General features: G+C 68.7%; 229 protein-coding genes, 1 tRNA gene and 1 riboswitch (1 of these 231 only partly in view). Of the genes, 100 read left to right on the top strand and 130 right to left on the bottom strand.

Going from position 1 to position 223,090, the window contains the following annotated elements:
* Nucleotides 1-13 precede the first annotated feature (13 nt).
* Nucleotides 14-1,462, bottom strand: a complete 1,449-nt coding sequence (locus EV644_RS12155) for a GAF domain-containing protein (RefSeq protein ID WP_132197016.1) — start codon at nucleotides 1,460-1,462, stop codon at nucleotides 14-16.
* A gap of 116 nt (nucleotides 1,463-1,578) precedes the next feature.
* On the opposite strand from EV644_RS12155, the gene adh reads away from it, so the two are divergent.
* The 3 genes from adh to EV644_RS12140 all read left to right on the top strand — a co-directional run bounded on the left by adh (nucleotide 1,579) and on the right by EV644_RS12140 (nucleotide 4,393).
* Nucleotides 1,579-3,102 (top strand): aldehyde dehydrogenase, encoded by a 1,524-nt coding sequence (gene adh, locus EV644_RS12150; RefSeq protein WP_132197014.1) that lies wholly within the window; start codon nucleotides 1,579-1,581, stop codon nucleotides 3,100-3,102.
* A gap of 4 nt (nucleotides 3,103-3,106) precedes the next feature.
* Nucleotides 3,107-3,484 (top strand): DUF779 domain-containing protein, encoded by a 378-nt coding sequence (locus EV644_RS12145; protein ID WP_132197012.1) that lies wholly within the window; start codon nucleotides 3,107-3,109, stop codon nucleotides 3,482-3,484.
* A 159-nt stretch (nucleotides 3,485-3,643) separates the two neighbouring features.
* Nucleotides 3,644-4,393, top strand: a complete 750-nt coding sequence (locus EV644_RS12140) for an NYN domain-containing protein (RefSeq protein WP_199239758.1) — start codon at nucleotides 3,644-3,646, stop codon at nucleotides 4,391-4,393.
* Here the strand turns inward: EV644_RS12140 and EV644_RS12135 are convergent.
* Nucleotides 4,379-4,945 carry a hypothetical protein gene (locus EV644_RS12135; protein ID WP_132197010.1) on the bottom strand — a complete coding sequence of 189 codons (567 nt, stop codon included), beginning with the start codon at nucleotides 4,943-4,945 and terminating at the stop codon, nucleotides 4,379-4,381. The genes EV644_RS12140 and EV644_RS12135 overlap by 15 nt on opposite strands.
* Nucleotides 4,946-5,262: 317 nt before the next feature.
* Nucleotides 5,263-5,676 carry an RbsD/FucU family protein gene (locus tag EV644_RS12130; protein WP_132197058.1) on the bottom strand — a complete coding sequence of 138 codons (414 nt, stop codon included), beginning with the start codon at nucleotides 5,674-5,676 and terminating at the stop codon, nucleotides 5,263-5,265.
* Between the two features lie 354 nt (nucleotides 5,677-6,030).
* Between EV644_RS12130 and EV644_RS12125 the strand changes: the two genes are divergently transcribed.
* The 3 genes from EV644_RS12125 (at nucleotide 6,031) to EV644_RS12115 (ending at nucleotide 12,100) form a co-directional block, all read left to right on the top strand.
* A complete protein-coding gene (locus EV644_RS12125) occupies nucleotides 6,031-8,880 on the top strand; it encodes a M36 family metallopeptidase (RefSeq protein WP_241999411.1) in 2,850 nt (949 codons plus the stop codon).
* A gap of 176 nt (nucleotides 8,881-9,056) precedes the next feature.
* On the top strand, nucleotides 9,057-11,204 hold the full coding sequence (locus EV644_RS12120) for a (Fe-S)-binding protein (protein ID WP_132197006.1): 2,148 nt from the start codon (nucleotides 9,057-9,059) through the stop codon (nucleotides 11,202-11,204).
* A 116-nt stretch (nucleotides 11,205-11,320) separates the two neighbouring features.
* Nucleotides 11,321-12,100, top strand: coding sequence for an SCO4651 family lipoprotein (locus EV644_RS12115; RefSeq protein ID WP_132197004.1), 780 nt, complete (start codon nucleotides 11,321-11,323; stop codon nucleotides 12,098-12,100).
* 83 nt (nucleotides 12,101-12,183) lie between these two features.
* Here the strand turns inward: EV644_RS12115 and EV644_RS12110 are convergent, their stop codons facing one another.
* Nucleotides 12,184-12,978, bottom strand: coding sequence for an SDR family NAD(P)-dependent oxidoreductase (locus EV644_RS12110; RefSeq protein WP_241999410.1), 795 nt, complete (start codon nucleotides 12,976-12,978; stop codon nucleotides 12,184-12,186).
* A 110-nt stretch (nucleotides 12,979-13,088) separates the two neighbouring features.
* Between EV644_RS12110 and EV644_RS45285 the strand changes: the two genes are divergently transcribed.
* The 4 genes from EV644_RS45285 (at nucleotide 13,089) to EV644_RS12090 (ending at nucleotide 16,580) form a co-directional block, all read left to right on the top strand.
* Nucleotides 13,089-13,838, top strand: coding sequence for a hypothetical protein (locus EV644_RS45285; protein ID WP_199239757.1), 750 nt, complete (start codon nucleotides 13,089-13,091; stop codon nucleotides 13,836-13,838).
* On the top strand, nucleotides 13,835-14,662 hold the full coding sequence (locus EV644_RS12100; protein ID WP_132196998.1) for a DUF4097 family beta strand repeat-containing protein: 828 nt from the start codon (nucleotides 13,835-13,837) through the stop codon (nucleotides 14,660-14,662). The genes EV644_RS45285 and EV644_RS12100 overlap by 4 nt, the downstream gene beginning before the upstream one ends.
* Before the next feature lie 71 nt (nucleotides 14,663-14,733).
* The gene (locus tag EV644_RS12095; RefSeq protein ID WP_132196996.1) at nucleotides 14,734-14,952 is read left to right on the top strand and encodes a hypothetical protein; all 219 of its coding nucleotides are present in this window, start codon (nucleotides 14,734-14,736) and stop codon (nucleotides 14,950-14,952) included.
* A 122-nt stretch (nucleotides 14,953-15,074) separates the two neighbouring features.
* The gene (locus EV644_RS12090; RefSeq protein ID WP_132196994.1) at nucleotides 15,075-16,580 is read left to right on the top strand and encodes a hypothetical protein; all 1,506 of its coding nucleotides are present in this window, start codon (nucleotides 15,075-15,077) and stop codon (nucleotides 16,578-16,580) included.
* 63 nt (nucleotides 16,581-16,643) lie between these two features.
* On the opposite strand, the gene dcd is transcribed toward EV644_RS12090, so the two are convergent.
* Together dcd and EV644_RS12080 are read right to left on the bottom strand one after the other, a co-directional pair.
* Entirely contained in the window at nucleotides 16,644-17,219 is a 576-nt protein-coding gene (gene dcd, locus EV644_RS12085; protein ID WP_132196992.1) for a dCTP deaminase, read from the bottom strand.
* 127 nt (nucleotides 17,220-17,346) lie between these two features.
* The gene (locus tag EV644_RS12080) at nucleotides 17,347-17,790 is read right to left on the bottom strand and encodes a MarR family winged helix-turn-helix transcriptional regulator (protein ID WP_241999409.1); all 444 of its coding nucleotides are present in this window, start codon (nucleotides 17,788-17,790) and stop codon (nucleotides 17,347-17,349) included.
* Nucleotides 17,791-18,021: 231 nt separating this feature from the next.
* Between EV644_RS12080 and EV644_RS12075 the strand changes: the two genes are divergently transcribed.
* A tRNA-Gly gene (locus tag EV644_RS12075) sits at nucleotides 18,022-18,095 on the top strand.
* Nucleotides 18,096-18,195: 100 nt separating this feature from the next.
* Here the strand turns inward: EV644_RS12075 and EV644_RS12070 are convergent.
* From EV644_RS12070 to EV644_RS44475, 13 genes are all read right to left on the bottom strand, one after another.
* A complete protein-coding gene (locus EV644_RS12070; RefSeq protein ID WP_132197856.1) occupies nucleotides 18,196-19,422 on the bottom strand; it encodes a tyrosine-type recombinase/integrase in 1,227 nt (408 codons plus the stop codon).
* The gene (locus EV644_RS47730; RefSeq protein ID WP_132197854.1) at nucleotides 19,422-19,661 is read right to left on the bottom strand and encodes an excisionase family DNA-binding protein; all 240 of its coding nucleotides are present in this window, start codon (nucleotides 19,659-19,661) and stop codon (nucleotides 19,422-19,424) included. Before EV644_RS47730 ends, EV644_RS12070 begins: the two co-directional genes overlap by 1 nt.
* An 88-nt stretch (nucleotides 19,662-19,749) precedes the next feature.
* Nucleotides 19,750-20,820, bottom strand: a complete 1,071-nt coding sequence (locus EV644_RS12060; RefSeq protein ID WP_132333360.1) for an AAA family ATPase — start codon at nucleotides 20,818-20,820, stop codon at nucleotides 19,750-19,752.
* A gap of 44 nt (nucleotides 20,821-20,864) precedes the next feature.
* Entirely contained in the window at nucleotides 20,865-21,743 is an 879-nt protein-coding gene (locus EV644_RS12055; RefSeq protein WP_132197698.1) for a bifunctional DNA primase/polymerase, read from the bottom strand.
* Nucleotides 21,744-21,841: 98 nt separating this feature from the next.
* Entirely contained in the window at nucleotides 21,842-22,021 is a 180-nt protein-coding gene (locus tag EV644_RS12050) for a hypothetical protein (RefSeq protein WP_132197696.1), read from the bottom strand.
* Nucleotides 22,022-22,186: 165 nt separating this feature from the next.
* Complete coding sequence (locus EV644_RS12045) at nucleotides 22,187-22,489, bottom strand: hypothetical protein (protein WP_241999455.1); 303 nt, start codon at nucleotides 22,487-22,489, stop codon at nucleotides 22,187-22,189.
* On the bottom strand, nucleotides 22,486-22,746 hold the full coding sequence (locus tag EV644_RS12040; RefSeq protein WP_199239756.1) for a hypothetical protein: 261 nt from the start codon (nucleotides 22,744-22,746) through the stop codon (nucleotides 22,486-22,488). The genes EV644_RS12045 and EV644_RS12040 overlap by 4 nt, the downstream gene beginning before the upstream one ends.
* Before the next feature lie 118 nt (nucleotides 22,747-22,864).
* Entirely contained in the window at nucleotides 22,865-25,132 is a 2,268-nt protein-coding gene (locus EV644_RS12035; protein WP_241999454.1) for an FtsK/SpoIIIE domain-containing protein, read from the bottom strand.
* 83 nt (nucleotides 25,133-25,215) lie between these two features.
* Nucleotides 25,216-26,031, bottom strand: coding sequence for a DUF2637 domain-containing protein (locus tag EV644_RS12030; RefSeq protein WP_132197694.1), 816 nt, complete (start codon nucleotides 26,029-26,031; stop codon nucleotides 25,216-25,218).
* A complete protein-coding gene (locus EV644_RS12025; protein ID WP_132197692.1) occupies nucleotides 26,031-26,393 on the bottom strand; it encodes a hypothetical protein in 363 nt (120 codons plus the stop codon). The genes EV644_RS12030 and EV644_RS12025 overlap by 1 nt, the downstream gene beginning before the upstream one ends.
* Nucleotides 26,393-26,572 carry a hypothetical protein gene (locus EV644_RS12020; protein WP_132197690.1) on the bottom strand — a complete coding sequence of 60 codons (180 nt, stop codon included), beginning with the start codon at nucleotides 26,570-26,572 and terminating at the stop codon, nucleotides 26,393-26,395. Before EV644_RS12020 ends, EV644_RS12025 begins: the two co-directional genes overlap by 1 nt.
* Entirely contained in the window at nucleotides 26,572-26,802 is a 231-nt protein-coding gene (locus EV644_RS12015) for a hypothetical protein (RefSeq protein WP_132197688.1), read from the bottom strand. Before EV644_RS12015 ends, EV644_RS12020 begins: the two co-directional genes overlap by 1 nt.
* Nucleotides 26,790-26,993, bottom strand: coding sequence for a hypothetical protein (locus EV644_RS44475; RefSeq protein ID WP_132197686.1), 204 nt, complete (start codon nucleotides 26,991-26,993; stop codon nucleotides 26,790-26,792). Before EV644_RS44475 ends, EV644_RS12015 begins: the two co-directional genes overlap by 13 nt.
* Before the next feature lie 88 nt (nucleotides 26,994-27,081).
* Between EV644_RS44475 and EV644_RS12010 the strand changes: the two genes are divergently transcribed.
* Together EV644_RS12010 and EV644_RS12005 are read left to right on the top strand one after the other, a co-directional pair.
* Nucleotides 27,082-27,993 carry a GntR family transcriptional regulator gene (locus tag EV644_RS12010; protein ID WP_158292789.1) on the top strand — a complete coding sequence of 304 codons (912 nt, stop codon included), beginning with the start codon at nucleotides 27,082-27,084 and terminating at the stop codon, nucleotides 27,991-27,993.
* A complete protein-coding gene (locus EV644_RS12005) occupies nucleotides 27,990-28,574 on the top strand; it encodes a GNAT family N-acetyltransferase (RefSeq protein WP_132197682.1) in 585 nt (194 codons plus the stop codon). Before EV644_RS12010 ends, EV644_RS12005 begins: the two co-directional genes overlap by 4 nt.
* A gap of 554 nt (nucleotides 28,575-29,128) precedes the next feature.
* On the opposite strand, the gene EV644_RS12000 is transcribed toward EV644_RS12005, so the two are convergent.
* The 5 genes from EV644_RS12000 to EV644_RS11980 form a co-directional block, all read right to left on the bottom strand.
* Nucleotides 29,129-29,587, bottom strand: coding sequence for an HIT family protein (locus tag EV644_RS12000; RefSeq protein WP_132197680.1), 459 nt, complete (start codon nucleotides 29,585-29,587; stop codon nucleotides 29,129-29,131).
* Nucleotides 29,568-30,053 (bottom strand): TIR domain-containing protein, encoded by a 486-nt coding sequence (locus EV644_RS11995; protein WP_132197678.1) that lies wholly within the window; start codon nucleotides 30,051-30,053, stop codon nucleotides 29,568-29,570. The genes EV644_RS12000 and EV644_RS11995 overlap by 20 nt, the downstream gene beginning before the upstream one ends.
* Before the next feature lie 125 nt (nucleotides 30,054-30,178).
* The gene (locus EV644_RS11990) at nucleotides 30,179-30,979 is read right to left on the bottom strand and encodes a DUF1883 domain-containing protein (RefSeq protein ID WP_132197676.1); all 801 of its coding nucleotides are present in this window, start codon (nucleotides 30,977-30,979) and stop codon (nucleotides 30,179-30,181) included.
* A 495-nt stretch (nucleotides 30,980-31,474) separates the two neighbouring features.
* Entirely contained in the window at nucleotides 31,475-32,188 is a 714-nt protein-coding gene (locus EV644_RS11985) for a hypothetical protein (protein WP_132197870.1), read from the bottom strand.
* Between the two features lie 378 nt (nucleotides 32,189-32,566).
* Entirely contained in the window at nucleotides 32,567-32,959 is a 393-nt protein-coding gene (locus EV644_RS11980) for a tyrosine-type recombinase/integrase (RefSeq protein WP_132191605.1), read from the bottom strand.
* A gap of 258 nt (nucleotides 32,960-33,217) precedes the next feature.
* Between EV644_RS11980 and EV644_RS11975 the strand changes: the two genes are divergently transcribed.
* Nucleotides 33,218-33,661 carry a pyridoxamine 5'-phosphate oxidase family protein gene (locus tag EV644_RS11975; protein ID WP_132191606.1) on the top strand — a complete coding sequence of 148 codons (444 nt, stop codon included), beginning with the start codon at nucleotides 33,218-33,220 and terminating at the stop codon, nucleotides 33,659-33,661.
* A gap of 289 nt (nucleotides 33,662-33,950) precedes the next feature.
* On the opposite strand, the gene EV644_RS11970 is transcribed toward EV644_RS11975, so the two are convergent.
* On the bottom strand, nucleotides 33,951-34,904 hold the full coding sequence (locus EV644_RS11970) for a DUF3455 domain-containing protein (protein ID WP_132191607.1): 954 nt from the start codon (nucleotides 34,902-34,904) through the stop codon (nucleotides 33,951-33,953).
* A 750-nt stretch (nucleotides 34,905-35,654) separates the two neighbouring features.
* Here EV644_RS11970 and EV644_RS11965 point away from each other — a divergent pair.
* Nucleotides 35,655-36,113, top strand: a complete 459-nt coding sequence (locus tag EV644_RS11965; protein ID WP_132191608.1) for a YcxB family protein — start codon at nucleotides 35,655-35,657, stop codon at nucleotides 36,111-36,113.
* Between the two features lie 129 nt (nucleotides 36,114-36,242).
* On the opposite strand, the gene EV644_RS11960 is transcribed toward EV644_RS11965, so the two are convergent.
* The 6 genes from EV644_RS11960 to EV644_RS11935 all read right to left on the bottom strand — a co-directional run bounded on the left by EV644_RS11960 (nucleotide 36,243) and on the right by EV644_RS11935 (nucleotide 42,759).
* A complete protein-coding gene (locus EV644_RS11960) occupies nucleotides 36,243-38,780 on the bottom strand; it encodes a polysaccharide lyase family 8 super-sandwich domain-containing protein (RefSeq protein ID WP_132191609.1) in 2,538 nt (845 codons plus the stop codon).
* Between the two features lie 96 nt (nucleotides 38,781-38,876).
* Entirely contained in the window at nucleotides 38,877-40,103 is a 1,227-nt protein-coding gene (locus EV644_RS11955) for an epoxide hydrolase family protein (protein WP_132191610.1), read from the bottom strand.
* Nucleotides 40,104-40,186: 83 nt separating this feature from the next.
* Complete coding sequence (locus tag EV644_RS11950) at nucleotides 40,187-40,711, bottom strand: NUDIX domain-containing protein (RefSeq protein ID WP_132191611.1); 525 nt, start codon at nucleotides 40,709-40,711, stop codon at nucleotides 40,187-40,189.
* 39 nt (nucleotides 40,712-40,750) lie between these two features.
* Nucleotides 40,751-41,170, bottom strand: a complete 420-nt coding sequence (locus EV644_RS11945) for a G5 domain-containing protein (RefSeq protein ID WP_158292788.1) — start codon at nucleotides 41,168-41,170, stop codon at nucleotides 40,751-40,753.
* Between the two features lie 297 nt (nucleotides 41,171-41,467).
* On the bottom strand, nucleotides 41,468-42,307 hold the full coding sequence (locus EV644_RS11940; protein ID WP_132191612.1) for a DUF8094 domain-containing protein: 840 nt from the start codon (nucleotides 42,305-42,307) through the stop codon (nucleotides 41,468-41,470).
* Nucleotides 42,308-42,462: 155 nt separating this feature from the next.
* Nucleotides 42,463-42,759 carry a hypothetical protein gene (locus tag EV644_RS11935; protein ID WP_132191613.1) on the bottom strand — a complete coding sequence of 99 codons (297 nt, stop codon included), beginning with the start codon at nucleotides 42,757-42,759 and terminating at the stop codon, nucleotides 42,463-42,465.
* Between the two features lie 862 nt (nucleotides 42,760-43,621).
* Here EV644_RS11935 and EV644_RS47135 point away from each other — a divergent pair.
* Entirely contained in the window at nucleotides 43,622-43,753 is a 132-nt protein-coding gene (locus tag EV644_RS47135; protein WP_255513803.1) for a hypothetical protein, read from the top strand.
* Nucleotides 43,754-43,881: 128 nt separating this feature from the next.
* On the opposite strand, the gene EV644_RS11930 is transcribed toward EV644_RS47135, so the two are convergent.
* Nucleotides 43,882-44,931: a DNA polymerase III subunit beta family protein gene (locus EV644_RS11930; RefSeq protein WP_132191614.1), complete on the bottom strand. Its 1,050-nt coding sequence runs from the start codon at nucleotides 44,929-44,931 to the stop codon at nucleotides 43,882-43,884.
* A gap of 116 nt (nucleotides 44,932-45,047) precedes the next feature.
* On the opposite strand from EV644_RS11930, the gene EV644_RS11925 reads away from it, so the two are divergent.
* Nucleotides 45,048-45,521 carry an AAA family ATPase gene (locus tag EV644_RS11925; protein WP_241998838.1) on the top strand — a complete coding sequence of 158 codons (474 nt, stop codon included), beginning with the start codon at nucleotides 45,048-45,050 and terminating at the stop codon, nucleotides 45,519-45,521.
* A 77-nt stretch (nucleotides 45,522-45,598) separates the two neighbouring features.
* Here EV644_RS11925 and EV644_RS11920 read toward each other — a convergent pair whose 3' ends face one another.
* The 3 genes from EV644_RS11920 to EV644_RS11910 form a co-directional block, all read right to left on the bottom strand.
* Nucleotides 45,599-46,762 (bottom strand): anhydro-N-acetylmuramic acid kinase, encoded by a 1,164-nt coding sequence (locus EV644_RS11920; RefSeq protein ID WP_132191615.1) that lies wholly within the window; start codon nucleotides 46,760-46,762, stop codon nucleotides 45,599-45,601.
* A 72-nt stretch (nucleotides 46,763-46,834) separates the two neighbouring features.
* Nucleotides 46,835-46,981, bottom strand: a complete 147-nt coding sequence (locus EV644_RS45280; protein ID WP_199239755.1) for a hypothetical protein — start codon at nucleotides 46,979-46,981, stop codon at nucleotides 46,835-46,837.
* A gap of 48 nt (nucleotides 46,982-47,029) precedes the next feature.
* Nucleotides 47,030-47,557 (bottom strand): histidine phosphatase family protein, encoded by a 528-nt coding sequence (locus EV644_RS11910; RefSeq protein ID WP_132191616.1) that lies wholly within the window; start codon nucleotides 47,555-47,557, stop codon nucleotides 47,030-47,032.
* A 114-nt stretch (nucleotides 47,558-47,671) separates the two neighbouring features.
* Between EV644_RS11910 and EV644_RS11905 the strand changes: the two genes are divergently transcribed.
* From EV644_RS11905 to EV644_RS11880, 6 genes are all read left to right on the top strand, one after another.
* Nucleotides 47,672-49,531, top strand: coding sequence for an acyl-CoA dehydrogenase (locus tag EV644_RS11905; RefSeq protein ID WP_132191617.1), 1,860 nt, complete (start codon nucleotides 47,672-47,674; stop codon nucleotides 49,529-49,531).
* Nucleotides 49,532-49,735: 204 nt separating this feature from the next.
* Nucleotides 49,736-51,070 carry a hypothetical protein gene (locus EV644_RS11900; RefSeq protein ID WP_132191618.1) on the top strand — a complete coding sequence of 445 codons (1,335 nt, stop codon included), beginning with the start codon at nucleotides 49,736-49,738 and terminating at the stop codon, nucleotides 51,068-51,070.
* The gene (locus EV644_RS11895) at nucleotides 51,070-51,732 is read left to right on the top strand and encodes a hypothetical protein (RefSeq protein ID WP_132191619.1); all 663 of its coding nucleotides are present in this window, start codon (nucleotides 51,070-51,072) and stop codon (nucleotides 51,730-51,732) included. The genes EV644_RS11900 and EV644_RS11895 overlap by 1 nt, the downstream gene beginning before the upstream one ends.
* Nucleotides 51,729-53,003 carry a hypothetical protein gene (locus tag EV644_RS11890; protein ID WP_132191620.1) on the top strand — a complete coding sequence of 425 codons (1,275 nt, stop codon included), beginning with the start codon at nucleotides 51,729-51,731 and terminating at the stop codon, nucleotides 53,001-53,003. The genes EV644_RS11895 and EV644_RS11890 overlap by 4 nt, the downstream gene beginning before the upstream one ends.
* Nucleotides 53,004-53,119: 116 nt before the next feature.
* Nucleotides 53,120-53,890, top strand: a complete 771-nt coding sequence (locus EV644_RS11885; protein WP_132191621.1) for a DUF4097 family beta strand repeat-containing protein — start codon at nucleotides 53,120-53,122, stop codon at nucleotides 53,888-53,890.
* Nucleotides 53,891-54,064: 174 nt separating this feature from the next.
* On the top strand, nucleotides 54,065-54,313 hold the full coding sequence (locus EV644_RS11880; protein WP_132191622.1) for a DUF6458 family protein: 249 nt from the start codon (nucleotides 54,065-54,067) through the stop codon (nucleotides 54,311-54,313).
* On the opposite strand, the gene EV644_RS11875 is transcribed toward EV644_RS11880, so the two are convergent.
* The 9 genes from EV644_RS11875 to paaN form a co-directional block, all read right to left on the bottom strand.
* On the bottom strand, nucleotides 54,303-56,087 hold the full coding sequence (locus EV644_RS11875) for an NHL domain-containing thioredoxin family protein (RefSeq protein WP_132191802.1): 1,785 nt from the start codon (nucleotides 56,085-56,087) through the stop codon (nucleotides 54,303-54,305). The genes EV644_RS11880 and EV644_RS11875 overlap by 11 nt on opposite strands.
* Before the next feature lie 60 nt (nucleotides 56,088-56,147).
* The gene (locus tag EV644_RS11870; RefSeq protein ID WP_241998842.1) at nucleotides 56,148-57,791 is read right to left on the bottom strand and encodes a hypothetical protein; all 1,644 of its coding nucleotides are present in this window, start codon (nucleotides 57,789-57,791) and stop codon (nucleotides 56,148-56,150) included.
* Between the two features lie 163 nt (nucleotides 57,792-57,954).
* Nucleotides 57,955-58,854: a carbohydrate ABC transporter permease gene (locus EV644_RS11865; protein WP_132191623.1), complete on the bottom strand. Its 900-nt coding sequence runs from the start codon at nucleotides 58,852-58,854 to the stop codon at nucleotides 57,955-57,957.
* Nucleotides 58,851-59,753 carry a carbohydrate ABC transporter permease gene (locus tag EV644_RS11860; RefSeq protein WP_132191624.1) on the bottom strand — a complete coding sequence of 301 codons (903 nt, stop codon included), beginning with the start codon at nucleotides 59,751-59,753 and terminating at the stop codon, nucleotides 58,851-58,853. The genes EV644_RS11865 and EV644_RS11860 overlap by 4 nt, the downstream gene beginning before the upstream one ends.
* A gap of 43 nt (nucleotides 59,754-59,796) precedes the next feature.
* Entirely contained in the window at nucleotides 59,797-61,032 is a 1,236-nt protein-coding gene (locus tag EV644_RS11855) for an ABC transporter substrate-binding protein (RefSeq protein ID WP_241998844.1), read from the bottom strand.
* 250 nt (nucleotides 61,033-61,282) lie between these two features.
* Nucleotides 61,283-62,314: a zinc-dependent alcohol dehydrogenase family protein gene (locus tag EV644_RS11850; protein ID WP_132191626.1), complete on the bottom strand. Its 1,032-nt coding sequence runs from the start codon at nucleotides 62,312-62,314 to the stop codon at nucleotides 61,283-61,285.
* Nucleotides 62,315-62,389: 75 nt separating this feature from the next.
* A complete protein-coding gene (locus EV644_RS11845; protein WP_132191627.1) occupies nucleotides 62,390-62,908 on the bottom strand; it encodes a flavin reductase family protein in 519 nt (172 codons plus the stop codon).
* A 75-nt stretch (nucleotides 62,909-62,983) separates the two neighbouring features.
* Nucleotides 62,984-64,354: a serine hydrolase gene (locus tag EV644_RS11840; RefSeq protein WP_241998846.1), complete on the bottom strand. Its 1,371-nt coding sequence runs from the start codon at nucleotides 64,352-64,354 to the stop codon at nucleotides 62,984-62,986.
* Nucleotides 64,355-64,463: 109 nt separating this feature from the next.
* On the bottom strand, nucleotides 64,464-66,149 hold the full coding sequence (gene paaN / locus EV644_RS11835; RefSeq protein ID WP_132191629.1) for a phenylacetic acid degradation protein PaaN: 1,686 nt from the start codon (nucleotides 66,147-66,149) through the stop codon (nucleotides 64,464-64,466).
* 125 nt (nucleotides 66,150-66,274) lie between these two features.
* Here paaN and paaI point away from each other — a divergent pair, with 125 nt between their 5' ends.
* From paaI to paaK, 3 genes are read left to right on the top strand one after another with little or no spacing between them, the layout of a single operon-like run.
* A complete protein-coding gene (gene paaI / locus EV644_RS11830; RefSeq protein ID WP_132191630.1) occupies nucleotides 66,275-66,700 on the top strand; it encodes a hydroxyphenylacetyl-CoA thioesterase PaaI in 426 nt (141 codons plus the stop codon).
* On the top strand, nucleotides 66,697-67,902 hold the full coding sequence (gene pcaF, locus EV644_RS11825) for a 3-oxoadipyl-CoA thiolase (protein ID WP_132191631.1): 1,206 nt from the start codon (nucleotides 66,697-66,699) through the stop codon (nucleotides 67,900-67,902). Before paaI ends, pcaF begins: the two co-directional genes overlap by 4 nt.
* 20 nt (nucleotides 67,903-67,922) lie before the next feature.
* Entirely contained in the window at nucleotides 67,923-69,242 is a 1,320-nt protein-coding gene (gene paaK, locus EV644_RS11820) for a phenylacetate--CoA ligase PaaK (RefSeq protein WP_132191632.1), read from the top strand.
* A 7-nt stretch (nucleotides 69,243-69,249) separates the two neighbouring features.
* Here paaK and EV644_RS11815 read toward each other — a convergent pair whose 3' ends face one another.
* Nucleotides 69,250-69,870 carry a TetR/AcrR family transcriptional regulator gene (locus EV644_RS11815; RefSeq protein ID WP_132191633.1) on the bottom strand — a complete coding sequence of 207 codons (621 nt, stop codon included), beginning with the start codon at nucleotides 69,868-69,870 and terminating at the stop codon, nucleotides 69,250-69,252.
* A gap of 186 nt (nucleotides 69,871-70,056) precedes the next feature.
* On the opposite strand from EV644_RS11815, the gene EV644_RS11810 reads away from it, so the two are divergent.
* The 7 genes from EV644_RS11810 to EV644_RS45270 all read left to right on the top strand — a co-directional run bounded on the left by EV644_RS11810 (nucleotide 70,057) and on the right by EV644_RS45270 (nucleotide 75,284).
* Entirely contained in the window at nucleotides 70,057-70,860 is an 804-nt protein-coding gene (locus EV644_RS11810; protein WP_132191634.1) for an SDR family NAD(P)-dependent oxidoreductase, read from the top strand.
* A gap of 1 nt (nucleotide 70,861) precedes the next feature.
* A complete protein-coding gene (locus EV644_RS11805; RefSeq protein WP_132191635.1) occupies nucleotides 70,862-71,977 on the top strand; it encodes a DUF5938 domain-containing protein in 1,116 nt (371 codons plus the stop codon).
* A 66-nt stretch (nucleotides 71,978-72,043) separates the two neighbouring features.
* Nucleotides 72,044-73,576 (top strand): AMP-binding protein, encoded by a 1,533-nt coding sequence (locus tag EV644_RS11800; RefSeq protein ID WP_132191636.1) that lies wholly within the window; start codon nucleotides 72,044-72,046, stop codon nucleotides 73,574-73,576.
* A 136-nt stretch (nucleotides 73,577-73,712) separates the two neighbouring features.
* A complete protein-coding gene (locus tag EV644_RS11795) occupies nucleotides 73,713-74,255 on the top strand; it encodes a DinB family protein (RefSeq protein WP_132191637.1) in 543 nt (180 codons plus the stop codon).
* Nucleotides 74,252-74,764 (top strand): DinB family protein, encoded by a 513-nt coding sequence (locus tag EV644_RS11790; RefSeq protein WP_132191638.1) that lies wholly within the window; start codon nucleotides 74,252-74,254, stop codon nucleotides 74,762-74,764. The genes EV644_RS11795 and EV644_RS11790 overlap by 4 nt, the downstream gene beginning before the upstream one ends.
* Nucleotides 74,765-74,947: 183 nt before the next feature.
* Nucleotides 74,948-75,085: a PIN domain-containing protein gene (locus tag EV644_RS45275; protein ID WP_199239754.1), complete on the top strand. Its 138-nt coding sequence runs from the start codon at nucleotides 74,948-74,950 to the stop codon at nucleotides 75,083-75,085.
* Nucleotides 75,086-75,119: 34 nt separating this feature from the next.
* On the top strand, nucleotides 75,120-75,284 hold the full coding sequence (locus tag EV644_RS45270) for a hypothetical protein (protein ID WP_199239753.1): 165 nt from the start codon (nucleotides 75,120-75,122) through the stop codon (nucleotides 75,282-75,284).
* 96 nt (nucleotides 75,285-75,380) lie between these two features.
* Here the strand turns inward: EV644_RS45270 and EV644_RS11780 are convergent, their stop codons facing one another.
* Complete coding sequence (locus EV644_RS11780) at nucleotides 75,381-76,727, bottom strand: serine hydrolase domain-containing protein (protein WP_132191639.1); 1,347 nt, start codon at nucleotides 76,725-76,727, stop codon at nucleotides 75,381-75,383.
* An 83-nt stretch (nucleotides 76,728-76,810) separates the two neighbouring features.
* On the opposite strand from EV644_RS11780, the gene EV644_RS11775 reads away from it, so the two are divergent.
* The gene (locus EV644_RS11775) at nucleotides 76,811-80,152 is read left to right on the top strand and encodes an ATP-binding protein (RefSeq protein ID WP_132191640.1); all 3,342 of its coding nucleotides are present in this window, start codon (nucleotides 76,811-76,813) and stop codon (nucleotides 80,150-80,152) included.
* On the opposite strand, the gene EV644_RS11770 is transcribed toward EV644_RS11775, so the two are convergent.
* The 5 genes from EV644_RS11770 to EV644_RS11750 all read right to left on the bottom strand — a co-directional run bounded on the left by EV644_RS11770 (nucleotide 80,149) and on the right by EV644_RS11750 (nucleotide 85,009).
* Nucleotides 80,149-80,775, bottom strand: a complete 627-nt coding sequence (locus EV644_RS11770; protein ID WP_132191641.1) for a TetR/AcrR family transcriptional regulator — start codon at nucleotides 80,773-80,775, stop codon at nucleotides 80,149-80,151. The genes EV644_RS11775 and EV644_RS11770 overlap by 4 nt on opposite strands.
* A 219-nt stretch (nucleotides 80,776-80,994) precedes the next feature.
* Nucleotides 80,995-81,813, bottom strand: a complete 819-nt coding sequence (locus EV644_RS11765; protein WP_132191642.1) for an ABC transporter permease — start codon at nucleotides 81,811-81,813, stop codon at nucleotides 80,995-80,997.
* On the bottom strand, nucleotides 81,810-82,796 hold the full coding sequence (locus EV644_RS11760; protein ID WP_132191643.1) for an ATP-binding cassette domain-containing protein: 987 nt from the start codon (nucleotides 82,794-82,796) through the stop codon (nucleotides 81,810-81,812). Before EV644_RS11760 ends, EV644_RS11765 begins: the two co-directional genes overlap by 4 nt.
* Before the next feature lie 102 nt (nucleotides 82,797-82,898).
* Nucleotides 82,899-84,236 (bottom strand): MFS transporter, encoded by a 1,338-nt coding sequence (locus tag EV644_RS11755; protein ID WP_132191644.1) that lies wholly within the window; start codon nucleotides 84,234-84,236, stop codon nucleotides 82,899-82,901.
* Nucleotides 84,233-85,009 (bottom strand): GntR family transcriptional regulator, encoded by a 777-nt coding sequence (locus tag EV644_RS11750; RefSeq protein WP_241998848.1) that lies wholly within the window; start codon nucleotides 85,007-85,009, stop codon nucleotides 84,233-84,235. Before EV644_RS11750 ends, EV644_RS11755 begins: the two co-directional genes overlap by 4 nt.
* Before the next feature lie 191 nt (nucleotides 85,010-85,200).
* Between EV644_RS11750 and EV644_RS11745 the strand changes: the two genes are divergently transcribed.
* Nucleotides 85,201-86,097 (top strand): SDR family oxidoreductase, encoded by an 897-nt coding sequence (locus tag EV644_RS11745; RefSeq protein ID WP_132191645.1) that lies wholly within the window; start codon nucleotides 85,201-85,203, stop codon nucleotides 86,095-86,097.
* A gap of 94 nt (nucleotides 86,098-86,191) precedes the next feature.
* Here the strand turns inward: EV644_RS11745 and EV644_RS11740 are convergent, their stop codons facing one another.
* The 5 genes from EV644_RS11740 to EV644_RS11720 form a co-directional block, all read right to left on the bottom strand.
* Entirely contained in the window at nucleotides 86,192-87,025 is an 834-nt protein-coding gene (locus EV644_RS11740) for an EamA family transporter (protein ID WP_199239752.1), read from the bottom strand.
* Nucleotides 87,026-87,149: 124 nt separating this feature from the next.
* A complete protein-coding gene (locus tag EV644_RS11735; protein WP_132191646.1) occupies nucleotides 87,150-88,670 on the bottom strand; it encodes a dihydrolipoamide acetyltransferase family protein in 1,521 nt (506 codons plus the stop codon).
* Nucleotides 88,670-89,647 (bottom strand): alpha-ketoacid dehydrogenase subunit beta, encoded by a 978-nt coding sequence (locus EV644_RS11730; protein ID WP_132191647.1) that lies wholly within the window; start codon nucleotides 89,645-89,647, stop codon nucleotides 88,670-88,672. Before EV644_RS11730 ends, EV644_RS11735 begins: the two co-directional genes overlap by 1 nt.
* Nucleotide 89,648: 1 nt before the next feature.
* A complete protein-coding gene (gene pdhA / locus EV644_RS11725) occupies nucleotides 89,649-90,812 on the bottom strand; it encodes a pyruvate dehydrogenase (acetyl-transferring) E1 component subunit alpha (RefSeq protein WP_132191648.1) in 1,164 nt (387 codons plus the stop codon).
* 357 nt (nucleotides 90,813-91,169) lie between these two features.
* On the bottom strand, nucleotides 91,170-92,498 hold the full coding sequence (locus tag EV644_RS11720; RefSeq protein WP_132191649.1) for a phytase: 1,329 nt from the start codon (nucleotides 92,496-92,498) through the stop codon (nucleotides 91,170-91,172).
* A 217-nt stretch (nucleotides 92,499-92,715) separates the two neighbouring features.
* Between EV644_RS11720 and EV644_RS11715 the strand changes: the two genes are divergently transcribed.
* Nucleotides 92,716-93,657 carry an EamA family transporter gene (locus tag EV644_RS11715; RefSeq protein WP_132191650.1) on the top strand — a complete coding sequence of 314 codons (942 nt, stop codon included), beginning with the start codon at nucleotides 92,716-92,718 and terminating at the stop codon, nucleotides 93,655-93,657.
* A 508-nt stretch (nucleotides 93,658-94,165) separates the two neighbouring features.
* Nucleotides 94,166-94,756 carry a hypothetical protein gene (locus EV644_RS11710; protein ID WP_132191651.1) on the top strand — a complete coding sequence of 197 codons (591 nt, stop codon included), beginning with the start codon at nucleotides 94,166-94,168 and terminating at the stop codon, nucleotides 94,754-94,756.
* Nucleotides 94,757-94,912: 156 nt separating this feature from the next.
* On the opposite strand, the gene EV644_RS11705 is transcribed toward EV644_RS11710, so the two are convergent.
* The 3 genes from EV644_RS11705 to EV644_RS11695 form a co-directional block, all read right to left on the bottom strand.
* Nucleotides 94,913-95,647 carry an SDR family NAD(P)-dependent oxidoreductase gene (locus tag EV644_RS11705; protein ID WP_158292787.1) on the bottom strand — a complete coding sequence of 245 codons (735 nt, stop codon included), beginning with the start codon at nucleotides 95,645-95,647 and terminating at the stop codon, nucleotides 94,913-94,915.
* A gap of 125 nt (nucleotides 95,648-95,772) precedes the next feature.
* A complete protein-coding gene (hisC, locus tag EV644_RS11700) occupies nucleotides 95,773-96,867 on the bottom strand; it encodes a histidinol-phosphate transaminase (protein ID WP_132191653.1) in 1,095 nt (364 codons plus the stop codon).
* 162 nt (nucleotides 96,868-97,029) lie between these two features.
* Complete coding sequence (locus EV644_RS11695) at nucleotides 97,030-97,698, bottom strand: GntR family transcriptional regulator (protein ID WP_132191654.1); 669 nt, start codon at nucleotides 97,696-97,698, stop codon at nucleotides 97,030-97,032.
* Nucleotides 97,699-97,913: 215 nt separating this feature from the next.
* On the opposite strand from EV644_RS11695, the gene EV644_RS11690 reads away from it, so the two are divergent.
* The 3 genes from EV644_RS11690 (at nucleotide 97,914) to EV644_RS11680 (ending at nucleotide 101,103) form a co-directional block, all read left to right on the top strand.
* Nucleotides 97,914-99,485 (top strand): phage tail tip lysozyme, encoded by a 1,572-nt coding sequence (locus EV644_RS11690; protein WP_241998850.1) that lies wholly within the window; start codon nucleotides 97,914-97,916, stop codon nucleotides 99,483-99,485.
* A gap of 11 nt (nucleotides 99,486-99,496) precedes the next feature.
* A complete protein-coding gene (locus EV644_RS11685; RefSeq protein ID WP_132191656.1) occupies nucleotides 99,497-100,111 on the top strand; it encodes a PEGA domain-containing protein in 615 nt (204 codons plus the stop codon).
* 119 nt (nucleotides 100,112-100,230) lie between these two features.
* A complete protein-coding gene (locus EV644_RS11680; RefSeq protein WP_132191657.1) occupies nucleotides 100,231-101,103 on the top strand; it encodes a dimethylarginine dimethylaminohydrolase family protein in 873 nt (290 codons plus the stop codon).
* A 53-nt stretch (nucleotides 101,104-101,156) separates the two neighbouring features.
* Here the strand turns inward: EV644_RS11680 and EV644_RS44470 are convergent, their stop codons facing one another.
* Nucleotides 101,157-101,330 carry a hypothetical protein gene (locus EV644_RS44470; RefSeq protein ID WP_158292786.1) on the bottom strand — a complete coding sequence of 58 codons (174 nt, stop codon included), beginning with the start codon at nucleotides 101,328-101,330 and terminating at the stop codon, nucleotides 101,157-101,159.
* A gap of 30 nt (nucleotides 101,331-101,360) precedes the next feature.
* Between EV644_RS44470 and EV644_RS11675 the strand changes: the two genes are divergently transcribed.
* Together EV644_RS11675 and EV644_RS11670 are read left to right on the top strand one after the other, a co-directional pair.
* The gene (locus EV644_RS11675; protein ID WP_132191658.1) at nucleotides 101,361-101,747 is read left to right on the top strand and encodes a phage holin family protein; all 387 of its coding nucleotides are present in this window, start codon (nucleotides 101,361-101,363) and stop codon (nucleotides 101,745-101,747) included.
* Between the two features lie 19 nt (nucleotides 101,748-101,766).
* A complete protein-coding gene (locus EV644_RS11670) occupies nucleotides 101,767-102,207 on the top strand; it encodes a low molecular weight protein-tyrosine-phosphatase (protein WP_132191659.1) in 441 nt (146 codons plus the stop codon).
* Nucleotides 102,208-102,264: 57 nt separating this feature from the next.
* On the opposite strand, the gene EV644_RS11665 is transcribed toward EV644_RS11670, so the two are convergent.
* Nucleotides 102,265-103,476 carry a pyrophosphate--fructose-6-phosphate 1-phosphotransferase gene (locus EV644_RS11665; RefSeq protein WP_132191660.1) on the bottom strand — a complete coding sequence of 404 codons (1,212 nt, stop codon included), beginning with the start codon at nucleotides 103,474-103,476 and terminating at the stop codon, nucleotides 102,265-102,267.
* 78 nt (nucleotides 103,477-103,554) lie between these two features.
* Nucleotides 103,555-104,055 carry an Lrp/AsnC family transcriptional regulator gene (locus EV644_RS11660; protein ID WP_132191661.1) on the bottom strand — a complete coding sequence of 167 codons (501 nt, stop codon included), beginning with the start codon at nucleotides 104,053-104,055 and terminating at the stop codon, nucleotides 103,555-103,557.
* Nucleotides 104,056-104,130: 75 nt separating this feature from the next.
* Between EV644_RS11660 and EV644_RS11655 the strand changes: the two genes are divergently transcribed.
* Together EV644_RS11655 and EV644_RS11650 are read left to right on the top strand one after the other, a co-directional pair.
* Nucleotides 104,131-105,102, top strand: coding sequence for a DMT family transporter (locus EV644_RS11655; RefSeq protein WP_241998852.1), 972 nt, complete (start codon nucleotides 104,131-104,133; stop codon nucleotides 105,100-105,102).
* On the top strand, nucleotides 105,099-106,070 hold the full coding sequence (locus EV644_RS11650) for an LLM class F420-dependent oxidoreductase (protein ID WP_132191662.1): 972 nt from the start codon (nucleotides 105,099-105,101) through the stop codon (nucleotides 106,068-106,070). The genes EV644_RS11655 and EV644_RS11650 overlap by 4 nt, the downstream gene beginning before the upstream one ends.
* A gap of 9 nt (nucleotides 106,071-106,079) precedes the next feature.
* Here EV644_RS11650 and EV644_RS11645 read toward each other — a convergent pair whose 3' ends face one another.
* A complete protein-coding gene (locus tag EV644_RS11645) occupies nucleotides 106,080-107,078 on the bottom strand; it encodes an acetamidase/formamidase family protein (RefSeq protein ID WP_132191663.1) in 999 nt (332 codons plus the stop codon).
* Between the two features lie 138 nt (nucleotides 107,079-107,216).
* Between EV644_RS11645 and EV644_RS11640 the strand changes: the two genes are divergently transcribed.
* Nucleotides 107,217-107,909 (top strand): response regulator transcription factor, encoded by a 693-nt coding sequence (locus tag EV644_RS11640; RefSeq protein WP_132191664.1) that lies wholly within the window; start codon nucleotides 107,217-107,219, stop codon nucleotides 107,907-107,909.
* Nucleotides 107,906-109,621, top strand: coding sequence for a sensor histidine kinase (locus tag EV644_RS11635; protein ID WP_241998854.1), 1,716 nt, complete (start codon nucleotides 107,906-107,908; stop codon nucleotides 109,619-109,621). Before EV644_RS11640 ends, EV644_RS11635 begins: the two co-directional genes overlap by 4 nt.
* Nucleotides 109,622-109,687: 66 nt before the next feature.
* Here EV644_RS11635 and EV644_RS11630 read toward each other — a convergent pair whose 3' ends face one another.
* Nucleotides 109,688-110,041 carry a MerR family transcriptional regulator gene (locus EV644_RS11630; protein ID WP_132191665.1) on the bottom strand — a complete coding sequence of 118 codons (354 nt, stop codon included), beginning with the start codon at nucleotides 110,039-110,041 and terminating at the stop codon, nucleotides 109,688-109,690.
* 530 nt (nucleotides 110,042-110,571) lie between these two features.
* Here EV644_RS11630 and EV644_RS11625 point away from each other — a divergent pair.
* Complete coding sequence (locus EV644_RS11625; RefSeq protein ID WP_132191666.1) at nucleotides 110,572-112,020, top strand: S1C family serine protease; 1,449 nt, start codon at nucleotides 110,572-110,574, stop codon at nucleotides 112,018-112,020.
* A 215-nt stretch (nucleotides 112,021-112,235) separates the two neighbouring features.
* Here the strand turns inward: EV644_RS11625 and EV644_RS11620 are convergent, their stop codons facing one another.
* Nucleotides 112,236-112,985, bottom strand: a complete 750-nt coding sequence (locus EV644_RS11620; protein WP_132191667.1) for a hypothetical protein — start codon at nucleotides 112,983-112,985, stop codon at nucleotides 112,236-112,238.
* Nucleotides 112,986-113,100: 115 nt separating this feature from the next.
* Between EV644_RS11620 and EV644_RS11615 the strand changes: the two genes are divergently transcribed.
* Entirely contained in the window at nucleotides 113,101-114,915 is a 1,815-nt protein-coding gene (locus EV644_RS11615) for an AfsR/SARP family transcriptional regulator (RefSeq protein WP_132191668.1), read from the top strand.
* Between the two features lie 70 nt (nucleotides 114,916-114,985).
* Here EV644_RS11615 and EV644_RS11610 read toward each other — a convergent pair whose 3' ends face one another.
* On the bottom strand, nucleotides 114,986-116,947 hold the full coding sequence (locus EV644_RS11610; protein ID WP_199239751.1) for a caspase, EACC1-associated type: 1,962 nt from the start codon (nucleotides 116,945-116,947) through the stop codon (nucleotides 114,986-114,988).
* A 126-nt stretch (nucleotides 116,948-117,073) separates the two neighbouring features.
* On the opposite strand from EV644_RS11610, the gene EV644_RS11605 reads away from it, so the two are divergent.
* Together EV644_RS11605 and EV644_RS11600 are read left to right on the top strand one after the other, a co-directional pair.
* Nucleotides 117,074-117,589, top strand: coding sequence for a DinB family protein (locus EV644_RS11605; protein WP_132191669.1), 516 nt, complete (start codon nucleotides 117,074-117,076; stop codon nucleotides 117,587-117,589).
* 244 nt (nucleotides 117,590-117,833) lie between these two features.
* Entirely contained in the window at nucleotides 117,834-118,541 is a 708-nt protein-coding gene (locus EV644_RS11600) for a pirin family protein (protein WP_132191670.1), read from the top strand.
* On the opposite strand, the gene EV644_RS11595 is transcribed toward EV644_RS11600, so the two are convergent.
* Nucleotides 118,538-118,867: an L-rhamnose mutarotase gene (locus EV644_RS11595; protein ID WP_132191671.1), complete on the bottom strand. Its 330-nt coding sequence runs from the start codon at nucleotides 118,865-118,867 to the stop codon at nucleotides 118,538-118,540. The genes EV644_RS11600 and EV644_RS11595 overlap by 4 nt on opposite strands.
* 318 nt (nucleotides 118,868-119,185) lie before the next feature.
* Between EV644_RS11595 and EV644_RS11590 the strand changes: the two genes are divergently transcribed.
* A complete protein-coding gene (locus tag EV644_RS11590; protein ID WP_132191672.1) occupies nucleotides 119,186-121,093 on the top strand; it encodes a penicillin-binding transpeptidase domain-containing protein in 1,908 nt (635 codons plus the stop codon).
* A gap of 85 nt (nucleotides 121,094-121,178) precedes the next feature.
* On the opposite strand, the gene EV644_RS11585 is transcribed toward EV644_RS11590, so the two are convergent.
* The gene (locus EV644_RS11585) at nucleotides 121,179-122,618 is read right to left on the bottom strand and encodes an alkaline phosphatase PhoX (RefSeq protein WP_132191673.1); all 1,440 of its coding nucleotides are present in this window, start codon (nucleotides 122,616-122,618) and stop codon (nucleotides 121,179-121,181) included.
* A gap of 243 nt (nucleotides 122,619-122,861) precedes the next feature.
* Nucleotides 122,862-124,580 (bottom strand): AAA family ATPase, encoded by a 1,719-nt coding sequence (locus tag EV644_RS11580; RefSeq protein WP_132191674.1) that lies wholly within the window; start codon nucleotides 124,578-124,580, stop codon nucleotides 122,862-122,864.
* Nucleotides 124,581-124,657: 77 nt separating this feature from the next.
* Here EV644_RS11580 and EV644_RS11575 point away from each other — a divergent pair, with 77 nt between their 5' ends.
* Both EV644_RS11575 and EV644_RS11570 read left to right on the top strand, forming a co-directional pair.
* Nucleotides 124,658-125,068 carry a nuclear transport factor 2 family protein gene (locus EV644_RS11575; protein WP_132191675.1) on the top strand — a complete coding sequence of 137 codons (411 nt, stop codon included), beginning with the start codon at nucleotides 124,658-124,660 and terminating at the stop codon, nucleotides 125,066-125,068.
* 52 nt (nucleotides 125,069-125,120) lie between these two features.
* Nucleotides 125,121-125,465, top strand: coding sequence for a TFIIB-type zinc ribbon-containing protein (locus EV644_RS11570; protein ID WP_132191676.1), 345 nt, complete (start codon nucleotides 125,121-125,123; stop codon nucleotides 125,463-125,465).
* 14 nt (nucleotides 125,466-125,479) lie between these two features.
* Here the strand turns inward: EV644_RS11570 and EV644_RS11565 are convergent, their stop codons facing one another.
* Nucleotides 125,480-125,893, bottom strand: a complete 414-nt coding sequence (locus tag EV644_RS11565; protein WP_132191677.1) for a PaaI family thioesterase — start codon at nucleotides 125,891-125,893, stop codon at nucleotides 125,480-125,482.
* A 40-nt stretch (nucleotides 125,894-125,933) separates the two neighbouring features.
* Nucleotides 125,934-126,245: a WhiB family transcriptional regulator gene (locus EV644_RS11560; RefSeq protein WP_132191678.1), complete on the bottom strand. Its 312-nt coding sequence runs from the start codon at nucleotides 126,243-126,245 to the stop codon at nucleotides 125,934-125,936.
* Between the two features lie 343 nt (nucleotides 126,246-126,588).
* Between EV644_RS11560 and EV644_RS11555 the strand changes: the two genes are divergently transcribed.
* Nucleotides 126,589-127,065 carry a GNAT family N-acetyltransferase gene (locus EV644_RS11555; RefSeq protein WP_132191679.1) on the top strand — a complete coding sequence of 159 codons (477 nt, stop codon included), beginning with the start codon at nucleotides 126,589-126,591 and terminating at the stop codon, nucleotides 127,063-127,065.
* A gap of 77 nt (nucleotides 127,066-127,142) precedes the next feature.
* On the opposite strand, the gene EV644_RS11550 is transcribed toward EV644_RS11555, so the two are convergent.
* Complete coding sequence (locus tag EV644_RS11550; protein WP_132191680.1) at nucleotides 127,143-128,015, bottom strand: NAD-dependent epimerase/dehydratase family protein; 873 nt, start codon at nucleotides 128,013-128,015, stop codon at nucleotides 127,143-127,145.
* Nucleotides 128,016-128,101: 86 nt separating this feature from the next.
* On the opposite strand from EV644_RS11550, the gene EV644_RS11545 reads away from it, so the two are divergent.
* Together EV644_RS11545 and EV644_RS11540 are read left to right on the top strand one after the other, a co-directional pair.
* On the top strand, nucleotides 128,102-129,145 hold the full coding sequence (locus EV644_RS11545; RefSeq protein ID WP_132191681.1) for a DNA polymerase IV: 1,044 nt from the start codon (nucleotides 128,102-128,104) through the stop codon (nucleotides 129,143-129,145).
* 67 nt (nucleotides 129,146-129,212) lie between these two features.
* Nucleotides 129,213-129,986, top strand: a complete 774-nt coding sequence (locus EV644_RS11540) for a hypothetical protein (protein WP_132191682.1) — start codon at nucleotides 129,213-129,215, stop codon at nucleotides 129,984-129,986.
* On the opposite strand, the gene EV644_RS11535 is transcribed toward EV644_RS11540, so the two are convergent.
* Genes EV644_RS11535 through EV644_RS45265 form a run of 3 tightly spaced genes read right to left on the bottom strand, consistent with a single transcriptional unit; the run spans nucleotide 129,987 to nucleotide 132,353 of the window.
* Nucleotides 129,987-130,832, bottom strand: coding sequence for an amidohydrolase family protein (locus EV644_RS11535; RefSeq protein ID WP_132191683.1), 846 nt, complete (start codon nucleotides 130,830-130,832; stop codon nucleotides 129,987-129,989). It abuts the gene before it with no gap.
* Between the two features lie 34 nt (nucleotides 130,833-130,866).
* Nucleotides 130,867-131,970, bottom strand: a complete 1,104-nt coding sequence (locus EV644_RS11530; protein WP_132191684.1) for a mandelate racemase/muconate lactonizing enzyme family protein — start codon at nucleotides 131,968-131,970, stop codon at nucleotides 130,867-130,869.
* 59 nt (nucleotides 131,971-132,029) lie between these two features.
* Nucleotides 132,030-132,353, bottom strand: a complete 324-nt coding sequence (locus tag EV644_RS45265; protein ID WP_199239750.1) for a hypothetical protein — start codon at nucleotides 132,351-132,353, stop codon at nucleotides 132,030-132,032.
* A 144-nt stretch (nucleotides 132,354-132,497) separates the two neighbouring features.
* Between EV644_RS45265 and EV644_RS11520 the strand changes: the two genes are divergently transcribed.
* From EV644_RS11520 to EV644_RS11510, 3 genes are read left to right on the top strand one after another with little or no spacing between them, the layout of a single operon-like run.
* Nucleotides 132,498-133,205 (top strand): GntR family transcriptional regulator, encoded by a 708-nt coding sequence (locus tag EV644_RS11520; RefSeq protein ID WP_132191685.1) that lies wholly within the window; start codon nucleotides 132,498-132,500, stop codon nucleotides 133,203-133,205.
* Nucleotides 133,206-133,213: 8 nt separating this feature from the next.
* A complete protein-coding gene (locus EV644_RS11515; RefSeq protein WP_132191686.1) occupies nucleotides 133,214-134,065 on the top strand; it encodes a fumarylacetoacetate hydrolase family protein in 852 nt (283 codons plus the stop codon).
* 43 nt (nucleotides 134,066-134,108) lie between these two features.
* On the top strand, nucleotides 134,109-134,510 hold the full coding sequence (locus EV644_RS11510) for a VOC family protein (RefSeq protein WP_132191687.1): 402 nt from the start codon (nucleotides 134,109-134,111) through the stop codon (nucleotides 134,508-134,510).
* An 831-nt stretch (nucleotides 134,511-135,341) separates the two neighbouring features.
* Here EV644_RS11510 and EV644_RS11505 read toward each other — a convergent pair.
* From EV644_RS11505 to EV644_RS11480, 6 genes are all read right to left on the bottom strand, one after another.
* On the bottom strand, nucleotides 135,342-137,000 hold the full coding sequence (locus EV644_RS11505; protein WP_241998857.1) for an HNH endonuclease signature motif containing protein: 1,659 nt from the start codon (nucleotides 136,998-137,000) through the stop codon (nucleotides 135,342-135,344).
* A gap of 264 nt (nucleotides 137,001-137,264) precedes the next feature.
* Entirely contained in the window at nucleotides 137,265-137,654 is a 390-nt protein-coding gene (locus tag EV644_RS11500; protein WP_241998858.1) for a hypothetical protein, read from the bottom strand.
* A complete protein-coding gene (locus tag EV644_RS11495; protein WP_132191688.1) occupies nucleotides 137,651-138,934 on the bottom strand; it encodes an alpha/beta hydrolase in 1,284 nt (427 codons plus the stop codon). The genes EV644_RS11500 and EV644_RS11495 overlap by 4 nt, the downstream gene beginning before the upstream one ends.
* A 174-nt stretch (nucleotides 138,935-139,108) precedes the next feature.
* Nucleotides 139,109-139,675 (bottom strand): histidine phosphatase family protein, encoded by a 567-nt coding sequence (locus EV644_RS11490; protein WP_132191689.1) that lies wholly within the window; start codon nucleotides 139,673-139,675, stop codon nucleotides 139,109-139,111.
* Nucleotides 139,672-140,439, bottom strand: coding sequence for a CbtA family protein (locus EV644_RS11485; protein ID WP_132191690.1), 768 nt, complete (start codon nucleotides 140,437-140,439; stop codon nucleotides 139,672-139,674). Before EV644_RS11485 ends, EV644_RS11490 begins: the two co-directional genes overlap by 4 nt.
* Before the next feature lie 36 nt (nucleotides 140,440-140,475).
* Entirely contained in the window at nucleotides 140,476-140,679 is a 204-nt protein-coding gene (locus tag EV644_RS11480; RefSeq protein WP_132191691.1) for a CbtB domain-containing protein, read from the bottom strand.
* Between the two features lie 53 nt (nucleotides 140,680-140,732).
* A riboswitch (cobalamin riboswitch) is annotated at nucleotides 140,733-140,797 on the bottom strand.
* Between the two features lie 146 nt (nucleotides 140,798-140,943).
* Here EV644_RS11480 and EV644_RS11475 point away from each other — a divergent pair.
* Nucleotides 140,944-141,582, top strand: coding sequence for a LysE family translocator (locus EV644_RS11475; RefSeq protein WP_132191692.1), 639 nt, complete (start codon nucleotides 140,944-140,946; stop codon nucleotides 141,580-141,582).
* A gap of 4 nt (nucleotides 141,583-141,586) precedes the next feature.
* Here EV644_RS11475 and EV644_RS11470 read toward each other — a convergent pair whose 3' ends face one another.
* The 5 genes from EV644_RS11470 to EV644_RS11450 all read right to left on the bottom strand — a co-directional run bounded on the left by EV644_RS11470 (nucleotide 141,587) and on the right by EV644_RS11450 (nucleotide 146,987).
* Nucleotides 141,587-142,981, bottom strand: coding sequence for an MFS transporter (locus EV644_RS11470; RefSeq protein ID WP_132191693.1), 1,395 nt, complete (start codon nucleotides 142,979-142,981; stop codon nucleotides 141,587-141,589).
* 75 nt (nucleotides 142,982-143,056) lie between these two features.
* Nucleotides 143,057-143,425 carry a DUF1304 domain-containing protein gene (locus tag EV644_RS11465; RefSeq protein ID WP_132191694.1) on the bottom strand — a complete coding sequence of 123 codons (369 nt, stop codon included), beginning with the start codon at nucleotides 143,423-143,425 and terminating at the stop codon, nucleotides 143,057-143,059.
* A 287-nt stretch (nucleotides 143,426-143,712) separates the two neighbouring features.
* On the bottom strand, nucleotides 143,713-145,578 hold the full coding sequence (locus EV644_RS11460; RefSeq protein WP_241998859.1) for a DEAD/DEAH box helicase: 1,866 nt from the start codon (nucleotides 145,576-145,578) through the stop codon (nucleotides 143,713-143,715).
* Nucleotides 145,579-145,752: 174 nt separating this feature from the next.
* Nucleotides 145,753-146,553 carry an alpha/beta fold hydrolase gene (locus EV644_RS11455; RefSeq protein WP_132191695.1) on the bottom strand — a complete coding sequence of 267 codons (801 nt, stop codon included), beginning with the start codon at nucleotides 146,551-146,553 and terminating at the stop codon, nucleotides 145,753-145,755.
* The gene (locus tag EV644_RS11450; protein WP_199239749.1) at nucleotides 146,550-146,987 is read right to left on the bottom strand and encodes a hypothetical protein; all 438 of its coding nucleotides are present in this window, start codon (nucleotides 146,985-146,987) and stop codon (nucleotides 146,550-146,552) included. The genes EV644_RS11455 and EV644_RS11450 overlap by 4 nt, the downstream gene beginning before the upstream one ends.
* Before the next feature lie 90 nt (nucleotides 146,988-147,077).
* Here EV644_RS11450 and EV644_RS11445 point away from each other — a divergent pair, with 90 nt between their 5' ends.
* From EV644_RS11445 to EV644_RS11435, 3 genes are all read left to right on the top strand, one after another.
* Entirely contained in the window at nucleotides 147,078-147,593 is a 516-nt protein-coding gene (locus tag EV644_RS11445; protein ID WP_132191696.1) for a DinB family protein, read from the top strand.
* 80 nt (nucleotides 147,594-147,673) lie between these two features.
* On the top strand, nucleotides 147,674-148,042 hold the full coding sequence (locus tag EV644_RS11440) for a YybH family protein (protein WP_241998861.1): 369 nt from the start codon (nucleotides 147,674-147,676) through the stop codon (nucleotides 148,040-148,042).
* A 153-nt stretch (nucleotides 148,043-148,195) separates the two neighbouring features.
* The gene (locus tag EV644_RS11435) at nucleotides 148,196-149,632 is read left to right on the top strand and encodes an ankyrin repeat domain-containing protein (protein ID WP_132191697.1); all 1,437 of its coding nucleotides are present in this window, start codon (nucleotides 148,196-148,198) and stop codon (nucleotides 149,630-149,632) included.
* Nucleotides 149,633-149,683: 51 nt separating this feature from the next.
* On the opposite strand, the gene EV644_RS11430 is transcribed toward EV644_RS11435, so the two are convergent.
* Nucleotides 149,684-150,904, bottom strand: coding sequence for a calcium:cation antiporter (locus tag EV644_RS11430; RefSeq protein WP_132191698.1), 1,221 nt, complete (start codon nucleotides 150,902-150,904; stop codon nucleotides 149,684-149,686).
* A gap of 94 nt (nucleotides 150,905-150,998) precedes the next feature.
* On the opposite strand from EV644_RS11430, the gene EV644_RS11425 reads away from it, so the two are divergent.
* Together EV644_RS11425 and EV644_RS11420 are read left to right on the top strand one after the other, a co-directional pair.
* Nucleotides 150,999-151,520: a GNAT family N-acetyltransferase gene (locus tag EV644_RS11425; protein ID WP_241998863.1), complete on the top strand. Its 522-nt coding sequence runs from the start codon at nucleotides 150,999-151,001 to the stop codon at nucleotides 151,518-151,520.
* Between the two features lie 35 nt (nucleotides 151,521-151,555).
* Nucleotides 151,556-152,449 (top strand): SCO6745 family protein, encoded by an 894-nt coding sequence (locus EV644_RS11420; protein WP_132191699.1) that lies wholly within the window; start codon nucleotides 151,556-151,558, stop codon nucleotides 152,447-152,449.
* Here the strand turns inward: EV644_RS11420 and EV644_RS11415 are convergent.
* Together EV644_RS11415 and EV644_RS11410 are read right to left on the bottom strand one after the other, a co-directional pair.
* Entirely contained in the window at nucleotides 152,421-152,615 is a 195-nt protein-coding gene (locus EV644_RS11415) for a hypothetical protein (RefSeq protein ID WP_132191700.1), read from the bottom strand. The two genes, EV644_RS11420 and EV644_RS11415, sit on opposite strands and share 29 nt — an antisense overlap.
* A 55-nt stretch (nucleotides 152,616-152,670) precedes the next feature.
* Nucleotides 152,671-153,558, bottom strand: coding sequence for a LysR family transcriptional regulator ArgP (locus EV644_RS11410; RefSeq protein WP_132191701.1), 888 nt, complete (start codon nucleotides 153,556-153,558; stop codon nucleotides 152,671-152,673).
* A 91-nt stretch (nucleotides 153,559-153,649) separates the two neighbouring features.
* Here EV644_RS11410 and EV644_RS11405 point away from each other — a divergent pair, with 91 nt between their 5' ends.
* Together EV644_RS11405 and EV644_RS11400 are read left to right on the top strand one after the other, a co-directional pair.
* Complete coding sequence (locus EV644_RS11405) at nucleotides 153,650-154,246, top strand: LysE/ArgO family amino acid transporter (protein ID WP_132191702.1); 597 nt, start codon at nucleotides 153,650-153,652, stop codon at nucleotides 154,244-154,246.
* 108 nt (nucleotides 154,247-154,354) lie between these two features.
* Nucleotides 154,355-155,161 carry an MBL fold metallo-hydrolase gene (locus EV644_RS11400; RefSeq protein WP_132191703.1) on the top strand — a complete coding sequence of 269 codons (807 nt, stop codon included), beginning with the start codon at nucleotides 154,355-154,357 and terminating at the stop codon, nucleotides 155,159-155,161.
* A gap of 25 nt (nucleotides 155,162-155,186) precedes the next feature.
* On the opposite strand, the gene EV644_RS11395 is transcribed toward EV644_RS11400, so the two are convergent.
* A complete protein-coding gene (locus EV644_RS11395; protein WP_132191704.1) occupies nucleotides 155,187-156,104 on the bottom strand; it encodes an SDR family oxidoreductase in 918 nt (305 codons plus the stop codon).
* 74 nt (nucleotides 156,105-156,178) lie between these two features.
* Here EV644_RS11395 and EV644_RS11390 point away from each other — a divergent pair, with 74 nt between their 5' ends.
* Nucleotides 156,179-156,871, top strand: coding sequence for a TetR/AcrR family transcriptional regulator (locus EV644_RS11390; RefSeq protein WP_132191705.1), 693 nt, complete (start codon nucleotides 156,179-156,181; stop codon nucleotides 156,869-156,871).
* Between the two features lie 28 nt (nucleotides 156,872-156,899).
* On the opposite strand, the gene EV644_RS11385 is transcribed toward EV644_RS11390, so the two are convergent.
* The 3 genes from EV644_RS11385 to EV644_RS11375 all read right to left on the bottom strand — a co-directional run bounded on the left by EV644_RS11385 (nucleotide 156,900) and on the right by EV644_RS11375 (nucleotide 159,834).
* Nucleotides 156,900-157,832: a DMT family transporter gene (locus EV644_RS11385; RefSeq protein ID WP_241998881.1), complete on the bottom strand. Its 933-nt coding sequence runs from the start codon at nucleotides 157,830-157,832 to the stop codon at nucleotides 156,900-156,902.
* A gap of 46 nt (nucleotides 157,833-157,878) precedes the next feature.
* On the bottom strand, nucleotides 157,879-159,162 hold the full coding sequence (locus tag EV644_RS11380; RefSeq protein ID WP_241998864.1) for an MFS transporter: 1,284 nt from the start codon (nucleotides 159,160-159,162) through the stop codon (nucleotides 157,879-157,881).
* A gap of 105 nt (nucleotides 159,163-159,267) precedes the next feature.
* On the bottom strand, nucleotides 159,268-159,834 hold the full coding sequence (locus EV644_RS11375; RefSeq protein WP_199239769.1) for a DUF4865 family protein: 567 nt from the start codon (nucleotides 159,832-159,834) through the stop codon (nucleotides 159,268-159,270).
* A gap of 124 nt (nucleotides 159,835-159,958) precedes the next feature.
* Here EV644_RS11375 and EV644_RS11370 point away from each other — a divergent pair, with 124 nt between their 5' ends.
* Nucleotides 159,959-160,843 carry a hypothetical protein gene (locus EV644_RS11370; protein ID WP_199239748.1) on the top strand — a complete coding sequence of 295 codons (885 nt, stop codon included), beginning with the start codon at nucleotides 159,959-159,961 and terminating at the stop codon, nucleotides 160,841-160,843.
* On the opposite strand, the gene EV644_RS11365 is transcribed toward EV644_RS11370, so the two are convergent.
* Both EV644_RS11365 and EV644_RS11360 read right to left on the bottom strand, forming a co-directional pair.
* Entirely contained in the window at nucleotides 160,827-161,825 is a 999-nt protein-coding gene (locus EV644_RS11365) for a pyridoxal-phosphate dependent enzyme (protein WP_132191707.1), read from the bottom strand. The two genes, EV644_RS11370 and EV644_RS11365, sit on opposite strands and share 17 nt — an antisense overlap.
* Before the next feature lie 22 nt (nucleotides 161,826-161,847).
* A complete protein-coding gene (locus tag EV644_RS11360) occupies nucleotides 161,848-162,204 on the bottom strand; it encodes a helix-turn-helix domain-containing protein (RefSeq protein WP_132191708.1) in 357 nt (118 codons plus the stop codon).
* A gap of 123 nt (nucleotides 162,205-162,327) precedes the next feature.
* Between EV644_RS11360 and EV644_RS11355 the strand changes: the two genes are divergently transcribed.
* The gene (locus EV644_RS11355; protein ID WP_132191709.1) at nucleotides 162,328-162,909 is read left to right on the top strand and encodes a ClpP family protease; all 582 of its coding nucleotides are present in this window, start codon (nucleotides 162,328-162,330) and stop codon (nucleotides 162,907-162,909) included.
* Nucleotides 162,910-162,919: 10 nt separating this feature from the next.
* Here the strand turns inward: EV644_RS11355 and EV644_RS11350 are convergent, their stop codons facing one another.
* Nucleotides 162,920-164,080, bottom strand: coding sequence for a trans-sulfuration enzyme family protein (locus tag EV644_RS11350; protein ID WP_132191710.1), 1,161 nt, complete (start codon nucleotides 164,078-164,080; stop codon nucleotides 162,920-162,922).
* 127 nt (nucleotides 164,081-164,207) lie between these two features.
* On the opposite strand from EV644_RS11350, the gene EV644_RS11345 reads away from it, so the two are divergent.
* A complete protein-coding gene (locus EV644_RS11345; RefSeq protein ID WP_132191711.1) occupies nucleotides 164,208-164,708 on the top strand; it encodes an Lrp/AsnC family transcriptional regulator in 501 nt (166 codons plus the stop codon).
* Between the two features lie 68 nt (nucleotides 164,709-164,776).
* Here EV644_RS11345 and EV644_RS11340 read toward each other — a convergent pair whose 3' ends face one another.
* The 3 genes from EV644_RS11340 to EV644_RS11330 form a co-directional block, all read right to left on the bottom strand.
* Nucleotides 164,777-165,796 (bottom strand): LLM class flavin-dependent oxidoreductase, encoded by a 1,020-nt coding sequence (locus EV644_RS11340; RefSeq protein WP_241998866.1) that lies wholly within the window; start codon nucleotides 165,794-165,796, stop codon nucleotides 164,777-164,779.
* Between the two features lie 71 nt (nucleotides 165,797-165,867).
* Nucleotides 165,868-166,401: an NADPH-dependent FMN reductase gene (locus tag EV644_RS11335; RefSeq protein ID WP_132191712.1), complete on the bottom strand. Its 534-nt coding sequence runs from the start codon at nucleotides 166,399-166,401 to the stop codon at nucleotides 165,868-165,870.
* Between the two features lie 94 nt (nucleotides 166,402-166,495).
* Nucleotides 166,496-167,797, bottom strand: coding sequence for a M4 family metallopeptidase (locus EV644_RS11330; protein WP_132191713.1), 1,302 nt, complete (start codon nucleotides 167,795-167,797; stop codon nucleotides 166,496-166,498).
* A gap of 138 nt (nucleotides 167,798-167,935) precedes the next feature.
* Between EV644_RS11330 and EV644_RS11325 the strand changes: the two genes are divergently transcribed.
* On the top strand, nucleotides 167,936-170,182 hold the full coding sequence (locus EV644_RS11325) for a HelD family protein (protein ID WP_199239747.1): 2,247 nt from the start codon (nucleotides 167,936-167,938) through the stop codon (nucleotides 170,180-170,182).
* Nucleotides 170,183-170,388: 206 nt separating this feature from the next.
* Here EV644_RS11325 and EV644_RS11320 read toward each other — a convergent pair whose 3' ends face one another.
* Both EV644_RS11320 and EV644_RS11315 read right to left on the bottom strand, forming a co-directional pair.
* A complete protein-coding gene (locus tag EV644_RS11320) occupies nucleotides 170,389-170,967 on the bottom strand; it encodes a hypothetical protein (RefSeq protein ID WP_132191715.1) in 579 nt (192 codons plus the stop codon).
* Entirely contained in the window at nucleotides 170,964-172,736 is a 1,773-nt protein-coding gene (locus EV644_RS11315; protein ID WP_132191716.1) for a PHP domain-containing protein, read from the bottom strand. The genes EV644_RS11320 and EV644_RS11315 overlap by 4 nt, the downstream gene beginning before the upstream one ends.
* Before the next feature lie 177 nt (nucleotides 172,737-172,913).
* On the opposite strand from EV644_RS11315, the gene EV644_RS11310 reads away from it, so the two are divergent.
* Nucleotides 172,914-173,642 carry a M23 family metallopeptidase gene (locus EV644_RS11310; RefSeq protein WP_132191717.1) on the top strand — a complete coding sequence of 243 codons (729 nt, stop codon included), beginning with the start codon at nucleotides 172,914-172,916 and terminating at the stop codon, nucleotides 173,640-173,642.
* Nucleotides 173,643-173,645: 3 nt separating this feature from the next.
* Here the strand turns inward: EV644_RS11310 and EV644_RS11305 are convergent, their stop codons facing one another.
* The 6 genes from EV644_RS11305 to EV644_RS47130 all read right to left on the bottom strand — a co-directional run bounded on the left by EV644_RS11305 (nucleotide 173,646) and on the right by EV644_RS47130 (nucleotide 177,975).
* Nucleotides 173,646-174,791: an epoxide hydrolase family protein gene (locus EV644_RS11305; RefSeq protein ID WP_132191718.1), complete on the bottom strand. Its 1,146-nt coding sequence runs from the start codon at nucleotides 174,789-174,791 to the stop codon at nucleotides 173,646-173,648.
* Between the two features lie 9 nt (nucleotides 174,792-174,800).
* A complete protein-coding gene (locus EV644_RS11300) occupies nucleotides 174,801-175,391 on the bottom strand; it encodes a hypothetical protein (RefSeq protein WP_132191719.1) in 591 nt (196 codons plus the stop codon).
* Nucleotides 175,392-175,456: 65 nt separating this feature from the next.
* On the bottom strand, nucleotides 175,457-176,107 hold the full coding sequence (locus EV644_RS11295) for a response regulator (RefSeq protein ID WP_132191720.1): 651 nt from the start codon (nucleotides 176,105-176,107) through the stop codon (nucleotides 175,457-175,459).
* Nucleotides 176,104-177,258 carry a sensor histidine kinase gene (locus EV644_RS11290; protein WP_132191721.1) on the bottom strand — a complete coding sequence of 385 codons (1,155 nt, stop codon included), beginning with the start codon at nucleotides 177,256-177,258 and terminating at the stop codon, nucleotides 176,104-176,106. Before EV644_RS11290 ends, EV644_RS11295 begins: the two co-directional genes overlap by 4 nt.
* Before the next feature lie 198 nt (nucleotides 177,259-177,456).
* A complete protein-coding gene (locus EV644_RS11285; RefSeq protein WP_132191722.1) occupies nucleotides 177,457-177,822 on the bottom strand; it encodes a VOC family protein in 366 nt (121 codons plus the stop codon).
* A gap of 30 nt (nucleotides 177,823-177,852) precedes the next feature.
* On the bottom strand, nucleotides 177,853-177,975 hold the full coding sequence (locus tag EV644_RS47130) for a hypothetical protein (RefSeq protein WP_255511352.1): 123 nt from the start codon (nucleotides 177,973-177,975) through the stop codon (nucleotides 177,853-177,855).
* 184 nt (nucleotides 177,976-178,159) lie between these two features.
* Here EV644_RS47130 and EV644_RS11280 point away from each other — a divergent pair, with 184 nt between their 5' ends.
* Together EV644_RS11280 and EV644_RS11275 are read left to right on the top strand one after the other, a co-directional pair.
* Nucleotides 178,160-178,714, top strand: coding sequence for a winged helix DNA-binding protein (locus tag EV644_RS11280; RefSeq protein ID WP_132191723.1), 555 nt, complete (start codon nucleotides 178,160-178,162; stop codon nucleotides 178,712-178,714).
* Between the two features lie 149 nt (nucleotides 178,715-178,863).
* A complete protein-coding gene (locus EV644_RS11275; RefSeq protein WP_132191724.1) occupies nucleotides 178,864-179,229 on the top strand; it encodes a VOC family protein in 366 nt (121 codons plus the stop codon).
* 4 nt (nucleotides 179,230-179,233) lie between these two features.
* On the opposite strand, the gene EV644_RS11270 is transcribed toward EV644_RS11275, so the two are convergent.
* Together EV644_RS11270 and EV644_RS11265 are read right to left on the bottom strand one after the other, a co-directional pair.
* Nucleotides 179,234-180,064 carry a DUF3152 domain-containing protein gene (locus EV644_RS11270; RefSeq protein WP_241998868.1) on the bottom strand — a complete coding sequence of 277 codons (831 nt, stop codon included), beginning with the start codon at nucleotides 180,062-180,064 and terminating at the stop codon, nucleotides 179,234-179,236.
* Between the two features lie 175 nt (nucleotides 180,065-180,239).
* Nucleotides 180,240-180,725: a GNAT family N-acetyltransferase gene (locus EV644_RS11265; RefSeq protein ID WP_132191725.1), complete on the bottom strand. Its 486-nt coding sequence runs from the start codon at nucleotides 180,723-180,725 to the stop codon at nucleotides 180,240-180,242.
* A gap of 161 nt (nucleotides 180,726-180,886) precedes the next feature.
* Between EV644_RS11265 and EV644_RS11260 the strand changes: the two genes are divergently transcribed.
* Nucleotides 180,887-181,816, top strand: a complete 930-nt coding sequence (locus EV644_RS11260; RefSeq protein WP_241998869.1) for an aldo/keto reductase — start codon at nucleotides 180,887-180,889, stop codon at nucleotides 181,814-181,816.
* Between the two features lie 27 nt (nucleotides 181,817-181,843).
* On the opposite strand, the gene EV644_RS11255 is transcribed toward EV644_RS11260, so the two are convergent.
* Nucleotides 181,844-182,398, bottom strand: coding sequence for a TetR/AcrR family transcriptional regulator (locus EV644_RS11255; RefSeq protein WP_132191726.1), 555 nt, complete (start codon nucleotides 182,396-182,398; stop codon nucleotides 181,844-181,846).
* Between the two features lie 111 nt (nucleotides 182,399-182,509).
* The gene (locus EV644_RS46225; RefSeq protein WP_241998870.1) at nucleotides 182,510-182,677 is read right to left on the bottom strand and encodes a hypothetical protein; all 168 of its coding nucleotides are present in this window, start codon (nucleotides 182,675-182,677) and stop codon (nucleotides 182,510-182,512) included.
* Here EV644_RS46225 and EV644_RS47725 point away from each other — a divergent pair.
* From EV644_RS47725 to EV644_RS11240, 3 genes are read left to right on the top strand one after another with little or no spacing between them, the layout of a single operon-like run.
* Complete coding sequence (locus EV644_RS47725; RefSeq protein ID WP_369410493.1) at nucleotides 182,604-182,759, top strand: hypothetical protein; 156 nt, start codon at nucleotides 182,604-182,606, stop codon at nucleotides 182,757-182,759. The genes EV644_RS46225 and EV644_RS47725 overlap by 74 nt on opposite strands.
* A gap of 4 nt (nucleotides 182,760-182,763) precedes the next feature.
* Nucleotides 182,764-183,222 (top strand): helix-turn-helix domain-containing protein, encoded by a 459-nt coding sequence (locus EV644_RS11245; RefSeq protein WP_132191728.1) that lies wholly within the window; start codon nucleotides 182,764-182,766, stop codon nucleotides 183,220-183,222.
* A 1-nt stretch (nucleotide 183,223) separates the two neighbouring features.
* Nucleotides 183,224-183,775, top strand: a complete 552-nt coding sequence (locus tag EV644_RS11240) for a PIN domain-containing protein (RefSeq protein WP_132191729.1) — start codon at nucleotides 183,224-183,226, stop codon at nucleotides 183,773-183,775.
* 185 nt (nucleotides 183,776-183,960) lie between these two features.
* Here the strand turns inward: EV644_RS11240 and EV644_RS11235 are convergent, their stop codons facing one another.
* Nucleotides 183,961-184,728 (bottom strand): SDR family NAD(P)-dependent oxidoreductase, encoded by a 768-nt coding sequence (locus EV644_RS11235; RefSeq protein WP_132191730.1) that lies wholly within the window; start codon nucleotides 184,726-184,728, stop codon nucleotides 183,961-183,963.
* Nucleotides 184,729-184,961: 233 nt separating this feature from the next.
* Between EV644_RS11235 and EV644_RS11225 the strand changes: the two genes are divergently transcribed.
* Together EV644_RS11225 and EV644_RS11220 are read left to right on the top strand one after the other, a co-directional pair.
* Nucleotides 184,962-185,891, top strand: coding sequence for a UbiA prenyltransferase family protein (locus EV644_RS11225; protein WP_241998872.1), 930 nt, complete (start codon nucleotides 184,962-184,964; stop codon nucleotides 185,889-185,891).
* A 37-nt stretch (nucleotides 185,892-185,928) separates the two neighbouring features.
* Nucleotides 185,929-186,615, top strand: coding sequence for a 2OG-Fe(II) oxygenase (locus tag EV644_RS11220; RefSeq protein WP_132191731.1), 687 nt, complete (start codon nucleotides 185,929-185,931; stop codon nucleotides 186,613-186,615).
* Here EV644_RS11220 and EV644_RS11215 read toward each other — a convergent pair.
* On the bottom strand, nucleotides 186,568-187,056 hold the full coding sequence (locus EV644_RS11215; RefSeq protein WP_132191732.1) for a MarR family winged helix-turn-helix transcriptional regulator: 489 nt from the start codon (nucleotides 187,054-187,056) through the stop codon (nucleotides 186,568-186,570). The two genes, EV644_RS11220 and EV644_RS11215, sit on opposite strands and share 48 nt — an antisense overlap.
* A gap of 48 nt (nucleotides 187,057-187,104) precedes the next feature.
* Here EV644_RS11215 and pip point away from each other — a divergent pair, with 48 nt between their 5' ends.
* Both pip and EV644_RS11205 read left to right on the top strand, forming a co-directional pair.
* The gene (pip, locus tag EV644_RS11210; RefSeq protein WP_132191733.1) at nucleotides 187,105-188,055 is read left to right on the top strand and encodes a prolyl aminopeptidase; all 951 of its coding nucleotides are present in this window, start codon (nucleotides 187,105-187,107) and stop codon (nucleotides 188,053-188,055) included.
* Nucleotides 188,056-188,141: 86 nt separating this feature from the next.
* Nucleotides 188,142-188,957 carry a phytanoyl-CoA dioxygenase family protein gene (locus EV644_RS11205; RefSeq protein ID WP_132191734.1) on the top strand — a complete coding sequence of 272 codons (816 nt, stop codon included), beginning with the start codon at nucleotides 188,142-188,144 and terminating at the stop codon, nucleotides 188,955-188,957.
* 81 nt (nucleotides 188,958-189,038) lie between these two features.
* On the opposite strand, the gene EV644_RS11200 is transcribed toward EV644_RS11205, so the two are convergent.
* Both EV644_RS11200 and EV644_RS11195 read right to left on the bottom strand, forming a co-directional pair.
* A complete protein-coding gene (locus EV644_RS11200) occupies nucleotides 189,039-189,536 on the bottom strand; it encodes a VOC family protein (protein WP_132191735.1) in 498 nt (165 codons plus the stop codon).
* A 52-nt stretch (nucleotides 189,537-189,588) separates the two neighbouring features.
* Complete coding sequence (locus tag EV644_RS11195) at nucleotides 189,589-190,236, bottom strand: TetR/AcrR family transcriptional regulator (RefSeq protein ID WP_199239746.1); 648 nt, start codon at nucleotides 190,234-190,236, stop codon at nucleotides 189,589-189,591.
* 104 nt (nucleotides 190,237-190,340) lie between these two features.
* Between EV644_RS11195 and EV644_RS11190 the strand changes: the two genes are divergently transcribed.
* Nucleotides 190,341-191,270: an NADP-dependent oxidoreductase gene (locus tag EV644_RS11190; protein ID WP_132191737.1), complete on the top strand. Its 930-nt coding sequence runs from the start codon at nucleotides 190,341-190,343 to the stop codon at nucleotides 191,268-191,270.
* Nucleotides 191,271-191,303: 33 nt separating this feature from the next.
* Here the strand turns inward: EV644_RS11190 and EV644_RS11185 are convergent, their stop codons facing one another.
* Complete coding sequence (locus tag EV644_RS11185) at nucleotides 191,304-192,272, bottom strand: helix-turn-helix transcriptional regulator (RefSeq protein ID WP_132191738.1); 969 nt, start codon at nucleotides 192,270-192,272, stop codon at nucleotides 191,304-191,306.
* Nucleotides 192,273-192,360: 88 nt separating this feature from the next.
* Here EV644_RS11185 and EV644_RS11180 point away from each other — a divergent pair, with 88 nt between their 5' ends.
* Nucleotides 192,361-193,335 carry an ATP-binding cassette domain-containing protein gene (locus tag EV644_RS11180; protein ID WP_132191739.1) on the top strand — a complete coding sequence of 325 codons (975 nt, stop codon included), beginning with the start codon at nucleotides 192,361-192,363 and terminating at the stop codon, nucleotides 193,333-193,335.
* Nucleotides 193,332-194,144, top strand: coding sequence for an ABC transporter permease (locus EV644_RS11175; protein WP_132191740.1), 813 nt, complete (start codon nucleotides 193,332-193,334; stop codon nucleotides 194,142-194,144). The genes EV644_RS11180 and EV644_RS11175 overlap by 4 nt, the downstream gene beginning before the upstream one ends.
* A gap of 309 nt (nucleotides 194,145-194,453) precedes the next feature.
* On the opposite strand, the gene EV644_RS11170 is transcribed toward EV644_RS11175, so the two are convergent.
* The 3 genes from EV644_RS11170 to EV644_RS11160 form a co-directional block, all read right to left on the bottom strand.
* Nucleotides 194,454-194,885, bottom strand: coding sequence for an SRPBCC family protein (locus EV644_RS11170; RefSeq protein WP_199239745.1), 432 nt, complete (start codon nucleotides 194,883-194,885; stop codon nucleotides 194,454-194,456).
* Nucleotides 194,886-195,010: 125 nt separating this feature from the next.
* Nucleotides 195,011-195,550 (bottom strand): anthrone oxygenase family protein, encoded by a 540-nt coding sequence (locus EV644_RS11165; RefSeq protein ID WP_132191741.1) that lies wholly within the window; start codon nucleotides 195,548-195,550, stop codon nucleotides 195,011-195,013.
* Complete coding sequence (locus tag EV644_RS11160; protein WP_132191742.1) at nucleotides 195,547-196,392, bottom strand: NAD(P)H-binding protein; 846 nt, start codon at nucleotides 196,390-196,392, stop codon at nucleotides 195,547-195,549. Before EV644_RS11160 ends, EV644_RS11165 begins: the two co-directional genes overlap by 4 nt.
* Before the next feature lie 92 nt (nucleotides 196,393-196,484).
* Here EV644_RS11160 and EV644_RS11155 point away from each other — a divergent pair, with 92 nt between their 5' ends.
* Nucleotides 196,485-197,420 carry an AraC family transcriptional regulator gene (locus tag EV644_RS11155; RefSeq protein ID WP_132191743.1) on the top strand — a complete coding sequence of 312 codons (936 nt, stop codon included), beginning with the start codon at nucleotides 196,485-196,487 and terminating at the stop codon, nucleotides 197,418-197,420.
* A gap of 19 nt (nucleotides 197,421-197,439) precedes the next feature.
* Here EV644_RS11155 and EV644_RS11150 read toward each other — a convergent pair whose 3' ends face one another.
* Together EV644_RS11150 and EV644_RS11145 are read right to left on the bottom strand one after the other, a co-directional pair.
* Complete coding sequence (locus EV644_RS11150) at nucleotides 197,440-198,147, bottom strand: dienelactone hydrolase family protein (protein WP_199239744.1); 708 nt, start codon at nucleotides 198,145-198,147, stop codon at nucleotides 197,440-197,442.
* Nucleotides 198,148-198,180: 33 nt separating this feature from the next.
* A complete protein-coding gene (locus EV644_RS11145; protein WP_132191745.1) occupies nucleotides 198,181-199,416 on the bottom strand; it encodes an MFS transporter in 1,236 nt (411 codons plus the stop codon).
* Between the two features lie 81 nt (nucleotides 199,417-199,497).
* Here EV644_RS11145 and EV644_RS11140 point away from each other — a divergent pair, with 81 nt between their 5' ends.
* The 6 genes from EV644_RS11140 to EV644_RS11115 all read left to right on the top strand — a co-directional run bounded on the left by EV644_RS11140 (nucleotide 199,498) and on the right by EV644_RS11115 (nucleotide 204,482).
* Entirely contained in the window at nucleotides 199,498-200,400 is a 903-nt protein-coding gene (locus EV644_RS11140; RefSeq protein WP_132191746.1) for a LysR family transcriptional regulator, read from the top strand.
* 148 nt (nucleotides 200,401-200,548) lie between these two features.
* Nucleotides 200,549-201,625, top strand: coding sequence for an ABC transporter ATP-binding protein (locus tag EV644_RS11135; protein ID WP_132191747.1), 1,077 nt, complete (start codon nucleotides 200,549-200,551; stop codon nucleotides 201,623-201,625).
* A gap of 117 nt (nucleotides 201,626-201,742) precedes the next feature.
* A complete protein-coding gene (locus tag EV644_RS11130) occupies nucleotides 201,743-202,162 on the top strand; it encodes a protein-tyrosine phosphatase family protein (RefSeq protein ID WP_132191823.1) in 420 nt (139 codons plus the stop codon).
* A 145-nt stretch (nucleotides 202,163-202,307) separates the two neighbouring features.
* Nucleotides 202,308-202,931, top strand: a complete 624-nt coding sequence (locus EV644_RS11125; RefSeq protein WP_199239743.1) for a TetR/AcrR family transcriptional regulator — start codon at nucleotides 202,308-202,310, stop codon at nucleotides 202,929-202,931.
* 123 nt (nucleotides 202,932-203,054) lie between these two features.
* On the top strand, nucleotides 203,055-204,044 hold the full coding sequence (locus EV644_RS11120; RefSeq protein WP_132191748.1) for an alpha/beta hydrolase: 990 nt from the start codon (nucleotides 203,055-203,057) through the stop codon (nucleotides 204,042-204,044).
* Between the two features lie 42 nt (nucleotides 204,045-204,086).
* On the top strand, nucleotides 204,087-204,482 hold the full coding sequence (locus EV644_RS11115; RefSeq protein ID WP_132191749.1) for a RidA family protein: 396 nt from the start codon (nucleotides 204,087-204,089) through the stop codon (nucleotides 204,480-204,482).
* Here the strand turns inward: EV644_RS11115 and EV644_RS11110 are convergent.
* Nucleotides 204,466-205,782, bottom strand: coding sequence for an FAD-binding oxidoreductase (locus EV644_RS11110; RefSeq protein WP_132191750.1), 1,317 nt, complete (start codon nucleotides 205,780-205,782; stop codon nucleotides 204,466-204,468). The two genes, EV644_RS11115 and EV644_RS11110, sit on opposite strands and share 17 nt — an antisense overlap.
* 63 nt (nucleotides 205,783-205,845) lie before the next feature.
* Here EV644_RS11110 and EV644_RS11105 point away from each other — a divergent pair, with 63 nt between their 5' ends.
* The 3 genes from EV644_RS11105 to EV644_RS11095 are packed head-to-tail and all read left to right on the top strand — an operon-like array spanning nucleotide 205,846 to nucleotide 208,495.
* Entirely contained in the window at nucleotides 205,846-206,841 is a 996-nt protein-coding gene (locus EV644_RS11105) for a helix-turn-helix transcriptional regulator (RefSeq protein ID WP_199239742.1), read from the top strand.
* A gap of 44 nt (nucleotides 206,842-206,885) precedes the next feature.
* Nucleotides 206,886-207,725, top strand: a complete 840-nt coding sequence (locus tag EV644_RS11100; protein WP_158292785.1) for an NAD-dependent epimerase/dehydratase family protein — start codon at nucleotides 206,886-206,888, stop codon at nucleotides 207,723-207,725.
* A gap of 50 nt (nucleotides 207,726-207,775) precedes the next feature.
* On the top strand, nucleotides 207,776-208,495 hold the full coding sequence (locus EV644_RS11095; RefSeq protein WP_132191752.1) for a hypothetical protein: 720 nt from the start codon (nucleotides 207,776-207,778) through the stop codon (nucleotides 208,493-208,495).
* An 81-nt stretch (nucleotides 208,496-208,576) separates the two neighbouring features.
* Here EV644_RS11095 and EV644_RS11090 read toward each other — a convergent pair whose 3' ends face one another.
* Nucleotides 208,577-208,984 (bottom strand): hypothetical protein, encoded by a 408-nt coding sequence (locus tag EV644_RS11090; RefSeq protein WP_132191753.1) that lies wholly within the window; start codon nucleotides 208,982-208,984, stop codon nucleotides 208,577-208,579.
* A 49-nt stretch (nucleotides 208,985-209,033) separates the two neighbouring features.
* On the bottom strand, nucleotides 209,034-209,570 hold the full coding sequence (locus EV644_RS11085; protein WP_132191754.1) for a DoxX family protein: 537 nt from the start codon (nucleotides 209,568-209,570) through the stop codon (nucleotides 209,034-209,036).
* An 85-nt stretch (nucleotides 209,571-209,655) separates the two neighbouring features.
* Here EV644_RS11085 and EV644_RS11080 point away from each other — a divergent pair, with 85 nt between their 5' ends.
* Entirely contained in the window at nucleotides 209,656-210,297 is a 642-nt protein-coding gene (locus EV644_RS11080) for a MerR family transcriptional regulator (RefSeq protein WP_132191755.1), read from the top strand.
* Between the two features lie 11 nt (nucleotides 210,298-210,308).
* On the opposite strand, the gene EV644_RS11075 is transcribed toward EV644_RS11080, so the two are convergent.
* Nucleotides 210,309-214,154, bottom strand: coding sequence for a replicative DNA helicase (locus EV644_RS11075; RefSeq protein ID WP_132191826.1), 3,846 nt, complete (start codon nucleotides 214,152-214,154; stop codon nucleotides 210,309-210,311).
* Between the two features lie 588 nt (nucleotides 214,155-214,742).
* Here EV644_RS11075 and EV644_RS11070 point away from each other — a divergent pair.
* On the top strand, nucleotides 214,743-216,110 hold the full coding sequence (locus EV644_RS11070; RefSeq protein WP_370451475.1) for an MATE family efflux transporter: 1,368 nt from the start codon (nucleotides 214,743-214,745) through the stop codon (nucleotides 216,108-216,110).
* A 115-nt stretch (nucleotides 216,111-216,225) separates the two neighbouring features.
* The gene (locus tag EV644_RS11065) at nucleotides 216,226-216,951 is read left to right on the top strand and encodes a hypothetical protein (protein ID WP_132191756.1); all 726 of its coding nucleotides are present in this window, start codon (nucleotides 216,226-216,228) and stop codon (nucleotides 216,949-216,951) included.
* Between the two features lie 59 nt (nucleotides 216,952-217,010).
* On the opposite strand, the gene EV644_RS11060 is transcribed toward EV644_RS11065, so the two are convergent.
* Nucleotides 217,011-217,403, bottom strand: coding sequence for a YrdB family protein (locus tag EV644_RS11060; protein ID WP_132191757.1), 393 nt, complete (start codon nucleotides 217,401-217,403; stop codon nucleotides 217,011-217,013).
* 127 nt (nucleotides 217,404-217,530) lie between these two features.
* On the opposite strand from EV644_RS11060, the gene EV644_RS11055 reads away from it, so the two are divergent.
* On the top strand, nucleotides 217,531-218,220 hold the full coding sequence (locus EV644_RS11055; protein ID WP_132191758.1) for a TetR/AcrR family transcriptional regulator: 690 nt from the start codon (nucleotides 217,531-217,533) through the stop codon (nucleotides 218,218-218,220).
* 54 nt (nucleotides 218,221-218,274) lie between these two features.
* Here the strand turns inward: EV644_RS11055 and EV644_RS11050 are convergent, their stop codons facing one another.
* The 4 genes from EV644_RS11050 to EV644_RS11035 form a co-directional block, all read right to left on the bottom strand.
* Nucleotides 218,275-218,649, bottom strand: a complete 375-nt coding sequence (locus EV644_RS11050; protein ID WP_132191759.1) for a DUF4913 domain-containing protein — start codon at nucleotides 218,647-218,649, stop codon at nucleotides 218,275-218,277.
* On the bottom strand, nucleotides 218,639-220,498 hold the full coding sequence (locus EV644_RS11045) for a type IV secretory system conjugative DNA transfer family protein (protein WP_132191760.1): 1,860 nt from the start codon (nucleotides 220,496-220,498) through the stop codon (nucleotides 218,639-218,641). The genes EV644_RS11050 and EV644_RS11045 overlap by 11 nt, the downstream gene beginning before the upstream one ends.
* A gap of 163 nt (nucleotides 220,499-220,661) precedes the next feature.
* Entirely contained in the window at nucleotides 220,662-222,272 is a 1,611-nt protein-coding gene (locus EV644_RS11040) for a putative type IV secretion/conjugal transfer ATPase (protein WP_132191761.1), read from the bottom strand.
* 16 nt (nucleotides 222,273-222,288) lie between these two features.
* Nucleotides 222,289-223,090: the 3' portion of an SCO6880 family protein gene (locus EV644_RS11035; protein WP_132191762.1), read on the bottom strand. Its footprint extends 719 nt past the window's final position; only the last 802 of its 1,521 coding nucleotides appear in the window; its start codon lies off the right edge, out of view — the gene reads right to left on this strand; the stop codon is at nucleotides 222,289-222,291.

Genomic DNA, 223,090 nt, shown 5'->3' with positions numbered 1-223,090 from the left:
CGGGCGGGCGGGATCAGCGGGCGAGGCGGTCCAGCCGGGCGGTGACCGCCGGGCGCCGGTGATCGGTGCTGGGCAACGCCCGCTCCAGCGCCTCGAAGACCTCCAGGTCCTCGGCGCCGGTGGTCGTCTGCGCGAACCGCCAGACCAGGTCGGTATCCCCGGAATCCAGTACTGCGCTGCGCAACGTCGCGTCGAGCTCGTCCCGCTCCGCTCGCAACGCCGGCGCGTCGGACCGCCCGAGCAGCGGTCCGGCGTACAGATCGAGCGCCTTGGGGAGTTCTCCGCGGCGGACGGCGGCCTGTACGTCGGTGACGTCGCCCGACACGTCCGCGATGATCCGGTACGGCTTGGTGTCCAGGATGCCGACGCCGAGCAGGTTCCGCAGCCGGTGCATCTCCGCACGGACCGTGGTCGGGTTCCCCTCGTCGCCGTACAACTGGAGCATCAACTGCTCAGCCGTGAGACCCGACGGGTGGAGCAGGAGCAGGGCGAGCACTTCCGCGCGGCGCAGCGTCAGGGCGATCTCCCGGCCGCCGACGACCGCGATCGGCTGACCCGAGCCCAGCAGTTTGAGCCGCAGCGAGCGGCGGTGCCCGCGTACCGCGCCCGGGATGCGCAGCAGGTAGCCCTCGTCGAGTTGTTCGACCACAGCCTCGCGACCGTCGCCGAGCTCGATCCGCTCGGCGCCGCCGGAGATGTCGAGGCGGTCGGGCAGCCAGGCGAGCGGCTGAACGGCGAGGACCCGGCCGGTCGGAGTCAGCAGCGCGCCGGGGGCATCGCCGAGGGCGGTCAGGTGCCGCATGTTGCGGGCGCGGAGCTGCTCGTCGGCGGCGGCCATCCGGACCCGGAGCTGTCCCTCGGCCAGCTGAGCGGCCGCGGTCACCAGCGCCATCATCGCGGGGTGGACTGTGCGCAACGGCCCCGAGACGTCGACAGCGCCGATCAGCTTGCCGGTGTCCGGGTCGTGCACGGGGGCGGCGGCACAGGTCCACGCGTGGATCCGGCGTACCAGGTGCTCGGCCGAGTGGATCTGCACGGGCTGGTCGGCGGCGAGCGCAGTACCCATGCCGTTGGTTCCGATCGCGTCCTCCGCCCAGACGGCGCCTTCGGACAGGGCGATCCGGTCGGCCTGGCGGCGGACGTCGGCGGCACCCTCGCGCCACAGGATCAGACCCTGGGCGTCGGTGACGATCATGATGTGGGACGCCTCGTCCGCGATCGTGGTCAGCGTTTCCCGCAGTACCGGCAGGACCGCGCGCAGCGGATGGTTCTCCCGCAGGGTCTCCAGCAGGTCGGCCGAGACGACCACCGGCGGCGCGTCCAGCTCGGGGTCGACCGAAGCCGCGAGCGACCGTTGCCAGGACTCCGCGACAAGAGGGCGTGGCATGGCAGATGCCGGGCCTTCGCCGAGCACCTCGTCGTACAGCTCACTGAGCCGGCGCGCTTCCTGCGCTGCGTCCACGTCTCAGCCTCACCCGGAACCGCCCCGCGTTCAAGAGCGGAGAGTGATGCAACGTCGATGCAACGTAGCGGGATCTACGGTGCGGCCAACCGCCAAACCCCTTCGTTGGAGGATCAATGACGATCTATGCAGCTCCCGGGCAGGACGGCAGCCCGGTCGAGTTCAAGTCGCGCTACGACCACTACATCGGCGGCGAGTGGGTGCCGCCGGCCAGGGGCGGCTATTTCGAGAACCCGACTCCCGTGACCGGTGAGAACTTCACCGAGATCGCGCGGGGCACCGCCGACGACGTCGAGCTCGCGCTCGACGCCGCCCACGGGGCGGCGCCGGGCTGGGGCCGGACGCCGGCGGCGGAGCGCGCGAACATCCTGAACAAGATCGCCGACCGGATCGAGGACAACCTCGAACTGCTCGCGGTCGCCGAGACCTGGGACAACGGCAAGGCCGTCCGGGAGACGCTGGCCGCCGACATGCCGCTGGCGATCGACCACTTCCGGTACTTCGCCGGCGCGCTGCGGGCCCAGGAGGGCTCGATCTCGCAGGTCGACGACGACATGGTCGCGTACCACTTCCATGAACCGCTCGGCGTGGTCGCGCAGATCATCCCGTGGAACTTCCCGATCCTGATGGCGACCTGGAAACTCGCGCCCGCACTGGCGGCGGGGAACGCCGTGGTGCTGAAGCCGGCCGAGCAGACGCCCGCTTCGATCCACGTGCTGATGGAGCTGGTCGGCGACCTGCTCCCGCCGGGCGTGCTGAACATCGTCAACGGGTTCGGCGTCGAGGCCGGCAAACCGCTTGCCTCTAGCAACAGGGTCGCCAAGGTCGCGTTCACCGGTGAGACCACGACCGGCCGGCTCATCATGCAGTACGCGTCGGAGAACATCATCCCGGTGACGCTGGAGCTCGGCGGCAAGAGCCCGAACATCTTCTTCGACGACGTCGCGACCAGCAAGGACGACTTCTACAACAAGGCGCTCGAGGGCTTCACGATGTTCGCGCTGAACCAGGGCGAGGTGTGCACCTGTCCGTCCCGCGCGCTGATCCAGGCCGGCATCTACGACTCGTTCCTGACCGACGCGAAGGCCCGGACCGAGGCGGTCAAGCAGGGCAACCCGCTCGACACCGAGACGATGATGGGCGCGCAGGCCAGCAACGACCAGTACGAGAAGATCCTGTCCTACATCGACATCGGCAAGGCCGAGGGCGCCAAGGTGATCACCGGCGGCGAGAAGGCCGACCTCGGCGGCGACCTGAGCGGCGGATACTACGTCCAGCCGACCATCTTCGAGGGCGAGAACAAGATGCGGATCTTCCAGGAGGAGATCTTCGGCCCGGTCGTCTCGGTGACGAAGTTCGACGACTACGCGGACGCGATGAAGATCGCCAACGACACCCTGTACGGGCTCGGCGCGGGCGTCTGGTCGCGGGACATCAACACGGCGTACCGGGCGGGTCGCGAGATCCAGGCCGGCCGGGTCTGGACGAACTGCTACCACGCGTACCCGGCGCACGCGGCCTTCGGTGGGTACAAGAACTCGGGCATCGGGCGCGAGAACCACAAGATGATGCTCGACCACTACCAGCAGACCAAGAACCTGCTGGTCAGCTACAGCCCGACCCCGGACGGCTTCTTCTAAGCCCATGGTGGACAGGGTTTCGTATACGGAGGAGGCGGCGGAGTTGCTCCGCCGCCTCACCGAGCTGCACGGCCCGCTGATGTTCCACCAGTCCGGCGGGTGCTGCGACGGCAGCTCCCCGATGTGCTACCCCGACGGCGAGTTCAGGACCGGCGCGGCGGACATCCACCTGGGCGACCTGGCCGTCGACGGGCTGGACAAGCCGGTCGCGTTCTGGATGTCGAAGAACCAGTTCGAGTACTGGAAGCACACCCACCTGACCGTCGACGTCGTCAAGGGCCGCGGCAGCGGCTTCTCCGTGGAGGCCCCCGAAGGCGTCCGCTTCCTGATCCGCTCCCGCCTCTTCAGCGACCAGGAGACCGCCGACCTGGGTCTCCTCTAGTGCTCACGCGGACGCGACCCGACCGGCCCCCAACGGTCACGACCGTCCTGCGTGCCCAGCGAGTACCGACCGTCCGGTGGCGTTGCCGGACGGCCGGCACTCTTCACTTGCGCAGGTACTCGGTCAGGACAAACAAAAACGGCCTCCCGAGGGAGGCCGTTGGACCACAGCCGTCAGGCCATGGCGTGGTACCCACACACTAGCTATCCACAGGCCATCCGCACAAGCCAACGAGAACAGGCTGTGGACATCTATTGTCATGCGATGCCCCCGAATAGCAGGCCGAATCCACCTGAGCGACTGATCGTCTACGTGGACGGTTTCAACCTGTACCACGGGCTGAAGGACCGATCTGGACGACGATTGCTGTGGCTGGATCTGGTCAACCTCTCGCGATCGCTCAGACCGCGGAGTTCGCTGGTTCAGGTCAAGTACTTCACCGCGCCGATCCTCGACGATCCACCGGCGGCCTCTCGTCAGGCGCGCTACCAGCGAGCCCTGGTCGCCCGAAACCCCGGACTGGTCGAGATCACCCAGGGGCGATATCAGAAGAAGGCCCGGTCATGTCGCGCGTGCGGTGCCTCCTGGATCCAGTATGAGGAGAAGGAGACTGACGTCAGTATCGCGACGACGATGGTCGCCGATGCAGCCAGGGGCGTGGCCGACTCGGCCTTGATCATCAGCGCCGACAGCGACCTGAGCCCCGCGGTCCGAACTTCTCGGCTGCTGAACAGCACGATGTTCATGGCCGCCGCCTTTCCTCCCAAGCGCTATTCAGCAGAGTTGAGGAACCTGATGCCTGCATCGTTCAGCATCGGCTTGTCCAAGCTGACCGGTGCTCAACTGCCGCGCACCGTGGTGGATCCGATCAGCGGCCGCTCCTTCTCCCGGCCGTCAAAGTGGACCTGAGGCCAGGTACTCCGTCAGGTCGTCGACCGTACGGACGCCGTGGTCGAGGACGGCGTCGTAGATGTCGGTGCCACCGAGTTTGTGTGGGTAGTCGGGGTGGGTGTTCTTGAGGCGGAGGATGGCGAGTTTCTGGGCGGGGGTTGCTGTGCGGAGGCGCTCTGCCTCGGCGACGTGGGGGCGGTCGACAGCGTGGAGCCAGATGGTCAGGTCCACCTTCCAAAGGTCGCCTGAGCCTTCGTAGCGCAGTACGGCATAGAACCGTTCGTCGGTGAGGCGGGGTGTGGGGCGGCGGTCGGCGCGTTCGTCGGTGAAGTCCGCGGCCAGGAGGCCGGGACGGGTGGCGATCCGGGCAATGCCTTCCAGTACTTCGGAAGCGGTGGCCTCGGGAGCAGTGAAGGTGATGTCCAGGTCGCGGTAGCTCATCAGGCCGGAGAGGGCGCTCCCGACCAGTTGGGGTGGGCCGAAGGTCGGGAACGCCGCTTCCAGGTCGAGCAGGCGAAGTACGTCGAGCGCTTCCGCCTGCAGTGCCTCGGCACGGGCCACCAGATCCATGCCGAGGACGTTAGGTTCAGGGGGCGGGTATCGCCAGTGGTTTGCTTGGTATGACTACCTGGGCGTCTAGCGGGAACGCGGAGCCGTCGAGGTGGACTGCATAGACGTCTAGGTGGCCGGCGTGGCATTCGAGGGTCAGGTGGAGTCGCGGAAGGTGGCTATGCCCCTCGTTCGGGTTGAACGGGTTGCGCCGCGTCCCGTCGTACCGGTCCCACATCCCTTGCAATACGGCCATTCCCTCATCGATGAGGCCCTCATACAGAAGGTACGCCGCGACCTGGTACTCCGAGTCAAGGGCGTTCGGTCAAACCGACGGCCTACTGCACGACGCCGAGGGTCAGCAGGATGTTGGCGTAGAGCCGCTGTTCTCCGGTGGCGACGGCGACGGCCAACTCAGGACCGCGGGCAACGGCATAGAAGTCCCCTCGGCCCAACGGCTGCAGCGAAATGTCCGGCAGCAGCGAGCGGAACCGCTCGTAGATGCCGGGCTCTTCCCCCGTGTCGGTCGCCATCACCCGGGCCGCCTCGACCGGCACCACACCGAGCAGCGTTTCGAGCACGTCGTCGACCGGGATCTGGCCCGGCCGCAGGTTCAGCCAGACGGTCTCGGCCGTCGCCGACACCGCGGTCGCATACGGATAGTTGCCATCGGCCAACAGCACGACGGACCCGTGCCCGGCCCGCGCGAGTGCCCCGAGCAACGGCGGATGGATCAACGGATAGCGCAGCACCAGGGACCTCCACGGCATCGGCGGGAAATCGAAATCAGGGACGACTCAGGGTAGGCCCAGACCGACTCCCCGCGGGGGAGACAACGCTCCCGTGGACAGCGGCCTGCGCCGACGCTGCTCGCAGCCGGGTCGTTGCTCAGTGCGACCATTATCGTGTCGCTCGCAGTGGTAGGCCGTGCACAGAGGACAACCCTTGCTTCCGCCAGATTCCGCAGATAACCCTTCCCCGGGCTGGCCCGGGGACTTAGGGTCGGCCCGGGACGGACCGTGGAGGGCGGTCCGCTAAGACAAACTTCATGGAGCGTTGCAGTGAAAGTATCAGGCAAAGGGCGGGGGCTCCTGGCAGTCGCTGCGGTGTCCGCCACCACCCTGCTCGCCGTAGCGGCCGGTGGCGGTGCCACCGCCGCCACGACCGCCAACCCGGACTCCAAGGGCCCGGGCGAGGCGACCAATCCGATCTCGTCGAAGGAGCGGAAGGGCAACTACGACGCCCGGACGCCGAATGCCCGATCGACCTACGCGCGCGCCGCGAAGGTGGTCGGCAGGGAGACCGCGGCCTCGAAGAAGTTCCGCGACTCCCTCGGTACCCAGGGCGTCGTGTCCGTGGACGCCAACACCGGTACGCCGGACCAGGTGACCAAACTGGACGGCTTCCTCACCGGGAAGAGCACCAAGAAGGCGACCGACCTCGCGCTTGCCTACGTCAAGGCGCACCCCGAGGTCTTCAAGCTCTCGGAGTCCGACCTCGGCACCCTCAAGCTGCGCAAGGACTACGTCGACGACCTCGGCACGCACCACATCTCCTGGGTCCAGGAGGTCGACGGCATCGAGGTGTTCGGCAACGGCCTGAAGGCGAACGTGACCAAGGCCGGTCAGCTCATCTCCCTGCAGGGCGCCCCGATCGCCGGGCTGGTCTCGCAGGCACAGGCCCGCTCGGCCGCCCCGGCCGTCAGCGCCGACGCGGCCCGTACTGCGGCCGCCGAGGACATCTCGGGCAAGCTGGTCTCCGCCAAGGCCACGAAGTCCGGTGTGACCACCAAGTGGAGCAACGGCGACCTCGCCAAGCAGGTGTACTTCTATACCGCGAACGGCCTGCGCAAGGGCTGGATGACGTATGTCAACGCCGGCGGCTCGAAGATCTACACCCACGTCATCGACGCCCAGACCGGCGGCCTGCTGTACCGCAAGGACCTGGTCAGCGAGGGCAACGGCGACGCCCTGGTGCAGGACAACTACCCGGGTGCCCCCAAGGGCGGCACGCAGCGCACCGAGAACCTGATCTACAACAAGTGGCTGCCGAAGACCGCGAAGACGCTGCTCGAGGGCACCTCGGTGGCCGCGTTCGCGGACGTCAACGACGACAACCAGCCGAGCGGCAACGAGACGGTCAAGGTGCCCGGCACCAAGACCACCTCGGAGTACAAGCTGGTCCCCTTCCAGGCCGGTGGGCTCTGCTCGACGTCGTTCGTCTGCACCTGGGACCCGGCCAAGCCGGACTCCTGGAAGACGAACATGAACCAGGACGTCACCAACGCGTTCTACCTGGCCAGCAACTTCCACGACTGGCTGGCCAAGCCTCCGATCAGCTTCACCCCGGCGGCCGGCTCGTTCGACGCCGCGGGTGGCGACCCGGTGCTGCTGAACGCGCTCGACGGCGCGGCAACCGGCGCCGGCGGCGGCCCGGACGGCAACCACATCAACAACGCGAACATGTCCACCCCGCCGGACGGCATCCCGCCGACCATGCAGATGTACCTGTTCGGTGGCGAGGGCACCGTGTCGAGCAGCTCCGGCAACTCGGCCGACATCCTGTACCACGAGTACACCCACGGCCTGTCGAACCGCCTCGTCGTCGACGCGACCGGCAACTCGACGCTGAACAGCATCCAGGCCGGCTCGATGGGTGAGGCGTGGAGCGACTTCTACGCGCTCGACTACCTCGTCTCGCACAACCTGGAGAAGGACACCACTGCTCCCGGTGAGGTCCTCGAGGGCAAGTACGTGACGGGTGGCACGACGATCCGCACCCAGGCGATCGACTGCCGCGTGAAGGCGGTGAGCCCGAACTGCATCGGCCTCGACGGCTCGCAGGGCGGCTACACCTACGGCGACTTCCCGACCATCGGCGGTACGCCGGAGGTGCACTCCTCCGGTGAGGTCTGGGCGCAGACCCTGTGGGACCTGCGTGAGCGCTTCGGCCGTAGCTACGCGATGAGCATCATCACCCGTGCGATGGAGCTGTCCACCGCCGACCCGACGATGCTCGACATGCGCAACGCGATCGTGCAGGCAGACCTGGTCGCCAGCGGCGGCAAGAACGCCGGCATCATCTGGCAGGTCTTCGCCAACCGCGGGATGGGCTGGTTCGCGGGCGTGCTCGACGGTGGCGACTCGCACCCGGTCGAGGACTTCCACATCCCGCCGAAGGGCGCCACCACGACGATCACCGGCACGGTGACCGACAAGGACACCGGTGCTCCGGTGGCCGGCGCGCTCGTCTTCATCGGCGGCCACGCCTCCGGCTACGCGGGTGACTACTCCGCCGTGACCGCGGCCGACGGCAAGTACACGATCACGGGAGTCCTGCCCGGCACCTACGGCAAGTTCGTCGTCTCCGGCGTCGGCTACGAGGTGCTCGGTGCACCGCTGGCGGTCAAGGCCGGCGGCACCACCGCGAACTTCGCCCCGCGGCGCAACTGGGCGGCAGCGTCCGGTGGCGGCTCGGTGGTGGACTTCACCGGTCCGGACTTCACCCCGCAGTGTGGGCCGGACTACGCGATCGACTCCAGCCAGGGCACCGGCTGGGGCAGCACGACAGGTGACAACAACGGCACCCCGACCAACGTGATGATCCCGAAGAACATCGACATCGCGTTGCCGGCCGCCGTGAACATCACCAAGTTCTCGGTCGACCCGTCGAACACCTGTGGCGACCCGGGCAGCGCCTCGACCGGTAAGTACCGGATCGAGACCTCGGTCGACGGCACCACCTGGGCGACCGCCCAGGAGGGTGAGTTCACCGCCGCCAACCGCGGCAAGTACACCGAGCTCACCCCGTCGGGTAACACCGCCGGCGTGAAGTTCGTCCGGTTCGTGATGCTGAGCCCGCAGGTTCCGGACTTCGCGAACAACTGCCCGCTCGGCGCGTTCGGTGGCTGCCAGTTCACCGACATGACCGAGATCCAGGTCTACGGCACCAAGTAACACCCAGCACCACCCGCGAGGGCCGGCCGAGCATCCGCTCGACCGGCCCTCCGGCTTTCAGCTCCTGCGGAACCGGTCCTCAGCCGATCCGCGCGCGGACGTGAGACGCAACACGCGGGCGTGATGAGGCCGACACCGACATGACTCACCGGTAACCAACCAATAACATCGCTGGTATGCAGATCCTCGCCATCGTCGTCTCGCTCGCGATCGCCGCCGTCGGCGTCGCGCTGTTCGGCAAGACGATCGGGCACATGGTGTCCGTCATCAAGCTCGGCCAGCCGGTCAGCCGGACCGACAAGCCGGGGCAGCGCACCGCCACGCTGGCCAAGGAGACGCTCGGTCACACCAGGATGCTGCAGTGGAGCCACATCGGCGTGCTGCACTGGTTCGTCGCGTTCGGCTTCATCGGGCTGTTCCTCACCCTGGTGACGGCGTTCGGGCAGCTGTTCGACGCGCACTTCGCGTTGCCTGTGATCGGGCACTGGTTCGTCTTCGAGTGGGTCACCGAGTTCCTCACCTGGACCGGGCTGATCTCCATCATCGGGCTGATCGCGATCCGGCTGCGGAACCTGCCCAAGGGCGAGAAGGCCCGGTACAGCAGGTTCTTCGGCTCCCGCGCCTGGCAGGCGTATTACGTCGAGTACACGATCCTCGGCGTGCTGGTCTGCATCCTGCTGCTGCGCGGGCTGGAGTACGAGCTCGGCGCCGGCTCCAAGTTCCACTTCCCCACCACGTTCTTCATCGGCACCTCGCTGTTCGGCGGGTTGAGCGAGCAGGCACTGGAGAACGCGGTCTACCTGGTCGCGATGATCAAGATCCTGATCTCGTTCGCCTGGATGATCACCATCTCGCTGAACGCCACCATGGGCGTCGCGTGGCACCGGTTCACCGCCTGGCCGAACATCTGGTTCAAGCGCCGGGCCGACGGCGGCACCGCCCTCGGCGCACTGCAGCCGATCATGATCAAGGGCGCGCCGATCGACTTCGAGAACATCGAGGAGCTCGACGAGGACGCGGCGCTCGGGGTCGGAAAGATCGAGGACTTCACCTGGAAGGGCCTGCTCGACTTCACCACCTGCACCGAGTGCGGCCGCTGCCAGTCGCAGTGCCCGGCCTGGAACACCGACAAGACGTTGTCACCGAAGCTGATCGTGATGAACCTGCGCGAGCACGCGTACGCCAAGGCGCCGTACCTGCTGGCCTCCTCGGACGACGAGCGCCAGTCGCTGCCGGACCTGGTGAAGGCCGAGCAGGAGCGCCCGCTGGTCGGATCCCCTGACGTCGCCGTGATCGACGAGGAAGCACTCTGGGCCTGTACTTCGTGCGGCGCCTGCGTGCAGCAGTGTCCGGTCGACATCGAGCACGTCGACGCCATCATGGACATGCGCCGCTACCAGGTGCTGATCGAGTCCTCGTTCCCGTCCGAGCTGAACGGGCTCTTCAAGGGCCTGGAGAACAAGGGCAACCCGTGGAACATGAACCCGTCCGGCCGGATGGACTGGGCGAAGGGCCTGCCGTTCGAGGTCAAGCAGGTCGGCACCGATGTCGAGACACTGGCCGAGGTGGAGTACCTGTTCTGGGTCGGGTGCGCGGGTGCCTTCGAGGACCGCGCCAAGAAGACCACCCAGGCCGTGGCGGAGCTGCTGAACATCGCGGGCGTCTCGTTCGCCGTACTGGGTGATGGCGAGACCTGCACGGGTGATCCGGCGCGGCGGGCCGGCAACGAGTTCGTCTTCCAGCAGCTGGCGATGCAGAACGCCGAGGTGTTCAAGGAGACCGGCGCGAAGAAGGTCGTCTCCACCTGCGCTCACTGCTTCAACACGCTGAAGAACGAGTACTCCCAGCTGGGTGTGGAGCTCGACGTCATCCACCACACGCAGCTGCTGAACCGCCTCGTCCGCGAGGGCAAGCTGACCCCGGTCGCCCCGACGGACAGCGCGCTCAACGGCCAGAAGATCACCTACCACGACCCGTGCTACCTCGGCCGCCACAACCAGGTGTACGACGCTCCGCGCGAGCTGCTCGACATCATCCCGGGCGCGGAGTTCGCCGAGATGCCGCGGAACCAGACGAAGTCGTTCTGCTGCGGTGCGGGCGGCGCGCGGATGTGGATGGAGGAGAAGGTCGGCACCCGGATCAACCTGAACCGGACCACCGAGGCGGTCGAGACCGGCGCGGACAAGATCGCCACCGGCTGCCCGTTCTGCCGGGTGATGCTGTCCGACGGCCTGACCGCCAAGCAGGCGGAGGGATCGGCCCGCGAGGAGGTCGAGGTCGCCGACGTCGCGCAGCTTCTGCTCGCCTCGGTGAAGCGCGGGTAAAGCTCAGGCCAAGTCCCGGCGCGAAGTGGTAATTAACTTCCCAGGCAGGGACTCCAGCCCGTAGGATCCAACGCCTTGATCCACTGGGAGGAAACAGAGTGAGGTTTAGTTCTCGGGTGGCGACCACGGTCGTCACCCTTCCGTTGATGCTCGGACTCGCCGCCTGCGGTTCGGACAAGACGGCCACCGTCAACGCAGGCACCACGCCGACGCCGGTCAGCACGCCGAGCCAGGCACCGAAGCGGGTGGCTCCGGCAGTCGCGCACCTGAACACCGCGAGCTTCCTGCCGGCGATGAAGAAGTCGATGGTCGGCAAGGACTCGGTCCGGACGACGATGAAGATGGTCGCCGGCGGTCAGACCATGACGGTGACCGGTCAGCAGACCATGAACCCGGTCGCGATGCAGCTGGAGATGAACGGCGCTGCCTTCGGGGGCAAGGCCAAGATGATCGTCGTCAAGAACATGCTGTACATGTCGACTCCGGACCTGCCGGCCGGCAAGTACCTGAAGATCGACCCGAAGGACTCCAGCGACCCGATGGCGGCCAGCCTGGGCGGGATGCTGCAGGAGATGGACCCGAGCAAGACCTTCGAGTCGTTCGACAGCGGGCTGAAGGCCGCCAAGTTCGTCAAGACCGAGACGCTCGACGGCCGCAAGGTCGATCGGTACGCCGTGACGGTCGACATGGCCGCCGCACTGAAGGCCAAGGGCCAGAAGATGGTCGCCGGGATGCCGAAGACCCTGGTCTACACGGTCTGGATGGGCTCCGCCGACCACTTGATGTACAAGATCTTCTTCAAGATGGCCGGCATCAGCATGACCATGAACGCCTCCGACTGGGGCAAGCCGATCACCATCAAGGCGCCCCCGGCCAGCAAGATCGTCAGCCGCTGAGCCGATAGCCTCGGACCGGCGCCCGTCGGTTTCACGTCCGGACAGGCCGGGAGGAATCCCGCGCCTGTCCGGACGTCGTGGTTTCAGCGCAGGTACGAGGCGCCGTTGAAGTCGAGCACGGCGCCGCTGGACCAGCCGGCCGGCGGGGACGCGAGCCAGAGGACGGCAGCGGCGACCTCCTCGGGCGTCGCCACCCGGTTGAAGGGGCTCTGAGCGCGGACCGCATCACCAGCCGGGCCGTCAAGACTCTGCGCGGCCATGTCGGTGGCGATGAAACCGGGCGCGATTGACGTCACGGTGATGTCATGTGGCGCCAGCGATACCGCCATGGACTGCCCGAAAGCGTGCAGCCCCGCCTTGGAGGCGCCGTACGCCGGTACGTCGGGCTCACCGCGGTAGGCTCCGCGCGACCCGACGTTGACGATCGCACCTCGTCTGATGCCGTCGGCCGGCTCCACCTCGAGCATCTGCCGGGCCACGCACCAGGTCAGGTGCGCCGCGCCCTCCAGGTTCACCGAAAGGGTCCGGCGCCACGCTGCCACCCAGGCGTCGTACGACGTATCGGCCAGCGGGTGGCCGATCCTCCGAGACCCGGCCACCGGGTCGTCCACGAACAGCGCGGCGTTGTTCACCAGGACGTCGATCCGCCCGAGCAAGGCGGCCGATTCCTCAACCAGGGCTGGGATTCCGGCCGGATCACCGAGATCGCCGGAGACCACCGCGTGCCCGTCACCTGGTAGTTCTGCCAGTACATCGTGCGCCTTGTCCACCGCACCCCGGCAGTGCAGCACGACCCGATCCCCGGCTGCCGCGAAGGCTTTCGCCACCTCGGCTCCGACACCTCGCGACGCACCCGTGACGAGTACTCCTCTGGACACCTGGTTCCCCTCTCCTCGACGTGGTCCCATTCTGCCCTGACACCACCCTGGCGGCTCGATGACATCAGAAGGGGTTGACAGTGACGTCACCATGACGTCAGTATTGCGTCATGGAACTTGATCACTACCTCGAGTCGGTCCGCCGTAGCGTGGAGAACGCCACCGCGTTGGCCGACGACCAAACTCGCTCCGTGGCCCAGCGCCTCGGCGCCACGCTGGATGACGCGGGCCGCCTGGCCCTCATCTCAGCCCTGTCCGACGCCGCCGGGGAGATCAGCCGCGAGCTGTCCCCCGGATCGGTCGAGCTCCGGATGGCCGGCGGCCGTCCCGAGTTCGTGGTCACGCCGGCCCCGAGCCAGCTGACCGGAGCCGATGACGACGATCTGGACGACGACAACGACCAGCCGGCCGCGCAGGACGTCGCGCCGGATGCCGACGAGCCGACCGCGCGGATCACGCTGCGGCTGCCTATGTCGGTGAAGAACAAGGTGGACGAGGCCGCCAACGCCGAGGGCATCTCCTCGAACGCGTGGCTGATGCGCACCGTGATGACCGCCCTGACCGGCGGTCGCGGACCCCGGCCGCCCCGGCCACCGCGCGCTCCGCGGGGTGGCTTCTTCGGCCCGGAAGGACCGCTCGGCCCGGAAGGTCCGCTCGGACCCGACGGCGTCTTCGGCAAGGACGGCGTCTTCGGACCCGAGGGACCCTTCGGCCCGGACGGCGTCTTCGGCGAGGGCTCCCGCCGCGGCGAGCGCGGTGAGCGCCGTGACCGCGGCGACCGTCGGGGCGAGCGCGGCGACCGTGGCAACGGACGTGGCCGCGGCGGCCGCGGCCAGCGGGTGACGGGGTGGGCGCAGTGAGCGACCTCATCGGCACCGAACTGACCGACGACATCCAGCGGGTCCGGATCGAGATCGGCGCCGGCCTGGTGGAGATCGTGCCCGCCGACGGCGAGCAGACCACCGCGACCCTCGAGGTGATCAACGGCTCCGCCGAGGACGTCACCTTCAAGGTGACCAACGGTGAACTGGTGGTCGAGCTGACCAAGCAGTTCGCCCGCCGCGGCCCCGAGGTCCGGGTCCACATCGCGACCCCGGCCACCCTGGACGCGCGGATCAAGACCGGCTCGGGCGACATCTCGTCCCGGATGCCGCTGGGCGAGGCCCGGCTGTCGTCCGGCTCGGGTGACATCCGGGTCGAGCAGATCGCGGGCAGCCTGGCAGCGAGCGCCGGCAGCGGCGACATCCGGGTCGGGAGCTCGGTGGGCACGGTCCGGGCCAGCACCGGCTCCGGCTCGATCGACATCGGCGAGGCGAACGACTCGGTCGGCGTGACCACCGGATCCGGTGACGTCCGGATCGGCGACGCGGCCGGCCCGACCACCGTCAAGGTCGGCTCGGGTGACATCACCATCGAGCGGATCCGGGACCACTCGGTCGTCACCTCGGGCTCGGGCGACGTCCGGGTCGAGCTGACCGAGGGCCCGAGCGTCCGGGCGGAGACCGCCCGCGGCGACGTCCAGATCGGCGTACCGGACGGACTGCCGACCTACCTCGACCTGAAGACGGTGACCGGGCAGATCCGGTGCGACCTCGAGCCCGGCGAGAAGCCGGCCGACGGCGAGCCCTCGCTGATGCTGCGGGCCCGCACCGTCTCCGGCGACATCACCGTCGTCCGGGTCTGAACCACCAGCGCATCAGCGGTACCAGCACCACCACATTCGTCAACGGGGACCAACGTGAGGGGAGCAGGACGATGATCACCGAACACCAAGAGGTCGCGCGCTACCAGGTAGAAGAGAAGCTCCGTGCCGCCGAGCTGCGGGCACTGCGCAAGGAGGACCGCGCGACCCGTCGCGCGGCCTCCGCTCCGAGTGGTCCGCGGCACGAGCTCGCGACGGTACTGCGTCGCCTGGCCGACCGGCTCGAGCCCCAGCCGCGGCACCGGCGTACCGGTCTCTCGGTCGTCCGGTGAACACCGTGACCACGCAGGCACTTTGCAGCTTGTTGCAACGTCTGGGGCTTGTGCCGGTGAGGGCCCGCTGACGCTGCTAGTGTCCTCGCCGTCACTCTTGGTCGATCTGGGGAGAGAAAACGATGTTGCGTCCGTTGATCACCGTCACCGCGGCGGTCGTTCTACTGGCCGGCTGCAGCGGCGGTGATGACAAGGTGTCCGACTCGGGTCCGGACGACGGGGGCCGGTCGGCCTCCCCGACGCCGACCGCACCGGAGCTCGCCTCCTTCGACCCGCCCAAGGCCTTCGCCGCGCTGTCGGCGATCGCGGAGCCGAGGACCGAGGACAGCTCCGTCGACACCGCCAGGGCCGGCATGGTCGGCCAGACCTCTCTCTACGCGAACCGCACCGCCATCACCGGCCGCACCTTGGCTGGTTCGAGCTGGCAGGTGCTCGCGAAGGAGGTCCAGACCACCAGGACAACAGACTTCACCGGGCCGATGGCCGTCCAGCTGGACGGCAAGGAGGTCATCGCGACCGCCTACATCCAGGACGTGCAGGGCAGCGGCACCCAGAAGTCCCACGGTCAGATCAACTTCCAGTGGATCGATCCGGCCGAGGGCAAGGTGATCACCTCGATCGCCTTCGACCTCACCCCGGCGCTGGGTCCCGGCAACGGCGGCGGCAGGATCCTCAGCCAGGCCTACGACGCCGCGACCGGACAGGTCGTCATCGCACTCACGGTCTCGTCCCCGGACGGCACTGCGAAGATCGAGGACCTCAGCGTCTACGCCGACCCGAAGGCCAGGAAGGCCACCGCGATCCCGTCGCTCAAGGCCGCCGGAGTGCTCAACGGCGTCGTCATCGCGGCCAAGGGCCAGCAGGGCGAAGGCAAGCGGAGCCTCTCGATCGCCACCGTGGACGGCGCCACCGGCACGGTCAAGAAGGCCACCCCCGTGCCGGGGAAGAACTACCTGTCGGCGCTCGGGACCGGCGGCCGACGCGCCTACCTGCACGGCACCGGATTCGTCGAGGGCGGCCTGGGGCACTTCGTGTCGTCCATCTACTCCGTCGACATCGCCTCCGGCGCGATCGTCGAGACGAAGCGGGCTGAAACCCCCAGCCGCTCCGAGGGCTACACCTGCTTCTCCGACCACGCGACCGCCTTGGTCTGCAACGGCAACGCCAGCCAGGGCAAGGACGAGATCCTGGCGTTCGACGAGACGACCGGCAAGCAGAGCTGGGGCTACACCTCCGAGTCGGCCAACCGCGTGGTCCCCGACGTCACCACGGTCTACAACGGCGCGGTCTACGGCCTGGCCGGCGACCAGCCCGTCGTGATGGACGCCAAGACCGGCCAGGACGTGCCGGTCCCGACGCCAACTCCCAGTGCGACCCCCTCGGATGGCACCACGCCGTCTGAGGGCGGCGACTCCGAGGTCAGCCCGTCGGACGGCAACTCGCCGAGCGACGGACCCACGCTCGGTGGCAAGAACATGGGCGGCTGGGGTGACACGTCGCTGATCTGGGGCAAGCCGCAGTCGCCGCAGATGGTCTCGAAGTACGGCAGCACCTACCTGCTGGACCCGGGCGGCAAGGCGCCGATGGGCACCGAGAAGATCTTCGTGGTGCAGAAGGCGATCGGCTGATCGACAGGCATGACGAGAGGCCCCGGGCGGATCCGCCCGGGGCCTCTCGCCTGTCCGGCTGGTTCAGATGTCGCTGCGGTGGAAGTTCAGGTACGACCGCGACGGCGTCGGGCCGCGCTGCCCCTGGTACCGCGAGCCGTACTTCGCGGAGCCGTACGGGTGCTGCGCGGGCGAGGACAACCGGAAGAAGCAGAGCTGGCCGATCTTCATCCCCGGCCAGAGCTTGATCGGCAGCGTCGCCACGTTCGACAGCTCCAGCGTCACGTGCCCGGAGAAGCCCGGGTCGATGAAGCCGGCGGTGGAGTGGGTCAGCAGGCCGAGCCGGCCGAGCGAGGACTTGCCCTCCAGCCGCGCCGCCACGTCGTCGGGCAGCGTCACCAGCTCGTAGGTGGAGCCGAGCACGAACTCACCGGGATGGAGGATGAAGGGCTCCTCGCCCTCCGGTTCGACCATCCGGGTCAGGTCGGGCTGTTCCTGGGCCGGATCGATGTGCGGGTAGCGATGGTTCTCGAACACCCGGAAGAATCGATCCAGCCGCACGTCAACGCTCGACGGCTGCACCATCGCAGCATCGAACGGGTCCAGCTGGACCCGCTTCGCGTCGAGCTCGGCCAAGATGTCACGGTCGGAGAGCAGCACGAACGCAACTTACCGCAGCGTGCTGCCGCTCCGCCCGCCGTGGGCCGGGCCCGTCACCGCTGATGTCCTGCTCCGGAGCCCTCAGCTCTCCGGAACGCCGTAGCGGCTACGGGCCGTCGGCAACGGCTCAGCCGGCCAGCTTGTTGAACTTCGACACCTGGGTGGCGAACGTCTTCACCTGGGCCGGCGACCAGTCCTTGAGCAGGTCCTCGATCACCTTGTGCCGCTTCTTCCGGGCCGCGGCGAGCTTGCGCTTGCCGTTGGCGGTCAGCGTCAGCAGGGTGGCCCGGGCGTCCGACTTGTCCGCGGTCCGCTTCAGCAGACCTTCTTCCTCCAGGCGAGCGCAGGCCCGGCTGACCGGACCCTTGTCCACCTCGAGTGCCGCGACCAGGTCGGCCATCCGCACCGGTGCGAGTTCCTCGACGTGGTTCAGCAGTGCGTACTGCGCGGGCTCCAGGTCCGGGTGGGCCTCGTCGGACAGCGTCCGCTGCAGACCACGCAGCCGGCGCGCCAGGGTGACGAGTTCCTTCTCCAGATTGTCCAGCGCGTCATTAGTGTCAGTTGCCACCATTCACCCCTTCTTTTCAGTTGCCCCGCAACCATCTTGTCCGGTGCCGGCAAGGACCGCTTCCTCACGTTGCGTCCAAATGTTGCCCCCGGCAACGCGTTCTAATCTGCCAGAAGATGAGCAGCATGCCCAGTCCTCGGCGTGCCTTTGTCGAAAGTTGCCCGCTCACCCCCCGTGCAAACCGCACCGATGACCGGGTATGATCCTCTTCGTTCGCTGCTCCGGCCGGCGCTCGCGGGTGTAGTTCAATGGCAGAACATCAGCTTCCCAAGCTGACAGTGCGAGTTCGATTCTCGTCACCCGCTCCACGTCTGAACATGCCTCTGACCTGCGAAAAGGGCGCCACCTCTGATCCAGAGGTGGCGCCCTTCGCTCATTCAATCTTCGAATCGTGCGATCTCCGTGCGATCAGCCAGCCCCGACCAGCGCTCCTGCAGCGCCGTCGTCCGGGTCCTCCTCGGTCGGCTCCACCGATGGCCGAGCGGCCCGCAGGCGTGCGTCCAGCCCCTCGGCGATCGCTTTGTCGGCCTGGGCGGTCGCGTGCTGGTAGATGATTGCCGCGTTCATGCTGTCGTGCCCCATCCGTGCCATCAGATCCTTGGTGCTGTTGGCCGACGACGCGGCGAGGGTATTGCCGGTATGGCGGAGGTCGTGGAAGTGCATGCCCTCAGCCCCGATTGTTGTGACCGCCTTCTGCCAGTCAACGAGCGGATTGAAGTTGCCACGTCGGATCGCGGCTCCCTTCGGCCCTGTGAAGACGAGCGCATCACGACTCAGCCCGGTGTACCTCTTCATGTGTTCTTCCAACTCCGGGAGGATCGCTGAGGGGATCGAGACCGTTCGGAGACCGGCGCGTGACTTCGGCGGTCCAAGCACCATTCCTTGTCCTCTCACCTCGGTGAATGCCTGCCGGACTCGGACGGTGCCGCGTTGAAAGTCAACGTCTCGACGCTCTAGCGCGGTGACCTCGCCGTACCGCAGGCTCGCGAACGTCGCGACGATGATGAGCATTCGTTGCCGGGCTGGCATCAGGTCGGCCAGGGCGTAGACCTGTTCCAGACTCAGCACCGGCCGCTCGTCAGGCCTCTCTGTTCCAGCCCCCGAGATGCGGCAAGGGTTACGCTTGATGAGCTCGTCATCGACAGCGGTCATCAGGACTGCCCGCATGAGCCGGTAGGCCTTGGCGACCATCGTTGGTGAAACCGGCAAGTGTGCTCTGTCAGAGCACTGGCTGGAACAAGACGGGCGGTGCCTTCCGTCCAGCAGATCCCGCCGCCATTGCCTGATCATCGCCGGGGTGATCTTGACGAGATCGACAATGCCGAACCCCTTCGCTAGATAGCGGCCGTACAGCCACCGGTAGAGATCAGCAGTGCGTGGGCGAAGGTCTCGCTGATTGATCCAGCGCTCGGCGTATGGACCGAACGGCTCTCTGCCGATGTCCGGGTCGGTCCATTCGCCCCGAACGATCTCCGCCTCCTTTACGGTCAACCAATCCCCCGCCTCGGCCCTAGTCAGGTACGTCGTCGGGGCTGTCTGCCGGACGCCTGTGGGGTCGATGTAGCTCGCCTGAAACCTTCCTGAGGGCAGCTTCCGAATCGAGCCGAAACGTCTCATCCCCTTCTTGGCTGCCACTACGCCACCGACTGCATACGACGGGTCACGGTGATGGGCTGAACCGTCTGGGACTGGATGTACTCAGCTATGGCTGATTCTGGAATCCTTACCAGCCGTCCGACCCGGACAAACCGAATTCGGCGCTGAGCGATGAGACGCCGAGGGAAGCGCTCGCCTCCCGTGTCCCAGGTGCCAAGGCGCTGGGCGGCTTCCGCCACGGTGAGCAATCTGTCGGCTGCGGCTGTCGTCGAGTTCATCTCTACTCTCCCTTGATGTGCGAGTGAGTGGCTTCCTGGGACACCTGGGACAGGTCCTCCGTGTGCCTGTCCCAGGTGTTTGCGCTGGTCAAGTAGGGGTCTGGGACGGTGGGACACCTGGGACAGCAGGCCATAGTCCGGGTGTCTCGGTCCGTTCTGGCGGGTAGTAGCGGCCAGCTGGTGTGCGCCGGAGTTGGTCGTCGGCCGCCATACGGGTGCAGGTCTTGCGGACGCTCTCCCGGTCCTCGCCAAGAGCGTCGGAGATCTCTTTCGGGCTAGCGCCCGGGACCTTGCGCAGGTAGGCGAGGACTGCGGCGCGGGTGCCGCTGACGATGTGGTCTAGGGCGGGTCCGGCGAGTAGTTCCCAGGTGCCGTTGTCGGGGTGGAAACGCATTGCGCGTTCGGCTTCGTCTACGTCGCGGCCGGTGATGTGGAGTACGCCGTCGGCTTCGCCGCGCGGCCTCTTCAGGGCCATGATCGTGTCGGCCGCGCCCGCGACTCCGTTCGTTCCGGACAGTTCCGCGGTGAAGTCGTCGGCGGCCATCTTCCGCAGGTGATGCACGAGAATCACCGCGATGCCGTACTGGTCGGCGATGCTCTTTGCCCGGCCCATCGCGGCGTAGTCCGCGTCATACGGGTTCACGCCGGGCGCGCTGTTGCCGCGCATCTTGGCGAACACGTCGATGACGACCAGGCGGGCATCGTGCCGGGTGTCGAGCCAGCCCCGGATCGCATCTGCGCCACCTGCGGGCAAGGTCGGGAACTCGGTCAACAGGGTCAGACCGGCAGGTGCCGGCGCATCGCCAAGGATCTTGCCCATGCGGTTCTGCAGGCGTCGCGGGGTGTCTTCCAGCGCGAGATACAGCACCTGTCCGGGATCGACGTCGACCTCTCCGAGGACGGGTGTCCCAGCCGCAATGCCGAGCGCCAGATTCAGTGCTAGCCACGACTTCCCGGCCTTCGGTGCACCGGCCAGCAGCGACAGCCCTTCAGGGATCAGGCCGGGTACTGCCCAGCGCGGCGGCGCGAACGTCTCAGCCATCAGCCGGTCGGCCGTCCAAGCCTTGGCGAACGGGTCGACCTTGGCCGGGCGCGTGGTGGTCTGCTCCGGTTCTACCTCGAGGGGCGGCGGCCAGTCCGGGTAGATGACGTCAGCCATTTGCAAGGGCTGCCCGTCGTGATCGGGGTACTCGGCCAGGGGCATCAGGCGGCCACCGTCCTCGGTCGCTTGGCCCCGGCCCGCAGACCTGACGTGATGGTCTTGTCGGCTTCCCACGCGGTGTAGGCACCGGCCGCGACCTGGGACACGGCGGCGCCGGTGAGGATGGCGCGGACGTCGAGCTCGGAGAGCGAGCCTCCGGCAACCAACTGGCCGAGCGCGACCGCGGCTTTGTAGAGGTCGAGGTTGCGCTCACCCTCAGCCGCCATCCTGACGCGGTCGGTTTCGGCACGGATCGCGGCGTGCAGGTAGCTCGATCGCCGCATGGCGTCCAGCTGGATCGGCGCCGTGATCGGAGCGGGCGCGGGAGCGGGCTTGAGAACCTCTGCGAGCCATCCCGGTAGCGGCGCCGGGGTGATGTCGTGGGCGGTCCGGTAGCTGCGTCCAGCGGCAGTTGATCCGGCGCCGACGACGTAACCGCCGCAGGCGCGGGTGTCTATCAGCCAGCCGAGCCGAGCCTGTGTATTGCGCAGTTCGGCCCCGGTCGGGGCGGTGAAGTATAGGTGCTCGCCGCCTCGGCCGGTGACGACTGTGTGGGTGTTCCAGGGATAGGCCTGTCCGGCAGCTTCGGTGCGGTCGGCGAGCACGTCCGCGCCACAGGTGATCCCCGGCCGTCGCCATTCCTCGGGCGGGGATTGTCCGGGCTTGGGCTGGTCCAGGTCGACCACAACCAGGCGGGAGGGTCCGCAGGCAATGCCGACCCCGTAGGGTCCGGCCGTCCAGCACCGCTCGATCCGGGCGGGGTCGATGGTGGCCCGGTTCTCCCAGTCCTCGACTGCGGGACGCTTGCCATCGGGGATGAGCGGGAATACGTGCCAGCCGCGTTCGGCGGCCGTCCTGGCGGCGGTCAGCAGGTCGTTCACGTCGGTTCTCCTCGCGAGTGTCGGGGTTGGGTTGGCATGAGTGCGCGCGCCCGGCTCGAACGGGACTGGCTACCGGCTAGCGGTGCGCTGTCGGGCCGTTAGAAGAGGCGCAACTGGTTCAGTCGGTGCTCGGCGGTGTCGAGCCGTTCGGCGGCCTTGCGGTAGGCAGCGGTCTGGTTGGCGCTGTCGAAGCGGCGGAAGTCTTTGAGCGCTGCGCGGTATTCGGCGAGGGCGGCTTTGCGTCGCAGTCGACGGCTGGCTTTCGGGTTGTCCGGCATGGGGATGGCTCCGTTCGCGGGAGATGGCTGGCTAGGCGGCGGTCTGCCAGGTCGGTGCTGTCATGCAGTCGACGCACCGGCCGTCCGAGGTTGGGATGCAGTAGTCGGCGACGGTCTTGCATTGGTGGCAGCGGCGCCGGGCGATCATGGCTTTGTCGAGTGCGTTCAACTGGGCTGGCGACGGGACGCGGGATGGCTTGGCGAGGTCGAGGCGGAGAGCCATGCCCAGCGCTGCCCGTGGCGCCAGACCAGCAACGCGTAGGGTTCTTGCCTGCCCGGACTCAGCCGCAGCGCTCGCAACTGGCGGCGGGTGGCGAGCCCGGATGGTGCCCAGCGGAACCGGAACACCGGTAGGCCGTGGTGGTCCCAGCCGAGGGCTTCGCGGCCGTCCCACAAGGTGATCCAGCGCGACGCGGCCGGGTGCAGGACTGCCCGCGGCTGGTCAGCCAGCGGCGCGGCCGGGCTCATCGTCCGGTCCGTTCGTGGCCACGCAGCCGCATGTAGACGCGGCGCCCGATCCGAACCCGGGCTCCGGTTCCCGCGCAGCGCTTGCAGTCGCGCCAGTGCGCCCGGCCGGGCGAGTGGTGGCGCCCGAGCCCGTCACACTTGCGGCACTTGCCGAACGGGTACGCGGCGCAGGCGAGGAAGTAGCCGACTAGCAGCATTCCGGCGATGACGACCAGGCCGAACGTCGAGCTAGCGCTAGCAGCTATGAGGGGGGTCATGGGTGGCCTCCTGAGGCATGGCGGGGTCTGGCGTTCTGGCGGGCGCTAGAACGCTTGTTCGCAGGTCAGAGCGGGTTTTTGCCGCTAGCGGGGGTGCTAGGTCTAGCGGCCCTTGGTGCTAGCCGTTGTCGTCTTCTGGGCTAGTGCCGGCCGAATCGTTTGGGCTGGTCGATGACGCCGGGCGGGGTGCATCGACAGGCCTCGGCTGGTGCTTGGCGATGGCGCGGTCAAGGTCTCCTCGGGTGATGCCGCGCCGGTTGGCGCCGACTCCTGTCTCTTCGTCCTTGCCCCACACCTGCACGGTCTTGACTCCGTACGGCGCGAGCGCGGCGGCCAGCTGGGCAGGCTCCCAGCCCTTGTATTGATCCGGCCGCAGACCAGCGAGCCGGGTCACGATGATTTCGGACCAGACCTTGTCCTCACCGGCCACCAGCACCGCGGCTACATCGGCGAGCACCGACGCGGCGCGGGTCTCATCGGCGACTTGTTCGCCGATCGCGTGCCCTGTAAGGGTTCCTGCCGCTTCCCGCAGCGCGCGGGCGCGAGTCACGATAGCTTCGGACGCCGGGCCGTCGACGTAGTAGGTCCGCACAACCTGCGGATCGTCAGACGCGCCGGACAGGTAGCCGATGCCCTTGTCCTTCGGCGTAAGCGTCGTGGCGCGCACGCCGTTGCGGTAGGCCGATGTGCCGAGCACCATGTCGTTTTCAAGCTGCCCGGTGACCCGCAGACAGAACCGGATCCCCACGTTCGCGCTGACGCCGGTCGGGAGCGACTTGGCATCCGGGCGCTGGGTGGCCAGCAGCAAGATCACGCCGAGAGCCCTTCCCAGCTTGATGATCGCGGTCGCGAGCTCGGCCGCCTCCGGACCGTGGTCGGGGTGGGTGAACAGGTTCTGGCACTCATCGATAGCCATCACGATCGGCCGCAGACCCTTGTTCCGTTTCGCGAGTTCGGCCGTGACCTTGTTCTCCGGGCAGACATCACGCGGCAGCCGCTTGATGATGTCCGCGCGCTTCCTGACCTCGTCCCGCAGCGCCCGCAACCCCAACAGCGCAGCCTCGGCCGACTCGTCATCGGCGCCGGACGAGTACCGCTCGCAGACCGGTTCCAGCGGACCGAGGTCACCGGTTCCCTTGAGCTCGTACAGCCACAGCTTGACCAGCGGGTCGAGCGCGGCGGCCAGCAGCGGACCGCGCAGCGCGAACGTCTTGCCGGCGCCCGGCATGGCGCCGATGAGGACGTTGTCGTACATGAGCGTGACGGTCGCGGGACGGCCACGCTGGTCCGTGCCGAACGGGATCGGCTTGAACAGGTCAGCCGTGCCCTTCTTCGCCAGCGGCCACGGCGCGGGCTTGGCCTGGGACATGTCCCGGTCCCCGACCCACAACACCAGCCGTCCCGCATGCTGATCGTGCGCCGGTTCCGGCCATACGCACCCGAGCGGGCGGCGGAGTCCCGATGCCACCCGGTCGCGGCGCTCGATGATGTCGACAGCGGTCACGCCGTACGGGAGATCCACGTCGGCCCGGAAACCGGGACCGTCGCGCGTGATCGGCGCCGGGAACGAGATCCCGTTCCCACCCTTCGCGATCGCCTTGTTGATCTCGGCAATGCCCAGCGCGGACAAGGCACGGATGACCATGTCGTCGGTCAGCTTCGGGACCTTGTGGGTGACCACCGCGCGTCCCGTCAGCGGCCGGTCGGCGGGTGCGCCGATCTTGCCCAGCAGCGCGACCAGTCCCGCGACTGTCAGTCCCGGCAGCCACGCCGGTCCCGCGAACATCAGCGCCAGTCCTGTCCCAGCGGCAGCCAGAGTCCCGGTCGCGAATAGCGCCAGCCGCGTGCGCTGCCGCTCCGAACGCAACCGCGCCAGGCGCATGTACTCGGTCGCGTCGGTCACCCGTACCGCCTCGTGCCGCAGCGGTGCTGCCTCGGCATCGGTCAGCCACCGCGCCGTCGCCGCGATCACTCGGCCCGCACCACGCGGAGAGCGGGCCAGCAGGACCCCGCCGTACAGCGGAAGCCGGACGGCGTGGAACGCGGCGTGATGCCCCGCATACGACGCAGCCCACAGGGCGGCGGTCCTCGCCTCGGTCTTGTCCCGCAGCCACACCGGGACCACCGCGCGACGCTGAACGTCGCGCTGCCATGGCGACACATAGTCGGCCAACTCGCCCGGCAGATTCACCGGGACAACCGGCGCGTCATCGTCCACGAGCTCGGCGTCGACAACCTCCCCCTCGGTCCCGGTCGACGGGACCTGAACCACCCTCGGCCCACTCCCGGCCACGGTCTCGCTACCGGTCCCGGTCGGGTCGGTGTCGTCGTCCCGGGACCGGAACAACAGCACCTCTCCCCCGTCCCGTTCCTCGGTCCCGCTCACGGTCTCGCTCGTCGTCCCGGTTACCTCGCTCCGGGCCGTGACGTCGTCATCTCGGTCCCGGCGCCTGTTCAGCCATCCAGCCATTACGCGGCCCTCCCGGTCGCCTCATCCATCACGGTCACGTCGTTGTCGGTCTCGCCGGTTACCTCGGCCGGGCGAGCGGCGGCCTGCCACTCCCGCATCCAGCGGCGCCCGAGACTTCCGTCCACTCCCACCGCCCGGGCAACCTCCGCGCCGGACGGCTCCCGCCCCTCGGCCCGCTCCCGCTCCCACCACTGCCGCGCCTCCGGCTCCCGGCTCGGCCGCGACTTCGCCCCGGACCGCGGCTTGCTCGCTGCCCGCTTCCTCGGCCTCGGCTCGGTCGGAGTCGAGCTCGCCGAGCTCGGCTCGTCCCGCTCCGCCGGACCGCCGAGCTCGGCCGGAGATTCAACGGCTGGGACAGTGACCTCGGTGTCGGCCGGGGCTTGCAGGCGGCGCAGCAGCCGCATCAGCAGTTCGTAGGAGCCGACCAGGGCCAGCGGCGGCCACCCGGCAATCGCGATCTCGGCCGCCCGGGCTACCCAGTCGTGCGCCACGTTCGCGGTCACCGAGACCAGCGACCCGACCACAACCAGAGTCCAGGCCAGCCAGTCAGCCTTGCGCCCGGATCGGGAATCGGCCAGCAAGACGGCAGAGGCAGCGATCAGCAGACCGTCGACCGACAGCGGGAACAGCAACGCCCGCCAGGACGGTTCGCCGTTGGCCGATGCCCAGTCGTGCATGTGCCCGTAAGAGATCGCGGCCGCGATGCCGGCCACACCGGTCACCACCATGACGGTGGCTGCCAGCAACGTTCGGCGTTCCCACACGCTCGGCCCCGTGACCGTCGTGTGCGCCGCGGCTTCGGCGTCGGTGGTCATCAGTTCTCCTTCTCGTCCAGGCGGCCGTTATGCCCCTGTCCGCTGATCGCGGCCTGGGCCTCGGCGAACCGCTCACCCGCGGCGTAGACGTGGCGGGCGGCCTCGATCAGCGCCTCGTTCGCCATCGCGTAACTGATCTCCGGTTCGCGGTTCGCGTCGTAAACGTCGTACAGCGCCAGCGAGCGCAGCAGACCCGCCCCGATCTGGCGGGACAACTGGTCCAGGCGGTAGCCGACCTCGGACAAGCGGCCCAGCAGGTCATAGGCGAGCGGTGCCGGGACGTCCGGGCGGGTGATGTGGTTCAGCGCGCGGATCGCCTCGGAGGCAGCGTCGGCATGCTCGACTGCGGTAGCGGCGTCCATTACGCCTCACTCCGAAGGCGCGCGATCGGCGGGTGAGCCGCCAGCGCGTCGGCCAGCTCGGCGATCGCGTCGGCAACCTCCGGCTTGTCCGCCTCCCAGAACTTGTGCGCCTGGGCGTAGAGCGAGTCCAGCACGTCATCCCACAAGAACCCGTCAAGGTTCGGCAGCAACTCAGGCATTACGCAGCCCTCCGAAAGTCAGTGAGGTGAATCGGGTCATTGGTGTGCCAAGTGCGCATGTGCTCGTCGGCGTCGGCGCTCGCCAGCGGCTGGGACCACGTCCGGCCCGAGAACGGCGCCGGGTCCGGGTCACACAGGCGGCAGCGCCACTTCCAGGCGCCGTCCGCGTCCTGCCAGACACGGCAGAACCGGTCGAGGCGCCAGGTGGCCAGCGCGGTCATGCCGACCACGCCTGAAGCTTCGGGAACAACTCGTTACCCCAGGTGGTGATCTGTTGCACTGCCTCCACGCCGAGCGGCGTCGCAGCCAGGAAGAGGCCGAAGACGACCGAGAACACGACGATGCCTAGGTTCCAGCCGCCCCACTTCACGCCTAGGAACACGAAACCGGCCATCACGATCACGAACGGAACTGTCTGCATCAGTAGTCACTCCCCAGGTAGTGCTTGGTCTGATCCATGCCAGTTTGGTCGGTACCAAGCTGTCTTGGATGGAACCAAACCACAGAAAGTGATCGAGCGCAAGCACTTGGTGCCAACCAAATTTGCTTGGTACCGTCCAACGGGGAGAGAGACAGGAGAGCTACCGGTGAACAGTCCGACGCGATGGGAGAACCTCTACGAGGATCTCCGCAGCCGCCTCGATCGACAGGAACTGAAGGCGGGTGACCGGCTCCCGTCAGAGCGGGAACTCATGGAGCAGACCGGCCTATCTCGCAACACCGTTCGTTCGGCGGTGAGCCGCCTCGAGCACGAGGGATTGATCGAAGATCTCGGCGGCAGCCGCGGGCGCGTAGTCAGTCAGCGCATGCGGATCGCTTTCGACATGTCCAAGTTCGAGCTCGGCGCCTACACCGACGACCCGGCCAACGGCAAAGACCAGTGGCTTACCGGAGTCGAGGCGGCGGGGTGGACCGGTCGGCAGATCGTGGTCGACGTGACCGAGCTACCGGCGCCAGCGCAGGTCGCGGACTTCCTTCAACTCGACGCGCCCGGCACGCCAGCTGTACGCCGTCGACGCCTCCGGCTAGTAAGCCGACCCGAGGAGAACATTCCCGAACGGGTCGCGATGATCGCGGACACGTGGACCCCACCGGACATCGCCTACAAACTCATCGACGGCAGAGCGCCCCTGATGAGCCCGGAAGACACCACCCTCCCAGGCGGCATCTACTACGCCCTGGGCTTCCGGCAGGTTCGGTTCATCGACAACATCGAGGTCCGGATGCCAACGGCCGAAGAGGCCGAACTGATGTCCCTGTCCCCTGGCACCGCAGTCGGCCAGCACGCGCGAATCGGCATAGATGAGACCGGGCGGCGCGTACGCGTCCTAATCCACATCTGGGCCGGTGACCGCCAGGTCATCACCTACGACCTTCCCGTCCCCGAACGGCGCCTGCCAACCAACGGAGATGCTCGGTGACGACCTACCACGTGCGCGCGGCCGGTGAGGAAGACGTAGACGCAGTGGTCGGGCTTCGACGGCATGCGGAGGACTGGCTCAGGTCAGCAGGCATCGAGCAATGGACAAGGAGCGAGTACGGCGCACGAGTCGTCAAGGGCTGGATCGGCGCCGGTAGCACCTTCGTAGTCGAGACCGAGGACAACGAGATCATCGGCAGCCTGTCCCTCGACGCAGGCGACCCCACCTTCTGGACCGAGGAAGAGATGCGGGCACCTGCCCTCTACCTCTACAAATTCATCATCCGATCCGACCACCGAGGCACCGGCTTAGGCGACGTCCTGCTGGACTGGTCCTGCTACCGGACCGAGATGGCAGGCGGACTCTGGCTCCGCCTCGACTGCTGGCGCGACAACTTCGGTCTCCACAAGTACTACCTGGACCGTGGTTTCCAGTACCTCACAACCCGCACCGACCCCGTACGCATGTCCGGCGCCCTCTTCGAAAGGCCGGCCGAACTCCGCCTGGCCAAGAAACCCGCCGCCTACCTCATCGACCACACTCTCGGCGGCATCGAGTTCCCAAACATTCCATCTCTCTGACCTCAGCGGTGTATCCGATGAGTCACTTGCGGTCACTTATCAAAACCGTTCAAGTGGTCGTGGGTTCTCGACCGCTTCGACCAAGCTACGGAGTCCTAAAGTGAGTGCGACCGTCCCTATCCAGCCTGCGAGCCTCAGCGAGGACCAGCGAAAGCACCTGGACTTCATCCACAACACAATTGCACGGATGTCGGGAGCCTCAGCGGCGGCAAAGGGATGGTCGCTTACGGTCGCAACGGCAACACTCGGCTATGCGCTGACAAAGAATGCACCCTCCATTGCTCTACTCGGCCTTATTTCCATCCTCCTATTCGCTTCCCTCGATGCCAGATACCTACGCGAAGAGAGGAAGTTCCGCGCGCTCTATGAGGATGCTTGCACCGGGAGCGTCGCCATCTATTTCATGAGAACCAGCTCATACGTTGACAGAGCCGATCCGAAACATAAACACTACTGCACCTGGCCGCACATTCTACGATCATGGTCGATACTCGGATTTTATCTGCCACTGCTACTCGTTGGTGTCGCCGTACTAATTAGGGCGAGCTCTACCGCTAGGTAGCTGCGCGAAATTCTTGCCTCAGCAACTCCCAGGCATCGTCTTTCTGTTCCTCTGTGTACGGGCTACTTGGTGGCCAAATTCGGCCTATCGAATCGCCGCTCCATCGAGGGACAACGTGAACATGCAAATGCATTACTGTTTGCGTCGCAGCCTCACCGTTCGATTGGATGACGTTGAGCCCATCTGGGCGCATCACTTTCCTAATGGCGTGAGCAACTTTCAAGGTCGCTTCGGCAATATGCGCTGCATCTTCCGCCGTAAGGGTCCAGATGTCAGGCTTATGAGCACGCGGGACAATCAATGTATGCCCGAGAGTGGCGGGCTCTAGCGGGAAGAATGCCACGACATGCGCATTGCGGAAGAGTTCCCTCGCATCCGGATCATCGCGTGCGACAATCTCACAGAAAGGGCAGTCCTTTTCAGGCGGCACTTCAGGAGCGCTTATATGCATTGTCCACCCAAGAGCCGATGTTGTTCTTGATGGACGCGTAGACCGCCTGACTATTAGATCCAACCGGATCATGGAGTGTCACATAGCTCCCCACAGTTCCCCCACCTTGGAGACCAACCTCGTTGAAAGGATTCGGCCCCAGGAAGTCGGTCTTACTATTTACGTCAGCAAGTCCATGGATGCGAATTCCAACAAGAGGGCGCCTTTCATTCCACGCCTTTGTTATCTCATACTTCACCCATGGACGTTTCGCCGTCTGAGCGCCGACCAGGACGACCACCGCACTCTTGTACTTCATCTGCTTTTCTATCCAATTCTCAACAGCCTTGGGCCCCTGCTTCTCGACGGTCTCCCAGTCCTGAGAATTGAGAAGCGGCTGCCCTTCGACAGCGCCCATTTTCATGACCTGCTGCACGCGCCAGTTATCCCGCTGGTAATAAAAACTAAAGAATGCCGACTTTGCCACGTATTCTCTCCCTAGATAGAAACGATCTCATGACGCGAGCTTAACTGAGGTCAGCCACATCTCAACGGGAACGCTCAAATGCGAGATGCGCCCGATTCCAGATTTAGCCACGCCAAATTTGGCAATCATTCATCAATGCCTGGCTCACCATTTGAATGGATCACCTCAGCAATCTCGCGGGCGATCTCATCGATCGTGTATTGGGATGTGCTCCGCGCGATCTTATCGACAAGTGATGGCGATTGGTCCATCACCTCGGCTTTCGTGATTTCGTGCCAGACCGGCAAAAGAGTCTGCTGACCAGAGACCGAGCGGCTCACGATCCCATCGAGCTCATACTGCGGCCAGCCTTTTGCAAAGAAGCTGCGCGAAATGATCACCACCCCGAATCGGCTCCGCGCGAGCCCTCGGTCAATCTTTCGGCGCAAGCTATCGCCGATGCGCAACTCGAAGTCATCAAGCCAAACGGATACGTCAAGTTGCTTGAGTGCATCGGTCAGTGGACGAGCTACTGCAGCCTTATCTTCGCTAGCGTGCGAGACGAAGACATCCCAGACTTGGGCGTCATCTTCAACGGACGGCGGCGCTTCGTGCCGGATGTCGGAGAGCGAGCCGCCCGAGAGGCCCTGCCTGGCCGGCGCCAGCGGTGGAGGGATGATCCGGACACTGGATCGCGTGGTGCCTCGCAACCCAATCATGTCCACAGTCACGAACCAGCGGCCGTCGCGCGGCACCGACATCCGGTAAGGCGATCGCTGAATGAGACCGCCGACGTACCGGTGCGCACGTCCCGCCTTATAGGCATTAAAGTTGCTGCTGTCCATAAGTCGAACGTTTGCTCCGTTTCCCTGCAGGGTGACCTCGACTGTCGCTCCCCGCTTGAGACTCGGAAATTCGTACTTAGTAAACGGGAATCCGCTGGACACAACCGCTCCTTTAACGCTCGTCTAGCAAGAAAGCGAGCGTATCTCCATCCGACGACACTTCTAGACAACGCCACGGGGAGTCGTCATCCTGAGCGCTTCGGCGGGGCTGTCGGCCCGTTCCTGTCCCAGGTGTCCCAGCGTCCCAGCGGTGCGCCTGACCTGCGCGTTCACCCGGGACGGGCGGTTGATGCGGATGTCCCAGGTGTCCCAGCGGACCGTACATCCGCGACGATTTGATCCCGACCTAGGAACGATCTGGTGTGCGACGCCAACCGAGCAAGAGCCATGAGCATTTGCCTCTGGCGGGGGCCTCGCGACTTCGGGATGACGGGTCGGAATCGGCCGGCTATCTGGGTGGGGGTCGGGGTGCGTCTTCCCGCCTGCCGCTCAGCCCAGTCAGGACCTATCAGGAGACGCCAGAGGGGCCGAACGGCAGACGGGAAGACGCTGGGCCGAAGCTGTGCGGCTGCGGTGGGGAGTTCCGACCGTCCGGAGTCAGGACGCGCGTTTGGGTTCCTCAGCAGCGCTGGTGTCAATCAGTCCAGCGGACATCCGCTCGAGTTGAGGCTCAAGCGTCGAGACGAATTTCTGAAGACGCTCGTCCGTCCAGTCTGTGAATCGGTCAACCTCCGACCGGTCGTACGCAGCACGTGCCGCCCCTATCCTCTGCTTAATCGAGGTGTAGGCGTCACTCTGCCTAACGACTTCAACCTCGCGCAGCTCTCTAGCAGAGTCCACGCTGTCGGGATCGTCGCATTCCGCCACGGAAGCTTCGATGTTCGCAAGCCGCGCCTCGATAGCACCGAGATCAGCCTCAAGTTCGATCAACGCCCGATTCCACCTGCGCTTCGAAACCGAGAGGTCGTGACGCCACAGATACCTGCGGACGGGAGTCGTTAACCACGCTAGGCGTCCAGCCATTCGTGCGATCGGACGCGCATACGAACGCACGACGAATTCAAGCGCTGGACTTATGATGATGCTGCCCATGCTGAAGACGATCGCCACCCGAATGATGACCGTCCAGAAGTCGCGAACTGGATCGCCCGCGAGGGCCCGGAAGCAGATACCCTCAGCCAACGCGAAGGCAAGCAACGGTACGGCCCAGAGGACGCCCTGGAGCTTCTTGTAGGCGCGCAGGCGACCTGGTTCCCATTTCGACATGATGGTGCGGGCCTCGATAACGAGCGCTAATGCAAGCACAGGCATCGTCTGAGCGCTCGTTGCCCAAAACTCGGTAGGTACCGTCACACGCATCAGTATGCGGCCTCGGATTCGCTTCAAGTCGCGGAAACTGCTCGACCGGATGTGAGTCTGTCGAGCCTGCACGGCTTGCTAGAGACAGCCCTGAGGACGCGACCGTGCGATGCTCGTGCGATCTCCAGCGGTCAAGAGAGGTCAAAAGGAGCCCGTCGTAGGTACCCTGCAACGCGGTCTGGCATCACCGCCGCCCCGCTTTGATTGATTTCCCAAGCTGACAGTGCGAGTTCGATTCTCGTCACCCGCTCCACTGGAACCCCAGGTCAGAGGCAGGTCCCTGGCCTGGGGTTTCCTCGTCTCAGGGGCCTGGTAGATGGCCCGTGCCCGCTACGTGCCCGATGCCTCTGGGAGGTCGTCCGGGTCCGCCTCGCTCGGCCCCTCTGGCAACCCCTTCTCGATCAGCTCTGACATCTTCTGAGCGACGCTCTCGTGGCGGTCGTCGTTGGTGTGGATGTAGATCAGCGCGGCTCTGCTGCTCGCGTGTCCCCTGCGCTCCATCAGCTCTCGGAGCATCGCACCGGTCTGCGCCGCCCAGGTGTTACCGGTGTGTCGCAGGTCGTGAAAATGGACCTCTTCAGTCAGCCCTGCGGCAGCGATTCCACGTCGCCGGTTCCTCTGGAACGTTGACAAACGCAACTGTGCACCCTTCGCGCCAGTGAAGACGAAGGCATCGGCTGCGTAACGGGCCCCAGGCCACCATCTAGAAGCGATTGCCGCCATGCTCGGAGCATGGGAGCCGTGAGTCAGGGTCAGCCAGCGCGGCTTTTGTCTCGCTGGCAAAAGTCGCTGCCCTCACGCACACCGCGTTAGATTCGAACACATTTCCCTTGAACTCAGTCGATGCTTGTCGGCTCTGACCAGGATGGCTGCGTTGTGGACGGTGTAGTCGACGCAGGGAGGCCGCGTCCCTGATCCGGAGGAACGGAGCGGAACGTACTGTTGCCAGGAGCACGGCGAGTGCGAGCGGGTGGGGAGCTGATGGTGTCAGGTTCGGAATCGGCGGGTGACTTCGTTGACGAGAATCGGCGGCGGCTTAGTCGGGAGGAGTCCGTTGCGCTGCTCTCGCGCCCGCTGGTGGGCGTCTTCTCGTCGCTGAGCGAGGCCGGCTGGATTCATTCGGTTCCGGTGCACTTCCTCTACGTTGACGACGAGATTCGAGTTCTCGTTGGCGCCGACGCGGTGAAGACCCGCAACGTCGCACGGACCGGGCAGGCGACATTGTGCGTCGAGGTCACGGAAGGTCCTGTCCGCAGTTTCGTCAGCGTGTCGGGATCGGTCGCAGTGCGCCGGCCTCCGCTGATGGAGGACCTGGTCGCATTGGACCAGCGCTATTCGCGTACCGATTTCGCGTCGGGATGGGACGATGCCGCCTTTGCCGCCGCGGCGATGCTGTCGCTGCGACCTCAACGATGGATCGCCTGAGCCGATTGGGACTGATTCCCGGGGCCCAGCGTGTGCGCTCGCCATCACGGCGAGGACCGCGGCACCACGAGAACGGCCCGTTGCATGCTCTGAGTGGTAGTCAGCTTGGGCCGCATCGACGTGGCGGCGCGAAGATCTTCCCGTCGTCGGAATCCGGTTCGTCGTTGCCCGGCTCCTCGGCCGCAGGGGGGCCTCGATCCCTTCTGGCCCAAGGGGTCGAGGCCATCCTGCCGATCAACAGGTGCCACGTCAGATGCCGGCACGTGGCGACTTCTTCAGATCGAAGTGGCTAGCCGTTGATGAACACGTAGTCGGCCTGGTAGGGGACGTTGACGATCGGTGTGGCCTGCGGGTCGCAGGGGCCGGTCGGGGCGACGCCGCCGACTGTGTTGAGGCGAAGCACCTCGACGGCGTTCGACAGCAGTCCGGAGGAGTCGCCGATCTGGGTGGCGTCGAGGTCCAGTTCGGCGATGTTGCCCGCACCGTTGGGGTTCCTGGTGACGACCCTGGTGCCGGTGACAGCGCTGCCGTCGGCTGCCTGCCACTGCGGCGGGCCGGCGGCGGGCTGGACGAAGGTGTGGTGGATGCCGCCGAGGAGGCGCGCCTCGACGCCGTACTGGGTGAAGGCGAACGAGCCGTCGAGTTGCACGGTGCAGGCGTAGATCTGGCTGCCTTGGATCACCGACTCCTGCAGTGCGGCCACCCCGGTCGTGCTGACCGCGTGACTGAGCAGGTGCAACTGGCCACGTACGGCGCCGTTCGGGAAGTCGTTGTTGCGCAGGTCCGTGTAGAAGCCGGTCGGGTCTGAGCGCAATGCGTCAAGCACCGTCGGGTCGGTGACAGTGACGCTGCCGGAGGCGAAGCTACCCCTTCCGCTCGGCGTGGTGAACAAAGGTACGACGACAGGCCCGTCCACTCCTCGACCGGCGGCGTGGATGGCTGCCTCGGTCGGGGTGTTGATGCCGCGCCAGGACACCGAGTAGCTGAGCGTGTTGCCCTCGATGCCGATGAGTTCCAGCGCCCGCCCGTCCGGATCGCCGCCTGTGATTTCGTTTCGGCCCTCCAGGCTCGCGACGAGGGTGGCGGGTGCTGCGGTCGGGTCGCCCGGCACGGTGATCCCCGCGAGCGGTGTCACCTGGGTGCTCGCTCCTGCCGCGCCGACGGCAAGGGTGGCGGAAGCGGCCGTCGCGACGAGGGCGGCGCCGATGCCGCGGGCCAGGCGGCGTCTTGTGCTGTGAGACATGGTGATTGTCCTTCCGGATCTGCGGCCGCCGCTTGTGCACGGCCCGTATCAGGTGCACGTAAATTTGCCGGCAGGCGCCCAGCCGGAGGGTGCGACAAAGATCACTGGCGGCTGGCTGAACCGAATCAATGCCGCATACGTGTCGCGATACCTATCGTGGCGGCTCGTCGCCATGAGCGACGGGTGCCCGCATGACGCTAGCCACTTCCGGCCCTAGCGCCGGCGACGCGGCTGGAACGTTGGGCGCGCGCCGACCGAGGTTCCCCGTGACTACCATCGGACCCCGGACCTCTCGGGAGTCGGAGATGAACGGATCGGATCGGAAGTACCGCGCGGTAGGGCTGCCGGCTTTGTCTGAGCGCCTCGCACGCGATGAGCACCGACCCGCTGACGATCCGGATCGATCTCGACCCGGGCCACTGAATCCGCCGGGGCCCGGGGGAGTGGATGGCCACTGGCCCGCGGCTACCGCTGTCCGTGGGTCCTGAGCTACCTGCGGGTCGCCAACCCCGACGGCTTGGCGATCACCCGCGCCGACCAGACCGCTGCACAGACCATCACCCGCACCTGCGAGGACGTGGAAAGCGCGTGGGCCAGGCATCTCGGCATCCGGCTCCGGCGTGTGCCCGATCCGTGCCTCCCCGTGCTGCTAACCCGCATCAGTGCTGCCATGTGCCCGTATGATGCCGCGTCAGCGGGGACGTCGACGGCGCGGCACCGACCCGCAGACGGAGAAGGGAGGAGACCGACATGCGCATCGAGGGCCGTGCGACGCTGGGCTACCGCGCGTACCGGCAGCTGATGTGGGCGTCCGGCAAGGGGCGGATTTTGAAGTTGTGGGGTGCCGCCCTCCTGATCGCGGTCGGCGTGCTGCTCCTCACACCGGCAGCTGGCGCAGGGCTGCTCGTCGCGTTCCTGGTCGCCGCCCCGCCGTACTTCGCCCTGTCGCTGCGGCGTGTCTGGCGGCGGTTGTCGGCCGGCGGGCAGACGGTAGAGATCGGGTACGAGCTAACCGACGAGGGGATGACGGTGAGCCTGGCCGGCGTCTCGACGCAGCACCGCTGGGAGTCCCTGCGGCCGCTGCGGGAGACGGCCCACTACTGGCTGTTCCAGAGCCTGCTGGCGCGACGTGCGATCGCCGTACCGAGGGACGCCTTCAGCGCCGACGCGCGCGTCGAGGTCGACGCCGTGTTCGCCAGGCGACGCTGACATCCGACGCGGAACTCCTGCGGGGACAGAGGTCTGTGCCATCGGCCCCTATCCCCGCCCCTCTCAGACCGCCCGAAACGCCGTCAAACGACCTCCGCTGCGAAATCGTTGCCGGAGCATCGGACTTCGCTACCCGCTGAATGTGGCTGTCAGCGATGCGCCGTGCAGGTGGTGGGTGGTGAACGTCAACCGCGTCCCGGCCGGGGTGTGCGTGACGGTGATTCCCGGATCAGCGGCCACCGTTGTGAGCCGACGGCCCAGCACGAACACCGAGATCGTGGTCCGCGACATCGTCGGGTCCGAGACGGCGATGGAGGTGGTGCGATCCGCGTTCCGCCGAGTGATCACCGACGCCGGTCCGTCAACGCTCAACCCCAGGACCTGGTGATGCCCGGGGGTGAAGGTGTTGACGGCAATCAGGTCCAGGCCACTGTGACGGATCGCCTGCACCCGCGTGGAGTTGGCCAGCACCAGCAGCCGCCCGTAGAGGTAGGACCGCAGCTTGGCCTCCGTGGCATTCGGCACCAGCGCGTACGCGAGCGCAGTACGGCCTGGGGCCTGGTGGCTCAGGGAGAAGATCTGCTTGGTGACAGAAGTGTCCGGGTTGGATGTCCGGATCACGCGGCGGCTGCGAGTGACCTGTTCGATGCCGACGGTGACCTTGCTGGGCTGGAGGAAGTAGTAGCCGAGGGACGTCGCCGCGGTGGTGTTGGCGTAGCGGAGCCACCTGAGGTCGGCGTCGCCGCTGCCGGACCACGCGCGCCCGTTCCGCAGTACTCCGTTGATCGTCAACTGGTCAGCCGGAGCCGCCAGGCGTGCGTCGATCGAGGTGGTCACCGCGCGATGGTCCTGGTCGCCGATCCCGGCGGCGAGGACGACGACCTCGTCGTCGAGCATGAACCAGGACTTGGTGGCGTCCGCGTTGCGGTAGACGACGAAGTCCTCGGGGAGCAGGTCCTGGTCGGCGTACGCGACATCGCTCGACTGGATCCACCCGGCCGCGCCGTACGGGCCGAGCGTCGCGCCACCGGAGTACTGGTTGGTGCCGACCGGGAAGTAGACGTACTTGTTCTGCGACTCCGACGACGCGGTGAAGTTGAGCGGATGCCCCGGGTTGTCGTAGTACGGCGTGCCGTAGAGCTGCGGGATCGTACTGCGCTGCTCCACCGGCGCGGTGACTCCGGCCAGCGCGTACGGCGACACGGTGGTCAGGTAGTCGACGCCGAACGCCTGGGTCTGGTCCTGGCCGCTCAGGTAGAGGTAGTAGGCCCCGTCGCCCTGGAACCACGGCATCAGGTTCTCGCCGCTCATGTACTCGTACTTGCTGATCCTGGCGGAGCTCCTCGACAGGGCGAACGCGTACCCGGGCCGGCGGTGCACGTTCCGGTCCATCGCGTTGAAGGCGACGCTGCTGGCTGCCGGATTGAGGTCGGCCGGCACGATCGCCGGGTCGGCGGTGATGGCGGCGAAACGGGTGATGCTGACCGGCGAGACGAAGCTGTTCGGGTTGAGCGTCGGGCGCGCGGTGAACTTGACGTAGCGCTTCAGCCGCGCGGCATCCGTCGGCTCCGCGTAGTCCGCGAGGTCGACGATCGCCTCGACCACGATGGCGACATCGTCGTACCCGGTGGCGGTCCGGGAGATCGCGCGCCCCTTGACCACCTCCGTCATCCAGCCCTCGAAGATCAGCGGCGCGAAGCCTTCCTCGATCCAGCCCTGGACCACCTTCACCAGCTCACCGGACTGCGCGTAGTCCGTGCCGTCGAGGGTCTTCACCGTCTGGACGACTCTGGTCAGCAGGCCCTTGCCGTACGAGCCGGTGTACGCGACCGAGTCGTGCTGGATGAACGAGCCGTCCGCGTAGTACCCGTCGGTGACACCGTGCTGCAGGTTGTACGGGTCGATGGTGGCGAAGACCGAGAACTGGTCCTGCAGCGCCTTGCGGATCCGCGCGTCGTCGTCGAGCAGGGCGCCCTGGATGATCCGGTTGGCGGTGATGTCGGACAGGTTCGCGCCGGTGTGGAACCGGGAGTCGAGGTCGACGTCACCGTCCTTGCCGTTGCGCAGGTACGCGTCCATCGACGCGACGTACGTGCTGATCAGCTCGGCAGGAGCGTCGAGCAGCGCGAGGGTCTTGCCGACGTGGGTGGAGATGCCGATCTCCCAGGTGAACCAGTTGCCGTAGTACCCCTTCGACTGGTCGCCGTAGTAGTTGTCGTGCAACCACCGCAGCTTCTCGATCACCCTGGCCTGGATCGCCGCGTTGCCCTGCAGGTCCGACGCCGGACCCGGGCGCCGGGTGGCCAGCGCGATCTCGTAGAGGTGCTGGTACGACGCGTTGAGGTTCGGGTCGCTCGTGCCGAGGGGGAGACCGGCGAAGAGTTCTCCGGCCTGGGCCCGGTCCATCGCGGACAGCCAGGTCCGGGCGGTCTGGTCGAGGGCCGCGAGCTTGGCCTTCACCTCGGGCCGTTGGTTGGACTCGGGCGTGCCCGCGAAGATGCCGACGAGATTCGCCAGCAACTGCGAGGTACCGGCGGCTCGGGTCGCGCTGGCTCCTCGGGTCGCGGTGGCTCCGAAAGGCACGGCGCTCGCGGGCGCAGGGTTGACCGCGGTCAGCAAAGCGGCGGCGGGGACGAAAGACAGCAGGCGGCGACGGGTGATGTCCACTGGTACTCCCGGGCGAAGGGGAAAAACCTCACGCCCGGAGTCAACCAGCCGGAACTATCTTACGGCAACCGCTTACCTCCTCTTTCCTTCCCCGGATCAGCGGCGGGTGCGGAAGGTACGGCGCAGATCGTCCACCCAGGCGTCGGGAACTTCCCAGGGGATGAAGTGGCCGCCGGCATCGTGGGCGGTGAGGTTGACGTGGTTGTACCAGCCCTCGCGCAGGGCGAGCCAGCTGTCAACGCGCTGCTCGGTGGTCACGCCGGGCGGGTTCTCGTAACCGACGAAAGTGATGCCGGTCGGGGCCTCGATCACCGGCTTGCGCTCGTGCGACGGTGTCCACGGGTAGCGGTTGGCGTTCGCGTAGTACCGGATCGACGTACTGATCGCGTTGTTGACCCAGAAGATCATCGCGTGTGTTAGCAGGTCGTCCTTGCTGAAGACGCTCTCGAGGTCGCCATGGTCGTCGCTCCATCGCTCCCAGCGCTCGAGGATCCAGGCGAGCAGGCCGACGGGCGAGTCGGTCAGTCCAAAGGAGAGCGTGCTGGGGTCGAGGACGTGCGCGGCCAGGTGAACGGCGAACCGGCGATCGAGCGCGACGACCTGCGCATGCACGGCCTCGGGCAGCCCTTCGGGGATCGGCCGGCCGCCGCTGAGGTCCCAGGCCCGGTCGCCGGTGAAGAAGTCGAGCCGCAGACCCGAGCCGATGTGGATGCCGTGCAGCTCGTCGGCGTACTTGTGGCCGAGCTGACCGGTCACCAGCGCGCCGATGTCGCACCCGGCAGCGGCGTATTTCGAGTAGCCGAGGGTCTCGGTCATCAAGGTGTGCCAGAGGTCGGCCACCTTCCAGAAGTTCATGTCCGGGTTCTTCGGCAGCGGGGTGGAGAACCCGAAGCCCGGCAGCGACGGCACGATCACGTCGAACGCGTCGGCCGGATCGCCCCCGAAGGCGGCGGGGTCGGCGAGCTGGTCGATCACCTTCGACCAGTGCCAGAAGGTCCACGGCCACCCGTGGCTGAGGATCAACGGCGTCGGCGCCGGACCGACCCCCGGCTTGCGCAGGAAGTGAACCGGTACGCCGTCCACGTGCACCTGGTAGTGCTCGTAGGCGTTGATCGCGGCCTCGGCCTTGCGCCAGTCGTACTGGTTGAGCCAGTACTCGGCGAGCTCCTGGAGGTAGGTCCGGCCGACCCCGTAGGACCAGTCGTCGTTCCCGACGTCGTCGGGCCACCGGGTGAGCTCGAGCCGCGCCCGGAGGTCGTCCAGCGTCGCGTCGGAAACATGGATCGGGGTCGGCTCCAACGGGAAGCGAGCGTTCTCAGCCATGCCACCTCTACCTGTCGACAGCGGGTTCCTTCCAGCTCGTAACATATCCCCGGCTCACGTCGGCGCCGACCGAATTTCCACCCTCAGAGACGCCCGAACTCCGCGTACTGTGTGGCGCCGCGGCTGACCGCTTCCTGGGCGGCGGCGAGCCGACGCGCCATGGACGGCCGCAGCCGGGTACTCGCCTGTTCGAGCGTCAGGAACTCACTCCCGCGCGCCTCCACCGGGTCGACCCGCAGCTGCTGGATCTGCTCGCGGTCGAGGACCCCGCCGTCGAAGATGAAGTTCACCGCGTCGAACCAGACCCCGATCGCCGGCACCCAGTCGACCACCAGCAACGGACCGATCTCCAGCTCCAGCCCGATCTCCTCCCGGACCTCACGACGACAGGCCTCGAGCGGCGACTCGTCCTGCTCCGCCATCCCACCCGGAATGTCGAGCGTCGGCTTGTAGGTCGGCTCGAGAAAGAGGATCAACCCGTCCTCGTTCCGGATCAACGCCCCACCGGCCACCCCTTTGCGCGGCATCCGCTGCGCAATCCCCGGATGAAACTCCGCCTCAGGCACCCCCTCAGCAGCCAGATCGCCCGCACGCCCGCCCTCAGTCATCGGTCACACCTCCCAGCAGCACCCTGGCACGCTGGGGACTCAGTCCTCGCAACCAATGCCGTCGTTATCCCGGTCCAGCCCGTAGATATCTGTACCTACCACCTCGACCGGTCCGTCGACGTACGCCGGGCCATTGCCGGTGCCGCTCGAACAGTCAACGTCGCTGGCGATGGGCACACAGTCGCCGGTGTAGTTGGGGTCGCAATTCCCGGCGGGTTGAGGCTCGACCTTTGTGCCGATCGAGGTGACCTGTGCTACCGGCGCCCGGACGACGACCTGGCTCACCAGCCGCTTGCCGGTCTGTACGCCGTCGGTCAGGGTCAGCTCGAAAGTCAGGCGCTTCGTGCCCGGGACGCCATGGGCAGTGACAACCTTCTGTCCCTTGGCCAGCGACGGATCCGTCTGCGTGACCTTCCGGAAGGCAATCTTCCTTGTCTCCATGACCAGCCGGCGGGTCACCACGGGTGTCAACGCGACCGTCGGCGTCCGCTTCGGCCTCGCAGATGGTGAATTGGTTGGCGTCGGCGCCGACGTCGTCCGTGGCACCTTCGGAGCAGTCGGTATAGGCGAATCCACCGTCACGGACACGGATTCGTCAGACGGCTCTGCCGCGCAGCCTGGCAGCGCTCCGCCAGAGACAAACACAACAACCGCGGCCACAACCCCCACTCGCATGGCCCTGAGTCTCCTGCTCGGTCACCCCGGCCGCCAGACCTCAGCTCGATCACGTAAGTGCAGGTTGGTGAGGTCCGGGTCTCAGGAACCGCCCGCGCCTATCCACAGCCCCTCCATCGACGGCAGCTTCGTCGCCGCACACGGGTAGACGGAGTGCGTCAGCACCCACGGAGTACCGGCGTTCAGCCGCTGCCAGACGCCGAGCTGCCGACTCTCCGAGTCGTCGGAGACGCCCGAGCTGACGACGAATCGCATTGGGTACGAGGTGAACTCGGGCGCACCGATCCGCGGTTTGGTGTAGGTGAACAGCTTGATCTTGTTCTTGCCGGCCGCGTCGAGCTTGCCGTCGATCCGGTACCCCGCACGGGTCTGCGCGAGCGTCGGGTTGCCCTCGATCGTCTCCGAGAGCTTGGCGTCCCGCGCCTGGTTCGCCTTGTTGTTGACCTCGTTGTACCGCTCGACCACGGCCTTCCCGTCGGCCAGGGTGACCGCCGGCCGGCTGAGCGACTGGCTGGTGTTCTTCTCCGGCACCGCGACACAACCAGTTGCCGCCAGCAACAGAACGACCCCCGTCGCCAGCCCGGCGTACCGGCGTATCTGGCCTTGCTTCTCGTACGTCGGCGGGCTGTACGGCATCACCGGCGCGGCGGCGACTACGGGCAAGGGCGGAGCGGGCTGCTTGCGGCGGCGGAAGAACACCAGCACCAGGCCCACGACGAGCAGCAGCAGGCCGATCCCGAGGACCAGCAGGCAGGTCCGGAACGCCCCGTCGAGCTCGACACCGAAGGTGACCCGGCAGCCACCCCGGGAGACCCGTCCGCGTCGGGCCGACCAGCCAGAAGGCGGCGACGGCCCCGGCCAGAGTGACCAGTAATCCCACCAGGGCCAGCAGCAGGCCAGGGCGATGCGGGCGAAACGCATGAGCGTGCAGTGGCGGGTAATCGAGGCGAAATCGTGGCCAGACCGCGGCGCATCGGCGGCTAGCTCGCCGCAGGAGGCGCTGCCGCCGCCGGCGCCGATTTCCTCCGCGACCAAATCGACCTGCTGCTATCCCCTTGCCGCAACCCAGAGTGGACTCACGTGCGGCTGGTTGCGTGGAGGCTTCGGCGGAGGCGGAGTTCGTCTCGCAACGACGGGGGGATCGGCAGGTTGCGGTCCTCGAGGGCAGCGGCGCACGCCTCGAGACTCTGCAGGAGGCGGTCCGCGCGGCGCCCGCCGGCGGTGCCCAGGCGAGGCGCTCCGCGCTCAAGCTGGTTCGCGGACCGGGCTTCGGTCAACTCGGCGAACAGTGCGTTGAGGGTGATATCCGCAGGCCGCAGCCGGATCGGACCGGACTGCTCAGCGGACGACTGCAGGAACAGTGGGAACGACATCGACATCGCCTCGTCACACCGGGGACTTCCAGGCGCTCGACAGTGAGACGCCACCGACTCCGATCCCTCAAGATACTCCCTGTCTCGTCAGAGGGCCGCCGTCCTGATACTCCTCGTCTCGTCAGGCGACTGCCGCCGTGGCTCGCTGCATCGCCAGCAGCGTCGCCCCGGCGAGCGCAGTACCGGCGGCGCAAGCCAGTACTGCGAGCTGTACGCCGGCTGTGGCGACCAGGCCGAGCAGGCTCGTCGAGGCAATCAGCTGAAGGGTCTGGGCGAGCGCCAGCAGCGACTGCAGCCGGGTCGGGTGCGACCGTGGCGTGCTCGCGACGAACAGTGGTGCCAGGTGCGAGGTGAAGATGCCGATGCCAACGCCTTGGACAGCCGCGAACAGTGCCGCTAGGTAGGCGGACGACGCCAGCGAGGGACCGGTGACTCCAGGGGCAGCGACCAGGCAACCGACCGCAGCGGTCCGTCCGGGGTGGGCGAAAGCGCCAAGCCCGGACGACCAACAGCGTCACCACCAGGCCACCGGCGACCGTTGCCCCGACCACCAATCCTGCTTGCGAGGCAGCCCAGCCGTTCGAGCGAGCCAGAAGTGGCGCGCACAACGAAGTCACCGGGAGAACGGAGGCCGCCATCAAACCGACGGTCAGCAGCGGACGCAGTACGGGGTCTGTCCAGGCCAGGCGGATGCCATCGAGTGCTTCCTTCACCACGGATCCGGCGGCCGGCTCGAGTGCGGTCTCGCGCGGCAGTTTGATGAACGCGAGGCAGGCGAAGGCGATGAGCAAGGTGAAGGCGTCGAAACGGTGCCGATGGTGGATGCGGTCAGCAGGAGTAGCGCCACCGAAGTGCCAATCAGGTGTACTGCGCCGGCGAGGAAGAAGGTGACCGCGGCGAGGAGGAGGTAGCAGGTGAGCAGGAGGCGGCATGGACCCCAGCGGTCGCCCAGGACGCCACCGGCGAGCAGAAGTACGGCGCGAGGAGGGTGTAACCGGTCAGCACCAGCCCGGCGACGTGCGGACCGAGGCCGGCTGCCGCCCAACCGAGGGCGAAGAAGACCGCGGTATCGCCGAACGCCGAGAGTGACGCGCCTGCCAGCCAGCCGTAGTAGCCCCCGGTTCACCCGTCGAGAAGGGCCGGCATCACCAGAGTGGTGAAGGTGCCCTGATCGGCTGAACGCACGACGACCGGCCGGTCCACGGGGCCGATCTCGAGCAGTACGTCCGGTCCGACGCTCACCGTCAGCGCGGCCGCGAGCAGCGAGGCGGTGAACCCGATCCGGAGGGGCTCGCCCGACGCGATCACCTCGAGCCCTCCCGACGGCGCCGTCGCCCCCTTCGGCGTCACTGTGAGCCGGTCCGAGTCGATGCTCAGGGCAACGGTTTCGCCGGTCAGCAGGTCGAGCAGCCTGAGCCGGTCGACGACGACCCGGCTGGTCGGCGGCGCCAGTCCCTCGAGGATCGACTGGTACGCCGGGAACTCCTCGTCGACCACCGGCACCTCGCGCGGGGCGCCGTCGGCCGCGAACGTCGTACCGGCTGGGCCCGTCTCGATCCGCACCTCGGCCGCGGCTGCCACCCAACGGGCGAGGGCGGTCAGTTCGGTCGCCGTGACGAGCAGGTTCCGCGGGTAGCCGGTGAAGGCGACCGGGTGGAGCTTGCGGACGGACAGGCGGTAGCGGTCGGTCGCCACCAGGGTGACCTCGTCCTCGTCGAGCTCGATCAGGACGCAGGCGAGGGCCGGGATCTCGTCGGTCGGCGCCGCGGCGGCCGCCACCTGGCGGATCGCACTGGCGAGCTCGGCGCCGCCCAGCGTGACCGCGCACTCGTACGGAACCGCCGGCAGCGAGGCGAGGATTCGCGCCGCGGCCCGGCGAGCGGCGTCGGCCTTACCCTCGACCGTCCGCAGATGCGCCCGCACCACCGCGGCACCCGCGGCCGGTCCCTCGTCGAGCACCACCCGTACCTCGGCCAGCGGCAGGTCGATCTCTCGCAGATCCCGGAGCAGGGCGGCTCGCGGTTCCTGGTCCGGCGCGTAGTACCGGTAGCCGTTCTGGTCGTCCACCTTTGCGGGCCGCAACAGCCCGCAGTCGTCGTAGAACCGCAGCGCACTCGGGGTCAATCCCACCCGCCGCGCAAACGCGCTGATCGCCAGCAACTCGTCCGTCATGCCCCCGATCCTCGACCAACTCGAAGGTCAACCCGCACACCGGGCCCGGGAGCGGGCATGGAAATGAAGGGTCGGGTCGTGCTGCGGGAGGTCGGGGGGTCGGTGAAAATGGGGGCGTGACGAGGTTGTTCGTGGTGACCGGCGCGCCTGGGGCCGGCAAGTCGACGGTGATCCCGGAGCTGTTGCGGCTGCGCGCCGGGCAGCTGGTCGTGATGGACATGGACGAGTTGCTCGATTCCGAGGGCCGGGTGCTCGGCATCGAGATCGCCGACTCGTCCGCCGCCGCGAACTGGCCCGCGTACAACGCGCTGTGGCTGCGGATCACCGAGCTGGTCCGTCGCTCCGGCACCCCGATGCTGCTGCTCTCGCCGCTGGTGCCGACGGAGCTGCCCGAAGGCCGCTGGCTGCACCTCGACTGCCCGGACTCCGTACGCCGTAAAAGGTTGTCCGAGCGCGGGTGGTCCGACGAGCAGATCGAGGAGGCGATCGCCGACGCCGCGCAGATCCGCAAGCTGGTCCCCCGTTCGGTCGCCGGCGACGGCACTCCCGAGGACTCCGCTCGCCTGATCCTTACCTGGGTCAACGAGTAGCAAACCACCGCGCGACCCTGCCGTCGACCTGGATCTCCTCGGACTTGATCACGCTGGATCGTCACACGCCGCCCGGTTCACTCGATGTGCAGCGCGACCGGGACCCGTTCGGGCGGCGCGGCGATCGGCAACGCGCCGAGCCCGGGCGTGATCGACCCGAGCACGCTCGCATGCCGCGCCCCGGTACAACTCGGCACCGTCCCAGCCAGCCCGTTCACCGTCAGAAACCCCAGTACTGCGAACGCGTACGCCTCCTTCGCCGCGGAAGGCAGGCCGAGCTCGTCCGTACTTCGCAGCGGGATCCCGCGGAGCTCCTGGGCGAGCAGGTGCATCAGCGCGGGGTTCCGGATGCCACCGCCGGCCGCGATCACCTCGGTACCGCCGTACGCGTGCACGGCGTCGGCCACGGTCCGGGCGGTCAGCGCGGTGACGGTGGCGACCAGGTCGTCGGGGGCGATCTCGGGAAGCCCGGTCATCGCCGTCGCGAGGTAGCCGAGGTGGAATAGCTCCTTCCCGGTGCTCTTCGGTGCCGGTCTGCCGTAGTAGGGCTCGGCCAGCAACCGCTCGAGCAGTTCGGGGTGGACCCGCCCACGACCGGCCATCACACCGTCCGCGTCAAAGGTTGACCGCCCACCGGTGAGCTCCCGCACCACCGCATCGATCAACGCGTTGGCCGGCCCCGTATCGAACGCGATCGGCTCCGAGCTCGGGACGACGGTGATGTTGGCTATACCGCCCAGGTTGAGGGCGACCGGGGTGCCGGAGCGGCCGCGGAGCCAGAGGACGTCGAAGATGCTGACCAGCGGGGCTCCCTGACCGCCCGCGGCGACATCGCGGGAGCGCAGGTCCGAGACCACCGTCGTACCGGTCGCCTCAGCGATCCAGGCGGGCTGGCCAAGTTGCAGCGTGCCGTGGACCTGCCCCTCCTCCACCCAGTGGAAGACGGTCTGCCCGTGCGACACGATCAAATCCGCGTGACCACCACAGAGTTGCTCGACCGCCTGCTCCGCCAGTCCCGCGAAGGCCTGTCCGATCCCGGTGTCGAGCCGGCACACCTGCTCCAGCGTGGTGGCTGCCGGAGGCAAGGAACTGGCCAGCTCAGCTCGCAACGACTCCGAATACTCCCGGCTCAGCAGACCCAGCGGAGTGAGGATGATCCGGTCGCCCTCGATCCGCAGATCCGCCGCCGCCGCGTCGATCGCGTCGTACGAGGTGCCGGACATCAGCCCGATGACGCGCATGTCAGTCCCGCAACTCGCGCTGGTAGTCGTCGCCGCGCAGGGTCAGCAACGCGACCACGCTGACCGCGCACGTCACCGCCACGTAGTAGCGGGGATGTCGACGTTCTTGGTCCGCTTGATCAGTTCGGTGATGATCAGGCCTGCGCAGCCGGAGAAGACAGCGTTCGACAGCGAGTACGCCAGGCCGAGGCCGGTGTAGCGCGCTCTGGTCGGGAACATCTGCGCCAGCATCGCGGGACCCGGTCCGGCCAAACAGAAGAGGAGTCCTCAGAGCTCGTACTCCCAGCCCGGCTGCCAGGCGAAGGGCGCGTCCACGAGATCTTCCAGCGGAGTCCCGTCGCCGAGGAGATGCTGCAGGGCCCACCGCTGCGCCCCATGCCCGACCACCAGCACCTTGCGACCGTCGTACGGGCCCTTGATGTCGGCGAGGAACGACTGAGTGAGGCCGAGCACGTCCCGATAGCTCTGACCGCCCGGGAACGGTACGTCGACCTTCGGCCTCCGCGGCGCGAGTAGTTCGGCCGGCGCCCCGTTGAGCTCGCCGTAGTCGCACTCGCGCAGTCGCCAGTCCTGGAACCGCGGGATCGCCTGTCCCTCGAACGCGATCTCGACCGTCTTCACCGCGCGCAGCAGGTCGGAACTGAAGATCGCGTCGACGTCCTGGCGGCGCTCGCCCAGCAGCACCGACTCGCGTCGGCCCTCGGCGGACAACTCCCCCGGCAGCCACCCGGTGGCGATGCCCGTCTCGTTGTCCACGGTCGTCGAGTGCGTCTCGTAAACCAGCTTCACAGTCACGCTGACCACCCTGCCCGATCAGGTCACAGGGGAATCCGCTTGGTGGTCGTTACTGGTGGGTATATACTTAAGTTACTCGTGAGTACAAGCGTAGCGAAGAGGTAGGGGAACCTTGTGAGCCACTACAGGTCGAATCTGCGGGACATCGAGTTCAACCTGCTCGAGGTGCTGGGCCGCGGCGAGGTGCTCGGCCAGGGCCCGTATGCCGACATGGACGTCGACACCGCGCGTGAGGTGCTGTCCGAGATCGACCGGCTCGCCAAGAACGAGCTGGCCGAATCGTTCGAGGACGCGGACCGGAACCCGCCGGTCTACGACCCGGCGACGCACGAGGTCCGGATGCCGGTGTCGTTCAAGAAGAGCTACCACGCCTACATGGACGCCGAGTGGTTCAAGCTCGAGCTGCCGCCGGAGCTCGGTGGCCAGCCGACGCCTCCGTCGCTGCGCTGGGCCGCCGCCGAGATGGTGCTGGGCTCGAACCCGGCTGTGCACATCTACGCCGCCGGCCCGAACTTCGCGCACGTGCTGTGGCGCAACGGCACCGAGCGGGACAAGAAGATCGCGCACCACATGATCGAGCGCGGCTGGGGCGCCACGATGGTGCTGACCGAGCCGGACGCCGGCTCCGACGTCGGCGCCGGACGCACCAAGGCCACCCTGCAGGACGACGGCAGCTGGCACATCGAGGGCGTCAAGCGGTTCATCACGTCCGGCGAGCACGATATGACCGAGAACATCGTGCACCTGGTGCTGGCCCGCCCGCAGGGCATCGACGGCGCCGGCGGCCCCGGCACGAAGGGGCTCAGCCTCTTCATCGTGCCGAAGTTCGACTTCGACCTGGAGACCGGCGAGCTGACCGGGGAGCGCAACGGCGCCTTCGTCACGAACGTCGAGAAGAAGATGGGCATCAAGGTCTCCACCACCTGCGAGATCACCTTCGGCGAGAACACCCCCGCCAAGGGCTACCTGCTCGGCGAGGTGCACGACGGCATCGCGCAGATGTTCCAGGTGATCGAGTACGCCCGGATGATGGTCGGCACCAAGGCCATCGCCACGCTGTCCACCGGCTACCTGAACGCGCTGGAGTACGCGAAGGAGCGGGTCCAGGGCGCCGACCTGACCAATGCCGCGAAGACCGCGCCGCGAGTCACCATCACCCACCACCCCGACGTACGCCGCTCGCTGATGACGCAGAAGTCGTACTCGGAGGCGCTGCGCGCGCTGGTGCTCTTCACCGCGACGTACCAGGACCGGGCCGAGCAGGCGCGGTACGCGGGTGAGCACGACGAGGAGGCGGAGCGCGTCAACGACCTGCTGCTGCCGCTGGTGAAGGGCTACGGCTCGGAGAAGTCCTGGACGCTGCTCGGCACCGAGTCGCTGCAGACCTTCGGCGGTTCGGGCTTCCTGCAGGACTACCCGATCGAGCAGTACGTCCGCGACGCCAAGATCGACACCCTGTACGAGGGCACCACCGCGATCCAGGGCCAGGACCTGTTCTTCCGCAAGATCATCAAGGACCAGGGCAAGGCGCTGGGTCACCTGGTCGAGCAGATCCAGGCGTTCGTCGCCTCCGAGGCGGGCAATGGCCGGCTGAAGGAGGAGCGCGAACTGCTCGCGAAGGGGCTCGGGGACACTCAGAAGATCCTCGGCGTGATGAGCCAGGCGCTGATGGCGAGCAACCCGCAGGCGGAGAACGGCGACCCGCGCAACATCTACAAGGTGGGCCTGAACACGTCCCGGTTGCTCTACGTGCTCGGTGACGTGGTCTGCTCCTGGCTGATGCTGCGGCAGGCCGAGATCGCCCTGGAGAAGCTCGGCGGGGACCTGTCGCCGGCCGACCAGAACTTCTACACCGGCAAGCTCGCCGCCGCACAGTGGTTCGTCCGGTCGACCATGCCGACCGTGCGCGCCGAGCGGATCAAGGCGGAGATGACCGACCTCGACGTGATGGACCTGCCCGAGTCGGCCTTCTGATCCGCCCGATCTGCCCCGCGCTGCCCGCCGATCTGCCCTGTCCGGGCTGATCGGATTCAGGAATCGTTTCTACCCGAGCGACACCGCGTCCCTGGCCCGGCTTCCCCTGTCCGAGCCAGGGCCGCGCTCTGTCGGAACCCGGCCGGGGAGGCTCGCGTCAGTCCAGAAGTGAACCCGCCAACCGGTCGTCGTACCCTGACTGCGATGTCCGCCCGATTCGCCGGCCTCGGCGCCGCCCTGATCGCCGTCCTGGCTTTCCTTTCGCCGACCCCTGCCGCCGCCGCTCCGCCAGAACTCCCGGACCAGATCGCCGCCGCCTGGAAGACCGACCGCATCTACATCCACGGCTCGATGCGGCCCGCCTTTCCCAAGGCCGAGCTGGACCGGATCCGGGCCGCGAGCCGCACCGTCGACTTCCCCGTGTACGTCGCGCTGCTGCCGCGGGTTCCCTCCACCCGAGAGCTCCCGGCGGAGCTGCCGACGTTGCTTCAGGCGCGTCTCGGCCAGCCGGGGCTGTACCTGGTGTGGACGGTCTCGAACGACTACTGGTCGGGCACCGAGAAGCTGGTCCGGCCGGGCGGGCTCAAGGGGCGCGAACTCGTCGGCGTGCAACTGGACGACGAGCAGGACAACCGCATCGTGACCGACCGGCCGGCGCCGCGGATCGTGCGGACGATCCAGCAGGCCGCGACGGCGTACTACGGACGCCCGCTGCCGGAGGTTCCCGCGGGCGACCTCCGCGAGGACACCTACTCCGGCCGGTCCGGCAGGTCCACCACGGACAAGGAAGACCTGTCCGCCTTCATCGGGATGGGCGTCGGCGGGGTGCTCGGGGTGATCATCGTGATCCTCCTGACCGTACGCAGCCGGCGAAAGCGTCCCGCGAAGGACCGCCAGAACGCCAAGGCCCGCCGGGGCAACGGCAGGGGCAAGGCCGGGCAGTCCGGGGAGGTGGCCGCGCCGCGGGAGCCGGTCAGTGTGTCAGCCGTCCGGACGCAGGCCGATCGATGGATCAGCAAGGCCGACAAGGCGCTGCGCGGACTGGAGTCCCGGATCAAGGCGTCCAGAGACAACAGTCTGGACCTGCTCGACCGGCGCGATGACGCGGCTCGGCGGCTCGATGCGGCCCGCACGCTGAGGTCCTCCGAGAGCGTGCCGGCAACGGCCGGAGATCCCTCCGGAGAGCTGACTGCAGCGGCTGGAGCGTTCGTACTGGCTCGGCAGGCTTGGCAGGTCGCGGGTGACGGGACGGTCCAGCCGCCGTGCTTCTTCGACCCGACCCACCAGCCGGGAACCGTCCAGGCCGCCTGGTCCGAGGGGACCGAAGTACCGGCCTGCCCGAACTGCGCGAGGCTGCTGGAGCGTGGTGAGACTCCGCGGGGCTTCCTGGTCTGGAAGAAGTCCGGGCTGTTCGGGATGGACCAGTCGGCGGTGCCGTACTGGACGCTCGACCCGAAGGAGCAGCCGCTGGTCGCCACCGGCTTCGGCTCGCTCGAGGACGATCTCGCCGAGCGCGTCGGCCGTCAGGAGGACAAGTGATGAAGCGCCTCGCCCTGATCCTGCTGACCGGCCTGGCCGTCTTCCTCGGCGGCGGACTCACCGCGTCGGCCGTCGACTTCCCCACCGATCCACGGGTCACGGCCGCCGTCGCGGCCTGGAGGACCAAGCCGGTGTACGTCGATCCGCTGTACGCCGAATACGTCGGCACCCAGGACCAGCAGTTGGCCGAGCGGACCGCGACGGCACCAGCGCCGGTGTTCGTCGCGGTTCTGCCGACTGGCGCATGGTTCCAGGAGAAGGACGACACCGAGCGGCTCGCGGGCTGGCTCGCCGTGACCAACGGCACGCCCGGGATCTACGTCGTGATGGACGGGACGGCCACAACCGGGGTGGCGCACCTGGTCAGCGCCCGCGCGCCCTTCGACACCTTCGCGTCCTCGAAGACCGCTCTGACCGACCAACTCTCGCAGTACCTGGACGATCTCGAGCTCAACGACCGGGTGAAGGTCAAGCCGGCCAGGACCGCCGAACTGCCGACGGCGCCGGAGCGCACCTACGAGCGGGAGCGGTTCACCGTGGGCAAGGCGATCGGCAACGGCATCGGCGGAATGACGATCGGCCTGATGGGCGGCGCACTCCTGGCCGCCATCGTGCTCGGACTGGCGGCACTCGTCGCCCCTCGACGTGGAGGTCAGCAGTGAGATCCCGGCAAGCCCTGATTCTGGCGGCCGCGTTGCTGCTGCCGCTGACGTTGGTCCCGGCACCCGCCGGAGCAGCCGAGGTGGGTGCGAGTCAGACCCCCGCGGAACGAGCGCGCGAGATCGCGACCGCGCTGACGAAGGACCCGCTGTACGTCGACCCGTCATACGCGCCGGGGCTGCCGGAGACGATGCGGGCGGGTGTGCGGGAGAAGGCCAAGGCGCTCGGGTACCCGGTCTACACGATCATCCTGCCGCTCTCCCCGAGCGACGGCTTCCAGGGCAAGGAGCGCAACGTCCTCACCCTGGTGATGGACGCGATGCGCAATCCCGGCCTGTACGTCGTGGTCGAGGGCGGCGGGCGGTTCCCCTGGTACGAGACACTGGATGTTCCGCAGCTCGACCAGAAGAAGCTCAGTCCGGCCCGGGAGCGGGCACTCGACGACACGGAGTACGACGCCGGGCCGACCGAGGTGCTGACGCGCTTCTACGAGCTCCTGGCCGGGCCGGCTCTGCCGCCGGCGATGCGGCCGGAGACGGACCGGCGGACCGGCCCTGCCAACTATGACCATTCCGATCGTTCCGGCGGCGTCATTGCCCTGGGCATCGTGTTGGCAGTGCTTGCGTGCCTGGTGGCGCTGGGGTTGTGGATCGGGCTGCGCCGCCGCGGGTCGGGTGGCGCCGGCGACAGCGGTTCCCCGAGGCGGGAGAAGCCGTTCACCATTCCACCGCACGTCGCGGCGACGGTGGCTGCCGAGCGACGTCGGCGGCTGACCCGCGAGACCTCGGCCGAGCTCACCACGCTCGGATCGGACCTGGCCGCGCTGCCGACGGTCGCCGGCGAAGGCCTGCGGCATCAGCAGCTGGCACTTGACGCTCACGATGCCGCGAGCCGGGTGCTGGACTCCTCGCGCGACCTGGTCGACGTGGTCGGGGCGATGGTGCTGCTGGACCAAGGACGCCGCGAGTACGACATCGCCCAGGCTCTGGCGGCCGGGCGCAAGCCCGTCGAAGTACAGCCGCTCTGTGCCTTCAATCCCTTGCACGGAAGGGCTTCCGGTCGTCCGACGCAGGTCGATGCCGACGGCACCACGCTGACCCTGCCGCTCTGCGCCGACTGCCGGCGCGCGCTCAAACGCGGTACGGCACCGGCCTCTTTGCCGGGCGAGGACGGGCCCTACTGGCACAACGACGACCTCTGGGCCCGGACGTTCTTCGGTGTCCTCACTGACGACCTGCCCAACGCCGTCACCCGTGGGGACCACCACCGCTGACCCTGAGCGCGGGGTCAGGGCGGATCTGAGGGTCTTGCCGGATCCGGGCTGCCGCCGTACGGACCTACTGTCAAGCGACAGGTTGGCGCGGGGCGGATGAGATGGGGCGGGTCGGGATGGCTGACACCAAGCAGGTGGGGGCGCTGCTGCTGGTGACCGGGGCGGCACTGGCGTTCTGGTCCTTCGGGGACCGGGAATCGTCCGGCGAGCACAGGGTCGACAGCAAGATCTCCACGGTGCGGCTGGACTCGCCGAACGCGGACATCACCATCAAGGTCGGCGACGGCGACACGACCACTGTCCAGGAGAAGCGCAAGTACTGGCTGATCAAGCACGGCGACACCTACTCGGTGGACGGCGAGACGCTGAAACTGGACGGCGACTGCGGCTGGCAGTGCACCGCGGACTTCGTCATCACGGTCCCCCGCGGGACCAAGGTGACCGGCGAGAACGGCACCGGCGACCTCTCGATCACCGGCGTCGGCGGGATCGACGCCAGCTCCCGGTCCGGGGACATCTCACTGCGCGACGTGACCGGGGACGTGAAGCTCGACCTCACCTCAGGGGATGTGGAGATCGACCGGCTCACCGGCAAGCTCGACATCGTGGCGACCTCGGGCGACATCGACGCCACTCGACTCAAGGGCGGTGCGGTAAACGTCGAGACCACCTCTGGCGACCTGCAGCTCGAGCTCGACGAGCAGAACGACGTCCGGGCCAAGGGCACCAGCAGCGATGTCGAGGTGAAGGCGCCGGCCGGCGACTACAAGGTCCACACCGAGACTCGCAGCGGCGACGTCGAGAACGGCCTCGGGAATGCGCCCGACGGCAGCCACAGCATCGACGCGAGCACGGTCAGCGGCGACGTGACACTGGCCACTCGCTGAACCTTCCGACTGGCCGGTCCGACCCTGGAGCAGGGCGCGGGGCACGCTTACGGGACACTAGAGTGCGCTGCGGGTCGTCCGGCCCGGGGCCGGATCGACACGCGTCGTTGATGGACCCCCGGGGCCGGCGGGCGTAGCGTCGAAGTGTCCGTGACTTCTCGAGGAGGGCTCGACATGAGCATCGGTGTGGGGATCTTCCTGATGGTGGTGGGCGCCATCCTTGCGTTCGCCGTCCGCGACTCCTGGGACGCGGTCGACCTGACCGTGGTCGGTTACATCCTGATGCTCGCCGGAGCCGCCGGGATCGCCCTCTCCTTCTACATCACCAACCGGAAGCGGCGGGTCCCGAACGACGCGCTCGACCCGGCTGTCGAGGAGGAGTACCGCGTCGTCGAGGAACACAACCGCGACATCAAGGAGTAGTCGCTCCGGACAGCACCAGTTCGAGCCGATCGGGCGCCCCGGCGGTGACCCGGACCGGCACGCCCCAGTCCTGCCGATGCATGTGGCAGGCCGGGAACTCCACCTCGGCCGAGTCGTCACAGGAAGCAGCCTGTACTGCGACGTGCAGCACTCCGTCGCCGACACGTTCGTCGATCACCAAGCGCCGGGTGAGCTCGGTGGAATCACCCGCGCCCTCCTTGAGCAAGCCCTCCGGGGTCGCTGAGACGAGCAGCCTGGTGGACGGCCCGTACCGGTCGTCCAGCTTCTGGCCCGGCGGCGGCGTGAACACGACATCCAGCGTCACCTCGCCGCCCTCGATCTCCATCGGCGGGCGTTGCGTCCGGGTGCTGAACTCCTCCGCCTTCGCCGAAGCGCCCAGCGGGATCCGGATCAGCCGGTGCGCCGCCGACTCGACCACCAGCAGTTCGTTGCCCACGACAACAGCTCCGCTCGGCTCGGCGAGACCCGTCGCCATCGTCTCGACGAGTCCGCTGTGCGGGTCGTAGCGGCGTACGGCGCCGTTGTAGGTGTCGGCGATCGCGATCGAACCGTCCGGGAGGAGCGTCACGCCGAGCGGGTGCTGGAGGAGCGCCTCCTCGGCCTTGCCGTCGCGGAGGCCGAAGTCGAACAGCCCGGTCCCGACGGCCGTGTGGACCTCGGTGTCGACCCAGCGCAGTGCGGAGATCTCGGAATCGGCGAGCCAGAGCCGGTCGCCGTCCACCGCGAACCCGGAGGTCTGAGCGAACCAGGCCTGCTCCTTGGCGCCGTCCCGCAATCCTTCGTTGGTGGTGCCCGCGGCGACCTCGGTGGTCCTGGTGAACGGGTCGAACGTCCAGAGCTGGTGCACGCCGGCCATGGCGATCCACACCTTGTCCTGCCACCAGGCGACGTCCCACGGCGAGCTCAGGACGTCCGTGCCGTCGCCGTCCATCCACTGCTTGCCGGTGCCGACGAGCGTGCGGACCTCGTTGGTGGTCAGGTTGATCCCGCGCAGCGCGTGGTTGACCGTGTCCGCGACGACCACGTCATACCCGACCTTCACCGCCACTTCGGCCGGGAGCAGGGTCAGGCCGTTCGGCTCGGAGAAGGTCGCCTGGTCGGCCGGACCGTCGTGGAGGCCGCGCTGCCTGGTGCCGAACCTGCGGAGGACGGTGGTCGCGTCGGCCGCCAGCTCGACCACGCTGTGGTTGCCCGCGTCGGCGACCAGGAACCCGTCGCCCAGGGCCACCGCCTTGGCCGGGAAGCGCAGATCCGTCGGCTCGGGAGTCGGCGCCACGTACGGCGACTTGCCGCGGGTGAGAGTGCCCGCCTTCTCGTGCTCCGCGATCAGTTCCGCCAACTGGGCATCCAGCGCGTGCTCGTGCCCCTCCCCGGAGTACTGCGCGACGATGTAGCCGTTCGGGTCCACGAGCACCAGGGTCGGCCAGGCCCGCGCCGTGTAGTTCTCCCAGGTGACCAGCTCCGGGTCGTCCAGCACCGGATGCCCCACCTCATACCGCTCGACAGCCGCCTTGACGGCCGCCTCCTCCCCCTCATGCGCGAACTTCGGCGAATGCACCCCGACGATCACCAGCGCGTCCCCGTACTTCTCCTCCAGAGGCCGCAACTCGTCCAGCACATGCAGACAGTTGACACAGCAAAAGGTCCAGAAATCGATCAATAAAAACCGCCCCCGGAAGTCAGCAAGCCTCAGCTCCCTACCTCCGGTGTTCAACCATCCCCGACCCTTGAGCTCCGGCGCGCGCACATGCATGAAACCCATTGTCCGCCCCTCGCCCAACCACCCGGCCGGGTGCCCGGCATCCGGAGAGAGCTAGTGCGGGAGGATCAGGGTGTCGGTGAGGAGTTTGGCGGTTTTTCGGAGGGTCGGGGCGGAGGAGGAGAGGTCGGCGGCGAGGGTTTGGGGGGTCAGGGGTTCGCCGGGGCCTACCAGGCGGTGGCGGTGGGCCAGAAGCCAGACGATGGCTCGGGGCCAGGTCGAGAGGCGCGCCTTGCCGAGGAGTTCGGGGGCGTCGCGGACCAGGCTGTCGGCGATCTCGAAGGCTTCGGCGGCGTAGTTCGAGCCGAGGGTCTCGCCGGCCAGGAGCCAGGCGTGCGGGGCGAGGACCGTCAGGGTCGCCCCGAGGGACTTGTCGAGGCCGCGGAGGTCCGGGCGCGGAGGTGCTCCCAGGCCTGCCAGGCTGCGGTAGGCCTCCTCGAGGTCGGCGCTGGTGTCGTCCAGGAAGACGCGTTCGCCCGACTTCGAGCCGATCGGATCGGACAGCGCGGCCGCCTCCAGGGCCGGGGTCCACACGTCCACCGCGTCGGTGGCCTCCTCGATCGCGTCCAGGTCGAGCTCAGTGCGCTCCCCGGCGAACCGCAGCCACGCCTTCACCACGACCGGCACCGCCGCGAAGTAGGTGCTGTCGGCAAGCACCTTGCGCGGCAGCCAGTAGGACAGGAAAAGCTCCACCAGTACTGCGCTGACGCGGAGCGGGCCGCCCACCGTCCGGTCCACCGCGTGGTCGATCCACAGCCGCGCGATGTCGGTCGCATCGTCGGGAAGGCCAACCCCGTAAGGCGATTCGAGGAACTCGTCCACCAGCTGATCCCGCTGGCGGCCGGACAGCTGTGCCCTGACCGGCGGCCGGACCGGGCGCTCCGGGAGCTGCGTCAGCCGATTCACCAGCAGCCCGGAGAAGAACTCGAAGTCCTCGGTGACCGGCGGATCGTCGTGGTCGTGGGTCTCGCCCAGCGCCTGCAGGATGATCCCGGCGGCGGTCGCCGCGCGGACCGTCCGGACGGTCACCCGGCCGCCCCGCTGGTACGCCTCGACCACCCGGTCCACCGGCGGCCCGACGAAGACGTCCTTGGCGATCGCACCCAGGTTGTTGTCGACGAAGACCACCACGGTGTGCGGGTGCTGATCGTCGTCGTAGTCGAGCACCACGCTCAGCCCGTCACCGGTGACGTCCTCGGAGACGATCGCGCTGGTCAGCCGGAACCCCGCGATCCGCGACACCCAGTCAGGCACGTCGTACTGCGTCCGGCCGCGGGACAGGTGGGCTCGCTGCAGCGGGAGTCGCCCGGCCGGGCCGACCGTGCGGGCCAGACTCGTCAACAGAACAAAGGAATCCGGGTCACGCCGCTCGCCGAGCACCCGGGCGGCGTCCGCCCAGAAGAACCGCTCCACCTCACCGATCTCGTCGGGCTGCCCGGCCGGCCAGAGCTGGTCCGCGAGCAGGGCGGCCGAGCGGGCCACCGAGGCCTCGGCGATCACCGGGTGTAGCGCTGGTGGGGCCGCGGCGAGGTCCAGCAGCAGCGTCTCCTGCAAGGTGTCCAGGACAGCGACGCTCGGCGTGGTGTCGAGGTCCTGCCCCGAGACACCCGCCGGCGGCTGCCCTGGGTTCGGGCCTGAACCTGAGCCGACCAGCCGTAAGTGGCTGCCGCGTCCGTCCCGGCCTCGTGACTTGGTCACTCTGGCGAGATTACCGCCGACCGGGCACCTGCCGCAGGACAGTGCGCGCGTCCTGTGGATGACCACCTCGACACGCCGTGGCGAAAGCGCGCGGCCCGTGGCGCCGGTACGAGGTACCGGTTCCACGGGCCGCAGGCCGTAGTACCGGGGCAGGACCCCAAGATCAGCCCTTCAGGGCGCCTGCCATCAGGCCGCCGATGAACCAGCGACCCAGCACGATGTAGACGAGCAGGGTCGGGATCGAGGTGATCAGGGCTCCCGCCATGCTGGCCGCGTAGTCGACCTTCTGCCCGCCGGCCAGCGCCGCGAGGCCCAGCGTGACCGGGCCGTTGTTCTGCTGGGTCAGGAACAGCGCGAACAGGAAGTCGTTCCAGACCGAGGTGAACTGCCAGATCAGCGTCACCACGAAGCCCGAGATGGAGATCGGCAGGATGATCCGCAGGTACGTCTGGATCAGGCCGGCCCCGTCCACCCGGGCCGACTCGATGATCTCGTTCGGCACGATGGTGGCGTAGTAGTTCCGGAAGATCAGCGTGCAGATCGGGATGCCGTAGATGACGTGCGCGATGATCAGGGTCGGCACGCCCCGGGTCACGTCCAGCTCCTGGAACGTGGTCCGCAGCGGCAGCATCACCGCCTGGTACGGGATGAACATGCCGAACAAAATGAGGGCGAACACCAGGTTCGCCCCGGGGAACCGCCAGCGGGCCAGCACGAAGCCGTTCGCGGACCCGATCAGCGACGAGATGATCGCGGCCGGGATCGCCAGCGACAGCGAGCGGACCATGTAGGGCTGCAGCACGTCCCAGGCCTTGCGCCACGGTTCCAGCGTCCAGGTCTCCGGTAACGACCACTGCGCGGCGGCGGTGGTGTCGCTGGACGTCTTGAAGCTGCCGATCACCACGACGTACACCGGGGTCAGGATGAACAGCAGGAAGAGCAGCAGCAGGAGGTAGCGGACCGTCCGGCTGCGACGGGTCGAGCCGTCGGAGATGACCCCACGCTGCGGCTTCCGGCGGATCGCCGCGGCGGCCTGGCCGGTCGCAGCCTCTACGGCGGTCATTCTTCACTCTCCTGCCGGACGGTGTACGCGACGTACGGGATGACGAGTACGGCGACCACCGCGAGCAGCACGATCGCGATCGCGGCCGCCTTGGCCATGTCACCGCGGAGCAAGGTGTTCCACATGTAGATCGACGGCACCTCGGTGCGGAACTGGTTCGGCCCGGTGATCGCGTAGATCAGGTCGAACAGCTTCAGCGACATGTGGCCGAGGATGATCAGGGCCGACAGGGCGATCGGCGACAGCTGCGGGAACAGCACGTGCCGGTACAGCTTGAACTCGCTCGCGCCGTCGACCCGGGCCGCCTCCCGTAGCTCCGGCGGGATGCCCCGGAACCCGGCCAGGAACAGCGCCATGATGTAGCCCGACAGCTGCCAGACCGCGGGTAGCGCGATGGCCATCATCGTCGTCCATCTACTGCCCGCGGTCCACCAGGGGTTCTCCAGGAAATTGAGCTGGAGGATCGAGAACAGCCGGTTCAGGCCGCGCGCGTCGTCACCCTGGGACGGGTTCAGCAACCAGCCCCAGACCACCCCGGAGGCGATCATCGAGATCGCCATCGGGAACAGGAAGACCGACCGGAACACGCCTTCCCCGGTGACCCCCTTCTCCAGCAGCAACGCCCAGATCACGCCGAAGATCAGCGTGCCCACGATGAACGACACCGTGAGCACGCCGAGGTTCTTCAGCGAGTTGAGGAACCGCTCCTCACCGAACAGGTTCGCGTAGTTCTCGAACCCGACGTAGTCGACCGGGCCGCCCCTGCGGGCGGTGTGCCGGTCGGTCAGCGAGGTGTTGAACGTCCAGGCGATCAGCCCATAGACGAAGTACCCGAGCAGCAGCACCGTCGGCAGCAGCACCAGTGCGCCCGGGCCCCAGGTGCGGATTCTTCCGTGCATGCTCAATCCTCCGAACCGACGCTTGTCCGCAACTCGGCCGGCATCAGCTCGTCTTCATCGCATTGGCGAACGCCGTCTGCAGTTGGGCTACGTTCTGGCTACCGCTGAACTGGCTGATCGCGGACAGGATGTCGTTGTTCTGGCCGAGCGTGCAGGCGGCGCCGTGCGCGCAGGACGGAACGATCTTGTCCTTCTTCCAGTCGGCCATCGCCGTCTGCTGGTACTTCGGGTAGTCCGCCGGGACCGCGTCCGAGCGGGCCGGGATCGAGCCCTTCTTGGTGTTGAACGCCTTCTGGCCGTCGGCCGAGCCGGTGACCTTCAGCCAGCACTTCGCGCCCTCCGGGTCCTGCCCGTTGGTCGGCAGCGTGAAGGAGTCCGCCAGGTACTGGAAGTTGCCCGCCGTACCCGGAGCCGGCCAGTAGGTGTAGGCCGTGTCCGGGATCTTGTCGGCCAGCTGCTGCGCGGCGACCCAGTCACCCATCAGCGTGTAGCCGGCCTGACCCTTGTTCACGTACTGCAGCGCGTCCGGCCAGTCGATCGCCTCGCGGTCGGCGTTGGTGTAGGACAGCAGTTTCTTGTACTTGTCCAGCGCAGCCGTCACGTCGGGTCCTGCCCAGTCGGTCTCGCCCTTCCACAAACCGATGAACTTGTCCGGCCCGAGGTCGGCCAGCAGCACCGCCTCGACCAGCATCTCCTGGGCGAAGCCCTTGGAGATGGCCAGCGGCGCCTTCACGCCGGCGGCCTTCAGCTTGTCCATGTCCGCGATCCACGCGTCCACGTTCGCCGGTGCGGTGGCGCCGTCGAGGTTCGCCTTCTTCAGCACGGCCGGGTTGGCCCACACCACGTTCGCGCGGTGCACGTTGGCCGGGATCGAGTAGATCTTGCCGTCGACGGTCAGGTTGTCGATCAGGCTCTGCGGGAAGGCCTTGTCCAGACCGAACTCCTTGTAGAGACCGCTGACGTCGTCGACCTGACCCGCCTTGATGTAGTCGCCCAGCTCGGCGCCGGCGTGCGCCTGGAACGTCGCCGGCGGCTTGCCCGCGGCCAGGTCGTTCGCCAGCACCTGCTTCGCGTTCGAGCCGGCGCCACCGGCGACGGCGGAGTTGACGAACTTGAAGTCCTTGCACTCGGTGCCGAAGACCGAGACGAGTCCGTCCAGGCCGGCCTTCTCGCCACCGTCCGCCCACCAGGTGAAAACGGTGACGTCCTTGCTGGCAGCCGAGTCCCCGCTGCTGCTGTCATCGCTGTTTCCGCAAGCACTGACCGCAAGAAGACCCACGGCACCCACCACCGCGAAGGTCCTGCTCCAACCACCACGCATTTTGTTCACTCTCCGATCAGCTCATGGAGCTGTCCGACAACGAATGCCCCCTTGACGGCCCAACTGTGGGCACGGGGCTGGTCAGGTGTCAACGCTCCGCGCAGGCGCGTTGCGCAGACGTGATCCCTTGCGCACATTTGGTATGAGAGCGCACACATACTGCCGCTGCAGACCTCTTGACCTACTGGTCCGACGAGGCCACCGCGACCTACGGACGCAGCAGCACCTTGATCGCGCGCCGCTCGTGCATGGCCTGGTAGCCCTCCGCCACCTGGTCCAACGGCAACTCCAGATCGAAGACGAGCCCGGGGTTGATCTCACCTGAGAGTACGTCCGCCATCAGGTCCGGGAGGTAAGCCCGCGCCGGGGCGACGCCACCGGCCAGACCGACGTTCCGGCCGAACATCCGGCGGATCGGCACCTCGACGCCGTGCGGCACGCCGACGAAGCCGACGGTCGCCCCCGGCCGGGCCACCGCGAAGGCGGTCTCGAACGACTGGTTCGTGCCGACGCACTCCAGTACCGCGTCCGCCCCCACGCCGCCGGTGAGTTCCAGTACCGCGGTCGTTGCCTCGTCACCCCGTTCGGCAATGATTTGCGTGGCGCCGAACTCGCTCGCAATCTTCTGCCGCGGCTCGTGCCGGGACAGCGCGACCACTCGCTCGGCGCCCATCCGGGAGGCAGCCAGCACACCGCACAGGCCGACCGCGCCGTCGCCGACCACCACGACCGTGTCGCCGGGCTTCACCCGGGCGGCCCGCGCGGCGTGCCAACCCGTGCCCATCACGTCGGACAACGTGAGCAGCGATGGCACCAGCGAGTCGTCCGGTACTTCGGGGGTGGCGACGAGCGTCCCGTCGGCCCACGGGACCTTCGCGTACTCGCCCTGGCCGCCATCCGCGCCGTCACTGCCGATGCCGACGAGGTTCTGGCAGACCGACTGCAGCCCGGCCCGGCAGTTCGGGCAGGTTCCGTCGCTCGCCACGAACGGGGTGACAACGAAGTCCCCCGGCTTGACAGTGCGCACCTCCGCGCCGACCTCCTGCACGATCCCCACGTACTCGTGGCCGATCCGGCTGCCCGGGGTGATCTTGTTCTCGCCGCGGTACGGCCAGAGGTCCGAGCCACAGATGCAGCCCGCCACGATCTTGATGATCGCGTCCGTGGGCTTGCTGATCACCGGGTCCGGGACCTCGCTCAGCCGGACGTCGAACGGAGCGTGGATCGTGGTAGCTCGCATGGGCTCACCCTAAGCACGAGGATCTCCGGCCGAACCGGAGGGTCCTCCACACATCGGTGGCGACCCGGGCCCGGCTCAGAGAGCGGTGTAGCGACCGCGGCGGTGGACGAGGGGAGCAAGCTCGTCCGCAGCCAGTTCCACCTGGACGATCTCCAGCTGGACCTGCAGAGCCCAGCCGACCTCCGGCGGATCCGGGTCGACCAGCCGGCAGCCGGCCCAGGTGCTGACCCCGACAGGCGCCGGACCCCAGTCGGTGTCGTCCCACTCGATCATCCGGAACGGCCCACCCGGCGCGGGCGCGACGTACCCGAAGGCGTCCGCGAGTTGCTGATGCGGCGCACCGAGCAGGCTGACCACCGCGGTCCTTGCCTCCCGCAATATTTCCCACAGGTCCGAGTCCGGGTCGATCAGCCCGATCACGAAACCGGGATCACCGTCGGCCACGAGCATCGACGACACCGTCAGCCCGGCCCGCTTCCCGTCGTACGCGGTGGTCCAGAGGCTGACCGGGGACGGCAGCCGGCCGCGGAGCCGGCGGACCGGACTGCGCTCCGACTCCGGCGGCAGGAACGGATGCTCACCATGGATGGTCATGTCCCGAACGCTACGCCGCCCCGAGAAATCCGTCCCGGCCCCGTGGTGCGGGGCCGGGACAGGTGCCTCAGGCAATCACTTCTGGACTGTCACCCGTGCCGGCAGGGTGAAGGTGTCGAGCGGGTGGCTGATCAGGCCGCTCGAGCCGCGCAGCGACTCGACCTTCCCGTCGGCGTCGAAAGTGAACCGGTACGACTCGCCGTACGAACCGTAGCCGTTGCCGCCGGTGACGCGCAGAGTGTCGCCGTCGGCCTCCAGCGTCGTCGGCTCCGCGGCCGGGTCCGGCGAGGTCGGGTCGATCACGTAGAGGCGACCGCCGAGCAGCGCGATATCGCTCACGCTCCACAGGTTCGCGTAGCGGCCGGTGAAGCGGGCCAGGCCGGCAGCCTCGCCACGATCCTCCGACTCGGCCAGGTCGACCAGCTTGAGCACCGCCTCGGCGAGCTGGGCCGCCGGACCGTCGATCGCGTTCGTCAGCACCGACACCGCGATCCGCCGCTCGCCGTCGACCAGGGACCGGGTGATGTGACCCGGGTAGCCGCCACCGTGCCCGAACACCTCCCGTTTGCCGACCTTCGACACCTGCAGCCCGAGCCCGTACCGCGGCCCGTCCTCCTCGCCGGTCTTCCACAGCGGGTGCTGCATCTGCCGCTTCGACGCGTCCGTCAGCAACCGCTCGTCGCCGGACAGATGCGCGGAGAAGTAGGTGACGAGATCGCGCGCGTTGCCGTAGAACCCGGTCGCCGCTGCGAGTGCCCGGGTGTCCACGTGCTCGATCGGCACCCGTTCGGTGGCGTAGGCGAAGGAGCTGTACCCGGCGGCGTACTCGGCGCTGCGGTTCGGGTCGAGCTCCGCACCGAGCGCGGTCAGCCCGAGCTTGTCGACGACCTCCTTCTGCACGTAGGCGTTGTACGACATACCGGTGGCCGCCTCGATGATGAGGCCGAGCAGGCCGTAGCCGATGTTCGAGTATTTGAAGCGGTCGTTCTCCGGGATCACCGCGGAGTCCGGCTGCAGCAGTACGTCGAGCAGGTGCTCCCGGTCCGGGAAGCTCGTCGCGAGCTGCCAGAAGTCGGCCTCCGGGCTGTCCCGGGTGACCCCGCCGGCGTGGCTGAGCAGATCCCGCACGGTCCGCTCGCCCACCGGCGTGCCGACGATCTCGGTGACGTGCGTGCCGGCCTTGTCGTCGAGCCGGACCTTGCCCTGCTCGACCAGTTGCAGCACGGCCGTCGCGGTGAACGTCTTGGAGTGCGAGGCGATCCGGAACAGGTGCTGCTCGGTCAGCGCGACCCCCTGCTCCACATCGGCCAGCCCGTACGCCGATGAGTAGGCGATCCCGTCATCGGCGAACACCGCCGCCTGGACCCCGGGGATTCGCTGATACCGCTGGTTGAACGCCAGCCAGCTGTCGTAGTACGCGAGAACCTCGGTCAACGTCTGTGCCACGGTTGCTCCCTGCAGAGTCGGCGGAAGAGGCAGTAATCCCTACCTCCCGGACAGACTCCGCTCACCGACGCGCAGCCAGCAACTTCAACCCCGCGAGTCCACGAGACCGTCACGCAACGTGGCGACGCGACTGGATCACCCGGAAGCGGCTGGCCACATACGCGCCATCGGTGTAGGTGGCGTTGGCGGCCGGGTTGGCGCCCGTGCCGTGGAAGTCGCTGAAGGCGGCCGACTGGTTCACGAAGACCTGGCCGGTCAGGTTCTCCGACAGCGCGACACCGACGTCGAGCGCCGCGTCCCGGACCTGCTCCAGGGTCTGCTCGTCGGTCGAGTAGACCCCGGCCGTCATCGCACCACCCTCGTCCACCGTCTGGCGGAACAGGTCGATCGACTCCGCCGTACCGGCTGTGCGGACCAGGAACGAGACCGGGCCGAAGCACTCCTGGCCGTAGACCTCCTCGTCCTTGGCGTCGATGGCGACCAGCAGCGGGGTGCGGACCACCGCGTCCTCGTACGCCGGGTGCTTGATCGCGCGCGACTCCAGCACCACGTCGCCGTACTCCGGGGCGAGCTCGAGGCGGGTGATCACGCCCGGGTTGACGATGCCGCCGAGCAGTTCGACCGCCCGGGCGTCGTCGCCGAGCAGCTTGCCGATCGAGTTCGCGATGCCGGCGCCGACCTCGTCGAAGGACTTGTGGCCCTCGTCCGTCTCGATCCCGTCCGCCGGGACGAAGAGGTTCTGCGTGGTGGTGCACATCTGGCCGGAGTACAGGGAGAGGGTGAAGGCGAGGTTGTTGCAGAGCGCCTTGAAGGAGTCGGTCGAGTCGATGATGACCGCGTTGACGCCGGCCTTCTCGGTGAAGACCTCGGCCTGGGTCGCGTTCTGCTCCAGCCACTGGCCGAACTCGCTGCCGCCGGTGAAGTCGATGATCTTCACCTCGGGCCGCAGCGCGAGCGGCTTGGCCAGGCCGTCGCCCGGGCGCTCGGCGGCGAGCGTCACCAGGTTCGGGTCGAAGCCGGCCTCGGCGAGCACCTCGCGGCACACCTCGACGGTCAGGGCCAGCGGCAGTACGGCGAGCGGGTGCGGCTTCACGATGACGGCGTTGCCGGTGACGAGCGAGGCGAACAGGCCGGGCCAGGAGTTCCAGGTCGGGAAGGTGTTGCAGCCGATCACCAGCGCGACCCCGCGACCGACGACGGTGAAGTTCTTCTGCAGCCGGATCGAGTCGCCCTTGGCCGGCTTCTCCCAGACCGCGGTGGTGGGGTAGCGGTTCATCTCCTCGGACGCGTAGGCGATCGCCTCGAGCGCCCGGTCGAGCGCGTGCGCGCCACCCGCCTGGAACGCCATCACGAAGGCCTGGCCGCTGGTGTGCTGAACCGCGTTGGCGAGCTCGAAGATGCGCTTGTGCAGCCGGTCCAGGATCTCCAGGGTGACGCCGACGCGGCCGTCCACGCCCGCGTTGCGCCAGTCCGTCATACCCCGCCGGGCCGCATCGAGGAGCTCGTCCAGGCTGCTCTCGGTGGTCCGCGGGTACTGCACGTCCAGCGGCACCCCGTACGGCGACTGCTCGGTGGTGACCGTGCCGTTCGCGCCCGGCGTCTGGACCGGGTACGTCGTACCGCGGTGCGCCTCGAAGGCGGCCTTCCCGTCCGCGGCGGCGTTCTCGCCGTACACGCGCGGGCTCGGGGACTCGGGGTAGGCGGAGTAGTAGCCGCGGCTGCGGATCGCCTCGAGCGCTCCGTCCAGTCGTTCGCGGTGGGTCTCCAGCCAGCCGGCTGCGGTGGTCGACGTCATCGGGCGCGCTCCTGGATCTCGGGGTGTACTCAGCCTAGGACTTCGGGCGACATGGGCGATGTTACAGTCTCTGTCCATATCGCGACTACAGTGTCATAACTTGGGTCATAACTAGGGTGGGCCGCATGGCTGACGAACTGGCATCGACGGTGGCGGCCGCCATGTGGGCGGACGACACCGCCAGCGCGAGCCTGGGGATGCGGCTGGTCTCGGTCGGTACCGGTACGGCGGTACTGGAGATGCCGGTTCGCGACGACATGGTCAACGGGCACGGGATAGCCCATGGCGGCTTCGTCTTCACCCTGGCCGACTCCGCGTTCGCCTTCGCCTGCAACTCCCGCAACCAGGTGACCGTCGCCCAGGCCTGCGACATCGTCTTCATCGCTCCAGCCCAGCGCGGCGACCTGCTGGTCGCCGAGGCCCGCGAGCGGACGTCGTACGGGCGGAACGCGATCTACGACGTGACGGTACGGCGTGGGGACGACGTGATCGCCGAGTTCCGCGGCCGTAGCCGTCAGTTGTCCGGCAGCATCGTCAAGGAGGAGTCATGACCCGCACGGCCTACCTGGTGGACGGCGTCCGCACCCCGATCGGCCGGTACGGCGGCGCGCTGGCCGCGGTCCGCCCGGACGACCTCGCGGCCCACGCCGTCTCGGCTCTGCTGGCGCGGCAGGCTTCGCTCGATCCGGCGACCATCGACGACGTGATCCTCGGCTGCGCGAACCAGGCCGGCGAGGACAACCGCAACGTCGCCCGGATGGCCGTGCTGCTGGCCGGGTTGCCGGACAGCGTTCCGGGTACGACGATCAACCGGCTCTGCGGCTCCGGCCTGGACGCGGTGGCCTCGGCCGCTCGCTCGATCATCGCCGGAGACAACGAGATCGTCCTGGCCGGTGGCGTCGAGTCGATGTCGCGGGCGCCCTTCGTGATGCCCAAGGCGACTTCTGCCTATTCGAGGCAGGCGGAGATCTTCGACACCACGATCGGCTGGCGGTTCGTCAACCCGGTGCTGAAGAAGCAGTACGGGATCGACTCGATGCCGGAGACAGCGGAGAACGTCGCCACCGAGTTCAACGTGTCCCGCGAGGACCAGGACCTGTTCGCCCTGCGCAGTCAGCAGCGCGCGGCCAAGGCGATCGCGAACGGTCGGCTGGCCGAGGAGATCGTTCCGGTTTCCGTGCCCGGCAAGCGAGGTGCCGTCACGGTGGTCGACGTCGACGAACACCCACGCGAGACCTCGCTCGAGGCTCTGGCCGGCCTGAAGACTCCCTTCCGCGACCCGGGCACCGTCACCGCCGGCAACGCGTCCGGGGTGAACGACGGCGCGGCCGCCTTGCTCGTGATGAGCGGCGAGGCCGTCGAGCGACTCGGTCTCACTCCGCTGGCCCGCATCGTCGGCACCGCGGCGGCCGGAGTGCCTCCGCGCATCATGGGCATCGGCCCGGTCCCGGCGACCCGCAAGGTGCTGGCCCGGACCGGGGTCGACCTGGCCGACGTCGGCGTGATCGAACTGAACGAGGCGTTCGCGGCCCAATCCCTCGCAGTACTGCGTGAGCTCGGCCTCGCCGACGACGCCGAGCACGTCAATCCGAACGGCGGCGCCATCGCTCTGGGTCACCCCCTCGGCATGTCCGGCGCCCGCCTCGTTCTCACCGCCGCCCTGGAGCTTCGCCACCGCGACGCCGGGTACGCGCTGTCCACCATGTGCATCGGGGTAGGCCAGGGCATCGCGACCCTGCTGGCCCGCCCCTGACCCATCCTCGGAGGTCCCTCATGCCGGATCGATTCCTCGGCGACGCGTGTCCTGACGACCTGCTCGACGCCGGCGAACGGCTGTCGGTCGACGAACTCAGGGCGCGGCAGCTGGCCGGCCTGCAGACCACGGTGCGCGCGGCGTACGAGAACGTGCCGCACTATCGCGCGGCGCTCGACAAGGTGGGGTTCGCGCCGGGCGACCTGCAGGACTTCTCGGACCTGAGCCGGTTGCCGTTCACCACCAAGCAGGACCTGCGCGACAACTACCCCTTCGGCATGTTCGCCGTCCCCCGTGAGCAGGTCATCCGCGTGCACGCCTCCTCCGGTACGACGGGACGCCCGACGGTGGTCGGCTACACCCGCCGGGACATCGACAACTGGGCCGACCTGATCGCCCGCTCGATCCGCGCCGCCGGTGGTCGCGCGGGCGACGTGTGCCACGTGGCGTACGGGTACGGGCTGTTCACCGGCGGACTCGGCGCCCACTACGGCGCGGAACGCCTCGGCTGCACGGTGGTCCCGGTATCGGGCGGGATGACGGAACGCCAGGTCGACCTGATCCGCGACTTCGGCGCCCGGATCATCATGGTGACGCCGTCGTACTTCCTCTCCATCGTCGACGAGATGGTTGCCCGGGGCATGGATCCGCGGGAGACCTCCCTGCGGGTCGGCATCTTCGGCGCCGAGCCGTGGACCGAGCAGATGCGCGCTGAGGTGGAGAGCAAGACGGGGATGCACGCCGTCGACATCTACGGACTGTCCGAGGTGATGGGGCCGGGCGTCGCGCAGGAGTGCGTCGAGACCAAGGACGGCCTGCACATCTGGGAGGACCACTTCTACCCGGAGATCATCGACCCGGTCACCGGCGAGGTGCTGCCGGACGGCGAGGTCGGCGAACTCGTCTTCACCACCTTCACCAAGGAAGCCTTCCCGGTACTGCGCTACCGCACCCGCGACCTGACCCGGTTGCTGCCGGGCACCGCCCGCCCGGGGATGCGCCGGATGGAGAAGATCACCGGCCGCACCGACGACATGATGATCGTCCGCGGCGTGAACGTCTTCCCCACCCAGATCGAGGAACAACTCCTGCTGGTCGAAGGCCTCACCCCGCACTACCTCTGCGTCCTCAGCCGCCCCAACCGCCTCGACGAACTCACCGTCCAGGTCGAAGCCGCCCCCGACCTCCCCACGTCCTCCTACGCCGCAGCCGCCTCAGCCCTGTCCCGCCGGATCAAGGACCGCGTCGGCGTCACCGCCACCGTCGAGGTCCTCCCCCCGCACGCCCTCGAACGCTCCCTGGGCAAGGCCAAACGAATCCGCGACGACCGCCGCCGTTAGTAGGGCTTCATGGGATCAGGAGTTTGGGGAGGGTTTGTTCTACGCCCGCGCGGAGGTCGGTGAGGGCATTGGGCTGGTGGGCCAGGTTGCGGAGGAGGGCCTGCTGGAAGAGGCCGTCGAGGAGGCCGTACGCGGTTGACGAGGAGACGTTGATCGGGGTGCCGCTGAGCTCGCCGTAGGTGCTGACGATGCGCCAGATCATCAGCTCGAGGGTCTGGTCGATCTCCAGCACGTCCTCGCGGAATTTCTCCTCGAAGAGGGCCTGGTTGCGCAGGTCGTACCAGAGGCGGTGCATCGAGCCGTCCTCGTCACAGGTGGTGGCCAGTGCCTGTGCGAAGTCGGTGCGCAGCTGGTCGGCCGCCCGGGCCGTCGCGACGATCTGGTCATAGCGGGTGACGCACTCGGCCTTGTAGAGCTTCACGCAGTACGTGATCAGCTCGACCTTGTCGCGGAAGTAGTAGTGCAGCACGCCGTGCGAGAACTCGGAGTTCTGCGCGATCTCCCGCAGGCTCGTCCGGGCATAGCCGAGCTCGGACAGGGTGCGCAGCGCGGAGGCGGCGAGCTGGGCACGACGCTCAGCGAACTTGTCCACCTGCCGGCGCGAGATCCGGTCCGTCACCTCGGTCACGGTCAGCCTCCCAGGGATAGCTCTCCGGCAGTTTAACCCGGTCCGCAGAATTTCTTGACAGTTGTCCAAGAAACTCTTGACGAGTGTCAAGAACTTCGTAACGCTGTGCTCATCGTCCGGTCGCCGCACCTCACCGGAGATCGGGCGGTCAGCGTAGGTCCAGCAGCCGGCCGAAGGGGAGAGTTCATGAGCGGGTACGACCTGACCGGACGAAAAGCCCTGGTGACAGGGGGTGCGCGCGGGCTCGGGGCCGGGATGGCGGAAGCGCTGGCCAGGGCCGGCGCCGCCGTGGTCATCGCCGACATCCAGGAGGACCTCGGCAAGGAGACCGCCGACTCGCTCAAGGACACCGGTGCGACCGCGGCCTTCGTGGCCCTCGACGTGACCGACGACGCCGGCTGGGAAGCGGCGATCACCGCGACCATCTCCGAGCTCGGCGGCCTGGACATCCTGGTGAACAACGCCGGCGTCGAACTGTCCGGCCTGGTGGTCGATCTCGACCCGGCCGACGTCCGCAGGATGCTGGAGATCAACGTCCTCGGTACCGCGCTGGGGCTGAAGCACGCGTTCCGCGCGATGCGGCCGGAGGGACCCGCCGGGACTGGTGGCTCGGTGGTCAACATCTCCAGCGTCGCCGCGACGATCCCCTTCCCCGGTATCTCGGGGTACTCCGCGACCAAGTCCGCGGTGGACCGGCTGACCCGGGTGGCCGCGATGGAGTCCGGCAAGCTCGGCTACGGCGTACGGGTGAACTGTGTGTACCCCGGCCTGGTGCCGACCGAGATGGGTATGAAGCTCGCCGCGGACATGGTCACCCTCGGGCTCTGGCCGTCCGTCGAGGCAGCCGTCGGGGACGTCATCGGACTGACCCCGCTCGGCCGGCTCGGCGAGGTCTCCGACATCGCCGACGCGGTGGTCTTCCTGGCTTCGGACGCGTCCCGCTTCATCACCGGCGCGGGTCTGCCGGTCGACGGCGGAATGGGGATGTGAGATGAGCAAACCCGTCGTCGTGTACGGCGCCTCCGGGTACACCGGGCGGCTGGTCTGCGAGTACCTGCGCGAGTTCAACGTCCCGTTCATCGCCGCCGGGCGGGACAAGAAGCGGGTCCAGGAGGTGCTCGACCGGGTGCCCGGGATCGACACCGTCGACCACGAGGTGGTCGAGGTCGAGCACGAGGTGAGTGCGCTGACCGACCTCTTCCGCGGCGCGAAGGTGGTCAGCAACATGGTCGGGCCGTTCATCAAGTACGGCCCCGAGGTGGTCGAGGCGAGTCTCGCGGCAGGGTGCCACTACCTGGACACCACCGGCGAGCAGGACTGGATCCTGGACGCGCAGGCGAGGTGGGGCGACAAGTTCACCGCCGAAGGACTGCTGCTCTCACCCGGCGTCGCGCAGATGTACACCACCGGCGAGATCGCCGCGAACATCTGCCTGGAGACTCCTGGCCTCGACACCCTCGACATCCTGGTGCTCTGGAAGGGGTTCCCGACGTACGCGTCGACCCAGACGATCTTCACCATCCTGAAGGCCGACTGGCACTATCTGGAGCAGAATGAACTGGTGAAGTGGGACCCGCTCACCACCTTCGAGGTGAACGTGCCCGGCCAGCACGCGAGTGCCCTCGCGCTGCCCTGGGGCGGGACGAGTCACCCGGTCTGGTTCAAGAACGACCCGCGGGTGGCCAACGTGAAGGTGGCCGGCGGGGTGTTCGACCGGGCCGTGATGCAGGGCGTGGTCGACGCCGTGAAGATGGTGGAGACGCAGATCAAGACGCTCCCGGTCGAGCAGCAGGATGCAGCGCTCGGCGAGGTGGCCGCCTCGGTCCAGGCGAGCATGCCGCCGCGGGAGAACCCGCGGATCAACACCTCGCTCGATTCGGTGCACGCCTCCGGGCCGCTCGGCCGGGCGCACTGCGTGATCTACGGCAACAGCAACTACAAGCAGACCGGCGCCCTGCAGGCGTACGCGGCGTACTCGTTGCTGCAGCAGCCACCGAGGCGTGCGGGGCTCGCCTCGGCCTGCCAGGCCTTCGGTCACCGCGAACTGCTCGGCGTACTGCGGAGCTTCGGGCTGGTGCTCGAGCCTGTCCTGACCGTTCACCACTAGACCAGGTGCGGGGGCGCCGCCACCACCCCCCAGGCTCCCTCGCACCTGCACCACCTGGAGTTCCCCGTGCGGCTGTTCGACTATCTCGACAAGGGTGCCTCGCTGGGCAGCGACGCGCCCTGCCTGACGATGAACGGTACGTCGCTCAGCTACGCCGAGGTCCAGGAGTTCTCCTGGCAGGTGGCGCGGGCGCTCGCCCGGTCGGGGATCGCGCCGGGTGCCAAGGTGGCGATCCTGTCGGCGAACAATCCGATCTCGTTCGCCTGCGTGTTCGGGATCGCCCGGGCCGGCGCGATCTGGTGTCCGGTGAACCCGCGCAACGAGGCGGCCGAGAACCGCGAACTGCTCGACGCCTTCGACTGCTCCTGCCTGATCTTTCAGCGGGCCTTCCTACCGCTGGTGGAGAAGATCCTCCCGGACCTGCCCAAGCTGACCACTGTGATCTGCCTGGACGATTCCTTGCCTGAGGCAATCAGTCTCGAGGAGTGGCTGGACGCAGTACCGGCTGAGCCTCTCGAGCGGGAGCCGTTGGACGACACCGCGTTGCTGCTCGGCACCGGTGGTACCACCGGGCGGCCGAAGGGCGTGATGCTGACCGGGCGGAACCTCGAGACGATGTCGGCGATCACGCTGATGAGTTATCCGTTCTCCGGCCGGCCGGTGTACCTGGCGCTGGCCCCGTTGACCCATGCGGCCGGGGCGCTGTGCTTCCCCCTGCTCACGCTCGGCGGCGAGATCGTGATCATGCCGGTGCCGGATCTGGACGACTTCCTGGCGCTGGTGGAGCGGCATCGCGTCACCCACACGTTCCTGCCGCCGACGCTGATCTACATGCTGCTCGCGCATTCCTCCTTGCCCACAACGGATCTGAGCTCCCTGCAGTGCTTCTGGTACGGCGCCGCACCGATGTCCGCGGCCCGGCTGGAAGAGGCGCTGACGCGGATCGGGCCGGTGATGGCGCAGTTCTTCGGCCAGAGCGAGGCGCCGATGATGATCTCGACGATGGCGCCGGCCGACCACTTCCACCCGGACGGGTCGCCCGCGGTCGATCGGTTCGCCTCGGCCGGACGGCCGTCGCCGCTGACGCAAGTGGCGATCATGGCCGACGACGGGCGGTTGCTGCCGCGCGGGGAACGCGGCGAGATCGTCGTCCGCGGCTCCCTGGTGATGGCCGGCTACTACCAGAATCCCGAGGCCACCGCGGCCGCGGCGCAGTACGGCTGGCACCACACCGGTGACATCGGCTTCCTCGACGACGACAACTACCTCTACATAGTGGATCGGGCGAAAGACATGATCATCACCGGCGGCTTCAACGTGTACTCGGCCGAGGTCGAGCAGGCGCTGATGACGTACCCGGCGATCCGGGACTGCGCGGTCGTCGGGCTCCCCGACGAGAAGTGGGGCGAGCGGGTGACCGCCGTACTGCAACTCCACCCCGGGCTGACCGTGACCCAGTCCGAGGTCCGCAACTACGTGAAGAGCCGGCTCGGCAGCGTGAAGGCGCCGAAGCAGGTGGAGGTCTGGGACGACCTGCCCCGCTCGAAGGTCGGCAAGGTGCTGAAGACCGAAGTGAAGACTCGCCTGTTAAAGCAGTAGGCGTTGCTCCGGTCGGGACACTAGGGTTCTGGTCGAGCGAGAGGAGGTGAGCGCGATGTCGAGTTCTTCCGTCGTGCCGCCTGCCCGCCGCGCCCGCGGCTGACCAGGTGGCGTCCGTACCACCTCTGGAGCTGTGATGACCGTAGTGAACCGTCCGCCGCTGACCTCTGACGAGCGGACCCAACTGACCGGCTGGCTGGACCTGCAGAGGTCCTTCGTCCGGATGAAGTGCGAAGGCCTCAGCGAGGCCGACGCGCACCGCAAGACGCTGTCCACCTCACCGCTGATGACGATGGCGGGCCTGGTGGCGCACCTGCGCTGGAACGAGTACTCCTGGTTCCACCTCAACATGCTCGGCACCCCCGACACCGGCCAGACCCCGTGGACCGAGGGCGGCCACCCCGACGCGGAGATGTTCGTCGACGACGTCCCCCTCGCCCAGCTCCTGGACGAGTACGACGAGGAGCGCGCCCGCTCGAACGCGATCATCGCCGGCCTCTCCCTCGACGCCGTCGAGCAGGGCCCATACGCCGCCAACGGCGAGGCCGCCTCACTCCGCTACGTTCTCTGCCACATGATCGAAGAAACCGCCCGCCACCTGGGCCACCTGGACATCATCCGGGAACTCCTGGACGGCCAAACCAGCTACGACCGCCTGCCCGCGCCGGAGGTCTCGTGACGAGCCGCCTGCCACTCACCGCCGACGAGCGGACCCAACTCACCGGTTGGCTGGACCTGCAGAGGTCCTTCGTCCGGATGAAGTGCGAAGGCCTCAGTGAGACCGACGCCCACCGCAAGGTGCTGCCGACCTCGCCGCTGATGACAGTGGCGGGGCTGGTCTCCCACCTGCGCTGGGTGGAGTACTCCTGGTTCACCCAGAATCTGCTCGGCACTCCGGATCACGGCGAAACCCCGTGGACCGAAGACGGCCACCCCGACGCCGAGATGTTCGTCGACGACGTCCCCCTCGCCCAACTCCTGGACGACTACGACGCCGAATGCGCCCGCTCGAACGAGATCATCGCCACCGTCTCCCTGGACGACGTCGAGAAAGCAGTCTTCCGCGACACAGGCGCAGCCTCGACCCGCTACATCCTCTGCCACATGATCGAAGAAACCGCCCGCCACCTAGGCCACCTCGACATCATCCGAGAACTCCTGGACGGCCAGACCAGCTACGACAGCTGATCCCTGCCGGCATCGGATGGCGCGTAAGGTAGTCGTCCGATGCCGGTGCCCCGGCTGGAACGGCCCCCGTGAGGGGGTCGTTTTTTCTGTCCACTGGGCCTTCCCGGGACAGTTCGAGGGCTCGAAGCTCCTTTGTCCACAGGGCTCCTGGAAGATCGCCCGTGAGTCGGTAGCGTTCGTCCGGTGCGCATCAACGTGTATGTAGACGGCTTCAACCTGTACTACGGCAGCCTCAAAGGCCAGCCGTACAAGTGGCTGAATCTCGAGACGATGTGCGAGCTCCTGCTCCCGAACTTCGAGGTCCAGCTCGGATCTCACTGAGCCGATTCGCATCGTCTGTCATGAACTCGGCCTGGTGGTCGGACTGCTGAATCCGCAGCCGAAGCCGAGCCAGCGACTCATGCAGTGCCGGCCGTCCTTTGCCAAGCCGATCCGCGCCGGCGTTCTGCGGGCGAGCCAGTTTCCGGCCGTGATCACCGACTCCTCGGGGGCCTCGATCAGGAAGCCGGTGGGGTGGTGAAAAAGCAGAAGCCCCACCGAAGTGGGGCTTCGCGCCCAGCCACCGAAGCAACTGGGGGAATGCATAGCCAAGGGTGAGGGCCCGGGCAACTTCAGATCAGAGCCATTCGCCGAAGGCCAAGGGGGCTCGGGTGCAGAGGTAGGTGGCCCAGTGGAGGGTGGTCGGGGTGTTGGTGGCGTCTCGGGTGATGCGGAGGAGTTCGCCGGTTTCGCGGCCGGAGATGGTGCGGTAGACGTCGTCGGAGATCTTCTCGAAGACGGCGGGCGGCTTCCAGTCGGGGGCGCCCTGGGCGGTGGCCTGGAGGGTGCCGTTCTCGACCGAGAAGACGAACGGGCTGCCTTCGGAGAACCAGGTGCCCAGGACGCCGGCCAGGTCGGCGGGGACCTCGGTGCCGGGGGTCCAGGCGGTCGGCGGTTCGGGGTCGTCCTCGAGGACCTTGATCAGCAGATCGGTGGCGATCGCGGCGGGGTCGGGGGCCGAGGTGGTGTTCATCAGCGTGATGCCGGCGGTGCCGGACGGGCGGTGCACGAAGCTGCCGGTGATGTGGCCGGGCATGCCGCCGGTGTGGCCGACGAAGACCCGTTCGCCGCGGCGGAACAGCATGAACCCGAGGCCGATGCCGAGTTGCCAGCGGTCCACGTCGGCCATGATCTGCGGCTGACACATCTCCTCGACGGTGTCCTTGGAGAGCACCTCCGCGACCGGGTCGGCGATGAACACCATCCACTTGGCGAGGTCGTTCGCGGTACTGGCCAGGCCGCCGCAGGCGTCCATCGCGCCGATGTCGATCAGCGGCTCGTCGACCGGTACGTCGGAGAACGGCGGCACGTAGTACCCCTTGGCGGCGGGGCCGCCGTCCATGCCGACCGTGGTCCGGGTCAGCTCCAGCGGCCGGAGGATCCGGGCCTGGATCGACTCGTACCACGACCGTCCGTCGAGCCGGGCGACGATCTCGCCGAGCATCGAGTAGACCAGGTTCGAGTAGTGGAACCGGTGGTGCGGCTTGCCGATCCGCTCGGCCCCGTTCCAGCCGCTGACGAGTTCGCCGCGGTCCGGGAACGTCATCTGGTCCCAGACGTCGCCGACGGGTTCGCGCTGCATGCCGCTGATGTGACTGAGCATCTGCCGGATGGTGATGCCCTCGTGTTTGCTCTCCGGGATGAACTGCTCGATCCTGTCGTCCAGGCTGAGCTTGCCCTCGTCGCGCAGCGCCATGATCGCGACCGCGGTGAAGGTCTTGCTGTGCGAGGCGATCAGGTACTGCGTATCGGCGGTCGGCGCCACCCCGGGGGCGGCCAGGTCGGCCGATCCCACCCCGTCGGACCAGGCCAGCGCGCCGGCCCGGGCGACGGCGCCGACGATGCCGGGCACCCGCCCCTTGGTCTGTCGTTCGGCGAGGATCCGGCGGAGCGCGGAACTGGTCTGAGCGGAGATCTCGGTCACCAGCCGACAGTAAGCCATGCCGAGGACCACCGCAGGTGACAAACGACAGGGGTTTGAACGGGGTCGTGTGGGAGGCTGGAGGGGTGCGCATAGCGGTGCTCGGTCCACTCGCGATGTGGGCGGCCGACGGTTCTCCGCTGGACGTCCGCGGAGTCCGGCTGCGTGGACTGCTGGCGCGACTGGCCCTCAGCGCGGGCCGGCCGGTCGGGCTCGAGACCCTGGTCGACGGTCTCTGGGGCACCGAGGCGCCGAGCGCGAACGCGCTGCAGTCGCTGGTTTCACGCCTGCGGGCCGGCCTCCCCGCCACCGAGTCGAGCATCTCCGTCCAGTCCGGCCCGGCCGGCTACACGCTGACCATCTCGCCGGAGTCCGTCGACGCCCTGCAGTTCGAGGACCTGGTACGCCGGGGCCGGCAAGTCCTCGTCACGGATCCGGCGCAGGCGCGGGCACTCCTGACCCAGGCCGAGCGGCTCTGGCGCGGCGACGCCCTGGCCGATCTGCGGGACCTCCCGTTCGCCGCGATCGAGGCGGATCGGCTGAGCGAGCTGCGCCTCGGCGCCGGCGAGGACCTCGCCGAGGCGGCCGTGGCGAGCGGCCACTCGCGTGACGTGATCGCCGAGCTGGAGCGGCTCAGCGTCGCCCATCCCCTCCGCGAACGCCTGCACGAACTCCTGATCAGAGCCCTGTACGCCGATGGCCGCCAAGCCGAGGCCCTTGCGGCGTACGAGCGGGTGCGGGCCACCCTGGCCGACGAGCTCGGCGCGGATCCTGGGACCAGACTGCGCGAGCTCCATGTGGCGGTACTGCGCGGTGACTCGATCGATCCGGCCGCCACGGCGTCCGTAGTACCGGCTGCTCCTGAGCCTGTACCGCGGAACAACCTGCGCGCGCCGATGACCAGTTTCGTGGGCCGGGCGGACGACGTGACCGAGCTGACCCGGCTGCTCGGCAACGGCACCCGGCTCGTCACCATGGTCGGCCCGGGTGGCGCCGGCAAGACGAGGCTCGCGACCGAGACCGGGCGGACGCTGGTGGACCAGACCGGCGACGGGATCTGGTTCATCGAGCTGGCCCCACTCGGTGACGCGGCCGATGTCGCCCCGACCCTGCTGACCGCCCTGGGCGCGAGCGAGTACGTCGAGAGCCTGCAGACCACCCTGGCCCCGAAGCTGCCGACCCGGCGAGCGGCGACCGAGCGGCTGGTCGAGGTGATCGCCGACCGGCGCATGCTGCTCGTGCTCGACAACTGCGAGCACCTGGTCCAGGAGGTCGCCGACCTCGTCGACTCGTTGCTGGCCGCCTGCCCGCGGCTCCGAGTGCTGACCACCAGCCGAGAGCCACTGAGCATCCCGGGCGAGCACCTGCACCAGGTCGGTCCCCTCGGGCTGCCGCCGGTGGACAGCGTCGACGACGCGTATCCCTCGGTGCAGCTGTTCGTGGACCGCGCCCGCGCCGTACGGCCGGACTTCGCGATCACCGACAACAACCGCCAGGCGATCGCCGAGATCTGCCGTCGGCTCGACGGCATGCCGCTGGCGATCGAGCTGGCCGCGGCCCGTCTGCGGGCCCTCACACCGCAGCAGATCGTCGAACGGCTGACAGACCGTTTCCGCTTGCTGACCAGCGGTTCCCGGACCGCGCTGCCGCGACACCAGACACTGCGAGCGGTCGTGGAGTGGAGCTGGGAGCTCCTCGATCCCGACGAGCAGGCTGTCGCCCGCCGGCTCTCGCTCTTCTCGGGCGGCGCGACCCTCGAAGCCGCTGAACGCATCTGCAGCGGCCCGGGACTTCCACCCGAGGCCGTGCTCGGCGTGCTGGCCTCCCTGGTGGACAAGTCACTCGTCGAGGCAGCGGCCGACGACCGGTCGGTCCGTTACCGCATGCTCGAGACCGTGAAGGCGTACAGCGCCGAACAGCTCGCCGCCTCCGGGGAGTACGACCAGGTCCGCGAGGCCCACACCGCGTACTTCGGCGGGCTGCTCCGGCAGGCACGGCCCAAGCTGCGGACCGGCGAGCAGTTGCAGTGGATCGCCAGGCTCGACGCGGACAACGAGAACCTGCTGGACGCGTTGCGGTCGTCGGTCGACCTCGGCGACGCCGCGACCGCGCTGAAACTCGTGTCGGTGCTCGGCGAGTACTGGAACATGCGTGGCCGGCCGGCGGAGGCGGTCAGCTGGTTCGAAGCGGCACTGGCCGTGCCCGGGCCGTCCGATCCGCTGCACCGTGCGACCACGCTGATGTTGTACTCGCTCGGTACCTTGTCCAACGGCGAGGACCCGTCGGCGTCGTTCGCCCAGGCGGTCCGCGGGCTCGCCTCGGTCCGGATGCTCAGCCGGCGGCACCGCCGGGTCGCCGAGTCCGGTGTCGGCCGGTTCACCAACGCCGTCTGGGCCGCGGTCCGCCGGGACCGGGCCGGCTCGTTTCGTGAGCTGGACGAGGCTCGCGAACATCCCGACCCGTGGACCCGGTACATGGCCGTGATGATGTCGGCGATGTTCCGCGAGAACGAGGGCGACGTCGAGCAGATGGCCGCAGACCTGGCCGTAGCGCTGGACGGGTTCCGCACCATCGGCGACCGCTGGGGGATCTCGCTGGCGCTGCGCGGCCTCGCCAGCTACCAGAGCAACAGCGGCGACCACGAAGGCGCGCTGGCGTCGCTGACCGAGGGGTTGCGGCTGATCGGCGAGCTCGGCACCACCGAGGGGGTGTCCCAGCTGCTGGCCCAGTGCGCTCTGAGCCGCGCCGAGCTCGGTGACCTCGACGGCGCGCGGGACGACCTGCACCGCTCGCTGCGACTGGCCGAGGAGACCGGAAGCCGTGGTGGGCAAGGGATCGCGATGATCGGGCTGAGTGCGGTTGCCCGGCGGAGCGGCCGGCTGGACGAGGCGATGGAGCTGGCCGAGAAGTCCTACGCGATGCTCGACCTGCAGGCCGAACGGGTTGCGCCGCACGGGCAGGCCATGGTGCTCTCCCAGCTCAGCCGGGTCAGCGTGGCCCGCGGCGACCAGGAGCGGGCGCGCGACTACAGCAGGCAGGCGGTCGAGCTCGCGCTCAGCACCGAGGACATGCCGCTTGCCTCGGGCATCGTCGAGGCGGTGGCCGACGTCGAGCCGCTGACCGGAGGCGACGAGGTCGCCGCGCGCATCCTCGGACTGGCCGCCGCGATGCGGGGCATGCGGACCGTGCCCGACTCCGACGTCCGGCGTACGGTCGAGCGGTTGCGGGCGAGCCTCGGCACCGAACGGTACGAGACCCTGTACGGCGAGGGCGCGGCGATGATCCGCGACGAGGCGACGGCCGAGCTCCGCAAACGCCTCGACCTGCCTGACCCGCGGGCCGCGGCGGGGATGACCCAGCCCGGTGGCTCGGTCCGACTCGGCTCCGGTCCGGGCGGGACGTTGCGGACGCCCCCGGGCAAGGCCTAGTTCACCATCAGCGAGACGGCCAGGTTGCGGAGTGCGGTCTGGACCTCCTTCTCCGGCGGCCGCGGGTCGGCCAGCATCCAGTCGTAGACGACGGTGTTGACCGCGCCGATGAAGCAGAGCCCGAGGAAGCGGAAGTCCTTCGGCGCGATCTCGTTCCGCGCGACCGCGGCCTCGCCGATCTTGGCCACGCTGGAGATGATCAGCTCGCGGAAGGCGATCCGCTGCTCCTCGACCGCGGGACTGGCGCCGACCACCTCGACGAACGAGATCCGGGCCCGGCGCAGGTCCGTCATGATGGTCCGCAGGTAGCCTTCGACGGCCGCGCCGATCCGCTCTCCGACGTGCGCGTCAGCAGTCTGTCTGAGCGCCTCGCCGGTACTGCGGACCGCGAGCTCGATCACCTGGGCATGCACCGCGAGCAGCACGGCTTCCTTGTTCTGGAACTCGTGGTAGAAGTGCCGGGTCGACACTTTCGCCTGTGCACACAGGCGTTCCACCGAGGTCGTGGGGTAGCCCTCGGTCCCGAAGAGCTCCAGCGCGGCGTCCAGCAGACGTTCCCGTCGCGCCGCCTTCCACTCGTCGACCGAGCGTCCGGAATAGCGGCGTACGGAGGGTTCGCTCATTGCACCTCTTGTCGATACCCCGTGCCTGAACTCTTGTCATCTTAGCCATGCCGACTCGCCATCACGGACGTGTTTTCCGTGAAAAGAGCGGTTTTCACTCAGTGCCAAGGGCAACAGCTGATCGGGGAGCTGGACGACGTCTGAAGGCTCCTCCGACCTGCTGAACGAACGACAGTGGGGGCCGAGGATGATTCCTCGGCCCCACTGTCGTTGCGTAGCTCAGGTGCGCTGCCGGTAGGCGCGGATCGCCAGCGGCGCGAACACCGCGACCAGTCCGACCATCCAGGGCAGCGTGATCAGCAGCGGCTTCTGCACGTCGCCGCCGAGCATCAGACCGCGCATCGTGTCGACCAGGTACTTCACCGGGTTCACGTTCACGAACGCCTGCAGGAAGCCGGGCAGGGTGTCGGTCTGGACGAACACGTTGCTGCCGAAGGTCAGCGGGAACATCACCAGGAAGGCGATGCCCTGCACGCCCTGGGCGGTCTTCAACTTCAGGCCGAGCCAGACCCAGATCCAGCACAGGGACAGCGCGAAGGCGAGCACGATCAGGCAGGCCAGCAGCCCGTTCCCGACGCCGTTGCCGAACCGGAAGCCGAGCGCGAAGCCCGTTCCCATCAGGATCACGATCGACAGCGTGTACCGGACCGCGTCCCCGAGCACGGCACCGACCAGCGGCGCGATCCGCGAGATCGGCAGACTCCGGAAGCGGTCGAACACTCCCTTCGCGAAGTCGTCGTTCAGCGCCACGCCGGTGCCCATCGTGGAGAAGACCACGGTCTGCACGAGCAGGCCCGGCAGTAGGTAGGGCAGGTAGTCGTGCCAGGTGCCGCCGTTGGCGACGGCGCCACCGAAGACGAACAGGAACAGCACCAGGAAGATGATCGGCTGGAACGTCACGTCCGCCAGCGCTTCCGGGTTCTGCCGGATCCGCACGATGTTGCGCCAGGCCAGGGTCAGGCTCTGCTGGGCCCAGGCGAACGGCCGGCTCCGGCGGGGCGCGTGCGCGGGTGCTGCTTCAAGCGTCGCGGTGCTCATCGGCCCGCTCCTTCCAGTACTGCGGTGCTCTCTTCTTCGGCGGCGTGTCCGGTCAGGGCGAGGAAGACCTCGTCCAGACTCGGCAGCCGCAGAGACAGTTCGGTGACGGCGATCCCGGCCTCGTCGAGCCGGCGGACCACCACCGGCATCGAGGACCCGTCGGTGACCGGCACGCTGACGAGCGCGTTGACCACGTCGACGGTCGGCCGCACGCCGACAGACTCGGAGACGATCGCGGCAACCCGCTCGAGGTGGCCCGGCTCGGCCGGACGGACGTCGAGCGACTGCTTGCCGGCCTGCGCCTTCAGCTCGGCCGGACGCCCGGAGGCGACGACCTTGCCCTTGTCGAAGACCATGATCGAGTCGGCCAGCGCATCGGCCTCCTCCAGGTACTGCGTGGTCAGCAGCACGGTGGTGCCGTCGAGGACCAGGTTGCGCACGGTGTCCCAGACCCCGTTGCGGGCATGGGGATCGAGCCCGGTGGTCGGCTCGTCGAGGTACAGGATGCTCGGGTTGCCGACCAGGCTGGCGGCGAGGTCGAGCCGCCGGCGCATGCCACCGGAGTACGTCTTGGCGATCCGGTCGCCGGCTTCGGACAGTTCGAACCGCTCGAGCAGTTCGTCCGCCCGGGCCTTGGCCTGCTCGCGGTTGTTGCCGAGCAGGCGGCCGATCATGACCAGGTTGCGGCGGCCGGACATGTCCTCGTCGACGGACGCGTACTGCCCCGTCAGACCGATGATCTCGCGGACCCGCGGCGCCTCGCGGACCACGTCGTACCCGCCGACGGTCGCGTGGCCGGCATCCGGGCGCAGCAGCGTGCCGAGAATGCGGACGGCGGTGGTCTTGCCGGCGCCGTTCGGTCCGAGCACGCCGAGCACGGTGCCGGTCGGCACGCTCAGGTCGACGCCGTCGAGTGCGGTGGTGCTGCCATATTTCTTGACCAGACCCTCGGCCCGGATGGCGAGGTGGTTCGTTGTGGACATCGGTTCCTCCCAGCTGACTGTTACTGGGACTACCGTGCGCCTCACCGCTGACACCGGCCTGGCACTGGACTGAGAGCCCGTGCCAGGCGCTGTCAGCCTGTCTCAGCTCACCTTTGCGAACTCTGCGGTGTCGGCCTTGAGCGGCACGATCTGGTTGGCGCGGAGGGCTTCGTAGATCTCCGGGTTGTAGCGGGCCAGCGTCGCCCGGGCCCGGCGGCGGTACCGCAGGATCTGGACGGTGCCGATCGCCCACAGCACGTACTGGAAGGTCAGCGCCCACTTGAAGTCGGTGAGGGTCTGCGCCGCGCCACCGGAGGAGACGTCCAGCAGCACGCCGACCATGCCGATACAGATCAGCATGGCGATGAAGCCACCGGTGTTGACCATCCCGTTCGCCGCCCCGAACCGGGTCGTCGGGTTGAAGGTCCGCGCGTAGTCCAGGCCGAGCATCGACCCGGGGCCACCGGCGGCCTGGACGACGATCAGCAGGAGCAGGACCGGCATCGGAGCCCGGCCCGGCCAGAGCAGCACGACGGTCCACATGAACGCGGATCCGCCGATCACGGCCAGCACGATCCACGAGCGGTAGAACGGGAAGCGCGCCGCGTACCGGCCGACCAGCGGGCCGTAGAAGAGCCCGGCGAGCACCGGCAGGATCAGCATCGCCGCCGCGGTCGTCACGCCCTGCCCCTTTACGAGGAACGGGTAGCCCCAGAGGAGACCGAACGTGCCGCCAGCGAAGCTGGTGGTGAAGTGCGTCCACAACCCGAGCCGGGTGCCCGGCTCCTTCCACGCCCGCCGCAGGTTCCGCCGTACGTGGGTGAGCGAGTGCTTCGCGCGGTGCAGCGGTTCGTCGTACGGGCTGTCCTTGAGCAGGAAGATCACGGCGAGGCCGGTCAGCAGGCTGAGCACGCTCGCGCCGGCGAAGGTGCCCGTCCAACCGAACGCGTGGAACGCCGCCGCCATCGGCACGGTCGACACGATCGCGCCGACACCGCCGAGCATGGCGGTGGCCTGTGACATCACGGGCTGCCGGAGGGCCGGGAACCAGGACATCACCACCCGCAGGACGCTGATAAAGACGAGGGCATCGCCGACGCCGAGGACCGCCCGGGCCGCGAGGGCTGCCGGGTAGGAGTCGACCAGGCTGAAGGCGGACTGCGCGGCGAAGAGCAGCACCGAAGCCACGATCAACAGCCGCTTCGAGCCGTACCGGTCCAGCAGGATGCCGACGGGCACCTGCATCGCGGCGTACACGGTCAACTGCACGACGGTGAAGCTCGCCAGCGCCGAGGCGGAGATGTCGAACCGCTCGGCCGCTTGCAGACCGGCGACGCTCATGGAGCCGCGGTGCAGCACGGTGACCAGGTAGGTGAAGACAGCAGTCGCCCACACCGCCCAGGCTCGACGACCGCCCAGGGGGAAGAGGAGTTCGGTCACTGCATGCCCCGCAGATCCGTCGCGGCGACATGGATGTGGTCGATGACGAGGTCGCGGAACCGCTTGGCGCTGTTCCCACCGAGCGCGTCGATCATCTCCTGGTGCGCGCCGATCGAGCGCTCCATCCGGGCCGGCTGTACTTCGATGCCGGGGACGCCCATCCGGACCTGCCGGTCGCGCAGACTGTTGTAGAGCTTGGCGAGGATCTCGTTGCCGGCGGCACCCACGATCGCCTCGTGGAAGGCCCGGTCGGCCTCCAGGAAGCTCTTGGCGTCGCCCGCCCGGCGGTGCTTGCGCATCTCCTGCACGAGCGGCTCGAGGGTGGCGGCCAGTTGCTTGCGGCGCGGCCACACCTTCGCGGCGGCGTGCGTCTCGATCAGCTCGCGCGCCTCCAGGACGTCGTTGACCTCCTGCGCCAGCACCGGCTGCACCAGCGCGCCCTTCTTCGGGTAGAGCTTGACCAGCCCGGACTCTTCCAGCCGCAGCAGCGCCTCGCGGACCGGAGTACGGGAGACACCTACCGCTGTGGCGAGCTCACCTTCGGTGAGTAGTTCGCCGCCCGGGTAGACCCGGTCAAGGATCGCCGCCTTCACATAGGCGTAGACGCGCTCCGCCGCCGGGATCTTCTCGACCCCCGGCTCGGCCGCCGCGACGATCCGAGCGATCTCGGTCGTCTCATCCCCCAGCTCGAACCCCGTCGGCCCCACGTTCTCCGGCGCTGTTCCCGCCGTCCCCACACTCGCCGATTCACCATCGGCCACCCCGCTACCCACCGCGCTCCTCACCTGTACCGTACGTATCCTTGTTGTATCTATCCTAGCCACAACAGTTCGAGCGCTCGTTTGTTCCCGGCTCAAAGAAGTTATCCACAGGCCGGTCCACAGATGTGGGCCGCTGTGGACAGCTGAGTGCGTTGACGGGCTGGTGGGGCGGGATCATTCTGAAGCTGCCGGGGGTGGGCAGCATGGCGATTCTGGTGGTGGGTGGGACCGGGCAGCTGGGCGGACGCGTGGTCGCGCTGCTGCAGGGGCGGGGCGAGGTCGTGCGGTGTCTGGTCCGCGCCGAGACCGATGACAGCGGGTTGCGGGCAGCCGGCGTGGAGATCGTGCGCGGAGACCTCACCGATCCGATCAGTCTGCCGGGTGCCTGCGCGGGTGTGACTGTGGTGGTCGCGACCGCGACGGTGATCGCCCGCAGGCTCGCCGGAGCGCGTCATCCGACCATGCGTGAGGTCGACGAGGACGGGATGACGGCACTGGTCGACGCCGCCGAGCGGGCCGGGGTCGAGCGGTTCGTCTACGTCTCCTACGCCGGCGCCGGCAAGGGACAAGGGTCTCCGTTGGAGCACGCGAAAGTCGCGGTCGAGCGACGGCTGGCCACCTCGACCATGCGGACGGTGATCGTCCGGCCGGATGCCTTCCAGGAGGTGCACCTCGGTCCCCTGGGGCGCTTCGACCTGGCTGCGCGGAAGGTGTCGATCATCGGCAAGGGCACGAACCCGGTGAGGTGGGTGAGTACGGACGACGTGGCCGCCCTGCTCGCGGCCGTCGCGGTCGAGGCGGACCCGCCGGCGCTGATCGAGGTCGGCGGTCCGGAGGCCCTCAGCCGCAACGAGGCGGCTGACGTCGCCGAGCGGGCCCTCGGCCGGACGATCAAGCGACAGCATCTGGCTCGCTGGTTGGCGCGGGTCGGGCTGGTGGTTTTCAGGCGGTCCAACGACGCGGTGTCCGTGGTGTTCGGCGCCGGGCTCGCGCAGGATCTGATCCGGGTCACTTGGGACGACTCGCCGCTGCGAGAGCGTGGCATCGCCCCGCGCTCCGCCAGCGACTTCATCAAGGCCCAGGCCGCCGCCTTGCGGTGACAGATCAAGCCGCCGCCACTGTGCGTTGGCAGCCGCGTGCGTCGGTCGCCGAGGGTGACGGTGGGATCTCCGCCCGGGGTCTCCTCTCTCCCATTCACTGGGTGCTGATCAGCACGATGCCGGCGACCACCACGGCCGCGGCGATGGCGCGTTTCGGGCCGAACCGCTCGCCGAAGAACAGCGCGCCGATGATCGCCCCGAAGATGATGCTCGTCTCCCGCAGGGCCGCGATCGACGCGAGGGTCCCGCGCTGCTGCGCCCACAGGACCAGCCCGTACGCGACCATCGAGACCAGCCCGCCGCCGAGTCCGGCGTAGACGTGGCGTCGTTCCTGGGTCAGGAAGCCGGGCCCGCGCCAGCAGAACACCGCGAGCGGCACGATCAGCCCCTGCAGCATGAAGACCCAGCCCATGTACGTCGCCAGGGGGAGCTTGTGGACGGCGACCCCGTCGACCACCGTGTACGCCGCGATGGTGAGCCCGGTCCCGAAGGCGGCCAGCAGTGCGGGTGACTGCCGCCGCGAGGGTCGTCCGCCGATGAACACGAGCGCGATCAGCCCGGCCGAGATCAGCAGCACTCCGGCGAGCTCCAGCGGTACGGGCGCCTGGTGCAGCACGACGATGGCGATGACGGCGACCACCCAGGGCGACGTACCGCGGGCCAGCGGGTAGACCTGGCTGAACTGCCCGAGCTGGTACGACGCGAGCAGGCCGCCGTAGTACGCCAGGTGGATCAGCACCGAGGCGATGATGTACGGCCAGGTGTTCGCTGGCGGCAGCCCGGTCACGGCTACGGCGACGAGCCCGCACAACCCCGACGACAGCCCGAGCAGCGCGAACCCAGCCAGCCGGTCGGGTACTCCGTGTGCCATCGCGTTCCACACGGCGTGCAGAACAGCCGCCCCGAGCACCGCTATCAAGACCGCCACCTCACCACCCTCTCCCGGCGGAGTCCCTCGCCACCACTGAGTTAGCCGGCGCCGGACGTGACGAGACCCCGGGTGGATGGATCCACCCGGGGTCTCGGAGTACAGCTCAGAACATCAGTCCAGCTCAGAACATCAGTGCGCGGGCCGGGTCCTCGAGGATCGCGGCGACGTCGGCGAGGAAGGTGGAGCCCTTCTCGCCGTCGATCAGGCGGTGGTCGAAGGACAGCGCGAGCGTGGTGATCCAGCGCGGGACGATCTCGTCGTCCACCACCCACGGCTGCTTGCGGACCGCCCCGAAGGCCAGGATCGCGGCCTCGCCCGGGTTGATGATCGGCGTCCCGGCGTCGACCCCGAACACGCCCACGTTGGTGATCGTGAACGACCCACCCGCCTGGTCGGCCGGCTGGGTCTTGCCCTCCCGCGCCACCGCGACCAGGTCGTTCAGCGCGGCGCACAGCTCGGGCAGCGTCATCGCGTCCGCGCCCTTGATGTTCGGCACGATCAGCCCGCGCGGGGTGGCCGCGGCGATGCCGAGGTTCACCGAGTGCTTGAGCACGATCTCCTGGGCCGCCTCGTCCCACGCCGCGTTGATGATCGGCGTACGGCGAGCCGCCAGCGTGACCGCCTTCGCCACGATCAGCAGGGGCGAGACGCGCAGATCGCGGAACGCCTTGTCGCTCTTCAGCCGCTCGACGAGTTCCATCGTGGCGCTGACGTCGACGGTGATCCACTCGGTGACGTGCGGCGCGGTGAACGCACTGTTCACCATCGCCTGGGCCATCACCTTCTGCACACCCTTGACCGGGATCCGGGTCTCCAGCTGCCCCGCCACCGGAGCAGCCACCGGCGCTGCAACAGCTGCGGGAGCCGCGGCCGGCGCCGAGCCGGCCGCACCCGCCGCGTGCCCTTCGACGTCGGCCCGGGTGATGATCCCGCCCGGCCCGGTCGCGGTCACCGACGCCAGGTCGATGCCCAGATCCTTGGCCAGCTTCCGCACCGGCGGCTTCGCCAGCACGTGCACGGACCCACCAGCCTCGTTGCCTTCAGCAACCAGAGCCTCGCGGGCGAACTGCGCCGCGCCCGCGGCCGCCGGAGCGTGCGCCGGCGCAGCGCCGGTTGCTCCAGGAGCGTTGGCGGGCGCGCCTTCCGCCGGCTGTGCAGGCGGACTCTGTGCGGGAGCAGCCTCCGCGGGAGCCGGTGTGCCCGCGCCCTTGCGGGGGCGGCGTTTGGCTTCGGTGGTCTTGGGGCCGTAGCCGACCAGGACCGCCGTACGGCCGCCAGGGGCGGCGCCGCCGATCTTGCCGGCCTCGATCTCCTCGCCGTCGGAGTCGGGGATCACCGGGATCATGTCCTCGTTGACCGTGCCCTCGCCGACCGGCGGGGCCAGGTCGCCCGGGGCGGCCTCACCCGTCTGCACGGAGATGATCGGCGTACCGACCGGGACCGTCTCGCCCTCGGGTACCAGAAGCTCGGTGACCACGCCGGCGAACGGCACCGGCAGCTCGACCAGCGACTTGGCGGTCTCGATCTCGACGATCGTGTCGTTCAGCTTGACCGTGTCACCGGCCTTGACCTTCCAGCTGACGATCTCTGCCTCGACCAGGCCCTCTCCCACGTCGGGGAGGCGGAACTGCTGAATGCCCATCAGTACTCCATCACGCGGTCGACACCTTCGAGCACCCGGTCCAGGTCGGGCAGGTACTCCTCCTCCATCCGCGAGGGCGGGTAGGGGGTGTCGAACCCGGCGACCCGCAGTACGGGCGCTTCCAGGTGGTAGAAGCACTCCTCGGTGACCCGGGCGGCGAGCTCGGAGCCCGTGCCGAGGGACAGCGGCGCCTCGTGCACGACGACCGCGCGGCGGGTCTTCTTCACCGACTCGAAGATCGTCGCCAGGTCGAGCGGCGCGATCGTGCGCAGGTCGACGACCTCCAGGTTCCGGCCGTCCTCGAGCGCGGCCTCGGCCGCCTGCAGACAGGTCTTCACCATCGGGCCGTAGCAGAACAGCGTGGCGTCGGTGCCCTCGCGGACCACCTTCGCCTTGTACAGCGGGTACGTCGCGCCCGCGCTCTCGTCCAGCTCCGCCTTCTCGTGGTACCGGCGCTTCGGCTCGAAGAACACCACCGGGTCGTCGGAGGCGATCGCCTGCTGGATCATCCAGTACGCGTCGACAGGGTCGCCACAGGCGACCACCTTGAGGCCGGCCACGTGCGCGAACAGCGTCTCCGGGGACTCCGAGTGGTGCTCGACCGCGCCGATGCCGCCGCCGAACGGGATCCGGATCACGATTGGCATCTTCAGCTTGCCCATCGACCGGTAGTGCATCTTGGCGACCTGGTTGATGATCTGGTCGTACGCCGGGAAGACGAACCCGTCGAACTGGATCTCGCAGACCGGGCGGTAGCCGCGCAGCGCGAGGCCGACGGCGGTGCCGATGATGCCGGACTCGGCCAGCGGGGTGTCGATCACCCGGTCCTCGCCGAAGTCCTTCTGCAGACCCTCGGTGACCCGGAAGACGCCGCCGAGCTTGCCGATGTCCTCACCCATGATCAGGACCTTGGGGTCGTTCTCCATCGCCGCGCGCAGGCCCATGTTGATGCCCTTGCCGAGGCTGATCTTCGCCATCTCAGTTCTCCCCTTCGAACGAGGCGGCGTAGGCGGCGTACTGCGCCTTCTGCTCCGCCAGCTGCGGGGTCTGCTCGACGTACGCGTGGTCGAAGAAGTCGGTCAGCGTCGGGTCGGGCATGGACAGGCAGCCCTCCCGCAGCCGGGCCGCGATCCCGTCCGCCTCCGCGTCGACCGCGTCGAAGAACTCGGAGTCGGTACCGGCGGAGCGGGTCAGGTAGGCCTTCACCCGCTCGATCGGGTCCTTGAGCTTCCAGTACTCCAGGTCCTCCGACAGCCGGTACTTCGTCGGGTCGTCGGAGGTGGTGTGGGCGCCCATCCGATAGGTGTAGGCCTCGACCAGCGTCGGGCCGCTGCCCTCGCGGGCCCGCTTCAGCGCCTGCTGGGTGACCGCGTAGGTCGCCAGTACGTCGTTGCCGTCGACGCGGACGCCGGGGAAACCGAAGCCGGCGGCGCGCTGGTACAGCGGGATCCGGGTCTGCCGGTCGATCGGCTCCGAGATGGCCCACTGGTTGTTCTGGCAGAAGAAGACCACCGGTGCGTTGAAGACGGAGGCGTAGATGAAGGCCTCGTTCACGTCACCCTGGCTGCTGGCGCCGTCGCCGAAGTACGCGATCGTCGCCTCACCATTCTCGGGGTCGCCGACTGCGTGGTCGCGCTGCTGGCCCATCGCGTATCCGGTCGCGTGCAGCGTCTGGGCGCCGATCACGATCGTGTAGAGGTGGAAGTTGTTGTCGCGCGGGTCCCAGGCGCCCTGGTCGACGCCGCGGAACAGGCCGAGCAGGTTGAGCGGGTCGACGCCCTGGCACCAGGCGACGCCGTGCTCGCGGTAGGTCGGGAAGACCATGTCCTTCTTGTTCAGCGCGCGGCCGGAGCCGATCTGCGCGGCTTCCTGGCCGAGCAGGGAGGCCCAGATGCCGAGCTCACCCTGGCGCTGCAGGGCGGTCGCCTCGGTGTCGATCCGGCGGACCAGGGTCATGTCCCGGTAGAACCCCCTGACCACCTCGTCGTCGAGGTCGAACGAGTAGTCCGGGTGCTCGACGCGCTCACCTTCGGGCGTCAGCAGCTGGACGAACTCGACCTCCTCGGAGGCCTGGGTGGGACTGACGGGCGCCTCCACGGGCGCGAACACTTCCGGGGCAATGCCCCGCACCGACTCACTCACATGCACTCCTCGGGTTCGAGCGCGGGATCGCCGCGACCGCAACGTTGCACGGGTCCCGGCCCAGCCAGCCGGGTGAGGCTTCGCAGGCAGGACCGCGTGGATCCAGGTTGATGCACACCGCTCGGCAGTGAACCTCCTCACTGGTATCACTGCCCATCTTGCCGGACACCGTACCCAGCCGGTTGGTTGATCCGCTAACTGTCTGGACGCGGACTTGTACGCCGGTACCGGGTGGCGTCTCGCGCTGAGACACCAGTCCACTCAGTGGTCAGGTCGACGCCTGGCCGCACGCCTGAATCCCGCCGATGTGACGCCATCGACGGGATTCGTGCGAGATGTGTCACAGCTGCGTACCGATCAGGGCAAGTCCTCGAGCCGTACCAGTTTGAAGTTGGTCCCCTCCCGGTCACCGTCACCGGGCGTGTTCTCACCGTCATGTACAGCGAGCAGACCGTGCGGGAAGCGAGAACCGAGCGGCTGCGTGGTGACCGCCGCGCCGTCACTGTGCTGTACGCCGTCCGCCGCCTTGCCGTCCACGACCTGGAACCCGGCCCGGTACTCCAGGCCCTTCGGCGCGATCCGGTAGGCCGCGAAGGTGGAGTCGCCCTGGCTCGACGCGTACAGAGTCCTGGCGCCGCCGCGGTAGGCGATGGTGAGACCTTCCGCGTCCGCGCTGAGGTGCTTCCCGGCGTCGGGCCCGGCCGGACCCGTCGGGGCGCACTCCTCGATCTCCTCGTCGTACGCCGCGGGCTGCCCGAACTCCCGCACCTTCTCCACGAGCGACGGCTCGCCTGCCTTCAGCGAGTGGCCGGTCAGGGGGATCCGCCAGATGCCGATGTCCTCCTGGGCGGCGTACAGGGTGCTGGTGGTCTGGTCGAAGACCATGCCCTCGAACTGCGGCCGGTCGCCCGGGTCCTCGCACGGAGTCCAGGTCTTGCCGTTCGAGAGCTTGAAGGAGGCCGGGAGGTCGAGCTGCTGGATCGGGCGGTAGCTGATCGTGCCCGCGCGGTCCGCGACCAGGCGGAACAGCCCGATCCGGGTCTCGCTGCGGCGCGTGACCGCGACGATCGGCTCGCCGCCGGCCCGCAGTACGGCGAGGCCGTAGGCGGTGCGCTGGTCCTGGACCTCCGCACTGTTCTTACTGAAGACCAGGGGCGCGTCGGGGCTGGTGACGTCGGTGAGCACCTTGCGGCCGGCGGCTGCGCCGCGCTGGTCCACGGAGTACACGCGCAGCTTGTCCAGGCCGCGGTCGGTGACGACGGCGAGGTCGCGGCGGCGGCCCCCGACGTACACGTCGGTGACGAGGTCGACGTTGTTGAAGCGGCCGGGCTCGGTGTCCGGGGCCGGCGCGGGCGGGGTCGCGATGTGCTGCAGTTCCTTGCCGCTGAGGTCGAAGACGGTCAGCCCACCGTTCTTCAGCGTGCCGAGGACGACGCTCGCGGACGGACGTGTCGGGTGCACCCAGATCGCGGGGTCGTCCGCGTTCGCGTCCCCACCTGCTTCGTCATCCCAGTTGGCCGCGGTCTCCGCAACCGCTCGTACGTCGGTCAGGCCGTCTGCCGATCCCTTGGCTGTCGGCGAGCCGCTGGACGCCGGGGCTCCGGCCCCGAACGGGGTCGCGGCGGACGGGGAGATGACCAGGGCGGTGGCGGCGAAGCCGGTCACCAGAGCGGTGGCGATGCGCATCGTTCCTCCTCACAGGCGGCCGGCCCGATCGGCGCGGCGCCAGCGCACAGGTTCGCGGAGTCCGATGGCCGCCGGTTGACGCTCAGATGAACCCAGCGGAACCCAGTGGCGGGATCTGATCGCCGGGCTGGCCGGAAACCGCTTGTGGGTGTGGTCGAGCGAAGGTTAGTGTCAGCATCGTTCTTGCGCTACACCCATGACGCAGAGGGGATGATCGATGGCGGCCGCGCCGGTAGCAGTGGTACCCGAGGCCGGGAGTCGTCCCGCGTCGAGCGCGATGATCTGGTCCGCCCTGGCGGTCGTCTACGTCGTGTGGGGTTCGACCTACCTGGCCATCCGGGTGGTGGTCGAGGCCGAGATCCCGCCGATGCTCGGGATGGCCGCCCGCTTCCTGGTCGCCGCGCTGCTGCTCGCCGGGTTCCTGGCGCTGAGGTCGGGCGTCAGCCGGCTGCGGGTCAGCCGCCGCGAACTGCTCGGCGCCGGTGTGGTCGGACTGCTCTTGCTTGCCTTTGGCAACGGAGCGGTGGCGATCGCCGAACAGACCGTGCCGTCGGGACTGGCCGCGCTGCTGATCGCCGCGGTACCGCTGTGGCTGATGCTGCTCAGAGTCGGTGGCGGTGAACGCCCGCGCCCGCTGACCTGGCTCGGAGTACTGATCGGGTTCGGCGGCGCGGCTCTGCTCGCGCTGTCCGGCGGCGACACCAGCGCGAAGCCGTGGTCGGTCGCGATCCTGGTGCTCGGCACGATCAGCTGGGCGGTCGGCTCGCGCTTCTCCCCGCGCCTCGGTCTGCCGAAGGACCCGCTGGTGGCCACCCTGTACGAGATGGCGATCGGCGGTACGGCGATGGTCCTGATCGGCGTACTGCGGGGCGAGCCCGGGCGGCTCCACCTCGGCGCGATCGACACTCAGGGCTGGATCGCGCTGGCCTACCTGGTCGCCTTCGGCTCGCTGCTCGCGTACTCCGCCTACTCCTACCTGCTGGCGAACGCCCCGATCTCGCTGATCGGCACCTACGCCTACGTGAACCCGGTGGTCGCCGTCTTCCTCGGCTGGCTGATCCTCGACGAGCGAGTCACCGCCGAGATCCTGCTCGGCGGCGCGGTCGTCGTCCTCGGCGTGGCCCTGGTGGTCAGCGCCGAACGCCGCCGTAGGTCGTAGTCGCGCGGCCCTCGAAGTAGTCGCACAGGCCGGGAAAGGGAAGAACCCGGGCTCCCATGGGGCGCCCGGGTGTCCCACCGCTGCCGATGCGCGCGGCAGCGGGTCTGTGTGCCGGGCCGGCGCCGCGACCCGAGAAGCACGGCGCGCGAAACTCCGGCAATGATGCGTGACAATCCGCGTCATCAGGTAATGCCATTCCGGCGGCCACCGAGCCCGCCGAAATGTGACCACCGAATCAGCAGCCGTGCTTCACCCGCGATCAGACAACGACGAAGTCGTGGATCGGTTACGGGCTCATAGCAACGAACTCCACAGGCCCGATCGGCGACAAGTTGCCTGGTCAGGCACAGGTTCCTGCCATGGAAGCGAACCCATCACCTGATCATTATGGCCGGCCACGGGATTCCTGCCCGATCGGAAAATGTGCCGAAGAAATTTGTAACCCACCCCAGTAGGCGTCGTTACCCACTAAGACGAATCCGTCAAACCCGAAAGGAAACCTCGCATAATGCAGGTAACACGCAAGATCGCCGCTGCAGCGGCTGTGGCGACCGTTGCCACGCTGGGCCTGGCCACCGTCGTCAGCGCCAACATGGTCGACGACACCAAGGCCACCAGCGGCCTTGCTGACGCCGCCTCGCTGGCCAGCAAGGGCTACGGCCAGGGCGGCAAGCACTGGTCCTGGGTCAAGGACGACGGCAGCCTCGTTGCCATCGACGGCAACAACGTCGGCCCGTTCCAGGCCTGCCACAACTTCGTCCCGGTGAACGGTGTCGGCGGCAACGTGCCCGTCACGGACATCGTCGGCATCGTTGGGCTGTTCAACGACGGCAACAGCGCGACCGCCGTCAAGACCTGCGAGCAGGACTCGAAGCAGGCCAACGGCTCGAAGTGGTACCGCGTCGGCGACGACGGCCTGGTGTCGGTCAGCCGCAACAACGTGGGCCCGTTCCAGGTCTGCCACAACGAGGTCCCGGTGAACGGTGTCGGCGGCAACGTGCCGATCAGCGACCTGTCCGGCATCCTGGGCATCGGCAACGACGGCAACAGCACCGACCTGCTGAAGACCTGCGAGCAGGACTCCTCGCAGAACAACTGACCCTCCCTGGTCAGTGATGCAGGACACCGGACCAATCGCCTCGGTGGGGCGATTGAACCGGTAGCACCACCTTGAGGCGGCATCGGGAAGTAAGCCTCACTCCTTCCCGGTGCCGTTTCTCCTGCACCCGGTCCGAGCCCGGTCACGCGGTAGGGCTCAGGCGGGGAGGTCGCGGAGGTCCAGGACTGCGCCGTTCTCGAGGGGGCGGTCGAGGAGGGACCAGATGCCTCGGGCGGCTTGCTCGGGGGTGACGAGAGTGCCGGTGCGCTTGAGTTCGCGGAAGCGTTCGACGGCCGGGAACGCCTGCTCGTCCACTGCGCGGATGTCGTCCTGCATCGCCGTGTCGACCACTCCGGGCGCCACCGCGATCACCCGGCAAACCCGCTCGCCGGACTCGGACTTGAGGGCCTGCTCGGCGCCGGCCGTGCGGACCCAGTGCTCGAGCGCGGCCTTGCCGGCGTTGTAGTGGGACCAGCCCGGGTACGCCGTCTTCGCGGCGCCGGACGACAGCATCACCAGATGCCGCTCACAGTCGAGCCCGGCGGTCGCTCGGAGGAAGGCCCGGCCGAGGACCTGCGGTGCCGCGGAGTTCAGCAGCACAGCCCGCGTGTAAGCCTCGCTGTCCGCTGACTCGGCCGGCCCGATCGGCACGATCGTCCCCGCGTTGTGCACGAAGACGATCCGCTCGCCCTGGAAGCCCGCCGCCTCAGCCGCGAAGTGCTCCTCCACCCGCGCCCACTCACCCGGGTCAGCAAGATCCACCTTGAAGTGCTCGACCGTCCCACCCCGCCGCGACAGGTCGATCACCCGAGCCCCGGCAAACGGCACCCCCGCCGCCAACGCAGCCCCGATCCCGCCGGAAGCCCCGGAGATCCACACCAGATCACTCACAGCGCACTCCCTCCACCGCAACCATCTACCCACCCTCGCACGCACCAACATCGGCGCGTAGACGGGCTGTGATCCGGCGCCCGGTACGACGGGTCCCGGGGTCGATGCGGGCTCCTCGGCGTGGGTTACTCGGGGTTGCGGCCCTGGTGCCAGGCGCAGGCTACTTCGAGGAAGAGGTTGTTGGCTTCGGGTTCGCCGATGGTTACCCGGGCGCCGTCGCCGGGGAAGGGGCGGACGGAGACTCCTTCGGCCTGGACCGCTTCGGCGAAGGCGACCGTGTCCTCGCCGAGTGGCATCCAGACGAAGTTGGCGTGGGTCTCGGGGACGTCCCAGCCGGCCGCCCGGAGTGCGCCGAGGACGCGGGTGCGCTCGGTCACCAGGTCGTCGACCCGCGCGAGCAGCTCCTCCTCGGCCTGCAGCGAGGCGATCGCCGCCGCCTGGGCGACCTCGCTGACTCCGAAGGGCAGCGCGCACTTGCGGATCGCCGCGATCACCGGCGGATGCCCGATCGCGTAGCCGACCCGGAAGCCCGCCAGGCCGTACGCCTTCGAGAAGGTCCGCAGCACCACCACGTTCGGCCGGTCCCGGTAGACCTCGGTGCCGTCGATCGCCTCCGGCTCGCGGATGAACTCGCGGTACGCCTCGTCCAGGACGACGAGCACGTTGCGCGGTACGACGTCGAGGAACGCCAGCAACTCGTCCCGGCGTACCACCGGGCCGGTCGGGTTGTTCGGCGTACAGACGAGGACGACGCGGGTCCGGTCGGTCAGGGCGGCTTCCATCGCCTTGAAGTCGTGCCGGGCGTCCTCGGTCAAGGGCACCTGTACCGAGGTCGCGCCGGTCAACTGGACCGCGATCGGGTAGGCCTCGAACGAGCGCCACGCGTAGACGACCTCGTCACCTTCGGCGCAGGCCGCCTGCAGCAGGTGGTAGAGCACGGCCACCGAACCGGTACCGAGCGCGAGGTGCTCCACCGGCACCTCGAACCGCTCGGACAGCGCCTCGAGCAGGTCGAGCGCGCCCATGTCGGGGTAGCGGTTCATGTTCCCCGCGGCCTCCGTCGCGGCAGCCAGTACCCCGGGCAGCGGCGGGTACGGGTTCTCGTTGCTGGACAACTTGTACGTCGGCCGGCCGTCAGTGCGCTCCGGGGGTTTGCCCGGCTTGTAAGCCGCGACATCATCCAGCACGGAACGGAAGCGGACCTCATCGTCAGGGGTCATGCCCGCAGGCTAGCCCTTCCCCCGCCACCGTAGAACCCCGCCGAACAGCGGTGGACAATTTGTCCATCAGGCCCTACCCGAGCGGGTTACCCAGCCACCAAATCAGCCAGATACCCGCCCATTCGTCCACCCTTCCCAGCCCACGCTGACCACACGCGTGGATCAGGACGGCGGGGTGGCGATCGCTTCGAGGAGAGACTCCTCGGCGCCGGCGAGGTGGCGGCGGAGTTCCTCGACGCATTCGTCCAGGTCGCCCTTCTCGAGCAGGCGGACGAGCTTGCGGTGGGAGGCAACCTGCTGCTTGGCGTCCTGGCGGAGCGCGTCGACCCGGGCGAGCGCGAGCCTGGCCTCGCCGGTGATGGAGTCGGCGGTCGCCGTCAGCCGCTCGCTTCCGGTCAGGGCGACGAAGCTGCGGTGGATCGCGAGGTGCGTCTCCGTCATCGCCTCCGGGTCGGCGCCCTCCTTGGCGGTCGCGGCGAAGGTGCGCATCGCCTCGCGGACCCGCTCCCGGGCGACCTCGTCGGCGTCGAACCAGGCCCGGATGCCGGCCGACTCGAGCACGAAGCGCGCGCGGCAGATGTCCGCCACCGCGGCCGGGTGCAGGATCGCGACGCTGACGCCCTTGTTCGGCTCGCGGACGGCGAGTCCCTCGGTGACCAGCATCGTCATCGCCTCGCGGACGGTACTGCGCGCCACGCCGAGCGCCTCGGCCAGCGGCTGCTCGCGCAACGGCGTGCCCGGTTCGAGGTCGCCCGCGAAGAGGGCGGCCCGGAGCGCGTCCACGACCCGGTCCACCGTGGTCGAGCGGTCCACCCGCAGCCGTTCGTACATGGGGAGATTCTCGTTCAGTCGGGGTCCGTTGTCGCGCGTGGCCCGGTTGCCGCGCGGCGTGAGCGGCAACCTGACGCCTTCGCCACCCCACCACCCCGGTCGCCCTGTGGATAACCAGCGACGTGATGAGCCGGTTTTCGGGCAGTCTGTACCGAGACGTCAGCGGCCGCCCTCTCCCCCCACCGCGGGAGAGCCGCCGACCGGAGGAGGAAGCCGTGGGTGAAGGCAAGTCCCTGCCGATCATCGGTGGCGTCGCTTTCTTCCTCATGCTGCCGCTGATCATCGTGATCGCGATGCTGTTCACGGCGATGGGCTCGCTCGGCAACGCCGCGGAGTGCAACTCCGGCGGGACCGAGGGCGCGGCGTTCGGCTGGCCGACGGAGAAGCACGAGGCGGCCCAGGGCTGGGACGACGACGGGCCGGAGAAGCACACCGGCCTCGACTACGAAGTTGCCAAGGGCAGCAAAGTGATGGCTGCCGAGGAGGGCACCGTCGTCTCCACCGAGGGCGACTGGATCAAGATCCGCCACCAGGACGCCGCCGTCGAGACCTGGTACGAGTTCTTCGAGTCCAAGAGCGTGAGCGTCGGCGACAAGGTCACCCGCGGCCAGGAGATCGGCAAGTCGGGCACCGGCACCGAGGGCGCGCCGGGTCTGGGCGGCGACCACCTGCACTTCGAGCTGCGGGTCCGCACCGGCGAGAACGGCACCGGTGCGCTGCAGCCGCAGGACCCGACCGACTCGGTCGGCGCGGATGCGACGACCGGGACGTCGACCTGCTCGTGCGGCGGTGGCCCGCTGGTCGGCGGCAACAACCAGGAGAAGGCGTTCAACTTCTTCGCCTCGAACGGGTACTCCAAGGAGCAGGCGGCCGGCATCGTCGGCAACATGATCCACGAGTCGAGCGTGGAGCCGGCCCGGTTGCAGAACACCCCGCCGGGCCAGCTCACCCACCCGTCCGAGGCGCGGGGCAGCTCGCTCGGCTGGGGCATCGTCCAGTGGACGCCGGCGGGGAAGATGATCAACCCGTCGATGGAGGCCACCAGCAACGACGAGGCGAAGGTCGAGTCGCTCGAGTGGCAGCTGGAGTTCCTCCGCAAACAGCTCGAGGGCGAGGGCCCACTGGCCGAGGGCCCGGCCGGACAACAGGTCAAGGCGGCCCAGTCGGTCGAGGACGCCGCCGTCGCCTTCGGCCGGTACTTCGAGCGTTTCGCCGGCTCGAACGACCTGAGCAACCCGCGCTACACCGAGCGCAAGAACACCGCCCGCGAGGTGTTCGAGACCTTCGGCGGTGGAGACGCCCCCGCCGGCGGCTGTGGAGCGGGCAACGGCGACATCGTCGCCACCGCGAAGATGCTCGCCTGGGACACCCCCGGTCACGGCAAGGACGAGGGCGACGCCACAGAGAAGTACCAGCGCGCCATGCCGGACTGGAACGGTTCGACCGGCGACGACCCGTTCTCCGACTGCGGCGTCTTCGTGGCGACCGTGATGCGGATGAGCGGAGCCGACCCGGACTACCCGACCCGAACCACCAGCGTCCAGGAGAACTACCTGCGCACCTCCGGCAAGTACGACGTGTTCGACGACATCACCGAGGATCAGCTGAGACCCGGTGACATCCTGATCGGACCGGGGCACACGTACCTGTTCGTCGGCGAGTTCAACGGCTACAACGCGGCCAGCGCCTCGCTGCACGGTCACGTGCCCCAGGCCGGCAACACCTACTCGATCGGGCAGCAGTTCGCCGCCGCCCGGCTGAAGAACCCGCCCGCCCCGAAGAGCTGAGGAGAGGACAGATGGAAGAGGAGAGCCCCCGGCTCTGGCTGCTCAGCGGGGTCGTGGTTGTCATCCTGGTGGTCGTGATCGGCGGCTACCTGGTCTTCCGCGGCGGGTCGCAGTCGAAGCTGACGGTCCAGTCGATCCCGAACGATCTGACCCTGACGCTCGACGGCCGGCAGATCGCGGCCAACGGCGAGGTCGAGGTGAAGGCCGGCGAGCACACTCTGACGGCGTCGCGGGACGGCTTCCAGAGCTACACCCAGACGGTGACCGCGAAGGGCGGCGACCCGCTCAAGGTCAAGATGTACCTCTACTCCAACGGGCCGGCCGGGCGCACCTGGGTGCAGAACAACCCGGAGCAGGCGCTGGAGGCGGAGGCCGAGGCGGGCCGCCGGTACGACGAGATCCAGAAGCGGCTGCAGGCGAAGTACCCGGTGATGCGGGAACTTCCGTACATCGGGCCGGGGTTCAAGGCGACGTACCAGGCCTCGAAATCCGACCCGGACAACCCCGAGGCGATCTCGCTCAAGATCCAGGTGTTCTCGCCCGAGGGCAAGACCAAGGCGCTGCAGTGGATCGAGGGCCACGGCTACGACCCGGACACCCTCGACATCATCTACACGTCGAAGTAGCGATCCACACCACCGAGTAGCGAAGCCGTGTTGACGGCGACCGCGCTGGACTGCACACTGACTGATTGTCGGACAATCAGGGGATCAGTCAATGCTGATCCGAGTCTCAGAGGTGGTTCATGGGTCAGTCGCTGGGGTGGGGTCGCCGTTATCTGATGGTCCGTCCGGACCACTTCCGGATCGACTACGTGATCAATCCGTACATGTCGACCCAGGACCAACCCGACCCCGAGCTGACCAGGAAGCAGTGGGAGTCCCTGCGGCAGGCGATCGTCGACGCCGGCGGTGAGGTCGAAGTACTGGCTCAGCGCCAGGACTCCCCCGACATGGTCTACGCGATGAACCTCGGCCTCGGTGCCGCCGACGGCCGCGCGATGCTCTCGCACATGCGGTTCGAGCCGCGCCGCAAGGAGTCGCTCAGCGCCGCCGCCTGGTTCACCGGGCACGGGTTCCGGCTGAGCCGCACCGGCGGCGAGGGGGTCGGCCCGCACTTCGAGTCCGGCGACGCCTTCGCGTTCGGCGACAGCCTGGTGGTGGGCTACGGCCCGCGCACCGAGGCGGACGCGCTGAAGCACCTCGCGACCGAGTGGAACATCCGCGTCCGCGGCCTGCGGATCGCGCACGAGGGCATGTACCACCTGGACCTGCCGTTCTGCCCGGTCGACAGCACCCACGCGATGGTCTACCCGCCGGCCTTCGACGAGGCGAGCCAGGCCGAACTGTTCGGCATCGTGCCGGAGCCGATCGTGCTCACCGACGAGGAGGCCTTCGCCTTCAGCGGCAACTCGCTGGTGGTGAACGAGACGATCATCATGCCCGCCTGCTCCCCACGACTGCGCGAGATCCTGACCGGCCTCGGCCTGCGCGTCGTCGTCCTGGACCTCACCGAGTTCCACAAAGGCGGCGGCTCGGCCCGCTGCCTCACCAACCCCCTCGACTTCGACCTCACCCCCGCCACGGTCGCCGGCGGCGAGGTAGTCCTCCCGGCCTGACTCCAACCATCACCTGGCCGCCGGGCGTTCCGCCCGGCGGTCGGTTCCCTGTACTACGAAAGGCCGGCGGCGGTGACCTCGTACATGTGTGAACCCACTCGCAGGCCTCGGAGGCGCGCGTCCGGGTCCAGCGCGGCCACCCCGGCCGCCTTCACCTTCTCGGCGAAGCTGACGCAGGTCGTCCACAGGAACGGGGACGCCTGGGAGAAGGGGGCGCTGGGCGACACTCTGACCCCCGGGGTGGCAGGATCGACGGCATGAAGAATTTGATCATCAAGCTGCTGGCCAACGCGGTCGCGCTGGCCGCCGCGAGCTGGCTCGTCGGCGGGATCACGCTGCAGGGCGCGACCACCGGCCGCCGGGTGCTGACGCTGCTCATCGTCGCCGCGATCTTCGGCGCCGTGAACGCGGTGGTGAAGCCGATCGCCAAGCTGCTGTCGCTGCCGTTCATCATCCTGACGCTGGGGTTGCTGATCTTCGTGATCAACGCCCTGATGCTGCTGCTGACCTCGTGGATCACCGGGAAGCTCGACGTGCAGTTCCACGTCGACGGGTTCGTCGCGGCGCTGCTCGGCTCGCTGGTGATCACGCTCGTCGGCATGCTGCTGAACCTGGTGCTGCCGGACAAGGCCGAGATCGGGTGAGCCGGTGGTGAGGCCAGCGGTGAGGCACGTCGAGGTGGTCTGCACGGGCAACATCTGCCGGTCACCGATCGGCGAGGTGGTACTGCGCGCGAAGCTCGCCGACGCGGGGATCGACGACGTCGTGGTGACCAGTTCGGGGACCGGCGGGTGGCACGTCGGCGACCCGATGGATCACCGGGCGTCGGCCGCGCTGGCCAGGCGTGGGTACGACGGGAGCGCGCACCGGGCGCAGGAGTTCCACGGCGGCTGGTTCGCGGAACGGGATCTCGTGCTGGCGATGGACTCCGGACACCTCTCGGCGCTGCGGCGGCGCGGCGGGGCCGACCTCGCGGTACCGGTGGAACTGTTCGCGGAGACCGACGTACCGGATCCGTACTACGGGGATGATCGCGGGTTCGACGACGTGCTCGACCAGATCGAGAAGGCCGCCGATGCATGGGTCGGGCGACTGAAGGATTGATCGTGCGGAAGCCCCGAGCCCTTTGGTGGGCTCGGGGCCTCTGTCTGCCCGGTGAGGTCAGGCCTGGCCGATCTCCGTGAGGAGGGCGGTGAACCAGTCGACGGCCGGGTCGAACTCCTTGCCGCCGGCGATTCTCGGGAACTCGATGGCGCGGAGTTCGTCGCCCCGCTCCTCGTCGTGGCCGACGACGCCGCTCTCGCCGCGCAGGGCCGCGTCCACCGCGAAGTCGGTGCACTCCTTGATCAGCGCCAGGTCGCGGTCGTTCGCGGCGGCCGAGCGGCTGAAGTACCCGCTCTTCTGCACCATCGTCTTCTCCGCGCCGATCCGCTCGGCGAACTGCTTGGCGAACCACGCGCCCGGGTTGATCGTGTCCAGCTTCACGTGACCGAACGGGTCCCGGCCGACCTCCTCGCCGCGGGCCTCCATCTCGGCCACGATCGACGGCACGCCCGCGCCCTCGGACAGGAAGATGTTGACGCAGTCGTTCTCGTCCATCACGGCCTTCAGCCGCTCGGCCTCGGCGTCCAGATCGATCGTTGCCTCAGGCACGTACACCGCGTGCACGTCCCAGCGCTTCGGGTCCAGCCCGATGGCCGGGCTCCACTCCTGCTCCGTCAGCCAGCCGCGGTACTCCCGGGCCGTTGCCGCGGTCAACCATCCGCAGTTGCGGCCCATCACCTCGTGGACGACGAGCATCCGGGGGTTCGAGCTGTGCTCGGCGATGATGTTGCGGGCGAAGACCGCGCCCTGCTCGGCCGCCGTCCACGCACCCAGGCTCTGCCGGATGGGGATCACGTCGTTGTCGACGGTCTTCGGCAGCCCCACCACGGTCAGGTCGTAGTCATGCTCGTGCAGGTACGCCGCGAGGTCGGCCGCCGTGGTGTTGGTGTCGTCGCCGCCGATGGTGTGCAGCACGTCGACGCCGTCCGCGACGAGGCGCTCGGCCGCCACCTGGAGGGCGTTCTGCCCGTCCGCGATCAGGCCGCGCTTGACCAGGTCGGCGGTGTTCGTCAGCTTCACCCGGCTGTTGCCGATCGGGCTGCCGCCGAACTTGTGCAGCAGCCCGGCCTTCGCCCGCACCTCGGGCGTGACGTCGAGGTGCCGGCCGCTGAGCAGACCGTGGTACCCGTTCAGGTAGGCGATGATCTCCACGTCGGGCGCCACTTCGGTGTAGCGCTCGATCAGCCCGCCGACGGCGGACGACAGGCAGGGCGCGAGCCCGCCGGCGGTGAGCAGGGCAACTCTGCGGACAGGCTTGTCGGCAGCCATGGGTCAGGGTCCTTCCGGAGGTCGCTGAAGTCGCCACCAGCGTAGTGATGCAGACCACTCCCGACGCTGGTCGGGGGTTCACCCCGCGGTTTGGCTAGTGGGTGGGAGGGGGCCCGGGCGGGGTTCGATGGGGGTGGAGACGATGAAGGAACTGGTGGTCTGGCCGTGGACCAGGAACTTGTCGAGGACGTCCTCCAGGCCGGAGATGGCGTGAACCTGGACGCGCATCAGGAAGCAGTCTTCGCCGGAGATGCGGTGGCACTCGACCACCTCCGGAGTGCGGCCGGCCAATTCGATGATCCGGGGGATCTGACCAGGACCGGGGCGTAGGCGCACCCAGGCGGCGACCGGTAGCCCGAGTGCGGCGGGGTCGATGTCCAGGCGGTAGCCGCGGATCACTCCGGACTCCTCCAGCCGTGTGACGCGCTCGCGAACGGTCGGTGCGGAGACCCCGAGTCGCCTGGCCAGCTCGGTCGTCCGCAGCCGGGGGTCGTCCGTCAGTTCCCTCAGCAGCCGGACGTTGAGCTCGTCCAGCAGCGGTTTCTCACTCTGAAGGCCGACAGCTGAGTCTGCGTTCATTCCGGAAAGCATGATGCGCCCATCCAAGTCATTTCGCCATGGGAAACGAGTGAACCCATTTCTAGGCTAACCAGAGTGACGACTCCAATGGAACCCAAGAGCCTGCTCGCGACCGGGGCAGCCGCGGTGACGGTGGTTCTCTGGGCCTCCGCCTTCGTGGCGATCCGGCACGTCGGCAGCGACTTCTCGGCCGGCGCGTTGTCGCTGGCCCGCCTCCTGATCGGCAGCGTGCTCCTTGGAGCTTTCCTTCTCCTCGGACGCCGTCCACAGCAAGCCGGACAGCGCCCACAGCAGCCCGGCCGGCGACAGTGGCCGGGCCGTCGCGACTGGGCTCCTCTGCTGGCGTGCGGTCTGCTCTGGTTCGGCGTCTACAACCTCGCCCTGAACGAAGCCGAGCGTCGACTCGACGCCGGGACCGCGGCGATGCTCGTGCACATCGCGCCGCTGCTGATCGCCTTGCTCGCCGGCCTGACCCTCGGCGAAGGCTTCCCCAAGCAGTTGGTGATCGGCAGCCTCGTCGCCTTCGGCGGCGTCCTCCTGATCGGTACGTCGACCTCGACCGGCCGCGCGGAGACCTGGGGTGTCGTGCTCTGCGTGGCGGCAGCCATCTCGTACGCCGTCGGCGTGGTGACCCAGAAGCCCTTGCTGAGCAGACTCCCCGCCGCCCAGGTGACCTGGCTCGCCTGCACGATCGGCGCCGTCGTCTGCCTGCCGTTCGCCCCCGCACTGATCGGCGAACTCCGCACGGCCGACGCCTCGGCGATCTGGTGGGTCGTCTACCTGGGCGCCTTCCCGACTGCGCTCGGCTTCACCACCTGGGCCTTCGCTCTCCGGCGGACCAGCGCCGGCCGGATGGGCGCCACGACGTACCTGGTGCCGGTGGTCGCGATCGGGCTCGCCTGGCTGTTCCTCGGTGAGACCCCGGCCGGGCTGGCGATCGCCGGTGGCGCGTTGTGCCTGACCGGCGTGGCGATTTCCCGGCGCCGCGGCCGGAGTACGGAAGAACAGCAAAGCCAAGTAGCCAAGGAAGAGAGCGCAGTGCGATGAGGTTCGGAGTATTCGTGCCGCAGGGCTGGCGGATGGATCTGGTCGAGATCGCGGATCCCGTCGAGCAGTGGGAGGCGATGACGGCGGTCGCCCGCGCGGCCGATGCCGGGCCGTGGGACTCGATCTGGCTGTTCGACCACTTCCACACAGTGCCCGAACCCGTCCGCGAGACGGTGTTCGAGGCCTGGACCGCGACCGCTGCGCTGGCCCGCGACACCCGCCGGGTGAACATCGGCCAGATGGTCGGCTGCAACGGCTACCGCAACCCCGCCCTCTACGCGAAGATCGCCGCCACCGTGGACGTCGCCAGCCACGGACGCCTGTACGCCGGACTCGGCGCGGGCTGGTCGGACCACGAGTGGAAGGCCTACGGCTATCCCTGGACCGACCTCAAGGACCGGATGGGGTCGTTCAAGGAGTCCGTCGAGCTGATCCACCGGCTCTGGACCGAGGAGGACGTCGTCTTCGACGGCAAGTACCACTCGGTCGACAAGCCGTTCGTGGAACCGCGCCGCAAGCCGCCCCTGTGGATCGGCGGTGGCGGCGAGAAGGTCACCCTCCGCCTGGTCGCGCAGTACGGGGACGCCTGCAACTTCGGCACCGGGAACGTCGAGACGATCCGGCACAAGCTGTCCGTACTGCGGGAGCACTGCGAGGTGGTCGGCCGCGACTACGACGAGATCATGAAGTCGACCAGCATCAACGTCTTCCCGATCGAGGCCGGGGCCGATCCGGTCACCGCCACGGAGAAGGCCCGCGGCCGCTACAGCCTCGACGAGTTCACCGAGATCGGCGCCGGCGGTGGATTGCCGGGCGGCCGGGCGTCGATCGTGACCGCCAAGAAGCTCAGCGCACACCTCGAGCAGCTGGAGGAAGTGGGCATCGAGTACGTGATCGCCTACATCCCCGGCGTCGCCTACGACCACGAACCGCTGCAGCGCTTCGCCAAGGACGTCATCTCTGCGTGACGGTGAGGTTCAGAGCGTCGCGGCGATCTCGCGGAGATGGCGGTGGATGCCGCTGTAGACCTCCGAGGCGGGGACCAGGCGCTTGGGGACCTTGGTGACCACGCTGTAGTTGGCGTCGACGACGTTCGCCAGTGGGACCTCGCTGATCTGGCTGAGCAACTGGTAGGCGTCGAGCTTGTCGAGGCCGTGCAGCTCTCCGAGCCAGCCGACCATGTCGACCTGGCCTGCCCGCCACGCGTCCTCCAACGGCCGGCTCGACCCGACCACGGCCAGGTAGTCGTCGTTCTCGATCCGCGGCCAGGCGGGACCCGGGGTCTTCAGCAGCTCGACGATGAGGACGACGTTCATGGACCCCTCGACCGCGGTACCGCAGGACTCACCCTCGCCCTGGCGGTAGTGCCCGTCGCCGACCGAGAAGAGCGCGCCCTCGACGTTGACCCGGAGGAAGCAGGTCGCGCCCGCCCTCATCTCGGGGGTGTCCATGTTGCCGCCGAAGGTGTCCGGTACCAGCGATGACCGGACCTCGCCGGCTGCCGGGGCGACGCCGACCGTGCCGAGCATCGTCTCGATCGGCAGCGCGAGCTCCAGGTCGCTCCCCTGGGCGCGGAACCCGACGGTCTGCTTGTCGGTGTCCACCTCGTAGATCCAGGTCCGCTCCGGCAACGGGTCCTGCAGGGTCGCAGTACGGTCGGTGCTGGTCAGGCCGCCGAAGAACGGGATCGTTGCGGACGCGCCCCAACTGCGGGCCGGGGTGAGCTCGACGAAGTGCAGCACCAGGGTGTCCCCCGGCTCGGCGCCCTCGACGTAGAACGGGCCCGTCTGCGGGTTGACGAACGGCATGTTGAGGGAGGCGCTGGCGAGGTCCTCGGTACTGCGGAGCCGGCCGCAGAACGCGTCCTCGGTCCACAGCCGCATCACCGTGCCGGGTTTCACCCGCCGGATCGGGGCGGCGCCGCCGAAGGTCCAGGTGAGCTGCTCTGTCTCAGGCGTGAATTCGACGATGTCCACGCGGGAAACCTACGCCGTCGCGACCCCGCTGGGCGAGTGATCAGTGAGTTCTCAGCCGATTCTCAAACAGACGGCATAACCTCGACACGCGGCACTTCATGGTTGGTTCGGACGACTCAGGCGGAGCGGGAGCGCGAGATGCGGGTACTGGTGGTGGACGACGACCGGGCGGTCCGGGACTCGCTGCGCCGTTCGCTGGAGTTCAACGACTTCGAGGTCGTGACGGCCTCCGACGGCGCCGAGGCACTCGCGGTGATCGGCAACGTCGACCCCGACGTGGTCGTGATGGACGTGATGATGCCGCGCCTGGACGGTCTGGAGACCACCAAGGCCTTGCGGGCCGCGGGCAACAACGTGCCGATCCTGGTGCTCACCGCCCGCGACGCCGTGGCGGACCGGGTCGACGGCCTGGACGCCGGTGGCGACGACTACCTGACGAAGCCGTTCGCGCTGGAGGAGTTGCTGGCCCGCCTGCGCGCGCTGCTCCGCCGCAGTACGACGCCTGGTGAGGGCGGGCAGCGCGGCGAGGTCCTGCAGTACGCCGACCTGGTGGTGGACGTGGACGCGCACGAGGTGCACCGCGGCCAGACCCCGATCCCGCTGACCCGGACCGAGTTCTCCCTGCTCGAACTGCTGATCCGCAACCCGCGCCGGGTGCTCGAGCGCGCGGTGATCCTGGACGCGGTCTGGGGCTACGACTTCCCGACCACGGCGAACTCCCTCGAGGTCTACATCGGCTACCTGCGCCGCAAGACCGAGGTCGACGGCCTGCCCCGCCTGATCCACACCGTCCGCGGCATCGGCTACGTACTGAGAGACACCCCGCCGTGAGCAGCCAGCCCCCCTCGGACGACTTCCCGCGGTACAGCACCAAGTCAGACGAAGAAACCCTCGAGATCGGCCCGGAGACCCGCAACCGGTACGCCGGGCAACCGCGTCCGGAAGCTCTATTTCCAGCCCCCAGCAGTCCGCCGCCGGAACAGCCGGGTGGTGGTCCCGACAGTGGTCGGCCTGAACCTCAGGCCGATGAGAACGGGAACGGGACGAGCCGGGTCGCCGCGACGGCGGCGCGGACGCAGGACTGGTGGCAGGAGAAGCTGCACAAGCTGAGCCTGCACGCCCGCGTCACGCTGCTCGCGGCGGTGGCCGTCGGCCTGGCCGTCGCCTTCGTCAGTATCTCGGCCTATGTGACGGTGCGGCAGCAGATGTACCGCAACCTCGACGCCAGCCTCGTCGACCGCGCCAGCCAGGCCGCGAGCAGCGGCGTCCTCACCAGGCTCTCCAACCTTCAGGAGATCCCGCCGGAAGCCCTCGGCCTGAGCGACATCCTGCTCGGCGTCTACCTGGCCAACGGCCAGCAGATCGGGGCCGCCGACAGCACACTGCCGCCGATGGGGCCGACCGAGCTCCAGGTCGCGCGGGACCAGGTCGACGAGGCGAGCATCCGGACCGTCGGTGTACGGAACGGCCCGCACTACCGCGTGGTCGCCGTACCGGCGCAGTTCTGCCCGTTGGGCCAGGAGCGGAGGAACTGCGCACCCGACGAGCTCCAGCCCGCCGCGCTGGTGGTCGCGCAGTCCTTGAAGCCGATCGACCGGACCTTGCACAACCTGGGCATCGTGTTGTGGGCCGTGGGCCTGCTCGGTGTCATCGGTGCCGCGCTGGCCGGTAACGCGATCGCGCAGAACGGGCTCCGGCCCCTGGCGAGGCTGACGAGCGCGGCGGAGCGGATCGCGCGGACCGAGGAGCTGAAGCCGATTCCGGTGACGGGGTCGGACGAGATCTCCCGGCTGGCAGTGGCGTTCAACGCGATGCTGGCTGCCCTGGCCCGGTCGCAGGATCGGCAGCGAAGACTTGTCGGCGACGCCGGGCACGAGTTGCGGACGCCGCTGACGAGTATCCGGACCAACCTGGACCTGCTCGCCCAGGCGGACAAGCGCGGCGGCCTCCGGCCGGAGGACCGGGAGCAACTGCTCGACGACGTCCGCGCCCAGATGGACGAGCTGACCACCCTGATCGGCGACCTGACCGAGCTCGCCCGCGACACCCCGCAGGTGCGCAACGCCGAGCTGATCGAGCTGTCGAACGTGGTCGAGGATGCCGTGATCAAGGTACGGCGCCGCGCGTCCGGGGTGGAGTGGGACGTGCACCTGACACCGTTCCCGGTATGGGGTGACGAGCGGTTGCTCGGCCGGGCGGTGACGAACCTGCTCGACAACGCCGCGAAGTACAGCGTGCCGGACAACCCGGGGCTCGATCGCGAGGAAGGCGTACCGGTCGGGCGGGTCACCGTCAGGCTGGTGGACGGCGTGCTGACCGTCACCGACAGCGGGCCGGGGATCTCCGACGCGGACCTGCCGCACGTGTTCGAGCGGTTCTACCGGTCGAGCGAGGCGCGGAGCCGGCCGGGTTCCGGGCTGGGCCTGGCGATCGTGAAGCACGCGGCCGAGCAGCACGGCGGCATGATCTACGCCCGCAACGCCCCGACTGGTGGAGCTCAGTTCACCCTCTGGCTCCCCCACGCCGCCACTCAGTCCCGCTGACGTCGTAGGACCCTGCAGCTGGGGCGGTGTGCGGCGGCCGGGACCCCCGGTACGACGTACCGGGGGTCAGCTCTGGTCTTCTGAGCCGCGGAGCTCGGCGTTCATCCGGAGCGCCTCGGCCAGCTGGTCTTCCAGGATGATGATCCGGCAGGCCGCGTCCAGGGCGGTGCCGTTGTCCACGAGCTCGCGGGCGCGCGCGGCCAGGCGCAGCTGGTACCGCGAGTAGCGGCGGTGGCCGCCGTCGGAGCGCTGCGGGGTGATCAGCTTCGCCTCGTCCAGGCTGCGCAGGAAACCGGCTGTGGTGCCGAGCATCTCGGCGGCCCGGCCCATCGTATAGGCGGGATAGTCCTCGTCGTCGAAGTTCGTGGTCGGCGTCTCGGCATCTGTCACCTTCTGCTCCACTTGCTGGTCTGGGGTCATCGAACCTCCATGTCGATCGAACCTCCAGGTCGAGGGCCCCGGTGCTGAAGCACCAGGGCCCTGGGTTTGGATTTTCACCATCTGCCGGCCCGGTGGCCGGCATCTACTTCCGCGATCCGCCCTTGCCGGCGGATCCAGCGGGGATCGCTGAATGCGTAACCGAGGACCACCTTCCAATCACGAAGGGACTGCGGTACCCGCCCGGCGAAGTACAGCCAAGGCAGGCGATCCTGATGATGTCATCCACTCCTTTTCTCGAGGCGTTCTGACTTCTTGCGTTGCAACACGAAAAACGCTAGTCCTGCTGACCACGAATGTCTACCCCCGCGAGCACAGATTTTCGAGATCTCCCAGCCCACCTTCCTCCCCCGCAGCACCGCAGCGCCCGCCCGGTACGCCGTACTGGGCGCTCCCGCGCCTGAGTCGTGTGGACGGGCTCACAGGTCCTTCAGGGGATCTTCATGGAGTTCTTCGGCAGCTCTGACGGGATCTTCAGGGGGTTCTCAGGTGCGGCAGCCAAGCTAGTTGTCATGACCGAGAACCAGCCGCACCAGCCGCAGAACCAGCCCGGGAACGACACCCCGGCGCAGGGTTCGACGTACGGGAACCAGCCCCAGCAGGGGGCGACGCCGTCGTTCGGCTCGAGCTCACCCGATCGCACGCAGCAGCTGCCGATGTCCGGCTACGGACAGCACCCGCAGCAGCAGTACGCGCCGCAGGGTGGACAGCAGCGACCGGGTCCGTACCCCTCAGGTGGAGGTGCTTACCAACAGGGCGGGCAGTTCGGGACGGCCGGGGCGCATCAGGGGACGCCGCCGGGTCCGAACTGGCCGTTCGGCCCGCAGCCGCCTCAGGCGGCGCAGCCGGAGCACCCGAAGCCCAAGCGGCGCGGGCTTGCGCTGGTGGCAGCCACCGCGCTGCTGGTCGGTGCTGCCGGCGGTGTGGGCAGTGCGGCTGTGTACTCGGCGACCAACGACTCGTCCAGCAGCCCGTCGGTGACGGCGCCGCTCAACGGCAGCCAGGCCGCGCCGGTGTCCGCACCGGACGGCTCGGTGCAGAACGCGGCCGCGAAGGTGCTGCCGAGCGTGGTGAAGATCGGCGTGATGACCTCGCAGGGCGCGGCCACCGGCTCCGGCATCGTGATCAGCAAGGACGGCCTGATCGTCACCAACAACCACGTGGTCGCCTCGGGCACCGACGGCGGCAAGATCTCGGTGATGCTGAACGACGGCCGCACCGTGCCGGCCACCATCGTCGGCACGGACCCGCTGACCGACCTCGCGGTGATCAAGGCGTCCGCCAGCGACCTGAAGCCGGCCGTGCTCGGCAAGAGCGGCGACCTCGGCGTCGGCCAGGGCGTCGTCGCGATCGGTTCGCCGTTCGGCCTGGAGGCGACCGTGACGAGCGGCATCGTCTCGGCGCTGAACCGGCCGGTCACCTCGGGCGACCAGGAGCAGGACAGCACGACCGTCTTCCCAGCAATCCAGACAGACGCCGCCATCAACCCGGGGAACTCCGGCGGCGCACTGATCGACCTCGCCGGCCAGGTGGTCGGGATCAACAGCGCGATCAAGACCGCCGGAGGATCGGGACAATCCGAAGGCGGCAACATCGGCCTGGGCTTCGCAATCCCGATCGACCAGGCCAAGCCGATCATCGACGAGCTGGTGGCCAAGGGCAAGGCCACTCATGCGAGGCTCGGCGTCACGGTCGGCGACGCGCAGTCAACCGACGGGCTCCAGCAAGGAGCCACCCTCGGCGAGGTGACGTCCGGCGGTGCGGCGGACAAGGCCGGCCTGAAGAGCGGTGACATGGTCACCGCGATCGACGGCAAGGCGATCGCGTCCGGGGACGCGTTGGTCGCCGCGGTCCGTTCGCACCGCCCGGACGATGACGTCACCATCACCTTCACCCGGGACGGCAAGTCCCAGACCGCCAAGGCCAAGCTCGGCTCCGACAACGGCAACCCGACCGGCTGACCCACGATCTCCCCGGCCCGACCCTGCGCCGGGGAGCACCTCCTGATAGGGACTGCGGCCGCCCACCGAGCGGCCGCAGTCCCGTTTGTTTGTGCTCTACCTGAGCGTGAATCGGCGGGGCGGTAGACCTGCTGCCCCGCCGAGGGGTCTCATCGGGGGTCTCAACGGACCTTGATCAGGCCGGAACGAGGCTTCCCGCGCGTCGGACAGCATGATCAGACCGAGGGCGCCACCTGGGCTGGGCTGCTGGACGCGTTCGAGGTGTGACTCGCGTCCACCTTCGGTGCGCCCGACATTCGCAGCAGCTTCAGGCTCGAGGCCACGATCACGACGTAGGACAGCACCAGGCCCAGGGCCAGCAGCACGAAGGCGACCGGAACCTGGAAGCCGATGCCGACCACGATCGCGCTGACCAGCGCCACACCGCTGGCCGCTGAGATGCCGGCCAGCGTCTTGGAGAACAGATCGCTCTTCGAAAGGGCGACCGCATAGACGATCCCGAAGAGGCCGAGCGCGGCCCAGGACACTGCGAACACCCCGCCAGTCACGTCGTCGAGAGCGTCGTACACCGCGACATAGCCTGGCTTGAGCGCAGGGTTGGCCTCGGCCCACGACCGGGCGATTTCCGGGAGGGACCCGACGACCATCGTCGCCGTGGCGCCGGCTGCGGCTGAGACGACGAACAGTGTTCGAGCGACCCGGGCCCAGGCGCTGCCGCGCCCCGCCGAGAACACCCTGGTGATCACGCTGACGCCGACCAGCAGCAACAGGAAGGCGGTCATGTCGAGGACCCGGGAGAACGTCAGGAAGTGGCTCTGCGAGGCTCGCAGTATCGCTTCGCTCGGGTCATCGGGGTACGACGGGTCGACGGCAGACTGGACGACCGCCGCGACGACGCCGAGGATTGCACTGGCGGCACCCACTCGGAGGAGACCACGGTCGGGCATTTGGTGATGCTTGTTCATGGAACGACCTTTCTTGGCTGAAGGAACGTCCAGAGCCTGCCGAGAAGCGTTTGGGTGGCCTTAAGGCGCGGCAGATGAGCTTGCGAGACCGGCCTGGTCGGCGGAGGATCCGGTCATGATGGGTCGCGCCGGGCCATTGGCCTGGTCGCTGTCCGCGGTGGCGATGATGCTCTTCGCCGTCGGCGTCGGGCTGAGCGCAGCAGGCACGTCGTCCGACGGCCCGCACCTGGGCACGACCGGGGTGCTGTTCTTCGCCGTTGTCCTGACCTACGCCCTGGTCGGAGCGGTCGTCGCCTCCAGCAGATCGTCCAATCCGATCGGCTGGCTGTTGCTGACCGAGGGACTGCTCTTCCAGCTCGTCTGCTTCTCCATCGGCTACACGCACTACGCCGTGTATGCGGAGCCGGGTCGGCTGCGTGGCGGCACCCTGGTGGCCTGGGCGGGAAACGCGACCTGGATACCGATCCTGGTGGTTGCATCCCTCGTCTTGATGATCTTCCCCACCGGACGCCTCCGCTCCGCGCGCTGGCGTCCCGTGGTCGTGGTGGGCTTCGTCCTCGCCACGGCAAGCTTCGCCGCGCAGGCCTTTCGGCCGGGTTCGATGGGCGGATCCCTGTCGTCGCTGGACAACCCCCTGGGAGTCCCGGGAACCAGAGACTTCTTGTCGGTGCTGGGAGCCGTGTCAACGAGGGCCGCGGTGCCGTTCCTCATGGGAGCGGCACTGCTTTCGTTCGGACTGCGGTTCCGAGAGGCCGACGGTGAGCAGCGCCAACAGTTGCGCTGGCTCGCCTATGCAGCGTTCCTTCTGATCGGCGGCTTCCTGCTCGGAGACGTCCTTCAGACTCTTGGAGTTGCCAGCTCCATCTACGCCCTGGGCTACCTGGTGCCACTGGCGGCGCTTCCGCTCGCCATCGGGATCGCGATTCTGCGCTACCGGCTCTACCAGATCGAGGTCGTCATCGACCGCACCGTGATCGTTGCCGGCGTCGCCGGGTTCGCGGGCCTCGTGTATGTCGCGCTGGTCGTCGGGGTGGGAGCCCTCGTGGGTGATCGGACTGGGTCGAACGTGGTCCTGGTGGCCATCGCGACCGCCGTGATCGCGCTGGCCGCCCAACCGGTGCTTCGGTGGGCTCAGCGGCTCGGGCGCAGGATCGCGTACGGCGCCCCATCGGCACACGAAGTGGAACTCGGTCTCGCGCTGCGGTGCCTGGGCGTTTTCAGGGTCTTTCGGGACGGCCACCCAGTGCCGGCGACAGCCTGGCAGTCGAAGAAGGCGCGGACGTTGCTCAAGATCCTCGTCGCTCGCCGGGGACGCTCCACACCACGGGAGCTACTCATGGAGCAGTTGTGGCCCGACGAGGATCCGGCAAAGCTCTCCAACCGGCTGTCGGTCGCCCTCGCCACGGTGCGCGCCGTCCTGGATCCCGACAAGCGGTACGCCGCGGACCACTACATCACCGCGGACAGGGACGCGATGCGGTTGGATCTGCAGCAGGTCGCCGTCGACGTCGAGGACTTCCTCGCCTGCGCAGGATCCGGTCTGACTCTTGTCCGGCAGGGCCGACCGGCTGAAGGCGCTCCGGCGCTGACCAAGGCGGCAGCCATGTATGCCGGCGACTTCCTCGAAGAAGACACCTACGAGCACTGGGCGAGCGACCTGCGGGATCAGACCCGCGCCACGTACATCACAGTCGTACGCACGCTCGCCGAGATCTCCGTCGAGGCCAGACAAGGCGACGCCGCGATCGGCCACTATCTGCACCTCCTGGCCAAGGACCCGTGGGACGAGGACGCGCATCTGAGCATCGTGCGCTCGCTCGAGACGGCCGGCCGACACGGCGAGGCGCGACGCCACTACCGCGGGTATGCCGCACGGATGACCGAGCTCGGCCTCCCTGCAGCTCCCTTCCCGACCTTGGGACCCACCTGATTCGGACTGCGCTGACGGCGCAGGAGATGGCTGGCCGCAGTCCGTCCTTCTTGGGCGTTTGACGGTTTGGTCAGAGGCAGGTGGCGCGGGCGTAGTCGAACTTCGCGTTGTAGGCGCTGGCCGAGCCGGTCCTGTTGAGGACCGCGATGCCGCCCTTGGTGGTGTTCGGGAGCTTCATGTCGACCGTTCCCAGTTCTCGCCACTGGGAGTCCTCGACCGGGCGCCAGCGGGCGCCCACCGAGGCGGACGTCTTGGTCAACTGCAGGACCACATGGGTCTTGTCCGTGGTGATCACCTTCGGGTCGGTGCTCATGGGCGAGTGGATCTTGGTGTGCGGGCCGCCGTTGAGGCGGTACTCGAAGATGATCGCGCCGACGTCGCCGTAGCTGCGCTCCAACCGCACATAGGTCTCGGCGCTGTTCCACAGAAGCACTCCGGCACTCTGGAACAGCTGCAGAGGATTGGCGGTCAGGTCACTCTCGAGCTTGAAATCGCCGGTCAGCGGGTGCAGTAGCTTCGGCGCGGTCTGGAGCTCCTCGTTGATGTCCGAGCCGTCGGGCGCCGACATGTCGAGCGAGCCGTCGGCAACCTTCAGGGCACCATCGCCGATGCGCACCTCCTCCCAGCCGCCATCGATCGCGCTGCCGTCGAACCCGTCGCTGAACCTGCATCCGGCCGACCACGGCCGCAGTACGACGAGTGCGACGCTCGCGATCACGAGAACCGCAAGACCGGCCGCAACCCAGCGCCCACGACCGCGACCCAACCGCACGAGCCCCCAGCGGCCGGGTCCGCCACCTCCAGAGGTCGCCTCCGTGGGCGTAGTGGTGATCCCACCTGCCCCACCGGAACCAGACGGCAGCTCTTCGAGATCAACACGCGGCTCCGGCCGCACTGGACTCGACACGCCAGTCTCCGGCGGTTCGGTGGTGTCGGCCGTGGCGAGGGCTGCGGTGGCCGCGCTTGCGACGTTGCGACTGTCGTCGGCGGCGAGGTGTTCGGTGGTGTCGGCCGTGGTGAGGGCTGCGTTGGCCGCGCTCGCGACGTTGCGGCTGTCGTCGTCGGCGAGGTGTTCGAGGGCGATTCTGGCGGCCAGCGCCTGGCCGGCATGGCCGCCGTTCAGGAGCCGGGCGAGTTCCTGGACCGCGCCGGCGCGAACGCCGGCGAGTGGGTGGTCGATGACTTGCTGGAGCTCGGGTGGCAGCGCCGCCGGCGCGGTCACAGGCCGGCTGCGTCGCGCCAGGTAGAGCTCACCCTGCATCTCCACGTCACGGCTCGGCGTCTGATGGGGATTCTGTTCGCGGACACGATCGAAGACGTAGTCGTAGAGCTCGTTGAGCGAGACCCAGCCGTCCTGATCGCGGTCCGCGTCCCCGGTGGTCAGACCCTCCACCAGAGCCGACGTGAACACCGATGGGCGCGGGCTGTGGTCATCGGCGAGCTGATCGCCCTCGAAGGCGTACTCCATCGCACTGGACGCCGTGATCACCGCCCGGCCCCGTCCACCGCCCAACCGCTCGCCAGTGAAACTGTCCAGCACGTTGACGTCCCCGGCTGCCCGTACGGCGACACCCCGGGCGAAGGCCCCGCCGTAGCAACAGTCGAGCAGCAGCACGATGCTGCGAGCCCGGCTGGCCCGCATGCAGCGCTGGACGAAGTCCGCCGAGACCGAGGTGGAGCCGAGCCGGTTGGGCCGAGTGTTGCGGGCGGCAAAGAACAACTCCCCGGATTCACTCTTCAGCCCGTGACAGGAGAAGTGCAGCAGGAGAACGTCACCGGACCGGGCGTCCGAGAACAGGTCCTCGATCCGTCCCTCGATGACGTGCGCGTACTCGTTCCGCACCACCTGCACCTCGAACGCGCCGATCTCCGCGTCCCCGAGAACCCCCGCCAGCGCCACGGCATCCGCCGCCGGTGCCCGCAGCTGTTTGAGCCCGTCGTGCTCGTACTCGTCGTTCGCGACGATCAGCGCCTTCCGCGCCCCGTCCATTACCCGCCGCCAACCACCGTCGACCCGCTCGTCACCGGCCACACACCTCCGCCCCCGGTGGAACCCCTCTGCCAATATGCACCCGCACACCGGAACCCGACAATCAGCAGGCCCGGGCCCGGTAATTGCCATGCGGCGGTGGAGCTGACCGCGATAGCGTCCGCCGGTATGACGATCTCGCGTGAGCGCCCGCCCTTCGTGGCCGACGAACGGACCCAGCTGGTCGGATGGCTGGACATGCAGCGCGCGCTCGTGCGGTACAAGTGCGAAGGGCTCGCCGAGGCGGACGAGCACCGCTCGGTGCTGTCGACCTCGCCGTTGATGACGATGGCCGGGCTCGTCTCCCACATGCGCTGGACCGAGCACTGCTGGTTCAACGTTCTCTTCCTCGGCGAGTCCTTCGAGGGGAACCCGCAGTTCCAGGAGGAGCCTGAAGACGCCGACATGAGGGTGGACGACGCCCCGCTGGCGAAGCTCCTGGACGAGTTCGAGCAACAATGCGCCCAGTCCAACGAGATCATCGCAGCCCACTCCCTCGACGAGACCGGCAAACACCCCGACTTCGGCTCAGCCCAAGCAACCCTCCGCTGGATCCTCCTCCACATGCTCGAAGAGACCGCCCGCCACATCGGCCACCTGGACACCATCCGAGAACTCCTCGACGGAGAAAAGGGCTACTACTAGGCCTGTACCTCGCCCCACAACCAGCGACTCCACCTGCGACCAGGCGATTCCGCGGACGAGGGCCAGCTCCGCATCCGGCCAACTGGCTCGGCCACTCCACACGCCCCACTCGCCTCGGCGATTCCACACTCGGGGACGCGACTCCACACACCCGCGCGGCCCGGCGGCTCAGCGCACACGTGCACGCGACTCCGCGTACGGCCCGGGCGAGTGGCTCAGCCGTGGGACAAGGTACTACTAGAGGGTGGACATCCGCCGGGCCGACGACCGTTTCCGTACCCAGAACGAGTGGCTCGACTCGCGGCATTCGTTCTCGTTCGGGCCGTACTACGATCCGGCGAACGTCGGGTTCGGGTTGCTGATGGTGCACAATGACGAGGTGGTTGCTCCGGGCACCGGGTTTGACACGCATCCGCATCAGGATCTCGAGATCGTCACCTGGGTACTGCGGGGGGCGCTCGTACACCAGGATTCCGAGGGGCACAGCGGCATCGTGTATCCCGGGCTCGCCCAGCGGATGAGTGCGGGCAGCGGCATCCAGCACTCCGAGCGGAACGACGCGGGCGAACCCGTCCGGTATGTGCAGATGTGGGTCCGGCCGGACGAGGTCGACCTGGACCCGACGTACCAGCAGGCGGAGGTCGACGACAGCCTCGCGGCGGGCGAGCTCGTCCCGATCGCCTCCGGCCTGCCGAAACACGCGACCACCGCCGCCATCCGGATCAACCAGCGAAAGGCCGGCCTGTACGCCGCGCGGCTGTCCCCCGGTCAGGCGATCCAGTTGCCGCGAGCGCCGTACGTGCATCTCTTCGTTGCCCTAGGCACCATCACCCTGGAGGGCGCCGGGGACCTCGGTACTGCGGACGCGGCGCGGGTGGTCGCCTCCGACGGGCAACTCGTCACGGCCGGGCCGGAGGGAGCCGAAGTGCTCGTGTGGGAGATGCTCGCCTAGCCGGTTTGCTCGGACATCGTCCAGACGTGGCGCAGGGATTGGCCGGCGAGGCCGTCGGGGTTCTGGGCGAAGCTTTCGACGTACTGGCTCATGTGTTGTTGCCAGCGTTGGTCGACCGGGTCGTTGGCGAGTTGGGCGACAGCCGCCTCGTAGTCGTCGCACTCGACCAGGTGGAAGAGGTCGCGGCCGCTGCGCCAGATGGTCCAGTCGTGGATGCCGGCCTGGTTCATCACGGTGATCAGCTCGGGCCAGACGCGGGCGTGCTCGACCTCGTAGGCGTCCTCGGTGCCGGGGATCAGCCGGCTGTGCAGTGCTAGGCGGGTCACAATCGTGCAGGATACGCCAGCAGTGACGGAACCGTTACGCGATCCGCGGGGGATCTCCTCAACGTGGCCGTTGTGCCCTGGCAGGTCTGGCGGGGCACCCTCGAGGGGCTGAACCGGCCGATTCCCGTTGTAGATCAGGGGGATTCGCCTCGGCAATCACCGCCGGATCCGGCGGTTCGGGCCAACTTCACGACCGCGTCGCGCGTCGTAGCAGTGTCCGGGCCGGCCGCGACTGAGTATTTTTCCCCTCGTGGCAGGCTAGCCACACGCCGAAGGCTGTTCCAGGTGTGTACCCGTCGCCGTGCGAGAGTTGAGAACGTGAAGCGAACTGCTGCCATCGTCTGTCTGAGTGCTGTCCTTGTCACCGCTGGTTGTTCCGACAGCAAGCCGGACAGCGGAGGGAAAGCCGATCCGAACAACGAGAAGCAAGCGTCCGCGGAAGTGGTGAAAAGCTTCGCCGCCGCCTGGGTGAAGGCCTGGGCGCCGAACGGCAAGCCGGACGAGGCGGCGGCGCTGACCGACGCGCCGACCACCTTCGGACCGCGGCTCGACGGCGTGGACACCGCGCTCGTCGCCCAGTCCGCCACCGTGACACCGCAGGACGAGCCGAACTGCACCGACGGCAGCACCTGCACGCAGGAACTCGCCGTCGAGGCCGTACTGCGCGGCATCGGCACGATGAAGTGGACCAGTACCGCGACAGCGGTGAAGACGGGTGACGCCTGGAAGATCAAGGCCTCCGGCGACACCATCTACCCGGGGCTGGGCGAGGCGAACTATCTGAAGCGGGTTCGCGCCCTGCCCGCGCGGGCCTCCATCCTCGACCGGAACGGCCGCGCGCTGACCGCGAACCGCCCGGTCGTGATCGTCGGAGTCGCCTCGGGCAACGTGGCCACCCCCGCGACGTACGCGGCCTTCACCAAGAATCTCGACGTCGACGGCGCCAAGCTGAAGGCGCGCGCCGTGGCCGCACCGGCCGGGCAGTTCGTCGACGCGATCACGATCCGCGCCGAGGAGTGGGAGAAGCTGCGCCCGGCGATGGGCAAGCTGCCCGGCGTGCTGACGATGGGCGGCACCCAGTCGCTGCCGGAGACCTCGACGTTCGCGCGTTCGGTGATCGGCACGATGAAGACCGCCACGGAGGAGACCCTGAAGAACGCGGGGCCGACCGCCTCGAGCGTGGACCAGGTCGGTACCACGGGCCTGCAGTACGCGTACCAGCAGCAGCTCGCGGGCACGCCGGGCGGCACCGTGACCCTTCGTGACGGCAAGACCAAGATGACGATCAAGACGGTCTTCTCACAGCAGGGCAAGGCCGGAGTTCCGGTGAAGACCAGCCTCGACGCGAACCTGCAGCGCGCCGCCGAGGCCGCTCTGGCGACGAGCAAGCTGCCGGCGTCGCTGGTCGCGGTACAGGCGTCGACCGGGCAGGTGCTGGCCGCCGCCAACGGGCCGGACGCGACGAACTACAACCGCGCCTTCCAGGGTCACTACGCGCCGGGCTCGACCTTCAAGATCGTCACCTCGGCCGCGCTGATGGGCAGCGGGGAGACCGCGAACACCGCGCTGCCGTGCACGAACACCATCAACGTGTTCGGCAAGACCTTCAAGAACTACGACGGCCTCGCGGCGTACGGCAACGGCTCCATGCAGAAGGCGTTCAACGAGTCCTGCAACACCGCCTTCATCTCCCAGCACGGCCGGCTGCCGGCTGACGGGATGACGAAGGCCGCCGCGATGTTCGGCTTCGGGAAGGACCTGAAGCTGTCGATCCCGGCGTACGGCGGCGAGGTGCCCGCGCCCAAGGACGACGTCGCCGAGGCGGCCTCGATGATCGGCCAGGGCACCGTGACGGCGAGCCCGCTGCAGATGGCGATGGTGGCCGGCGCGGTCCAGCACGGTGCTGCGCTGAACCCCGTCCTCGTCCCCGGCAAGGACCCGGCCGGCGCGGCCGCCTCACCGTTGCCCGCAGCAACCACCGCGGCGCTGCGCACGATGATGCGGACGACGGTCACCGGCGGCACCGCGCACGTGCTGGCCGCGAACGGCGCGGTCGCGGCGAAGACCGGTACCGCGGAGCTGGTCTCCAAGGGCAAGGTCATCACCAACGGCTGGATGGTCGGCTATCGCGGCGACGTGGCCTTCGCCGTCATCGTCGAAGGCGGCGCCTCCGGGGCCAAGGCCGCCGGGCCCATCCTCAAGACCTTCCTCACCAAGTTCAAGTAGACCGAGGACGAACGAAAGCCCCGTCCGGCGCAGCGCGCGCCGGACGGGGCTTGTCGTTGGCTTGTCGTTGGAGCTACGGACGGCGTCAGCCGAGGTAGTCGCGCCAGGGGCCGGTGATGGCGAGGGTGATGCCCGGGGTCTGGATGTTGACGAAGAGCACCTTCCCGTCAGCGGAGAAGGTCGGGCCGGTGAACTCGGAGTCGTTGAGCATGTTGCGCGCGATCGCGTACGTCGGGCCGCCCGGGGTCGAGCTGAGCACGTGGCTGCTGGCGTTGCCGTCCTCGGCGAGGACGAGCGAGCCCCACGGGGTGACGGTCACGTTGTCCGGGCTGTCGAAGTTGTAGTCGTTGTACTTCGCCTCGGCGCCCAGGTCGGCGGCGGCACTCTCCGGGAAGTAGGTGACCAGCTGGATGGTCTTGGCCTCGTAGTTGTAGAACCACACCATGCCGTCGTGCGGCACCGCGTCGGCCGGCAGGTCCGAAGAACCGCCCTCGGCGAAGGAGTTGACGACGTAGACACCCTCGTCGGTGCCGTAGACGCCCTCGAACTTCTTGCCCCGGGTGACCTTGTCGTCGGTGAGCTGCTTGCGGACCGAGACCGAGACCGCGTCACGGTCGGGCACCGGCACCCAGGCGACCCGGAACGGACGCAGCAACTGGGCCGACGTCAGGTAGGCGACGTCCGGGATCGGCTTGCCGTCGTCTCCGAGGATGGCCATCGCCTCGAGGGTGCCGAAGTTGACGTCCGCGAGGTCCTGCCAGCTCTTGGAGCTGAGCTTGTAGCCACGCGGTCCGGACCACCGGTAGAACAGGCCGTTGGGGCCCGAGGCGTCCTCGGACAGGTAGATGTGGGTCCGCGACTTGTCGATCGCGAGGGCCTCGTGGGCGTAGCGGCCGAGCGCCTTGAGCGGGACCGGGTGCGCCGTCTCACCGTCGGCCCAGACCTCGAAGACGTACCCGTGGTCCTTGAGCCGGGTGGTGCCGTTGGCCTTGGACTCGGTCTCCTCACACGTCATCCAGGTGCCCCACGGCGTCGGGCCACCGGCGCAGTTGGTGAGCGTGCCGGAGATGCCGACCCATTCGCCGCGGATGCGGCCGTCCCGGTCGACCGAGATGACCGTGCAGCCGCCGGCCGAGCCGACGCCCGCGTCGTACACGGTGCCGGCGATCTGCGGCACGCCCAGCGGGTCGTTGGCGCCGATCTCGTGGTTCTGGATCAGCACGTAGTTCCGGCCGTCTTCGAAGGCGGCGGTGCCGTCGTGCAGGCTCGGGGTCGGCTGACCGGACTTGAGCTTGGTCTCGCCGGCGTGGGTGACGACCGTGTACTTGAAGCCCGGCGGCAGCGCCAGCAGGCCCTTCGGGTCGTCCATCAGCGGCGGGAACGGGCGGTGCGACGGAAACGGCTGGTGCTGCGGCCGGGGCGTCGCCTCGGCGAGCGACGGGACAGCGCCGACGGCAGCGAAGCCGACGCCCGCGGCACCGGCGCCGGCGGCACCGCGGAGGACGGAACGACGAGCGAGAGACATGCGGATGCTCCTTGGGGCATTCGTGGGCGACGTCCAGGGGACGCCGGCCCGAGGTTCGGTACACGCGAGTTCGCGCGGAGCTCGTGGTCTCCGGCGGGTTTCCTCGAGCGGACGCCGCGGTGGCCGTCGGAGCGAGTTGATCCTCTCCCCGGCCGACGGCCCTGCGGCAAACAGAACCTGAACAACCGATGGCAGCCGGGGTGTCGACGCGGACCTGGTTGCCGAGTGTGTCGAGCCGGTGACTCAGAAGCTCAGGATCTCCTCGACGGCTGCCTTCAGGTCGGAGGCGTCCAGCGTCACCAGCGCTTCGTCGGAGGGGATACCCGGGGAGTTGAAGAGGCGGAGGTCCCGGTGTTTGGCGGCGGCTTCGAGCACGGTGCGGATGAAGCGGGCATTGCCCAGTTCGTCGATGCGGCCGTTGGAGCAGACCTGGTCGAGTACGGCGGTCAGGCTGGCCATGGCGGACTCGGTCAGGTGGTCCCCGCGGTTCTGGACCAGGCGGTAGGCGATCTCGCGGAGCTGGTCGGCGGTGTAGCGGGGGAAGTCGATGCGGCTGGAGAAGCGGCTGCGGAGGCCGGGGTTGGCCTCCAGGAACTCGGCCATCGGTTCGGAGTAGCCGGCCACGATCACCACCAGCCGGTCGCGGTCGTCCTCCATCCGCTTCAGCAGCGTGTCGATCGCCTCGGTGCCGAAGTCGTTGCCGGTGCGCTTCTTGCGCAGCGCGTACGCCTCGTCGATGAACAGCACGCCGTCCAGCGCGGAGTCGACCACCTCGTTCGTCTTCACCGCGGTCTGGCCGATCCACTCGGCGACCAGGCCGGACCGGTCGGTCTCGATCACCGTGTCCGCGGCGAGCAGGCCGAGCGCGCAGTACAAGCGGGCGACGACGCGGGCGACGGTGGTCTTGCCGGTGCCGGGCGGTCCGGCGAAGATCAGGTGGCCGCCGAGCTTGGCGGTCGGCAGGCCGCGCTCGGCCCGCATCAGGCCGGCCCGCACCTGGGCCGCGACCGCGGAGACCTGGCGCTTGACGTCCTCCATCCCGACGTTGCGGTCGAGCTCGTTGAGGATGCCCTGCACCGCTCCCCAGTCGGGCTGGCGGTGCAGCGACGGCTGGGTCGGCGCGCCCCGCCTGATGACGGGCGCGACAGGCCCGGTACTGCGGGGCGCCGGGCGGGTGTCCAACCGCAGGTCGGAGTCCGCGAGGGCCTCCGCGACCTGCCGGTGGGCGTTGTTCCGCTCGTAGACCCACTCGAACTGGCGGAGCGCGTTCTCCTCGCGGTTCGTGCCGCGGTAGACGAAGCCCAGGTAGTACTCCGCGTCCACCTGGACGAGGTTGTTCAGCTGCTGGCCGGCGGCCTGCCGGAGCAGGGTCTCCGCCTCGCTCCACTGCTCGACCGTGGCGAGCAGCATGCCGAGCCGCAGTACCGCCTCGGCGCCGAGGTGCCCGTCCTGCGGGACCTGGCGGAGCTCGTGGATCGCCACGTCGTACTGCTTGCGCAGCATCGCCACGTTGGAGAGCAGGAAGTGCCGCCGGGTGCCCTCGATCACCTTGTCGGCGGCTTCCGCGGCCTTGTCGATGTCACCCGCCGCGAGCAGGCGGAGGACCTCCGCGTGCCAGACGTGGTCGGTGGTCTCCAGCTGGTGGGTGAACCACCAGCCGGCCTGGAAGGTCGAGTTCAGCCGGCGCTTGTCCTGGTCGCGCTCCTCGCCGAACCGGCCCAGTCCGGCCACCAGCTTGTCGAGCGCGGTGTCGTGGTCGCCACCGGCCGCGTGGAAGCCGAGCCACGCGTCCGTCATCCCCGGATCCAGCTCGAGGGCCCGGGTGAAGGTGTCCAGCGCGGCGGGCTTGTCCGGCGTACCGGCCTCCTCGCCGGTCTTCGCGAAGCCCAGCTGCTTGGCGCCCTTGACCCACAGACCGCGGGCCCGTCGCCGGGCCAGCAAACCGGCGGACTGCTCAGCCATCGTTCTCCCCAGGATTCGGAAACGGCTCGTGCATCCTCTCATCAGCCGATGTCGGCGGCGGGGTCTACGGTCGCGTCATGACTGGCACCGAGCAGACCCGGGCCGTGGTCCGGCTGTACTTCGAGACGATGAGCGAGCGCGAGTGGGACGACTTCGGCGCGCTGGTGACCGAGGACGTGGTCTACGAGATGCCGCAGACCGGCGAGCGGATCACCGGCCGGGAGAAGTACCTCGCCTTCAACCGGGAGTATCCGGGCGACTGGCGGCTCACCGTGACCCGGCTGATCGCGGACGGCGCCACCGCCGCCGCGTCGATGAACTTCACCGTGGGTGACGAGGAGCTGGTGGGTCTCGTGTACTTCGAGCTGCGCGGCGAGCTGATCGCCCGGATCACCGACTTCTGGCCGGAACCGTACGTTCCCCCGGCCGGCCGCGAGCATCTGGTCGAGCTCGGCGTGACCGGGCTGGATCGCCTGAGCCTTCCCTGAGAGTTCGCTGAACTCCCGGGGTTCCGGCGATTTCGCCACCTAGAGTGTCTCAATGGAGACCCTGACCTGCCCCAAGTGCCGAGGCTCGATGCGCACGTACGAGCGCAGCGGTGTCACTGTCGACCAGTGCACCGAGTGCCGCGGCATCTTCCTGGACCGTGGCGAGCTGGAGAAGCTCGTCGACGCCGAGATCGCCTACAACGGGCCGCAGCCGGGCCAGCCGGTTCAGCCGGTCCAGCCCGCCCGCCAGCCGGAGTACGACCGTCCCCGGTACGAGGAGAAGCGGTACGACGACCGCCGGTACGAGGACAAGCGCCGCTACGACGACGGCGACAAGTACCAGCAGTACCCGCACCGCAAGAAGAAGAAGTCGTTCTTCGACGAGCTGTTCGACTGAGACTCAGGCCGACGTCAGGCACGGACGGCGATCACCGTGCCCTGCGCGATGGCGCAGAGCGTGGTGTCGCCGTGCTCGTCCCGCACGAACAACTCGCAGGTGCACGTCGCCTGCCTGCTGCTGGCGTGCGCCACTCGGGCCTCGGCCCGCAGTACCGCGCCCGCGGCGGGCCGGAGGTAGGTGATCGTGAATCCACCGGTCAGCACCGCCGGCCCGAGCGCGGTGCCGCCCGCGAAGGTGATCGCGTTGTCGGCGGCGTAGGCCAGGACTCCCCCGTGCAGGTAACCGTTCTGCTGCCGGAGATCGTCGCGGACGTTCAGCTCGAGGACCGCTCCGCCGTCACCGAAGGCGACCACCCTGGTCCCCAGCAGCACGCTGAACGGCTGCGACGCGAGCACCTTCTCGGCCAGCTCCAGAGTCAGCTCCATGCCGTCATGTTAACCGGCGAGTAACCCAGGGCTGAGGGGGTCAGCGGCGGCGGCCGTGGAGAGCGGGTTCGCGCTCTTCCTCGGTGGTGCCGCCCCAGACGCCGTACATCTCGCCGACCACGACCGCGTGCTCGCGGCACTGCCGTCTCACCGGGCAGGTGCCGCAGAGCGACTTGGCCAGCACCTCGCGGGCGTGCTTGCGCATGCCCCGCTCGGACTCGGCGGAGAAGAACAGTTCCGGATTCACGTCCCGGCAGGCGGCATCGTCCTGCCACTCCCAGTTCTCGAGCAGCGGGGACGGGAGTCCCTCCGGCGCTTTGGTGACCGCCCCGGCGGGCGGCTTGCGCCTCATCGGCGGGTCCGTTGAAGGTGAGCCATCACAGACACCTCGGAGTGGTCTGGTTCCGCACGGCTGTCTGCATAACCGCGGCATCTGTCAAAGTACCCGCCGATAAACCTCCTACCGGGAGACCAGGATCCGCATCGACGTCCCGGCCCGCGTCAGCACCTTGATGGTGACGCCGGCATGCGGCACCTGAAACCGCCGGCTCCTCCTGGAATCGCCGGCGACTCCCGGACGCGGCGGCGGCCCCGCGTCAGACAGTGGCCAGCGGCAACTATCTCGCGCGGAGCCTACCGCAGCGCGGTCCTGGGCCGGGTGCCACCGAGCCGCCCGCGGCGGTATCTTCCTACGGGTGAGCAGCCCGAAGGCACCGCCGCCTGTCACCCTCCGCCCGCTGACCGAGGACGAGTTCGCCGCCTGGAGCGAGCGGGCCGCCGCGTCGTTCGCCGCCGGGATCGGCCCGTCCCGCGGGCTCGACCCCGTCACCGCTCTCGAGATCGCCCGCCAGGAGACAGCCAAACTGCTCCCGGACGGCCGGGACACCGAGCACCACCTGATCTGGATGGCGTGCCACCAGGGCGAGCCGGTCGGCAACCTGTGGATCAGCACCCAGAAGAAGAACCCGTTCATCTACGGCATCGAGGTGGACGAGGACCAGCGCGGCAAGGGCTACGGCCGCTCGATCATGCTGGCCGGCGAGGAGGAGTGCCGCCGCCGGGGCTTCGAACACCTCGAACTGAACGTCTTCGGCAACAACACCACAGCGATCGCCCTGTACGACTCCCTCGGCTATCGCGTCACCTCACAGCAAATGCGCAAGCCCCTCTGACACTCGCCACCCCAGCCAGCGCAGTCTCTTGTCGAACCGCAGGTGCGAGGCGGCGACGGAGGAGCCGCGAGCCCGCGCTAGCGTCCTGCGGCCAGGTCGGCTGCGGCGTCTAGGTGGGCCGGGTTCCAGCCGAGTTCTCGGCGGGCCCGGTCGCCGCTGATCTGCTGGTCGAGAGCGTAGGCGTCCGCGACCGGGCCCATCTGCTCGAGCGCCTGCTCCAGGCTGATCTGGTCGACTCTCTTGCCGGCGTGGCCCGCAGCCTGAGCCAGCGCAGGCGCGAGGTCCGCGAACCGCAGGTTCTGCGCAACCCCGAGATACACCGCACCGGCCGGCGCCTCCAACGCGAGCACGTAGAGATCCGCGATGTCGTCCACGTGAACCAGCGTCGTGTGATTGGCCCCGTCCCCGATCACCCGTACCGCGCCCGCCGTACGGGCCGGCTCCACGAAGGACGCCTCTATCAGGCCGTTCGAGCGCCCGTAGACGAGTCCGGGCATCACCACGATGGGACGCGAACCGGCGGCCGCCGAGGCGAGCACCCGGGCCTCGTTGTCGAGTCTCCAGGCGGTGATCGCCGGTGGATTCGTCGGCGCGCTTTCGTCGATCAACCCGTCGGTGTCGCCGTAGACCCAGACGCCACCGGTGTGCACGTACGGTCCGCGACCACCGAGACCGTCGAGCATCGCCTCGGCCGCAGCCAGGTCGATCGTGGCCGCCTCCGGGCTGTTCACCGCGCCCAGGTGGATCACGCCGTCCGCCGCGGACGCGCCGGCCCGCAGTACGTCGAGGTCGGTCAGGTCGCCGACGACGGCCTTCGCGCCCAGCGCAGTGACCGTTTCGACCGCCCGGTCGCTACGGGCGAGCGCGGTCACCTCATGGCCGTGCCGGCGCAGTGATTCGATCGTGGCCCGGCCGATGTAGCCGGAACCGCCGGTCAGAAATACCTTCATGCTCAATTCCTTTCGTCGTTTCAAGCCTCCTTCGGTCACGCGTCGAGGTCCAAGACCTGTTCTGCCGTCTGTGATACCCCTGGGGTATGAGCTGGTGGATCCTGCACGTCGACATGGACCAGTTCATCGCCGCGGTCGAGATCCGGCGTCATCCCGAACTCCGGGGACTCCCGGTGGTGGTCGGCGGCTCGGGCGACCCGACCCAGGCCCGCCAGGTGGTCGCCACCGCGTCGTACGAGGCTCGCGAGTTCGGCGTGCACTCGGGCATGCCGCTCCGGGCAGCCGCGAAACGCTGCCCGGACGCTGTCTTCCTGCCGACCGACCCAGCGGCGTACGACGCTGCTTCCACCGAGGTGATGGACACGCTGCGCGAGTTCCCGGTGATCGTCGAGGTGTGGGGCTGGGACGAGTGCTTCGTCGGCGCCTCGACCGACGACCCGGAGGCGTTGGCCCGGGAACTGCGGCGGGCTGTGCTGGAGCGGACCGGGCTGTCCTGCTCGATCGGGATCGGCGACAACAAGGTGCGCGCCAAACTGGCCACCGGGTTCGGGAAACGCGACAGGGGGTCCGGCGAGGGGATCTACCGGCTGACCGCCGCGAACTGGGCCGAGGTGATGCACCACCGTCCGGTCCGCGACCTCTGGGGTATCGGCAGCCGGATGTCGCAGAACCTCAACGAACTCGGGCTGTTCACCGTCGCGAACCTCGCGGCCGCCGACCTCGACGTACTGAAGAAGCGCTTCGGTCCGAAGATGGGCACCTGGTACCTCGCGCTCGGACGAGGACTCGGCGACACCGAGGTGACCGACGTACCGCGCGAGCCGGTGTCGCGCAGCCACGAGGAGACGTTCGCCACCGACCTCGTGGAGCGGGCGGAGATCGAGCGGGAGTTGCGCCGGATCGCCGAGACGGTGACGCGGGAGGTGGTCGCGGACGGCCGCAGCATCCAGCGGATCGCCGTCAAGGTGCGGTTCACCTCGTTCTTCACCCCGATCAAGAGCCGCAAACTGCCGGAGATCACTCAGGATCCCGAGGTGATCGCGGCGGCCGCCCTGGTACTGCTGGAGAAGTTCGAGCTCCGCCGGCCGGTGCGGCTGCTCGGGGTCAGAGTGGAGTTCGCGACCGAGTGAACTTCTGACCCGGCGAAGGCGTCGAAGGGGTGCGGTCAGAGGACCGTCAGGACCTGAGGGAAGCCGGATGAAGCTCAGTCGTACCGCCGCGCTCAGCGCAGTCGCCGCCGTCGTCCTCGCCGGCGGTGTCACCGCCGGATTAGTGATCGGCTCACACTCAGCCGACGCGAACGAGCACCCCGGAGCCGGCCCGAACGCCGGCGCCAGCACCAACCCCAGTACCAATCCCAGCGCGGAGCCCAGCCCCGGCTCGGGCACTGAGCCGGGCGGCAACGCCAGCACTGAGCCGAGTACCGGGCCCAACTCCAAGCCGAGCGCCGGGCCGACGCCGGCGGTGCCCGCGCTGACGCCGGCCCAGGTGCAGTACGCACATCGAGGCTGGGGAGATCCGGCCACCGAGGTCGGTGTCATCATCCTGGCGCCGAAGACCTGGTCGATGGTCAAGCTGTCCACCTTCGAGGTGCGGTTCAGCAGCCCGAACAAGCTCTGGAACCTCCGGGTGAACGCCAATGCCTCGGACCTCCCGGTGAAGATGCTGACCGACCGCAAACTCACCTTGGCCAGTACCGCGTCGGCCGACTTCAGGCTCATCTCCCGCGTGGACGGCACCACCAAGGCGACCAACCCGAACTTCACCGGAGTGGTCTTCCACCACACGACCTTCACCTACACCTACACGGATCCCACCCGCGGTCCGCGGCTGGTCGTCGACCGACTCGTCTCCGTCAACGACGCCCAGCAGACCTTGTTCGAGATCGTCGCCGGCGGCCGCCCTCAGGACGCCTCGGCCCTCGCCGCGATCACCGCCACGGCCACCCGGGACTTCATCCGCCTCCCGTGATCAGGTCAGGTCGTAGACGCGGCGGGCGGTGTCACCGAAGACGGCGTCGCGTTCGGTACTGGTGAGACCTGAGGTGAGGTCGACACCCGCCTGCATGACCTCGCTGTACGAAGCGGCCAGCAGGCAGACGGGCCAGTCCGAGCCGAACATCACCCGGTCCGGGCCGAACGCGTCCAGCACGACGTCCGCGTACGGCTGGAGGTCCGACACCTTCCAGTCGGTCCACGACGCCTCGGTCACCATGCCCGACAACTTGCAGCACACGTTCGGCAGCGCTGCGAGCGAGCGTAGTTCGGCTTCCCACGGCTCCAGGCTCTCGCCGACCACCGGCTTGGAGATGTGGTCGACCACGAACGACAACTCCGGCAGCGCCCGCACCGTCTCCACCGCGGCCGGCAGCTGCGGCGTCTTGGTCAGCAGGTCGTAGACCAGGCCAGCCTCAGCCACCGCGGCAAGCCCAGCCCGTACGTCGGAGCGGCACAACCAGCGCGGGTCCTCCTCATCGTGCACCTGGTGCCGGATCCCCTTCAGCCATTCGCCGTCGGGTCGCTCCTTCAAGCGGGCCAGGGCATCCGCGACGTCGTCGGCCTTGAGGTCCACCCAGCCGACCACACCAGCGACCAGCTCGTTGTCAGCGGCAACGGCCAGGAACTCCGGTGTCTCCTCGGGCACCCCGACGGTCTGCACCATCACGGTGGCGGTGACGTCCGTCGCGGCCGCCAGCGGGGCGAGGTCATCGATCGAGAAGTTCCGCCGCAGCGGATCCATCGCCGGCCCGACCATCCAGCTCTGCTCCCGGACGCTCAGGTCCCAGATGTGGTGATGCGCGTCAACCCGCCCGTTCATGCCGCCGCCGTCCTTCCCGCGTGGATCAGCCGGATCACGAAACGCGCCGGTCGTCGATCGCGTCGCGGTCCCAGGCGATGCCGAGACCGGGCTCGTCCGGCGCGACAGCGTGGCCGTCCACAATCTCCATCTCAGCCGTGGTGATCGCCCGCAACTGCGGGATGTGCTCGACGTACCGCCCGTTCGGTACGGCGGCCGTCAGGCTGACGTGCAGCTCCATCAGGAAGTGCGGGCAGACCTCGAGGTTGAAGGTCTCGGCCAGGTGCGCCACCTTCAGCCACGGGGTGATGCCGCCGATCCGGGCCACGTCGACCTGGACGATCCCGGCGGCACCGGCCGCGAGGTACTCGCGGAACTGCGACACGGAGTACATCGACTCGCCGACCGCGATCGGGATCGAGGTGGACTCCGCGAGGCGGACATGCCCAGTCAGGTCGTCGGCCGGGAGCGGCTCCTCGAACCAGCTCAGGTCCAGCGGCTCGAAGGCCCTGGCCCGGCGCTTCGCCTCGGCGTACGTCATCGACTGGTTCGCGTCCACCATGATGTCGAGCGCGGGGCCGACTGCGTCCCGGACTGCGCTGAGCCGCTCGAGGTCCTCGTGCACTCGGGGCTTGCCGACCTTCAGCTTCACCCCGGGCCAGCCGGCCTTCTGCGAGGCGAGCGCCCCGGCGACGAGCTGGTCGGTGGTCAGGTGCAACCACCCGCCCTCGGTGTCGTACAGCGGCACGTTCCGGCGGAAGCCGCCGGCCAGACGCCAAAGAGGCTCACCGGCGCGACGGCAGCGGAGGTCCCACAGCGCGGTGTCGACGGAGGCCAGCGCGAGCGAGGTGATCGCGCCGACCGTGGTCGCCCGGGTGGAGGCGAACAGGTCGAACCAGATCCCCTCGACGTTGCGCGCGTCCGCACCGACCAGGCGCGGCAGCAGGTGGTCCCGCAGCATCGCGAGCACCGCCGTACCGCCGGTGCCGATCGTGTACGAGTAGCCGAGGCCGACGAAGCCGTCGGTGGTCTCGAGCTCGACGAGGACCGTCTCCTGCTTGAGGAACGACTGCACGGCGTCGGTCCGGACGGTCTCCACCTCGAGGTCGACGAGGAAGGCCTCGGCCCGGCTGATGGTTGTCTTAGGCAAGGTCTGCATGTCCCTCTGGGTATCCGTCCGTGCGTTCGGCTGGGCCTGCGTGTGCGCTTGCATGCCGGTCACGAGCACGAGAACTGGGAGGCGAAGTCCTTCTGCACCTCGACCGTCTTCGCCTTCCGCTCCGTGTCATGGGTGTCCACGTTGGCCTTGGTGACGACGAACGAGCCGGAGTCGACGATCACCCCACCCGGGATCTGGGCAAGCTCCACCTTGGAGCCGCCTTTCAGGCCCACCGGGCCGTTCGACGTACCGGTGGAGGCGTCATCGTCCGCCGGACCGCCCGCGGTGTCGTTCGAGTCCTTGGTGATGCAGCCGGTCGCGGCGAGCGCGACGACGGCCAACCCGACAGCGGTCCTGGGGTAGGGCGACGATGGGGCGACCATGGAGATGTCTCCTCGGAGATCCTATAGGATATTGCGTACTTGATGCTGCCGCCTCACACTGATGGCGTCAAGACATGTGTCGGTAACGACTGTGCACACTTGTGACGGTCGGTCGGGCAGAATGAGGCTTCGGGAGGAGCTACTGTGACTGATGCGCATGTGGGTCTGGCGGGGCAGCTCACGCGCCTGCCCCAGCGACAGGTACTGAGCGACGACGTCTACGAGACGGTCAAGGGCCTGATCATGGACAGCGTGGTCGCGCCGGGGACCCGGCTGAACATCGACGCCCTGACCCGGGAACTGGGCATCTCGCAAACGCCCATTCGCGAGTCCCTCGCCCGGCTGGAGTCCGACGGCCTGGTGATCAAGGAGCCCCTGCGCGGTTACCGGGTGTCGTCGACGCTGACCCGGGCCGAGTTCGAGGACCTCTTCGAGTACCGGCTGCACATCGAACCCTGGGCGGCCGGCCGTGCCGCGGAGCGGACCGCCCCGGAGGACCTGACCCGGCTCAAGAACGAGATGCTCAGCTACACCGACGTCCCGGACCGGCCGGACTATGACAGCTACAAGGCGATGGCCGCGCACGACCAGCGGTTCCACGACCTGGTGCTGGAACTGGCCGGCAACGAGACCGCCCGGCAGTCCTTCGCCCGCACCCACTGCCACCTGCACCTGTTCCGGCTGTACTACGGCGGCGGGATCGCGACGAAGGCCCTGCGCGAGCACAAGGCGATCGTGGCGGCGGTCCGCAAGGCCGACCCGGTCGAGGCGGCCGCCGCGATGCGGTCCCACATCGAAGCCTCGCGGGCGCGGTTGCGTCCCGTGTTCGACCAGGAACTTCCGTCTAGCTAGGAGAGTCTGTGGAACTGCTGCGCCTCGGCGCGGTCGGTGACGAGCGCCCGTACCTGCGCTCGACCGACGGCACCGTCTATGACCTGAGCTCCGTCACCGCCGACATCGACGGCGCCTTCCTCGCCTCCGACGGCATCGCCCGGGCCCGCGCCGCCCTCGACGCCGGATCCCTGCCGGTCGCGTCGGCCGAAGGGCTCCGGGTCGGCGCGCCGATCGCGAGGCCGGCCGCCGTGGTCTGCATCGGCCAGAACTACGCCGCCCACGCGGCCGAGTCCGGCGCCGAACCGCCGAAGGAGCCGATCGTCTTCTTCAAGCACCCGAACACCGTCGTCGGCCCGTACGACGAGGTGCTGGTGCCGCGGGGCTCGACCCGGACCGACTGGGAGGTGGAACTGGCCGTGGTGATCGGCAAGACCGCCCGGTATCTGTCCTCCGACGAGGAGGCGCTGGCCTGCATCGCGGGGTACACGGTCGCCAATGACGTCTCCGAGCGCGCCTTCCAGCTCGAGGTGTCCGGCGGCCAGTGGTCGAAGGGCAAGTGCTGCGAGACCTTCAACCCGCTCGGCCCCGCGCTGATCCCGGCCGACGAGGTCGACGACCCGCAGAACCTGGACCTCAAGTCCTGGGTGAACGGCGAACCGCGCCAGGACTCCAACACCCGCGACATGATCTTCTCGGTCGCCGCCCTGGTCCGCGACCTCTCGCAGTACATGACTCTCGACCCAGGCGACATCGTCAACACCGGCACCCCGGAGGGCGTCGCGCTGTCCGGCCGCTTCCCGTACCTGTCGCCCGGAGACACCGTCGAGTGCGAGATCCAGGGCCTGGGGCGCCAGAAGCAGACGCTCGGCAAGGCCTGAAATCCGGTAGCGGACGGGGGCGGTCTGCGGCACTGTCTGCCGTATGACCTCCTCCGTACGCACCGTCACGTTCGACACCCACGACCCGTACACCCTGGCGACCTTCTGGGCCAAGGTGCTCAAAGGCAAACTCGCCGACGACGACTTCCCGGGCGACCCCGCCGCATCCGTCACCACCGACTCGATGACGCTGCTCTTCTGGCAGAACCCCGACGGCAAGACCGTCAAGAACCGCGTCCACCTGGACCTGGAACCAGACGGCCCCCGCGAGGCCGAGGTCGAGTGGCTGCTCACCCTCGGCGCCACCATCCACGACGACCGCACCACCACCGAAAAACTCGAACCCGGAGCAAAGCCCGGCGCCGGCTTCGTAGTGATGCTCGACCCCGAAGGCAACGAGTTCTGCGTCCTACAAAGCGCCGCAGAGCGCAAGGCAAACAGCTAACCGGTACGACGACCCCACGCGGCCGACCACGCTCGCTCTTCCGCCACTCACTCCGCGGCAGCTCCCACCCGTGGGTCGCGGGCTTCGCCGTCGCCCGCTCGGTGATCACATGCGGTCCCGAACGCGAGTGGACGAACTCCCTGCTCCTCGGGGATGCCCGCTCCTGGTGACGGCACATCCGCCAGGGTTGGCCAGTCGCCCGGCCGAGCCGGCCGAGCGGACAGGCGCACCTCGCCTCGACGGCTGCCAGGCGGCGAACCACCTATCGTGCTCGAGCGGGGGACGGGGGTACCCAAGAGCCGGCGAGGGGTGGGAGCGGCCGAGGAGCGAGCGGCGAGGAGCGAACGGCGGACGAGCGAGCGGCAGCGGCCCGCGTGGACTCGATAAGCCAGCCGGGTCGGCGGGTCGGCGGGTCGGCGGGTCGGTGGGTCGGTGGGTCGGTGGAATCGTGATTGGCCAGGTGGATGCGACAAGTCGCAAGCCTGGATCCGGGTGCGGCCGGCCAGCTTCTCGGGGCACGTCGTGCATGCCGGGGCTGAGCCTGTGGAGCTGTGGCAGGGAGCACCGCAGTCTGGTTCCCCGTGAATCAGACGTTCGTTGGGGGTTTGGCACCCAGTGGACCGGTGCCGCGGCTGGTTCAGTTCGATGTGCGGGTGGCGGCAGTCGGCTCTCGTCTGCTGGGCCACCCTTCGAACTCCTGACCTACCCCACTCCGCCCGCCCCTGGGCCACCCGATCAGCCTGCTCGTGAGCTACCCAACTCAGCCCGCTCGTGGACCACCCCGCTCAGCCTGCGCGTGAACTGCCCCAGCCTGCGCGTGGGCTTCCCAGCTCAGCCCGCTCGTGGGCTTGCTGTGTCTTCCCAGGGGCTCAGGAGTGCGGCTTCCGCTGGCGTGATCCATGGGATGTCGCGGTCCATGGGCCACGCCCGACCGAGCGCAGGCACAGGCCGTCGCTCATCGCGCCTCGTCGCTGGAGGGCTGGGCGAAGCGACGTGGTCGGGGATGGGTCCTGGGGTGGGCCCGGTCCTGTTGGGTGGCGGTTGGGGTATTGGTAGTGGCCGATCAGCGACCGACCCGTCCGCTACCGACCCGTCGACTGATGGGCCGTCGGGTGATGGGTGGCCGGCTGTTGGGCCGCGCGGTGTTGGGCGGCGGCGGAGGTGTCTGCGGGTTGGTTCGGCCCACGATGGGCGGGCTACGTGGACGGTGCCGTTGGTGATGGTGATCGTCCAGTGGCCCTTGTGGAGGTCTGTGTGGTGGGCCTTGCAGAGGAGGACCAGGTTGGTCACCGCGGTGGGGCCGCCGTCGGCCCGGTGGATGAGGTGGTGCGCCTCGCACTGGATCGGGGGTGCGCCGCAGACGACGCAGCCCTTGTCGCGTCTGTTGAGGGCGCGGCGGATGGGGCGAGTGACGAAGCGCTGTTCGGCGCCGACGTCGAGCGGTTCGGAACGGGAGCCCAGGACGATCGGGATGATGCCCGCGTCGCAGGCGAGGCGGCGTACGGCGGCCGCGGACAGGTTGTCGCCGTAGACGAGTTCACCGAATCCGTCGCCGGTGGATCCCGCACCCACGTCTCCTCCAACTCCTTCTGCGACAGCGATTCCGTCGGCGCTCTCCGTGGTGAGCCTGGATTTGAGGTCGGCGTAGTCGATCGTGACAGTCATCGCGATGCTGCGATGGCCGGAGTCGGCGTCGTTTGCGTTGGCCGCGAGAGTGATGAGGGTGGTCAGGGCGTCCGCTTGGCGCTTGTCGCGGGAGCGAGGGTCGAGTTCGCCGGTGACGGTCTTGTGCGGCTTCGCAAGGGCATGGATCGCCGTCTTCAGCGCCTCGGCGTTCTCGTTGGCCAGGAAGCCGCCGAACTTGATGCCGTGGTCGGCGTTGTGCAGCCACAGCGACTCGCGCCGGTACGCCTGGTCCTCGGCGGGTTCAGGGCCGTCGGTGTCGAGGCGGTCGCGGACTTGCCGGCCGAGTTTGCCTAGGTCCAACGGCGATAGGAACTCGGCGGCCTTCACCATCTGGTCCTCGGCCGTCTGCAAGTCCTCGACCGCGATCATGGCCGACTTCCGGACACTCTCTAGCGCACTGACGATCGCCTCGGCCTGGGCAGGGTGAAGGTGCGGCCGAGTGTCATCAGGACCCGTGTCGAGGTGCGCCAGGTCGTTGGTGTCCGGCGCGGCGGTCGGGGCGGCGTGGATGGTCGGGGTGTGCGGGTCGGGCAGGGCGGCGGTGACGGCCTGGTACTTGGCGAGATTGGTGGCCAGCTTGAGGTCGCGGCGGACGGTGCCCGCGTCCAGACGGTGGCGCATCGACAGCAAGCGCGTTGTGTCGCGGGCGCCGAGTTCCTTGGCGTAGCCGGTTTCTTCGAGCCGGGCCAGGAGTTCCAGACGGTAGGTGTCTCGCGTCGCGGCTTCGATGTGCAGGGCGTCGAGAGCGGACAGCGCTTCGCTGCCGCTCATCGTGTACGCCGGGCGCATCTCCACCAGTTCCATACCCACGACTGTAGACACACCCGCCGACAGTTTCCGAACCGAGAACCCCTTATTTACAAGGGATCCCGTGATTGGCCGGAAGCGGTCAGGTTGTCCACAGGCGCGCGCGTCACCGGTCAGTCAAGCGGCAGGATGAGGACAACCTGTGCACAGGGGCACTGTGCACAGAGCCGGTCGCAGTTAGGCGCTCACTGGCCAAGGTGGCTGCGACACACGAGCCGGCTGCGGACGACTCTCGAGGCATCGACGACCCCTGGTGACCTCTTACTCCCCCGAGCCGGGGAGCGGTGGCGTTTCGCCGGTGAAGGTTAGGCGCCAGTCGGTGGTCCAGGCGTGGACGGTGATTTCGAAGCCGTCGCGTGAGGCGGCTAAGCGGTGGTGGGTGTCCTCGACCGGTTCTACCTCCGCTCGCCAGCCTCGGCTTTGGAGGACGGCCGCCGCTGCGGCAACCGCCCAGGCCGGATCTGACGCGGTCGGCTCGCCTGTTTCGACGGTGATGCTGCAGACCGTGGCCGGGCCGCGGCCGTCGAAGAGGGCGCCTGGGTTGATCGGTCCTGGATCGTCAGTGACCACAGCCTTCTGACCCGGTACTACGGCCGTCGCCACGGCGAGGAGTTCGGATCGGAGGAAGTCGCGGGCCTCGGTCAGCGTCATCGCTGGGGTCCTTCCGGCCGTCCGGGGTGCGCGGCGGCGGTTCTGGCCGGGTGCGTCGCGGGGCGGGTGCCCTGCTCGAGCGCTCCCTGCTGCGGCACCGGGGTGGACGCCGCGGCACGGTCAGGCGTGGTCTTCCGGAGCGCGGCGATGCCGTCGAACACCTTGGCCGCCGCGCCGGCAGCGGAGTGCAGCGGCTCGCCCCAGGACAGCCTGAGCGCGAGCTTGGTCTCGGCCGAGCGGCTCGTGTCGGTGGTGGTGATGTGTGCGAGGTCGCCACGGACCACCCGGCCGACGTTGCGGAGCGCCTCGCTGTTCGGCCGGTAGTACTCGTTGTGGCCCTGGACCGTGGTCCCGCCGCCGCTCGGTTCGTGGGTCGCCATCCGAGTCGCGTCTGGGTAGGTGGCCGGGTCCGGGCCGTGCCACTCGGTGTAGGAGACGTAGTCGCCTGGCGCCCGTTCGACGAACAACCTGGTCTGGGACGGCACCAGTTCGGCGGCGCCGTTCACCGACTTCGCGACGCCGGGGCTGCCGGTCAGCACGACCCGGTCGACCCGCACGCCGTTGATCAGTCCCTGTCCCACCACGTGGCTACCGTAGCTGTGCCCGATCAGCGTGACCTTTGCCGTGGGCAACGTCTCGGTGTCGAGCCCGGCGGTGAAGCGCCGCAGCCCGGGTCCAGCTTCCTGGGCGGGAACACTACTCATCGCATCGCGAACGCCTTGTGGAGAGTCATAGTCGAGCCAGAGCACGGAAGCCGTCCCGGGCCCGGCCTCGCGCCGGATCAGATCCGCGCGGTCCACCTGGTCGCGCAGGGTCTCCAGGTTGTTGCCCATCCCGGGTACCAGGATCGCGATGTTTCGCGCCCGATCGAGATCGCCGAGCACCTCGACGGCCCGGCCCTGCCCTTCGGGCTCGACCACCAGGAACTGCCGCAGCCGCTGAACCTTCACAACGTTGCCGGAGGCATCCACGTCGATCCCTGACACCGGAGTCAGCAACTCGTCCACAGTCTGAAGACGCCGCCGCTCGTGGTCGGTCGCAGTACCGGCGTCGATCGCTGCCCGCAGGCGGTCGCGGGCCGCGAGCAGGCGCAGGTGGTTAGCTCGGTAGCGCAGCGCGGCGGGTGCGCCGTCGAGCGATCCGACCAGCTCGGGCCGGCCGTCGGCCAGGGCGACGCCGGCGCCCGGTGGCAGCGCGTCAAAGAACGCGCGCGCCTCTCGGGCCGCGGCCTCGGGCGGGAGCCTCCACACCCGCCGCACCAACTTCTCGAGCTCCGCCATCGCGACTCCCCGTCACAGTCGGTCACCCGGGCCTCACACCGGGCTCCCGGCAGTTTGGCATCCGAAACCCCCTGACGGGAAGTCCCATCTATCGGAAAGTGACCTACGAAGCGACGACGCGCGGACCCGGACGGCCGTCCCCTGGCCGCTCAAGTCACCGTCTCGGACAGCTGATCAGCTGCCCGCGAGCAGACTCCAGCGACCGTCGTACTCGCTGAAGCGCACCACGGACAGCGGCCGGACGTCGACGTGGCGGAGGGACTCCGCCGGCGCTTCGAGCACATACAGGATCGCCGCTCGAACCACCGCCGGATGGACGACCGCCGCCACGTCCCGGACCCCGGTACTGCGCTCCGCCTCGGGCTGGGCCAGGTCGCCCAGCCAGTCGGCGATTCGAGTGATCAGGTCGTTCGCGCTCTCGCCGCCGGGTGGCGCGGTGTGGGGCCGGTCGAGCCACGCGGCCACAGGCTCGGGTGAAGTCGCGAGCAACTCCTCGAGGCTTCGCCCACTCCAGTCGCCGTACTCGCGATCGCGCAAGGCTTTGTCCACGGTCGCGACCAGGCCGAGCGCTTCCGCTGTCTGCACGGCGGCCGGCTCCGGACCGGAGTACACCTCGGCCGCGTTGATCCTGAGCTCACGAGCCGCCTTGACGCTCGACGTGTCCGGAGCGGCCGCGCCACCCAGGACGAGGCCCCGCAGATCCGGGGTCAGGGCATGGGCGACCAACGTGAGACTCGTCAAGCTGCAACCACCTCGGACTGGGACACCGGAGTACGACGGTCGATCACCGCGGCGAACCCGAGCCCGAGGAGCAGCCAGAGCACCGACTGCGTCCCGAGCGAGGCGAGCCGGAACTGCCAGAGCAGCGTAGCGGGGAACGACCCCGGAACCTCGTTGATCGACGGCAGGATCAGGTACGCCACGACCACGGTCGCAAGGAAGGCGGCCGCGCCGACAGCGAGGCGGATCCACTGCGCCGGGCCGAACCGCTGGGCCCAGCGCGAGGCGGCGACCCCGGCCCAGACGGCGAGCAGGCCGATCACCAGGGTCAGCAGGTAGGTCACGGTCCGCTTGGTGATCGTCTCCGAATCACCGACAGCGGGCGGGTTCGGCGGGTACTTGAGGAACGGCACGAGGACGATCCCGACGAAGCCCGCGGCGGCCAGCCCCAGCGCGGCGTACGAGTCGCTGCCGGTCCGCAGCCGGCGCCGGAACAGGGCGAAGCCGACAGCGAAGATGCCGCCGAGCGACACGCCGTACAGGGAGGTGGCGAGGAACAGGCCGGCCCGCTGGCCGGTGCGGCTGACGAGGGGCTCCTCGTCGGCCTCGGCCGGGACGGCCTGACCATCCGCGTCATGGGTGTGCGCGGCACCGGCGGCCTCTTCGATGGCGATCGCGGAGTCGATGTGCGGTTCGCCCATCACGTACGCGAAGGTTCCGGCCAGCAGGCCGGCGAAGAGTCCCACCAGGAGTCCGCGCACCAGAACAGATCCGAAGGTGCGCATGGCGATCCTGTCTTTCCGATCAGGTGGCGACAGGACTCAGTGGCAGGGGACGCCGAGCAGGTGGCGCCCGTCGTGCATCAGCTCGTGCAGGTACATGCCCGACTGCGAGACGGCGCCCTGGTCGAAGGCGACCAGGTAGGCGAGCATCAGCAGCAGGCCGACCGCGAGCAGGGCGACACGGAGCAGGCGCGGCGAGATGGCCGGTACGGCGACCGATCGGGCAGGCGTGGGTGCAGACATTGAGTACCTCCTGGGGAAGTGCGCGTCCCCTTCGAAAGGCTGCTGATGCCCGAGCGTCCTGACTCACGAGCAAGCTCGCTCACAGTGGCGCGGCCGTACCGGTCTCTCACCGGTTTCCCTCATGGCACCGCAGGTTGTCCCTGGAAAGGTAGCCGCCCGCTTCACCCACGGTCAACGCACCAGTGCGCCCCGTCCAGATGCCGGAGCCTGGCGAGTGTCGGAATTCACCTGCGGCCGCGGGCGGGGCGGCCCTAGTGTGAGGGGATGCCCTCCGGTCATCATCTGCTCGCGTTTGCGATCACCTCGTTCGTGATCATCGTGGTTCCTGGGCCTAGCGTGTTGTTCATCGTGGGGCGGGCGCTGGCTGTCGGGCGGCGCGAGGCGGTGTTGACGATGGTGGGGAACACCGTCGGCGCGGCCGTGATGCTTGTCGCCGTGGCGCTCGGGCTAGGTGCGCTGATCGCTGCCAGCGCGATCGCTCTGACCGTGGTCAAGCTGGCCGGAGCGGTGTACCTGATCTATCTCGGGGTGCACGCGTTCCGGACCCGGAAGTCGCTGGTCGCGGCGCTGCAGAGCGAGGTGAAGCCCGGGAACGCCCGGCGGGCGCTGCGCCAGGGGTTCCTGGTCGGGGTGACGAACGCGAAGACGGCGGTGTTCTTCGCCGCGGTCCTGCCGCAGTTCGTCGACAAGAACGCAGCTCCGGCGTCGCTGCAGATCCTGCTGCTCGGGCTGATCTTCATCGTCATCGCCCTCTGTTCCGACAGCCTGTGGGCCCTGGTCGCCGGGACCGCCCGCGAGTGGTTCGCCCGCTCGCCCCGCCGCCTCGAACTCGTCGGTGGCACCGGCGGGCTGATGATCATCGGCCTCGGCGCCAGCATCGCGTTCACCGGCTCCAAGGAGTAGCCCGCTACCCGACCTGCTGCTTGGTACGGCGGGCGGCGAAGACGCCGAGCAGGGCGAGGACGGCGGGGAGACCGAAGGCGGTCAGGTAGGCGGTGGTCGCCGAGTGCGGTTCGATCGCGGCGAACAGGGAACCACCGACCGCGAGCACCGTGGCCGTGGCCAGGGCGTCGCTGAGCTGCAGCGCGGAGCTGTTCGCGCCCTGCTCCTCGCGGCTCGAGTACTCCAGGATCAGCACCGATACGGTCGGGAACACCGTTCCCATGCCGAGACCGGCGAGCCCCCAGCCGAGGATGCCGACGAGCACCGGCACGTGCGGGTTCAGGGTCAAGGTCGCCGCCGTGATGCCGAGCACGATCGAGATCATCCCGGCCTGCAGGAACACCTCGTGCGAGAACGGCTGGTGCGGCCGGCCCCGGTACCACGAGGCGGTGGTCCAGGTGAGCGCGCTGACGGTGAGCACGAGCCCGGCGAAGGAGGGCGAGAGTCCACGTTCGCGGGTCAGCATCAGCGGGAGGAACACCTCGGCCCCGAATCCGGCGGCCGCAACGAGGCCGCGGAGGGCGACCACAGCCGGGAGCCCGGTGCACATCGTGAAGGTCCCCTTGGGCAACAACTTCGGCGAGAAGGCGATCACCCCGGCCAGACCGACGGCGAGCAAGGCGAGCTGGAGAATCCCGCGCTGCTGACCGCCGTAGTGGAGCAAGCCGACGCCTACCGCCGCGGCGATCGCCCACATGGCTCGCCGGTCCCAGAGCGACCTGTGCTCCTGCTCCGGAGTACCGGCGTCCGCACGAGCCAGACCGGGGCGCATTACCAGCGCGGCCGGGATGGCCATCGCCGGTACTGCTAGGAACACGATCCGCCAGCTCGCGTGCTCGACGATCAGGCCGGCGATCGCGGGGCCGACCAGGGACGGGACCACCCAGCCGGTGGCGAACGCGGCGAAGATGCGCGGCCGGAGTTCCGCCGGGTAGAGGTGGCCGACGACGACGTACAGGGCGACCGTGAGGAGGCCGCCGCCGAAGCCCTGGATGATGCGTCCGACGACGAGCACCTCCATCGTCGGCGCGACACCGGCGATGATCAGGCCGGCCAGGAACCAGGCGGTGCCGTGCCAGAGCGGCCGGGCCGGGCCTTTCAGATCGCTCCAGGTGCCCGAGACGACCATCGCGACGACGCTCGACGCGAGCGGCCCGCCGAACGCGAGCGCGTACAGGGACAGCCCGTCCAGCGACTGCGCGACGGTCGGCATCGCGGTGGTGACCGCGAGGGACTCGAACGCGACCAGGGTGATCAGCGCGACCATCCCGACCGTCAGTGCCCGGTACTCCGGCGCGAGCACGCTGCGCGGCCGAGCTGGTGCCGCGGCACCGGTCGAGGGGTCAGCGGTTGTCGTCATGCACAGCACCCTCGGACATCAAGTGCTCTTGAAGTCAACCTTTTCACTTCAAGAGCACTTGAGGATCGGGGTGCGTCAGAGCACCGCGGCGAGGACCAGGGCCAGGATCGGCGGGACCGCCTGCAGCGCGGCCGAGCGGGCCAGGCGGCGGTCCGAGGCGATCAGCACGATGCCGGCGCCGGCCATGCAGGCGCAGGCGAACAGCGCGATCGCGTGGCCCTTGTCGCCGCCGGCGATCAGCCCGCCGATCGCGCCGATCGCGAGGAACAAGTTGTAGAAGCCCTGGTTGAACGCCCAGGGCCGGGCCGCCTCCGCCTCGGCCTCGGTCTTGATCAGGAAGCGCTGGTAGGTGCTCGGCTTCTTGAAGAGCAGGCTCTCCAGAGCGAAGACGGCAAGGTGGAAGACACCGGCCAGGGCGACGAAGATCTGCGCGATCGTGTTCACCAGCGAACCGTACCGCCCGGATGCCCCCGGCAACAGAATGTCGTCTCGGTGGTCAACTCATGTTCTCCAGGTGGTCGCGAAGGCGCGGGCCGGGTTCGCGAAAGCCGCGGTCGCGAAGTCTTCGCGACCGACCGAAGACAGATTCCGAGGCACTCGGCCGAATCGCTCGCCAAGCCGTCGACCACCTGACCGGCCCCGAGCGAGAGTTCCTGACCGGGCCTGCCTCAGTACAAGCGAAAGGCCGGACCGACCCTGGGGTCAGTCCGGCCTTCTGTCGCTTCGAGTGTCTAGCGACCGCGGCCTGCGCGGGTGCCTGCGGAGAAAGCTGCTGCGCCGGCCGGGCGGCTGGTCGCGCCCGGCGTGGTGGTGCTGTAGCTCTTCGGGGCGGAAGCGCCGCCGCGGGAGTTGCCGCGCGACTTACCGCCCTGGCCGCCTCCGTTGCGAGCACCTTGGCCGGCCGCACGCGGCGCGCCCGGTCCCGCGGCGCGCCGGCGGCGACCACCGCGACCCCGGCCGTCCGAGGATCCGCCGGCACCGGTACGGCGTACCGACTCCGACTCGACCGCGGACTTCACCGGCGGGGTGACGAAGGCGCGCTCGCCCGGCGCCAACTGCGCGAGCAGGGGGTCGCCGACGCGGAGCTTGGTCACCTTCGCGGAGATGCCGGCCTTGCGGGTCAGGTCCCGTACGTCGCGGACCTGGTCGTCCGTCATCAGCGTGATGACGGTCCCCTCGGCACCGGCTCGCGCAGTACGGCCGGAGCGGTGCAGGTAGGCCTTGTGCTCGATCGGCGGATCCGCGTGGATGACCAGCGTGATGTCGTCGACGTGGATGCCGCGGGCCGCGATGTCGGTCGCCACCAGCGTCTTCGCCGAGCCGTCGGAGAAGGCCTCGAGGTTCCGGGTGCGGGCGCCCTGCGAGAGGTTGCCGTGCAGTTCCACCGCCGGTACGCCGAGTGCGATCAGCTTCTTCGTGAGCGACTTCGCGCCGTACTTCGTGCGGGTGAAGACCAGCGTGCGGCCCGGTGCGGCGGTCAGGTCGACCAGCACCGGCAGCCGGGTGTCGGACTGCACGTGCAGCACGTGGTGCGTCATCTTCGACACCGGCGACTGGGCCGAGTCGACGCTGTGCGTGACAGGCGACTTCATGAACCGCTTGACCAGAACGTCGACGCCTGCGTCCAGGGTGGCCGAGAAGAGCAGCCGCTGGGCGTTCGCCGGGGTCGCCTCCAGGATCCGCCGGACGGCGGGCAGGAAGCCGAGGTCGGCCATGTGGTCGGCCTCGTCCAGCACGGTGATCTCGATCGCGTCGAGCTTCGCGTGCCCGGACTTGACGTGGTCCTCGAGCCGGCCGGGGCAGGCGACGACGATGTCGACGCCGCGGCGCAGGCCGCTGATCTGCGGACCGGCGCCGACGCCGCCGAAGATCGTCATCGTGCGCAGGTCGAGCGCGTCCGTCAGCGGCGTGATCGACGCCTGGATCTGGGTGGCGAGCTCACGGGTCGGCGCCAGGATCAGCGCCCGCGGCTGGTTCGGCCGGCGCCTGGTACCGCTGGCCGCGAGCCGGGCGAGCACCGGCAGCACGAACGCGTAGGTCTTGCCGGAACCGGTCCGGCCGCGACCGAGCACGTCCTTGCCCGCCAGCGAGTCCGGCAGCGTCGCCGCCTGGATCGGGAACGGCTTGACCACACCGGTCGAGGCGAGCGCCTTGACCAGTCCGGACGGTACGCCGAGCTCGGCGAACGTCATGTCGTCGTCGATCACCGGCACGTCGAGCTCGTCGTACGAGTCGCTCTCCACAACCGTCTCGACCACACGGTCGGCGCCGCGGGAGCCGGTACTGCGGGAGTCGGCGTCGCGCGGGTTACCGCCGCGGCGGGTGCGCGGGGCACGCCTGCTCTGCGGGGCGGTGGTGTCACCAGCCGGCCGGCGTGAGCCGTTGACGGTGCCTTGCGGGGATGCGGTGGTGGATGAGGCGTTCAGCGTGGTTCCGTTCTGGGTGGTCCCGTTCTGGGTGGTCCCGTTCTGGGTGTTGCCGCTGGCACCGGTCCGGCGACGGCGGCGGGGGCGCGCCGGGGCCTCACCCTGGGCGCGCGGAAGAGAGGTAGAGGGGGTGGAAGTGGGCGTGGTGTTACCGGGGCGGCTAGCCGCCATGAAGTACTCCAAGAAAGTCGGGGGTCGTCCTGCCCGGCGCAGCCCGGTGGGCCGCGGCGCGTGGTGGTCGACTGCTAGCGCAGCGTGTGCACTGAATCGGCCCGAGGCAGAACTGGGCGGGCCGTCACAGATAGTGTACGTCACCCCAGGACCGTCTGCGGAGAGTATCCAAACTCAGTGCGCCGTCACGAACTCCCGAACCAGCGCCGCCACTCCGGCCGGGTCCTCGAAGAGCATCCCGTGCGACCCGTCGAACTCGACCACCCGGCAACCGCCTGGGTCCCGCTCTTCCCGGCCTCGCAGGTTCTCGACGACGCCGCGCTGCTGGGCACGGAACAGGTCGGCGAAGGGTTCCTGGGCGGGGAACAGCCTCGTGGCGACGACGGCGAGCGCCGGGCAGCTCAGACCGTCATACAGGTCGGTCGTGCGTTCGGCGGCGATCATTTCGCGGATTACGTCGAGGGCAGGGCACTCCGGGCGGAGGAAGGTCTGTCCGTTTCTGCGGACCAGATTCCGCCGGAGGTACGGCTGCTGAGTGACGAGCATCTCCTCGACCTCCGGCGCCAATGGCGCCGCCATCGCGTCCGCTTGCGCCTTGAAGACTTCGTTCAGCTTCTCGCGCGCGGGCTCGACGTCCTCCAGCCCGGGGTACGTCGAGGGCCAGCCGTTGCCGTCCAGATTCACCAGACCAGGGCATTCCGGGTGGCGCTTTCCCCAGCGCACGGCGAGCATCCCGCCCAGAGAATGCCCGACCACGAACGGGTTCCCGAGGTCGAGGGTTTCGAGCTCGTCCAGCACCTCGTCCCATCGCCAGGAACTGTCACTGGATCCCCCATGGCCGGGCAGGTCGACCGCCGTCAGACGGAAGCCGTCGAGGTGTTTCGCGAACTCCTGCCACTGATCCGCGTTCCCGCCGCCACCATGCAGGAGGAACACCCGCGGGCCGGCCTCGCCGTACTCGTAGCTGGCGATCATGAGCGTCCCAACTCTCGTTCGCGGACCGATGACACCGTGACCCCACCGTCGGGGTCGCGGGAAAGCTTGCCTCTGACAACCAAGTCGTGAACTCCCTGGCGGGTGATGCCGAGCATCGCTCCGGCCAGCGCGTACGGGACCGCCGTCGCGCTGGGATGGCCGACCCGGCGCAGCACGGCGCGGCCCAGCGGAGTACGCCACCAGTCGGCGGGCGGGTCGAACGCGGTGTCGCCCGGATACAGCGCGCCGATCAGGGTCGCGGCAGCCCAGGCCGCGTCCCGGTCGTCGGGGCCGAGCAGCCGGGCGGCGAAGGATCCAGCCGCGGCTTCGGCTTTCCGCCGAAGGTCGGCGAGGTCGGAGTCGACCAGGATCTCCAACGGGTCGAGCAGCCTGCGCTCGATGATCCCCACCAACTGCCGGGTCAACTCGTCCATCGGCCACCACCCTCGCATCTGCTTGACATACAGCGTCAAGTACTTGACGACTGATGTCAAGCAACAGGATCAGCAGGTACGGTTCAGGTCGTGAGCACAGCCGACGCCTTCCGCACGGATCCGCCCAACCTGGGTGGGGAGCGTGAATTGCTGCAGGGATTTCTCGACTTTCACCGGGGCACGCTGTTGTGGAAGACCTCGGGGTTGACCGGCGAGCAACTTGTCCGGGCGAGCATTGAGCCGTCGACGATGAGCCTGCTGGGGTTGATCCGGCACCTCGCGGAGGTCGAGCGGTACTGGTTCCAGGTTTGCCTCGCCGGGCGGCCGCTGCGGCTGGAGTTGTGGACCGACGAGCATCCGGACGGCGACTTCGATCTGGTCGACCCGGCTCGGGTCGAGCAGGATCTCGCCGACCTGAAGGCAGCGATCCGCACGTCGGACGAACTCGCCGCGGCCCACTCCCTCGACCACACGTTCAAGCGACCGCGTGGCGACGCGGAGTACTCGCTGCGTTGGCTCTACATCCACATGGTCGAGGAATACGCCCGCCACAACGGCCACGCCGACCTGCTCCGCGAACGGGTCGACGGCCTGACCGGCGAATAACCGCGATCCACGGCGGCCCCCTCCCGGGCCGGCCCGCGCGCCCGCGTGAGGTTGTGCTCGGGGGACGGCAGGATGCAGTGATGCGAGGGATGCGGGAGAAGGTGCTGGAGCGGTGGATCGCGCGGTACCGGCTTGCCTGGGAGACGAACGATCCGGCGGACATCGCCGCGCTGTGGACCGAGGACGCCGCCCTCTACCGCCGGCCGGACGAGGAGCCGGTGCTCGGCCGGGACGCGATCGTGGACGCCTGGCTCGAGGTCGCGGACGCACCCGGGGAGACGACCTTCGACTACCAGGTGCTCGGCTTCGGGGACGGGGTCGGCTTCGTCCGCGGCTGGACGACCTACCTGACGGACCCGCCGAGCGAGTTCAGCAACCTGTGGGTGATCCGGCTGGACCGGAACGGGCGCGCGCACGAGTTCACCGAGTGGTGGATGGAGAAGACCTGAGCCGGGCCCGGGCGTAGGATCGGCGTCAGGCGTCCAGGGTGCCACCGGTCCGCGGGAAGGGCTCAGCCCACCTGGTTTCGAGCTTGCGCGGTACCAGCCACCTCCTTTCTCGCCCGACGACGCGGACAGCGGGCACGTAGAGAGGAGGTCGCCATGCCGACCCGTCAACTCCCCAGTCCCCCGAGCCTCGAGCACCTGAAGAAGCAGGCCAAGACTCTGCTCAAGCAGGTCCGGGCCGAGGATCCCGCGGCTGTCGCACTCGCCGCCGAATTCCACCCCGTCAGCAACCTGGCCGATGCCCAGTTGGTGATCGCCCGCAGCTACGGGTTCGCCAGTTGGTCGCGGCTCACGCATCACCTCGACCTGATCACGCAGTACAGCCGTTATCCCCACCGCCAGGCGATCGGCGGTCCCTTGGACACCCCGGGCCGGCGGGCCGACGAGTTCCTCCGGCTCGCCACCCTGCAGTACGGCTCGGACGACCCGGTACGCCGGAGCGCGGCGCGCGAGCTGCTGACGGAGTTCCCTGATGTTGCCCTGAGCAACATCTGCACGATGGTGGTCGCCGGCGACGTACCGGCGGTTCGCGCGGAGTTGGCCCGGGACGGCGCGCTCGCCAATCGTGAGGGTGGTCCGTATCGGTGGGAACCCCTGCTCTACTTGACTTATTCGCGCCTCGACGTGACGCCGGAGGCGCCGGTGGAGATCGCCCGGATGCTGCTGGCTCATGGTGCTGATCCGAATGCCGGGTACCTCTGGGAGGGATTGCCGTCGCCGTTCACCGCGCTGACGGGTGCGTTCGGCCGGGGTGAGGGGGATCAGCCGCCGCACCAGAGCCGGCTCGCGCTGGCTCGCCTGCTGCTCGAGGCGGGAGCCGATGCGAACGACAGCCAGACGATGTACAACTGCGGGCCGGGATGCCCGCCGCCGTACGACGATGCCCACTTGGAGCTGTTGCTCGAGTTCGGCCTCGGCAACGGGGATGGCGGGCCGTGGCACGAGCGGTTGGCGACCGTACATCACACACCACGACAGCTCCTGGAGGACGAGCTGGTCTTCGCCTCCTCGGCAGGCCTGCTCCACCGGGTGCAACTAGTGCTTGCCCAAGGCACCGATCCGGACGGCCGCGGTACCGAGCACCCGATCTTCTGTGGTCATCGGGCGTACGAACTGGCCGCCGTGGTCGGGCACACCGAGGTCGCTGAACTCCTGCGGGCACAGGGTGCGGCACCGCTCGACGACGTTCATGAGCTGTACGCCGCGGTCATGCAGGGCAGGCCGTTCGAGGCTGATCGCGAGTTGGCGGCTCGGGCGGTGCAGCGGAATCGCTTACTTCCGTTGCGGGCGGCCGAGCTCGGACGGACCGAGGCTCTGGAGCCGTTGAAAGAACTGGGGTTCGACCTGAACGTGCTCGGGATGAACACGCCGCTGCACCAGGCGGCGTTCCATGGGCATCTGGAGACGGTGAAGAAGCTGATCGAGCTCGGAGCCGACCCGACCATCCGCGACTGTGGGTACAACAGCACTCCGCAGGGCTGGGCCGAGCACAACCACCAGCAGCAGGTCGTCGACTACCTCGCCGGCCTCTGAGCCGTTCGTTCTCCTCGCGGCCGAGTCTCTGGCTGCCGGTCGGGGCTGCCGCTACGGGCTCACCGCGAGGAAGACGAAGGAGCTGAAGATCATCAGGTGGACGGCACCCTGGAGCAGCGTGGCGCGGCCGGTCGCCAGCGTCAGCATGCTGACGATCACCGTCAGCGCGAACAGGACCATCTCCGTGCCGCCGAGGCCAAGGACCAGCGGGCCGCTGAGCCAGATGGACGCGACCGCGATCGCTGGGATCGTCAGCCCGATGCTGGCCAGGGCCGAACCGAGTGCGAGGTTCAGGCTCGTCTGCAGCCTGTTCCGCAAGGCGGCGCGGACAGCGGCGACTGTTTCCGGGAGCAGCACCAGCAACGCGATGACGACGCCGACCACCGCCACCGGAGCACCAGCCGACTCGACTGCGTCCTCGAGCTTCGGCGAGACCGTCTTCGCCAGGCCGACGACCGCGATCAGGCACAGGAACAGCAGGCCCAGACTGAGCAGCGCGACACGCCCGGTCGGCGCCGCCGCGTGCACCTCCCTGTCCTCCTCGTCATCAACCAGATCGGCCGCGATCGGCACCTCTACGGCCTCCGAGCCGGTCCCAGCTCCCGCGCCAACTTGGCCCACCCCAGCGGAAGTCTCCGCGACCGTCCCGACCCGAGCCGCTGCGGGCTCTTCGGCGACCACCGGGAGGAAGTAGTCGCGGTGCCGGATGGTCTGGACGAAGACGAAGACGCCGTACATCGTCAGCGACGCCACCCCGGCGAAGGCGAGCTGGGCCGGGCTGAAGGTGGCCCCCGGAGTACTGGTGGTGAAGGTCGGCAGCACCAGGCTGAGCGTCACCAGCGCGGTCATCACGGCGAGCGCGCTCCCCGACGCGTGCACCCGGAACTGCTGCGTTGTGTGCCGAACCGACCCGACCACCAGCGCGAGTCCGACGATCCCGTTGCAGGTGATCATCACCGCGGCGAAGACCGTGTCGCGGGCCAGCGAGGCCGCCTTGTCCCCGCCGGACGCCATCAGCGTCACGATCAGCGCGACCTCGATCACGGTCACCGCGAGCGCCAGGATCAGGGTGCCGAACGGTTCGCCGACGCGATGGGCGACAACCTCGGCGTGGTGGACGGCGGCGATCACCGCGGCGCCGAGACCCACGCAGACGAGGACGATCAGCACTGCGCCGAGGTCGCGGCCCCAGGTCAGCACCAGGACGACGAGAGCGAGCGGGGGCACGGCCAGACTCCAGCGCGGCAACCCATGGACAACGGTGTTTGTCATCCCCCGCGATCCTAGCTGTGCCGCCCGGAATCCAGTTGGCATCCACCGCTCAGCGCGTGATGCTCTTCGCACACCGAGAACCCTTGCTCGCCCTGTGGAGCTGAAGAGAAAGGCTGCTGTGGACATCCGAGACGCGACTGCCGCCGACTGGCCGGCGATCTGGCCGTTCTTCCACCAGATCGTCACCGCCCTGGAGACCTACGCCTACGACCCGTCGATGACGAGGGAGCAGGCCGAGTCGCTCTGGATGGCCCCGTCGAACTCGCCGCAGGCCCGGACCAGCGTCGCGGTCGATGCCGACGGCACGATCCTGGGCAGCGCCAACATGTACCCGAACCGGCCGGGGCCCGGCGCGCACGTCGCGAGTGCCAGCTTCATGGTCGACGCGTCAGCTCGTGGGAAGGGCGTTGGCCGGGCTCTCTGCCAGGACATGATCGACTGGGCCGGCCGGGAGTGTTTCCGCTCGATCCAGTTCAACGCGGTGGTCGAGACGAACGAGACGGCGGTGAAGCTCTGGCAGGCCCTCGGCTTCCAGATCATCGGCACCGTCCCCGAAGCCTTCCACCACCCCACCCACGGCTACGTAGGCCTCCACGTCATGCACCGCCCACTCTGATCACCCCACGGGCGGAAGTCTGCTTGGATCGGCTCATGAGCGAGTCTCGCGCCCGGCGCATGTGGCGAGTCCTGGAGCCGTACCACGCGATCAGCTACTTCGCGCCCGATACCAGACAGGCCACTGACGCGCTTGGCCTGCGCGGCGGCTGGATGAGCTACTTCGGCTGCCGGGCGGCTCCCCTCGGCGCCGTAGGCCCGGACGTGGTCGCCGCGCTCTTCTACAACTTCCACCCGTCGATGGTCGCCCGCGCGATCCCCGACGCCTGGAACTACGCCTCACCCGAGCAACTGCTCACCGCTCGCCTCGGGGCGGTCGACAGCGCAGTACGCCGTCTCCTGCCCGACCCCAGTACTGCGGTACGCCGTACGGCTGAGCTGGCTCGTCGGGCGGCCGAGCTGGCTCCGGTAGCGGGCAGGGCTCTCGGCGCGGCCAACGCGGCGCTGGAGTGGCCCGACGAGCCGCACCTGGTCTTGTGGCAGGCGACCACCATCCTCCGGGAGTCCCGAGGTGACGGGCATGTCGCCGCGTTGGTCGGCGCGGAGTTGAGCCCGTGCCAGGCGTGTATCACCATCTCTGCCGCAGGTGGGCCGTCCAAGCAGGTGTTCCAGGTCAACCGGCGCTGGAGCGACGAGGAGTGGGCCGAAGCAGAGGACGACCTCAGGTCACGGGGTCTGCTCGACGCGGACGGAGTACTGACCGAGGCGGGTCGCGCGCTGCGTCAGCAGGTCGAGGACACCACCGACAGGTTGGCCGAGCAGGGCTGGTCAGCCTTCGGCGACGAGTCCGCCGCGGAGCTCGACCGCCTGATCCGCCCGATCAGCGGCATGATCATGGCGTCCGGCGTGGTCCCACCCGACAACCCGATGGCCATGCGCTGGGAACCGGAGGAACTGCCGCCTACCGCTTCTGCGGACCTCGGACGGTGACGTAGATCAGGGATACCCCGAACGCGGCGACGATCGGCCCGACGATCGCCCAGAGGGAGCTCCCGGTCATCGAGCTGCCGCCGATGTACCCAAGTCCCTGCAGCGCCCAGACGACGCCGACCACCGTGAGCAGGATCCCCAGCGCCACGAACACAGCCTTCTTCATGCTCCGACCCTAGCCGCATCAGCACCATCTCCCCAGCCGATCTCCGGCCTGGATCTCAGGAGGTCCGGAGGCCCGTGTGGGCCGCTTGGAGGACCGCTGTGGTGAGGGCGGTGAGTACAGCCGAGTCGAGTTTCCAGTGTTGCCAGTAGAGTGGCACATCCACATATTTGCCTTGGGCAACCTCTACCAGGCGGCCGGCGGCGAGGTCCTCCTCGACGACCTCTTCCTCGATCATCCCCCAGCCAAGCCCGAGGCGGATAGCCCGGACGAACGGCCCCGGCGCCGGGATCGAGTGCACCGGTGGGTCGAGCCGGCGGCGAGTGACCTTGCGGATCAGCCGGTGTTGCAGCATGTCCTTCGGGTTGAACACCATCATCGGCGCCACCGCGAGCGCCTCTGGGAGCGGCCGGCCGGTAAACCAGCGCTCGGCGAACTCCGGGCTCGCGATCGACAGGTAGCGCATCTTCCCGAGCGCCTGGACCCGGCAGCCCTGCACGGGCCGCGGGTCGGCCGTCACCGCGGCGAGCACCGTGCCGTTCCGGAGCAGTTCGGCCGAGTGGTCCTGATCCTCCTGACGAAGGTCGAACGCGGTCACCAACTCCGCGGGTACTGCGAGCAGCGCGGGCAGGAACCACCCGTTCAGCGAGTCCGCGTTCACCGCGATTGGCAGCCGCAGGCCCTCTGCCTTGCCCTTGACCGCGGCGATCGCCTCGGACTCCAACAGCGACACCTGCCGTGCGAGCCGGAGCAGCGCCTCCCCCGCCTCTGTACTCCGGGCCGGCTTGATCCGCTGGATCAACACCTGTCCGAGGTGACTCTCCAGCGCCTTGATCCGCTGACTGACGGCGGACGGGGTGACCCGCAGGCGCCGCGCGGCCGCGTCGAAGCTGCCCTCGTCGATCACGGCCGCGAAGGTGTCCAGTTGCGCTGCATCGATCTGCATACTGCGGAGTCTAGTTGTCGATGAAGCTCAGCTAATGGTGATGAAGAATCTTTAGCTGGAATACCTGTCCGGTCGACCCTACGGTCGAGACATGCCCCTACTCGCCGGCTTTGCCACGTCGCTGTCCCTGATCGTCGCGATCGGTGCGCAGAACGCCTTCGTACTGCGTCAGGGGCTGCGCCGCGAGCACGTCCTGCCGGTGGTGCTGACCTGCGCCCTCTCCGACGCTCTCCTGATCTCAGGCGGAATCGCCGGCCTCGGGGCACTCCTGACCAGCAGTCCTCTCGCGCTGAGCATCGCGAAGTACGGCGGTGCCGCCTTTCTCTTCGGGTACGCCCTGATCGCGGCGCGGCGGGCGATCAACCCAGGCGTGATGAGCCCGGCGGATCACGCGCCGGCCGCATTGCGGAGCGTCGTACTGACCTGTCTCGGGTTCACGTATCTCAACCCGCACGTCTACCTCGACACCGTGGTGCTGCTCGGAGCGTTGGCGAACCAGCGGGGCGCCGACGGGCGCTGGCTCTACGGTGTCGGCGCGGTCGCCGCCAGCTTCGGGTGGTTCTTCGCGCTTGGGTTCCTGGCCCGCAAGCTCGGACCCGTCTTCGCCCGGCCCCGCGCGTGGCAGTTCCTCGACGCCGGCATCGCCCTCGTCATGACCACCCTCGCCATCTGGATGATCCTGCCCTGACTGCCCTCACCAGGTGGGCGCGCCTTCGCGGACCCTTGCCCCCGTGAAAGCTCCTGCCTTGATCTAGCGTGAGATCAGCTGTATCCGCTTGCCGGTCAGGGGGTTCGCGTGGACGTGTCGGTGTTGTGCGATGCGGTGGCGGTGTTTCCCGAGGCTGTGGAGGCAGCGCTGCCCGGGTGGTCGCCTGAGCACCAGCAGTGGACCGAGGCGAACCTCCCGGGGAACGTGGATGCCACCGGCGGCTGGTGGCTGCATTTCCATAGCTACCTGGTGACCAGCGACCGTGGCGCCACCTTGGTCGATACCGGGATCGGCCCGGCCGGCGGGGAGGCGGCTAACTGGCTGGGGACGATCGGGCGACTCCCCGAGCTCCTCGAGGCCGCCGGGGTACGCGAGGCGGACATAGACACGGTGATCCTCACCCACGTCCACCTCGACCACGCCGGCTGGAACACCGCCGGGGAGCACCCGCGCTTTGGCAACGCGACGTACGTGGTGCAGCAGGCCGAGCTGGATCACGCGCACGGCGGGCCGACGTACGAGCGGTTGATCAAGCCGATCGCGGACGCCGGTCAACTCCGGGCCGTTGACGGTGAGACCTTGCTGGACGACGGGCTCCGGCTGTTGCCGACGCCGGGGCACACGCCCGGGCATCAGTGCGTGGTGACTGAGCGGGCAGTGCTCGGCGGGGACGTACTGGTGCACCCGGCGCAGGCGCGGTGGCCCGAGCTGACCTACGTGTACGAGCGGGACCCCGTGGTTGCCGTGACCTCTCGGCGCGAAGTACTGGCTCTGGCGGCCGCTACTGGCATCCCGATCGCTGCTGCACATCCACACACCGCGCTCGATGGCTCCGCCCTACCGCTGGTGGGTTCAGGTCTGGGCGACGAGGTCTGCCGCACCCACCGGCTTTGACGCTGGCAGTGGTAGCGGAGCTGGCTCAGCGGTAGCCGGTGGCGTCGGCCGGCTTGCCGGGGTCCTGGACCTCGACGATGTAGCGCCAGGCGTCGGGCTGGCTGCCGTCGAGGTCGGTGAACCCGTAGACCTTGGCCAGCTCACCGCTCGACACTGACTTGCCGTTCCAGCGCGCGACCTCGGGGTCCGCGGCGAGGGCGGCGACCGCGCGGCCGACGTACGACGGGCTCTCCGAGATCGCGAAGTGCGGGATCGCCTTGGTCGCGTCCCGCCAGTTCGCCTCGGTGACGCCGAAGCCGTCGAGCATCGCCTCGGACCGCAACCACCCGGGCGACAGCAGGACGGCGGTTGCCTGGTGCGGTGCGAGCTCGTGCGCCAGAGCGAACGCCATCCGGCTCACCGCGCCCTTGGCGACGTCGTAGAAGAAGGAGACGCGGTAGTTGGTCGCGTTGTAGTCGTTGGTTCCGTCGGTCATCTCCACCACGAGGCCGCCCGGCGACTTGATCAGCAGCGGCAGCGCGAAGTGGCTGGTGATCGCGTGCGTCTCCACGCCGAGCCGGAACAACCGCAGGCCGCTGTCGAGGTCCGACTCCCAGACCGTCTTGTTCCAGTCCGGCTCGCCCGACTGGCCCCAGATGTCGTTCACCAGGATGTGCAACGCGCCCTGCTCGGCCTCGATCCGGTCGACGAGGGCACGAACCTGCTCAGGATCCGTGTGATCCGCCTGTACTGCGATGCCGTGGCCGCCCGCCGCGTCCACCAGTTCCGCGGTCTCCTCGATCGTCTCCGGCCGTTTCATCTCCGACTGCTGCGCGCGAGTCGTCCGCCCCGTCACGTAGACGGTCGCCCCGGCGGCGCCCAGCTGAACAGCAGTCCCGCGCCCTGCCGCCCGGGTCGCCCCGGTGACCAGTGCCACCTTCCCCGTCAACGGCTTCTCACTCATGCCCTGCTCCCTCCTCGAAACGCCCGGACTGCCCAGCTAGCCATACGACGTATGATTTCTGTACCATACGACGTATGGTTAATGCTGGCAAGGCTGGTCCCGGGCGGAGTGGTCGGCCGCGGTCGGGCGAGGAGCGGCTCAGCCGGCAGGCGATCCTCGAGGCGGCGCTGCGGATCGTGGACGACGAGGGCATCGACGCGATGACGATGCGCCGGCTCGCCGCCACGCTCGGCGTGAACCCGATGTCGATCTACCACCATCTGCCGAACAAGGCGGCGGTCTTCGCCGGGCTGGCCGAACTGGTTTTCGCGGAGGTCGACTCACCCGACCCGGGCGAGGCTGTCCCCTGGCAGGACCAGTTGAAGGGCGCCGCCCGCGCGTATCGGAACGCCCTTCGTGCTCACCCGAACCTCGCGCTCCAGGTCCTCTCCGACACATCCGCGGTCTCCGACGTCGTCGTGACCACGGTCGAGCCGTTCTACCGAGCGCTGGATCGCGCCGGACTCTCGCCACGCCAGATCTTCGAGTCTGTGAACACCCTGATCGACTTCATCCACGGCTTCTCCCTCGGGGAAGCGGCTGTCCGCGCCGATACCTTCGACCTGGCCCCGGATCTGCTGACCCGGGTCCAGAACCTTCCACCGGGCAAGGCTCCGACGCTGAGCCGGGTGGTCGAATCCCTCGGCGAAGAAGGCCTTCACTACGACTTCACCGAGGGATTCGAGTCCGGCCTGACCACGCTGGTCAACGGCTTCACCGCTACCTAGACCTGACCGAGTACGGCGGGGCGCGCGGTCAGTCTGGGGCTGGGACGGTCTCGCCGGGCGATGGGGTGGAGGCCTGACGGGTCTTGTTCTTGGGCTTGTGGCGGGAGATGGCGACGCCGAGGAGGCAGAGCGCGCCGCCGGCGAAGGCGAGCGGGGCGGGAGCCTCGTCCAGGAGGAGCCAGGCCAGGAAGATCGTGAGGGGTGGGACCAGGTAGGTGGTGGCGCCCATCTTCCCGGCACTGGTCCTGGCGAGGGCGTAGGCCCAGGTGGTGAACGCCAAGGCGGTGGGGAACGCGCCGAGGAAGACGACCCACCAGATCGTGGATGGTCGGGCGTCGGCCGTCTCGCGGACGAGGGCCGGGGCGAAGGGCAGGCAACTGATGGCGCCGATCGTGCAGGCCAGCCAGGTCACCTCCAGAGCCGGAAGGCGTCCGAGCAGCGGCTTCTGGGCGACGACGCCGATGGCGTAGGCGATGGCGGCCGCTACGCAGAGGATCACGCCCCAGGTCTCGGCCTTGCCCTCGGACGAGGACGTGCCGATCAGGACGACGCCACCGAACGCGGCGATGCTTCCGATCACCAGTTGCCGCGGGAATCCCTCGGCCAGCAGCAGACCGGCGAGCAGCGCGATCAGCAGCGGGCCGATGTTCACCAGCATTGCGGCGGTACCTGCGTCGAGTCGTTGCTCGGCCTCGTTGAGCGCCACGTTGTAGACGCCGAACCACAACAGCCCGCAGACCAACAGCAACTTCCAGTCACCGCGGGCTGGCCAGCGCCGAGGCCGGCTGAACACAAACGCCGCGAGCAGCAGACTTCCGACGAGCAACCGCCCCAGCGACAGCGCACCCGCCGAGAACTCGTGTCCCACATGCCGGATCGCCACGAAGGCCGAGGCCCAGAGCACCACCGTGACGCCTGCCGCTCCCGCAGCGAGCAACCCTTGCCGCCGATCCGTCATCATCACCCTCCGACCGTAGGCGCCCCACCGTTCGGCCGGCACCGAATATTCAACGCCCGGGACCCCCCGGGTGTGAGCCCCGCGGCGTCGGGCCTGGCAGGTGAACATCGTCGGCATCGTCGTTGGCACGAACTGCGGGCGGGGGCAGGGTGAACGGGGTGATCAGCGCCGTCAGCAGCAGGGGCACGGTCAGCCCCGCGACCAGGATCGGCAGGCTGAGCCAGACCGACCCGAGCGCGAACCCGGCGTAGACCGCCACCGCGAACACCTCGGCGAACAGCCCCGACACCGACGTCACCGTCGCCCGAGCAGGACCCTGGATGGCGTCCTGCAGCCGCGCCTCGGCCACGACGATGACGAGTTGCATCACCCCGTAGCCGACTGCGATCGGCACGAAGCCCTGCGCCGTCCCGCTCAGCGACCCCCAGGCCAGCAACCCGGCAGCCAGCCCCAGCGCCACCCCGAAGAACGACGAGCGCCTCCGGTACGCCGGACCTGCGAGCGCACCGCCGATCGCCTGGGCAGCCACTGTGCCGGCGATCAGCAACGGCACCAGCATCGTCGACGCCCCGACATCCCTTGCCAGCAAGGGGAAGTACTCGTCGAAGGCCAAGAATCCACCCAGCAACGCGACCAGGGCAACTGCCTTCCGGACAGTACGGCTGGTCGACGCCTCGGCCAGACCCGAGCGCAGCATCAGCGCGTACCGACCCAGCGGCCCGTGCCTGGCGCCAGGCTCCACCTCCTCCGTTTCGTCAGCCGTGGCGACACGCGCCGCCTCCGGCAGGGACAGGGCTACAACTACTTGCATCAGGCAACTGAGCAAGCTGACGGCACCCACCAGGGGGTAACCGCCGAGTTCGTACAGCGGAGCTGCCAGCAGAGTGGCCGCCAGGTTGAGGACCAGCGAGGCCGACCTCGCCCGGCCGAGCAGCCCGGCATACCTGTCGGCGGCCTCGCGCGCGGCGAGCTCGTCGTACACGAGGGCTTCGAAGGTGCCGGAGATCAGCGCGGAGCTGACACCCCAGAGGACGAAGCCCAGCGCGAACCCGGTGTACGACGGAACGACGATCCAGCTGGCGAAGCCCAGTCCGCTGAGGACCGAGCCGAGGATCAGCAGTCTGCGGCGGGAGAACGTGTCCGCCAAGGCGCCCGAGGGCACCTCGAGGAGGAACGCGGTCGTCGACCAGATGATGAACAGCGTCGAGATCTCGGCCGCCGACAGCCCGTGATCCGTGAACAGCAACTGGTACAGCGGATACAGCGGGATGAAGTCCTGCAGCGCCTCGTACGCGACGATGCGGGCGGACAGGCTTCGCGGTACGGCGCTCATCGCAGCCCTCCCGGTCGGTGGATCGGGGGGCTCGGAGCAGCTAGGCGGTCAGGAGGTCAAAGGTGCGGGCTCGAGTACGTCATGCCTAAGAAGGTATCCGGGAAGTCACTGCCGGAACAGTTCTTTTGTGCCGGGTGTGGACAACTGCAGCACCTGGTACCGCGTGCCCGGCACGATGCCCGGTTCGCCGCTCCACAAGGTGAAGTGGACCAGTTCCCACCGGGTCGGGTCCACCGCGATCGCCGAGCTGTGGACGCCAGCCATCGCGGCCGTGCTCCGCAGAACATCGGCAGCCTCGGCGACGGGTTCGGCTGGATCGTTGTCGGGCGGCAGCATCAACGTGTGCTTGGTGGCGGCCACCGCGGGCTGGTCGATGTCGGGCCCGGCCAGGGTGTCCACCCCGGTCCAGTGCCGCACAATCGGCCGCCCGAACGACTTGCAGATCCCACTGAAGAAGCCACCACCCCACAGGAACCGGCTCATCCCGGCGGTGTCGTTCCACAGGTAGAAGGGCGCGTACTGATTCACGGTCGCGCCGTTCGCCTGGTCCTGGACCAGGTAGGCCTTCAGCCCGAGCCCCTCGAAGTCGTCGGTCCGCGCGCCCAACGTCTCCACCCGCCGTCGGATGATCCCCATGTCGTAGTCCGCCGGCAAGGTGATCTCGTACTGCATCGCGTACACGGGCCTGCTCCCTCTCTTCGACTGCCGTACATACTAGTAGGTACAGACACCTGCTCGTCCAGCCCCGGCGGATAATTCGGAAGCCAACCCACGGAGGATCCGGCAGGGTTGGGGAATGAGCGACGTTGGCGAGCGGGTTTGGCGGAGGCTGCCGAAGGGTGCTCGGGAGGGTCTGACCACTGGAGTGAGCCCGTCGGAACTGCAGACGGTCCTGCTGGAGGTCAGCCGCGCCCGGGCCGCGGCCGTCACGCCCGCGCGAGTCATGCGGCGCTGGCAGGAGGACCGGTTCGTCCGGCCGTCCACAGTGGATCCGCGAGCACTCGTGAAGACGCAGGCGATGCTGTGGGAACGCCTGCCGCAGCGCTTCGCGGGCGTCGAGTTGTCTCCGGTCACCCCGCTCGGCACCTGCTCGTCCGTCGCGACCATCGACCAGAACCGAGTGGTCAGCACCATCCGCAGTACTGAGGTCGCGAGCGACCCGACCAACGAACTCGCGATCGAAGCCGCCGTACGCCGACGCGCCGGTCAGACCCGGGTGGATCTCGCCGCCTGCCAGCGGGTGGTTCGCGCCCAAGCGGTCGACGGGCCAGGGCTGTTCGCGCACTTCCAGTTGTTCGCGTTGGTGTCGAGCGCGCGGGACACCGGTTCGGGACGGGTCGAGGCGGAGATGCTGGTCGACCACCTGCGCTTCTGGCACGACGTACTGGGTGATGAGGCGCGGCTGACCTTCACCACGTTCGCGCGGTCCGCGGTCAGTGAGCGGATCGACGACACCGTGCGGCCCGCGCTCAAGGTGGAGTTCGCCGAGGACGCGGAGCGGGTCAACGGCTCGAACTACTACTTCGGTACTGCGCTCGGCGTGGGCCTGGGTGATGCCGATCTCGGCGACGGCGGGTTCACCCGGTGGACCGCGGACTTGCTGGGTGACGCGAAGGAGCGGTGCCTGATCTCGTGCGTGTCGACTGAGCGCCTGACCGCCGTGCTCAATCCCGGGGGTTGAGCGGCGCCGCCTCGGTGCTGATCAGGACGATGGTGCTGGCTTCGGTCAACAGCAACTTGTCACGCGCCACTCGTACGCCGGCCAGCGTGGCGGCTCCACTCGCGCCCGAGGAGATCCCCGCGGCGCCGAGGTCCTCCACAGCCTGGAGTGCCTCGCCCTCCTCCACGGTGACGGATGCGTCCAGCCCGGCTCGCAGTACGGGCCAGGCGAGGCTGGACGGCGTACCGCAGTTCAGACCGGCCATGGCGGTTGTACTGGTCTCCACCGTGACGGGCTCGCCGGCCAGCAGGCTACTGGTGATGCAAGCGGCCCGTGCGGGCTCTACCCCGAGAACCGCCGGCGCAGGGGACTCGCTGCGGTAGTGAGTGACAGCCGCTTGAGCCAGGGACCCCACACCCATCGGTACTACGACCAGATCGGGCTGCAGGTCGATCTCGCGGAACAAGGTCGAGTACCCGTCGACAATGTGCTGCGGCACGACCTCATAGCCGGGCCAAGCCGAGTCCTGGATCAGCACAGCGCTACCGGTGGCTGCCTCGGCCGCAGCAACCACAGCAGCGTCGTACGAGTCCTCGATGATCGTGACGGTGGCGCCCTCGGAGCGGATGGCCTCGATCGCGAGGGCGCTCACGAAGTACGGGATGAACACGTGCGACTCAAGGCCGAGCATCGCGGCCATGCGGGCTACTGCACGACCGTGGTTGCCATCGGTCGCGGTAACGAGTCGGGTCACGTCCGGTTGGTCCTGCAACGTGCGGTTGATGGCCCACCAGGCGCCGAGCGCCTTGAAGGCCGGCAGACCCAGCCGCTGCGACTCGTCCTTCACCAGCACGCGGCCGACACCGAGCTCGGCAGCCAACGCCGGTACTGCGGTAAGCGGCGTGGGCCGGTAGTCGGGCAGGCCTTGGTGGAAGGCCAGGACGTCAGCGGGCGAAGCTGAGCAGCGCCACGACCGAGCGGCCGGGTTGCTGTACCAGAGCACTACCTAGCCACCGGAGCACTACCTAGGCGACCAGCGCGAACGCCTGCGCGGAAGTCGAGTACGCCCCAGGGGACGAAACGGTGCGCTGCGGCGACGACTCGGCCACCCGGATCGACGAGGTCTGCAGCCGCAGCGGCACGGTGGCCCGCACGGCGGTGGCGAGGTCGAACTGCACCTCGGCGAGCAGGTCGGACAGCTCGAGGTCCAGCGCCCGGCAGATCGCGGCCAGGATCTCCGAGGAGGGCTCCTTGCGGCCGCGCTCGATCTCGGACAGGTAGGGCACCGACACCTGGGCCTGCTCGGCGAGCTCGCGCAGGGTGATCCCCCGCTCGCGCCGCAGCCGGCGGAAGACGTTTCCGATCACCTGGCGTAGCAACACGTCTGGTCCTCCTCGGTCCGATGTCCTGTACCGAGTGTGCCACCCCGCCCGGGTCTGCGGTGGGCAGATCTGCCAAGGGCAGATTCCCGGGCCATACCGCCGCGTGGCACCCACGCTGGAGACATGAGCGAGACCACGTCACCGAATGCCCTCGACAACCACATCTACCAGCGCCTGCTCTGGCAGCGCATCGTCGTGCTCGGCGAAGAGATCAAGGACGAGAACGCGAACGCCCTGTGTGCCCAGCTGATCCTGCTGAACGCCGAGGACCCCAAGGCGGACATCTCGCTGTACATCAACTCCCCCGGCGGCTCGGTGTCGGCCGGGCTGGCGATCTACGACACGATGAACTTCATCAGCAACGACGTCGCGACGTACGCGATGGGGCTGGTCGCCTCGATGGGCCAGGTGCTGCTGACCTGCGGCACGCCGGGCAAGCGGTTCGCGCTGCCGCACTCGCGGATCATGATGCACCAGCCGCTCGGCGGCATGGGTGGGACCGCGACCGACATCAAGACCCAGGCGGAGCAGATGATCCTGGCCAAGCAGGACTTGGCCAGGTTGCTCGCCGACCGGACCGGGCAGCCGCTGGACCGGATCGAGACGGACTTCGACCGGGATCGCTGGTTCACCCCGGACCAGGCGCAGGAGTACGGGATCGTCGACGAGGTGCTGACGCGTCCTCCTGCACCCGTTCCGGCGTGAGGTACTCCGGCTACTGCTGAGCGAATGCTTGAGCCAGATCGCCGGTGAGGTCGTCCGGGTCTTCGAGGCCGATGCTGAGCCGCAGCAGCCCTGCGTGCGGCTTGGCCTCGTCCCCGACCAGCCGGTGAGTCAGCCCGGCCGGGTGCTGGATCAAGGTGTCCACCCCACCCAGTGACACCGCATGGGTGATCAGCCGCAGCGACGCGGCCACCCGGGCGGCGGCGTCATACCCGCCTGCTGTGGTGAAGGCCAGTACTGCCCCCGGCCCTGCCTGTTGCCGACCGATCAGCCCGCGTGGGTCGCACTCGGGGAGGCCGGGGTAATACACCTTGTCCACAGCTGGGTGGGTGCTCAGCCAGTCGGCCACCTTGGCTGCCGTGGCCTGCTGCGCGCGTACCCGTACCGGTAGCGTCTGGAGCCCGCGGTGCAACTCGTACGCCGCCAGCGGGTGCAGGAGTGCTCCGGTGAGCGCGCGGACCTGCCGGAGCCGAGCGGTCCACTCGGTGTCGGCAGCAACCAAACCTCCCATCACGTCGCCGTGCCCACCGAGGTACTTCGTCGCCGAGTGCAGGACCAACGTGGCCCCCTGCGCCCTTGGCTGCTGGAGCACCGGGGTGGCGAAGGTGTTGTCCACAAGCACTGGTACGCCGTTGGCCAGGCGGACCACCTCGGCGATGTCCACGAGTTCCACCGTCGGGTTGGCGGGGGTCTCCACCAGTACCAGTCCGGTGTCCGGCTGGAGTGCCTCGGCGATGCCACCCGGGCTGGTCCAGGTGACCGTCGTACCGAGGAGGCCTGTGGACAACAGGTGGTCCGAGCCGCCGTACAGCGGGCGGACGCCGACCACGTGCGGGCGGCCCGCCGCAACGGTCGCCAGCAGGCAGGTGGTGAGGGCGGCCATGCCACTGCCGAAGGCGACGGCTCCCTCGCACTGCTCGAGCTCGGCGAGCGCCTGCTCGAGGCGGGCGACATTCGGATTCCACAGCCGCTGGTAGACGAGGCTGCCGCCGTCCGGGCCGTTGCCGAGCGCCAACGCGTCGTACGACGCGCCGCCGACGGCCACGCTGGGCAGCGGGTAGGTCGTGGAGAGGTCGATGGGCGGGACGTGGACGCCGAGCGCGGTGAGGTCGTCACGGCCGGCGTGCACGGAGCGGGTGTCTGGCTGAGTCATCTTCGCCTCCTTCGGGTGAGGCGAGGATGGAATCTTCTGCAGATTGAGCGCAATAGTTCCGAAGAAAATTCGTCCACAGACTTGTCCACACGCTGTGGATTCTGTGGATGACATTTACAGTGGGGGCATGCCGAAGGATCGTCGGACGCCTGGACCGGCCCCACGGCCGGTGTCCGCTGCGCTCGACGAGGTCGATCAGGAGCTGGTCCGGCTGCTGACGGCCGACGGCCGGATGCCGAACAACGCACTGGCCGAGGCGACCGGGATCGCGCCGTCGACCTGCCTGACGAGGGTCCGCGCGCTCCGCGAGCGCGGCGTCATCCGCGGGTTCCACGCGGACGTGGATCTGGCGGCGCTCGGGCAGCCGTTGCAGGCGATGGTGGCGATCCGGATCGGCGCCCACTCACGCGACGAGATCGACCGCTTCCGCCACCAGGCTCCCCGCCTGCCCGGCGTCCTCGCGCTCTACCACGTCAGCGGAGCCAACGACTACCTGCTGCACGTGGCGGCGGCCTCTCCCGACGCGCTCCGCGAGTTCGTCCTGGACCACCTCACCGCAGATCCTGCGGTCAGCCACGCCGAAACCAGCCTCATCTTCGAGCACGTCCGAGGCATCCCAACCCCCTGACGCGTCAGACGAGCAACTCGGGGGTCGATGGCTTCCGCGTCAATGCCCACCAGCTCACTTGCCAAGGGCTAACGGGGCTTCAAGTTCCAGGCTCTGGCGAGGAGGGTGTAGGAGGCGCGGCGCTCGGCCGGGTCGTGGATGTTGGTGGTGATGATGAGCTCGTCGGCGCCGGCCGATTCCGCTCTGCGGGCCAGGTCGGCTGCTACCTCGTCCGGGGTGCCGACTGAGACCAGGCCCGACCATTCCTCGACAGCGGCTCGTTCGCCTTCGGACCACGGGTAGGCCGCGGCTTCCTCGGGAGACGGGAGCGGACCAGGACGGCCTGAGCGGAGGCGGAGCATGGAGAGTTCGTTGGCTCGGGCGAGAGCCTGGGCGCGCTCCTCGGTCTCGGCGACGATCGCAGCCAGGGCGAGGATCGCGTGCGGCTGGGACTGCTCGGGCGAGGGCTGGAACATCTCGCGGTAGGTGCGGATCACGCCTGCCGGGTCGAGGGTGCCGAAGTGGCCGGCGTACGCGAAGCCGGTGCCGAGCGCCGCAGCCGCCTGGCCGCCGTACGCGCTGGAGCCGAGGATCCACACGGGCGGCAGCGGTACGTCGTCCGGCTGCGCGGAGATCGGCGCGAACGGGTGGCCCGCTGGGAAGCCTTCGGCGTACGCGCGCAGTTCGGTGTACTGCTCGGGGAAGTCGTCGGCGCCCAGCGCCTCGCGGCTGCGGCGGAGGGCCAGGGCGGTGCGTTGGTCGGTACCGGGGGCTCGGCCGATGCCGAGGTCGATCCGGTCAGGGTAGAGGCCGCCCAGCACGCGGAATGTCTCGGCGACCTTCAGCGGCGAGTGGTTCGGCAGCATGATGCCGCCGGAGCCGACCCGGATCGTCGAGGTCGCCCCGGCGACGGCCGCGATCATCACCTCAGGACTGGAGCTGACCACGCTCGGGATGTTGTGGTGCTCGGCGAGCCAGTACCGCTGGTACCCGGCGGCTTCGGCGGTCCGCGCCAGCTCCAGGGTCTCGTGCAGCGCCTGGGACGGTCGCGTCCCGGTCGGCACGGGCGAAAGGTCGAGCACGGACAGCGGCATACCTTCGACACTCACGTTTAACACCCAACCACCCCTCCCCAACCCCTATTCCTCCGACCTGTATTCCGGTCAGCGGGCGGGCCGGGTCAGGCGGGATAGGGAGTGGTGGTGCGGGCTTCGCGGAGGGGGCGGGCCCACCAGGCCAGGTGATCCAGGAGGGTGGTCGCCGCCTGCGGGGTGGTGGGGTCGGTCGGCGTGCCCTCGGGGGTGAAGGGGTCCGTGGGCTGGTGGAAGCTGAGGGTTTCGCGGATGGTGACGGCGTGGAGCTCGCCGAAGACCTGGCGGAGTTGCTCGGCGGCGCGGAGTCCCCCGGAGCGGCCGCCGTAGACGATGAAGGCGACGGGTTTGGCGTACCACGGGCGGCGGACGGCGTCGATCGCGGTCTTCAGGTCGCCGGGGTAGCCGTGGTTGTACTCGGGGCAGACGGCGACGATCGCGTCGGCCTCGTCGATCCGCGCGGGCAGTTCGGTCAACGGAGTCCGCTCGAGATCCACCAGATCGAGCTTGAAGTCGTCGCGTTGCTCCACCTGCCGGCCGAACCAGTCGGCCACGATCGTGCCGAACTTCCCCGCCTCGGAGTTCCGGACGAGCAGGACCAGCCGCAGCGGATGAACAGTCACTTTTCGGACCGTAGTACCTCAACAAGACTTGAGGTCAAACCAGCGGCCCGTCGGTGTTCAGTGGTGGGCGGGGCGATCGTCGTACGTGCGCGGTCTAGTCCGATCCGGATGCGGATGTCTCGGGGTGGGAGTGGTTGGCAGGGGTGTCTGGGTCCGCGGTCGCCGGGTCGGGCTCGGCGGGCTCGGCCGGTTGGTCAGGGGTCGGAGGCATGAACGGGGGTGGCCGCGGCGGAGTGCCCGTGGAGAGGGCCGTCTTCGCGGCCCGCATCAACTCGACAGACTCCGCCGACCCAGACGGCTGCGACCTTTCCGGCTCCGACGGCTCCGATGGCTGGGACGGCTCCGAGCTGTCGGACTGGAGGACGCCTACCTCGGTCCAGGCCGTGCTGACAGCGGAGACCTGCGGGGAGTCAGCGCCGAAGAGAGTCTCAGCGGCCGCGAGCGTGGCCTGGGCGAAGTCGATGAAGGTAGCCGTCTCCGACAACTCGCCGGAAGTGAGGGTGTCGTACCAGATCCGGCCGGCGTCCCCGTACGCGTTGCCGCCGAGAGCCATCGCTACCAGGTAGAAGGCGTGGTTCGGGATGCCCGAGTTGATGTGGACGCCGCCGTGGTCGGCGGTGGTCTCGACGTACCCGGACATGTGGGCCGGCTGCGGATCCCGCCCCAGCCGCGGATCGTCGTACGCCGTGCCCGGCGCCTTCAGCGAGCGCAGCGCGACGCCACTGACGCCCGGGCGGAAGATGTCGGCGCCGATCAGCCAGTCGGCGTCGGCGGCACTCTGGCCGCGGTGGTGCTGCTTGGCCAGCGAGCCGAAGACGTCGGAGATGCTCTCGTTCAGCGCGCCCGACTGTCCCTCGTAGGCGAGGTCGGCCGTGTACTGCGTGACGCCGTGGGTGAGTTCGTGGCCCGTCACGTCGATGGACCGGGTGAAGTCGCCGAAGATCTCGCCGTCCCCGTCGCCGAAGACCATCTGCGTGCCGTCCCAGAAGGCGTTCGCGTAGCCCCGGTCGAAGTGCACGGTCGAGCTCAGCAGCAGGCCCGCGCCGTCGATCGAGTCGCGCCCGAAGCATTCCTGGAACATGGCCCAGGTCGCACCCGTCCCGTCGTACGCCTGGTTGACCGTCAGGTCCGTGGTGGCGGGGTCGCCCTCGGCGCGGACCACGGTGCCAGGCAGCGAGGTGCCGTGCTCCGCATCGTGGACGACTCGTCGCGGCCCTTGTGTGGGCCCCTCATCCTGGAAAGGAGCGGCATCCTGGCGCTGAGTCGCCGAAGGCCGGGCCCGGAACACGGCGTCGTGCTGCAGCGACTGGCGGTAGCGAGCGCGCAGGTTCGGGTCATCCGCGGTCCGCTCGAGGTGCTCGAGCAGGTACGGCGGGACGATGTGATGGACCCTCATGACCAGATGGTGCCCTTTCGAACGGGCGCAGCAAAGGGCGAAATGCGGTAAAGTCGAGGATTTGTGGCTACCACCAGAGAAATGAAGGAAATCGGCTCTGGGAACCTGCGAAGGATAGTTTATCACGAGGGGTTAGAATTGCTGAATCCGGTCGAGGCTGAACAGGTTTACCTGACGACTTTCTATACGGCGCTCGACCGTGAGCGGGAGCGTACGGAGAGTCGCCGCGGCGACGAGCAGATCGCCGGCACCCGCAACGCGCAGGCCCTGCACCAGCGTGACGGCCGGATCCGCGACCTCAACGCGCGCCTGTCGCGGTTGAACTCGGCCGAGGAGGGCCTGTGCTTCGGCCGGCTGGACGACGAGTCCGGCGAGGTGCTGCACATCGGCCGGATCGGTCTGCACGACGAGGACTACGAGCCGCTCCTGGTGGACTGGCGGGCTCCGGTGGCGAGGCCGTTCTACATCGCCACAGCGGTGGCGAATCACGGCATCGTGCGCCGCCGGCACATCCAGACCCGGCTCCGCCAGGTGGTCGACGTCCAGGACGAGCAGCTCGACCTGGACCGGACCGCGGACGGCGCGTCCCAGCCCGGTGGCGGGGTGGTCGGCGAGGCGGTGCTGCTGAACGCGCTGGAGGCCCGGCGGACCGGCACGATGGAGTCGATCGTCCGGACGATCCAGGCCGATCAGGACCGGATCATCCGCTCGGACCTGGCCGGGGTGCTGGTGGTCCAGGGCGGTCCCGGCACCGGCAAGACGGCAATCGCGCTGCATCGCGCGGCTTTCCTTTTGTATACACATCGCGAGCAACTCGAAAAACGCGGAATCCTGGTAGTCGGTCCCAATCCGACGTTCCTGAAGTTCATCGGCCAGGTGCTGCCGTCGCTCGGCGAGGACGGCGTCCGGCTCGTCACCATCGCGGAGCTCTACCCGGGCCTGACCGCGAACCGGCCCGAGCCGGCCGAGGTGTCCGAGGTCAAGGGCCGCGCGGTGATGGCCGAGGCTATCGAGACCGCGGTCGCCGACCGGCAGTGGGTGCCGGCCGGGCCGCTCGAGCTCACCGTCGACCGGACCGTACTGCGGCTGGATCCGTCGCTGTTCGAGGACGCCCGCGCCAGGGCTCGCGCCCGCCGGCTGACGCACAACCAGGCCCGGCCGTTCTTCCTGAAGGACATCATCGACGCGCTGACCGGCCAGTACGCGGACATCATCGGTGAGGACCCGCTCGGCGGCGAGAACCTGCTCGACGACTACGACCTGCAGGAACTACGCGCCGAGGTGGAGGCCGAGCCAGCCGTCGTGGCGTTGCTCGACCGCCTCTGGCCGCTGCTCACTCCGGAGGACCTGCTGGTCGACCTGTACGGCGACGAGGACCGGCTGGCGTCGGCGGCTCCGCAACTCAGCCCGCTGGACCGCGAACACCTGCTCCGGTACGGCGACGACTGGAGCCAGGCCGATGTCCCACTGCTCGACGAGGCGGCCGAGCTCCTCGGCGACGACGGGCGCGACCGGGCCCGCGAACGCGCGGAGCGAGCCCGGGCGATCGCTTACGCCCAAGGGTCCCTGGACGTGTTGTCGGGCTCGGGATCGACGGACTACGACGAGGACGACGAGGCGGAGATCCTCAGCGCCAAGGACATCCTCGACGCGGAAACCCTCGCCGCGCGGTACGAGGCCGGGGACGATCGAACGCTGGCAGAGCGGGCCGCGGTCGATCGCCGCTGGACCTACGGGCACGTGATCGTGGACGAGGCGCAGGAGTTGTCGCCGATGGCGTGGCGTGCGATCGCCCGGCGCTGCCCGCTGCGCTCGATGACGCTGGTCGGGGACGTCGCCCAGACGGGTGCGGCCGGTGGCGGTACCAGCTGGGAGCAGGCACTCGCGCCGACGTTCGGGGACCGCTGGCGGCTCGCGGAGCTGACGCTGAACTACCGGACGCCGGCCGAGGTGATGGAGCTGGCCGCGCACGTCCTGAGCGAGGTCGACCCGACCGCTGAGCCGCCTCGCTCCGTCCGGTCCACCGGCGTGAAGCCTTGGCACGTGGAGGTCCCGGCCGCGGAGCAGGCGGCCTACGCGGGCAAGGCGGCCGGTGCAGAGGTGCAGCACGGACAGGTCGGGGTGATCACCTCGCGGCATCGGCTGGAGATTGTGCAGGAGGCGATCGGCGGCCTCGCAGATGTCACGGTGCTGACCGTCGCCGGGGCCAAGGGACTCGAGTTCGACTCGGTGCTGGTGGTCGACCCGGAGGGCATCCTGGTCGAGTCACCCCGGGGACTGCGGGACCTGTACGTAGCGCTGACCCGCTGCACTCAACGGCTCGGTGTCATCGGCCCGCTACCCGACGTACTCCGCGACTCGGACGCGTGGGAGATCCGGAGCTGAGGTCTGTTTCGGCCGCCCCGATCGTCCTACTTTCCGAAGATGAAGAAGCCACTTCAGTGTCTTCTCGGCTTACACAGGTGGAGAACCGAGCGCAACGAGGAGGGGCAGCGGCACCAGCTGTGCCTGCGTTGTGGAACTTCGCGCGACAAGTTCTCGCTCAATGACTTCGGAGGCGGTTTCTGAGAGCTGTCTCCCTTTACGGGACACTAGTGGTCGACGCAGCACTTGTGCTGGTGCTCGACCTCGAACGGAATGAGTACGCCGCCGGCGGCCGGCTGGACCAGGAGGACCACCCGGCCGTTGCGGCGGATGGGGCGGACGAAGTCGAGCGTGTCGATCACGGTGTCGTCCTCGACCGGGAGACCGCCGAGGGCTTCCACCTCGTCGATGCCACCGCGTTCGCGGAGCTCGGCCGCGGTCAGGATCCCCCGGGCCTGCTCCTGACCGGGAAACCTGACCAGGCGTCCCGCAGTACCGAGTGCGCTTTCGACGGCGGCGACATAGGCGCCGCGGACGAGTTGGCTCGGGCCCGCGACGACTGGTTCGGCCGCGCCGGCCCGGATGATTGCCGAGCCGACCTTGTCGGCGATCGGGTCGGAGCCCAGCCCGCCGCCGAGTGGACCCAGGTCCGAACCGGAGATGGAGACGGCGAGGTGCGGCCGGTCGCCACCCGGCACCAGGTGGGTGCAGGCGACGACCGGACCGGACACGGTGGCGAGCAGTTGGTGCAGGAGATGCTCGGCCTCGAGCGTGTCCCGGCTGTCCGCGTCGACGGCGATGATCACTGCTTCGGCAGAATCCAGATCGGGTTCGTGTAGAACCACAGGTCGGCCCACGGGTCCGCGTCGCCGACCACGTCGAGCTGCGGGCCCTTCGGGTCGATCGCCGCACCGAGGTAGCCGGCCTGGCTGCGGTTCCCGTCGGTACCGCGGACGCGCACGTAGAACGGCTCCTCCGCCTTGCCGAGCGGCAGCACCAGCTCGAACGTGCCGCGCTTGCCCGAGGTGTCCCACTGCCGGACGACCTTGGTGTCGGGCGCCCTGAAGGTGTCCCGGTCGCTGACCGTGCCCTTCACCGAGCCGCGGATCGCGTCCACCCGGTTCAGGGTCGGCACGAAGTTCGCCCAGTTCGGCATGGTCTGCGCGGTGATCCGCACGACCAGCTCGACCGAGCGACCCCGGCGTACGTGCAGCGCGCCGCCCAACGGTTCGCCGTACCGCTGGCCGGACTCCCGGACCTCAACCTCGACGCCCTTGACGAGCGCGCCGTGGTCGACCCACATCCGGCCGTTGCGCAGGCCCTCCATCACCGACAGGTAGTCGCGCCGGCTCGCACCGACGTGGGTGCGGCTGTAGAAGCCCGGCCAGAAGTCTCCGGCGGTCTGGTTGACGGTGTTGCCGTAGACCGGGTCCATGTAGCGGCCGTCGCGGTCGGACTGCGCCTGGTCCGAACCGTCCGGACGGCGCGAGGTCTCGTTCCAGTTCACGTGCGAGTCGGAGTTCGCGCTGATCCACCACGGCTTGCCCTCGGCGAGCAGGCTGTCCCACAGCCCGCCGACGGTCGCGGTCATCCAGTCGAACCCGCCCCAGGTGCGGTAGCTCTCGGCCGGGTACCCGGGGAAGGAGTTCGCGCCCGGCGTGTTGCCGTAGAAGCCGCGGGCGCTCGCGGCGCCGATGCCCTTCGGCAGACCCGCGGCCTGGTGACCGGGAGCGCCCTCGAAGCCGACGGCGATCCGCGGGTCGGCGTCCCGCCAGTTGCGGATCTCGTGCGGGCTGTCGATGCCGTTGCGGGCCGGGTGGTTGGCGAGGAACAGCGCGTCCTGGACCCGCCGGCGGTCGACCTGCTGGCCGAGCCACTGGATGCCGGACACGGCGAGGGCCTCGTTCACCGGGGTGTTCGCGCCCGCGTTCTTCACGCTGCCGTCGTAGCTGTTCTCGAACTGCTTCAGTACTTCGACCTCACGGCTGCCCGGCGCGACGAAGACCGTGCCGTGCTCGGCGGCCGGGATGTTCCACTCCAGGCCCTGGAAGATCAGCGTGTCCGTCAGCTCGGACCGGGCCGCCTTGATCTGCGGGTTCACCAGGTCGACGCCGATCCGGGCGTGGGTGGCGCTGCCGTGGTCGGTGATGACGAGCCAGTCGAGCCCGAACGCGGCCGCGTGCCGGGCCTGGTCGATCACCCGGTACATGCCGTCGGAGCTCATTTGCGTGTGGATGTGGTGGTCACCAGCCAGCCACACGTTGGGACGCTTGCCCTGCTCGAACACGAAGTTCTCCGGCTTGTGCGCGGCCGCGAACTGGGCGCCGGAGACGGCGAGCGCGGCGGTGCCCCCGAGGATGCCGGCGGACCGGAGCAGCCCGCGGCGGGACATCTCGGTGGGCGACAGCTCGCTGTCCGGGATCGACTCGTCCAACGCCGCCGCCGTGGCCGCGTCCAGCTCTGTGTTCGGGTGATGGTGGTCGTGACCGTGTCCATGCCCGTGCCCATGCCCGTGACCCTGGCCGTGCTCGTGATCGGGCTCATGGTCGTGCGGGTGAGCGTGCGAGTGTCCCATCGTGCGTCCTCTCGGATGGCGGAAACCGCCGGGATCATCGCCTTTCCGAGTGACAGCAAGGTGTTCTCCACATGAACCTCACAAGCCACCTCCTGCCCCACTTTCCTTGTTCTGCGACGATGTCGCATCTGCGAGCGGGAATGGACACAGTGGCCGGACCCGGTTTGAATGGCGCGGATGAGACGGCAGGTGTGGGCGGTGGTGCTGGCGACCGTGTTGGTGGGGGTGGTCGGCGTCGTGGTCGCCCTTGCCTCTCGCAACGACGACACCTCCCGTGGCGGGGATCTGGGTGTCGTGCCCTCTGCCGGCGAGTCGTCCACGGCAAGGAACGTCGTCACGCCTACGCCGCCTCCGACCGCCCGGCCGAGCCGGACGCGACCGATCGTCTACGTGTTCCCCGTCGGCGGATGTAAGGCGTCTGCTTCGCAGAGTCATCATGACTATCCGGCTTCGGACATCTTCGCAAAGGTGGGGTGCCGGTTCGTGGCGCCTGTGGACGGGCGGGTTGACGAGGTGACTCGGGTGGATGGGTGGGACCCGAAGACGAATGTGGGCCGGGATCGCGGCGGGTTGTCGGTGTCGATTGTGGGGGTCGATGGGGTCCGGTACTACGGGTCGCACCTCTCGGCGATCGCGCCGGGGATCAAGCCCGGCCTTCAAGTCAGGGCCGGGCAGACGTTGGCGCTGACGGGGAAGACCGGGAGCGCTCGGGCAACGCCGGCTCATCTGCATTTCGGGATCAGCTGGCCGACAGCGGCGGGCAAGTGGTGGATCCGGCGCGGGTCGGTCCCGCCGCAGAGCTACCTGAACGCGTGGCACGACGGCAAGACGTTGTCGCCGGTTCAGGCGGTCGCGCGCGCCCGAACGGCGTACGGGGTCGATCGCGGGTGCCGCTCGTACTGCTGAGGGTCAGCGGAGCGGACGGAAGAAGGCGCGGATGTCGTCGACGAGGAGGTCGGGGGCTTCCAGCGCGGCGAAGTGGCCGCCTCTGTCGAACTCGCTCCAGTGGGTGACGTGGTGCTCCCGCTCGAGGATGTGCCGCATCGAGGGATCGGTCGGGAACACGGCGACTCCAGTGGGCACGGTGGAGGGCGGCGGATCCGCAGGCGCGTGGCGGTTCTCGTAATACAGGTTGGCCGAGGTCGCGCTCGTGTTGGTGAACCAGTAGATCGACACGTCGGTGAGCAGGTGGTCGAGCGAGACCGCGTCCTCCGGCAACGGGCGAGCCGGATCGGTCCACTCGTGAAACTTCTCGAGGATCCACGCGAGCTGCCCGACAGGTGAATCACTCAGACCGAACGAGACCGTCTGCGGCTTGGTCGACTGCAGTTCGGCGTACCCCGTGCCGGTGGCCCGGGTGTGCTCCGCTGCCGCGAGCTTGGCCTGGTCGCGCTCGCTCAGGTTGTCGAAGTCCCCGGGCCTCGCAGCGGGGAAGGCCAGCCCACCATTGAGGTGTACGCCGACCACGTGGTCCGGGTCGATCCGCCCGAGCAGCGGCGACACCACCGACCCCGTGTCACCACCCTGAGCGCCGTACTGCGGGTAGCCGAGGCCTGCCATCAGCGTGGACCAGGCCAGGGCGATCCGCTGGTGGTTCCAGCCGGGTTCCTTCAGTGGGACGGAGAAGCCGTGGCCCGGGACGGATGGGGCGACCACGTGGAAGGCATCGGCCGGGTCACCGCCGTGGGAGGCGGGATCGGTCAACGGGCCGAGCACGTCGAGGAACTCCGCGACCGAGCCCGGCCAGCCGTGCGTCAGGATCAGCGGGAGCGCGCCGGGTTCGGGCGACCGCGCGTGCAGGAAGTGGATCGTCTGGCTGTCGATGCGGGTGGTGAACTGCGGGAACGCGTTGAGCCGCTCCTCCCAGCTCCGCCACTCATACTCCAGCCACCTAGCCACAACCCGGTGTAGGTAGTCGACGGGCACCCCACGCTCCCAACCGGTCGAAGGGAGCGCTCGGGGCCACCGGACGCGCTCCAGCCGCTCGCGCAGATCGTCGATCGCTTCCTGTGGCACCTCGATCCGGAACTGCTCGATCGCTCCCCGCGAATCCATTCCGCCAGGCTAGCCAGCGGCCTTCGATCCGGCGCGGATTTTTCTGTCCGCGAGATCGAGTGGCAGCAGAGCGACGAGGAGGAAGGCGCCGCCGAGGGGCATCAGGTCGAGGTTGATCGTGATGGTGATGAACCCCAGCAGCAGGAGCACCGGGGACCACACCGGTAGCCAGCGTTCGCGGGTGAGGAGCACGGCCAGCGTGAGCAGACCGGCCAGGAACAGCAGCGGGCCGACCGTGTGGAGGGTGTCGTACAGGCCGAGGTCGCCGGGCCAACGGTCGTACTCGTCGCCGATCACGGACATGGCGGCGTGGTCGTCGGCGCGGAATCCCGCGATCAGGTCGATCACGATCACGCGGATGAACGCGGCGACGCCGATCAGTCCGGCCACGAGCGCGACCAGGCTCACCTCGCGCGCTCGGGCGAGCAACCCGCGCAGGACGAACAGCGCCACGGCGTACAGGATGAAGCCGGTCAGGAAGAGCAGGTGGCCGATGGTCCAGGCGGGGCCGGGGCCGTGGTCGCCATCGGCGCCGTCGATCCACCGGATGATGCCATAGGCAATGAAAAGGAGCGGTGCGGCAACGAAGGTCTTGGTCATGGTCACCATGCTGGTGAGCCGGCCCGGCCAGCACCTCGCCGCCGAGGACCAACTTGCTGCCGACACTAGGTCGTGGGAGTGATCAGGCCGGTCTCGTAGGCGGCGATCACCGCCTGGACCCGATCGCGGAGGCCCAGCTTGGCCAGGGTGTTGCTGACGTGCGTCTTCACCGTGTGCTCGCTCACCGTCAGGGCCGCGGCGATCTCAGCGTTCGAGAGGCCGCGGCCGAGCAGGACCAGCGTCTCCCGCTCGCGCGACGTCAACACGTCGAGGCTCGCCGCCGGACCACTGCGCGGGCGGTTGCGGGTGAGATCCGCGATCAACCGGCGGGTGACGCTCGGCGCGAGCAGCGACTCCCCCGCGGCGACCACCCGGACGGCGTGCACGAGGTCGTCGCGGCGGACGTCCTTCAGCAGGAATCCGCTCGCTCCCGCGTACAACGCGTCGTACACGTAGTCGTCGGAGTCGAAGGTGGTCAGCATGATCACCTTCGTCGCGGTGCCGGCGCAGATCGTACGGGCCGCCGCGAGTCCGTCCATCCGCGGCATCCGGACGTCGAGCAGCGCAACCTCGGGACGGTGGGCGCGCACCAGTTCGACCGCCTCGGCGCCGTCGCCAGCCTCGCCGACCACCTCGATGTCGGGCTGCGCCTCGAGGATCATCGCGAACCCGCTGCGGACGAGTTCCTGGTCGTCGGCAAGTACCACCCGGATCATCGGACTCCTTCTGGACAAGGCAATCTGGCCCGAACCTCGAAGCCACCACCCGGACGCGGCCCGGCTTCCGCAGTACCGCCGCAAGCTACCGCTCGCTCCCGGATGCCGACCAGTCCGTGGCCTCCGGCAACAGTTGCCAGTGGCCCCTGCCCGTCGTCGATCACCGAGACCTCCAGCTCGTCGGCCGACCAGTCCAGCCGTACTGTTACGTGCTGCGCGCGGGCGTGCTTCACGGTGTTCGTGAGCGCCTCCTGGACGATCCGGTACACCGCGATCTCCGTGTCCGGCGGCACCTGCCGCCGGACACCCGTCACCTCGAGCGACGCGGTCCCGCCGACGAGCTCGGGCAGTTCGTCCAGGGTCGGCTGCGGCAGTCGCTGTGGTTCGTCCGCTTTCAGCACGCCGAGCAGCCGCCGGAGTTGCGTCATCGCGTCCCGCCCGGCGTCCGCGATCGCCTCGAAAGCCTGCTCCGCCCGCTCGGGATCACGCCGTACGACGACCGGGCCGGCCTCGGCCTGCACCACCATCAGGCTGACCGCGTGCGCCAGGATGTCGTGCATGTCGCGAGCGACGCGGGCGCGTTCCTCCGCCGCCGCGCGGGCAGCTTCGGCGACGCGCTCGCGTTCGAGTTGCTCCGTCCGTTCGCGCAGGGTCTCGGCATGCTCCCGCCGGGTCCGCTCGAGAGAGCCCAGTAGGAACGCGGCCAGCGGAAGCAGCAGGGTGAACATGAACTCGTCGAGGTCGTTGTGCTTCAGCAGCAACGAGGCCGGCGGGAAGGTGACGAGGATGGCGACGAGTACGCCGAGCCGCTGCCACCGTTTCCGGCCGAGACTGGCGACCGTGTAGATCGCCAGCAGCCCGGCGTACTGCAGGTTCTGCCCGGGACGGTGGTACACCGAGACTGCGGTGGCGGCCGCGCCGACGATCACCATCACGGCGAAGGGAGCGCGCCGGCGCCAGAGCAGCGGGATCACCGTGGCGAGGTTCAGGAGCAGACCGAGGGCGGTCACCTTACCCGGAGCGGCGCCGATGAACGGTACCGAGGTGGCGACAGCGACGGCGAGCACCAGGCCCACGTCAATGGCGCGGTCGACCGGCCGCGGACCGGGGATCCCCAGCCGCGCCAACCAGCCATCGATCAGTCCGAGCACTCCACCAGTCTGACTCAGCGGACCGGCCAGGACCTCGCTCGCACGAGCGAGGTCCCCGCCCCGCCTCCCCCGACCCGGTCAGTGCCCGGAGCCACAGCGGGGCGGCGAGGGGGGCACGGCCCCCCGCCCGGCTCAGGGCCAGGTGAGCATGGCGGCGGCGCGGGCGGGGGTTGCCTGGTTCGCGGGATCGCCTGATCTTCAAGCGTTCGCGTAGTACTCGGGTTTCATCTGGATCAGTTGGACGTAGTTGCCGTCCGGGTCGATCATCGTCGCGAACCAGCCGACGCCCCGATCCTCGGGCTCGACCAGCCACTCCACGTCGAGGGTGCGCAGATGCGCGGCCGCCGCCTGGATGTCGTCGATGGCGAAGTTGATCACCACCCGGCCTGGTTCGGCGGTACGGCCGGCGACGTCGTCGCGCTTCTCGATCACCAGGCCGAAACCACCGAGGTTGAGATTGCCGTAGCCGTCCGTCTCTGCGTGGAAGCCGTCGCGGTACCACGTCTTGAGACGGTCGGGGTCGGTGCTGCCGAGCAACATGCTGTTCAGAACGGGCCGGTCCATGATGTCTCCTCCTCCGAGCCGGCTTTCGGCTCACGACCGGTACGTCGGAGTCGCCGCGGCAGGCTCGACACGGTCCTCCTGGTAATTCGAGGGGTGGTCGGCCTTCAGGCGCGGAGCGAGCGCGGTGCCGGTGCGCCGTGTGTTCACCGTCACGTCAGATCCAACGGACGACGCGGACGTCAGGTCACGCCCGAATTTGGCCAATCGTCCAGAAAGTGGAATCCATTCCTCATCGCCGCTCGAAGCTTTGTTCGGTTCTCGCTGGAGAGCCAATTCACAGGGTTTCCTCAGGAACGACACGCCGGGTGTGACATCGCCGCTCCGTACGCTGGGTGGCGTGACCATCGAAGACGCTGGGCCGAGGGCTCTGGCTGTTCCTGAACGGGTCGTACTGCCAACGGGGATCGCCACCGTCCAGACCGAACAACTGATCGGAGACGTCAGCGACGCGCTCCGCTTGCTCGACGCCGTGGAGCGGGTCCGCGGCCATGCACACCCACTGATCCTCGGCCTCCAGGACGCCGTCGGCATGAAGATGCCCGCTGCTCTCGTGCTGAGCGCGATCTCGAACGGCCGGGGCACGGTCGAGGCCGTCGCCGAGCAGATCGGCACCACCTCCGGCGAGGCCGAGCTCGCGATCGCCGACCTCGCCGCGCTCGGCCTCGTTCGCATCTCCCCGGAGCTCGCCGTCACCGGGGTGGGCCAGGCGCGACTGGCTCAGCTGGACGGCCTGACGGTCCGCGTCCTCGACGTGATCACCGGCATCCTCGGTCCGGCCGACGCGGCCCAGCTGGTCCGCCTGCTGCACACCGTCGCCGACGGCCTCGAGTCGGCCACCGTCACCGCCACCACGACGGACCAGTCCCTCCCGCGAGCGATCCTGCACAACTGACCACCGCGCGTACGGCGTACCGCCTGAGTACGCCGTACCGGCTGATCCCCGCCTACGCCGTACCGGCGGGGTGATGTCGAAGCGGACGGGGGTGGCGTCGACGTACCTGGTGAAGGGCACCGCATGGTGCGTGACGCTAGGAGGACGAGATGTTCAAGGAGACGAAGGCGTTCAGCGGGTTCTCGGTGGACGGCATCCCGGCGGCGAGGGAGTTCTACGCCGGGACGCTGGGGCTCGAGGTGACCGAGGACAACGGGATGCTCCAGCTGCAGATCGCCGGCGGGAATCCGGTGCTGGTGTACCCGAAGGACAACCATGTGCCGGCCGAGTTCACCATCCTGAACTTCCCGGTGGACGACATCGCGGCCGCCGCGAAGGGCCTGGCAGACCGCGGGATCACGTTCGAGCGGTACGGCGACGGCCACGACGAGCAGGGCGTCTTCCGGGCCGGCGGACCGCCGATCGCCTGGTTCAAGGACCCGGCGGGCAACGTGCTCTCGATCATCGAGGAATGAGCGGTCAGCTGCTGGGGATCGGGTCGTCGTACTGCCCGAGGCGACCCTTGTAGCGAGTGTGGCCGAGATACGGCCACGCGTAGGCGGTGCAGCCGTGCAGGCCAAGGGTCTGCTGCTGCATCACGGGCGCGGGTTGTCCCGCAGCAGGGCACAGCTCGTGCCCGCGGCCGAGCCGGTGGCCGGTCTCGTGATTGATCATGTACTGCCGGTACTGCGGCAGCGGTGCTCCGTAGTTCGGGACACCGTGAGCCCAGCGGGCGACGTTCAGCACGACGCGATCGCCGATCCGGCAACTCGTGTACCGGTCGGGGCCGCCGCCACAGATGGTGTCGCGGGTCGACGGCGTGACGAGCATCAGGGTGAAGTCGGCCGCCTGGCCGGGACCGACCTGACGGAAACGCCAGAGTCCACCGGAGGCCCAGCCCTGCGGGGCGGCGTACGTGGCCCGGACGAAGTTGGCGAAGGCGGTGCGGTCGACGCCCTTGATGCCGCCCTCGATCGCGATCTGGAAGGTGCGGAGGGTGCCGGCCCTTCCGATCGCGGCCGGGTTGCCGGGGAGCACCGAGTAGCGCACTGTCCCCTGCTGCGGGTAGGTGATCTGCTCGGCCGGTCCGCCCGACGCCGAGCTCGTCTTGGGCGAGACCTTGGTGCCCGGATCGCTGGCGGCCTGGTTCTCGGCTTCCCCTGGGTCGTTCTGGGATGGGCCGGTTGAGGTGTTGGCAGCCGGGCGCTCCGGGTAGCCGTTGCGGGCGAACGGGCTGGCGGGGAGCTGATACAGAGTTCCCGCGGCGACCGCCGCCGCGATCCCCAGGGCGGCGACCCTCATCTTTCGCATCGACAAGCTCCTCACACCGCGCCCACGTTGAGGGCGTCCTCACCTCTTACTTGCCTGATCAGGCAGAACCCCTTCTCGGTCCGGGATCTCACGACCCCTGCTGCCTCGACCTCTGGTGCCCGATCCCGCGGAACCCATGAATCGCTCTTCCATGCTCGCTCGCTCTCGAGAGGGCTCAAGCGCGGACGATCCTCAGGCGCTGGGCAGGGTAGCTGCTGTCGGCGAAACCGAGCGCGCGGTACAGGCCGTCGCCTTCCGCGGTGGCGTGGAGCTCGACCTGGCCGACGGCGGTCTCGTCGCGGTACCAGTCGAGCAGTGCGATGACGCAGGCGCGAGCCAGGCCGCGACGCCGGAAGGCAGGCTCGGTGCTGACGTTGTACAGGTGCCCGCGCGTCGTGCTGAGGTCATTCGGGCCGGGCGGGTGCACGTTGCAGTTCCCTGCGGCGCCGGCGACCACGCCGATCTCCGGGTCGTCGACGACGAACGCGGCGAACGTCTCCGGCGAGGCGAGCTGCTCGGTGAAGAACCGCAACGCGGCCTCCCGCCATGGTGCGTCCGCACCGCCGATGTCCTGGCCCATCGCCGCAAGCATCAATCCCCTGAGCCTGACAAGCGCCTCCGCGTCATCCGGCTTGGCCCGTCGTACCTCGATCCCAGTCACCCGGAAATCATCTCCCGCCGCGGTCGGACGAGTTGTAGGCGCCCAACTGCTGGATCTGGTTCGGCCGTCGCCGGTCTCAGCCGAGTTGGTAACCGGAGAGCTCTCCGCTAAAGTGGAGACGTCTCCGGTTAACCGCTCCATCCGACGAAAGGCTCAGGACTGTGGCACCCACCAGAACGCGACTGACACTAGGCGGCGACCTCGAGGTCGGCCGGATCGGCTACGGCGCCATGAGGCTCACTGGCGAGGGCCTCTGGGGCGAGTACGCCGACCACGAGGGCGGGATCAGGCTGCTGCGGCAGGCTGTCGAGGCCGGTGTGACGCTGATCGACACGGCCGACGCCTACGGGCCGCACACCAACGAGCTGCTCATCCGCGAGGCACTGCACCCGTATCCCGAGCAGCTCGTCATCGCGACCAAGGGCGGCTTCGTCCGCGGCGGCAGTGAGCTCTCGTCGCTCAGCCCGATCGGCAACGCCAACTACCTGCGGCAGTCCGCGCACCTGAGCGCCCGGCGCCTCGGCGTCGAGCAGATCGACCTGTACTACTTGCACACCGGGTGGGCGCAGGACGCCTCGTTCGAGGAGCAGATCGGTACTCTGGCGGAGCTCCGGCAGCAGGGCCTGATCAAGCACATCGGCCTCTCGAACGTGACCCCGGAGCAACTGCGCGCCGCCCAGGCGATCGTCGACATCGCCGCGGTCACCGCCCACTACAACGTCGTCGCCCGGCAGGAGGCCGAACTGCTCAAGGCGGCAACCGAAGCCGGCCTTGTCTTCTCCCCTTGGCAGCCGGTGTCGCTCAGCACGCCCGGCGCACCCACTGACACAGCCGGCCCGGACGCTTCCCGTCGGGTGATCGAGCCGATCGCCGCCCGGCACGGAGCGACCGGTTCGCAGATCGCACTCGCCTGGCTGCTGGCGCAGTCGCCGGCGATGATGCCGGTTCCCGGTACTACGAGCCTGGCGCACGTTCGCGAGAATCTGGCCGCGCAGGACCTCGAGCTGAGCGCTGAGGATCTTCAGGCGATCAACGGCATCGCTTCAGCGGAGACAGCCATCCGGCCGGACCTACTGGAGACGTCTCTGTAGTTAGAGCAGTTGCTTTGTTGCCGGCGGCTACTTCAGGCCGCGGATCGCGAGTTCGAGCACGCGTCCGGCCTGCTCCTCACCTGCGTTGCCGGGGGCAACGGTCCAGAGGAAGCCCATCAGCTGCAGGACGTCGGCGGGATCGAGGCCCGGGCGGACCTCGCCGACGTCCTCGCACGCCTGGAGGAGGGTACGGATGGCCTGCATCACCGGCGCCGCGGTCGAGTTCACGACATCCTGCGCCGTCGCCGTCTGGAGCGCCTCGCCAAGACCATGCTTGACCCGCACGAAGGCAGCCAGCCGCAGGAACCACACGCGGAGCGCATCCAGCGGCGGGTGCTCGTCGAGGATGCCGTCGACGGCCTCCACCAGCGACTGGACCTCCTGCTGGTACACGGCGAGCACGAGGTCCTCGCGGGTGGGGAAGTGCCGGTACAGCGTGCCCGCGCCGACGCCGGCGAGCTTGGCGACGGCGTTCATCGAGACCCTCGGGTCCTCGGCGAACGCCTGGTACGCGACGGCGAGGATCCGCTCGCGGTTCAGCAGGGCATCGGCACGCAGAGGCACCGTCCGCTGCTCGGCCACGACTTCTCCTCGTTCGATCGAGGCCGACGTCAGGACCGTCGGCACGCTCCACCGGAGAACTCTCCGGTACGCCGTCCACTCTAGGACACCCCGCACAATCCTCGGCCGGTATCAGCTCAGCGTCACCGAGTGGGCGCGCGCGGTTCGCAGTACCGGGTGGCAATGGGGCGTGGTCGAGATGTCGGACGTTGCCCGGATCGCCCAGGTGTCGGTGACCACGGTCTCGCACATGCTGAACGAGACGCGGTTCGTGCGCCGGCGACGTTGGCTATTGAACACCTGTTGCGTTTGTTTCGTTTATTGCGGATACTGCTTTTGGCGAACGCTGGTCGACCACCCAGCGGATCGCCGGAAGGAGTAACTCCATGAGTGCCGCAGAACTGTCATCCGTACGCCCGGATGCCTCCGCGATCAGGACCGCCACCGGCGCGGTGAGGCGAGTGCAGCGATACCTGGCCAGCCATCACGACGACCGCGATGTCCGTCTGGTTGTCGAAGACGACCCGGACGACACCCTGGTGGTTCCGCGAGGCGCCCTCGAGCTGCTGGCCCGGATCCTCACTCACATGGCCGCCGGACAGGCCGTCTCCGTAGTTCCCACCCACGCCGAACTGACGACCCAACAGGCTGCCGACCTGCTGAACGTCTCCCGGCCGTACCTGATCGGACTCCTGGACGACGGGAAGATCGAGTACCGCAAGGTCGGGAAGCACCGCAGGGTACGTGCCGACTCGCTGCTCGACTACCTGCGCAAGGACGACCAGGAACGCCGCGAGGTGGCAGACGAACTGACCGCGCTAAATCGGGAGATGGGCCTGTACTGACGTGGCATTCATCGTCATATACGACGCGAACGTCCTTTACCCGAACAGCCTGCGGGACCTCATCATCCGGGTCGCGCAGGCTGATCTCGTACAGGCCAAGTGGACAGAGCAGATCCTCGACGAGACGTTCCGCAATCTGAAGGCCAACCGCCCCGATCTCGACCCGGCCAAGCTCGACCGGACTCGGGTGCTGATGAACCGCGCCGTCCGCAACGTGCTGGTCACCGGCTACGAGCCCCTGATCGAGATCCTGAAGCTTCCCGATGCCGGCGACAGACACGTCCTGGCCGCGGCGATCAAAGCCAACGCCCAGGTGATCGTCACCGAGAACCTGAACGACTTCCCGGCGGATGCGCTAGGCGAATGGAACGTCGAGGCAATGAGTGCTGATGAGTTCCTGCTCGACCTCATCGACCTCGACCAGCAAGCTGTCTACGCCCAGGTTCAGCGCATGGCCGATGCCTGGAAGAACCCACCGGGCACTGTGGACGACGTCCTGAACTCACTCGAACACCTCGGCCTGCTTGGCACAGTCGCCGCCCTTCGCGGCTGACGAGTGACTCTGGCCCAGGAACTCCCGGGCGGAGGTGCCCGTCACCCGGATGGCCGACCTGGCGACCACCTTCACCCGAGGCTGCTCGGAACCGCGAGCCACCCGCTCTTGTTGAGGAGCGGCGTGGGATCGGAGTACCTGGTCAGGCATAGCGACGGAGGAGCGGCGTGGGGCGGAGTACCTGGTCAGGCGTAGCGGATGCCTAGGCCGCCGTCTACGGACCAGTTGGCGCCGGTGACGAAGGCGGCGGCGCCGGAGGCTAGGAAGCAGACGACTTCGGCGACGTTCTCGGGGGTGCCGATGCGGCCGAGGGGGTGGACCTGGAGGGCGGAGTCGCGGGCGCCGGGGATGGTGTCGAAGAACTCCTCGAGCAGGTCGGTGCCGATGAAGCCGGGGCTGACGGCGTTGACGCGGACGTCGTGCGGGGCGACGTCGAGGGCGAGGCTGCGGGTCATGCCGACCAGGCCGGACTTCGCCGCGGCGTACGGGAACATGCCGGCCGTGGTCAGGTTCGAGTGGATCGAGGCGATGTTGACGATCGAGCCGTGCCGGGCGGCGATCATCGCGGGCAGCACCTGGCGCGCCATCAGCCAGGCGCCCTTCAGGTCCACGTCGAAGACGCTGTCCCACTCCTCGACGGTCATCTGAGTGGCATCCGCGTAGGCGTTCTTGCCGGCGTTGTTGACGAGCACGGTGATCGGCTTGCCGAGTTCCTCGGTCAGCGAGGCGACGGATCGGCGGACAGAGTCCTCGTCGGTGATGTCGCCGACCGCGGCGGCCACCGTCGCGCCGGTCTTCCTGATCTCCTCGGTGGTGCCGGCGAGCTCATCAGCCAGTATGTCGAGCAGCGCGACCGCGGCGCCTTCCTCGGCGGCCTTGGCGGCTACTGCGCGGCCGATGCCCCGAGCGGCGCCGGTGACCAGCACGACCTCATCCGTCAGACGTCCAGACACTGCTGCCTCCTCCATCGGTGTAGAAGCACCCTAGTGCCCTTAGATCCCCGCTTTGGCGGCTGCGGCGGAATCTCTCGCATACTGTTCGGCGGCTGCCCGCGACTGCGGCTGCCGCAGCAACACCAACTGGTGGGTGTTCTCGACCACAGTCCACGCTGGGTGGGACCTGCGAGTGAGACGACTCACCCGGTGGAGGGAGGACGCCGGACCAGTGCGGGAGCAGGGTGGGTCTCGTGACCACAGTGGTGGGACCGAGGGTTGCGGCGCCGGCGAAACGCTCGACCGGTGCGCGGATCAAGGACGTGCTGGCGGTGGGTCGCCCGGCGTTCTGGGTGGTGTCGGTAGTTCCTTATTACGTAGGGATTCTGCTGGCCACGCACCGGTTGGTGCCGGCCGTCGAGGACTGGCCGCGGTTGCTGGTCGGCGCCGTGGTCATGGGTCCGCTGCTCTGGCTGGCGGTGCTCGCGATCAACGACGCGTACGACCTGCCGGGCGACCTGCTGAATCCTCGGAAGTCGAAGTCACCGCTCCTGGATGGCCGCGTCACGCTCAAACGCGCCAAGCAGCTCGCGATCGCCGCCGGGATTGCCTCGATCGCAGTGGGCCTGCTCGTCGGCGTCGTGTTCACCCTCGGTGTCGTGCTCGCCCTGGTGCTCGGCTGGGCGTACAGCGTGCCGCCGGTGCGGCTCAAGACCCGGGCCGGGTTCGATGTCGCCGTGAATTCCCTTGCCCTGGGCACCTTCGGCCCACTGGCCGGCTGGGCCGCGGTGAACCCGGACCTCAGCGACTTCCCGTGGCTGATGGCGTTGCAGGGCACGTTGGCCGCGATCGGGCTCTACCTGCCGACCACGCTCGCCGATCTCGAGGCGGATCGTGCCGCGGGCTACCGGACGATCGCGGTGCGCCTCGGCGCGAGTACGACGTACCGGCTGGGCTTCGCGTTCTGGATCGCGGCCGCCGGGCTGTCCGTCGTACTGGCCGCGCTCGATGCGGTGATTCCGCGGAGCATGCTGGCGCTGGAGATCGTGATGGTGCCGGTGCTCGTCGCGGCGTACCGGCGGTTGATCGGGCCGGGGATGACCTTCAAGGGCGTCGTCGTGCTCGCGTCGCTCTTCCTGTTCCCGTGTGGGACGTTCGCGCTGACCTACACCGGGGTGCTGTGAGCACTCACACGTCCCGGTCGCAGGCCGTTCTACAGGTATGGACTTCGACTGGCAGAAGCTGACCGCGGAACTCGACGAGCACGGCTGCGCGCTCACGCCACCCCTGCTCACGCCCGAGCAGTGCACCGAGATCTCCGGCCTGTACGACGAAGTGCACCGGTTCCGCTCCACGATCGACATGGCCCGCTACCGGTTCGGCTCGGGGCAGTACCGGTACTTCGACCACCCGCTGCCCGAGGTGATCGCCGAACTGAGGGAGGCGTTCTATCCGCACCTGCTGCCGATCGCGCGCGACTGGGCCGCGCGACTCGGGCGATCCGCGCCCTGGCCGGACACCCTCGATGAGTGGCTCGACGCCTGCCACCAGGCGGGACAGGTCAAGCCGACGCCGATCCTGCTCAAGTACCAGGCCGGCGACTGGAACGCACTGCATCGCGACCTGTACGGCGACCTGGTGTTCCCGCTGCAGGTGGTGATCGGGCTGGACCGGCCGAGCGTGGATCACGCCGGCGGCGAGTTCCTCCTGGTCGAGCAGCGGCCGCGCGCGCAGTCCCGCGGTACGGTCACGTCCTTGCCGCAGGGGCACGGGCTGATCTTCACCACTCGCGACCGCCCGGTGAAGTCCGCGCGCGGCTGGTCCGCGTCCCCGGTGCGGCACGGCGTGAGCACGGTCCGGTCAGGACTCCGCCACACGCTGGGGCTGGTTTTCCATGACGCCGCGTGAGCTGATCCGTTCCTGGAAGGACCGACGCGAGACCGCGGCAACCACCTCGGCCAGGACCTGACCGAGCGGCACGGACAGTTCGCCGTCCAGCTCGGCCATCGCGGCAGTGGTCGCCTTCCACTCGGCCTCGATGGTCGGCAGCAGTTCGCGCGTCTTGTCGGTGAGGTGCACGATCCGCTGCCGGGCGTCCGAGCCGGGTTGCAGGGTCACGAATCCGGCGCGCTGCAACTGCGCGATCGTCTGGCTCGCGGCCGAGTGCGTCACGCCGACCGCCGTCGCCAGGTCGCGGATCGACAACGGGCCCTCGGCAACGATCGTGCGGACGATCGGCGAGAAGCGCGGCCGGTACTCCGGCAGGCCGAGGTCCAGGTAGACCTTCGCCACGTCCCCGTCGAGCAACTCGAGCACGTGCCGTAATTGGGTGCCGATCGCGCCGTCCATGGTAGTAATCTAACAGCACTGTTAGATCTGACACGACGGAGGCCTTCGATGTACCCGGCGGACACGGAACCGTACGACCACGGCATGCTCGACGTCGGAGACGGCCAGCTCGTCTACTGGGAGGTGTGCGGCAACCCCGACGGCAAGCCCGCGGTCGTGCTGCACGGTGGACCCGGCTCCGGGGCCCGGCCGTTCTGGCGCGGCTACTTCGACCCGGCGAAGTACAAGGTGGTGCTGTTCGACCAGCGTGGCTGCGGGCGCAGTACGCCAGACGCCGCCGAGCCGGACGCGGACCTCAGCACCAACACCACCTGGCACCTGGTCGCGGACATCGAGCAGTTGCGCGAGCACCTCGGCATCGAGAAGTGGCTCGTCCTCGGGGCATCGTGGGGAGCCACGCTGGCCTTCGCGTACGCCGAGCAACACCCGTCGTCGGTCTCCGAGATCGTCCTGTTCAGCGTCACGAGCACGACTCCCCGCGAGGTCGAGTGGATCACCCGGGACATGGGCCGCATCTTCCCCGAGGAGTGGGCTCGCTTCCGCGACGTCGTACCGGAGAACGAGCGGGACGGGAACCTGGCCCTGGCCTACTCCCGCCTGCTGCACGACCCGGATCCGGCTGTCCGCGACCGGGCGGCCCGGGCCTGGTGTGAGTGGGAGGACACCCACGTCGCCACGTACTCCGGTTACCAGCCGGATCCGCGCTACGAAGACCCCGTACTGCGACTCCGCTTCGCGCGGCTGGTCTCGCACTACTGGGGACACGCGGCCTGGGTGGAAGACGGCGCACTGCTCCGCGACGCCGGGAAGCTGGCGGGCATCCCCGGAGTACTGATCACCGGCCGGCTCGACATCAGCAGCCCGCCGGACACCGCGTGGCATCTGGCCCAGGCCTGGCCCGACGCCGAGTTGCACATCGTCGGGGACGCCGGCCACGGGGCCAGCAGCGCGAGTGTTTCCGACCTCGTGCTGGCCGCGATCGACCGCTTCGCCGGCTGACTCAGGCATCGCCGTCGGCCGGACCGGCGGCAGAAAAGTTGATCGCTCATCTTTACAACGATTAAGGGTCCCAGGACCCTGTTGGGATGACGGTGACCCGGACTGATCTCGAGTCGAACTACAGCCTCGACCGCTACGCGATCGCGCGGTTCGCCGAGCACGGGTTCGTCAAGCTGAAGAACGTGCTCAGCCCGGAGACCATCACGCAGTACGAGCCGGAGATCACCGGCAAGGTGATCGAGTTGAACACGCAAGACCTGCCGCTGGAGGAGCGCGACACCTACGGCAAGGCGTTCCTGCAGGTGATGAACCTGTGGCAGGACAGCGAGCGGGTGCTGGAGTTCGTCTCGTCGCCGCGGCTGGCCCGGGTCGCGGCGCAACTACTCGGCGTCCGATCGGTTCGGCTGTACCACGATCAGGCGCTCTACAAAGAGTCCGGCGGCGGGGTGACGCCGTGGCACGCGGACCAGTACTACTGGCCGTTCGCCACGGATCGGTGTGTGACCGTATGGATCCCGCTGCAGGAGACACCGCTGGAGATGGGGCCACTGGCGTTCGCCTCCGGGAGTCACACCTTCGAGCACGGGCGGGACTTGCCGATCAGTGACGAGTCCGAGCGGGTGCTGCAGGAGGCGCTGGCCGAGCAGTCGTTCCCCGAGGTCGTCGAGCCGTACGAACTGGGCGAGGTGAGCTACCACCTCGGCTGGACGTTCCACCACGCGGCGCCGAACGGTACCGACGTACCGCGCCGGGTGATGACGATCATCTACGTGGACGCGGCGATGGAGATCGCGCCGCCGGCCAACAACTTCCAGGAAGCCGACCTGGCCGCGTGGCTGCCAGGCAACGCGGCCGGCGAGACGATCTCGTCCCCGCTGAACCCGGTCCTGTACTCCGGCTGACCTGCTCGACTCCGGCTGACCCCTGCTCGCCCCTCGCCTAGCCTCCCTCAGCACCCCGCCCGCGGCTGACGGTCGCTTACCTTAGCGGCGACTGCGCATCTCGGCGTCGAAGGAGTCCTGCAGCGCCTTCATCGCAGCCGCCTCGGCAGGATCCGCGAACAACTCGGGCAGCGTCGCCGGATCGACGTCGTACAGGTGGGTCTGGAGCCACCAGATGTTGCCCTGCGGGTCCTTGATCCGGCAGCCGCGATCGCCGACGATTCTCGACGTGGTCAGCTCGGTCACCACCGTCGCACCCGCCTCCAGGGCCCGCGCCAGCACCCCGTCCACGTCGTCGACGTACACACTGAGCAAGCTCGGTGTAGCCGGCCAGTCCGGCCGCGCGTCGAACGCCATCAGTACCGAGTCGCCGACCGTGACCTCCGCGTGCCCGATCGTCCCGTCCTCGTTGAAAACCCGGAATGCCTTCTCCGTCTCGAACGTGCTCTCCACGAACTCGAGCCAGGCTGTGGCGCCCCGGACGGAGACGTACGGCGTGACAGTGCCCTTACCACCGGGATTGTTCGATTTCGTCGTCATGCCTCGAGTCTTCCAGCGGAAGAGGACAACTTGTGTCCTCTACCTCCGCCGGTCAGGCGCACCCGCTGGTTCGGGTGAGGGTGCGCATTGCGGCTAGGACCTGGCGGTCTGTGGGGGCGGGTGTGGCCGGGGTGGCACCCGCGGCGCGGAGACCGTCGAGGACATAGGAGAGATGGCGCCGCCAGGCGGTGGGTGCGGCGTCGGCCGTTCGCTGGATCAGGCCGGCGCCCGCCATGAGGATCAGTACTACGTCCGCGTGGCCGAAGTCGGCGCGCAGGACACCCGCGTCCCGGGCGTTGTCGATCAACTGGTTGAGGTTGTCGAATGCGACCCCGCGGAGCTCGGCCAACTCCCCCTTGCCACCGATCGACGCGGTGAGCAGATCGGCGAGAGCGCGGTTGCTCGCCTGGAGCTCGCCCAGGAAGACCAGGTGTCCAGCGAACGCGCTCCACGGGTCGGGCTCGGCCAGGGCGCGTTCGCTGGCGTCGACGACCTGCCGGAGGGTGTCAAGGAAGACCGCCGCGATCAGGTCCCGGCGGACCGGGAACCGGCGGTAGAGGGTGGCGTTACCAACGCCCGCGCGACGGGCGATCTCGTCCAGGGGCGCGTCGAGGCCGCGCTCGGCGAAGACGGCCCGCGCGGTTTCGACCAGCAACTGGCGGTTGCGCTCGGCATCGGCCCGCAGGTTCTCGGTCGGCATGGGGTCCAGCATACGGGGCTAAGTGGGGAGTGTTCCCCGATTGGTGGTACCGTCGGAACTAAGTAGGGACCAGTCCCCGGTTAAGACTTCGAAGGTGGCTACAGATGGCACGCGCATTGGCGATTGCGGAACGCGACGAGAAGCCCGCGATCCAGGAAGTACCGGCCCAGATCCCCGAGGCGGGTCAGGTCCGGGTCGCGGTCGAGGCGGCATCGGTGAACGGGATCGACGCGGCGACGGCGGCGGGGTACCTGTGGGATCTGATGCCGCACACCTTCCCGGTCACCCTGGGCCGCGACTTCGCGGGCCTCGTGCAGGCGGTTGGCGATGGTGTGACGAATGTCCAGGTCGGCGATCGGGTGGCCGGGGTGATCACCGGGATGGCTCTGGGCAAGGGTGCTATCGCCGACAGCGCGACGGTCGACGCCGGCACGACTGCCGTGATCCCCGAAGCGGTCAGCTCGGCCCAGGCGGCCGGGCTCGGCCTTGTCGGTCTCACCGCGACCGCTCTGCTCGACGCCCTGAAGCTCACAGCCGATGACACAGTCCTGGTGTCCGGCGCGACCGGCGGTGTCGGAGCTGTCGCGGTACAGCTGGCCGCGGCGACCGGGGCGAAGGTGATCGGTACGGCTCGTCCCGGAGCGGCCGAGTTCGTTCGCGGGCTGGGCGCGCACGAGGTCGTCGACTACACCGCTGACCTCGGCGCCGCTGTCCAGGTAGTGGCACCGGACGGCGTGACCGCAGTCGTCCACGCGGCCGGCGACCCCGCCACGTTGGCCGGGGTTCTGCAGCCGGGTGGACGTCTGGCGTCAGCGCTGGGCGCGACCCCGGAGCAGGCCGGTCGCGACGACGTCACCGTTCTGACGGCGATGGCGGACGCGACCAGCGAGCAACTCACGAAGTTGCTGGAGGCAACGGCCAACGGCAGCCTTCAAGTCCCTGTCTTCCGCACCTACACCTTCGACGAGGCACACCAGGCCGTTACCGACTTCGGCAACCACAAACTCGGCAAACTGGTCATCATCATCCGTTGATCCGCACCCTGGGCACACAGCTTGCGGCGGGCGCTAGGACGCGGCGGAGGTGTAGCGGCCGGCCAGGCTGATGGCCGCCTCCTTCAGTTCGGATGGGCCGACGAATTCGAGATCGGTTTCGAACATGCCGAAGGTGGCGGCCAGGCCGGTCCAGGACCAGCCGTTCAGCGTGAGGCGGCAGGACGTCGGGGTGACCTCTTCCACGAGGGCCTCGCGGCCGGCCCAGCGGGCGATGTCCGAGGCCTTCGCCTGCAGGATCGCCGTACCGCGGCACGGCCACTGGTCCCGGCTCTGGAAACGACTCGAGATGTACGTCGCGACGTCGGGCGCGGGGAGTTCGCGCGGGGTGAAGCGCGGCCCTGTCGGCGTCTTCGGCAACATCCGGTCCACCCGGAAGGTGCGCCAGTCGTCCCGCTCGAGGTCCCAGCCGACCAGGTACCACCGGCCGCCCCAGGTCACCAGGTGGTGCGGCTCGACCCGGCGCGGCGGCACCCACTCGTCCTCTGACGCTCCAGGGGACTCGTAGTCGAAGGGCAGTACCTCGCGGGCGCGCAGCGCGGTACCGATCGCGATCAAGTGCTCGGAGTCGACCTTGATCTGGCGCGAACCGGCGTACCGGTCGACCGTGGTGACCTGCAGGGCGTCGACCCGTTGCCGTAGTCGCGCAGGCATCACCTGGCGAACCGTGGCGAGCGCGCGCAGGGCACCTTCCTCGATGCCGGTCACGGTGGTCGTCGCGGTCTGCAGCGCGACGGCGACCGCGATCGCCTGGTCGTCGTCGAACAGCAGCGGAGGCAGATCGGCGCCCGCGTCGAGGCGGTAGCCACCGTCGGGGCCCTTGGTCGCGCGCACCGGATAACCGAGGTCGCGCAGCCGGTCCACGTCGCGGCGGACCGTGCGCGGGCTGACTTCCAGCCGTTCGGCCAGCAGCGCGCCCGGCCAGTCGCGGCGCGCCTGGAGTAGGGACAGCAGCGAGAGAAGTCGAGCCGAGGTTTCGGACATGCCTTCAGATTGCCACGAGTAACGGCCAGAATCTGTCCTCTACTCCTGGAAATGTCGTCCCCAGGAACCCCGACGAAGGAGACGACCCGTGATCAGCACCCGAGAGCTCACCAAGGACTTCGTGGTGAGCCGCACCGAGACCGTGCACGCGGTCCGCGGCATCAGCATGGACGTCGAACCGGGCGAACTCGTCGCGGTGCTCGGCCCCAACGGCGCCGGCAAGACCACCACGCTGCGGATGCTCACCACCCTGATCGGCCCGACCTCCGGCACCGCGAAGGTCGCCGGGTACGACGTCGCCGCGGAGCCCGGCCAGGTCCGCCGGCAGATCGGCTACGTCGGCCAGGGCAACGGCGCCGGGCACTCCCAGCGGGTCAGCGACGAGTTGTACGGCCAGGGGGTGATCTACGGCCTCGACCGGCGCGCGGCACGCCAGCGCGCGGAGGAACTACTCGAGTCGCTCGAGCTGAAGGACCTCGCGCGCCGCAAGGTGTCCGAGCTGTCCGGGGGTCAGCGCCGACGGCTGGATGTCGCGATGGGCCTGGTGCACGCGCCCGGGCTGCTCTTCCTGGACGAGCCGTCGACCGGCCTCGACCCGCAGAACCGTGCGAACCTGTGGGATCACATCCTGCGGATGCGCGAGCAGTACTCGATGACGATCGTGCTCACCACGCACTACCTGGACGAGGCCGACTCGATGGCCGAGCGGGTGGTCGTGGTGGACCACGGCGAGGTGATCGCGGACGACACCGCCGATGCCCTGAAGGCGAAGCTGGCCGGCGACCTGCTCCAGCTGACCGTTGCCCCCGGCAACCTGCAGGAGCTGGCCCGGCTGGCGGACAAGTTGCCCGGCGCGAAGGATCTGGTGGCCGAGGGCGACCGGGTCACCGTGTGTGTCGTGGACGGCCCGGCCGCGTTGCCCGAGCTGATCACCGCCGCCCAGCACGCCGGCGTACCGGTCGCGACCGCGCAGGTGCACCGGCCGACGCTGGACGACGTCTTCCTCAACCTCACCGGCCGCAGCCTGCGTGAGGCCGACTCCACCGGAAAGGCCGCAGCATGACCACCCTGACCGTTTCCTCCGTGCACCTCGGTACGCCGGAAGCCGGGCGGCGCAGTCTGCTCCGCGACACCGGCATCGTGATGACCCGCGAGCTGAAGCCGGTACTGCGGGACCCGTTCTCGTTGCTCTTCGGGATGATCCAGCCGCTGATCTTCCTCGGCCTGTTCGGGCCGCTGCTGGCCGGGTCGATGGGCGGGTCGCTCGACGGCGGCGTCTGGCAGTGGTTCGTGCCGGCGATCCTGGTGATGACGACGCTTTTCGGCACCTCGGCGACCGGGGCGAACCTGCTCTTCGAGTTCCAGACCGGGGCGCACGAGCGGATGATGGTGACGCCGCTGAGCCGGTCGTCGCTGCTGGTCGGGCGGGCGCTGAAGGAGATGGTCCCGCTGCTCGGCCAGGCGGTGATCGTGATCGCGGTGATGGTGCCGTTCGGCTTCGACCTGCACCTGGACGGCGCGATCCTCGGGCTCGCACTCCTGGCGGTGTTCGGGATCGGGCTGGGCTCGTTCAGCTACGCGCTGGCGATCGCGGTACGCAAGCAGGACTGGATGTTCTGGGTGGTGCAGCAGACGTTCCTGTTCCCGCTGATGATCCTGTCGGGGATGCTGCTGCCGCTGGAGACCGGGCCGGAGTGGATGCGGGTCGCGTCGAAGTTCAACCCGCTGTCCTACCTGGTCAACGCGGAGCGTGCGCTGTTCTCAGGTGATGTCGCCTCGACGGCAGTGCTGTGGGGCTGGCTCGCCGCTCTGATCACCGTTGCCCTCGGGCTCACCGTCGGCATCCGGACGATGTTGCGCTCGGCAACCTGAGGCTGCGGCGCTAGCGGTGCTTGGCTGCTAGGAGTGTGGCGTTTGTCGTGAGTTTCAGGCGGCCTGTGCGAGGTGTTCGTGGTCGATGCGGCTGCGGACGTGGCAGTCGATGGTGGCCAGTGCTTGTCGGATCTCGCTGGTGCTCTGGGGGTTCGCTGCCTCCTCTGGGGGTTACCCCACTGCTCTGACAATGGGCGAACCCCCACAGCACGGGCAGAGCACACTCTGCGGCTGCGCGGGCGGGGTTTCGCGCCCTCCGGGGGTCCGCTAGCGGTGCTTGGCCGCTTGGAGTGTGGCGTTCAAGCACCGCTAGAGCTTCTGGAGGGCGTCGTGCATGCCCTGCTCGGCCTCGTCGCCGAGCTTCTTGAGCTGGCCCTTGAGCAGCGGCTGGGCCAGGCGGGTCATGCCCTTGAACTCGAACTCGGCGCGATACGTCACCTCGGTCCCGCCACCGGCCGCGCGGAACGTCATCGTGTCGAGCGCGGTGACGGTCTTGTTCTCCCCGCGCAGCTGGAAGATCCGGCCCGGCTCGAGCTGCTGCACGACGTACTCGAGCTCGGTCTCACGACCCGCGAAGGAAGAGGTGTTCCGGTACTTCGTCCCCGGGCCGCCGTCGCCTTCGACCCTGACGGTCCGCACGGTGCCGGGATCCCACTCGGTCGTCGTCTCGAAGTCGGCCAGATAGCCGAACACCGCCTCGACCGGCCGATCCACGGTGATGACGCGCTCGATGGTGATCACCTCGCCAACGCTACCGGCCGCACAAGTTTCGCAGAACCTTCACCGATCGATGTTGGCTCACCTGCTGGTCCATCGTTCGCGCCGCCCCTCGCCTCGTCGACTTCAGACCACAATCGCGCGACGGATCAGTACCGCGGATGTTGCAAGGACGTCTGGTGCTCAGCTGGACCCGAGCTGGTCTGGCTACCCGAGCCGGCGTTGAGCGCGAGACCGAAGGCGATCACCGCGAGCAGGCAGGCCACCGCGCGGACGTTGTTGGCCGGGTTCCACTTCGCCAGGTAGTTCAGCCACTCGGCCGCTCCCTCGGCGGAGTTCGGGTCGAGCGCGGCCAGCTTGTCGTTCAGCGGGATGTTGACCGCGAAGCTGAGCACGATCACGCCGACCAGGTAGAGCGCCGCTCCGGCCAGCAGCCACCACCGTCCGGGACTGTCCCGGACGAACGCCAGCACCGCGAGCGCCAGGCAGATCAGCGCCGTCCCGAGGAAGATCAACAGGAAGAGCGGGTTCTGGATCCTGACGTTGATGAGGTTCATCGCGGTCGCGCCCTGGCCGGGTGGCATGCGCTCCAGTGAGCTCATCACCGTGGTGCCGAAGGCGAAGAGCAGCCCGCTCATCAGGCCCACCCCACCGAGTGCGGCCAGGGTGAGGATCTTGGTGAGGTTCATACCGACCACACTCCCGTCTTCGCGGTCTCCCGCGCCCAGTCCGCGAAGTCCCGCGGCGCCCGGCCGAGAATCTGCTGAACTCCTTCCGAGACGTACTCCGAGCGGTGGTTGCGGATCACCGCGAACAGGTCGCGGACGGACTCCGCGTCCTCCCGCGGTACGCCATACTCGACCATCTCGGCGACGTGCTGCTCCGGCTCGAGGTCGACCGAGGTGATTGGCCGGCCGGTCGCGGTGGAGAGCTCGGCCGCCACCTCGGCCATGGTGAGCGTGCGCGGCCCGGACAGCGAGTAGGTCTCGCCGGTGTGCCGCTCGTCGAGCAGCGCGGCGGCCATCACGTCGCCGACGTCGTTCGTGTCGATCCAGGCCTCGGCGCCGTCGCCGGCCGACAACCGGATCTCCCCGGCCTGCACGTAGTCGAGCATGAAGTCCTCGCTGAACCCCTGCATGAACCACGCGGGCCGGACGATGGTCCAGTCGGCGCCACTGTCCTTGACCGCGTGCTCCAACTCGAGGCCGCTCTCGTAGACGGCGAACTCGCGGCCCGGGCTGCCAACACCCCGGCCGGACAGCAGAACCACCCGGCGCAGTCCGTCGGACGCCGCCTGCTGGATGAACTTGCCCGCCTGCGCAAGCCCGGTGGGCCCGACCGGCGGAGCCAGGTACGCCGTGTCGATGCCGGCGACCGTGCCGGACCAGGTGTTCTCGTCGTACCAGTCGAAAGGCCGCTCGCTCGAACGCGAGGCCAGCCGGACCGGGATCTGCCGGGCGTCGAGCTGCTCGACGACGCGGCGTCCGGTCTTGCCCTTACCACTCAGGATCAGAATCGGTGTGTTTGTCATGGCTTCAGTCCATCGCGAACGGATGAGACAAACCATGGTTGTCTGGCGCAATTCCATGTCTGTACGTCTCAGCCTGGGGTAGGCTGACCGCCATGGACGTCCTCGACGATCTGCTCGCCGGCACCCGGGCGCGGGGCGGTGTGTTCAACCTGACGATCATGGATCCGCCCTGGGCGCTGGACATCCGCGACGCCGCGCAACTGGCGCTGGCCACCTTGGTGCGCGGGTCGGCGTGGATCTCCCGCGCCGGGCTGCAGCCGGTCCGGATGGAGGAGGGCGACGTCGCGGTGATCGTCGGCCCCGAGCCGTACGTCGTCGGCGACGAGCCCGGCACCCAGCCACAGTTGCGGATCCACCCGGGTGGCATCTGCGAACCGTTGCCCGGGGCACCTATCGACTACAGCGCCCGGCTCGGGGTCCGCACCTTCGGCGGTCGCCCCGAGGGCGCCGCGATGGTTGTCAGCGGCACCTACCAGCTCGAGGGCGACGTCGGCAGGCGGTTGCTCGCGGCCCTCCCGCCGGTGCTCGTGGTCCCGGCGGCCGAAGTCGCCGGGCCGGTGATGGAGATGGTGCTCGGCGAGATCCAGCGGGACGAGCCGGGCCAGCAGTCCGTACTCGACCGGTGGCTCGACCTGGCGCTGATCACCACGCTGCGGGCCTGGTTCGCGCGGCCGGAATCGCACGCCCCGGGGTGGTACCAGGCGCAGAGCGACCCGGTCGTGGGCCAGGCCTTGCGCCTGCTGCACGAGGACCCGGCGTACCCGTGGAGCGTTGTCGAGCTGGCCGATCGCACCGGGGTGTCACGAGCCAGCCTGGCCCGGCGGTTCAGCGGGTTGGTGGGGGAAGCGCCGATGGCCTACCTCACCGGCTGGCGGATCACCGTCGCCGCGGATCTGTTGCGCGAGACCACGGACACGGTCGAGTCGATCGCGCGCCGCGTCGGCTATGCGAACGCCTTTGCTCTGAGCGTCGCCTTCAAACGCGTCCGCGGCACCAGCCCGACCGCGCACCGCCGCGCCGCCGCCTAGCTGGATTCATGCTGCAGCCTCAGCTGGTCGTGGCGTCGATGAAGGCCAGCGCCTGCGGCCAGGAGAGCTTGAACGCCTCGGCGTTGACCTCCTGGTCGTGGCGGCCGCGATCCGAGAACCCGTGATCCGCGCCCGGGTAGAAGTGCGTGATCGTGGCACCGGTCGACCGCGCCTGCAGCGCAGTCTGGACCGCCTCGAAATCAGCCACCGGCACGATGGTGTCGGCGCTCGGGTAGAGCACCATCACCGGGGCGGTGACCCCGCCCACCTCGGCGACCGTGTCGTACGAGTGCTGCGGCGCGAGCTTGGACGGCACGGTCGGGTGGTACGCGATCACGTTCGCCAACCGGTGCTCCCTGGCCCCCAGCAACAGAGCGAGCCGTCCACCCAGACACCAGCCCATCGTGCCTGCCTGCTGACAACCGAGTTCACCCAGAAGGTGGTCCAGCAGCGCGACCTGCTCGGCGAGAGCGGTGTCGTCGTTCATCTCGCGCAACAGCCCTGACAACTCCTCCCGCGTCGAGTTGTCGGTGCTGCGGCCCTTGAACGGGTCCCACACCAGCGCGGTGATCCCCCGGCCGGCGAGCTCGTCCGCCCAGTCGCGGACCTGCTCGCCGATGCCGGTGATCATCGGCAGCAACAACATCCCCGGCCCGCCCTCGACACCCTCCGGCCTGGCCAGATATGCGCCGAGATCTCCCACCCTGACAGTCGCCGTCTCGATCATGACCCGCACGTTAGCCGACCGCCTGGGCGTGCGTCAGGCCCGCTGGGCCTTGAGCATCCGGAGACCGGCGAGGTTGACGAGGACCAGGATGATGGCGGCGAAGACCAGCAGCGCGACCTGCTCCGGGAGCACGGCGATCCCAACGCCGATCGCGAGCACCGGCAGCGCGAGTCCGGCGTACGCGATCAGGAAGAGGGCGGCGAGCACCTCGCCGCGCGAACCCGGGTCGGCCAGCGACGCGGCGGTCGCGACGGCGCCCCGGAAGACCAGACCGACACCCGCGCCGGCGACGACCCCGCCGATCACGAACAACCACAGGCTGGGGATCAGCCCGCCGACGGCGATCCCGACCAGACCGGCGGACATGGACGCGAGCCCGAGCCGCAACTGCTGCTGCCTCGCCAGCCGCACGAACGCCACCTGACTGGTCGCACCCGCGATGAACACCACGAACGTCACCACCCCGGCGAGCAGCCGCGAGGTGTGGTGCAAGGTGCCCGCCAGGAACGTCGGCGCCAGCGAGGTGAACAACCCGAAGATCGCGAAGGCGGCGAACGCCCCGGCCGCGGTCGCGAAGAACAGCGGCTTGGCGTCGGCCGGCAGTGCCACCCGCTGCGGCCGGTACGCCGGACGCTCCTCCCGTCGTTCCACGGTCTCCGGCACGAGCGCGATCCCCAGTGCGCTGAGCAGCAGCAGGACCAGGAACAACTCGTACGGCCGATCCAACGGCGCCGACCCGTACTGCGCGAGCAGGCCACCCACGAGCGGGCCGAACGCCAGACCGCCGAGGTTCACCATGCTCGAGATCAACGCCGACCTGCTCCCGTCCTCCCGAGGCCGGGCGATCTGCCGGAGCTCGGACAGATGCGCGGTCGCTGTCGCGGTCAATACGCCGACTCCGACGCCGGAGACGAATCGCGCGAGGAGCAGACCGGGCACGTCCTGCCAGACCAGGAAGATCGCCGCCGCCAGCGCCTCGGCGAGCACCGCGAGCAGTGCGACCCGGCGACGGCCGAGCCAGTCGCTGACGTGGCCGGCGAGGTACAGGCTGGCCATCACGCCGACCGCGTAGGTGGCGAAGATGACCGTGATCATGAACGTCGGAAACCCGTCCCGGCGCTGGTAGATGGCGTAGAGCGGGGTCGGGACGGTGGAGAACGCCATCGTGATCAGGAACGCGGCGGCGATCATCCAGAACCCTGTGCTGTGGGCGAACCGCACGGGCGAGCCCGCCTTGTCGAGCGCACGGGGGCCGGAGAGAGTTGTCATGCTTCTAGACTCACTCGCCGGATCTATCGAGTCCAACGAATCTTCTTGCATCGTGTTATCGCTCTGATCGATAATTCAGTCGTGGACTCGAGACAACTGGAGTACTTCGTCGCCGTCGCCGAGGAGTTGAGCTTCACCCGCGCGGCGCAACGGCTCTTCACGGTCCAGTCCACCGTGTCCGCCGCGATCCGCGCGCTGGAGGCGGACCTGAAGACCACGCTGTTCGACCGATCCACCCGACGGGTCACCCTGTCGGATGCCGGCCAGGCCCTGCTGCCCGAGGCGAAGGCCGCGCTGGAGGCCATCGATCGGGCTCGCGCGGTGGTCGAGGAGGCCTCCACCGGACTTCGCGGCAACGTCCGGATCGGCACGATGACGAGGCTCGGCCTCGTCGATCTGGCCGAACTGCTCGGCGCCTTCTACCAGCGCTACCCGCTCGTCGAGGTGCAGGTGACGACCTCGCCGACCGGTTCCAGCGGACTCGCCGACGACGTCAGGCACGGCCGGCTCGACGTCGCTCTGGTCGGCTTGAACCGCGCGGACCTGCCCGGGCTCGAAACGCGCGAACTGGCGACCGTGCCGTTCGTCGTCCTGGTTCCCTCGAACCACCGGCTGGCGGGGAGAGGGGCGATCCGGTTGGCGGACCTGGCCGGCGAGCGATTCGTGGACATGCTGCGGGGATTCGGCAACCGGACCACGGTCGACCGGGCCTTCGACAACGCCGGTCTGCCGCGACGGGTGCAGGTGGAGGTGCCGGACCTGACCACCGTGCCGGACTACGTGCGCGCCGGGCTGGGCGTCGCCGTCATACCGGAGCTCGACCAGGACGAGGCGGCCGGCGTGACGCGGCTGCGGATCACCGACACGGATCTCAGCTGGACGTTGTCCGCGGTCACCCCCAGCGGCCGGCGCCCGAGCCGGGCGGTCACCGCCCTGCTCGACCTGATGACGGCCGCCATCCACCCCGGTAGCACCTATTTGTAGGGAGATCCGGCAGCGGTGGGAATACTGAGGCGGCAATCATTGTTGATACATCACCAAAGGGATCCACCCTCGGTAAGACACCCATCCTGGGCGCCTTTGCAACGGATCGTCCGGCACGTTCCTGCCGGCGAAGGAAAGGAAGCGCGACATGGCAACTGTCTCGTTCAAGGGAGCTACCCGGGTCTACCCGGGCACTGAAGCCCCGGCCGTCGACAAGCTCGACCTGGACATCCAGGACGGCGAGTTCATGGTCCTGGTCGGTCCCTCCGGTTCCGGCAAGTCCACCGCGCTGCGGATGCTGGCCGGCCTGGAAGAGGTCAACGAGGGCTCGATCTACATCGGCGACCGTGACGTCACCAACAGCCCGCCGAAAGAACGCGACATCGCGATGGTGTTCCAGAACTACGCCCTCTACCCGCACATGTCGGTCGCGGACAACATGGGCTTCGCCCTCAAGATGCAGGGCATCCACAAGGAGGAGCGCGCCAAGCGCGTCCAGGAGGCGGCCAAGCTGCTCGGCCTGGAGGAGTACCTCGACCGCAAGCCGAAGGCCCTCTCGGGTGGTCAGCGTCAGCGTGTCGCGATGGGTCGCGCGATCGTGCGTGACCCGCAGGTCTTCCTGATGGACGAGCCGCTGTCGAACCTCGACGCCAAGCTGCGGGTCCAGACCCGCACCCAGATCGCCGAGCTGCAGCACCGCCTGGGCGTCACCACGGTCTACGTGACGCACGACCAGATCGAGGCCATGACGATGGGCGACCGGGTGGCCGTGCTGAAGGACGGTCTGCTCCAGCAGGTCGACACCCCGCTGAACCTCTACGACGCCCCGCAGAACCTCTTCGTGGCCGGCTTCATGGGCTCCCCCGCGATGAACCTGATCGAGGCCGAGATCACCGACGGCGGCGCGAAGATCGGCGACTACGTGGTCCCGATCGAGCGCTCGCTGCTCGCCAAGGCCGGCGACGACAAGACGCTGATGCTGGGCATTCGCCCGGAGGCGTTCCACCTCGCCGACGAGGGTGTGCCGGTCCGGGTCGCCGTGATCGAGGAGCTCGGCTCCGACGCGTACCTCTACGGCAGCGCAGAGCACACCACCGGCCAGCAGATCATCGCCAGGATCGGCACCCGGATGCACGCCGAGAAGGGCGCGCTGGTCCACCTCGCCCCGCAGCCCGACAAGCTGCACCTGTTCTCCACCTCCACCGAGCAGCGCCTGACCGCCTGACAACGGCCGACGCACGACCCGCAGTACGGCCTCCAGGCTCGACACGTACTGCGTACCCGGCCCCGGACGATTCTCCGTCCGGGGCCGTGGTGCGTCTACGGTGATCCGGTGACGCATATGTGGGAGGTCGGTGAGCCTGGGATCGTGCGGCTGCCCTCGGGGCGGCTGATCCGCGGACGTGGGCTGCGAAACCCGTTGCCCGTCGGGCAGACGCCGACCTTCGGGGTCTACCTGCTGGGCAAGGAACCGCCCGGGGTCAGCTGGGCGTCGCGCTGGCTCCGCTGGCCGGACTTCCGCCTTCCGACCGACGACGCCGAGGCGCGGGCGGTCCTCGTGGAAGTGCTGGAACGCGCCGACACCGACCGGGTGGAACTCGCCTGCGGCGGTGGTCGGGGTCGCACCGGCACCGCCCTCGCCTGCCTCGCCGTGCTCGACGGGGTCCCCTCAGCCGAGGCAGTGGAATTCGTGCGCCGCAACTACGATCCGAAGGCCGTCGAGACCCCCTGGCAGAAGCGCTACGTCCGCCACTTCGCTTGATCCCGTCCTGCGGGTCAGGCGCGGGTGGCTCCACCGCCGCGCGGCGTTTCGGCGTACCGGGATCCGCCAGCGAAGAGAGCAACGCGTCCGCGAGCCGGTTCGACGCGAGCCGAGGGTAGTCGGCGACCTCACGGATACTGGCGCAGTGGAGGTCTCTGAGCAGGGAATGGGCGAGCGAGCGGGCTACCGGCGATCGGCAGGGTCGGCGCGCGGCGAGGCCCGCCGCCGCGAACTGCTCGACCGGGTGACCGACGACCTCGGCGTCAACGGGCTGGTCGACTTCTCGCTCCGGCGCGCGGCACGTGCGGCCGGAACGACCCACAAGGTGCTGCTTTACCACTTCGACGGACCCGAGGATCTGCTCACCCAGGCGGTTCTGCAGCTGCGCGAGCGGCGGATCAGCAGAAGCATGGCGGCTGCTGCCGAAGCTCTGGCCGGCCCGACGCTCGCCGCCCGGGTCCAGGCGATCTGGCCGATCCTGATCGGCGAGGAGTCCTGGGTTCTCGACCAGGCGATCGGGCTGGCCATGTACGACCCCGCCCGGTACGCCGAGCTGGCCCGGAACGCCTCGAAGCAGTACCTGCCGTCGCTCTTCTCGCTCTGCCCCGAGCACTGGCCCGACGATCGGAAGCTCGAAGTGGCGGAGATGATCCTCGGCACCCTGCGGGGATTCCTGGTCGAGTGGCGGACCAGCGGCGACGGTCCTGGTATCCAGGCCGGCTTCAACGCACTCGTTCGCGCCCTGGACCGCGAAGAGGCCGCCCCCTGAGCGCCGCCGCCCGCGTTTCGTAGTACTGCGGCGGCGCGGTCCGGCGTACGGGCATGGACAGTTTGCGAACCGCGTGGTTCACTTCTAGGCAGGGGTCTAATCGGACAGAGGATCGGTGGGCGGATGCGCGAGAAGGTTCGGTTCGTCAGTGGGGACGTCGAGTGCGTCGCCTGGCACTACCCGGGGACGAACGGTGGTTGTGTGGTGATGGCCGGCGGGTTCGCGGTCACGAAGGAGCCCGGCACCGACAAGTTCGCGGAGCGGTTCCACCAGGCCGGGTTCTCCGTGCTGGCCTTCGACTACCGGCATCTCGGCGAGAGCGGCGGTCAGCCGCGCCAGGTCGCCCGGGTGCGCGAGCAACTCGCGGACTGGCAGGCCGCCATCGCCTTCGCGGCGACGTTGCCCGAGGTGGACCCGGCGAAGATCGCCGTCTGGGCGTTCTCCCTGTCCGGCGGCTACATCTTCCAGGTCGCGGCGCGGAATCCGCACCTCGCGGCGGCGATCGCGCAGACGCCTAACGCGGACGGCCCGGCGGCTTCGCGGAACGCGATCCGGTACCAGAAGCCACTGGCGATGCTCCGCTTCACGGCCCGAGGCATCCTCGACGCAATCGGCAGTCTGGTCGGCCGCCGCCCGCTGCTCGTGCCGTTGGTCGGTCAGCCAGGCACGGTCGCGCTCCTCACGACGCCGGACGCCATCAGTGGCGGCGATCTGGCGCTCAACCCGGACAACAAGTACTCGGACTGGCAGCAGGAGGTCGCCGCCCGCTCGGCGCTCAGGGTCACGCTCTATCGGCCCGGCCGCTTCGCATCTCGGGTGCAGGTGCCGCTGATGGTGCTCGTCTGCGACCAGGACAAGTCAGCCCTCGCCGAGCCCGCCGCGATCGCCGCGCAGCGCGCACCCCACGGCGAGTTGGTCCGCCTGCCCGGTGGTCACTACGAACCTTTCCTCACCGCCCATCAGGAAGCCGTCGAAGCCGAACTCGCCTTCCTTCACCGCCACCTCCTGGAAGACAAGCCCCTGCCGGCAGTTGGTCAAGAGCTCTTCCTAGGTGTGCGGCCACCTGAGGTCGATGTCAACGACATCATCATCCGCCTGACGGCCCAAGGCTGAAATGCCGTTGACGGTGGTCGGGGGGTGGCGTTTGCTCGGGGTGTGACGATCGAGCGCACCAATCCCCCGGCCCTGCACGCGACACCCGGCTATCACCACGTGACCAAGGTGACCGCCGACCAACTGATCTTCCTGGCCGGCCAGTGCCCGCTGAAGGAGTCGGGCGACCTGGCCGACGGTGGACTCGAAGGCCAGACAGAGCAGGTGATCCAGAACATCCTGGTCGCCCTCGAGTCGGCAGGCGCCAGGCCGGCTGACGTAGTACGGACCGTCATCTACGTCGCCAGCCCGGTCCGCGAGCAGCTCAGCGCAGTCTGGACCCAACTGAACGCCTCCCCTCTCGCGCCCGCCTTCACCTCGGCCAGCACCCTGCTCGGCGTAGCCCAACTCGGCTTCCCCGGCCAACTCGTCGAGGTCGACGTCACTGCTGCCCTGTAACCGGGTGGTTCGGCTGGAGTAGGTGGTGAGGGTCGTAGTGGGTCTTCAGTTTGGTGAGTCGTTCGTAGGTGGGCGGGTCAAAGGCGGCTCGGGTCTCCTCCTGGTCGAGCGGGGCGAAGCTGAAGTTGAGGAACCGGCCGATCACGTGGTCGGTCCAGGGCTCGAGGATCCGTTGGTGCCGAGCGGTCACGTCGCGCTTGCCTGGTGACAGGACGGTCAGCGAGTACGCCGCGTCGCGGTGGCTGACGGCATTCGGAATGGCGGGCGGCTGAGCGAGTGCGCCGCCGAGATGGCGGATCCCGATCACGCACATCGCTTCTGCGGAAGGGCCTGCCAGCTTCGGGATCGTGGCGAGTGCCTCGGCGTCCAAGGTGTTCAGCAGCACGTTGTGGGAGCGGTAGGCGTCGGGACGTTCGGGCTCGGCGAAGATCCTGCCCGACTCGGTGTAGGGCAGTTCGCCGACGGTGTCGAGAAGCGGCTTGCCGAGCTCTCTCAACGTCTGGACGAGTTCCTGGCCTGCTCCGAGCACGCTGAGTTGGAGTTGCGCGACGTGCTTGCCGCGGAGGGGTTCGGGGACCGGCGGGATGTCGGGGAACACCAGCACGGCCACGGCTGAAGTCACCTCGTCCGGAACCGTCCGGGTCCACTCGCGCCAGGTGTCGAGCACGCCCGGCGCCTGGTTCAGGTCGTAGTACAGGCTGCCGCCGTAGAGAGTGGTGACGGGGAACAGGTCGATCTCCAGGCCGGTGACGATGCCGAAGTTGCCGCCACCGCCGCGGAGTGCCCAGAACAGGTCGGGGTCTTCCTCGGCGTTGCGGAGTTCGCCGTCTGGCGTGACGATCTCGATGCGGCGTACATGGTCGGCGGCGAAGCCGAAGCGCCTGGCCATCAGGCCGAGGCCGCCGCCCAGTGTGTAAGGGATTGCGCCGACGCCAGGGAAGCTGCCGGACAACGGGGCTAGGCCGTGCGGGGTCGTCGCGTCGATCACTTGCTTCCAGGTCGCGCCCGCCTGGATCCACGCCGTCTGGTTCTCCGGATCGACGGTCACTGCGTCCAAGCGGCCGGTGGTGATCAGCAGGCCGCCGTCGAGCGGCCTGGTGTGACCGTGGCCGCTGGCTCGGGCTGCCACCTTGAGCCCGTGCTTCAGGGCATAGCGGACTGCCGATCGAACGTCCTGCGGAGTCGTTGCGCCGACGATGCGCTCCGGCTGGTGCGGTGCGAGTCGCTGAAAGCCGAGTCGCTCCTCCTCATAGCCGTCGGTCTCCTTCGTCCACACCGGTCCTTCGATCTTCGTAGTCATGGCTCCGACGTTAGGAGCTCTTGCGGACACATCTTGTCCGGAAGATATGCGAGTCTGGATCTCGTGAGTGCCCGCAAGGATCTGCCCGGACGACTGCTGCGGCTGCTGTCGTTGCTGCAGAGCCGTCGTGAGTGGTCCGGCCGCGAACTGGCCGAGCGCCTCGGCGTCACCGACCGCACTGTACGCCGGGACGTCGAGCGGCTGCGGTCCCTCGACTACCCGGTGACCGGTACGACGGGGTTGGCCGGCGGGTATCGGCTGGCCGCGGGGAAGAACGTGCCGCCGCTGTTGCTCGACGATGACGAGGCGGTCGCCGTGGCGGTCGGGCTGGCCGGGGCCGCGGGCAGTGGGGTGTCCGGGCTCCAGGACAGTTCGATGAGTGCGCTGGCCAAGTTGGAGCAGGTGCTCCCTGCCCGGCTGCGGCCGTCGGTTGCTGCCGTCGGCGCGGCCGAGGTGATCACCCGGTATGGGATTCCTGAGGTGGATGCCGCGGGACTCGCCGTACTGGCCGCCTGTTGCCGGGATCGGGAGATCGTTGCCTTCAGCTACTCGGGGCGTCGCGGGGCGAGCAGTGACCGGCGGGTGGAGCCGCATCGGCTGGTGACGATCCACGGGCAGTGGTACCTGCTCGCGTACGACCCGGATCGGGCGGACTGGCGGACCTTCCGGGTGGACCGGATCTCGCGGATCGCGCCGACGCGGCATCACTTCTCCGCCCGGGAGCTCCCTGCGGCGGACGCAGCGTCGTACCTGCTGGAGTCGTTCGCCGCGGCGTCCTACCGGCACACGGCGGTAATGCGGGTGCAGTTGCCGGCCGAGGTTGTGCGCGACAGCTTCTTCGGAACGATCCCTGGCACGATCGAACCCGCTACCGGTTCTAGCGGGGAGGTGGCGTCTGTGGTGCGGTTGAGCACGGAGGCGCCGGCGCTGTTGATCCAGTACGTCGCGGGGATCGCCGCGCTCGGCGCGGAGTACACACTGGAGGCATCGCCGGAAGCAGCCGGCCTGATTCGCGACGTCGGCCTCAACCTTGCCCGGGCTGCGTCCGACGCGGAGTAGCCATCTGTCCCCGACCATCCGTTCCCGACCATGAAACGGCAGCTGTGAACCACGTCCTGATCACCGGAGCGACCGGCTTCGTCGGCTCCCGCCTGGCCCGCCACCTGTCCACCACCCACAAGGTGATCACTCTGTCCCGAGGGCGATCGACCGGCCCATGGATTGCTGTCCAAGGGGACTTCGGGTCCGAGGCCGACCTCGCGCAACTGGATACGTATCAGCTCGACGCGGTGGTTCACCTCGCCGCGGAGACCGGCGGAACGACCGAGGAGGCCGGGCTCGCGGTGAACGTCCTCGGCACCCGACGGCTGCTGCGCTACCTCGCGGATCGCGGGGTGCGGCGGTTCGTGGTCGCGAGCTCGATCGCGGCGAGCGGTTGCCTGTCGCCCGAGTTTCTGCCGCGGCGACTCCCGATCCCCGCCGACCACCCGTGCGACGCGCACGATGCGTACGGGCTGTCGAAGGCGCTGATGGAGGAGGTCTGCGTGTACTTCCAGCGCCTCGATCCCGAGCTCGCCATGACGGTCCTCCGGCTCGGCGTCGTCGTACCGGAGAGCACTTCGCCGGTTGCCCCCGAGTCGCTCGGCGGGATCGACCTGCCGTTCACGAGTCTTGCCACGGTCGCGGTGCAGGACGTGGTCGCGATCATCGCGCGGGCGCTCGAGTTCGAGCCCGGATTCCACCGGTTCAACGCCGTCGCGCCATGGCTGCCGACTCCCCTGTCGGTGCGGGACGCGCTCGACGCCACACTGGGCGCCCGGGGCAATGGCCTGGATCTTTCGGGGTACGAGGAGAGCGGGCCGACTTCGTTCTACGAGACGGCGGAGCTGGTCCGCGCGACGGGATACCCACAGGTCGACGTACGCAGTACGACTCCTGCTTGAGTGGTGGGACAGAATTCGGGCGAGGCGGCAACAGACGGCGAGGACAGCAGATGAACTCGGAGCAGCCGGACCGCAAGCGCCTGGCCGAGCAGTTGCAGGAGGACTGGGAGGCGCTGCGCAGCGTTGGCGACCTCTTCACCGGTACTGCGCTCGGCTACAGCGCTGAGCAGCTCCGGCCGGGAAGCGGCTGGCCCGAGGACCTCCAGGACACGCCGATCATCCTCGCCGTCGACGGCCCCGGTACTGCGCTCACCGTGGCGGCGCGGGCTACGCGGGACCTGACACTGGTGCTCACGGACGAGCCGGACGCGGTGCGCGGCGTACTGGATGAGGCAGGGCGCCCGGAAGTGTCGGTGTCCGCTGACCCCGAGGCGATCGTCGACCTGGTGACGGCGACCGAGCGGCCGAAGCGATGGATCGGCCTCGGCTCGGCGGACCACCTGACCCAGGTGGTCGACTCCGACCTCGTCGGGCGGCTGCGGGTGACCCAACTGCAGGTCCCGAGCGGAGCTGCCCCGGTACTGGCGGCCGCGGCGGCGGGTCGCCTGGCGCTCGACCTGGTCAGCGCCAACCCGGCCGACGGGGAGGCCGGGCCTGCTGTCGCGATCGCGGCGGCGCTGCTCATGCCTTTCGTCGACTTCCACCAGGTCAATGTGGGGGTCGACGAGAGCGGACGCTTCCAGTTGCGGCACGACGGCTTCCTGCTCTGGTGGGGCATCACCAAGGAGCCGGGAGCCCTTCAGGCGTGGGTTGATCAGGCCCTTGCCTGAGTCGCCGTGCCGTCATCATGGTGTTCGGCCTGGCCATACGGTGATCTGGCCATGCGGTGATCTGGCCATGCGGTGATCTGGTCATGCGGTGATGAGGCCGATGCCCAGGGTCAGGACGCCGGCGGCCAGGGAGAGCGCTCCGAGGTACAGGACCCAGATGAACTGGTTCGGCTTGGTGCGGTCCTTGCCTGCCGACGAGGCGAAGAACCCGCCGGACATCACGATCGCCGCCACCGGGATGCCCAGGCGGCCCACCCACAGCCAGAATCCGTCCAGGCTGGTCGAGTCCACGTAGAGCAGTCCGACCAGGCTGAGGATGACCAGCACGCCGGCGTGTCCGTGACCGGCCCGCGCGAACGACTTCTGGAAGTCGGTCATCGGCACGTCACCGCGGACGATCTTCGTCATGAACCAGCCGCCGAACTGGATCGTGACGATGGTGAGCAGGATCGCTCCGGCGATGGTCCGGGAGGCCTCGCTCAGCTCCATGGTTGTTGCTCCTTCACTGCGGTTGCTGGGGGTTGTGGTTGGTCGTTGTTCAGTGGTCGACGAGTTCGGGCTGCGGCTTCTGGCGGACCGCGCCGAGCAGCCTGCGGGTCGGCGTACTGTCGGCTGAACGGGCCGCCCACAGCACGACCGCGATGTAGAGCAGTTGCTCGGGGATCCGTTGCCACAGCGGGGTCGCCGTCTCGCCGTTGGCGAACGAGATGTCCGCGACGGCCTCATAGATGTTTGCCGGGAGCAACGTGACGAACAGCGCCGCGAGCCCCAGACCGGCCGCCCACCTCGTTGCCGTCAGCACCAGTCCGAGCGCCCCGAACAGTTCTAGCACTCCGGTCAGGTACACCAGCGCGTCCGCGAACGGCAGGAACGGCGGCACGATCCGGACCATGTCCGCGTGGTTCGGCATCACCGTGACCGAGGCGGGAACGAAGTGCGCGCTCGCGGTGAGCAGCAGCATCACCGCCATTCCGTGCGCGGCACTCACCGGCCAACTGGCGAACCTCCGGACCCCGAGCGCGCCCAGCGCTCGGAACACCAGCGTCGCCAGCACCAGTACGACATCGACGATCATCAGCTTCCTCCTGTCATGGATAGTCGCACTATCCGCTATGGATACTGCTACTATCCATCAGGAGTCGAGGAAAGGCAAGGGAGATATGCGGATCGCTGAGTTGAGCCGGGTGTCGGGGGTGCCAGTGCCGACGATCAAGTACTACTTGCGCGAGGGCCTGCTCCCCGCCGGCGAGCTGACCAGCCCGAACCAGGCGGACTACGGCGACCAGCACCTACACCGGCTCCGGCTGATCCGGGCGCTGGTGGATCTAGGTGAGGTGCCTGTAGCCGGGGTGAAGCGGATCATCGAGGCTCTCAACTCGGACTCCCTGTCCCTGCACGACCAGATCGGCCGCGCCCACCGGGCGATCACCCCGCAGCCGCAACTCACCGCGAGCACCGAAGTCCGCGCCGAGGCAGCAGCTCAGGTCGACGAACTGGTTAGGTCCCGCGGCTGGACGATCGACCCCGACGCCCCCGCCCTCACCACCCTGATCGAAACGGTCGCGGCCTTCCGCACCCTCGACCAGGACCACCTGGCCGGCTTCCTCGACTCCTACGCCGACGCCGTAGAGAAGTTCACCGAACTAGAGGTAGCCGCCGTCACCTCCCGCGCCGACCGAACCACCCCCGACCAGATCGCCGAGTCCGTGGTCATAGGCACCATCCTCGGCGAGACCCTCATCTCCACCCTCCGCCTCCTAGCCCAAGAATCAATCTCAGCCCAGAGGTGGAAGGTCGACTGACCCAAGCAAGCTCAGGAGTCGTGGGCCATGTCGACGAAGCGGGAGTAGTGGCCCTGGAAGGCCACGACTACGTCGGCGGTGGGGCCGTTGCGGTGCTTGGCGACGATGAAGTCGGCCTCGCCGGGGCGGGTGGACTCGCGTTCGTAGGCGTCCTCGCGGTGAAGCAGGATGACGACGTCAGCATCCTGCTCGAGGCTGTTATGGACAGCAACTCCTTCGGCGACGAAGTTGTGGGTACCCATCACGGTGGCGTCGTAGACCTCTTGCTCGCCAAGGCTCTCGATCGAGGTGATCGTGTCCCAGAAGATGTCGTTGGTGGCGAGCACCTCGAGGTCCGCGTCTCCGAGCACGTCGGCAACCTTGGCAAGGCGCTGGCGACTGGGCGCGTGCTTCCACAGCGTGGACCCGGAGAACTGGGTACCCATCGCGGCAGCAAACTCCCGATGCGTTACGTTGCGCTCGCTCAACACCGTGCGCACCTGCGACCAGACTTCCTTCGGAATCGTGTCGAGGTTGGTGTTGGCACGCACCGTGCGGAGTGCCGTCGCCACCTCGACAGCCTTCAACCCACGCAGGCCATGGACGCCGATCTCGTCACAGAACCGCAGCTGGTTCTCCGCGCCGTAGAGGTGAAGGTGGTACGAGTCGCGGTAGCCGGCCTTCTTCGCAACCTTGATCCGGCTGAAGATGTTGTAGCGGAGCAGAAGTCGGGCGAGATCGTCGACCAGCCGACGGCTGGTCGAGGCGTAGTAGATCCGCCCCTGGCCGGTCTTGGCATCCCAGCGAACCGAACCGTCCGTCGCCCAGAGGTGCCGGATGAAGGCGCCGACCTGCTCTTTGGGAAGGCCGAACACACCTTCGGGGACGAACTTCTCGTGACTGCGGAGACCGAGCAACCCCAGCGTGTCGAGCCAGGCTGCGATCGGGTTTCGCTTGCCCCGAGCCAGCCGGTACGGCGCGGGCAGCCGCAGGGTGATCACGCGGGCGGCGGCGTACTCATCGCGGATCGGGGTGATGCCGAACCGGCGCTGCGCGGCCGAGGCGACCGCCGACAAGTTCTCCTCGTCGATGCTCGCGTAGCGGATCGGCCGGCGCTTCACGAAGGAACCGTCGCCGAGCAGGTGCGCGAGCAGCGTGACCTCATCGTCGTCCCACGGCTTGATGTTCAAGGGCGGCGGCACGTGACGGAGCGAGCCCAGTCGGTCACCCGGCACCAGCTCACCCAGCGGCTTCCATCCGTCGTAGGTGAGGAAGGGATGATTCGCCGTTGCCTTGATCTCCCGTCCGGAGGCGAGCTTCAGGCGGAAGACCTCCTTCACGCCACTGGGGAAGACGTGCGTCATCGTGCGCGGCACCAGCTTCAGCCGGTCATCGAGCGACCAGACCGGAATCTCCTTGGCGTCCGCCGCGAGCAGGTCACCGAGCGAGATCTCCGCGCCGGTGTCGGCTCTCATCAACCGGGTGTCTGCGGTCAGGCAGCCTGATTCGCGGAGGTCGGAGGCCATCGGGCGCTTGTCGGAGCGTTGCTCGGAGCCTCGGTTCAGCTGGCAGATCGCGATCACCGGGATCTCCAGCTCCTTGGCCAGCAGCTTGATCGAACGGGAGAACTCGGAGACCTCCAGCTGGCGGGACTCGACCTTCTTGCCCGACGTCATCAGCTGCAGGTAGTCGATCACGATCAGCTTGAGGTCGTGGCGCTGCTTGAGCCGCCGCGCCTTGGCCCGGATCTCCATCATGGTCAGGTTCGGCGAGTCGTCGATGAACAGCGGCGCCTCGGACACCTCGCCCATCTTGCGCGCCAGCCGGGCCCAGTCCTCGTCCGTCATCTTGCCGTTGCGCATGTGGTGCAGCGGCACCTTCGCCTCAGCCGAGAGCAACCGCATGGTGATCTCGTTACGACTCATCTCCAGCGAGAAAATGCAGGACGTCAACCCGTGCTTGATCGAAGCCGACCGGGCGAAATCCAATCCGAGCGTGGAGTTGTGGGTCGGAATCATCGACTTGCCGGCCAGATACAGGTGATCGTCATTGGCCACCTCGACACACCGCACTGGCACGCTGCCGATCCGCTTGACCTGCTTGACCAGCCGATTGCCGATCCTGACGGTCGACGCGGGTCGCCGCTCCTTGTGGGTGATCATCTTCCGCGACAGCTTGAAGACGTCGTCCACCGTGCTGAAGGTGAGGACATGGCCGATCGATGACTCGGGAGACCTGCCGGCCACCAGGCGGGTCCGATGACCGCACTGGTAGCCGAGGCTGACGATCAGCTCATAGACATCGAGCGCCAGCCGCTCGTTGGTCAGTGTGATCTGGCAACTGCCGGTCGGGTTGACGGTGCCGTCCGTGTCGAGGAGGCCCGCGAGCAGCTCCCGTCGCTGGGCCTCCGATGCCCGCAGATACTCACCAGGAATGTGCTTGTTCCCGAGCACTCCGATCTTCCGCAGTACTGCCTGCACCGTGCCATGGTCCCCGTGGCAAGACTGGCAGCGGAGCCCGCCCGCGTACGAGTTCCCACAGTCCGGGCAGGTCGGAGCCGCCACGGGCGCCGAGACGAAGCGCGCCTTGCCTCCACAGCTCTGGCCGCATGTGCGAACCTCCTTGGTTCGCGGCAGGAAGGTCCTCCCACAGACCACGCACGTACGCCGTACTCGCTCCTCCCTCGGAAACTGCATCGAGTAGTTCAGGGAACTCTGCTGACGGACCGCCAGACCGGTCGCCTCGATGAACATCGCGACCTCGGGGTCGGCAGAGGTGAAGCGCGCACTGGCGGAATGCCCGTCACCGAGCCAGACCCCCAGGGCATACGGCGGCAGCGGGAGCTCGATCGGCGGCAAGGCGAGTGCGGTCGCATTGTCGATCGAGTGATTGACCCGCTTCTCGTTTCCGGGGCAGTGAAGAGTGTCGGCGATCTCCGCAGTGGTCCTGATCTCGGCGAACTGCGTCTGGTTCCGGTACCGGTTGTAGTTCTTCTCGGCGGACCACCGGGACTTGCGGGAGACGCGGGTCTCCGTCCGCCACTGGTGTTCAGCGTCCGCGATGAGCGTGCTGCCGTCGGAGAAGGTGAGTTCGTAGCAGGGGCGGTCGTGCATGACCTCGGTTGCGGCGACGACCTTCGTCGGTCGGCCGTCTGCGCCGATCAGGTGGTCGCCCACGGCGACTTCGCCCATGGTCGTCCAACCGGTCGGCGTCGCCAGCGGGGTGTCGAGCGCCAGTGCTTTACCCATCGCCGGGCGGGCCGCGATGATGATCATCTGGCCGGGGTGCAGGCCGTTGGTCAGTTCGTCGAGGTCGGTGAAGCCGGTCGGTACGCCGACCATCGCGTCGCCGCGGGAGTCGATCGCCTCGATCTCGTCGAGGGCGCCCTCCATGATGTCCTTCAGCGGCGCGTAGTCCTCGGTGGTGCGCTTCTCGGTGACCGAGTAGATCTCCGCCTGGGCCTGGTCGACGACGTCGTCGACCTCACCCTCACCGGCGTAACCGATCTGGACGATCTTGGTGCCGGCCTCGACCAGGCGGCGCAGGATCGCCTTCTCGCGGACGATGTGCGCGTAGTACCCGGCGTTGGCCGCCAGGGGCACTGACGCGACCAGGGTGTGCACGTACGGCGCGCCGCCGATCCGGGCCATCTCGCCGCGCTTGGTCAGCTCGGCCGCGACGGTGATCGCGTCGGCCGGCTCACCGCGGGCGTAGAGGTCGGTGACCGCGTCGAAGACGATCTCGTGCGCCGGGCGGTAGAAGTCGGTGCCGCGCAACGTCTCGATCACGTCGGCGATCGCGTCCTTGCTGAGCATCATCGCGCCGAGCACGCACTGCTCGGCCGCCAGATCCTGCGGTGGGGTGCGGTCGAAGCCCATCGCCGGGTTGCGTTCCTCGTTCCCGCCGCCCTGGCCCCCGCGGAACTCCGCAACGCTCACTCGTCCGACCTCCTCGTCCTGCACCTGCACCGCACCTGCACCGCACCTGCACCGCACCTGCCAACTCGAGCCGGCCCCGACCCAACCGGCCCGACCCAACCGGCCCGACTCGAACACCTGCTCGAATCCTAGCCAATCCCGCCGACACTTTCGCTGGCAGCATCCGCAGGCGGACTCGCCCCGAGACTGCGGGCGGACGGTGTCAGTCACGCGACCGTACGCCCCTTGTCCCGAACCCCGGTAGCCGGTCGTCCACACCCCCTGTGGAAGAGCTGTGGGAAACCCCGGGAACGGGTGTGCACAGGTTGGGTATATCCCTGTGGATATCTGCTCGTAGACTTCCACAACCCTGCTCTGACCTGCGGTTTCGTCTGCGCACAACTGTGGAGAAGAAAAAGATTCGATACCCACAGGTCCGGTTGCCTGTGCACAGGCGTGGCCAGGCACAATGAGGCCCATGCCCATTACCACCAGGTCGTCCGGGCGCCCCGCCGACAGGCCGTGGCCCACCCTGGGGACAACTTCCGCGTGAGCGACCAGCGACCGGAGCCCGCCGAGCCTTCCGCCGAGCGACCTGCCGACCGTCCCACCGGCAGGGCGCAGGACCGCGAGATCCTCCGCCTGGCGGTGCCGGCGTTCTTCGCCCTCGTGTCCGAGCCACTCATGCTGCTGGCCGACTCGGCAATCGTCGGACATCTCGGCACGCCGCAACTCGCTGCGCTCGGGGTCGCCGGGACGATCCTGCAGACGCTCGTCGGGGTCTGCGTGTTCCTGGCGTACGGCACCACCTCCGCGGTGGCCCGGCGGATCGGCGCGGGCGATCACCGCGGAGCACTCTCGCAGGGCATCGACGGACTCTGGCTCGCCCTGCTGCTGGGCGTAGTACTGGCTGTGGCCGGGCTCCTGCTCGCACCGGCGACCGTCGGGGCGTTCGACCCGTCGCCGGACGTGGCGGACCACGCCGTGACATACCTGCGGATCTCCTGTTTCGGCATCCCGTCGATGTTGCTCCTACTGGCGGCGACCGGAGTACTGCGTGGGTTGCAGGACACCACGACGCCCATGGTGGTGGCGATCTCCGCCAACCTGGCGAACATCGCGCTCAACCTGGTACTGGTCTACGGGCTCGACCTGGACATCGCCGGCTCCGCCCTCGGTACTGCGCTGGCCCAGACGGCCGCAGGCGTCGCCCTGGTCTGGGTGGTGGTTCGTGGCGCCCGCAGGGACGGCGCCAAGCTCCGCCCGGACCGGCCCGGCATCCTCGGCTCGGCCCACGCCGGCATCCCCCTGGTCATCCGCACGCTGACCTTGCGGATCGCGATCGTGCTCACCACGTACGTCGCGACCTCCCTCGGCACTACGTCCGTCGCGGCGCACCAGGTCGCCTTCACGCTCTGGTCGTTCCTCGCCCTGGCGCTGGACGCGATCGCTATCGCGGCGCAGGCGTTGACCGGCCGCGCACTCGGCGCCGGGGACGTCGCCGGCACCCGGGCGATCACCAGGCGGATGATGTGGTGGGGTCTGGTCTCGGGGTTCGTCGGCGGGTTGGCGCTTTGGGGTCTGCGGGATGTCTACGTGCCGTGGTTCACCTCCGACCCGGAGGTCCGGCACACGCTGGCCGCGATCCTGCTCGTCGCCGCGATCTGGCAGCCGGTCAACGGCGTCGTCTTCGTGCTGGACGGAGTACTGATCGGCGCGGGCGACGGGCGGTACCTGGCAGTGGCCGGCGTGATCGCGCTCGTGCTGTTCGTGCCGATGGCGCTGAGTGTGCTGTGGTTCGATGGCGGCGTGGTCGCCCTCTGGTGGGCCTTCGGCGGCTACATGCTGCTGCGGCTGCTCACGCTGATGACCCGCGAACGCGGCGACGGCTGGCTGGTCACCGGCGCCACCCGCTGACTCGACCCCGGACTCCCCGCTGAGAGCCGAATAGTCGACATCTGGACTCGCCGGGGAGGGCTGGGCGGCTGACCTGGTTTTGCGGCATCGTGGGGGCGGGAACGGAAGGAGCCGCATGGCTGACACGGACGACGAGCAGACCGTCGAGCTCGGGCCCGACCACCGCGGGAAGCGGGAGGACGAGCTCGCGCCGGGCGCCGAGGCAGCCGGCGAGGACCGCCGCGCCAAGGAGTGGGAGGCCGGCGGCGACCTGGACAGCCCCGACCTGGCGGCCGGTACGTCGGACGACGAGGAGGCGGCCGAGGACCATGAGGCCGAGCAGCAACGCATCCGCGAGGAGATCGAGCAGGACGCCCGCGAGGAACGCGAGCTCCAGGACGCGCGGTACCGGCAGGACGTGAACCGGGCCGACGCCGAGATCGCCGAGGCGATGCGGCTCGCCCATATTGCCGAGGGCAACCGCAACGACTACCGGGCCGAGGCGGCCGGTGAGCGGCGACTCGCGCGCAACGACGCGGCCCACTCCGCCCACCTACGGGCCGGAGCCGCCGGCCGGGATGACCCGCAGGCCGACGCGGATCGCGCCGCGGCCGACCGTTTCCAGGCGTCGTCGTACCGCCAGGACAGGCTCGCGAACTACGACGACGCGGTCGCGAGCTCGTACGGCGCCGAGGCCCGCGACCGGCGGAACGAGGCAGCCGAGGTGCGCCGCCCCGAGCAACCACCGGCGGCCGAGGCGGTCCGCAATCCCCCGCAGGCGGCGCCGCGAGCCCGCAAGAACCTCAAGCAGCAACGCCGCCGCAAGACCAAGGAACTCCGCGACTTCGGCCTCGGCGACTGACCCGCGCCCGGCGCCGTCGGTGCCGGGCGCAGTACACCTCAAGCAGCGCCGGCCAGTTCTCAGCGGCTGATCGCGCTGGTGGCGGTGGAGCCTTCGGCAGCAGGGCTGTCGGGGCTCAGGTTGCCGGTGTGGATGACGAGCAGGTTCGCGGCGACGACCACGACGAAGACGATGCCGAGGATTCGGTGGTCCAGGCTCCAGAGAGCCAGACCGGCCAGGCCGAAGAAGGCGACCTTCATGATCGCGGTGACCAGTGGGCCGCCGTGGTTCGCGGTCGGGGCGGCGAACAGGCCCCAGAGGACGGCCGCGACCACCGGCAGGCCGATCGCCAGGAGCAGGCGCACGACCGTGGTGTTGCCGGCCTGCCAACCCCACCAGGCGAAGATGCCGAGCCCGGCCAACTCCACCGCGAAGGCCAGTCCCAGGTTGCTCCACCGCCAGATCTCGTGCATGTTCCACTCCTCCGATTTTCGAGAGCACCGCTCTCTCTTGTTGCCAGTGTGCGTGATCGGTCGACCAAAAGCAAGAGCACTGCTCTCTAAAGTTGCCGCCGCTCCGGTCAGCCGGGATGATGCCGGGATGGAGACCCCGCGGCAGCGCCAGCACCGCCAGACGATGGCAGACGTCCTCCGGATCGCGCACGGGCAACTCGTCACCGAGGGCAGCGCGGGTCTGTCGCTGCGCGCGATCGCTCGCGAACTGGGGCTCGTGTCGTCGGCGATCTACCGCTACGTGCCGAGCCGGGACGAGTTGCTCACGCTGTTGATCGAGGAGTCCTACACCGCGTTCGGCGACGCCGTCGAGGCTGCGGAAGCCCGCTGTCGCCGCGAAGACCTGGGCCGTCGCTGGCTCACGCTAGGCCGAGCCGTACGCCGCTGGGCGGTCGCGAACCCGGCCGAGTGGGCCCTGCTCTACGGCAGCCCGGTCCCTGGGTACCACGCGCCTCCTGAGCGGACCACGGCCGCCGGGAGCCGGGTGCCGTTCCTCGTGCTCCAGTTGCTGGCCGATGCCGACCTGGAGCCCGCGCCGGACGACCCGCCCATGACGGCTGCGCTTCACCGCGAGCTGGACAGGCTCCGCCCCGGTCTGCCGGGCGACCTCAAGCCAGAGGTGCTGGCCCGAGGCCTACTGGCGTTCTCGTCGCTCTGCGGACTGGTGAGCCTCGAACTCTTCGGCCAGTTCACAAACACCGTCACCCAGTTCTCCGCGCACCTGGATCACCAAGTGACCCGCCTGGGCACCACCCTCGGCCTCCCCGAGCCCACCTGACCCACACAGCCGCATCACCCGAGCCCCCTGTACGGCGTACCGGAGTACAGGGGGTCAGATGCCGCGGAGGTTCGGCTGACGCTGGTCGAAGAAGAGGCCGGCGGGTGGCTCGTTGACCGGCAGCGGCGGGATCGGGTAGTCGCTGTGCTGGCCGCGGCAGGCGGCGAACGGGCCGTCAGGGTCCAGCAGCGCCATCATGTGCGGGTCCGCGTGGTCGCGCCACCAGACCGACATTCCGGTCGCCGGGTCGAGCCGCAGGTGCTCCCAGGCGCGCCAGATCGAGTCGAGCCGGCTCAGCGCCTCGGCGTGCCGGTACCACTCGGGGCACCAGACGAACTGCTGGCCGAGGCGACGGCAGTACAGGTAGACGAGCCGGTCCTCGACGAAGGCCGCGACGTGCGGGTAGAAGAGTTCCTGCTCACCATCCACGACGCTGCTCCTCGTTCTGCTCCCAGACCGGCGTCGGCGGGCCGGACGGCGCGGCCGGAGCCGGCGGGGCGGCCTGTGGCGAACCGGCCGCGATCCAGGCGCTCGCGCCCTGCGGAACGATCGCCTGCGCGGAGGCGCCGGGGTCGTGGCGGGCGAAGGACGCCTTCACCGCACCGGCGTCCGGGCGGACCATCCACGGCACGGTCTTGATCATCGTGGCCGGGATGCCGGACGGGAACACCACGGCCCGGCCGGGCGGCATCGAGGCCAGGTCCGAGACCTCCATGATGTGGTGCCGCTGGGTCTGCTTGCTGGTGCCGCGCTCGCCCTTGTTGTACGAGACCGAGTTCGAGGTGATGTCGTAGTCGCCGATCAGCTTGCTCAGCCGCTCGAGGAAGTTCGCGTCGGACACACCGCCGCCGTACACCCGGATGTTCGCGGCGGACCAGAGCTTCTCCATGCCGCGCTCGCCCCAGCACTCCACGCCCTGGGCCCAGGACTGCAGGATCGTCATCAGCACGATGCCGCGGGAGCCGAAGTGGCTGTAGAGGTCCGGCAGGTCCTTCCAGCGGCAGACGTTCGCCGCCTCGTCCAGAACACCGACCAGCGGGCTCGGCATCCGGCCGCCCGGGCAGGTCTTTGCGTAGTCCTCGGCGGCCTCGACCACGGCCACCGTCAGCGCGGTGACCAGCGGGCCCGCAGTACCGGCGCCTTCCTTGGACAGGCTGTACAGCGTGCCGCCCTCGCGGACGAACTGGTGCGGGTTGAACTGCGGCCTGTTGTCGTTCGGGCCGGTCGGGATGACCCAGCGGGTGACCTTGCGGTTCACCAGGAACTGGGCGCTCTGCTGGGCGGTGCCATAGACGCCGGCGCGCTGCTTGTCGGGCGCGTTGATGACGCCGGACAGCGCGTCCGCGGACAGTTGCAGGCCGGGCGTGGATCGCAGGATCCGCTCCGGCTCGTCGTTGCGCTGGTCCGCAAGCCAGGTGTAGACCTGCGTGATCGGGCGCTTCGCCACCGCGGCGGCGAGCAGCAGGCCGGCCAGCAGATCGGTGCCGGCGGCATCGAAGAAGGCGTCGGTGCGGGCGTTCTCCGAGCGCTGCGACGCGACGAAGTGGTCGGCCAGCTGGCGGGCCTTCACCTCGTCGGTGACGTAGCTCAGTGGGTTCCACCACCAGTTGGGCTCCTCGGCGCAGACCTCCTGCGGGTCGAACACCCAGACCGGTCCGTGCTGCGAGCGCGGATCCCGGGTGGCGTCGACGATGTCGCGCTTGTTGGAGGTCGCGATCACCGCGCCCGGCGCGTCGAGGATCGCCGGTACTGCGCGGGAGGTGGTCTTACCGGTCCGGGGACCCCAGACGTCGACGTGCATGTCTTCCCAGGAACCGAAGACCTCGAGGTTGTCCCGGACCGTCCGGCCGATCAGTACGCCGGGCCCGGCGTGCCCGGCGCCGAGGCGGTTCGCGATCTGCTGCGCGCCCTCGCGGGTGAGCTTGTAGATCTCCTTGCGCTTCGACATCAGCTGGGCGGACTTGTCCACCCGGGAGCCGGCACCCTGCATCCGGCGGACCAGGAAGAACCCGAGCACCACCAGACCGGCGATCACCGCCAGCTCGAGCAGGAGCATGCCGGTGGCGGCGCCGGACCAGCGCGCCGTGCCGTCGATCAGGTCGAGCAGGGCGTTCACCGGGTTGTTGGAGATCGGGCGGCTGTCGTTGATCGCCGCGGCGACCTTCAGCGACGACCAGATACCGCCGAGCACCAGGACGAACAGCCCGATGCCGATGAACACCAGCACCGACTCGACGGACAGCCCGCCAGGTCCGGTACTGCGCCTGCCCTGTGCCATCAGTGTCCTCCGTTCGGAGTCCGTGCGCCGGCTCCGGTGGTCAGGTGGGTGGATCGCAAGGCGGAGGAAGCGGGCGACGCTTTTCCATCGTTCGCTTTCGACAACGCCGCGAGGCGCCCGCCTGGGCGCCGGAGACAGTGTGCGGAGTTCGGACGGACGACGCTCACTCCTCAACTCCCGTTCTCGCTACTACCCGGGTGCTCGGGTCCGGTGGTGGCAGTTTGGTGGGGTCGTCGAAGGTGTACTCCTCGAGGACCTCCTCGGTGCCGTCCTCGGTGATCTCGACCTTCAGCGGGCGGCCGTCGGCGCCGGTTTTCCACAGCTTGTTGGTGTCGTTGATCTCGCGCTCGACCGAGGTCAGGCCGACGTGCACCGGGATGCCCGGGCGGCCACCGACCTTGACCAGGAAGTTGCCTCGCCCGGGAGGCGCGGCCTCCTCACCCGTCGCGGGATCCCACGCGGGCGGGTCCTGCCAGCCGATGAGCATGTTCTGCTCCTCGTCGGACAGCGGCACCACCGCGGTCAGGTTCTCCATCTCGGCCCGCGGCAGGCCGCCGCAGATGACCATGCCGGACCGCTCGACGAATCCCTTCGCCTTCATCCGGTCCTCGGGGTGCTCCAGGGCCAGCAGGTCGGACATGGTGTGCGAGATCATCGCCATCCCGACACCGCGCTGACGGTTCAGCCGGGTCAGCGCGTCGACCCGGTCGACCAGGCCGCGCCCGGCCCGCAGTACCCGCCAGAGCTCGTCGAGGATGACGAAGTAGTGCCGTCGTGGCTCCAGGCCGGCGTCCGCGAGCGCCTGCGCGACCGCGACCGCGCCGAACCCGTAGGACCAGCAGGCCAGCAGTACCGCGGCCTGCAGGTTGGTCTCGGAGTCGTCGATGTTGGACACGTCGAAGACGACCGGCCGGTCCATCGCCATCGGATGGTCGGTCTGCTCGGAGAAGATCTCGCCGAGCCGGCCGCCACCGACCAGACCGATCAGCGAGGCCTCGAGCCCTTCGGTGACCTGGCGATAGCGATCCATGCTGCCGCGGTCCAGGGCGACGTTGCGGACCCGGTCCGGCGCCTCCTGGACCACCTTCAGCAGGTCCCGCAGTACCGGCGTGCCCTCGTGGCGCTCGTCGAGCACCTTGAGGGCCTCGTCGATGATGGTCTCCTCGCGGTCCGACGGCGGTGCCGAGCGCATGATCGAGATCAGCGCGGACACCATCGTCTGGCGACGGCCGTGCGCGTCCGCCTGGATCGCCTGTCGGGCGCTGCCGGTCAGCCGCAGCGCCGCCCTCCGGGACTCGCCCGGGTCCAGCACGTTCAGGTGGCCACGACCGCGGCCGAGCTCGATCACCTGGCCGCCGAGGGCCAGGATCAGGTCCTTGTAGTCGGGCTTGAGGTCGCCGAGCACGAGCGGCTGGATCCCGTACCCCGCGAGGCCGAGCGCCATCCGCCGGGTGATCGTCGACTTGCCCAGACCCGGCTTGCCGAGCACGAACATCGACGGGTTCGAGATCAGCTTGGCCCGCATGAACCAGCTGATCGGGTCGCAGCACATGGTCGCACCGGACAGGATGTTGCGGCCGATCGGTACGCCGACCATCGGGCTGCCGGTGCCCGCCGCGAACGGCCACATGCCGCACACCTGCACCGTCGTACCGCGCCACTCGGCCGGGGCCTGCAGGTACGTCGAGTAGCCGCCGCCCATCCCGGGCCAGCCGCGGGGCATCGGGCGCTTGCCACCGCGCAGTGGATCGACCGGCTTGTTCTTCTTGCTCACAGAGCCTCCCGACGGTTCACAGGGCTTCCCGGAGACCGGCCGGGACGGACAGGTGGCTCTGGACGACGATGCCGAGCGGCAGCCCGGCGACGAAGGCGGAGTCCTGGGACCCGTAGGCCGGCCGGAGCAGCACCCGGGCGGTGGCGCCCAGGTTGTCGATCGCGGCGACCATGTCAGGCAGTTGCTCGGCCGTCATGACCGTGCCGGTGACCACCATGCCGAAGTTGACCAGACCCGCACCGCGAGCCTCCTCTTGCGCCGTACGGTCCGCGGCGCGCGCCTCGGCCATCGAGCGGGCCGACGGGCGAGCGGAGGCGGTCGCACGGAACGAGGCGTTGCGCTTGTCTGCCTCGACCATCCGGGCCGCGGTCGCGGCGTCCAGCGGCCGGTAGAGCAGGGTGACGCGCTTGCGGTCGATGTCCGGGTGCGGACCGACCAGCTGGGACAGCACCGAGGAGAAGACCTCACCACGGGGAGCCTGAGTCATCTGCCAGGTGATGGACCACGCGCTGTCGTGCCGGTACTTGTCCCAGAAAGCCTGGGCAGCGGCCGGTCCGGCATCGGTCCATTGCAGCTCGGGCGACATGCCCTGGCTCCGAGCCTCATCGATCAGTACCGCGGCCGCCGGGTCGTAGGCGATCCGCACGGTCTCGCAGAGCTCCTGCGCGGTGACCGGCCGGGCGGCACCCGCGCCGGTGGAGTTCAGGCTCTGGGTGAGGGCCGGGAGGCGGGACGCGAGCTCGCGGCCCATGTCCTCTTCCTTGCGGCGCTTGCCGTTGCGGTCGGTGCCCTTGAACGTCAGAGCCACCCGGGCCGAC

It is taken from the genome of Kribbella orskensis (genome assembly GCF_004342085.1).
In the GTDB taxonomy this organism is placed as follows: Bacteria; Actinomycetota; Actinomycetes; order Propionibacteriales; family Kribbellaceae; genus Kribbella; species Kribbella orskensis.
The sequence above is the reverse complement of the archived record's forward strand: the minus strand, read 5'-3'. Positions and strand labels throughout refer to the sequence as shown.

Coding starts and splice junctions, on each gene's coding strand:
- hisC (WP_132191653.1), bottom strand. CDS start 96,867: ATGACCCCTGACGATGAGGTCCGCTTCCGTTCCGTGCTGGATGATGTC.
- EV644_RS11880 (WP_132191622.1), top strand. CDS start 54,065: ATGAGCATCGGTGTGGGGATCTTCCTGATGGTGGTGGGCGCCATCCTT.
- EV644_RS11450 (WP_199239749.1), bottom strand. CDS start 146,987: ATGGACGAGTTGACCCGGCAGTTGGTGGGGATCATCGAGCGCAGGCTG.
- EV644_RS11510 (WP_132191687.1), top strand. CDS start 134,109: ATGACCTCCTCCGTACGCACCGTCACGTTCGACACCCACGACCCGTAC.
- EV644_RS11460 (WP_241998859.1), bottom strand. CDS start 145,578: ATGGCGGCTAGCCGCCCCGGTAACACCACGCCCACTTCCACCCCCTCT.
- EV644_RS11920 (WP_132191615.1), bottom strand. CDS start 46,762: ATGCGCGTCATCGGGCTGATGTCCGGCACCTCGTACGACGCGATCGAC.
- EV644_RS12095 (WP_132196996.1), top strand. CDS start 14,734: ATGATCACCGAACACCAAGAGGTCGCGCGCTACCAGGTAGAAGAGAAG.
- EV644_RS11650 (WP_132191662.1), top strand. CDS start 105,099: ATGAGGTTCGGAGTATTCGTGCCGCAGGGCTGGCGGATGGATCTGGTC.
- EV644_RS11380 (WP_241998864.1), bottom strand. CDS start 159,162: ATGAGCGCCGTACCGCGAAGCCTGTCCGCCCGCATCGTCGCGTACGAG.
- EV644_RS12020 (WP_132197690.1), bottom strand. CDS start 26,572: ATGCCTGAGTTGCTGCCGAACCTTGACGGGTTCTTGTGGGATGACGTG.
- EV644_RS11695 (WP_132191654.1), bottom strand. CDS start 97,698: ATGTACGAACGGCTGCGGGTGGACCGCTCGACCACGGTGGACCGGGTC.
- EV644_RS11875 (WP_132191802.1), bottom strand. CDS start 56,087: ATGCATGTGCGCGCGCCGGAGCTCAAGGGTCGGGGATGGTTGAACACC.
- EV644_RS11845 (WP_132191627.1), bottom strand. CDS start 62,908: ATGACCATCCATGGTGAGCATCCGTTCCTGCCGCCGGAGTCGGAGCGC.
- EV644_RS11585 (WP_132191673.1), bottom strand. CDS start 122,618: ATGTCTCTCGCTCGTCGTTCCGTCCTCCGCGGTGCCGCCGGCGCCGGT.
- EV644_RS11715 (WP_132191650.1), top strand. CDS start 92,716: ATGGCGGCCGCGCCGGTAGCAGTGGTACCCGAGGCCGGGAGTCGTCCC.
- EV644_RS11505 (WP_241998857.1), bottom strand. CDS start 137,000: ATGGAACTGGTGGAGATGCGCCCGGCGTACACGATGAGCGGCAGCGAA.
- EV644_RS11930 (WP_132191614.1), bottom strand. CDS start 44,931: ATGACGGACGAGTTGCTGGCGATCAGCGCGTTTGCGCGGCGGGTGGGA.
- EV644_RS11090 (WP_132191753.1), bottom strand. CDS start 208,984: ATGGAGCTGAGCGAGGCCTCCCGGACCATCGCCGGAGCGATCCTGCTC.
- EV644_RS12090 (WP_132196994.1), top strand. CDS start 15,075: ATGTTGCGTCCGTTGATCACCGTCACCGCGGCGGTCGTTCTACTGGCC.
- EV644_RS11475 (WP_132191692.1), top strand. CDS start 140,944: ATGCCCTCCGGTCATCATCTGCTCGCGTTTGCGATCACCTCGTTCGTG.
- EV644_RS11735 (WP_132191646.1), bottom strand. CDS start 88,670: ATGGGCATTCAGCAGTTCCGCCTCCCCGACGTGGGAGAGGGCCTGGTC.
- EV644_RS11720 (WP_132191649.1), bottom strand. CDS start 92,498: ATGCGCATCGCCACCGCTCTGGTGACCGGCTTCGCCGCCACCGCCCTG.
- EV644_RS11300 (WP_132191719.1), bottom strand. CDS start 175,391: ATGACCAAGACCTTCGTTGCCGCACCGCTCCTTTTCATTGCCTATGGC.
- EV644_RS11065 (WP_132191756.1), top strand. CDS start 216,226: ATGGCTGACACGGACGACGAGCAGACCGTCGAGCTCGGGCCCGACCAC.
- EV644_RS11305 (WP_132191718.1), bottom strand. CDS start 174,791: ATGGATTCGCGGGGAGCGATCGAGCAGTTCCGGATCGAGGTGCCACAG.
- EV644_RS11075 (WP_132191826.1), bottom strand. CDS start 214,154: ATGGGCTTCGACCGCACCCCACCGCAGGATCTGGCGGCCGAGCAGTGC.
- EV644_RS11395 (WP_132191704.1), bottom strand. CDS start 156,104: ATGAGTGAGAAGCCGTTGACGGGGAAGGTGGCACTGGTCACCGGGGCG.
- EV644_RS11135 (WP_132191747.1), top strand. CDS start 200,549: ATGGCAACTGTCTCGTTCAAGGGAGCTACCCGGGTCTACCCGGGCACT.
- EV644_RS11900 (WP_132191618.1), top strand. CDS start 49,736: ATGTCCGCCCGATTCGCCGGCCTCGGCGCCGCCCTGATCGCCGTCCTG.
- EV644_RS11940 (WP_132191612.1), bottom strand. CDS start 42,307: ATGCGTTTCGCCCGCATCGCCCTGGCCTGCTGCTGGCCCTGGTGGGAT.
- EV644_RS11410 (WP_132191701.1), bottom strand. CDS start 153,558: ATGCAGATCGATGCAGCGCAACTGGACACCTTCGCGGCCGTGATCGAC.
- EV644_RS11895 (WP_132191619.1), top strand. CDS start 51,070: ATGAAGCGCCTCGCCCTGATCCTGCTGACCGGCCTGGCCGTCTTCCTC.
- EV644_RS11435 (WP_132191697.1), top strand. CDS start 148,196: ATGCCGACCCGTCAACTCCCCAGTCCCCCGAGCCTCGAGCACCTGAAG.
- EV644_RS11375 (WP_199239769.1), bottom strand. CDS start 159,834: ATGCAGTACGAGATCACCTTGCCGGCGGACTACGACATGGGGATCATC.
- EV644_RS11370 (WP_199239748.1), top strand. CDS start 159,959: ATGAGCGACGTTGGCGAGCGGGTTTGGCGGAGGCTGCCGAAGGGTGCT.
- EV644_RS11660 (WP_132191661.1), bottom strand. CDS start 104,055: ATGAACGCAGACTCAGCTGTCGGCCTTCAGAGTGAGAAACCGCTGCTG.
- EV644_RS11185 (WP_132191738.1), bottom strand. CDS start 192,272: ATGTCCGAAACCTCGGCTCGACTTCTCTCGCTGCTGTCCCTACTCCAG.
- EV644_RS11095 (WP_132191752.1), top strand. CDS start 207,776: ATGAACTCGGAGCAGCCGGACCGCAAGCGCCTGGCCGAGCAGTTGCAG.
- EV644_RS11745 (WP_132191645.1), top strand. CDS start 85,201: ATGGCGATTCTGGTGGTGGGTGGGACCGGGCAGCTGGGCGGACGCGTG.
- EV644_RS11540 (WP_132191682.1), top strand. CDS start 129,213: ATGAAGCTCAGTCGTACCGCCGCGCTCAGCGCAGTCGCCGCCGTCGTC.
- EV644_RS11060 (WP_132191757.1), bottom strand. CDS start 217,403: ATGCACGAGATCTGGCGGTGGAGCAACCTGGGACTGGCCTTCGCGGTG.
- EV644_RS11245 (WP_132191728.1), top strand. CDS start 182,764: ATGAGTGCCGCAGAACTGTCATCCGTACGCCCGGATGCCTCCGCGATC.
- EV644_RS11420 (WP_132191699.1), top strand. CDS start 151,556: ATGAGCGAGTCTCGCGCCCGGCGCATGTGGCGAGTCCTGGAGCCGTAC.
- EV644_RS11415 (WP_132191700.1), bottom strand. CDS start 152,615: ATGAAGAAGGCTGTGTTCGTGGCGCTGGGGATCCTGCTCACGGTGGTC.
- EV644_RS12025 (WP_132197692.1), bottom strand. CDS start 26,393: ATGGACGCCGCTACCGCAGTCGAGCATGCCGACGCTGCCTCCGAGGCG.
- EV644_RS11560 (WP_132191678.1), bottom strand. CDS start 126,245: ATGAGGCGCAAGCCGCCCGCCGGGGCGGTCACCAAAGCGCCGGAGGGA.
- EV644_RS11955 (WP_132191610.1), bottom strand. CDS start 40,103: ATGGCTGAGAACGCTCGCTTCCCGTTGGAGCCGACCCCGATCCATGTT.
- EV644_RS11085 (WP_132191754.1), bottom strand. CDS start 209,570: ATGATCGTCGATGTCGTACTGGTGCTGGCGACGCTGGTGTTCCGAGCG.
- EV644_RS11730 (WP_132191647.1), bottom strand. CDS start 89,647: ATGGCGAAGATCAGCCTCGGCAAGGGCATCAACATGGGCCTGCGCGCG.
- EV644_RS11675 (WP_132191658.1), top strand. CDS start 101,361: ATGAAGAATTTGATCATCAAGCTGCTGGCCAACGCGGTCGCGCTGGCC.
- EV644_RS11455 (WP_132191695.1), bottom strand. CDS start 146,553: ATGATCGCCAGCTACGAGTACGGCGAGGCCGGCCCGCGGGTGTTCCTC.
- EV644_RS11470 (WP_132191693.1), bottom strand. CDS start 142,981: ATGACGACAACCGCTGACCCCTCGACCGGTGCCGCGGCACCAGCTCGG.
- EV644_RS45280 (WP_199239755.1), bottom strand. CDS start 46,981: ATGTTCCCGACCAGAGCGCGCTACACCGGCCTCGGCCTGGCGTACTCG.
- EV644_RS11620 (WP_132191667.1), bottom strand. CDS start 112,985: ATGAACAAGCATCACCAAATGCCCGACCGTGGTCTCCTCCGAGTGGGT.
- EV644_RS12030 (WP_132197694.1), bottom strand. CDS start 26,031: ATGACCACCGACGCCGAAGCCGCGGCGCACACGACGGTCACGGGGCCG.
- EV644_RS11770 (WP_132191641.1), bottom strand. CDS start 80,775: ATGAGCGAACCCTCCGTACGCCGCTATTCCGGACGCTCGGTCGACGAG.
- EV644_RS11430 (WP_132191698.1), bottom strand. CDS start 150,904: ATGACAAACACCGTTGTCCATGGGTTGCCGCGCTGGAGTCTGGCCGTG.
- EV644_RS11810 (WP_132191634.1), top strand. CDS start 70,057: ATGAGCGGGTACGACCTGACCGGACGAAAAGCCCTGGTGACAGGGGGT.
- EV644_RS11680 (WP_132191657.1), top strand. CDS start 100,231: ATGGGTCAGTCGCTGGGGTGGGGTCGCCGTTATCTGATGGTCCGTCCG.
- pcaF (WP_132191631.1), top strand. CDS start 66,697: ATGACCCGCACGGCCTACCTGGTGGACGGCGTCCGCACCCCGATCGGC.
- EV644_RS11885 (WP_132191621.1), top strand. CDS start 53,120: ATGGCTGACACCAAGCAGGTGGGGGCGCTGCTGCTGGTGACCGGGGCG.
- paaI (WP_132191630.1), top strand. CDS start 66,275: ATGGCTGACGAACTGGCATCGACGGTGGCGGCCGCCATGTGGGCGGAC.
- EV644_RS11685 (WP_132191656.1), top strand. CDS start 99,497: ATGGAAGAGGAGAGCCCCCGGCTCTGGCTGCTCAGCGGGGTCGTGGTT.
- EV644_RS11570 (WP_132191676.1), top strand. CDS start 125,121: ATGGAGACCCTGACCTGCCCCAAGTGCCGAGGCTCGATGCGCACGTAC.
- EV644_RS11120 (WP_132191748.1), top strand. CDS start 203,055: ATGCGCGAGAAGGTTCGGTTCGTCAGTGGGGACGTCGAGTGCGTCGCC.
- EV644_RS11200 (WP_132191735.1), bottom strand. CDS start 189,536: ATGACGACGAAATCGAACAATCCCGGTGGTAAGGGCACTGTCACGCCG.
- pip (WP_132191733.1), top strand. CDS start 187,105: ATGTACCCGGCGGACACGGAACCGTACGACCACGGCATGCTCGACGTC.
- EV644_RS11345 (WP_132191711.1), top strand. CDS start 164,208: ATGCCGAAGGATCGTCGGACGCCTGGACCGGCCCCACGGCCGGTGTCC.
- EV644_RS11580 (WP_132191674.1), bottom strand. CDS start 124,580: ATGGCTGAGCAGTCCGCCGGTTTGCTGGCCCGGCGACGGGCCCGCGGT.
- EV644_RS12060 (WP_132333360.1), bottom strand. CDS start 20,820: ATGGCTGACGTCATCTACCCGGACTGGCCGCCGCCCCTCGAGGTAGAA.
- EV644_RS12000 (WP_132197680.1), bottom strand. CDS start 29,587: ATGCATATAAGCGCTCCTGAAGTGCCGCCTGAAAAGGACTGCCCTTTC.
- EV644_RS47730 (WP_132197854.1), bottom strand. CDS start 19,661: ATGAACTCGACGACAGCCGCAGCCGACAGATTGCTCACCGTGGCGGAA.
- EV644_RS12120 (WP_132197006.1), top strand. CDS start 9,057: ATGCAGATCCTCGCCATCGTCGTCTCGCTCGCGATCGCCGCCGTCGGC.
- EV644_RS11045 (WP_132191760.1), bottom strand. CDS start 220,498: ATGGCACAGGGCAGGCGCAGTACCGGACCTGGCGGGCTGTCCGTCGAG.
- EV644_RS11630 (WP_132191665.1), bottom strand. CDS start 110,041: ATGACCCCAGACCAGCAAGTGGAGCAGAAGGTGACAGATGCCGAGACG.
- EV644_RS11530 (WP_132191684.1), bottom strand. CDS start 131,970: ATGCAGACCTTGCCTAAGACAACCATCAGCCGGGCCGAGGCCTTCCTC.
- EV644_RS11195 (WP_199239746.1), bottom strand. CDS start 190,236: ATGCCGACCGAGAACCTGCGGGCCGATGCCGAGCGCAACCGCCAGTTG.
- EV644_RS11315 (WP_132191716.1), bottom strand. CDS start 172,736: ATGGGACACTCGCACGCTCACCCGCACGACCATGAGCCCGATCACGAG.
- EV644_RS11850 (WP_132191626.1), bottom strand. CDS start 62,314: ATGCGAGCTACCACGATCCACGCTCCGTTCGACGTCCGGCTGAGCGAG.
- EV644_RS11350 (WP_132191710.1), bottom strand. CDS start 164,080: ATGACTCAGCCAGACACCCGCTCCGTGCACGCCGGCCGTGACGACCTC.
- adh (WP_132197014.1), top strand. CDS start 1,579: ATGACGATCTATGCAGCTCCCGGGCAGGACGGCAGCCCGGTCGAGTTC.
- EV644_RS44475 (WP_132197686.1), bottom strand. CDS start 26,993: ATGCAGACAGTTCCGTTCGTGATCGTGATGGCCGGTTTCGTGTTCCTA.
- EV644_RS11550 (WP_132191680.1), bottom strand. CDS start 128,015: ATGAAGGTATTTCTGACCGGCGGTTCCGGCTACATCGGCCGGGCCACG.
- EV644_RS11175 (WP_132191740.1), top strand. CDS start 193,332: ATGACCACCCTGACCGTTTCCTCCGTGCACCTCGGTACGCCGGAAGCC.
- EV644_RS11295 (WP_132191720.1), bottom strand. CDS start 176,107: ATGATCCGGGTGGTACTTGCCGACGACCAGGAACTCGTCCGCAGCGGG.
- EV644_RS11330 (WP_132191713.1), bottom strand. CDS start 167,797: ATGAGGGTCCATCACATCGTCCCGCCGTACCTGCTCGAGCACCTCGAG.
- EV644_RS11270 (WP_241998868.1), bottom strand. CDS start 180,064: ATGCGAAAGATGAGGGTCGCCGCCCTGGGGATCGCGGCGGCGGTCGCC.
- EV644_RS11165 (WP_132191741.1), bottom strand. CDS start 195,550: ATGAACCTCACCAAGATCCTCACCCTGGCCGCACTCGGTGGGGTGGGC.
- EV644_RS11980 (WP_132191605.1), bottom strand. CDS start 32,959: ATGGCGGCAATCGCTTCTAGATGGTGGCCTGGGGCCCGTTACGCAGCC.
- EV644_RS11865 (WP_132191623.1), bottom strand. CDS start 58,854: ATGACCGCCGTAGAGGCTGCGACCGGCCAGGCCGCCGCGGCGATCCGC.
- EV644_RS11275 (WP_132191724.1), top strand. CDS start 178,864: ATGTTCAAGGAGACGAAGGCGTTCAGCGGGTTCTCGGTGGACGGCATC.
- EV644_RS12080 (WP_241999409.1), bottom strand. CDS start 17,790: ATGGTGGCAACTGACACTAATGACGCGCTGGACAATCTGGAGAAGGAA.
- EV644_RS11310 (WP_132191717.1), top strand. CDS start 172,914: ATGAGACGGCAGGTGTGGGCGGTGGTGCTGGCGACCGTGTTGGTGGGG.
- EV644_RS11805 (WP_132191635.1), top strand. CDS start 70,862: ATGAGCAAACCCGTCGTCGTGTACGGCGCCTCCGGGTACACCGGGCGG.
- EV644_RS11500 (WP_241998858.1), bottom strand. CDS start 137,654: ATGACGCTGACCGAGGCCCGCGACTTCCTCCGATCCGAACTCCTCGCC.
- EV644_RS12040 (WP_199239756.1), bottom strand. CDS start 22,746: ATGACCCCCCTCATAGCTGCTAGCGCTAGCTCGACGTTCGGCCTGGTC.
- EV644_RS12145 (WP_132197012.1), top strand. CDS start 3,107: ATGGTGGACAGGGTTTCGTATACGGAGGAGGCGGCGGAGTTGCTCCGC.
- EV644_RS11390 (WP_132191705.1), top strand. CDS start 156,179: ATGGTTAATGCTGGCAAGGCTGGTCCCGGGCGGAGTGGTCGGCCGCGG.
- EV644_RS11205 (WP_132191734.1), top strand. CDS start 188,142: ATGACGGTGACCCGGACTGATCTCGAGTCGAACTACAGCCTCGACCGC.
- EV644_RS11130 (WP_132191823.1), top strand. CDS start 201,743: ATGTGGGAGGTCGGTGAGCCTGGGATCGTGCGGCTGCCCTCGGGGCGG.
- EV644_RS11605 (WP_132191669.1), top strand. CDS start 117,074: ATGACGATCTCGCGTGAGCGCCCGCCCTTCGTGGCCGACGAACGGACC.
- EV644_RS11495 (WP_132191688.1), bottom strand. CDS start 138,934: ATGGCGGAGCTCGAGAAGTTGGTGCGGCGGGTGTGGAGGCTCCCGCCC.
- EV644_RS11970 (WP_132191607.1), bottom strand. CDS start 34,904: ATGTCTCACAGCACAAGACGCCGCCTGGCCCGCGGCATCGGCGCCGCC.
- EV644_RS11355 (WP_132191709.1), top strand. CDS start 162,328: ATGAGCGAGACCACGTCACCGAATGCCCTCGACAACCACATCTACCAG.
- EV644_RS11110 (WP_132191750.1), bottom strand. CDS start 205,782: ATGACTACGAAGATCGAAGGACCGGTGTGGACGAAGGAGACCGACGGC.
- EV644_RS11640 (WP_132191664.1), top strand. CDS start 107,217: ATGCGGGTACTGGTGGTGGACGACGACCGGGCGGTCCGGGACTCGCTG.
- EV644_RS11765 (WP_132191642.1), bottom strand. CDS start 81,813: ATGAGCACCGCGACGCTTGAAGCAGCACCCGCGCACGCGCCCCGCCGG.
- EV644_RS11575 (WP_132191675.1), top strand. CDS start 124,658: ATGACTGGCACCGAGCAGACCCGGGCCGTGGTCCGGCTGTACTTCGAG.
- EV644_RS11535 (WP_132191683.1), bottom strand. CDS start 130,832: ATGAACGGGCGGGTTGACGCGCATCACCACATCTGGGACCTGAGCGTC.
- EV644_RS11385 (WP_241998881.1), bottom strand. CDS start 157,832: ATGATGACGGATCGGCGGCAAGGGTTGCTCGCTGCGGGAGCGGCAGGC.
- EV644_RS11625 (WP_132191666.1), top strand. CDS start 110,572: ATGACCGAGAACCAGCCGCACCAGCCGCAGAACCAGCCCGGGAACGAC.
- EV644_RS11480 (WP_132191691.1), bottom strand. CDS start 140,679: ATGTCTGCACCCACGCCTGCCCGATCGGTCGCCGTACCGGCCATCTCG.
- EV644_RS11215 (WP_132191732.1), bottom strand. CDS start 187,056: ATGGACGGCGCGATCGGCACCCAATTACGGCACGTGCTCGAGTTGCTC.
- EV644_RS11615 (WP_132191668.1), top strand. CDS start 113,101: ATGATGGGTCGCGCCGGGCCATTGGCCTGGTCGCTGTCCGCGGTGGCG.
- EV644_RS12050 (WP_132197696.1), bottom strand. CDS start 22,021: ATGCCGGACAACCCGAAAGCCAGCCGTCGACTGCGACGCAAAGCCGCC.
- EV644_RS11665 (WP_132191660.1), bottom strand. CDS start 103,476: ATGGCTGCCGACAAGCCTGTCCGCAGAGTTGCCCTGCTCACCGCCGGC.
- EV644_RS11965 (WP_132191608.1), top strand. CDS start 35,655: ATGCGCATCGAGGGCCGTGCGACGCTGGGCTACCGCGCGTACCGGCAG.
- EV644_RS45265 (WP_199239750.1), bottom strand. CDS start 132,353: ATGGTCGCCCCATCGTCGCCCTACCCCAGGACCGCTGTCGGGTTGGCC.
- EV644_RS11220 (WP_132191731.1), top strand. CDS start 185,929: ATGGACTTCGACTGGCAGAAGCTGACCGCGGAACTCGACGAGCACGGC.
- EV644_RS11285 (WP_132191722.1), bottom strand. CDS start 177,822: ATGGACCGGCCCGTTCTGAACAGCATGTTGCTCGGCAGCACCGACCCC.
- EV644_RS11160 (WP_132191742.1), bottom strand. CDS start 196,392: ATGACAAACACACCGATTCTGATCCTGAGTGGTAAGGGCAAGACCGGA.
- EV644_RS11565 (WP_132191677.1), bottom strand. CDS start 125,893: ATGGAGCTGACTCTGGAGCTGGCCGAGAAGGTGCTCGCGTCGCAGCCG.
- EV644_RS12045 (WP_241999455.1), bottom strand. CDS start 22,489: ATGAGCCCGGCCGCGCCGCTGGCTGACCAGCCGCGGGCAGTCCTGCAC.
- EV644_RS11860 (WP_132191624.1), bottom strand. CDS start 59,753: ATGCACGGAAGAATCCGCACCTGGGGCCCGGGCGCACTGGTGCTGCTG.
- EV644_RS12135 (WP_132197010.1), bottom strand. CDS start 4,945: ATGGATCTGGTGGCCCGTGCCGAGGCACTGCAGGCGGAAGCGCTCGAC.
- EV644_RS11055 (WP_132191758.1), top strand. CDS start 217,531: ATGGAGACCCCGCGGCAGCGCCAGCACCGCCAGACGATGGCAGACGTC.
- EV644_RS11795 (WP_132191637.1), top strand. CDS start 73,713: ATGACCGTAGTGAACCGTCCGCCGCTGACCTCTGACGAGCGGACCCAA.
- EV644_RS11405 (WP_132191702.1), top strand. CDS start 153,650: ATGCCCCTACTCGCCGGCTTTGCCACGTCGCTGTCCCTGATCGTCGCG.
- EV644_RS11150 (WP_199239744.1), bottom strand. CDS start 198,147: ATGATCGAGACGGCGACTGTCAGGGTGGGAGATCTCGGCGCATATCTG.
- paaK (WP_132191632.1), top strand. CDS start 67,923: ATGCCGGATCGATTCCTCGGCGACGCGTGTCCTGACGACCTGCTCGAC.
- EV644_RS11710 (WP_132191651.1), top strand. CDS start 94,166: ATGCAGGTAACACGCAAGATCGCCGCTGCAGCGGCTGTGGCGACCGTT.
- EV644_RS11985 (WP_132197870.1), bottom strand. CDS start 32,188: ATGCCTGTGCTTGCATTAGCGCTCGTTATCGAGGCCCGCACCATCATG.
- EV644_RS11190 (WP_132191737.1), top strand. CDS start 190,341: ATGGCACGCGCATTGGCGATTGCGGAACGCGACGAGAAGCCCGCGATC.
- EV644_RS11145 (WP_132191745.1), bottom strand. CDS start 199,416: ATGACAACTCTCTCCGGCCCCCGTGCGCTCGACAAGGCGGGCTCGCCC.
- EV644_RS11975 (WP_132191606.1), top strand. CDS start 33,218: ATGGTGTCAGGTTCGGAATCGGCGGGTGACTTCGTTGACGAGAATCGG.
- paaN (WP_132191629.1), bottom strand. CDS start 66,149: ATGACGTCGACCACCGCAGCCGGCTGGCTGGAGACCCACCGCGAACGA.
- EV644_RS11080 (WP_132191755.1), top strand. CDS start 209,656: ATGCGGATCGCTGAGTTGAGCCGGGTGTCGGGGGTGCCAGTGCCGACG.
- EV644_RS11760 (WP_132191643.1), bottom strand. CDS start 82,796: ATGTCCACAACGAACCACCTCGCCATCCGGGCCGAGGGTCTGGTCAAG.
- EV644_RS11545 (WP_132191681.1), top strand. CDS start 128,102: ATGAGCTGGTGGATCCTGCACGTCGACATGGACCAGTTCATCGCCGCG.
- EV644_RS11935 (WP_132191613.1), bottom strand. CDS start 42,759: ATGTCGTTCCCACTGTTCCTGCAGTCGTCCGCTGAGCAGTCCGGTCCG.
- EV644_RS11950 (WP_132191611.1), bottom strand. CDS start 40,711: ATGACTGAGGGCGGGCGTGCGGGCGATCTGGCTGCTGAGGGGGTGCCT.
- EV644_RS11485 (WP_132191690.1), bottom strand. CDS start 140,439: ATGCGCACCTTCGGATCTGTTCTGGTGCGCGGACTCCTGGTGGGACTC.
- EV644_RS11155 (WP_132191743.1), top strand. CDS start 196,485: ATGGACGTCCTCGACGATCTGCTCGCCGGCACCCGGGCGCGGGGCGGT.
- EV644_RS45285 (WP_199239757.1), top strand. CDS start 13,089: ATGGAACTTGATCACTACCTCGAGTCGGTCCGCCGTAGCGTGGAGAAC.
- EV644_RS11440 (WP_241998861.1), top strand. CDS start 147,674: ATGCGAGGGATGCGGGAGAAGGTGCTGGAGCGGTGGATCGCGCGGTAC.